Annotated in this window: 173 protein-coding genes, 2 tRNA genes and 1 other annotated feature; of the genes, 41 read left to right on the top strand and 134 right to left on the bottom strand. The window is 30.9% G+C overall.

Annotated elements, in window-relative coordinates; translation table 11 throughout:
* Positions 1-396: 396 nt before the first annotated feature.
* The 11 genes from galE to lacZ all read right to left on the bottom strand — a co-directional run bounded on the left by galE (position 397) and on the right by lacZ (position 15140).
* Positions 397-1398: a UDP-glucose 4-epimerase GalE gene (gene galE / locus E0K96_RS04280; RefSeq protein WP_168081448.1), complete on the bottom strand. Its 1002-nt coding sequence runs from the start codon at positions 1396-1398 to the stop codon at positions 397-399.
* 13 nt (positions 1399-1411) lie between these two features.
* The gene (locus E0K96_RS04275) at positions 1412-2692 is read right to left on the bottom strand and encodes a galactokinase (protein ID WP_129737040.1); all 1281 of its coding nucleotides are present in this window, start codon (positions 2690-2692) and stop codon (positions 1412-1414) included.
* Complete coding sequence (locus tag E0K96_RS04270) at positions 2689-3483, bottom strand: aldose epimerase family protein (RefSeq protein ID WP_370519870.1); 795 nt, start codon at positions 3481-3483, stop codon at positions 2689-2691. Before E0K96_RS04270 ends, E0K96_RS04275 begins: the two co-directional genes overlap by 4 nt.
* A 17-nt stretch (positions 3484-3500) precedes the next feature.
* On the bottom strand, positions 3501-3698 hold the full coding sequence (locus E0K96_RS12255; protein ID WP_255456812.1) for an aldose epimerase family protein: 198 nt from the start codon (positions 3696-3698) through the stop codon (positions 3501-3503).
* 1 nt (position 3699) lies between these two features.
* On the bottom strand, positions 3700-5181 hold the full coding sequence (locus E0K96_RS04265) for a UDP-glucose--hexose-1-phosphate uridylyltransferase (RefSeq protein ID WP_168081446.1): 1482 nt from the start codon (positions 5179-5181) through the stop codon (positions 3700-3702).
* Positions 5182-5275: 94 nt separating this feature from the next.
* Positions 5276-5935: an HAD family hydrolase gene (locus E0K96_RS04260; protein WP_129737036.1), complete on the bottom strand. Its 660-nt coding sequence runs from the start codon at positions 5933-5935 to the stop codon at positions 5276-5278.
* Positions 5936-5937: 2 nt separating this feature from the next.
* Positions 5938-7341 (bottom strand): 6-phospho-beta-galactosidase, encoded by a 1404-nt coding sequence (gene lacG, locus E0K96_RS04255; RefSeq protein WP_168081444.1) that lies wholly within the window; start codon positions 7339-7341, stop codon positions 5938-5940.
* 13 nt (positions 7342-7354) lie between these two features.
* Positions 7355-9004: a PTS lactose transporter subunit IIBC gene (locus E0K96_RS04250; protein WP_129737032.1), complete on the bottom strand. Its 1650-nt coding sequence runs from the start codon at positions 9002-9004 to the stop codon at positions 7355-7357.
* 9 nt (positions 9005-9013) lie between these two features.
* Positions 9014-9319 (bottom strand): PTS sugar transporter subunit IIA, encoded by a 306-nt coding sequence (locus E0K96_RS04245; protein WP_129737030.1) that lies wholly within the window; start codon positions 9317-9319, stop codon positions 9014-9016.
* 2 nt (positions 9320-9321) lie between these two features.
* On the bottom strand, positions 9322-11892 hold the full coding sequence (locus tag E0K96_RS04240; RefSeq protein WP_168081442.1) for a PRD domain-containing protein: 2571 nt from the start codon (positions 11890-11892) through the stop codon (positions 9322-9324).
* A 296-nt stretch (positions 11893-12188) separates the two neighbouring features.
* Positions 12189-15140, bottom strand: coding sequence for a beta-galactosidase, LacZ type (gene lacZ, locus E0K96_RS04235; RefSeq protein ID WP_168081440.1), 2952 nt, complete (start codon positions 15138-15140; stop codon positions 12189-12191).
* Positions 15141-15254: 114 nt separating this feature from the next.
* Here lacZ and E0K96_RS04230 point away from each other — a divergent pair, with 114 nt between their 5' ends.
* Entirely contained in the window at positions 15255-16064 is an 810-nt protein-coding gene (locus E0K96_RS04230) for a PocR ligand-binding domain-containing protein (protein WP_168081438.1), read from the top strand.
* A gap of 590 nt (positions 16065-16654) precedes the next feature.
* Here E0K96_RS04230 and E0K96_RS04225 read toward each other — a convergent pair.
* The 15 genes from E0K96_RS04225 to E0K96_RS04155 all read right to left on the bottom strand — a co-directional run bounded on the left by E0K96_RS04225 (position 16655) and on the right by E0K96_RS04155 (position 30919).
* The gene (locus tag E0K96_RS04225) at positions 16655-16855 is read right to left on the bottom strand and encodes a hypothetical protein (RefSeq protein ID WP_129737021.1); all 201 of its coding nucleotides are present in this window, start codon (positions 16853-16855) and stop codon (positions 16655-16657) included.
* Positions 16856-17026: 171 nt separating this feature from the next.
* Positions 17027-17188 carry a transposase domain-containing protein gene (locus tag E0K96_RS12330; RefSeq protein WP_129737113.1) on the bottom strand — a complete coding sequence of 54 codons (162 nt, stop codon included), beginning with the start codon at positions 17186-17188 and terminating at the stop codon, positions 17027-17029.
* 496 nt (positions 17189-17684) lie between these two features.
* Positions 17685-18761, bottom strand: a complete 1077-nt coding sequence (locus tag E0K96_RS04215) for a lactonase family protein (RefSeq protein WP_168081436.1) — start codon at positions 18759-18761, stop codon at positions 17685-17687.
* 47 nt (positions 18762-18808) lie between these two features.
* Entirely contained in the window at positions 18809-19081 is a 273-nt protein-coding gene (locus E0K96_RS04210) for a DUF1292 domain-containing protein (RefSeq protein WP_087243147.1), read from the bottom strand.
* 2 nt (positions 19082-19083) lie between these two features.
* A complete protein-coding gene (gene ruvX / locus E0K96_RS04205) occupies positions 19084-19506 on the bottom strand; it encodes a Holliday junction resolvase RuvX (protein ID WP_087243146.1) in 423 nt (140 codons plus the stop codon).
* On the bottom strand, positions 19506-19763 hold the full coding sequence (locus tag E0K96_RS04200) for an IreB family regulatory phosphoprotein (protein WP_087243145.1): 258 nt from the start codon (positions 19761-19763) through the stop codon (positions 19506-19508). Before E0K96_RS04200 ends, ruvX begins: the two co-directional genes overlap by 1 nt.
* A gap of 63 nt (positions 19764-19826) precedes the next feature.
* Positions 19827-22436, bottom strand: coding sequence for an alanine--tRNA ligase (gene alaS, locus E0K96_RS04195; protein ID WP_168081434.1), 2610 nt, complete (start codon positions 22434-22436; stop codon positions 19827-19829).
* A 35-nt stretch (positions 22437-22471) separates the two neighbouring features.
* Positions 22472-22671: a binding site (T-box leader), on the bottom strand.
* Positions 22672-22702: 31 nt separating this feature from the next.
* Positions 22703-23239, bottom strand: a complete 537-nt coding sequence (locus E0K96_RS04190) for a dihydrofolate reductase family protein (RefSeq protein WP_206080584.1) — start codon at positions 23237-23239, stop codon at positions 22703-22705.
* Between the two features lie 13 nt (positions 23240-23252).
* Positions 23253-24197, bottom strand: a complete 945-nt coding sequence (locus tag E0K96_RS04185; RefSeq protein WP_168081430.1) for a Na/Pi cotransporter family protein — start codon at positions 24195-24197, stop codon at positions 23253-23255.
* 56 nt (positions 24198-24253) lie between these two features.
* Positions 24254-25291, bottom strand: coding sequence for an AI-2E family transporter (locus E0K96_RS04180; protein ID WP_168081428.1), 1038 nt, complete (start codon positions 25289-25291; stop codon positions 24254-24256).
* A gap of 49 nt (positions 25292-25340) precedes the next feature.
* On the bottom strand, positions 25341-25478 hold the full coding sequence (locus E0K96_RS04175) for a hypothetical protein (protein WP_168081426.1): 138 nt from the start codon (positions 25476-25478) through the stop codon (positions 25341-25343).
* 42 nt (positions 25479-25520) lie between these two features.
* Positions 25521-27713, bottom strand: a complete 2193-nt coding sequence (gene recD2 / locus E0K96_RS04170; protein WP_168081424.1) for an SF1B family DNA helicase RecD2 — start codon at positions 27711-27713, stop codon at positions 25521-25523.
* Entirely contained in the window at positions 27713-28846 is a 1134-nt protein-coding gene (mnmA, locus tag E0K96_RS04165; protein ID WP_168081422.1) for a tRNA 2-thiouridine(34) synthase MnmA, read from the bottom strand. Before mnmA ends, recD2 begins: the two co-directional genes overlap by 1 nt.
* Before the next feature lie 119 nt (positions 28847-28965).
* Positions 28966-29886 carry an ROK family protein gene (locus E0K96_RS04160; RefSeq protein WP_087297479.1) on the bottom strand — a complete coding sequence of 307 codons (921 nt, stop codon included), beginning with the start codon at positions 29884-29886 and terminating at the stop codon, positions 28966-28968.
* A 52-nt stretch (positions 29887-29938) separates the two neighbouring features.
* Positions 29939-30919: an RluA family pseudouridine synthase gene (locus E0K96_RS04155; protein WP_168081420.1), complete on the bottom strand. Its 981-nt coding sequence runs from the start codon at positions 30917-30919 to the stop codon at positions 29939-29941.
* A 230-nt stretch (positions 30920-31149) separates the two neighbouring features.
* On the opposite strand from E0K96_RS04155, the gene E0K96_RS04150 reads away from it, so the two are divergent.
* Positions 31150-31683, top strand: coding sequence for an NUDIX hydrolase (locus tag E0K96_RS04150; RefSeq protein WP_168081418.1), 534 nt, complete (start codon positions 31150-31152; stop codon positions 31681-31683).
* A 72-nt stretch (positions 31684-31755) separates the two neighbouring features.
* Here the strand turns inward: E0K96_RS04150 and E0K96_RS04145 are convergent.
* The 3 genes from E0K96_RS04145 to E0K96_RS04135 form a co-directional block, all read right to left on the bottom strand.
* Positions 31756-31832, bottom strand: a tRNA-Asp gene (locus E0K96_RS04145).
* A gap of 30 nt (positions 31833-31862) precedes the next feature.
* Positions 31863-31953 (bottom strand) — tRNA-Ser (locus E0K96_RS04140).
* A gap of 91 nt (positions 31954-32044) precedes the next feature.
* On the bottom strand, positions 32045-33373 hold the full coding sequence (locus E0K96_RS04135) for a 6-phospho-beta-glucosidase (RefSeq protein ID WP_168081416.1): 1329 nt from the start codon (positions 33371-33373) through the stop codon (positions 32045-32047).
* 127 nt (positions 33374-33500) lie between these two features.
* Here E0K96_RS04135 and E0K96_RS04130 point away from each other — a divergent pair, with 127 nt between their 5' ends.
* Positions 33501-34838, top strand: coding sequence for an aminotransferase-like domain-containing protein (locus E0K96_RS04130; protein ID WP_168081414.1), 1338 nt, complete (start codon positions 33501-33503; stop codon positions 34836-34838).
* Here E0K96_RS04130 and E0K96_RS04125 read toward each other — a convergent pair.
* From E0K96_RS04125 to E0K96_RS04115, 3 genes are read right to left on the bottom strand one after another with little or no spacing between them, the layout of a single operon-like run.
* Positions 34833-35759 carry a magnesium transporter CorA family protein gene (locus E0K96_RS04125; RefSeq protein ID WP_168081412.1) on the bottom strand — a complete coding sequence of 309 codons (927 nt, stop codon included), beginning with the start codon at positions 35757-35759 and terminating at the stop codon, positions 34833-34835. The two genes, E0K96_RS04130 and E0K96_RS04125, sit on opposite strands and share 6 nt — an antisense overlap.
* Positions 35760-35795: 36 nt before the next feature.
* Positions 35796-36017: an acyl carrier protein gene (locus E0K96_RS04120; RefSeq protein WP_087243132.1), complete on the bottom strand. Its 222-nt coding sequence runs from the start codon at positions 36015-36017 to the stop codon at positions 35796-35798.
* Positions 36018-36075: 58 nt separating this feature from the next.
* The gene (locus E0K96_RS04115; protein ID WP_087243131.1) at positions 36076-36576 is read right to left on the bottom strand and encodes a DMP19 family protein; all 501 of its coding nucleotides are present in this window, start codon (positions 36574-36576) and stop codon (positions 36076-36078) included.
* A 93-nt stretch (positions 36577-36669) separates the two neighbouring features.
* Between E0K96_RS04115 and E0K96_RS04110 the strand changes: the two genes are divergently transcribed.
* On the top strand, positions 36670-37626 hold the full coding sequence (locus E0K96_RS04110) for a biotin--[acetyl-CoA-carboxylase] ligase (protein WP_168081410.1): 957 nt from the start codon (positions 36670-36672) through the stop codon (positions 37624-37626).
* 10 nt (positions 37627-37636) lie between these two features.
* Here the strand turns inward: E0K96_RS04110 and E0K96_RS04105 are convergent, their stop codons facing one another.
* The 3 genes from E0K96_RS04105 to E0K96_RS04095 form a co-directional block, all read right to left on the bottom strand.
* Positions 37637-38569: a GTP-binding protein gene (locus E0K96_RS04105; RefSeq protein WP_168081408.1), complete on the bottom strand. Its 933-nt coding sequence runs from the start codon at positions 38567-38569 to the stop codon at positions 37637-37639.
* Between the two features lie 311 nt (positions 38570-38880).
* Positions 38881-39681 (bottom strand): SDR family oxidoreductase UcpA, encoded by an 801-nt coding sequence (ucpA, locus tag E0K96_RS04100; protein WP_168081406.1) that lies wholly within the window; start codon positions 39679-39681, stop codon positions 38881-38883.
* 69 nt (positions 39682-39750) lie between these two features.
* Positions 39751-40311: an RNA 2'-phosphotransferase gene (locus E0K96_RS04095; protein WP_168081404.1), complete on the bottom strand. Its 561-nt coding sequence runs from the start codon at positions 40309-40311 to the stop codon at positions 39751-39753.
* Between the two features lie 279 nt (positions 40312-40590).
* Between E0K96_RS04095 and E0K96_RS04090 the strand changes: the two genes are divergently transcribed.
* Both E0K96_RS04090 and E0K96_RS04085 read left to right on the top strand, forming a co-directional pair.
* Complete coding sequence (locus tag E0K96_RS04090; RefSeq protein ID WP_168081403.1) at positions 40591-41946, top strand: NCS2 family permease; 1356 nt, start codon at positions 40591-40593, stop codon at positions 41944-41946.
* A 155-nt stretch (positions 41947-42101) separates the two neighbouring features.
* Positions 42102-43457 (top strand): ISL3 family transposase, encoded by a 1356-nt coding sequence (locus E0K96_RS04085; RefSeq protein WP_168081402.1) that lies wholly within the window; start codon positions 42102-42104, stop codon positions 43455-43457.
* A gap of 91 nt (positions 43458-43548) precedes the next feature.
* Here the strand turns inward: E0K96_RS04085 and E0K96_RS04080 are convergent, their stop codons facing one another.
* From E0K96_RS04080 to E0K96_RS04055, 6 genes are all read right to left on the bottom strand, one after another.
* Positions 43549-45006, bottom strand: a complete 1458-nt coding sequence (locus E0K96_RS04080; protein WP_168081401.1) for a DNA-directed RNA polymerase subunit alpha C-terminal domain-containing protein — start codon at positions 45004-45006, stop codon at positions 43549-43551.
* A 10-nt stretch (positions 45007-45016) separates the two neighbouring features.
* A complete protein-coding gene (locus tag E0K96_RS04075; protein WP_168081400.1) occupies positions 45017-48253 on the bottom strand; it encodes a DEAD/DEAH box helicase in 3237 nt (1078 codons plus the stop codon).
* 86 nt (positions 48254-48339) lie between these two features.
* Complete coding sequence (locus tag E0K96_RS04070; RefSeq protein ID WP_168081399.1) at positions 48340-49518, bottom strand: Wadjet anti-phage system protein JetD domain-containing protein; 1179 nt, start codon at positions 49516-49518, stop codon at positions 48340-48342.
* On the bottom strand, positions 49511-52723 hold the full coding sequence (locus tag E0K96_RS04065) for an ATP-binding protein (protein ID WP_168081398.1): 3213 nt from the start codon (positions 52721-52723) through the stop codon (positions 49511-49513). Before E0K96_RS04065 ends, E0K96_RS04070 begins: the two co-directional genes overlap by 8 nt.
* Positions 52692-53336, bottom strand: coding sequence for a DUF4194 domain-containing protein (locus E0K96_RS04060; RefSeq protein WP_168081397.1), 645 nt, complete (start codon positions 53334-53336; stop codon positions 52692-52694). The genes E0K96_RS04065 and E0K96_RS04060 overlap by 32 nt, the downstream gene beginning before the upstream one ends.
* Before the next feature lies 1 nt (position 53337).
* Entirely contained in the window at positions 53338-54684 is a 1347-nt protein-coding gene (locus tag E0K96_RS04055) for a Wadjet anti-phage system protein JetA family protein (RefSeq protein WP_168081396.1), read from the bottom strand.
* A gap of 304 nt (positions 54685-54988) precedes the next feature.
* Between E0K96_RS04055 and E0K96_RS04050 the strand changes: the two genes are divergently transcribed.
* A complete protein-coding gene (locus E0K96_RS04050) occupies positions 54989-55150 on the top strand; it encodes a hypothetical protein (protein WP_168081394.1) in 162 nt (53 codons plus the stop codon).
* 44 nt (positions 55151-55194) lie between these two features.
* Here the strand turns inward: E0K96_RS04050 and E0K96_RS04045 are convergent, their stop codons facing one another.
* From E0K96_RS04045 to E0K96_RS03970, 17 genes are all read right to left on the bottom strand, one after another.
* Positions 55195-57219, bottom strand: a complete 2025-nt coding sequence (locus E0K96_RS04045; protein ID WP_168081392.1) for an SWIM zinc finger family protein — start codon at positions 57217-57219, stop codon at positions 55195-55197.
* 135 nt (positions 57220-57354) lie between these two features.
* Complete coding sequence (gene dcm, locus E0K96_RS04040) at positions 57355-58611, bottom strand: DNA (cytosine-5-)-methyltransferase (protein WP_168081390.1); 1257 nt, start codon at positions 58609-58611, stop codon at positions 57355-57357.
* A 125-nt stretch (positions 58612-58736) separates the two neighbouring features.
* Positions 58737-59153, bottom strand: coding sequence for a very short patch repair endonuclease (locus E0K96_RS04035; RefSeq protein ID WP_168081388.1), 417 nt, complete (start codon positions 59151-59153; stop codon positions 58737-58739).
* A 39-nt stretch (positions 59154-59192) separates the two neighbouring features.
* The gene (locus tag E0K96_RS04030; RefSeq protein ID WP_168081386.1) at positions 59193-60710 is read right to left on the bottom strand and encodes a Sau3AI family type II restriction endonuclease; all 1518 of its coding nucleotides are present in this window, start codon (positions 60708-60710) and stop codon (positions 59193-59195) included.
* Positions 60711-60860: 150 nt separating this feature from the next.
* Positions 60861-63428 (bottom strand): SNF2-related protein, encoded by a 2568-nt coding sequence (locus E0K96_RS04025; RefSeq protein ID WP_168081384.1) that lies wholly within the window; start codon positions 63426-63428, stop codon positions 60861-60863.
* Positions 63418-64638, bottom strand: coding sequence for a hypothetical protein (locus E0K96_RS04020; RefSeq protein ID WP_168081382.1), 1221 nt, complete (start codon positions 64636-64638; stop codon positions 63418-63420). The genes E0K96_RS04025 and E0K96_RS04020 overlap by 11 nt, the downstream gene beginning before the upstream one ends.
* Position 64639: 1 nt before the next feature.
* Positions 64640-67084: a sigma factor-like helix-turn-helix DNA-binding protein gene (locus E0K96_RS04015; RefSeq protein WP_168081380.1), complete on the bottom strand. Its 2445-nt coding sequence runs from the start codon at positions 67082-67084 to the stop codon at positions 64640-64642.
* An 889-nt stretch (positions 67085-67973) separates the two neighbouring features.
* Positions 67974-68201 carry a hypothetical protein gene (locus E0K96_RS04010; protein WP_168081378.1) on the bottom strand — a complete coding sequence of 76 codons (228 nt, stop codon included), beginning with the start codon at positions 68199-68201 and terminating at the stop codon, positions 67974-67976.
* Positions 68202-68864: 663 nt separating this feature from the next.
* Positions 68865-69281 carry a DUF6431 domain-containing protein gene (locus tag E0K96_RS12325; RefSeq protein WP_370519872.1) on the bottom strand — a complete coding sequence of 139 codons (417 nt, stop codon included), beginning with the start codon at positions 69279-69281 and terminating at the stop codon, positions 68865-68867.
* Positions 69282-69671: 390 nt separating this feature from the next.
* On the bottom strand, positions 69672-70115 hold the full coding sequence (tnpA, locus tag E0K96_RS04005) for an IS200/IS605 family transposase (protein ID WP_168081376.1): 444 nt from the start codon (positions 70113-70115) through the stop codon (positions 69672-69674).
* Positions 70116-70209: 94 nt separating this feature from the next.
* Positions 70210-71106 carry a Fic family protein gene (locus E0K96_RS04000; protein ID WP_168081374.1) on the bottom strand — a complete coding sequence of 299 codons (897 nt, stop codon included), beginning with the start codon at positions 71104-71106 and terminating at the stop codon, positions 70210-70212.
* Positions 71107-71259: 153 nt separating this feature from the next.
* Positions 71260-72162: a restriction endonuclease gene (locus E0K96_RS03995; RefSeq protein ID WP_168081372.1), complete on the bottom strand. Its 903-nt coding sequence runs from the start codon at positions 72160-72162 to the stop codon at positions 71260-71262.
* A gap of 40 nt (positions 72163-72202) precedes the next feature.
* Positions 72203-72343, bottom strand: a complete 141-nt coding sequence (locus E0K96_RS03990; RefSeq protein WP_168081370.1) for a hypothetical protein — start codon at positions 72341-72343, stop codon at positions 72203-72205.
* A gap of 27 nt (positions 72344-72370) precedes the next feature.
* On the bottom strand, positions 72371-72616 hold the full coding sequence (locus tag E0K96_RS03985) for a hypothetical protein (RefSeq protein WP_206080580.1): 246 nt from the start codon (positions 72614-72616) through the stop codon (positions 72371-72373).
* Positions 72617-73052: 436 nt separating this feature from the next.
* The gene (locus tag E0K96_RS03980) at positions 73053-73532 is read right to left on the bottom strand and encodes a hypothetical protein (RefSeq protein ID WP_168081366.1); all 480 of its coding nucleotides are present in this window, start codon (positions 73530-73532) and stop codon (positions 73053-73055) included.
* A 75-nt stretch (positions 73533-73607) separates the two neighbouring features.
* Entirely contained in the window at positions 73608-74186 is a 579-nt protein-coding gene (locus E0K96_RS03975) for an HdeD family acid-resistance protein (RefSeq protein WP_168081364.1), read from the bottom strand.
* 168 nt (positions 74187-74354) lie between these two features.
* The gene (locus E0K96_RS03970; protein ID WP_168081362.1) at positions 74355-74879 is read right to left on the bottom strand and encodes a hypothetical protein; all 525 of its coding nucleotides are present in this window, start codon (positions 74877-74879) and stop codon (positions 74355-74357) included.
* A 165-nt stretch (positions 74880-75044) separates the two neighbouring features.
* Here E0K96_RS03970 and E0K96_RS03965 point away from each other — a divergent pair, with 165 nt between their 5' ends.
* Both E0K96_RS03965 and E0K96_RS03960 read left to right on the top strand, forming a co-directional pair.
* The gene (locus E0K96_RS03965; protein ID WP_168081360.1) at positions 75045-75788 is read left to right on the top strand and encodes a Type 1 glutamine amidotransferase-like domain-containing protein; all 744 of its coding nucleotides are present in this window, start codon (positions 75045-75047) and stop codon (positions 75786-75788) included.
* 134 nt (positions 75789-75922) lie between these two features.
* On the top strand, positions 75923-77182 hold the full coding sequence (locus tag E0K96_RS03960) for a methionine gamma-lyase family protein (RefSeq protein ID WP_168081358.1): 1260 nt from the start codon (positions 75923-75925) through the stop codon (positions 77180-77182).
* On the opposite strand, the gene E0K96_RS03955 is transcribed toward E0K96_RS03960, so the two are convergent.
* From E0K96_RS03955 to E0K96_RS03815, 29 genes are all read right to left on the bottom strand, one after another.
* Positions 77179-77925: an SDR family NAD(P)-dependent oxidoreductase gene (locus E0K96_RS03955; RefSeq protein WP_168081356.1), complete on the bottom strand. Its 747-nt coding sequence runs from the start codon at positions 77923-77925 to the stop codon at positions 77179-77181. The genes E0K96_RS03960 and E0K96_RS03955 overlap by 4 nt on opposite strands.
* 20 nt (positions 77926-77945) lie before the next feature.
* The gene (gene efp, locus E0K96_RS03950; protein ID WP_087244004.1) at positions 77946-78503 is read right to left on the bottom strand and encodes an elongation factor P; all 558 of its coding nucleotides are present in this window, start codon (positions 78501-78503) and stop codon (positions 77946-77948) included.
* A gap of 74 nt (positions 78504-78577) precedes the next feature.
* The gene (pnuC, locus tag E0K96_RS03945) at positions 78578-79807 is read right to left on the bottom strand and encodes a nicotinamide riboside transporter PnuC (RefSeq protein WP_168081354.1); all 1230 of its coding nucleotides are present in this window, start codon (positions 79805-79807) and stop codon (positions 78578-78580) included.
* A gap of 298 nt (positions 79808-80105) precedes the next feature.
* Positions 80106-82028 carry a UvrD-helicase domain-containing protein gene (locus E0K96_RS03940; protein ID WP_168081352.1) on the bottom strand — a complete coding sequence of 641 codons (1923 nt, stop codon included), beginning with the start codon at positions 82026-82028 and terminating at the stop codon, positions 80106-80108.
* 19 nt (positions 82029-82047) lie between these two features.
* Positions 82048-83961: an ATP-dependent nuclease gene (locus tag E0K96_RS03935; RefSeq protein WP_168081350.1), complete on the bottom strand. Its 1914-nt coding sequence runs from the start codon at positions 83959-83961 to the stop codon at positions 82048-82050.
* Between the two features lie 553 nt (positions 83962-84514).
* Positions 84515-85558 (bottom strand): AbiH family protein, encoded by a 1044-nt coding sequence (locus E0K96_RS03930; RefSeq protein ID WP_168081348.1) that lies wholly within the window; start codon positions 85556-85558, stop codon positions 84515-84517.
* 1157 nt (positions 85559-86715) lie between these two features.
* A complete protein-coding gene (locus tag E0K96_RS03925; RefSeq protein WP_168081346.1) occupies positions 86716-87702 on the bottom strand; it encodes a virulence RhuM family protein in 987 nt (328 codons plus the stop codon).
* A 553-nt stretch (positions 87703-88255) separates the two neighbouring features.
* A complete protein-coding gene (locus E0K96_RS03920; protein WP_168081344.1) occupies positions 88256-88666 on the bottom strand; it encodes a TIR domain-containing protein in 411 nt (136 codons plus the stop codon).
* Between the two features lie 13 nt (positions 88667-88679).
* Entirely contained in the window at positions 88680-89654 is a 975-nt protein-coding gene (locus E0K96_RS03915; protein WP_168081342.1) for a caspase family protein, read from the bottom strand.
* Between the two features lie 297 nt (positions 89655-89951).
* A complete protein-coding gene (locus E0K96_RS03910) occupies positions 89952-90620 on the bottom strand; it encodes an ImmA/IrrE family metallo-endopeptidase (RefSeq protein WP_168081340.1) in 669 nt (222 codons plus the stop codon).
* Positions 90610-90972 (bottom strand): helix-turn-helix domain-containing protein, encoded by a 363-nt coding sequence (locus E0K96_RS03905; RefSeq protein WP_168081338.1) that lies wholly within the window; start codon positions 90970-90972, stop codon positions 90610-90612. The genes E0K96_RS03910 and E0K96_RS03905 overlap by 11 nt, the downstream gene beginning before the upstream one ends.
* A 173-nt stretch (positions 90973-91145) precedes the next feature.
* Positions 91146-91349, bottom strand: coding sequence for a hypothetical protein (locus E0K96_RS03900; RefSeq protein WP_168081336.1), 204 nt, complete (start codon positions 91347-91349; stop codon positions 91146-91148).
* Positions 91349-91741 (bottom strand): hypothetical protein, encoded by a 393-nt coding sequence (locus E0K96_RS03895; protein ID WP_168081334.1) that lies wholly within the window; start codon positions 91739-91741, stop codon positions 91349-91351. Before E0K96_RS03895 ends, E0K96_RS03900 begins: the two co-directional genes overlap by 1 nt.
* Before the next feature lie 1288 nt (positions 91742-93029).
* Positions 93030-94976: a zincin-like metallopeptidase domain-containing protein gene (locus E0K96_RS03890; RefSeq protein WP_168081332.1), complete on the bottom strand. Its 1947-nt coding sequence runs from the start codon at positions 94974-94976 to the stop codon at positions 93030-93032.
* Between the two features lie 67 nt (positions 94977-95043).
* Positions 95044-95508, bottom strand: coding sequence for a hypothetical protein (locus tag E0K96_RS03885; protein WP_168081330.1), 465 nt, complete (start codon positions 95506-95508; stop codon positions 95044-95046).
* 113 nt (positions 95509-95621) lie between these two features.
* Positions 95622-97223, bottom strand: a complete 1602-nt coding sequence (locus E0K96_RS03880; RefSeq protein ID WP_168081328.1) for a type IV secretory system conjugative DNA transfer family protein — start codon at positions 97221-97223, stop codon at positions 95622-95624.
* 2 nt (positions 97224-97225) lie between these two features.
* Complete coding sequence (locus tag E0K96_RS03875; protein ID WP_168081326.1) at positions 97226-98308, bottom strand: MobA/MobL family protein; 1083 nt, start codon at positions 98306-98308, stop codon at positions 97226-97228.
* 136 nt (positions 98309-98444) lie between these two features.
* Positions 98445-98909, bottom strand: coding sequence for a hypothetical protein (locus E0K96_RS03870; RefSeq protein ID WP_168081324.1), 465 nt, complete (start codon positions 98907-98909; stop codon positions 98445-98447).
* A gap of 56 nt (positions 98910-98965) precedes the next feature.
* Positions 98966-99259, bottom strand: coding sequence for a hypothetical protein (locus tag E0K96_RS03865; protein ID WP_168081322.1), 294 nt, complete (start codon positions 99257-99259; stop codon positions 98966-98968).
* Positions 99237-99605, bottom strand: coding sequence for a hypothetical protein (locus tag E0K96_RS03860; RefSeq protein ID WP_168081320.1), 369 nt, complete (start codon positions 99603-99605; stop codon positions 99237-99239). Before E0K96_RS03860 ends, E0K96_RS03865 begins: the two co-directional genes overlap by 23 nt.
* A gap of 23 nt (positions 99606-99628) precedes the next feature.
* Entirely contained in the window at positions 99629-100459 is an 831-nt protein-coding gene (locus E0K96_RS03855) for an ERF family protein (RefSeq protein WP_168081318.1), read from the bottom strand.
* A gap of 765 nt (positions 100460-101224) precedes the next feature.
* Complete coding sequence (locus E0K96_RS03850; protein WP_168081316.1) at positions 101225-102697, bottom strand: DNA primase family protein; 1473 nt, start codon at positions 102695-102697, stop codon at positions 101225-101227.
* A 170-nt stretch (positions 102698-102867) separates the two neighbouring features.
* Positions 102868-103014 carry a hypothetical protein gene (locus tag E0K96_RS03845; RefSeq protein WP_168081314.1) on the bottom strand — a complete coding sequence of 49 codons (147 nt, stop codon included), beginning with the start codon at positions 103012-103014 and terminating at the stop codon, positions 102868-102870.
* Between the two features lie 37 nt (positions 103015-103051).
* Positions 103052-103675, bottom strand: coding sequence for a hypothetical protein (locus tag E0K96_RS03840; RefSeq protein WP_168081312.1), 624 nt, complete (start codon positions 103673-103675; stop codon positions 103052-103054).
* A gap of 69 nt (positions 103676-103744) precedes the next feature.
* Complete coding sequence (locus tag E0K96_RS03835) at positions 103745-104056, bottom strand: hypothetical protein (RefSeq protein WP_168081310.1); 312 nt, start codon at positions 104054-104056, stop codon at positions 103745-103747.
* A 139-nt stretch (positions 104057-104195) separates the two neighbouring features.
* A complete protein-coding gene (locus E0K96_RS03830) occupies positions 104196-104549 on the bottom strand; it encodes a hypothetical protein (protein WP_168081308.1) in 354 nt (117 codons plus the stop codon).
* A 376-nt stretch (positions 104550-104925) separates the two neighbouring features.
* Positions 104926-105630: a hypothetical protein gene (locus tag E0K96_RS03825; RefSeq protein ID WP_168081306.1), complete on the bottom strand. Its 705-nt coding sequence runs from the start codon at positions 105628-105630 to the stop codon at positions 104926-104928.
* A gap of 73 nt (positions 105631-105703) precedes the next feature.
* A complete protein-coding gene (locus E0K96_RS03820; RefSeq protein ID WP_168081304.1) occupies positions 105704-106525 on the bottom strand; it encodes a hypothetical protein in 822 nt (273 codons plus the stop codon).
* A 52-nt stretch (positions 106526-106577) separates the two neighbouring features.
* Entirely contained in the window at positions 106578-109922 is a 3345-nt protein-coding gene (locus E0K96_RS03815; protein ID WP_168081302.1) for a coiled-coil domain-containing protein, read from the bottom strand.
* Between the two features lie 249 nt (positions 109923-110171).
* On the opposite strand from E0K96_RS03815, the gene E0K96_RS03810 reads away from it, so the two are divergent.
* Entirely contained in the window at positions 110172-110387 is a 216-nt protein-coding gene (locus E0K96_RS03810) for a helix-turn-helix domain-containing protein (protein ID WP_168081300.1), read from the top strand.
* A 31-nt stretch (positions 110388-110418) separates the two neighbouring features.
* Here E0K96_RS03810 and E0K96_RS03805 read toward each other — a convergent pair whose 3' ends face one another.
* The 8 genes from E0K96_RS03805 to E0K96_RS03770 form a co-directional block, all read right to left on the bottom strand.
* A complete protein-coding gene (locus E0K96_RS03805; protein ID WP_168081298.1) occupies positions 110419-110766 on the bottom strand; it encodes a hypothetical protein in 348 nt (115 codons plus the stop codon).
* A gap of 2 nt (positions 110767-110768) precedes the next feature.
* Complete coding sequence (locus E0K96_RS03800; protein ID WP_168081295.1) at positions 110769-111005, bottom strand: hypothetical protein; 237 nt, start codon at positions 111003-111005, stop codon at positions 110769-110771.
* 23 nt (positions 111006-111028) lie between these two features.
* Positions 111029-111262 carry a DNA-binding protein gene (locus tag E0K96_RS12095; protein ID WP_206080578.1) on the bottom strand — a complete coding sequence of 78 codons (234 nt, stop codon included), beginning with the start codon at positions 111260-111262 and terminating at the stop codon, positions 111029-111031.
* A 71-nt stretch (positions 111263-111333) separates the two neighbouring features.
* Positions 111334-111693, bottom strand: a complete 360-nt coding sequence (locus E0K96_RS03790) for a plasmid mobilization protein (RefSeq protein ID WP_168081293.1) — start codon at positions 111691-111693, stop codon at positions 111334-111336.
* The gene (locus E0K96_RS03785) at positions 111694-112878 is read right to left on the bottom strand and encodes a tyrosine-type recombinase/integrase (RefSeq protein ID WP_168081291.1); all 1185 of its coding nucleotides are present in this window, start codon (positions 112876-112878) and stop codon (positions 111694-111696) included. It abuts the gene before it with no gap.
* Entirely contained in the window at positions 112879-113085 is a 207-nt protein-coding gene (locus E0K96_RS03780; RefSeq protein ID WP_206080576.1) for a DNA-binding protein, read from the bottom strand.
* Between the two features lie 225 nt (positions 113086-113310).
* A complete protein-coding gene (guaA, locus tag E0K96_RS03775) occupies positions 113311-114858 on the bottom strand; it encodes a glutamine-hydrolyzing GMP synthase (RefSeq protein WP_168081289.1) in 1548 nt (515 codons plus the stop codon).
* Positions 114859-114870: 12 nt separating this feature from the next.
* The gene (locus tag E0K96_RS03770) at positions 114871-116148 is read right to left on the bottom strand and encodes an adenylosuccinate synthase (protein ID WP_168081286.1); all 1278 of its coding nucleotides are present in this window, start codon (positions 116146-116148) and stop codon (positions 114871-114873) included.
* 159 nt (positions 116149-116307) lie between these two features.
* Here E0K96_RS03770 and E0K96_RS03765 point away from each other — a divergent pair, with 159 nt between their 5' ends.
* Positions 116308-117189 (top strand): LysR family transcriptional regulator, encoded by an 882-nt coding sequence (locus E0K96_RS03765; protein WP_168081284.1) that lies wholly within the window; start codon positions 116308-116310, stop codon positions 117187-117189.
* A gap of 333 nt (positions 117190-117522) precedes the next feature.
* Here the strand turns inward: E0K96_RS03765 and E0K96_RS03760 are convergent, their stop codons facing one another.
* The 6 genes from E0K96_RS03760 to E0K96_RS03735 are packed head-to-tail and all read right to left on the bottom strand — an operon-like array spanning position 117523 to position 122177.
* Positions 117523-118575: a molybdopterin-binding protein gene (locus tag E0K96_RS03760; protein WP_168081282.1), complete on the bottom strand. Its 1053-nt coding sequence runs from the start codon at positions 118573-118575 to the stop codon at positions 117523-117525.
* 12 nt (positions 118576-118587) lie between these two features.
* On the bottom strand, positions 118588-119412 hold the full coding sequence (locus tag E0K96_RS03755) for a DUF7973 family transport facilitator (protein WP_129739343.1): 825 nt from the start codon (positions 119410-119412) through the stop codon (positions 118588-118590).
* A gap of 59 nt (positions 119413-119471) precedes the next feature.
* Positions 119472-119906 (bottom strand): MG284/MPN403 family protein, encoded by a 435-nt coding sequence (locus E0K96_RS03750; RefSeq protein ID WP_129739341.1) that lies wholly within the window; start codon positions 119904-119906, stop codon positions 119472-119474.
* A gap of 52 nt (positions 119907-119958) precedes the next feature.
* Positions 119959-120696: a tyrosine-protein phosphatase gene (locus tag E0K96_RS03745; RefSeq protein ID WP_168081280.1), complete on the bottom strand. Its 738-nt coding sequence runs from the start codon at positions 120694-120696 to the stop codon at positions 119959-119961.
* A gap of 12 nt (positions 120697-120708) precedes the next feature.
* Entirely contained in the window at positions 120709-121350 is a 642-nt protein-coding gene (locus E0K96_RS03740) for a TatD family nuclease-associated radical SAM protein (protein ID WP_087243972.1), read from the bottom strand.
* Positions 121347-122177: a pyridoxamine kinase gene (locus E0K96_RS03735; protein WP_168081278.1), complete on the bottom strand. Its 831-nt coding sequence runs from the start codon at positions 122175-122177 to the stop codon at positions 121347-121349. The genes E0K96_RS03740 and E0K96_RS03735 overlap by 4 nt, the downstream gene beginning before the upstream one ends.
* A gap of 143 nt (positions 122178-122320) precedes the next feature.
* On the opposite strand from E0K96_RS03735, the gene E0K96_RS03730 reads away from it, so the two are divergent.
* On the top strand, positions 122321-122917 hold the full coding sequence (locus E0K96_RS03730) for a pentapeptide repeat-containing protein (RefSeq protein ID WP_168081276.1): 597 nt from the start codon (positions 122321-122323) through the stop codon (positions 122915-122917).
* Between the two features lie 77 nt (positions 122918-122994).
* On the opposite strand, the gene proS is transcribed toward E0K96_RS03730, so the two are convergent.
* From proS to E0K96_RS03705, 5 genes are all read right to left on the bottom strand, one after another.
* On the bottom strand, positions 122995-124431 hold the full coding sequence (gene proS / locus E0K96_RS03725; RefSeq protein ID WP_168081274.1) for a proline--tRNA ligase: 1437 nt from the start codon (positions 124429-124431) through the stop codon (positions 122995-122997).
* Between the two features lie 63 nt (positions 124432-124494).
* The gene (locus E0K96_RS03720) at positions 124495-124704 is read right to left on the bottom strand and encodes a DUF4177 domain-containing protein (protein ID WP_240924420.1); all 210 of its coding nucleotides are present in this window, start codon (positions 124702-124704) and stop codon (positions 124495-124497) included.
* 5 nt (positions 124705-124709) lie between these two features.
* On the bottom strand, positions 124710-127784 hold the full coding sequence (locus E0K96_RS03715; RefSeq protein ID WP_168081272.1) for an AAA family ATPase: 3075 nt from the start codon (positions 127782-127784) through the stop codon (positions 124710-124712).
* Complete coding sequence (locus tag E0K96_RS03710) at positions 127771-128898, bottom strand: exonuclease SbcCD subunit D (protein WP_168081270.1); 1128 nt, start codon at positions 128896-128898, stop codon at positions 127771-127773. Before E0K96_RS03710 ends, E0K96_RS03715 begins: the two co-directional genes overlap by 14 nt.
* A 37-nt stretch (positions 128899-128935) precedes the next feature.
* Positions 128936-129331, bottom strand: a complete 396-nt coding sequence (locus E0K96_RS03705; RefSeq protein WP_168081268.1) for a GNAT family N-acetyltransferase — start codon at positions 129329-129331, stop codon at positions 128936-128938.
* A gap of 248 nt (positions 129332-129579) precedes the next feature.
* On the opposite strand from E0K96_RS03705, the gene E0K96_RS03700 reads away from it, so the two are divergent.
* Positions 129580-130890: a hemolysin family protein gene (locus E0K96_RS03700; protein ID WP_168081266.1), complete on the top strand. Its 1311-nt coding sequence runs from the start codon at positions 129580-129582 to the stop codon at positions 130888-130890.
* A 32-nt stretch (positions 130891-130922) separates the two neighbouring features.
* Here the strand turns inward: E0K96_RS03700 and E0K96_RS03695 are convergent, their stop codons facing one another.
* Entirely contained in the window at positions 130923-131354 is a 432-nt protein-coding gene (locus E0K96_RS03695; protein ID WP_168081264.1) for a hypothetical protein, read from the bottom strand.
* 168 nt (positions 131355-131522) lie between these two features.
* Between E0K96_RS03695 and E0K96_RS03690 the strand changes: the two genes are divergently transcribed.
* Both E0K96_RS03690 and E0K96_RS03685 read left to right on the top strand, forming a co-directional pair.
* Positions 131523-132236, top strand: coding sequence for a LytR/AlgR family response regulator transcription factor (locus E0K96_RS03690; RefSeq protein WP_168081262.1), 714 nt, complete (start codon positions 131523-131525; stop codon positions 132234-132236).
* A 549-nt stretch (positions 132237-132785) separates the two neighbouring features.
* Positions 132786-133520, top strand: a complete 735-nt coding sequence (locus E0K96_RS03685; RefSeq protein ID WP_168081260.1) for a sensor histidine kinase — start codon at positions 132786-132788, stop codon at positions 133518-133520.
* A 22-nt stretch (positions 133521-133542) separates the two neighbouring features.
* Here the strand turns inward: E0K96_RS03685 and E0K96_RS03680 are convergent, their stop codons facing one another.
* Complete coding sequence (locus tag E0K96_RS03680; protein ID WP_087297653.1) at positions 133543-134271, bottom strand: LytR/AlgR family response regulator transcription factor; 729 nt, start codon at positions 134269-134271, stop codon at positions 133543-133545.
* Complete coding sequence (locus E0K96_RS03675) at positions 134258-135007, bottom strand: LytR/AlgR family response regulator transcription factor (RefSeq protein ID WP_168081258.1); 750 nt, start codon at positions 135005-135007, stop codon at positions 134258-134260. Before E0K96_RS03675 ends, E0K96_RS03680 begins: the two co-directional genes overlap by 14 nt.
* A 212-nt stretch (positions 135008-135219) precedes the next feature.
* On the opposite strand from E0K96_RS03675, the gene E0K96_RS03670 reads away from it, so the two are divergent.
* A complete protein-coding gene (locus E0K96_RS03670) occupies positions 135220-135459 on the top strand; it encodes a helix-turn-helix domain-containing protein (protein WP_087243958.1) in 240 nt (79 codons plus the stop codon).
* 338 nt (positions 135460-135797) lie between these two features.
* Here E0K96_RS03670 and E0K96_RS03665 read toward each other — a convergent pair whose 3' ends face one another.
* The 8 genes from E0K96_RS03665 to E0K96_RS03630 all read right to left on the bottom strand — a co-directional run bounded on the left by E0K96_RS03665 (position 135798) and on the right by E0K96_RS03630 (position 147084).
* Complete coding sequence (locus tag E0K96_RS03665) at positions 135798-136268, bottom strand: LytTR family DNA-binding domain-containing protein (protein ID WP_087243957.1); 471 nt, start codon at positions 136266-136268, stop codon at positions 135798-135800.
* Between the two features lie 193 nt (positions 136269-136461).
* Complete coding sequence (locus E0K96_RS03660) at positions 136462-139671, bottom strand: DEAD/DEAH box helicase (protein ID WP_168081452.1); 3210 nt, start codon at positions 139669-139671, stop codon at positions 136462-136464.
* A gap of 78 nt (positions 139672-139749) precedes the next feature.
* Positions 139750-141669, bottom strand: a complete 1920-nt coding sequence (locus tag E0K96_RS03655; RefSeq protein WP_168081256.1) for a penicillin-binding transpeptidase domain-containing protein — start codon at positions 141667-141669, stop codon at positions 139750-139752.
* A 67-nt stretch (positions 141670-141736) separates the two neighbouring features.
* Positions 141737-143890: a penicillin-binding protein gene (locus E0K96_RS03650; RefSeq protein WP_168081254.1), complete on the bottom strand. Its 2154-nt coding sequence runs from the start codon at positions 143888-143890 to the stop codon at positions 141737-141739.
* A complete protein-coding gene (locus E0K96_RS03645) occupies positions 143890-144189 on the bottom strand; it encodes a hypothetical protein (protein ID WP_087243953.1) in 300 nt (99 codons plus the stop codon). The genes E0K96_RS03650 and E0K96_RS03645 overlap by 1 nt, the downstream gene beginning before the upstream one ends.
* Complete coding sequence (gene rsmH, locus E0K96_RS03640; RefSeq protein ID WP_168081252.1) at positions 144179-145123, bottom strand: 16S rRNA (cytosine(1402)-N(4))-methyltransferase RsmH; 945 nt, start codon at positions 145121-145123, stop codon at positions 144179-144181. The genes E0K96_RS03645 and rsmH overlap by 11 nt, the downstream gene beginning before the upstream one ends.
* Before the next feature lie 9 nt (positions 145124-145132).
* Positions 145133-145561 carry a division/cell wall cluster transcriptional repressor MraZ gene (gene mraZ / locus E0K96_RS03635; RefSeq protein WP_087243951.1) on the bottom strand — a complete coding sequence of 143 codons (429 nt, stop codon included), beginning with the start codon at positions 145559-145561 and terminating at the stop codon, positions 145133-145135.
* Between the two features lie 176 nt (positions 145562-145737).
* Positions 145738-147084, bottom strand: coding sequence for an MATE family efflux transporter (locus E0K96_RS03630; RefSeq protein WP_168081250.1), 1347 nt, complete (start codon positions 147082-147084; stop codon positions 145738-145740).
* A gap of 105 nt (positions 147085-147189) precedes the next feature.
* Between E0K96_RS03630 and E0K96_RS03625 the strand changes: the two genes are divergently transcribed.
* Complete coding sequence (locus tag E0K96_RS03625; protein WP_168081248.1) at positions 147190-148047, top strand: PfkB family carbohydrate kinase; 858 nt, start codon at positions 147190-147192, stop codon at positions 148045-148047.
* Positions 148048-148072: 25 nt separating this feature from the next.
* On the opposite strand, the gene E0K96_RS03620 is transcribed toward E0K96_RS03625, so the two are convergent.
* Positions 148073-149017, bottom strand: coding sequence for an L-lactate dehydrogenase (locus E0K96_RS03620; protein WP_168081246.1), 945 nt, complete (start codon positions 149015-149017; stop codon positions 148073-148075).
* A 456-nt stretch (positions 149018-149473) separates the two neighbouring features.
* Here E0K96_RS03620 and E0K96_RS03615 point away from each other — a divergent pair, with 456 nt between their 5' ends.
* Positions 149474-150925, top strand: a complete 1452-nt coding sequence (locus tag E0K96_RS03615; protein ID WP_168081244.1) for a L,D-transpeptidase family protein — start codon at positions 149474-149476, stop codon at positions 150923-150925.
* Positions 150926-151454: 529 nt separating this feature from the next.
* On the opposite strand, the gene E0K96_RS03610 is transcribed toward E0K96_RS03615, so the two are convergent.
* Genes E0K96_RS03610 through E0K96_RS03600 form a run of 3 tightly spaced genes read right to left on the bottom strand, consistent with a single transcriptional unit; the run spans position 151455 to position 154211 of the window.
* On the bottom strand, positions 151455-152780 hold the full coding sequence (locus tag E0K96_RS03610) for a M18 family aminopeptidase (protein WP_168081242.1): 1326 nt from the start codon (positions 152778-152780) through the stop codon (positions 151455-151457).
* 40 nt (positions 152781-152820) lie between these two features.
* Positions 152821-153531, bottom strand: a complete 711-nt coding sequence (locus tag E0K96_RS03605) for a restriction endonuclease (RefSeq protein WP_168081240.1) — start codon at positions 153529-153531, stop codon at positions 152821-152823.
* Positions 153528-154211: a TIM44-like domain-containing protein gene (locus E0K96_RS03600; protein ID WP_168081238.1), complete on the bottom strand. Its 684-nt coding sequence runs from the start codon at positions 154209-154211 to the stop codon at positions 153528-153530. Before E0K96_RS03600 ends, E0K96_RS03605 begins: the two co-directional genes overlap by 4 nt.
* Before the next feature lie 74 nt (positions 154212-154285).
* Between E0K96_RS03600 and E0K96_RS03595 the strand changes: the two genes are divergently transcribed.
* Complete coding sequence (locus tag E0K96_RS03595) at positions 154286-156016, top strand: ABC-F family ATP-binding cassette domain-containing protein (protein ID WP_087304792.1); 1731 nt, start codon at positions 154286-154288, stop codon at positions 156014-156016.
* A 4-nt stretch (positions 156017-156020) separates the two neighbouring features.
* Here E0K96_RS03595 and E0K96_RS03590 read toward each other — a convergent pair whose 3' ends face one another.
* From E0K96_RS03590 to E0K96_RS03545, 10 genes are all read right to left on the bottom strand, one after another.
* Positions 156021-156173 carry a hypothetical protein gene (locus E0K96_RS03590; RefSeq protein ID WP_158093997.1) on the bottom strand — a complete coding sequence of 51 codons (153 nt, stop codon included), beginning with the start codon at positions 156171-156173 and terminating at the stop codon, positions 156021-156023.
* A 10-nt stretch (positions 156174-156183) separates the two neighbouring features.
* Positions 156184-158535 (bottom strand): homocysteine S-methyltransferase family protein, encoded by a 2352-nt coding sequence (locus tag E0K96_RS03585; protein WP_168081236.1) that lies wholly within the window; start codon positions 158533-158535, stop codon positions 156184-156186.
* Positions 158517-159143: a vitamin B12 dependent-methionine synthase activation domain-containing protein gene (locus E0K96_RS03580; protein ID WP_168081234.1), complete on the bottom strand. Its 627-nt coding sequence runs from the start codon at positions 159141-159143 to the stop codon at positions 158517-158519. The genes E0K96_RS03585 and E0K96_RS03580 overlap by 19 nt, the downstream gene beginning before the upstream one ends.
* Positions 159136-160020: a methylenetetrahydrofolate reductase [NAD(P)H] gene (metF, locus tag E0K96_RS03575; RefSeq protein ID WP_087243940.1), complete on the bottom strand. Its 885-nt coding sequence runs from the start codon at positions 160018-160020 to the stop codon at positions 159136-159138. Before metF ends, E0K96_RS03580 begins: the two co-directional genes overlap by 8 nt.
* 50 nt (positions 160021-160070) lie before the next feature.
* Positions 160071-160832, bottom strand: coding sequence for a C39 family peptidase (locus E0K96_RS03570; RefSeq protein ID WP_168081232.1), 762 nt, complete (start codon positions 160830-160832; stop codon positions 160071-160073).
* Positions 160833-160901: 69 nt separating this feature from the next.
* Positions 160902-161999, bottom strand: a complete 1098-nt coding sequence (locus tag E0K96_RS03565; RefSeq protein ID WP_168081230.1) for a sensor histidine kinase — start codon at positions 161997-161999, stop codon at positions 160902-160904.
* Positions 161992-162672, bottom strand: a complete 681-nt coding sequence (gene vanR / locus E0K96_RS03560) for a VanR-ABDEGLN family response regulator transcription factor (RefSeq protein WP_087243937.1) — start codon at positions 162670-162672, stop codon at positions 161992-161994. The genes E0K96_RS03565 and vanR overlap by 8 nt, the downstream gene beginning before the upstream one ends.
* Positions 162673-162761: 89 nt before the next feature.
* Positions 162762-164171 (bottom strand): anti-sigma-I factor RsgI family protein, encoded by a 1410-nt coding sequence (locus tag E0K96_RS03555; RefSeq protein WP_087243936.1) that lies wholly within the window; start codon positions 164169-164171, stop codon positions 162762-162764.
* Positions 164164-164679 (bottom strand): RNA polymerase sigma factor, encoded by a 516-nt coding sequence (locus E0K96_RS03550; protein WP_165352241.1) that lies wholly within the window; start codon positions 164677-164679, stop codon positions 164164-164166. Before E0K96_RS03550 ends, E0K96_RS03555 begins: the two co-directional genes overlap by 8 nt.
* Before the next feature lie 86 nt (positions 164680-164765).
* A complete protein-coding gene (locus tag E0K96_RS03545; protein ID WP_168081228.1) occupies positions 164766-165446 on the bottom strand; it encodes a hypothetical protein in 681 nt (226 codons plus the stop codon).
* A 158-nt stretch (positions 165447-165604) separates the two neighbouring features.
* On the opposite strand from E0K96_RS03545, the gene E0K96_RS03540 reads away from it, so the two are divergent.
* The 11 genes from E0K96_RS03540 (at position 165605) to E0K96_RS03500 (ending at position 176513) form a co-directional block, all read left to right on the top strand.
* Entirely contained in the window at positions 165605-165958 is a 354-nt protein-coding gene (locus E0K96_RS03540) for a helix-turn-helix domain-containing protein (protein WP_168081226.1), read from the top strand.
* 254 nt (positions 165959-166212) lie between these two features.
* Positions 166213-166905: an iron-sulfur cluster assembly scaffold protein gene (locus E0K96_RS03535; RefSeq protein ID WP_087243932.1), complete on the top strand. Its 693-nt coding sequence runs from the start codon at positions 166213-166215 to the stop codon at positions 166903-166905.
* A gap of 13 nt (positions 166906-166918) precedes the next feature.
* The gene (locus E0K96_RS03530; RefSeq protein ID WP_087243931.1) at positions 166919-167917 is read left to right on the top strand and encodes a GGGtGRT protein; all 999 of its coding nucleotides are present in this window, start codon (positions 166919-166921) and stop codon (positions 167915-167917) included.
* A 537-nt stretch (positions 167918-168454) separates the two neighbouring features.
* Positions 168455-169276: a ParA family protein gene (locus E0K96_RS03525; protein ID WP_168081224.1), complete on the top strand. Its 822-nt coding sequence runs from the start codon at positions 168455-168457 to the stop codon at positions 169274-169276.
* A gap of 13 nt (positions 169277-169289) precedes the next feature.
* Positions 169290-170231, top strand: coding sequence for a ParB/RepB/Spo0J family partition protein (locus tag E0K96_RS03520; RefSeq protein ID WP_168081222.1), 942 nt, complete (start codon positions 169290-169292; stop codon positions 170229-170231).
* A gap of 262 nt (positions 170232-170493) precedes the next feature.
* On the top strand, positions 170494-170628 hold the full coding sequence (locus E0K96_RS12250; RefSeq protein WP_255376276.1) for a hypothetical protein: 135 nt from the start codon (positions 170494-170496) through the stop codon (positions 170626-170628).
* A gap of 161 nt (positions 170629-170789) precedes the next feature.
* Positions 170790-174260 carry a SpaA isopeptide-forming pilin-related protein gene (locus E0K96_RS03515; RefSeq protein ID WP_206080574.1) on the top strand — a complete coding sequence of 1157 codons (3471 nt, stop codon included), beginning with the start codon at positions 170790-170792 and terminating at the stop codon, positions 174258-174260.
* Positions 174253-174378, top strand: a complete 126-nt coding sequence (locus E0K96_RS12245) for a hypothetical protein (RefSeq protein ID WP_255456800.1) — start codon at positions 174253-174255, stop codon at positions 174376-174378. The genes E0K96_RS03515 and E0K96_RS12245 overlap by 8 nt, the downstream gene beginning before the upstream one ends.
* A gap of 66 nt (positions 174379-174444) precedes the next feature.
* Positions 174445-175086, top strand: a complete 642-nt coding sequence (locus tag E0K96_RS03510) for a hypothetical protein (protein ID WP_206080572.1) — start codon at positions 174445-174447, stop codon at positions 175084-175086.
* Positions 175070-175795, top strand: a complete 726-nt coding sequence (locus E0K96_RS03505) for a hypothetical protein (RefSeq protein ID WP_168081218.1) — start codon at positions 175070-175072, stop codon at positions 175793-175795. The genes E0K96_RS03510 and E0K96_RS03505 overlap by 17 nt, the downstream gene beginning before the upstream one ends.
* Positions 175743-176513, top strand: a complete 771-nt coding sequence (locus tag E0K96_RS03500; RefSeq protein WP_168081216.1) for an LPD28 domain-containing protein — start codon at positions 175743-175745, stop codon at positions 176511-176513. The genes E0K96_RS03505 and E0K96_RS03500 overlap by 53 nt, the downstream gene beginning before the upstream one ends.
* Before the next feature lie 71 nt (positions 176514-176584).
* Here the strand turns inward: E0K96_RS03500 and tet(44) are convergent, their stop codons facing one another.
* Genes tet(44) through E0K96_RS03485 form a run of 3 tightly spaced genes read right to left on the bottom strand, consistent with a single transcriptional unit; the run spans position 176585 to position 179447 of the window.
* Complete coding sequence (tet(44), locus tag E0K96_RS03495; protein ID WP_087302314.1) at positions 176585-178507, bottom strand: tetracycline resistance ribosomal protection protein Tet(44); 1923 nt, start codon at positions 178505-178507, stop codon at positions 176585-176587.
* A gap of 49 nt (positions 178508-178556) precedes the next feature.
* The gene (locus tag E0K96_RS03490; RefSeq protein ID WP_087302312.1) at positions 178557-179084 is read right to left on the bottom strand and encodes a PadR family transcriptional regulator; all 528 of its coding nucleotides are present in this window, start codon (positions 179082-179084) and stop codon (positions 178557-178559) included.
* Between the two features lie 12 nt (positions 179085-179096).
* Positions 179097-179447 (bottom strand): VOC family protein, encoded by a 351-nt coding sequence (locus tag E0K96_RS03485; RefSeq protein WP_087302310.1) that lies wholly within the window; start codon positions 179445-179447, stop codon positions 179097-179099.
* 220 nt (positions 179448-179667) lie between these two features.
* Here E0K96_RS03485 and E0K96_RS03480 point away from each other — a divergent pair, with 220 nt between their 5' ends.
* The 11 genes from E0K96_RS03480 to E0K96_RS03425 all read left to right on the top strand — a co-directional run bounded on the left by E0K96_RS03480 (position 179668) and on the right by E0K96_RS03425 (position 192466).
* Complete coding sequence (locus tag E0K96_RS03480; protein ID WP_087304540.1) at positions 179668-180018, top strand: DUF3784 domain-containing protein; 351 nt, start codon at positions 179668-179670, stop codon at positions 180016-180018.
* Between the two features lie 23 nt (positions 180019-180041).
* Complete coding sequence (locus E0K96_RS03475) at positions 180042-180461, top strand: hypothetical protein (protein WP_087246078.1); 420 nt, start codon at positions 180042-180044, stop codon at positions 180459-180461.
* Positions 180462-180484: 23 nt separating this feature from the next.
* Entirely contained in the window at positions 180485-180946 is a 462-nt protein-coding gene (locus tag E0K96_RS03470) for a hypothetical protein (RefSeq protein WP_087246076.1), read from the top strand.
* Positions 180947-180969: 23 nt separating this feature from the next.
* A complete protein-coding gene (locus E0K96_RS03465; RefSeq protein WP_168081214.1) occupies positions 180970-181152 on the top strand; it encodes a DUF6019 family protein in 183 nt (60 codons plus the stop codon).
* A gap of 136 nt (positions 181153-181288) precedes the next feature.
* The gene (locus E0K96_RS12380; protein WP_240924419.1) at positions 181289-189565 is read left to right on the top strand and encodes a DEAD/DEAH box helicase family protein; all 8277 of its coding nucleotides are present in this window, start codon (positions 181289-181291) and stop codon (positions 189563-189565) included.
* 117 nt (positions 189566-189682) lie between these two features.
* A complete protein-coding gene (locus E0K96_RS03450; RefSeq protein WP_087305503.1) occupies positions 189683-189889 on the top strand; it encodes a hypothetical protein in 207 nt (68 codons plus the stop codon).
* Between the two features lie 182 nt (positions 189890-190071).
* Positions 190072-190383: a hypothetical protein gene (locus tag E0K96_RS03445; protein WP_158097302.1), complete on the top strand. Its 312-nt coding sequence runs from the start codon at positions 190072-190074 to the stop codon at positions 190381-190383.
* Positions 190361-191302: a DUF3991 and TOPRIM domain-containing protein gene (locus E0K96_RS03440; protein ID WP_168081210.1), complete on the top strand. Its 942-nt coding sequence runs from the start codon at positions 190361-190363 to the stop codon at positions 191300-191302. The genes E0K96_RS03445 and E0K96_RS03440 overlap by 23 nt, the downstream gene beginning before the upstream one ends.
* Before the next feature lie 100 nt (positions 191303-191402).
* Positions 191403-191858, top strand: coding sequence for a hypothetical protein (locus E0K96_RS03435; RefSeq protein WP_168081208.1), 456 nt, complete (start codon positions 191403-191405; stop codon positions 191856-191858).
* A gap of 152 nt (positions 191859-192010) precedes the next feature.
* A complete protein-coding gene (locus E0K96_RS03430) occupies positions 192011-192208 on the top strand; it encodes a DpnD/PcfM family protein (RefSeq protein ID WP_168081206.1) in 198 nt (65 codons plus the stop codon).
* A 54-nt stretch (positions 192209-192262) separates the two neighbouring features.
* A complete protein-coding gene (locus E0K96_RS03425) occupies positions 192263-192466 on the top strand; it encodes a hypothetical protein (RefSeq protein ID WP_087305510.1) in 204 nt (67 codons plus the stop codon).
* The last annotated feature ends 221 nt before the right edge of the window (positions 192467-192687 follow it).

The raw sequence follows: 192687 nt of genomic DNA, 5'->3' as shown, positions 1-192687 counted from the left end.
AGATATGACTCATAATTTTTGGTTTAGTTTTAGCACAATTTTTTGACATAAACAATGACCTCCATAAATAATGATTAATGTCATTATACATTAATCAAAAAAATGATGACTTCTAAACCAGAGGATAGACTCCGAAAAAAAGGCTATGTTAACCCATAGAGATGTTATCAGTAATAAAGTCAGTTCCTATGTACTGTGAACGCCTGAAAGTACAGTGACATTGAAACAAATCTGTTCCCAAAATATCATATAAATCGCTTAACTTACCATTATGAACCATACATTGTTAGATTATGATTGAATACAGAGTACTCTCATGATTGAAGGATAATTCTCAATAAATTTTTACCAATCTCATTTTTCGTTTCTAATTTATTTTTATCACAAGCAATTTAATTATTTAATATGCTTTTTTGCATAATTCCAAGAATCTCTACACATTTCATCTATCCCTCGAGTAGCAACCCAGCCAAGTTGTTCCTTTGCTCTTGATGGATCAGCATAACATGTTGCTATATCTCCAGGTCTTCTATCTTTAATTACATATGGGATTTTGACCCCATTTACTCTTTCGAATGCTCCAACTATTTCTAATACACTATACCCTTTTCCAGTTCCTAAATTACAAATATGGACACCAGGTTTCGCATATTTTTCGATTGCTAATACGTGCCCTTTCGCTAAATCAACAACATGAATATAATCACGTACACCTGTTCCATCTGGAGTATCATAATCATTACCAAATACTCCTAAACATTTTAATTCTCCTGTTGCTACTTTCATTATATATGGCATTAGATTATTAGGAATCCCTTTAGGATCCTCCCCTAATAAACCACTTTCGTGTGCCCCAATAGGATTAAAGTATCTTAATAAAGTTACAGACATATGAGGGCATGCCTTTTGAACATCAGTCAATATTCTTTCCATCATAGCCTTACTTGTGCCATAAGGATTTGTTGTCTCTCCTAATTGACAATCTTCAGTGAGTGGTACTATTTCAGGATCTCCGTATACAGTAGCACTTGAAGAAAATACAATATTATTAACATTGTACTTTTTCATCATTTTTGCAACTACCAATGTAGACATGAGATTATTAGTATAATATTCTATAGGTTTTACCATTGATTCTCCTACAGCTTTAAAAGCTGCACAATGAATAATTGAATCAATTTTATTATTTACAAATACATCATCCATTTTTTCTTCATCAAGAACATTAAACTCATAAAACTTAACTTTTTTACCTGTTAGCTGTTTAATATAATTTAATACTTCTGGTTTAGAATTAGAAAAATCATCAATAACAACCACATCATGCCCTGCTTGAAGTAACTCAACACAAATATGACTGCCAATATATCCTGCACCACCAGTAACTAATACATTCATTTTATATTCTCCTTTATCCTAATACTTTTGTTCCACCATATTTTCTTATTTTTAATACATGACAAGACCCTTTACCAAAAATCTTTTCAATTTCATTTTTGTATTTTTCAACATAATTATCTTCAACAAATGCTTGAATCGTACCAGCAAATCCACCACCATGAACTCTACAAACTCCATGATTTTTCAAAACCACTTCAGACACAGCCAACGCTAATGAAACTGCTTGATTATGTGGATCTTTATTTGAATATACATTTTGAAGATACTTATAACTTGAATCTCCTGATTCTTTAATATATTTTTTAAACATATCAAAATCATTATCCGTTAAAGCATTCACTAATTTTTCAACACGTTTATTTTCATTAAAGAAATGTAGTGCACGTAATACTGCTCTATCTCCACATGCCTCTCTAATATCAGAAATATTTTCATAAAACTCATTTTCATCAACTTCTCTTAGAACTTCTTTATCAAAAAATTTAGCTACTTTTTTCATTTCAATTGGTATAGCTGCGTATTCATCAGTTAAATCAGCATGAGATCCTTTTGTATCAACAATACATAAACTATGATTAAATTTAGAAAAATCAACATCAACATGATTAACAATTGGATTTGCTGTATCATTAAAGTCAATACTAATTAATCCACCTACTGCACAAGCACATTGATCCATTAATCCACATGGTTTACCAAAATAAACATTTTCTGCATATTGTCCTACTTTAGCAATTGTTACCATATCTATTTCCATAGCATTATATAACCCAGAAACAATAGTACCAATCAATCCTTCAAAAGCTGCTGATGATGATAATCCAGCTCCCATTAAAACATCGCTTGTTACAAATGCTTTAAATCCACCTATTTTATAACCCATTTCTTTAAGCTTTGATAAAACTCCTCTAATTAAAGATTCTGAAGTTCCTTCTTCATCATCTCTTTTTGATAAATCGTTAATATTAATTTCATCTATATCTAGATCATCAGAAACAATTTTAACAATATCTTTTTGTGGAGTTACCATTGCTATAGCATCTAAATTAATTGAAGTTGCTAATACACAACCATGCTGATGGTCAGTATGATTTCCTCCCACTTCACTTCTTCCAGCCACGCTATATATTTCAATATCTTGATCATCATATAATTTTATAAACTCTTCAATTGCTTTTGTATATCTATTATTTTGATAAGTAATCAATGATTCATCTTCATATAAATCAATAAACATATTATCATATCTATTATTTAATAAGTTTTCCTTAATTTCACTTGCTTTCATCATTTTATTTTAAATGTATATGAAGTCACTTCATCATACATTTCTCCTTTCCTTAAAATTACCGTTGGATTTTCTTCTTTATTTATACTATCTGGCATATTTTGTGTTTCTATACATATTGCATCTCTTTGATGCATACACTTACCATACTTACCTAATTGTCCAGAAAGATAATTGACAGTGTAAACTTGTGTTTGAGGTAATGATGTTGATACAGTTAGTTCAATTCCTGTTTCTTTATAATATAATTTGACTTGATCTTTATTTGTACTAAATATAAAAGAATGATCATATCCTTTTCCTATCTTTAATTGATCATTATCTTGATATATACTATTCTTTATCAATGTAGGCGCATTAAAGTCAAATGGCGTACCGCATACACTTCTCATTTCACCATTATACAAACCTTCATCATCTATACATGCCATTTTATCAGCTTTAATCATTAACTCATGTTCATCAATATTACATGGCTCTCCACTTAAATTAAAATAGGAATGATTAGTAATATTAATAATCGTATCTTTATCAGTGGTTGCATGATATTTAATTTTTAATCCATTATTTAAAAGAATATATGTTGCATAAAAGTTTAAATTACCAGGGAATCCTTCTTCTCCATCTTGAGAGAAATAATGAAAAACAATTTCATTTTCTCTTATCTCATATGTGAATGTTTTATATGAAAATCCTTCAATTCCCCCATGTAATGTATTTGAACCGTTATTTTTTTCTAAAGAGAATATCTCATTATTCAATGTAAATTTCCCATTTCCTATACGATTTGCCACTCTACCAACTAAAGCACCTAGATAACTGCCGTCTTTTTTTTATAATCATCAATACTAGGGAATCCTAATACGACATCTCTTTTTTCTCCATGTTTATCTTTGACAATCATTTTTAATATCGTGCAACCATAATTAGTCACTTGTATTTCAATATTTTCATTTCTCATTGAGATAATATCTATACCTCTAGATACATTCTCTATAATCTCAATCATACTATTGACTCAAAGAATCTACAAAACGAGTAAATCCTTCTATTCCTTTCTGATTCATCTTATAAACTCCTGCATTTTCTAATACACTAACAAATTTTTTTGTAACTTCTTTTTCAATAAACTCATCTATAGATTGCTCATCAAATTCTAAAGTTTGTAAATATTCAAACCATTCTTTATGCTTTTTTAAACTCTCCAAATCATCAATACATTTCTTTTTTAACAAACATAATTTCAAACATTCTAATTCATCTTTTAATCTAGCAGGTAAAACAGCTAATCCCATGACTTCAATTAAACCAATATTTTCTTTCTTAATATGATGGTGCTTAGCATGTGGATGAAATATACCCAAAGGATGTTCATCGTTTGTTCGATTATTTCTTAATACAATATCTATTTGATAACGATTATTATCCATTCTTGCAATTGGTGTTACTGTATTATGTCTTACATCATTTGTATGTGAAAGAATATCACATGAAACATCATCATAATTTATCCAATGATTTAATATCTTGTCTGATAGATCAACAAGAACTTCTTTATCATCAGCTGTAAGTCTTAATGTAGATAAAGGCCAATTCAACATTTGTACTTTTATATTTTCATATCCTTTAATTTCAATTTCCTTAATAACCGATGCATCCTGCATTGGGAATCTATGTCTACCACCTTGATAATGGTCATGAGTAAGTATAGAACCTCCTACAATAGGTAAATCCGCATTACTTCCTATCATATAATGAGGAAATTTTTCAATGAAAGTAAATAAATTCTCAAATGTTTGTCTGTTTATGACCATTGGAACATGTTCATTATTAAAAATAATACAATGCTCATTATAATAAACATAAGGTGAGTATTGAAAATTATACGTTTTTCCATTCAAATCAAGAGGTATTATTCTATGTGTTTGTCTAGCGGGATGATTCATATTCCCTGCATATCCAACATTCTCTTTACACAATAAACATTTAGGATATCCTGTACTTTTCGCAAGTTTAGCTTTTGCTATTTCTTTAGGATCTTTTTCGGGTTTTGATAAGTTAATTGATATCTGAATATCTCCATATTTGTAATAATGGGAAAATTTAATATTTTTATCAGTTCTCGCTTTTCTAATATAATTTGAATGAATTGATAAATCATAAAAATATTGTGTCGCTTTTTGTTTGTTCTCATCATATAACTGATAAAACTTATTAACAACTTCACTAGGTCTTGGCATAATACAATTCATTATTTTTGTATCAAACAAATCTCTTTCTGTGATATTATCTTCTATCAATCCTACTTTTACAGCATAATCAAGCATATCTTCAATTAGTAAATAATAATCAATTTTTTCGACTGTTGTTCTTTCAAAACAATCTAGTTTAAACAAATCAAGTAACATATTTATTGAATAATCCACGTCATATAAAGAAATCATTTGATTTTCCAAACCATAATTGATTAATTGATTTATTTTAGTATTCATTCTCTTTCTCCTTTAAAACATATTTTATGTATAAAAAGTCATCAATGAATGCTTATTCATATAGATGACTTTAAATGAACTTTAACGATGAGGTCTATAAAGATTCTAATTCTACAAAATTATCTATTACTTTAATGACACCAGGTAAATCTTGATATTCTTCTTTTTTATTCGCAGAGTCTATAACAATAATATGAGGACATCCTGCACGATAAGCATTTTTGATTCCACTAATAGAATCTTCAAAAATTAAACATTCTTTTAATTCAATATTTAAAATTTCTGATGCCTTTTCAAACATTGCTATTTTATTTTTATAAGTTCCATCATCATAAACAATATTTTTAGGATTAATCCAATTATCTAGATGAAATGATTCTACAAAAAAGTCAATGTTTTCTTTAATGGATGCACTTGCAATAGTAAAAGGAATGTTTCTTTTGCTTAAATCATTAAAATATTGTTCAACACCCTCTACAAGATGGAAAGATTCAACATCTTCCTGACAATATTTACGATAATATTCTTCTTTCAATAAAGAGTATTTATTAATCATTTCATCATCACATTCTCCATTAAATAAATATTGAATGATTTCTTTATTAGGAACACCATTAAAATGCTCATGAAGTTCTTGATCACTTATACCATAACCTCTTATTAATTGAGATATCGCACCCCATGCTTTAATGTGCTTGTCATTATCAAAAAATAATGTGCCATTAAAATCAAAGATAACTCCTTTGTATTTCATTTCTATACCTCTCTATGTTTAATAACTCTTTTATACCAATATGCTGATGCTTTAGGAAAACGTTCTTGAGTTTCATAATCGACATAGAATAATCCATATCTCTTGTTGTAACCATTTGACCAAGAAAACATATCCATTAATGACCAAACAAAATAACCTTTTACATTAACACCTTCTTCAATTGCTTTTAATAGCCATTGCAAATGTTGTTTAATATAATCAATTCTAGGTTCATCATCAATCACATTATTTTCTTCAAATGTATCTTTATAACCCATACCATTTTCAGTTATATAAATTGCTTTATAATTTGGATATTGATTTTTGATACGTTTAACCATATCATACATACCTTCAGGAATAATCAACCAATCCCAATCTGTTGTAGGAATCCCTTCTTTAATGACTCTTTCTCCAACACCTTTTAATTTAAATTTTTTCGTTCCTTTTTCCCCTGTTCCATTATGATGAATTTCATTTTCTCCTTCATAATGTCTAACGAAATTGCTTTGATAATTATTCATTCCTAAATAATCAATTTGACTAGCTGCTTTCTTCATTTCTTCAATGTCTTTTTGATCATAGTTAAAAGTTCCACCGTTTAATTCAACAAGTTCTTGAATAATATCTAAGGTTTCATTGCTATAATAACCTAAAAATGTTGCATCTAATAAGAATTGATTAGCTAATACATCATCTTTTTTAGCTGCCAAAACATCTCTTTCATCATTTTCATCAAGTGGATACTTTGTATCCAAAGAATGAATAATTCCAATTTTTCCAGAATATCCTTTTTCTTTATAGATATTTACAGCTTTAGCATGAGCAACCATCATTCCATGCATTGAAGCTACTGCTTTTGTTATATCAAAAGTTATGCATGGAGGAAAAGTTCCTTCAATATATTGATTTGTAGCTATAGGCCATACTTCATTAAATGTAAACCAATAAGAAACTTCATCTTTATATTCTTCAAAACAGAATTTTGCATATTCAACAAAAGCTTCTATTGTATTTCTATTTATGAAATCTCCTTCCTTGTGTAAAGCATCTGGTGTATCAAAATGATGTAATGTAACATAAGGTTCAACACCATTTTTATGACACTCTTGAAATAATTTATGATAGAATTGAACACCTTCATCATTAATTTTACCTTTTCCTTCAGGAAAGATTCTTGACCAAGCAATAGAAATACGAATACCATTAATACCAAATTGATTACATAATTTTAAGTCAACTGGATATTTATGATAAAAATCACTAGCTGGTTCAGGAGAAAAACGGCCTTGCTTTTCTAGATAATCATCCCAAGCAACTTTTCCTTTACCATGACTTTGAGTACATCCTTCACATTGGTAGGCAGCTGTTGCCGCACCAAATACAAAATCTTCACTAAATTTCATAATAAATTCCTCTCTACTCATTATTTTCATCTAAAATTGAGAATACAAATTCTAACGCTTTTTGTGGATTACGTGTTAATTCAATATATTTTTTACCTTCACAAGCAGCTGATTTTATTCCTAAACGATCTGTATCTTTCTTTAAATCTTCATAATAGTTTGCAACTTGAGGAGCTAATATAACCAAATCATAATCTTTTAGCATATCATAATGAGCACCGTAAGATCCTGCAGCAGTAATCATTTTGATACCTTTTTCTTCTGCTCCTTTTAATAGAGCATTAGCTAATAAACCACTAGTTCCACCACCTGCGCATAAAACAAGCACACGTTTTTCATTAACAACATCTGATTCTACATCAACAGATTCTAATTCTTCTTTTACATAACCACCTTTTAAAGCTTCTTCTTCACATTTTTGTTTATCATAGACCATAAAAAATGGATAATATACAACAAAGTCCACAACTAAAACTAATACTGCAAAAATGATAGATAATAATGAAATTCCACAACCTAATACAATTCCTAAAGGAGCAGGTGTTGTCCATGGTAAAATGTATTGGAAACTATTCATACCTAAGAAATCTACAAATGCTTTAAACATCCATATATTTAAGATTGGTGCTGCAATAAATGGTATAAAGAAGATTGGATTTAAGATTAAAGGAGCACCAAATAAAATTGGTTCATTAACACCAAATAAGACAGGAATTGAACTTGCTTTACCTACTGCTCTTAATTCTTTAGATTTTGCCATAAACGCAAACATTAATGTGACGATTAAAGTTGCTCCTGTTCCACCTAATGTTGCAACGAATTGTTGAACACCTGGAGTTAAGATATTTGCAGCATGTTTTCCAGCTTGTACTAATTCTAGATTATTTGCAATATTCACATAATAGATAGCAGCAACTGCTGGTTCTACGATTGAAGGTCCTTGAATACCTACAAACCAGAATAAAGACATTGCTCCATAAATAATTGCTAATCCAATATAACCGTCTGCTGCAGTAAATAATGGTTTAAAAACTTCAATAACTGCTTGTGCAAAGCACATTCCAGCAATATTTCTAAAAACAATATCAAATAACGCTAACAGTATAATTGAAACTCCAAATGGAATAACGTCAGCAAAAGTTTGAGAAATGTTTGGAGGTACTTCTTCTGGCATATGAATTGTAATGTTACGTTTCACACAGAACTTATAAACATTACAAACAAAGAATGCGACTACAAAGGCTGTTAATAAACCTTTAGATCCCATATACCCACTAGAAAAACCACCTTCTATTGAATCAACTCCAACAACTAAGAATCCAACAATTCCTGCCATTAAAGTTGAAATATTATTGATTTGTCTATTAACGGGCATATCTCTATTTAAACTATCTGTTAAATTTTTTGCAGTTGTTCCAGCTACTAATAACCCTAATATTCCCATTGAATAATTATATGGTTTTAAAATCATTGCTTCTATTTCTTTAGACCAGTAGAATCCAAAAATATTAGGTACGTAAGCTAATAACATGAAAATACTTGAGAAAAGTACAACAGGCATGGCAGACATGAACCCATCACGAATTGCTTTTAAATATTTATTTCTAGATACTTTTTCAAACATAGGTTTGAATTTTTCAATTTTTAATATTAGTGTTTCCATTTTACTCTCCTATTTGTAAATATCCATTAAGTTTTTGACAATATCTTTTAATAAAATAGTTGTCATGAGATGATCCTGTGCATGAACAGTAATAAAACCTATTTCTATGCTTTCTCCTCGTGCTTCTAATTGCAATAACTCAGTTTGAGCTCTATGTGCATCATTTAAACACTCATTAGCTTGATCAATAAGTGCTTGGCATTCATTGAATTGTTTTGTTTTAGCTTTTTCAATTGCTAATAATAATTTGCTTCTTGCATCACCAGAGTATGCTACGATTTCAAAACCTATCATTGTTGCTTCTTCTTTAGTCATCATTATTTCTCCTTTTTTGAATTAATTATTATTTCTATAATTGTGGCTTTATCACCATCACTAAGCTTAACATTATAACCTTCTTCTAATGGATAAAGTGATTGACTTACTAATCCATATTCTTTTGAATATTTCTCTTTAATAGTATTTATATTAAAATTTACACTTGACGCATATTTTTTTTGAAGACGATCTATCAAACACCCCATATGTATTAATAATCCAAGTCTTGTATCCTCCGAAAATGACATATGAAATATTTTTTGAAGAGATTCAATAAACGGAATAAGAGTTTGATTAAGTTCATCTTTTTTAAATATATCAAATTGTTCAACAAGATAATCTAACACATCAAAATCATCTTTCGTTTCTGCAAATAATTCATGGATTGTATGTACATTTGGTAGATGACTATAATCAACATATTTGAGATTAAATATATCTGGATTATATGTACCAACGATTCCAACAACATTTCCTTTTATTTGAACTTCATTTATTTTATCTATTAGATTTTGTTTATCAGTTATATTAAAAGCTAATATTTGATAATCACGATAATCTTCTAGTGTTTGAAGATACCTTTTTATACTATCACTATTATTCTCATGAACTGATGAAAGAACAATTACGATATCTTTACTTTGCATTCTCGAATAAGCAAATCCAGAATATTCATTAGCTAAATGCTGATATATATCTTCTAGACTTTTTCCCTCTTCACTACTTTTACAGGCACTTATTGCGAGTAAAGGAATAGGAACTTCAATAGATTTGATATCAATTCCAGTTTCATCTTTAATAGAATTCAACATAACTTGTATGGAACCCATATCATATAAAGCTAATATTCCACTACCCTGATTAACATCTATTATTTTCTTTTTCAATAGTTCATAAGATGTTTCAATATCATCATCCAACGATAAATCAAATGCCTGTAAATTATTAATTGGCATTAATTTCTTTACGACTTTAGATATAGATGTGGCTGTATTATCTCCGTGCATTATAATTAGTGTTATGACTTCTCTATTTTTAGATATTTGATTTTTGTCATTGGCTATAAGTAATGTAAGTAGAACACTTTCATCTAACGAAAATTTTACATTAAATTCATCTTGAAGCTTTTTTATAAACTTTCTAGAATATAAGTATTCCTCATCATACTGTTCAATAATGCTCATAACTTTTTCATTAGATATTCTTTGTTTCGTTCTATTAGAAATGATCGCATTATTGAAATGTAAGCATATTCCGAGGAAAGCTTTATTTGAATATACTCTATTGAATTTTATGCTAGCTGTTTGGATGAACTCATTTGTTATCTGATAAAGCTTTTCTGAAACTATTGTTTTGATTTTTTCAACATCTCTATTTTCAGTTATCTTATTCAAATATTCATTTAAATTATGTTCAATATTTGCAAACACAAATTCCTCAGCATCCTTTAAAACCGTTATTTGACCTAAAGCTTTATAATCAAAATCTATTTTTTGATATATGTCTGTATCATTTTTTTTACTTCTAGATTGTAATGTTTGCTCTTTTGTAAATATATAATTTACATTTTTTTCTAGGACTTGATCAATTTCGTGAATTTTGTCTCTAATTAATAACAGACCTTTTCTAACACTTGCTGGAAGATCACTTAATTCAAGTACAATTGTTTTATTTCTTTTAAATCTTACCAATGCATTTGCAACACCAAATCGAATATTGCTTTTTAATTCAATGAGATTATCAATACATGGATAAAGCATTAAACATTGCATTAATCCATAGTTTACTTCAATATTTTTTTCTAATTTTAATGCTTCTTCTTTAAAAAATTTTTCAATAAACTGATAACGCTCTTCTAACGTTCTTTTTTCTAAGGGAGGTATATTAACAATAAAATTGAAATAATCTTTAAATATACTTATTGAATCAGCATTTTTTACATGGACTATTAGTATAAATTTCAATTCTTTTTTTTCTATTAACATGTTAGAAATATCTGTAAACATGTTTATTGATATTTTATCTGCATTCTTTACAAGTAGTAATCCATCTTTGATACTCTCAAAATTTTTTTGCCAAAAACTCCTTTCATTCATTTGATTTTTATCAAAATGTAAACAGTCAATCACTTTAAAAGCAGAATTCTTTTTTAGAATTCTTTGTGAACATGCGAAGTCAAATACTTTTTCACTTATCGTTTTAACCCCCACACCTTTTTCACCAATATACAAAACATGAGGAATACGTATAGGATACGTAATCGCTGCTTTGGTTAATTGTAGTGTTTCTTTTAAACTTAAATCTGAACCAATGATGTTACTGAAAGATAGATTATCAAGTTCAGTTTTTTGTTCATCCGATAGATAAAACATTACAGGGCGCCCATTTGTTTTTGATAATTTACCCTCTTCTACTAATTGATTCAATACACTAGAAATATTTGTTCTTTGCATATTCAATTTTTCAGATAGAAATCTCGTATCAAACTTAGGAGCATCATCTTCTAAAGTTTTAAATTCTTTTGAATAATCAATAATATAATCAAAAATTTTCTCTTTGTTTGTTTTCATGACTTTCTCCTTTTCTATCCATTTTTATAATACATTGATAGTTTTTTTGTATCAAATTGACTAAAATATATTTTTTTATACTATCTTCCATTATGAAATTATTGTTTTCATTATATTGATCTGTTAAACCCAGAAAAGTTATACACTAATATTAAAAACTGAATGAAATTAGACTTTTTTATATAAAATTAAACTTATTACTTTCTATTTTATACACTAAATGATTTTTATATTAAAATGACAGTACCAAAAGCCATATTGGCACAAAAGTACTGTATATTTGTTTTTCATTTTCTTTATTTTCCCTTAATAGATAAACGTAAGTGATGTTTTTCATTATTCGATAATAAGAATTCGTCATGTGTTCTTGCTCCCCAAGTATCATCACCAGCAATACCCATTTGTTTTTCATAAACACAAACAACTGTTTGATAAGGTACTGGTAATTCATCTTGATGTTTAACATTTTCTAATTCAAAAGGAGTATATGGTAAAGCAGAAAACTCTAAATCTTCTCCTTTAATTATGAAATCGTTTTTACCATTACTTATGATAATATGATTGACTTTTGTTCTATTTCCACATTCTTGAGGATATAAATAAGGTGTTACATTTTCTAAAACATCATATTCATATTCTCCTAATAAAGCCCCTTTATTTCTATCAATATAGTTTTCCTCTGGTCCAAAACCTAAATACTTCACATGATCATATTCTCTATATAGATTAAACATCATACCAAATGCTGGCATTTCAATATATTTGCTTGATGGCATATAAGACATATCAATAACAACTTCACCATCACCATAAACTGTATAGATAACATGAACATTTTCTTCTCCTAGATTAGGTAACTGATAATCAAAATGAACCTCACATGACTCTTCATTTCTCACAATTTTAACAAATTTTACTATTGCAAACATACTCGCTGGTAACCACGCTGCATATCTATAACCATATTTATTTTCTACATCATTATTTGTAGAAGCTCTAAAGAATTGAGGTCTAGGCATAACTCTGATCATTTCTTCATCATCATATTTCATAGAAGTTAATCCTTTATTTTTAGCGAATTTAATCGCAAACCCATTTCCTACTACACCAATATTGAGATAATCTTCAATGACAGATACTTTTGAATGTGCATGTGTCATTTGTTGATGATATGGATATAAATATTGATCATGAGCTATTTCATGATTCTTTTCATCATAGACTCTTACTACAACGTGACATCTATGATGATTGTCTATATTATTAAATGGATTATCAATTACAGTTGTTTCATCAGGTTTTAATTCAATTACTTTACGTACATGTTCCTTTAATTTTCCATCACAATATAATTCAATACTAAAATTAAATTGATTTAAGTTTGTAAATAGATAACGATTAGTAATGGTGATGATTCTCTCATTAATATCAAAATCAATATACTGATAACAATATTTAATTTCTTGCATCTTTGGTGTTATTGTTCTATCTGCGAAAACAATTCCATTTCCACAGAAATCATAATCTGATGGTCTTTCTTTGAAATCTCCACCATATCGTAAAACACCTTCATCATCATATAAGGCTTGATCCGCAAAATCCCATATAAATCCGCCTTGATATAATGGTAGTTTCTTTTCTAATTCTATATATTTATATAATGCCCCATTACTATTTCCCATAGAGTGAGCATATTCGCAAAGGATAAATGGTTTTTCAGTATGTTCTGCAATAAACTTTTCACAGTCTATCGCAAATGTATACATTTGACTTTCAATATCGCTTGTATTTGGATATCTTCTATCATGAGATAATCCTTCATAGTGGATAACTCTTGTATTATCTTTTTCTCTTAAGAAATCAGCTTCTTTTTGAAGAACTGATCCTCCTCGAGATTCATTTCCTAATGACCATATAATAATTGAAGGATGGTTTTTATCTCTTTCATACATTGAATTTGCACGATCCAAAACATTATCTAACCATTGTTCTTCTTTATTATCTGGTAAGAATAGACTAGGATCAAAACTATCACTCCATGTTCCATGTGTTTCTAAGTTAGTTTCATCAATACAATATAATCCTAGTTCATCACACAAATCATAAACAAATGTATTATTTGGATAATGTGATGTTCTTAAAGCGTTAATATTATTTTCTTTCATGATTTGAAGATCTCTTTTTGTTTCTTCATATGAAATGACACGTCCTGTTTTAGGTGAAAATTCATGCCTGTTTACTCCATGGAACACAATACGTTTTCCATTAATACACATAATACCATTAATAATTCTAAATTCTCTTATACCAATAGCTTGTTTACATATTTCACTCAATTGTCCATTTGATAAAACTTCAACTACTAATTGATATAAATATGCTGATTCAGCACTCCATAATTTTGGATTATTGACATCAAATGATACATGTACTTCTTTTTCACCTTTTAAAGAAATTTGTTTAACAATTTCTAACCCATTGTACAAAGTCACCTTGATTTCACTATTATTTAAATTACCTGCTAATGAAAAATCAAGATTTACAGTTGCCATTGTGTAATTCTCTTTTAATAAAGTCACTACCTTCAAATCTTCCAAACTTGTTTTTGGTATAAACAGTAGTTCAACATCTCTAAAGATACCTGAGAATCTCCAAAAGTCCTGATCTTCTAACCAACTACCACTACAAAATCTATACACTTGTACGGCAATCTTATTAATACCCTCAACAATAAATTCACTAATATCAAATGTAGAAGGTGTAAAACTATCTTCGCTATAACCCACAAAATATCCATTAATCCATAATGCAAACGCTGATTCAACACCATTAAATCTAATATGAACTTTATTTGTTAACTGTTCATTATTTAATGATACATATCGTACATAGCTACCTACCTGATTATAGTGTGGAATCTCCCCAGGAACAATTTGCTCACTTGCAGACCATGGATATGTTTGATTCACATACATTGGTTTTCCATATCCTTGTAACTGCAAATGTCCTGGAACTTGAATATTTTTCCAATTCGAACAGTCATAGTCTTTTTCAAAGAATTTATCATTTGTTTCTTCTATGCTTTCAGCATATTCAAATTTCCATTGTCCATTCAACAATACCGATAAACTGCTTTGATTGCATTCCATTTCTTCTTTGTTTCTGTACACTTTTAAAGAAGCTTTAGGATCTAATCTACCTATTTGAAATACCTTTGGATCTTTAATCCATTCTTTGTTCATATTCATCTTTATATCCTCCATAATTTCTATATTTATTTTATAAAAAAAATATTCTTTTTCGAATGGAATAAAGTATAATAATAGGTAATAAAGTGTTAATTTATACTTTTGGAGGATATTATGAATGAGTTACAAGTCATGTTAAAAGATTTATATCTTGTATTTGGATTAAATTTATCTATTTTTGATTTAGATGGTAACTTAGTGACATCTTACCCAGAAAAAAATTCTCCTTTTTGTGAACTGGTAAAATCAAAACCAGAAGTATTAAAATTATGTCATGCTTGTGATAAAAAAGCATTTGAACATGTAAAAAATGCAGGAGAGATTTATATCTATAGATGTCATTTTGGACTGTATGAAGCTTGTGTGCCTTTGTATACATATGGTGTTTTATCTGGATTTTTTATGATGGGACAAACATTAACAGATACTGAATATGACAAAAATCTAATAAAAAGAAAAGCTATCGAATATTTGTTAGATTCTGATGTGATTGATGAAGCTATAGATCACATTTCATTTCACTCTCAAGAACAAATCATAGCTTTTGCAGGTGTTGTCAATATTGTTGCAGAATATATAACTTTGACTAATCGTCTTGAGTCAAAATCAAAAAATCTAGCAGAAGAAGTGCATAAATACTTAGTAAATAATTATAATCAAAATATAACAATTGATTGGCTGTGCAAATATTTTTATGTTTCCAAATCTACTCTAATCAACACTTTTAAATCTAAATATGGAATTACTGTTCATCAATTTCTTTTGGAGTATAGATTAAAAAAGAGTATGGAGTTGTTAAAGGATAAAAATAAAACTATACAGGATATTGCTATTGAATGCGGTTTTAATGATGCCAATTATTTTTCTAAAGCATTCAAGAAAAAGTATCTTTTAAGTCCAACAGACAAAAAAAATTCACTTTAGTTTATCGAACCACACCTATCAAATAAAAATATTTACACACATATGGTACATTTCTATGTTGGTATTTATAATATAATTGAAGTATTTGGTCAGTAAATTCAAGAGTTAAGATTATATTATAAGTAGCTAATAGATTTAAAAATACTTCCATAATGAGCAACAAAACTATGTATTGTTAAAAAAATATCCAATATCTTTAAGGAAAGAAAAATGAAAGTAAAAAAGAGGTTTTACAATAAAAAACAAATAATGCAAAAAAAGGTTATTATAACCAGACAAAAAAGATGCAATTCGCATCTTTGTATATAGGATTGCTCCATAATTCCATGATACTAAATTTTTAGTCAACCTTACGCTTACCCTCATTCAACAAATTCATTAAACAATTGAATACATTATAGTATAATCAAAAAATAATATGGGTACAATTATAATATAAAGAACATATAACAATTTAAATGGTTGTCATACTTTGTCGTTATTTACTTACACAATCTTTTACGTATTCTCATTTATTTTTTTGATTATATAAATATAATGATATATTTTTTATAATCATATACTTATTAATTACATGTTTTATTTAAAATTTATACATCTTGATCATCAGAGAAAACATCAGCTAATATATTATCTAGTTCATCAAAATCAAAAATTGCTTCTTCTGCTTTTATTTCTAAGTCAATTAAATGATTACAATATGTTTTGTCTATATTTCTATTTATATAATGATATAATTCTATTCTATCACTCAAACATGGATCGTTACTAAACAGATAATCAAGTATCATATGCAATTCTTCTTTATCACATATTTTGTCAAGCTCTGCAATCCTTTTCTTAGTAAGCGTAAAATGAAAAAGCCCTATTATCAATCAACGACATTGATTATAATTAGAGCTGTAATAAATTGACAATTTATATATGTATGATTTACAGGACTCGACTAAAAGATCGTATCTCTACGATTTTTTAGTCAGATATGTATTATCAGGCAATTCTTTTGACCATGGCATATAATTATCAAGGGCTTCTTCATCATTGATATCTATTTCTGTCAATGATGACAAAAGATAGTTAAAATATTCATAGGGATTGAGATTGTTTAGCTTTGCAGTTTCTATAAGTGAATATAAGGCAGCGCTTGTCTGTGCTCCCTGAACCGTATTGGTAAACAGCCAGTTGCGTCTGTTATGTGCTACAGAGCATAACAGACGGAGATATCTCTTCTCATCTCTCTAGCTGTTAGTTCATAAGATAAGTCAATAAATCATTTAATATATCATTTGGAACACAAGGCATTTGACCACCTTTTTTTATCTTAAGAGATTGTTTTTCTTTTGTTTTCACCATAGTCTTGGTTTTACGTTTACCTTTTGGACTTCGGTTTGTCTGGTAATCTTATTTACCAGTTAGCCTTATATCAAGTTTTTATTCATACGCTCGAAAGAATTATTACACCACTTCCTCCATCCTCAACATCATAGTCAACAACTTGTGGTTGATTTATCTCCAACTGAATTCGTGCCATACACAGCACACTACAAAAAAGAATAACTATTTTTCAATAGTTACTCCTTTATCCTCCACTTTTTAAAAAAGTTATTTTGTTACAACTCCTTAAATACCTCTTCCTTCAATTAAGCAAACAGGCTCACTCACCATATAACTAAAATGTGTTTCAAAAAGAACACCTTTTGATTCACCACGTCTGACTTCAAACGATTCAATTGAACCACCTTTTTGAGAAGCCACAACAATATATTTATCAATCACAAGAATCATACTTACAGGTTTTTCATCTGTATCAGTGTTATCTACAGCTGTCAACATTCCTGTAGCCAGATCCACTTCAAAAGTTGTCACAGAGTCATGTCCACAGTTTGATACAAATAAGTAATCACCTTTTTCATTAATGAGAATATCACCAGCAGTATTTTGACCAATATATTCATCTGTTGGGTAAGTCTTGACTGTCTGAACAAAAGTAAATACGCCATCTTCATAACGATAAACATGAATTTCACTTGTTAATTCACTCAGAACATATGCAAATTGTCCATCTGGTGAAAAAATAATTTTCTTTGGTCCTGAACCAGGTTTCACTTTAAATGTTAATTCATCATTACGCTGAAGTCTTCCTTTTTCACCAATATCATAAAGAACAATTTCATCTGTTCCTAAATCACAAACAACTATCCATTTTTGATCAGGTGTAGCATCAATAAAACAAGGATGGGCTTCATTTTGACGTTTCTCATCTACGCTACTTCCCTGATGTTTCATTGTTTGTACAACTTTGACAATTTTTTGTTTCAATATTGGAATCACAACAACTTCACTGTTATAGTAATCCACAGCATAGGCATATGTACGATCTTCATTAACATAACTGTCTACATATGTCTTTCCATGATCTGTTGATTTACCAGCCAAACCAAATTGTAGATCCATTGAAGCATATTGCCATAAACCACCATCAGTTGGTCTCCCTGTATTATTTTTATAACATACATAGATAAAACGTTCACGTTTAGAAATGGCTATTGGATTCGCTAATGATTTATAAAATTTCTTTTTTAAAATCTCACCATTATCAATATCTATATGAAAAACATAAATTCCTCTAGTTAAATCATTACCATAACTTCCTACAAAAATTGGCTTTACTTTTCGTTTCTTAAAAAACAATCCCATTTTTATCCTCCTTAATAAAGAAAGGTAACTTTCGTTACCTCCTGATACTAATCCATGTCTTGAGAGTTCTCATCTTCTTCATCTTCAACCATAAAGCTATTGAAGACTTCTTCAATCATATCCCATTCATCAGGTGTTTCAATTGGATATAAATTCCCTTCATCATCATAAATAGATGAATAGACTTGAGCATCCTCATCATTTGCATCATAGTATAAAACATATTTTTTCCCTGTATCTTCACTATCAAAAGTAAAGAGTACATCAAATTCTAATTCATTACCGTCATCATCAATGACTTGTATTTTATTAACGTCCATAACTATCTCCTTTGACCATCTAAGTATCCTTGTAAAATTTGTACAGCTGCCATTTTATCAATAACTTTTTTTCTTTTTTTGCGTGAAACATCAGCAAAAATCAATTGATTCTGTGCCATAACAGTTGTTAATCTTTCATCAACCAAAACAACTTCGACATCCATCATCTTTTCCAGCCTCTGTTTAAAAGCCATTGAAATTTGTGCTCTTTCCCCTAAATCCCCATTCATATGTTTGGGTAAACCAAGCACAATTGTATGAATATGATGTTCTTCAACAATCTGTTGAATATGTTTGGCAGCATCCTTATAGTTATTTTCTTCAAAACGATAGGTTTCTACACCATGGGCAAGCATACCAAGAGCATCACTCATCGCAATGCCGCAAGTTCTCGAACCTAAATCTAATCCTAATATTTTTTCCACTATTTAGACTCCAAATAAAATTTAACAAGTTCTTCAATAATTTCATCACGATCAATCTGTTGAATAATTGATCGAGCCCCTTTATGACTTGAAATATATGCAGGATCATTAGAAATCAAGTATCCTGCAATTTGATGAACTGCATTATATCCTCTTTCATCTAAAGCATTAGCAACTGTCATTAAATGAGAATGGATAACTTCTCTTTTAATTTCTTCAGAATTAAATAGACGTGTTTGAGTAAAATCTTTTCCCATTTATACGACCTCCCATCTATATAATCTATATTACACTAATTCATTGCAAATTGCTAGTAAAACTTAGAATTGCGCTTTGATTTGTGCGATAGCTTCATCCATATGTGAGCGATCAGCACATCCTCCTTGAGCAAAGTCTGGTTTTCCACCACCACGACCAGCAGTCACCTGATTGATTGTCTTGATCATCTCTCCTGCTTTATATCCAGCTTGAACCATAGATTTTGTTAATCCTACAAAATAAGATATCTTACCTTCATATTCATTGACCATAATCACAAAACCATGCTGTAACTGATCACGAAGGTCAAAAGCCATTTGTTTAGCTAAAGCAACTTCTTTAGATTCTTGAACATATAAGAATTGTACACCATTGAAATCAACAATATTTTTAGATTGTTCCTTTGCAGATAAAGCATTGATCTGATCTAAATATTGATCTCTTTCTTTTTTGATTTCATTAGTTTCTTCAATGAAATGTGTAACTTTTTCAATTGTTTCATTCTTATTTTTAATCTTTAATAAGTCTTGAACTTGATTTAAAAGTGTTTCACTATTTTTAAATGCCTGATAAGCCTGTAATGATGTAACAGCTTCAATACGTCTTACACCAGAACCTACACTTTCTTCACTGACAATTTTAAAGATTCCAATTTCAATACTATTAGAAACATGGCATCCACCACATAATTCCTTAGAATAATCACCAACGCTGACAACACGCACTTCATCACCATATTTTTCATCAAATAAAGCCATAGCACCTGATTGCATTGCATCATCTTTACTCATTAACTGAATATCAACATTCAATCCATTGAAGATTTGTTCATTAACCTGATCTTCAACTTGCTGTAATTGTTCTAAAGTCATTTTTTGAGGATGAGTAAAGTCAAAACGTAATCTTTGATCATCTACATATGATCCAGCCTGTGAAACATGTTCTCCTAATACATTCTTTAAAGCTTTTTGTAAAAGATGTGTTGCTGTATGGTTATGAGTAATAAATGCACGTTTTCTTGTATCAACATACAAAGTTAATACATCTCCAACATGAATTGCACCTTTTTTAACGTTAACTATGTGTAAATGTTGTTGATGAGGTGCTTTATGAACATCTTTAACTTCAATTTCTGTAGAATCATTAGACATGATTCCTGTATCAGCACATTGTCCACCCATTTCAGCATAGAAAGTTGTCTGATCTAAAATGATTTCACCTTGGCTATCAATCACATCACATTTCACACCATCTTGGAATGTCGCAATGACTTTCGCCTGAATTGGTGTTGGATTATAAATGAATGTAGATGGGGCATCAAATGCCATTAAATCAGGCTTTTGTGATGACATAGATTCTAAATCACCACGGGCATTACGTGCACGTTCCTGTTGTGCTTTCATTTCTGCTTTGAAACCTTCTTCATCCACTTCAAAACCAGACTCTTCAGCAATTTCCACAGTTAATTCTAATGGGAAGCCATATGTATCATATAATTTAAAAGCATCTTCACCATTTAATAAATGATTTTGGCTTTTTTGTAACATCTGATTTAATAGTTTTTCTCCATTAGATAATGTCTTATGAAAAGCTTCTTCTTCTTTTTTTACTAAACCACTCACATATTCCACTTTAGCAGGTAGATAATCATAGAAATCTTTCATGATATCTGCAACCACACCAACAAGTTCATACATAAATGAATGATCAATACCAATCTTTTTACCATAACGCACTGCACGTCTTAAAATTCTTCTTAAAACATAACCACGTCCAGCATTATCAAATAATGCACCATCGCTTAATGCAAAAGTCACAGTACGAATATGATCGGCAATCACACGATAAGCCATTTTATTTTCTTGATATGGAACCTTTGCAAGCTTTTCAGTCGCATGGATAATTGGTAAGAATAAATCAGTATCAAAGTTTGTTTCTCCCTCTTGAATAATGCTGACTAATCTTTCTAATCCCATTCCTGTATCAATATTTTTTTGTGGTAATTCTTTATATTCTTTACGATCAATAGCTGGATTGCAGTCATATTGTGAAAAGACAACATTCCATACTTCAATGTAACGATCATTTTCCATTTCATCAAAGAATAATTTTTCTCCTAATCCTTCTGGATCATATTTTTCTCCACGATCATAGAAAATTTCTGAATCTGGTCCCCCTGGACCTTCTCCGATTTCCCAGAAATTATCATCTGTTTTTAAAATATGACTTGGATCAACATGACAAACTTCTGTCCAGATACGATAAGCTTCTTCATCATCAGTATAAACACTGATATAAAGTTTATCCTTATCAAAACCAATCCATTCAGGACTTGTTAAAAACTCCCATGCAAAAGGAATAGCTTCTGCCTTAAAGTAATCTCCAATTGAGAAGTTTCCTAACATTTCAAAGAAAGTATGGTGTCTTGCTGTTTTCCCAACATTTTCAATATCGTTTGTACGAATTGATTTTTGTGCATTCGCAATACGATTACATGCTGGCTTTTCTGTTCCATCAAAATATTTTTTTAATGCTGCAACCCCTGCATTGATCCATAATAATGTTGGATCATTATGTGGGATTAATGATGCTCCAGGTTCAATCATATGTCCTTTTGATTTGAAAAAATCCAAAAACATTTGTCTGACCTGATTACCTGTTAATTGTTTCATGATTTTCCTCCTTTTAATAAAAAAAGTCATTCCTGAAAAGGAACGACTATCATCGCGGTACCATCCTCATTCATAATGAATACTCATTATGCTCTTTGATCGTTAACGCCGATTTACGTTGATGTTTGCATCACTCTTAGAAGGTAGCTTTCTTTACAAGTATCCAGGAATTTTCACCAGCCATTCCCTCTCTTCAAGATCACTTATAAATACTTTTCTTCTTCAACGATTTGACTTTGATATTATATCCAATTTATTATCAAAAATCAATACTTCTTCTGATATTCAATATCAACAATACCATTATAAACATAACTTTTTATCAAAGATAATCTTGTTTCCTGATCAAAATCTTCAAATAAGCGTGTTCCTTTTCCAATTAATGTTGGAATCATAGAAATATGATATTCATCAATCATATTAGCCTGAATTAAAGGTGTAATCAATTGTTGACCACCACAAATCCAAATATCTTTTCCAGATTCCTGTTTTATTTTTTGGACTAATGAACAAATATCTTCAGATGTGACAATGACATGATCTGATGATAACTGAGTCAAAGATGATAAAACATAAATCTTTAATCCCTGATGAATCCAATATTGGTTGATTTTCTCTTCTATCATACGAAAAGCTGTTTCACTCATAATAACACTATCAACATGTTTTAATAAATGATGATAACTTTCTGTTTTTTCATCTGTAGGATTGTCACCATGTAGCCAATCTATACGTCCATGCTGATTGGTGATATATCCATCTAAACTCATTGCAATATACAAAATGACTTTTCTCACTATCATCCCTACTTTCTTTTTATTTTTTATGGTGATATGGGTAAATCCATTGAATAGTCTGAATCAGATAAGGTTCACATAGTAAGACAATGAATGTTGTCATCATATTATAAAATGTATGCATATTGGCTATTTGATGGAGGGGTGATAATGGTGTCCATCCTGCAATCCAATCAACGAGAGGAATCATCTGTGAGATAATTAAAAAACTGATAGCTCCTACAACATTAAAAAGAAAATGAAACAGCGCTAGACGTTTTCCATTGCGCGATCCTTTTAAAGAAGCAAGAAAACCCGTTATACACGTTCCTAAATCAAAACCTAGAATCAGATAAACAGCCTGATGAAAAGAAATCAACTGTTTAGAAGCGAGAATTTGTAAAATACCAATGGATGCTGATGAACTTTGAATCAAAGCTGTAAACAACATACCGATACAGACACCCCATATTGGATTTTGAATATGCATTAAAGCATTCACAAATGTGGATGAGTATTGTAGGGGCAACATGGATTGAGCCATCATTTCAAGTCCCATAAATAATAGTCCTAAAGCCATCATCACTTGTCCACATAGATGCTTGATGCCATGACTTATCAGATATAAACATACGCCTACAAAGGCTAACAATGGCGCAAACATGCCAATATCTAAAGCAATCATCTGTCCTGTTATGGTTGTCCCAATATTAGCTCCCATCATAACCCAGATAGCTCTTTTCAATGACATGATATGAGCATTTAAAAATCCAATGAGAATAACACTCATAGCAGATGAACTTTGAATCAGGCATGTCAACAAAGTCCCTACACCAATAGCTTTCCACTTATGATTGGTCAGTTTTAATAAAAAGATTTCTAATCTTTCTCCCAGTCCTTCTGTTAATCCTTCTGATAACAGTTCCATGCCAAACAGAAATAATGCCAATCCTCCTAACAGTCCTAAATAATGAGAAATTGTCATGGCTTCACACCCCTTTATTATCATATATGATAACAAAGAAAAAATTTGTAAAATCTTTATCGGTTTTCATGATGCATAATTCTCTTAATATCATCACCAATACGTAAATTCTTGAAAAGTTCTCCAATAAAAACGACATATGACAATAATAGTGGCGAAAAAATCATACCAATCAGACCAAAAAGATCTCCAAAGAAAGTCAATGCTATTAAAAGAAGAATAGGATGTAAATGAATGCCTTTAGAAAATAAATAAGGTTGTAAATAAGAAGATTCTAAATATTGTAAAACCATAATCACAATAAGAGATGCATAACCAAGATGCTGATCAATAAAGAATTCATAAATAACAACTGGTATGCCACCAATATAAGGTCCAACATAAGGAATGAGATTTGTAAGTGATAAAAATAATGCAATCCAAACTGCAAAATTCTGATTTATAAAAAAGAAAGGAATAAAGCACATCAAAAAGAAGAAGAAAAAATCTAAAATCATTGATTTCATAAACTGATATGTTGTGAGTTTTAATTTTTTTAGTGTCTGCATACAGATGCCCTGTTTTTCAAAAGGAAGATAGACAATAGCTTTTTCAATTAAATGAAGATTATCATAAGATAAATAAAATGAAATGCCTAATGCTATAAAAATATTTCCAACCCAGTAAATGACTGTCTGTGTCCAACCATTAAACATATCTATAAAATAATCAATGACCTGATATTCTTCTAAAAAACGAATAAAAGTAGAAAAAATAGGATTGACCATAATCTGACTATCACAGATACGATGATAAAAAATAAGACATTGATCTAATAAATAAGGGATTAAAAAATAACAGCTTAAAATAAAAAACAATGAAAAAGATAAATATAAGTGTGTTACAACAACTTTTCTAGAAAGGCGATCACTGGTAAAATAATCAATCAGGGGATCAATAAGAAAATGAAAAAACAATGCAATAACAACAGGAAAAATCAATTGAAAAATATAAATCAATAATGATCCTATACGAAATAAAGTATAAACATAATAAAGTAAAATAGCACAAATACAAAAAATGATGAGAGAACGAGCGATATTGTTTCTTTTCATTTCAACCTCCACGACAAGAAAAGGACTACAATGAGTCCTTTTGTACTTCTTAAAGTTGTTCCTTAATCGCTTTTTTGGCTTTATGAACAGAATGTTCGATGTTATCGGCACATGGCATATCACTCATCATAATCATTGCCGCAGCAACAATTCCTGCCGAGAAAAAAGCAACAGCTAATTTTGACATGATTATTCACTCCTTTAAAAGTACAATCTTAGTATGTCCTGATTATTCAAAATCATACAAAGAAATTTCAGGAGTTTCGTTCATTCTTGAAATCAATGTCGTTTTCCTTCGATCATCTTGTTCTCGACTAATTCCATATTGAAAAGCCTGATGATTTCCTAAAAACCATAAAGATTGTTTTGCTCGTGTTAATCCTGTATAAATCAGATTCTTTTTCAACATAATATAATAGTCTTTTAAAACAGGCATGATGACAATTTTAAATTCATTTCCCTGTGATTTATGAACACTCATGCAATAAGCATGTGTCAATGTATAAAATTCCTGTGGCGTATATTCAACAATAGTTCCATCAAAATCAACAATCATCATATCTGATAAATATTCAAAATTATCTTTATAACAGATTTCTACCAATGTTCCTATATCACCATTAAAAACATTATCTTCAATACGATTTTTTAACTGTAAAATCTTATCGCCTTCTCTAAATAAACGTTTACCCACACGCAGTTCATTTTTAAATCCATCTTGAGGATTAAATAATTCCTGTAGACAATCATTTAAAGCATCAATACCAGCAACACCATTATACATTGGTGCTAAAACTTGTATATCATGCACATCATAGCCATCTTCTAATGCTTTTGTGACTAATACACGTACATACTTGACAACATCATAGGCGGCACATGTTTGAAAATGAATATCCTGATACTTTGAAAATAAAGTTTCATCATATTGATTATTGCGAATACTATGGGCTAATTGAACAATACCACTTTCTTTGGATTGACGATATATATGATGTAAAGCAATGGTTGGGATACGCTGACAACTGATGAGATCATTTAAAACACGACCAGGTGCCACAGATGGCAATTGCTGATCATCTCCAATCAAAAGAATTTGACTGACTTTTTGACAAGCTAACAAAAGATGTGAAAACAATAAAGAATCGACCATTGAAAACTCATCAATGATCAATAAATCCACATCTAATGGATTTTTCTCATTAATCGCAAAAGTATTTGTATGTAAATCCCATTTCAATAAACGATGAATGGTACAAGCTTCCACTCCTGTCACTTCAGTCAAACGTTTAGCTGCTCTACCAGTTGGTGCAACAACAGCTAATTTTTGATCAGGATTTAAACGCTGATAGATTTTAATCATAGCATTGACAATCGTTGTTTTTCCAGTTCCTGGCCCACCTGTAATAATCATGGCTGATTGTTTTAAAAAGAGTGTCATCGCTTCTTTTTGAAAATGATCATATTGAATAGATAACTCTGTTTCTAAATCTGCAATAATGGTATCAATTTCCTGCTGGTCATATTCATATAAAGGCGCATGAAGCCATTTTTGAAAGATTTTTGATATTTGTATTTCACTTTGATATAAATCATAAGGATAGTAGCGATCATCTTCCTGAATAATTTTACGTTGTTCAAGAACATCCTGCAAAGCTGTTTCAAAACTTTCATCATCAATTTGAGGAATATAGCGATGAAATCTTTTCGCGATAGCCTCAAAGTTATGATATGTACTTCCATCTTGAAAACAGGATTCTTTTAAAGCATAAACAATAGCTGCCTGAATACGATGATGATCATGTTGATCAACACCTATTTTCAATGCCAGATCATCTGCTGTTTTAAAACCAATTCCATCAATATCATCAATTAACTGATAAGGATTATTCTGTAAGATATCCAATGTTTTTTCCTGATAGACAGCTTGAATTAAAGCCAGATGACGTGTTGAAATACCATGTCCCATGAAAAACATCAAAACTTCCTGATCGAAATCCTGGGAATTTAACACACTCGCAATCGTTTCACGTTTGGTTTCATTCATACCACGAACATGATCTAAAACATGCTTATCTTCTTTAATCTTACTTAATGCATCTTGACCTAAAGCTTCCACAATAGCACTGGCTTGTTTTTCACCAATCCCTTTAAATAAAGGACTAGATAAATAGCGAATGATTTCACTTTCCTCATTCGCTAAAACAATCTCATAAGATTGAATCTGAAATTGTTTCCCATATTTAGGATGAATCACATAATCACCCTGAAAATGATATTTATCCTGTAGATTTACATAACTCATATAGCCCGTTGCTAGAATTGGTTTATCTTCCTGTTCACTATCAATCAGACAGACAATAAACTTTGTATCCTCACTATAAAACCTAATACGTTTAATAATTCCCGTGTATTCTAACATTATAAGTATGTAATCTCCTTATCATCTTTATACACTTTATCAATCGTTCCTCCACCAAGACAGACATCACCCTGATAAAAGACTGCGGCCTGACCAGGCGTTACAGCTTTGACAGGTTGTTTGAATGTCACATAAAGTGTTGTTTCATCAACAAAATGAATCGAAACTTCATTATCTTTTTGACGATATCTAAATTTGGCTGTGCAATCATATTCTCCCGATGGTTTTTGACTACCGATCCAATTGACATCCGTAATTAAAGCACCTTCGCTCATTAACCATTGATTCTGATCACCTTGGCACACATATAAAATATTATCATCATACTTTTTACCCACAACAAACCAGGCATCACCTGGACCACCAATACCTAAACCTTTACGTTGTCCAATTGTATAATACATAATGCCTTGATGTTCACCGACAACTTGACCAGTTTCAATATCTACCATCTTTCCAGCTTTGGCTGGAATATAATTTTTCAAGAACTCTCTAAAATCTCTTTCTCCAATAAAACAGATTCCTGTACTGTCTTTTTTATGAGCCACTGGCAAGTTTAAATCTTCTGCCAATTGTCTGACTTCTGGTTTTGTCATATTTCCAATTGGAAATAATGAAGACTGTAGTTGAGATTGATTTAACTGACATAAAAAATATGTCTGATCTTTATTAGAATCAATGCCTCTTAACATGATAGAATCTTGTCCATCATGATGTTCCACACGTGCATAATGTCCTGTCGCAATATAATCGGCCTCAATAGATTTGGCATAATCTAAAAAAGCTTTAAATTTAATATGTTTATTGCATAAAATATCAGGATTAGGCGTTCTCCCTTTGGCATATTCTTCTAAAAAATATGTAAAAACATGATCCCAATATTCCTTAATAAAATCAACACGTCTTAATTCTATTCCTAAATGCTCAGCGACCTTTTTTGCATCATTATAATCTTTTTCCTGTGGACAGATATCATCGTCATTTGTCGGATTTCCTAAAATATCATTATTTAATGATGAATCCCAGTTACGCATAAAAACGCCAATAACTTCATAACCTTGTTGCTTTAAAACATAAGCTGCAACTGCACTATCTACACCACCACTTAAACCTAATACAACTCTTTGTTTCATAGACGCCTCCTTCTTGCATATTCTATCATTTTCTTCAACAATTATAAAGTAAAAATAATGGAATACTCATATAAAAATAAAACTGATAAAGAGCACCTCACTCTTTATCAGTTGTCATATTATTTTAATTTTGACATTGGAAGCATGGCTGCACCAATAGCACCACAATCTTCTAATTCTCTTTCTAAAATAGGGATATGTCCTCTCATACCAACATGAATTCTAGCATTGAATTGTTCAACAAGTTGATCATAGAAGTATTTTTTAGATTTCATAACTCCTCCACCTAATACAAAACAATGTGGATCAACAGTATGAGCAATATCTGCTAACATAGTAGCAAGTTCACTGACACATTCATCAACGATACCTTTTGCTTTGATATCACCTTCATCAGCTAATCTGAAAACATCTCCAGCATGATTGACACGATCTTCACCTAAGATTTCTTTTCCTTTACGTGTAATAGCTGTACCACTAGCTTCACCTTCTACAGCTCCAGGGTTTAAACCTCCGAATTTATATCCGTTGTTTTTCACAATAATATTTCCAACTTCTCCAGCATGTCCTCTTCCACCAGAAACAAGTTGACCATTCACAACAAAAGCTCCACCAATTCCAGTTGAAATTGTCACATAATAACATGTTGGTTTTCCTTTACCAGCACCTAATAAAGCTTCTGCTAATCCAGCAACATTAGCATCATTATCAATAAATACAGGTAAGTTAAAACGACTTGAAAGTTTTTCACAAATAGGATAATTTTCAAATCCAGGTAAATTTGTTGCCATAATCATGACACCACGTTCAGTATCTACAGGTCCAGGAACACCAATTCCAATCCCCTGAACATTATTGATACCGCCACAAATTGAATAATCTAAACTTTCAATTTGTCTTATAATTTTTGAACAAACATAATCTGGTCCATTTTCTCTTTCTGTTGCATCTTTGACTTCACTATATGATTGTCCATTTTCATCAACCAAAAGAGTACGTACGTTTGTTCCACCTAAATCAATCCCAATATAATATTTCATCTTAGTTCTCCTTCCTTGATTTATATTTATTATACAATAAAATCAACTGTTTTCATAGATTCTTTTCATGAAACAATGCATTTTTCAAAACTTCTAAGTTTTGTGGTAATGGACATGTTATGACATGATCCTGTAAGTATTTTAAAGAACCTATCGGTTTAACAAAACAGATGGAATAGGCATGTAAAAATTGATTTTGAAAATGATAAGTCTTTTTCAAATAACGATTCAATTCAAAATCTCCATATTTACTATCTCCAATCACTGGATGTCCAACACTTGATAAATGCAGACGAATCTGATGGGTTCTTCCTGTAATGATTTTGACTTTCAATAAAGAATATTTTTGATTAGATTTAATGTTTTCAACAAGCGTATGCATCTTTAAAGCACCATCGGTTGAAGGTGATACCATTCTTGCAAGTGAGCGATCACTATCTTTTTTCATATATCCAATTAACTCTTCACTTGGCATATAGCCTTTACAGATTGTCAGATATGTCTTGTCAATGCAATGACGTTTTTTCATCATCTCATTTAAATCCTGCAAAGCACGCATCGTTTTTCCAAAAATGACAATGCCACTGGTATTGCGGTCGAGACGATGGACTGGTCCAGGAGTAAATCCTAATGTCTGTTGAGGATCATATTCTCCTTTTTGATGTAAATAAGTTAAAACCTGGTTTGATAATGTATTGACATCTTCATGAATATCTTCATGAACCAGCAATCCAGCTGGTTTATTGACAATCAATACATTGTCATCTTCATATAAAACATCAAAAGTCATTGGTAAATCAAAGATACTTTGAGGTTTTGTGAGCTCTAAAAAGCGATCTTCATATAAAAACAATTCTACCTGATCCCCTTTTTTTAAAATATAGTTTTCTTTCACCCTGACACCATTGACTTTCACATCTTTTTTTCTTAACATTTTATAAATCAGCTGTGGCGGTGCCTGACACAATAATTTCTTTAAATATTTATCTATTCTTTGGTTTTCATAATTTTCATCTATCATTAAAGTTTTCATTTCATCACCATTTTCATTCTATCAAAATTTCTTAAAAAAATACACATTTTTATTTGAAAGCCTTTACATCTCTTAAAACTCTGTTATAATTATTTATGTTAAGTGGTTGTCACTTAAACATACCCCCTATTATCACCCTAACGTGTAAATAATAGAGATAGAAGAAAGTATGCTCCCCCGCATACTTTCTTTTTCTATTTTATGTTATAATATGGAGGAGGTGAAAAATCATGGAAAAAGAGATTCAAAGAACGCTTATTTATGATGGTAAAATTATGCAAGTCACAAGAGAAGAAGTCGAATTAGAAAATGGTGAACATGCCTATCGTGAAGTTGTTTATCATCATGGTGGTGTTTGTATCTTAGCTGTTAAAGATCATCAAATCATTCTTGTGAAACAATTTAGATATCCTAATCGTATTCAAACTATTGAAGTGCCTGCTGGAAAGTTAGAAAAAGATGAAGATCCACAAGATTGTGCCTTTCGTGAATTAGAAGAAGAAACAAACAATCGTGCTCGTGATATGAAATTTATCATGAAAGTTTTACCTTCTCCAGGCTATACAAGCGAATGGCTTTATCTTTATGAAGCAATTGATTTTGAAGAAGTCAATGATGCTTTAGCTGGTGATGATGATGAGTTCATTGATATTATCAAGCTGGATATTGATGAAGCTTATCAAAAAGTATTAGACGGTGAAATCGTTGATGCAAAAACAGTCATTGCGATTATGTATGCCTATCAAAAAGATCATCAATCATAAAGTGGTAAAGCCACTTTTTTTCTTTTATAAACAAAAAAACTATTCCTTGATGGAATAGTTATCATTTTATATTGGCGGTCTGGACGGGGCTCGAACCCGCGACCTCCGCCGTGACAGGGCGGCATTCTAACCAACTGAACTACCAGACCAATATAACAACTGCCAAGGGTTTACATAAATGGCGGAGACAGAGGGATTTGAACCCTCGCGCCAGTTTCCCGACCTACACCCTTAGCAGGGGCGCCTCTTCAGCCTCTTGAGTATGTCTCCTTCAGTTGCCTAACTATAATAACATACCTTTTTAAAGATTTCAATACTAAAATGAAAAAACTTTATACAAAAAAGAGTTAGCGAACTAACTCTATTTATTAAAGAATTGTGGTAAATAATCTTTATGTGCTTCTAATAATTCATCAATCACAATATTAGCAATTTCATCACTTGGACATAATGGATTCATATTCAAAGCTGTCACTGCTAAATCACGATCACCTTTGATGGCTGCTTCAATAACTAAACGTTCAAATGTTTTCATCATATGAACATATCCACTAATTGGTAATCTTAAATCTCCTGTTGCGATAGGTTGTGGACCATCTGCAGTAATACGACAAGCGACTTCTACTGCACTATCCATTGGTAAATCAGCAATAGCGCCATTGTTTCTGACATCCACATATTGAATATCACCTTTATTTGTATAGATAGAAGCAATTAAATTACATGCTGCATCAGAATATTTAGCTCCTCCACGCATTGCTAATTGTTCTGGTTTTTCCTGAAGTTCTTCATGACTATATAATTCAAATAATTCTTCTTCAGTCTTGCTGACAACTTCTCCACGAACTGTTCCTGTTTTCAATTGTTCTAATTCTTCTTCTAATTGTTCTTTTGTAAAGAAATAGTAATTATGATATGGACAAGGAATGGCTTTTAATCCTTTGATAAATGATGGAGAGTATGGTAAAGATACGAAGTTTTTCATTTGAATTGTATCTTCAGGTTTCAAATATGCATATTTATGCAATAATTCATCAAAACGTGAAACTCCATCAACAAAAACATCAGTTGCAAAAATAAAGTGGTTAACCCCTTGAACTTCCATTGTCACTTGACTTTCATCAACATTTAACATTTTTGCAAAACCAGCAACCATATTCACTGGAACATTACAAAGTCCAATGGCTTTTTTAAAGTTTGTATAGCGTAAAATAGCTTCAGTCACCATTCCAGCTGGATTTGTAAAGTTGATTAACCATGCATTTGGACATAACTCTTCAATATCTTTAACAATATCTAAAATCACAGGAATTGTACGGAAAGCTTTGAACATTCCTCCAGCTCCATTTGTTTCTTGTCCAATTAGACCATGGCTTAATGGAATTCTTTCATCTAATACACGCGCTGGTAAACGTCCAATACGCATTTGTGTTGTGACAAAGTCTGCATCTTTTAAAGCTTCACGACGATCATAACTTAAAATGACTTTCATTGGTAAGCCAACTTTTTTAACCATACGCTTTGCCAACGCACCTACTGTTTCTAATTTTTCACGTCCTGCTTCAATATCTACTAACCATAATTCTCTTACTGGTAAATGATCATATCTTTTAATAAATCCTTCTACTAATTCTGGAGTATAACTGCTTCCTCCACCAATTGTTACAATTTTAACACCATCTTTATTCATTTTGAGCACCTCTTTCTTCTTGATGATTTCATTATAAAATAATTATTTTAAAAAGCAATACAATGAATTGTTAACTATACCGGTATAGTTTAGAATGTGATATACTATCTTTAAGGAGTTGATCAATATGACCAAATATGAACGTCTAGCTCAATCATTAGAACAAGATATCATGCAACAGGTTTATAAACAGGGAGACCGTCTGCCTTCGATTGGAACTATGGCTAAAAAACAAGGATGTAGTAAAGAAACAGTGATCAAAGCTTATCAATTATTGATTCATCAACATTTGATTTATGCCAAAGCACAAAGTGGCTATTATGTACTTGGTTCCCCTATCTTACCAATATCCAATACAAAAGAATTTTCACTAGAAACAGGGAATCCTGCAATCAAAGCAACATCTTTAGAAGATGCCAAACATTGCTTATCATTAGCTATTGAAGAATATAGAGAATCTTCATTGAACCTGTCTTTACAAGGCGTTCAATCTTTACGCCAGACTTTAGCCGACTTCTTTTTTGACATGGGCATTTATACTCAAGAAAGTTCTATCTATCTGATTCAAGGTGTCACACAAATGTTATCTTTTTTATCGGCTATTGATTTTCCTAATCAGCACTCATACATTTTGATTGAAGAACCAACATATAGTTATTATGTTCAATTTTTAAAATCTCAATCATTGCCTGTTTTGACAATTACCCGTGATGAAAATGGTATTGATTTAACTCAATTACAATATCTCTTTCAACATTATGACATTAAATTCTTTTATACCATTCCACGTAATCACAACCCTTTAGGAACAACTTATTCTACCTCTATGCGTCAAAAAATCGCGCAACTGGCTTTAAAGTATAACGTCTATATTATTGAAGATGATTACTTTGGGCATTGTTCATCAACGTCACATTATTTACCACTCTATTATTATATGGAAGGACAAAACTGTATTTATCTAACAAGCTTTTCAAAAACAATTCCTTATTTACGTATTGGTGCTGCGATTATTCATAAAGACTTTAAAAACACATTTGAAAAATTGAGTCATCAATCCTACTATTATTCTTATCAATTACCATCATTAATTTCTCAAGCCACTTTAGAATCCTACATCAAAAGCTCACTTTATAAAAAACAAACTCAGCAACTACAAAATCATTTAAAAAAAGATTATCAGATTATCAAAAAAGTCACTCAAAACTGGGATTCACAACTGATTCAAGTGATTTCCAGCTATTCTGGTTACTATTTAACCATTCAATGTCTTGTTGATATCAATCTTGATTTATTTCAAACCAGACTCCAACAAAAACATATTAAAATTGCCCGTAATGAAAGATGTTTTTATGATCCTTCCCATTTTCATCCTTCGATTCGTTTAAGCCTGGCAAGAATTGATAGTCATGATTTAAAAGAAGCTTTACAAATCTTTTATCGAGTTTTTTTAGACATGTTATAAAAATTTCTTTTTCTTAAATAAAACAATCAATCCAATCACAACAATACAGCTTAATACAATCACAGCTGGATAACCGTATATACTTTTTAATTCAGGCATATTTTCAAAATTCATCCCATACCATCCTGCAATTAAAGTCAATGGCATAAAGATCGTTGTGACAACAGTAAAAAATTGCATTGTTTTATTCAGTTTATAGTCTTCTCTAGACTGATGAGCACTATGAGCCTGATTCAAGATTTCTCTTAACATTTCTACATTTTTTGATAAACGCTCAATACGACGTGTAAAGATTTCAAAATATCTTGAATCATCATCTTCAAAAATATGATGATGATTCATTTCTAAATCTTCACCTATCGTCATGAAGTTTTCATAATAATTTTGTAATAACAGCAATTCTTTATTTAACTGTCTTAACTGATTTGTAAAATGCATGGAATCTTCTTCTTGTGTTTCTAGTTCTTCAATTTCATTTTGAAGTTCTTCAAGATACTGATAATCAGCAGCGAGAAGGTCACTTAAAAAATAATAAACAAGTCTCGTAATAGAAGCTTCTTTTTGTAACACATAATCACTGGATGATTGAAAAACCTGATTGATGTGATGATCTTCATCATCAATCACAACAACCAAAAATAAATTTTTAAAGATAAATAACGCTAATGAATCTTTCTTTACAAAAATATCTCTTGCATTAATCAAATGAACCAAACCAAAATAATAATGATATGCTGGAATAATCATATTTTGATGAAATAATGAAGGATCTTCTAAACGTTGAATAGCAGCTTCATCAATGCCAAACTCCTGATAACAGGACTTGAGTTCTTCTAAATCCATCATCGCAATATAACGATGTTCCTCTTGAATATCATGAATATTAACAATTTCTTTTTGATGATCAACCTGATAAATCATAACTTTCCTCCTAACAAAAAAGAAATAGAGTTTCCCCTATTTCTTTGTATCAATTAAATCTAATAAATCTTGTACTGTTGTAATTTTCAACAGTTCATCATCTTGAAACTCAACACCAATTTCTTCTTCTAATTCAAAGACTAAATCAACCAAATCCAATGAATCAATACCTAAATCTTTAAAAGAAGATTCTTTTGTTAATTCCTGACCTTTTAATTTAGATGATAATCTCTCTTTTATTTTATCAAAATAATCCATTCCTTATTCACCTCATTTTCATTATAATCATATCTTTTAGAAAACACAATCTCTTTTCTTACATAAAAGCTTCTTTATGATTCAAAACATAATTCAGACTTAACATTTCTAAATCTTCTTTTAACTGCAAAAACTCCTGATCCAATAAATCAAACAACCATGAAATTTCACTATAATCCAGGTTTTTCAATTCTTCCATTCTTAATTGCTGATTTTCTGGGACAATCCCTTCATGAAAAATACCATTGCCTCTATCCAAAATCAAAGCAGTACGTTTGGCATTCATTTCTAGCAATGCTTCCACTGTTTCATTAGCATAATTTCCTGATGGCTCTTTGTAATAGGTTTCTATACCGCCACTACCCATCATCAAAACAAAAGTCTGACAGAGATAGAAAACTCTTTCGATTCCATTCAATTCATTTAATAAATCTCCGTTTTCACACTTTTGAGAAATCACATTATATAAATCTATGACAATTTGACTATCATCTTCTCTAGATACAATCTCACTGGCCTGTAAAGTCAAATCATCTAATACATCTTCTACTGTTGGCATCATCACACCTCCTATCTCTATTTTATACTTTTTGAGTGAAAAAGTATATAATATCCCTTTATCTTTCCTATAAACATAAGCTATAATAAATGCATGGAAAAAGAAATCTTAAAAATATTAAAACTACACCAAAATGAATATATTTCTGGACAAGATATTTGTGAAAGTTTAAATGTGTCACGTATGACAATATCAACATGTATAAAAAAATTAAAAGAGAAAGGATATCATATTTTATCATCGACAAAAAAAGGATATTGTTTAACTGACGATAATGATGTGATCTTGATTGATCATATCAAAGCACAGCTTCCTGATTTTTTTAAGAACATTGAATATTTTGATGATATTGATTCAACCAATGATTATTTAAAAAGATCACCTCATCAACAGGGAGATATTGTCATTGCCCAATCACAGACAAAAGGAAAAGGAAGAAATGGAAAAAGCTTTCATTCCCCTCAACAAAAAGGAATTTATTTATCTTTTGTTTTAAAACCAGATCTAACCATTTATGATTCTTTAAAAATCACTGCATGTCTGGCTGTATCGCTAGTCAAAACGATTGAAAAAAATTATCCTGTTTACCCTCAAATCAAATGGGTTAATGATATTATGATTCAGGATGTAAAGGTTGCAGGAATTTTATGTGAAGCGAGTCTTGAAATGAATACAGCTCGTATTGAAAATATGATTGTCGGTATTGGTATCAATGTTCATTCTTATACAATGCCTGATGAACTACAAAATATTGCAGGCTGTATTGAAGACTTTTGTACAACAAAAGTTTCTCGTGAACAGCTCATTATAGATTTTTTTCATATTTTCTATCAAGATTATCAAAACTTACAGACATCTTCATTTCTTGATTTTTATCGTCAACATTCTTATATTTTACATCAAAATATTACCGTCTATGAAAATAATCAAACCTATACAGCTTATGTTTTAGACATTAATGATGATGCATCATTAAAGATTCAAACTGAAAAAGGCATCAGTCAGCTTTGTTCTGGAGAAGTTTCTATACGAAAGAAAACATCGTCGTAACGATGTTTTTTTATGGCTTTAAATAAGTTTCAATATGTTCCTGATTCAAATCTTCTCCAATGACAATCACAATATCCTGTCCATCAGATATAGGTTGTAAAGAGATATGATCTTGAGTGGCATTCAATTCCATCCATTGTTGATTTTCAGATATAAATCCTTTGATACGAAAAACATGTCCACATGACAAATCATGAAAAATAGAATCAACAGCTTTCTTGAATTCTGTCTGATTCAAACGATTATTCATAAAATATAATGATGTATATGCTTTTTGATAATCAATCTCATGTTTTATATAATCACTCAACACATAACTTTTATTCATAAAACTTTGGAAATCTTCGTCCGTCCATTGCATCCAATGTGTATCAAAATCTGTTTCTTGAAGCACTCTTTGACATTGTACATCATGAAGAGATTGTTGAATAAAATGAATTGTCTGTTTCACTTCTTCCAAACTGGCTTCCTGATAATGACTCAATAAAATACATCCTGCATGAGCAACTTGAGAAGCTAATAAAAAACGTGAAGTCTTTGATAAATGCTGTTCAATTTGAGCATTGACAACAGCAAAAACATTTCCTATTTCATACCAGTTTTCTAAAGGTTCTTCATGTAAGACATCAAAGAATTCATCAACATCATATATACCAGATGGTTCAACCAAAAGATAATCATATTTTAACATGCCCATTGAAATGAGCTTGGTCTTGAAACGTCTTTGATGCGTTTGGCGATCACAGCTACCCGCAATCATTTCTAAATCACATTGCTTACCTAATGATTCCTGTAAAAGCATCATATCCACATTGACAGCGCCAAAGTCATTTTCAATGATACCCACTTTGTATCCCTGCTTCACCAGATAACTGGCATAATGTTTAATAAATGTAGTCTTTCCTGAACCCAAAAAACCAGTAATTAAATCTACCTTTGTCATATCACCATCTCCCTTCATTTATGGAATTATCTTTTATAACCATGTTAAAATGAATGTCATAAAAAGAAGCCATTAATTATTGATTCTATTTGCATTTAATCAGTTTAATAAACATCTCCATCAAAAATCATAATACCACTTTTCATGAATCTATTGAATTATAATCATACTTAAACATTGATAAGTTGAATAACTGTTTTATAACATCATATAGACCTTAGATGATGTGGAATATTTTAACATATTTTTTAATATTCCACCACTTTCATGATCATGAAAAAAGAGGGAATGGACATGTTCCCTCTATACGTTTATTCATTTGTTCCCATACTCATCGTTTCAGGCAATGTACTTCCACCATCAATAACAAACTGTGAACCAGTGATATAACTTGACTCATCACTACCTAAAAATGCAAATAATTCTCCAACTTCTATTGGTTTGGCAAGTCTTCCCATTGGAACGCCTTTGGCAATATCAGCAATTGCACTTTCTGGATCATCTGGGTTTGATTCTACTGCCATCTTTTCAACCATTGGTGTTCTGGCATAACCAAGTTGTGAACAGTTCACACGAATATGACGGCTGGCATATTCAACCGCTAGACATTTTGTTAAACCAACCAGAGCCGCTTTTGTCATGGCATAAGCTGCTTCTCCTGCATCAGCCACAATATCTCCAGTCACGGAAGAAGCAATCACAATACTTCCTTTTCCTTGTTTTAACATATAAGGAATGACTGCTTGACAAGTATTCCATACACCTTTGATATTGACATCAATATGAAAATCTCTCATTTCATCACTCATTTGTTCAAATGGTGCTAAGCGACAAACTCCAGCATTACAGCAGGCAATATTGACTTCTCCAAATGTATCCACTGTCTTTTGAACTGCTTCTTTCATTTGATTTTTATCAGCGACATTACCTACATACGTAATAATATCAGCCTGATATTGATTTCTTAATCTCTGAGCAGTCTGTTCAACATCTTCTGATAAATCTACCATACAGATTTTGGCTCCATATTTGACATAAGCTTCCGCAATACCTTCACCCAAACCAACTGCAGCTCCTGTAATGATTGCAACTTTTCCATCTAATTTTCCCATAAATTCATGTCTCCTTTATTATTATCTATATCTCTATTGTAATCCTTTTGAACATAACACTCAAACATTTCATGTCTGATTTATATTTTCTAAATCTAATAGCTTCATATATTGAAGTGGAACTTTTTTCACAAGCCAGATATGATTGGCTGAAAGATAAAAAATAATACCATCCTGATACATTTGTTTCGCATCAATTTGATAGACAACAGGTTCTCCATGTCTTTTTCCTACTTTTATAGCTGTTTCAACATCAGTCGATAAATGAACATAAAGTCTCGATTTAGAAATCAAACCTTGCTGTTGAATAGAAGATACATACTTTTTAGCTGTTCCATGATATAAAATATCAGGTGGCACTGCATGTTTGAATTCAATATCAACAGGTATAGAATGTCCCTGATTAGCACGAATCAAAGTATGATCTTCATTAAAAGCATATCTTTGTTTTGAATCAGTGCGGACAATTTCTTCTAATATTTCTCGTTGAAATTGTGGATATCTTTTTTGAATACCTTTGATCAATTCATCTACATATGCCCAGCCATGTTCATCTAAGGTTATGCCTGCCTGTTCAGGATGATGGCGTAACAGCAATGCCATATAACGACTTATAGGTGTTAATTTCATATTTACCCTCCTGACTTTCTTTTTGAAATGCTATTCATGAATATAACGATATCCTGCTTCATCTTTTTCCACATAATAAAATTTATTGATGATATCGTTTAAGTTGAGTTTTGGTTTCAAATCTATTATACAAGAAAATCATCTTTCTTAATAATATTTTCTATAAGCATTGATAAATAATAATATGAATAGAGTCATTTGATAGATATATTTGAAAATTAATTTGAAATATGATAAAGTTTAGACATTCTTGATTAAAATCAGGAGAAGGGAGAAAAAATGGAAAAATTATTTAAATTAAAAGAAAATGGAACGACTGTTTCAACAGAAGTGATGGCTGGAATTACAACATTCTTTGCGATGGCTTATATTATTGCAGTCAATCCAAATACATTATCACAAGCAGGAATGGAATGGGGAGCTGTCTTTTTAGCTACAATTATTTCTGCAGTGGTTGGAACTTTAATTATGGGACTTGTAGCAAATGTTCCTTATGCTCAAGCACCTGGAATGGGATTGAATGCATTTTTCGTTTATACAGTATGTTTTCAATTACAATTCACATGGCAACAAGCCTTATCAATGGTTTTTATTTGTGGTTTGATTAATATTTTTATTACTGTTACAAAGATCAGAAAAATCATTATTAAGGCTATTCCACAATCTTTACAAAATGCTATTGGTGGTGGAATTGGTGTCTTTATTGCTTATTTAGGTTTCTTAAATGTTGGTTTTATCACATTTGATAGTGGTGTTCCTGCCATTGCCACATTAAATCAACCTGTTTTATGGATTTTCTTAATCGGATTGGTTTTAGTAGTTATTTTAACATTAAAAAATGTGAAAGGTGGTATTTTAATTGCGATTATTGTCACAACTATCTTAGGTATTCCTTTTGGTGTGACAACAACAACAGATACTGTTAGCTTTAGTGAAGCATTAAGTGCTTTACCTTCAACATTTGGTGTTATTTTTACTTCTGAAGGTTTACCTTCATTATTTAGCGATATGTCTCGTTTACCTTTAGTTTTAATTACTATTTTTGCATTTAGTATGTCAGATACTTTTGATACAATTGGTACATTTATTGGAACGGGTAGACGTAGTGGTATTTTCTCTGAAGAAGATGAAAAAGCATTAGAAACAAGTAGTGGATTCAGTTCTAAAATGGATAAAGCATTGTTTGCAGATGCAACTGCAACATCTATTGGTGCTATTTTTGGAACTTCAAATACAACAACTTATGTAGAAAGTGCTGCAGGTATTGGAGCTGGTGGTCGTACAGGGTTAACATCTGTTGTCACAGCCATCTGCTTTGCTTTAAGTGCCTTTTTAGCAACTTTTGTCAGTGCCATTCCTTCAGCTGCAACAGCACCAGCATTAATTATTGTTGGGTGTATGATGGTTTCATCATTTGCTGAAATTGATTGGTCAAATTTAGAAGATGCCATTCCAGCTTTCTTTGCAGGTATCTTTATGGCTCTTTGCTATAGTATTTCTTATGGTATTGCCAGTGCCTTTATTTTCTATTGTTTAATTAAAATCTTTAAGAAACAAGCCAAAGATATTCACCCTATTATTGCTGGTGTTGCATTATTATTTATCTTAAACTTTGTCTTACTTGCGATTATTTAATACAAAAAATTCAGGAGTTGAGGCTCTATACTAAAACTGGAGGGGAAGTAATATTCAAAACTTCATCTTCCAGTTTTTTTATATAATAATAGACATAGTCGATAACTCGTTTTACAATTAGTTCACCACAAACAAAATGAAAGGAGTTATTTTCTATGTCCAATCCCAATTATACCAATGATATCTTAAAATCGCTAGAATTAAATTCAATGAATGGTATGTTTTTTCCTATGCCTTATCCTGATTCTGATTCCTGTTTCAGATACGAACGTAAACCTAATGGTTCCATTATTAAATATGTTAATATCGTATCTTCTTCAATGAGCAAACCTTGTCCTCATTGCGGTTGCATTGATCGTCATGATTCTAAAGGCATCAGAAAAATTTTTCTTACCCATACTTCAAATGGGCATTTAAAGACCATACTCGAGGTCACTTATAGAAGGTACAAATGCAAGCATTGCCATAAATATTTCAAGGATAACATCCCTTTTAGATTCCCTCATTCTAAGCTGACTACCATCGCTGCCCAAACCTGTCTTTTTGGCTTTAGAGAAAATACTGCAATGGCTGTACTTGCTAGATCTCATGGTCTTTCCAAAAGCACTGTCTATAGATTATTTTATCATCATATAGACATTCCTCTAAGATTCTATCATCTTCCTTCTACGATCTCCATTGATGAATTTAGGGCAACAGTTGATGAAGGCACTTTTGCTTTTCATATAACTAATCCCATTACTGGAAAAACTATTGATATCATTGCAGATAGACGTGCTTCTTATCTAAAAAACTATTTCATGAGATTTCCTTACGATGAACGAAAGAAAGTCAAAATCATCGTCATGGATCTCTCAGGTGCTTTCCACTCAATCATGCATTCTCTTTTTCCTCAGGCTCAGATCATTGCTGATAGATTTCATTATACAAGAATTGTAAGAGAAAACATGGTTCAAGCAAGAATCAATTGTTGTAAAAATCTTAAAGATGATTCTCTATCAAAACTTATCAAAAGAAATCTTCATCTTTTTGACCAATATAAAAATAGACTTAATGAAAAGAAAGCGTGGTATTATCCATACTTTAAAAAACACATGACAAACAAGCAGCTAGTTGAAGCAATTCTTGAACTTGAATCGTGTGAAGAGCTAAAAATCAACTATGACATTTATCAGGATTTCCTGAAAATACTTAATGAGCCACACAATGATTATAAGAAAGCATTAAATGATTGGCTTGATCATATTTTCAAGACAGAAAATCATTATTATATGACTACTGCTAAAAACTTCAGGAAAAACTGGTTCCTGCCAATACTAAGATCATTGACATACACAACATACTACACGAGAAAAAACAAAAAAATAAAAACATGCTTCAATAATGGATTCATTGAAAGCATGAATAATAAGGTGAAACTAGTCAAGCGTAATGCCTATGGCTATAGATATTTTCAAAACCTAAGAAAAAGAATACTTCTGCATCTTGGTTTTAAGTATGACATTATTTAAAAAAGGAAGTAACTGATTCAGTTACTTCCCCTCCACTCTTGACACAGAGCCGGAGTTGACTCATCAGAGCAACTCCTTTTTCATAGAAATATTAGCTATTATATTTGAGACGAATATATTGAAGGAGTTCTTCGTATTGATGTTTTAATAAAAACGGATTATCTAATAGTTGTTCTATAAGTTCTTTGGCTTCTAATTGAGAATGATTTTTGATAATCATGTCTACCTGTGCTTTATATTCATTGAGATCCTTAATAATATAATAAGAATGTGATAATCTTATTTTTTTCATGACCTCTTTAATAACACAGATATCTTCTAATGAATCCATAATCTTTTTCAAATCATCATATTGAATACATTCATAAATACCCATATCATATATATCAACAGTATCGTTTTCATCATCATGATAAAATTCTCTTGTCTGATCGTTTTCGACATAATATATTTTATTATTAATTTGTTCAACAACACTTTCAACATAGGCATTATATTTTTGCAAGGCATTTTGTATATCTTTTTGTGAAGCCTCCTGATTGATAAGCTTTTGATAAATGGAATAAGGAATTTCATGATATGTGATATGAGCATGAAGATAGTCATTATACCTTTTTTGTAGAGCATCTGGCTTTGATGTAAAAGAAAGTTTATAAAAATAATCATCGAGCTTTGGTAAGTGAGGCTCAACATCATCAATATTGCTGTAACCCATCCATAAAAGAACATTTGTTATTTTGGGGATAAAAATTGCATCATGATGTTTTAACAAACTTTTGTGATCAGCCAAGAAAAAGTCTTGAAAAATGCTAGATACAATACTTTTTAATGCAAAACTTTGCATATCATAGACAAATGTGATAGGACTCTTTTTTTGCATGAAATGCAATTCTAAATGATAAGAAAAATTCTGATTCAGAAACTGACAATATGCATCAATAATTTCTTTAACAAGCTTATGAGCCATATTTCTTATTTTATAAAGTTCATCATTTTTCATGACTTGTCTTAAATCACGTAAAGTATGAATATTTGCTCTTTTCAGGCAATTGTAACTACGGACACTTAATCCTAGTTCTTCAATAGGTGTATGAAGCAATTCATAAGGTATATTTTCATCAGATGACTGATAAACATAGCCTTTTGCTTTTAATAGAGTATACAATAATGAATCCGGATGTAACTGTTCTTTTAAAACAAGTTCTTTGATTTCATCTTCTATGATCTTTTTAAAATCCATGCAATGATGAATGTCTTGAAATTGAGAAAAGTTTTTATAATTTCCATAATCACGTGATGATGGATAGAATTGTAAAAATCGTAATGGATCCATATCTAAATATTGAGCTATTTGGCAGTAGTCGTGACATTCTTCTTGACCAATGCCGTAATAATACTGGTTATCAATAGATGAGCAAGACACAGCTTCTTTTTGTTGAGAAGTCAAATGAATATCTTCATGATTATATATGCTGACATAAGCATCATATCCATCCATAGCTACTATTTCATAACTGTGATTTAATAATTCTTTAATATAATATCTCATAGTCTTCCTCCTACATAGCAAATAATTCTTTCAAATCTTCTGTTGATAATGAAGAAATATTTCCATCACTGTTTTCTACAAACATGTCTGCTAATTCTTTCTTCTTAGCCTGTAAGATTTGAATTTTTTCTTCAATACTCTCTTTCATAATCAATTGATGAACCATAACATTATGATGTTGTCCAATGCGATAAGCTCGGTCAGTCGCCTGATTTTGAGCAGAAATGTTCCACCATGGATCATAGTGGATAACAGCCTGTGCCTGTGTCAGATTAAGTCCTGTTCCTCCTGCTTTTAAAGAAATCAAAAAGACATCAGCCTCACCCTCTTGAAAACGCTGTACAAGTTCTCGCCTTGTTTCCTTAGAAGTTCCACCAGTTAAGATAAAATAACGAATGCCATTTAATTTTAGTTCTTCTTCCATCAAATCGAAGACTTTTGTAAAAGATGAAAATAATAAGACTTGTTGATGGTTGGCTTTATAATTACAAATCAAATCCATACAAGCTTTCATCTTAGATGAACTTTGATAAATATTATCATATATCATTCTTGGTTCACAGCAGATTTGTCTTAGTTTTGTCAACATTGATAAAATCACAATCTTATCAACTTTTTCCATTTGAAATATTTCTTGAAGCTGAGTATTAATTTGAGCAAGATTGGCAAAATACAATTCACTTTCCTGTTGAGTAAAAGGAATCAATTGTGTTTTTTCTATCTTATCAGGTAATTCTAATAAGACATCTTTTTTATTTCTTCTTAAAATAAATGGTGAAACTATTTTTTGAAGTTGTTGAATTTTCTTTTGATCTTGGTTTTTAACAATATCTGTTTCAAATTTCTTTTGAAAATAATGGTAATTATATAAATACTGTGGCATTAAAAAATCAAAGACTGACCATAATTCAGCTAGTGAATTTTCTATAGGTGTTCCTGACAGTGCTAATTTATGCAGAGCATGGAGTTGTTTAACAGATGTTGCATTTTTAGTTTTCTGGTTTTTGATATATTGAGATTCATCAAGAATCACGTATTCAAACTCAATAGCATCATATAGTTCTATATCACGACGTATATAATCATAAGAAGTGACATAAAGATGTTTGTCATGAATATTATGTATCATCATTTCTCTTGTTTTCGCATCCGATACAATGCATGTCACTGGTAAAGTTTGAGAAAACTTATGAACTTCATCTTCCCAATTATAAATTAACGAAGAAGGACACACAACTAAGCTTGGTTTATCTGTTTCCAATTGATCCAATAAAGCAATGACTTGTAACGTTTTACCAAGTCCCATATCATCAGCCAATACTCCATTAAATCCCAATTCATAAAGTGTTCGTAACCATTGATAGCCTTCTTTTTGATAATCTCTCAATAGTTGATTATAATAGGATGTTAAAGGATAGACATATTGTATATGTTGATGGAATTGTTGAATGAGTTTTTGAAAGGATTCATCTCGTTCAATTTGTATATGTTGTAATTCTGTTGCATTATTATCCAATGCAAATACACGATTTTTATTTAAAGTCAGACTTCCATTTTGAATATCATTCGCATTGATATGATATTCATCCATAAATTTTGATAATTCTTCCAAATCAGGTGATTCAAGATAAAGAAGTTCACCACTTTTTAAAAGATGAAATTTCTTTTTGCGACGGTATTTCGACAAAACTTCAGCAATTTCCATTTGTGGAATTTGAGTACTTTTCATATCTAAAGATATAAGATCATGATCAACTTTAACACCTACCTGAATATGATAATGTACCGGTTGACCAATCTTCTTTAATGCTTCGGAAATATATATTTCACTATATTGTTGGAGAAATTCAATACCTGTATGCATAAATTCATATGTTTTTTCATCATAACTATCAAAGTAAACACAACCATTTTTTTCATCAATTTGATGACATTGTTGACGTAAATATGCTTCAACAATATCCTGATCAATTGTTGTAATTGTGTCGTTTTGAAATGCATGAATATGATTCTGATTTTCATCTTCATAGTAAATTTTAAAATAAATCTGTTCATTTTCATTGATATCACCATATATTTTAATGAATGTATATGGTGATTGAATGAGTTCAAAATCACATTCTAAGTCAAAAGAATTTTGCATGGGTGCCCATATATATTTATAAAAATCATGGAGGTCTTCTTCTTTAATAAACATTGGATTTTCAAATAAATCGAGTAAAATATCAAACGATTTTTCATTTAAATCCATTTGAATACGTTGAATCTTTGTCAGTTGTTTAAAAGTAGATATAAAATAAATATACTGTTTTCCAAAATAAAATTGATTTTCATCAATAATTTTAAGTACATAATATTCTTGTTCTTTAACTAAACTAGCTTTTATCGTATAGTCAATATCTTTAAAAAGACAGTGGACTAACCCTAATTCTTTATAGACATCATAAAAATCATCAAGAAATTCACTACGAATATAGACATATCTACCAAAATTTAAAGAACTACGAAAACTAAAGAAATAATTTTCAGGATTAACTTTATTCATTGCAATTTTAGCACGTTCAAGAAATGCAATCTGTTTTAAAGCTTCATCTGTAAAAGATTCACGTGTATGTACAAACTGTAAATATTTACCATACTTCACTTGATCTTTATTTTCTATATGTTCTAAAAATTCATCAACATCTTTAATAATATATTTTTTAGCATTACCAATCTTATATTCTAAATATAAATCACCATCTTCGTTATGAAAAAAAGGTGTTAATTGATATTGTTCATGAGAAATTGATGAACTCACCTGATTATGATAATATTCTTTATTTTGTTGAATCAAATTATTTGTTTCTAAAGCTCTAAAAGCATAAGCACGCTGAAGTTGTTGTTGGCGATGTTCTTCTTGACGCTTTTTTTCTTCTTCAACTTGAGAATTGACATAATGGTATGGAAAAGATGGAATTTCCAGTTGATTTAACTTCAATAAAACTGCACCAATATGAGCACATGGACTACCATCACGGCACCAAATACATTCACAATTGTAATCCATCAAACTGTACTCATCGTCAAAAGAAAAAGAACATTGAAACTCTTCACTTCTAACTCTCACAACAGCATCAACATGATAGCCATTTTCAGATTGTTTAAGATCAATGCTTAAAACATTGTCATAACGATCATAACTTTTGGCGATAGATATATTATTGGGATTAGAAAATAAAGTTAATAAATTAAAATCAGTTTTCATAAATGAATTCTCCTTATATGTGCTCATTATATCATATTTTGTCATAATAAAAAGAGCCATATCATGACTCTTTGAAAATGTCGTCATTACAGATTTACAATTTCTTGTTCTAACTTACAATTGTGCTTTAACATATAATTGATGACTTCTAAATGATATTTTTCCTGTAATTTTTCTAATCGACGTCTATCATTTTGCGTTAAGGATTTACAATAGGCCTGATATCGCTGTAATGTGGGAATATCCATACCAAGCATCTGAAAAGGAATCTGTGTTTTTTCTTTTAAATGATAATAGATATAAAATCCTCCTGCATCAATATCACCAAAATGATAAAACTTTAGATGGGGATAAAGCACATATATTTTTGTCAGCAACGAACGTCTTAAAGCATTATGATAACCGCCTAAGTAAATCACAAGTGTATTATCTAAAACAGTATCATAAAATGAAGTCAGATTTTCAATGGTCAAAACATTCTGATCTTGAATATCCAAGATATGTAGCTGTTCTATATTTTCACTCATCAAAGAGAAAGGACTTTTTAAACGACCTAAATCAATAACTTGACCATTGAGTTCAATGACCATGCGTCCCCTTAAATAGAGAAAACCAGGATTTTTCATAATATTGAAATAAGCAAAAGCTTCATCTTCATCCGCAAAACTTTCCGGACAGTAATCAAATAAAATATGTAATAAACGTGTTTTGATGACTTCTAAACGTTTAGAATCTTTTAAAACTGCCAAAGAAAACTTTCTTAATGAGATTTCATGACTTTGTAAAGGCAAAGCTTTCAAAACTGTAAAAATATCCTTAATTTCCAAAATATCATCAAGATTCAAATAGCGATAAACTGACTGAAACAAAGAAATCTTTTTTAACATATCGATACGAAAAGTCTCCAACCATTCATATGAAAATGTTGTCTGTTCCAATAGCTGAATAACAGTCTTTCTTGTTTCCAAAGAGAAAGTTCGATTCGCATATTGGTAGGCTTTTTCAATATTCGTTAAAGAAAGTTCAATATCATCAATACCATCTAGATTAATTGAGAGAACTACGATATGTAATTCTCTTAAATCATGAAGTGCTTCATCAATCATTAAACGTTCATGATAATAATCACTGTTATCATACTTAGGAAACAGTTTACGCACTGGTATATGAATACGTAAATGTTTATTTGAGCCTTGTTTAGACAAAACACTGCGTTCATATTTATCTAATAAATGATTTAAAACCAATTTTCCATATTTATTCATGAATAATTTCCTCGACAAAAGAATGATCTCCAGATTTGATAATCGCGAGAGTCGTATCAACATAAGGCATAATTGTACTGGCTCTATCAGGTGGAACTGCAATAATAATCTGAACATTGAGTTCATTATAAAATTTCATCATAGACTGAATTCTTGTTTCATCCATATTATTAAATGCTTCATCAAATAAAACAACACATCCTGAATCTTCCTGATATCGTTGCTTAATAAGCTGTTCAAAGCTTGAAGCAATCACAACATAAAATGGTGTCTGTGTCTCTCCACCTGATTTTTCACGATTGACCTTAGAAAACTTTGTGAAATCACCATTTTCATGAGTTATCTTGATATCATAATCAAGATATTCACGATAGTCTGTATATTTTCTGAGTAGCTTTTCTCCACTTTCATTATCATCTAATAAAGCAATTTGCTTAAACAATTCATCTATAACATGTCGATTTTCTTGTGATAACGTCGTAACAAATAAATTGTCGCTGTTATATTGCTGGTTTGTACTGATGATATCATAATATTGTCGATATTCTGGTCGACGACTTGGATTAACTTCAAATTCATAGTGATCCCCATTAAAGTTTTTATTTTTTAATCCTTTATTCAGTTCCTGAATGTCTTTTTTAGCCTGTTGAATCTTTTCGTAAAGTCTTGAAATAAATGATTCCTGAAAAGACATTTCACACTTCATGCGTGCTTGACGGACATCTTCCTGTCGCTTCACAATTTCGATATCTCTTAACTGATAATACATCGTTAAATAGGAATCAATGTTTTCAACACTTTCTTCATAACCCATTTTGGCTTCATGATTAAAGGAACGCATATGATATTCTACATCTTTTTCATCTTTGACAACTTGTGCATTATCCTCATTGATACGTGATTGCAGCTGATGATTAATTGCCTGATACTGATATCTGCCATAACGTTTTTGATAACGTTGTTTGATCTTTTCAACTTCCGGCTCAAGTGTTTCAGGAAGTGGTGGTAAAGATGACAAAGTCTGTTCTAAAGATTCTAAAGACTTCTGATTATTTTCTAAACTGACTGTTTCATAGCTATATTGATTTTGTTTGTCTGTCAGTTGATTTTGAACTGTTTTCAATTCTTTTTGAAGCTGTTCAAGTTGGAACATCAAAGTCATAATGGAATCATCTTCTTCAATCTCACTTAAGCGTGTTTTTAAATCCTGAATTTGTTTTTCAAGCAGACGATAATCATCAATAATATAGAAATTTCTAACAAGATCACTGATATGTGACTGTTCAATCCAATGGACAATTCTTGATGCATCCTGTTTTTGTTTTTCTATCTGTGTCATCTCTTGCTTTAAATCAGTTAATTTTTGGTGAATGATCTGCTTTTGAATTTTCATAGCTTCTTGTCCAAGATATGGTTGTTGATAGATTTTTGGATTGATAGCTCTTACAGCATAATTTTGATAAACCATGCATGTCTTTGTGATAGCAATTGGATATTGTGTCAAATCTTCAACATGTTCAACACAATGAACCTTATTTAAAATCATATTAGCATAATTTTTGGCATAGCTATTATAACTTGTCACAAACTGTGCCAGGCTATTTTCTGCTGTTTGAGAATATTTCTGTAAAGGAATCACATTTACAATACCGACACCAAAAATATGATGTTCTGCTTTATATTGTTCATAAATCTGCATAGCTTTTTGAAAATAAGCAGGTTCAATAATCAAATCAAAGCGTTGCGTATTGAGATAACCTTCAATAGCCTGACGCCATGATTCATCACTCACTTCCAGATATTCACATAGAGGCTTAACTTCAACTTTTTGTTGAAAATATTCTTCCAGATTCACTGAAAGAACTTCGATTAATTCACTGACTTCTTTGCGATAATAAAAGCGATTACGATTCAAAAGTTCCATCTGTTTATTGAACTGTTGACTGGTTTCTCTAAGCTGTTTGAGTTCATGATCATATTGAACTGTTTTTTGCATATTGACATTTCGTCTTTCATTTAAATCATTACGGATATCAAAAAGCTGTTCACTTAAATACTGACTATCATAATCCTGATTTTGAATACGTTCAACAAAAGTCTCTTTCATTCTTAAACGCTTTAACATTGTGATATCTTCCTGTAATTGTGATATATAGAGCTGATAGTCTTGAGATACCTGTTCAAAACGTCTTTGTTGCTGATGAAGATTTTCTTCCAGTTCTTTTTTTAAACGATAGCTTTCATTAGATTCAAGAGTACTTTCCAATTGAAAGACATCTTTTTGTAAACCATGTAATTGATTTTGAATCAAAGATATCTGTTGTTCCATATCTTGAATCATTTTTTTGTTTTTCGCAATTCCTTGTACCAATTGTCCTTTTTGATAATTTAAGCTTTCTATATAAAACACATCTTTTACAAATTCATAATTTTTTAAATGTTTCAGTGTTTTTTGATATTGTTGGTATGTTTTTTCAATTTGTTCTAATAATTCCATACGTTTTTGTTGTTCTTTTAAGACATCACTTAAATGTCTATAAGCATGAATATTATTACGTAAATCATCAATTTTGACAGGATCTTCATTCAATAAAAAATCATAAATAAAATTATATACCTGATTAATAGGCTTAAATGCCAGGGCTCGAGGTATCAGTTCAAAATATTTTGAAGAGACACCTAAACTTTGTCTAAATAGTGAAGGAACCTGACTCTTCTTATCTGCAAAATTGGCTTTAAGCTTGCGTCTTTGTAACTCTTTTCTAAATTCGTTACGATTATAAATATGTCGTTTATGAATAAACAAATCATCCTGTATATTTTGGTCTAAAACTTGAAAAAAGAGTTCCTTTTTTATATTGGCCTGACTTAATTCAAGGACGACGCCTATTAGTTGTGAACGTTTGGATGTTTCATCAAAATATTCTAAGACAATGTAAGAAACTACATCCCCAGTACGTAAAAATGGCTTACCTTCTCGTCCTAGTTTTCCACGCATATACCCTTCTATATTACGTTTTCCAGAATCATTAGCTGCACTGTTAAATTTGGCTTTCCCTGCAGTTAAAACATATTGAAGGGCATCCAGCAATGTTGACTTTCCTGTTCCATTTTCTCCAGTAATCACGACATTATTTTTGATTTCAATTGTTTCATTACTAAAAAGATGCCAGTTAATAATCTTCATCTTCACGAGCTTCTTCACTTTTGTCACCACCTTGTCTGCTGTATTCTGCTAGTCGATGATCAATATCTTCTATCTGTTGAACTGGCAAAACATAGAGTATTGTTGGATAAATAATAATGATAGATTGATCATCATCGCTTTGTCCTGTTGTGTCAATAATATGATAACGTCTTAAAATACGTAATATGTCTCTCATTTCACCTTTATTAATGCGTTTTTCAAAAAGTCCTGTGGCAAGCATAGCGTCATGAAGTTCTTCCATTGTCATTGTAATCTGATCTATTAATGAAACTTCCTGCATCTTCTGATAATAGAATCTTCTTAAAAGCAATAAAACAATGGTTTCATTTTTCTTTAATGTATAACGATTATAATTTTGTAAATTATATAAATTAATGACTTTATCTACTTGATGATGTTCTACGACATAATCCATTAATGCAAAGTATTGAACATATAAATCTAATTCACTAACAATTTTATAATAGTCATCCTGATCTTTAGGACGACTGGCACAGATATAGTTATAACTCAATAATTTATTACACAAACGTGAAAATTCTTCTTTTTTCGAGTCACTTAAACGTACATAATGATTATAAAATGTTGTGGCCTGCTGATATTTATTCATGTCATCTCTCCTTTACCAAAAAGTCCTGAAAACGATAATGATTGATTATCACTTCTTCATTTAAAGGCTCTACCTGATATTTGGTCTGATAGCTAAATCCATAAAGATAAATAAAGACAAAATAAATCAAATCATTTTGTGTCTCTAATGGTAATTGTGAACCTTTAAAAGGTCCATTCTTTAATAATAACATCACTTTTTCTTCAATTTTTTTATGAGAATAATTTTCTGATCTTTTGATTCTTTCTATAGATTCCATTTTTTCCTTTTCATCTAAAATGACAGTATCTTCGATTTGTGTTTTCATTGGTTTACTTATTTGTCGAGGAATATATAAAGAATCACGATTAATCATCTGATTGATATAGATATTACCTAAATCATTAACATCATTTCCACTGGCAATGGATTTTATGATATTATTGATTTTTCCTTCAATATCATTTTGATTGTTCAATAAGAAAGTGATACGATGAATCGCTGATTCAATAAATTTATTATTCTTACTATCAATTTCCTGCATGATATCCTCAATATGTTCAAAAGATTGCATGATATATTCTTTCTGATTCATCAATAAATCATAAGCCTGATCATGTTCGATACCTTTTCTTTCCATAATATTATGAATAATCAAACTGACATAATCCTGATTATCCATCACTTCCTGAATACGTGAAAGAATACTCTGGCGATATTTAGAAGGATTATCATAGGTTGTCAGATTGTAATAGGCACGATCAATGATTTTTGTCTGATATTCCTGCAGTAAAGAATTTAATAAAGCCTGCAAGTCATCTTTTATACCATCATCTAATAGTTTTTGAATATATTTTTTGATATTGGAATTCAAATTTTTTAATTTGTGAATTAAATCTTTGGTATTTTCATAAGCTGTTTCAAAAATCAGATCTCCTCGATGAATATCAAAGTTTTGAAATGATGTATATATATTATATATAAGTCCTGAATACTCTTCACTTTCTCTTACATCTTCCAGATGAAATAAACAATCCATAATCTGAATACTATAATCTTCAAAAGTGATAAACACTTCATAATTTTCACCAACTTCTTCATGAATCCATCCACAATCCTTTAAACGCTTTAATACATACAAAGCCTTATCTCTAGAATTGTTCAAACATTCTTCACTGTCAATCGTAGTAAGATGTGTTTCAAAGTAATCTTGAAATATTGTTAGTAGCTGTTCCCTTGTACATGAAAAAGAAAGATCATTTTGAAATGACTGATAAGCTAAATAGACACAATCTGACAATATACGCTTATTATCACCTATAAAAATATAGAAAAACTGACTTGGTATCACATCAAATAAATTATGCATAAATCTTCCCTTTCTCTCAATTATCCATATTATAGCATATAATGACATATAAAACCGTTCTTTTCAAACGGTTTTATAAAACAAACGTAAATTTTGTGATAAAGAAAGCAAATTCTTAGATTTCATAATTTTGCAAATGTTTATTATGACTATAGTATTATGATAACAATAAAATATATTTATTTCATATTCACTGTCCTGATGAATACGGAGAACCTTTATCATGTGAATTTTTCAGTTCAATGAAAAATTGTAACGAAATGTTAAGTAAGCATATCAATTATTAAAAACCCAAGAATAAGTTATGTCTCGTGTGATTATGAATATTCTCATCAAAGATTCTATCATTATTGTATTCGGCAATCGTTATAATCAGTTTAACATAGAAGAATCTGTCCCCTATTTAAAAGAAAAATATCATTTATTAGAATTGTATAAAGATAAAATGGAACTATGTGTCCAATAAAAATAGGCAATTGAAAATAATATCAATTTACCTACTTTTACTGTTTATTCGTCAAATGGCACGTCATATTTGCGACACCATCTGATTGCAATATTTCTATATTCTTGATTTAAAAAGCGATACCAGTCATCTTGAATTTGATGTTGATGTATTAAATTTTTAAAACGTCGAAAAGCTCCTTTGCCACAAATAGCTTTACTTAAGATATTTTGCATATTTTGATCTGAAAGCTGGGCAATAAACATTTCCATAATATGATATTCATTAATCTCATAACGTGCTGGTAAAGAAATATAATCATCATCAGTAAAAACAATTTCTTTGACATCATCATCGATTTCATCATAGACAGGTAAAACTTTTCCATCAGATTGACGATAAACCCATATTGTCCAATCATCTGACATTTCAATGGCTTCAATGATTTGTGAAAGCTGAGCCTTTACTGGTTTTTTTATTTGTATTTCTTCAATCATCGCATGTCGCTGAGGATAAAGTTGTTCTAATTCTTCAACGATTTGATGAGAAAGTTGCTCATCATAATCATCAATTTTAAAAATATAAGTTGCTATATTTTGATAAAATTCCCTGGTTCCTCTTTGTTTTAAACTTTCCATAATAAACTCTTTATACAAGGATAACATTTTTGATGTCTGTTCTTTAAAAAGAATATCTTCATACTTTCTAATTTCAATCATATCATGACTTTTTATAAAATAATTCATTAAAGAATCATACATCTTCTCTTCAGCATAAATAGCACAAAGATTGACTTGTTGTTTTTCTAAAGAGTGAATCACTTCTTGTTTTATTTGTTCCCATTGCTGTGAAGGGCAGATTTCTTTTAACTGATGATAATATTGAATTTGACCAGAATATTTATGACAAAGTAATTGTATATAAACTTTCATAAGTTTATCGTTTTGTTGTGTTTGCTGATAGATTTCTATTAATAACTTATAGAACTCTATATGATCCATCTTCTTTATTTCTTGAAGACACATATTTTCTGCTTTTTCATATTGTTGAACTTGAATATAGAATTTTATCAGTTCAATAGCAAAATTTTGATCCTGTGAATATTTTTTAACCATATCTTGAAATGATGAAGATTGGTAATAATAAATAATATAGATATATTTTTGATAAAATGGTTTTAATGAAAAACGAGTAAATCTTAAATTGATTTTATTTTCAAGTTGTTTGATAATACTTTCAAATGAATAGTTTTGTTTATAGAGATGATTCATAAAACGATAAATGACAGGTTGATGATATTGAATGCAAAGATAATCATAAAATTCTCTTTTTTCAAATTGAGTAAGAGTATATTTTTCTATGAGTTCAATCATGTTAAAAAAGAAGTCTTCTTGAAAAGATTCTAAAGTCGGAAAAACATTAAGCATATGACAAAGTGCTTCATTTGCTAAAGTTGGAATAGATTGTTCCTGGTGAAAATCTTGAAGGTTTTGAATGGCGAAATATATTTTTTGATAATTCTCTTGTTGAATATGATGAGATAAAGATATGTGTGTACGAATCATATTTTGAATAGATTCTAATCTTTGATCATTATGTAAAAGGTTCAAAAAAATCTGATATGTTCTTGAATCTTGTATAGCCATAGAAATGATATCTAAAATATCAGATTTTGACTTTTTCTCTAAAGGCTCTAAAATTTCATGCCCTTTATAAACTCCTGGCTCGTAGAAATCATAACCCTCTTCCCAATCATCATCGTATTCTTCATCATCATATTCATCGTAATCATAATAATCATCATACTCATCTTCCATATCTCCCATTACAGCTTCTACACCAAAAATCTCCAATAATACAGCCGCTTCATGTTTACATCTCTTTCCATCTTGAGCATATGGACATGTACAATGCATTTGTGTAACTTTAAACTGATCAGAAATCTGTATCTCAACCTGATAATCAGTTGTTCCTTTTACAGTTCCTTTATAAACTTGTCCTTCTTTCACAACATTGTAAACAGAACCATCTAAATAATATCGATAACCTCGTTCCAATATTCGTTTTGCAAAAAGATTTCCATATAGCATATGCATTCCTCATTTCTTTGATATGTATTTTACTTCTATTTTCAACATTCACCTTAAAGATAATTTTAAAATAAAAGAGTAAAGAATTCAATTTAGGAAAAGTAATTCTTTACCCTTTTCAACACATTAATAATCTTATTCCCTCGTAACTATTTCTGAAAGTATCGATTCTAATCTTGAAATAATTCCAGTAACCAGTGCATTCCCCATCATAAAGTATCTTCTCTTCAAAGGCATTCCAGTATCTGTCCAATCATCTGGAAATCCTTGTAATCTTTCCGCTTCTATTGGTGTAATAAATCGTTTAGCATTTAACACCTCATCCATAATAATATGTGTACTTCTATTAACACTCGATTCACTCGTTAACATAGTTCTACCAGGTAAATCTAAGCTATCATATGGAGACATTGAACCTTCAGTATATAAATATTCACTTCCATCAGGAGCCTTTCTTTTTTTACTTTTTGCACCTCTTAATTCTTTAAATTTTTCTATTTGATTTTCATTTAAAACAAAATCTTCAAGCTTACTCTTTTCATCAAGAATATCTCTCAATGGTATAAAGCGTTCATATTGTGGCTCTATTCTTTTAGTAAAAACATTTCCATTCATCATAACACCTGCATTTTCAAATGTTTGATGAAATTTTTCAGTCATAACAACAGTATCTTGATAATCATTTTTTGTTATACTAAATTGATGTTCTTTGTTATCCAAAGTTTTTTCAATATTTATAGGAAAACTTCTAGCAAAAACACCATTTTCATAAATTATATCACTTAAATTCATATTAAGAAAATTTTGATTATAAACCGTATTTCTTTTCCATGCAAATATATATACTCTACGTCTTCTTTGTGCAAAACCATAATCAGCTGCATTAATAACACGCCATTCCACATTGTAGTTTAAATCATGAAGAGTTCTTAACATAATACCAAAATCTCGTCCTCTTTGTTTGGAAGGAGATTTTAATAATCTATCTACATTTTCCAATAAGACAAATGGAGTTTGTTTTGCTTTTAAGGTTTCCGCAATATCCCAAAACAAAACACCTTTTTTACCTTCTATTCCTTTTTCTCCTGACAAAGATCTAGCAACTGAATAATCTTGACATGGAAAACCACCAACTAAAAGCGCATGATTAGGTATTGTTTTTTTATCCACATCAGAAATATTAACATTAGAATGATTTTCACTTCCAAAACGAGTGCAATAGCAATCAAAAGCATGTTGAGCTTTTGTAGAAGGTTCCCATTGATTAGCCCATACAAAATCCCAATCACCATTTTCAATAGCTCTTCCATTAGCATCAAATTCTTGAATATGATTCAATCCAACACGGAATCCACCAACACCTGCAAATAATTCTACAACTTTCTTTTCCATGATATTCTCCTTCTCTTAATAGTTTTGCAGTAGCCCATTAAAATGTATATTCACTCACAAACATACGATAATTATTTTAACATTTTTTCAATCAAAGATCAAGCGTTAATTCATTGTTTTGGCAATTAATGATAGCATGGATTTTTTATTTCTTCAACCAGTTGTTCCATCCTATATTCAAAAACATCTCTTATTTCACACTCCCATACAACAATAACTCTATAATCCATATCTTCTAATTGTTTATAGTGTTTAATATCATTATCAATATTTCTTTGAATTTTAGGAATCCAATAATCTTGTCTAGATTTTGGTATAGTCGCATATTTACAATTATAGTGATGATGCCAAAAACATCCATTTACGAATATAGCAACCCTATATTTTAAAATGACAATATCAGGCGTTCCAGGCAATCTTCTATCGTTCTTCCTATATCTAAATCCATGGTGGTACAAATATTTTCTTACTTTTATTTCTGGCTTTGTATCCTTGCCTCTAATATGTGACATAATCTTAGAACGCATTTCTTTATTTTCCATAATTCAATCTCCAAATTGAAAACTTTTATCAGTATATCATTATAAATTCTTCAAAACATCTAATTGCGTGTACAGATAAGTATTATTAATCCAAAAACTTTGCGTTGTCATCCATTGTCCATCAGGCAATTCATTTGCATTTGACAAATCACCAATTTGAGTACCATCTTTAAATAGGAAAGCAGATTTTTTAGCATGTGGTCGTATATGTAAAATTGGGTTATCTTTTTTCTTAGGTAATGAATTTAAATAAATAATGCCTTTTTTTGTTTCTTTGGGCGTAAGAACTACTCCTTTAAGTATTGATTCTTGTATATTTTCCCAACCAGCTCTTACTATGTTATTCAAATCATTATATGGCATATTCCATAACTGAGATCCTGTTAATCTATAACAATCACCTTCAGCTTTATAAATTACAAATAAAAATTTGGTTGTATCAAAGTATTTGAATAAAGTTGAAGTTTCCCATGTTTCTTTCACTAATTCTTTAAATTTAAATGGTGGAAAGGACATATTCTCTTTTATTGTATTATTTTTTTCTATTCTAATCGCCTTAACGACAATACCAGCTTTTTCAAACTCCTCAGCGTGATTACCCTTTATCCCTAACATTAAATATGCTAGATGAATCCATTGGGCTTCATTGTTATTATATTCTCTTTGAAATAAATCACATAATTCTTTATCACTTTTTCCAACATATTTGGCAATCTTATTAGTAATATATTCTTCAAAAGTAACATCTTTTAAAATATTTTCATCTTTAACTATCGCTTCACAAGGCACTTTATTTTTTAAAATATAGTTCTGTAAGACATAATTCATGTAGCTTTGCTTAAAACAATAATTTCGTTTCTTAGCTGGTATATGTTCGCCATAATACTGTGGTTGCAAACTCTTTATCGCTGTACTCCCTTTTGTACAAGCTCCCAAATATAAAGTATCACTTTCACTTAACTCATGAGCTTTTCCTTGTTTAATTTTATCATTTATTTTCTTATAATCTTGAATAATAATATTTAAATCCTCTTGGGGAGGTGTAAAAAGATTAACAAATTTTATTTCATAATCTAACCTATCTTTTGATTTATCTCTTAAATACTGTACAAGTAAAATTAATTTCATTTTTTCCCATACATGACTGGCATAGAAATCATCAACAACAGGTTCTTTATAAGAAATATTTGTTATTGATAATCTTTCTCCTGCTCTATAACCACCTTTTTTATTTTGATCAATGCATGTTTGTTTTAATTCAATACCTACTTTTTCAAAATCTGCTCCTTGATGGCTATTTGGTTGATATCCAAAATAATATCTCTCTAAAAATCCTCCTAATTGCCCCTTCGCCTTAATATTAGTAATATACCCTGTTTCATTCTCCTTAACAGAGAAAACATTAGAATGTTTTTTAGTTTTTTCTTTTGGATTCACATAGAAACTCAAATCAGAATTATCAAATTCGTTTTTTATTTCTCTAAAAGTATGTGATTCTAATTTTTTTGCATAATTGTAAATACTATGAATATCATTATCATCATAATCGAAAAGCATTGTATTCCCACTCCTTATCCAATTTCTGTGAGTAAAATACCTTTATATCATTTTGGTAAGTTAATTCCATATGATTAATATATATTTTCATAAAAATAAGATTGACAAATATGAATTATTATAATAATTCATAACTATAGTATATATACTCTACAATAAACCATTTAATATAAAATCAATATCCTCCTCTTCAGTAGAAACTTTTTCTAAAACATTTCTATCAACAGCATCTAGCATTCTTTGTTCTTTATATAATAAACGATTATAAATTTTGTCATCCAAAGAATAATCATTTTCATCTATGCAGTAGTTAATTTCCATATAATAATATTGTGTATATTGACCTTTTGGCAACCCTAGTCGATGTATCCTATCTTTAGATTGTAGTAAATGAACCAGATTGTAGCTATATTCAAAATATATTGCATCATGGCAACACTTATGCAAGGATATTGATTCTGCCAATGTATGTGGATTTGTAATCAATACATCTATTTTACCTTCTTTAAATTGGGAAATCAAATAGTCCCTTTCTTCAACAGGAATCGCGCCATTAATTACACAATTTTTTATCTCCAATTCGTTTAAAAAATCCGAAAATTGATTCATTGTATCTTTAAATATGCACCACAAACAAAGGTTCTTACCACTTGAAACCAACTTTTTAATTTGGCTAATAGTTTCATTAAACTTTGTAGTCTTGTCAACTTCGTCAACGATGTTTTTCAGCTCACCATTAAAATCCACAAAATCAATGTCATTAATATCTTGCACGTTGATATCTAAAACTTTAGATAAATCTTCTGTATCTATTTTTTTTAATAATAAATGAGGATTGGATTCCATTTGTAATATTCTTATAATTAAAGCCAATGGATTTTTTCGATATGTGGCCCTCAAGATATATAGCATCCTATTTTCTAAGTCTGAGGCATCGTTCTTTAAAATAATATCTGGATTTGCTGGTGGAACCATAAGTTGTCGTTTTGTCGTTCTACAGAAAAATGGATACATTGCTCTATTAACCTCTTCCATTTTCTCTTCAGAAATATTTTTTAATTCTTGAACTGAATAATGAAAAAAAGTATTATATTCATCATTGAACAGGAGATGCAGGTTATTATAAATATCACAATAAGAATTAGGTATTGGAGTCCCTGTCATTGTTATAACTCTTGTTGCTTTACTTGCAACATTCAAGCAATTTTGAGCTATTTGACCAACTGGTGATTTAATTCTATGAACTTCATCAAACACTAACAGAACATGATTATTTATAATCTCTTTTAATTCATATTTTAAAGATCCAACTGATTCGTAATTAACCAGTATAAGGTTGTATTTTTTCTCAGGAAATACAAGTGCTGCTTTTTTCTTTTCTAACGTATTAAAACGACGATCATGAATATTTAAACATCTTAATTTTTTCTTTTCACCAAAGCAAGCTAAAAATTCATCAATCCAAGAAACAAAGGAATTCAGCGGCCCAATCATGACAATTTTATCCACTTCTTCATATTTATTCATATAAGCATACGCGCCATAAACGGAAGATGTTTTTCCTGAACCAGGAACTGAAAAATTGCTTGATTTACGCATCATGGCCATAAAGAAAGAATCCCACATTTGTTGTTCTCTTAGCTGTCTATCCATCAAACCATTAACTATTGACTTGTATTTTTCATATCTATCTAATAAATATGAATCTTTATTCTTTATGGCAACACCTAAATTACGACGCTTATCAATATACAGGTTATGCTCGTCAATATATTTTTGAAGTCTAGATGTAACAGAACACTTCAATTGCAATTTGTCACAAACATTAATAATTTTCCCAATTATTTTTTGATATTCTAGATATCCATATTCACCTTTAAAAGTGATATTTTTTTTCAAATCTATACTTTCAACATACCTACGAATATTTAATTTGAATTTTGGGCTATTAACAAATGCTCCCTTGTCTTCCAGTTTGTTATATCCCATCATTTTTCCGTCAACATAATCCAATATTAAACAATTATCCATCAAGTATACCTCATCCACAATAATTTTTCCCTTATTATAAGATAATATTTTATCATACAACTTGTCTGGTATGTTCATAACATAAACACCCGTCATCATATTATTCCATAATGCAGAAAAATATTTTTTCGTTTTATATATTTTTTCTTTATCAAAATTGCTCGATAACCAGCTGCAGGTCAAATCAAACGATTCATAATTATCTTGAATTGCTGCTTGTGATTCATTATTTGACCCTCTCATACAAATTTCATTTCCAAGCTCATCACAAAAAATAGCGCACTTGTCATGAAAGATTCCCTTTTTTGTATATGCAATCTTAATCTCAACAATTCCTTTTGCAATCAAATATGATAGATTTGATAGGTTTTGAATATCCTTGATTGTCAAAAAATCATCAAACGATTCTATCATACTATCTATAAATTTTTTGTTAATCTCGTAACCTTTTTTAATGCTTTCAAAATCTTCAGATGATATTTCATTTGATATAATTAATCTATATTTACCATTTTTATTTTCAAAGACTTCAAGTCCTTGAGCATATTGCGACAATGCTTTTCCTGTAAAATATGCACTAACTCTTTCCACTAAAATAGAATTAGAAAACACAGGAATATAGAATTCATTTAAGATATCGTCTTCATATGAATTATACACTGGCAAAAAATTATAATCATTCAGCATTTATAACGTCTCTTAAATTATTAATAAGTTCCTCAATATCATCACAAAGCGATTGCATTTCTGTCAATTGATTTGATTTCATTTTTGGAATAATGTCAAGGTTTATTTTTTCTAATGTCTGCAACGAATCTCTTAATTGTTTGAGTGGTTTTTCTTTCAATTCAGTCTTTTTTAGCCTTGTATCATATTTTTCTACATTTCTAGCCATCTTATCTACTAGTTTTCCATCCCCATCTTCTCTTAGTACTGTATTGATAGTCTCTCGAGATAATTTATCAGGAAGTGTATCTAACACTTCTTCTGCCAATTCGTTTTGAGATTCAATGAAATCATTTTTATATTCAGACAATAATATAGACTTAATTTCATTTCTAATATAGCGTGTGATATCATTTTCTGGTCTAAGTAAGATGGCATTGAATCCCACAATTTTAAAGTCTTCACGTTCATCCTCATTTGTTGCCTTGTTCATAATATTAACCAATTCAATCAAAGGTCCATCCAAATCCATTTCTCTAGCTAAATAATATTGTTTTGGTGCATTGATATATTCTAAAAAATCAACCATTAGTTCAGCTTCACTTTTCTTTTTCTTAAATTCACTGGGAGTCATGCCAGTTGAGTCTATATATTCTTGGGGTTTAATTAATTTTCTTTCAATAACATCATGATATAAACCAACAATTTTCTCAATAGGATCATAATCAACCTTAGATTCTTCACCATGTTGTATCATTAATTCCAGCAATTTTATTTGCTTGGCATTAGCATATATATCCGCATCTAAAATCACTGCTTCAAACCATTGAAAATCCAGAGAATTATCGCCATGTAACATTCTCAAACAAGTAAAACGACGATTACCATCAATAATTCTACCATCTTTTAAAACAACCCCTGCTTCTCTTTGACCAACCAAAGATATATTTTTTTTCGTTTTATCAATAGCATCCTTATTAGATTTAACAATAAAATCCTGAATAATATCATTATAATGTTCAATATCATTTACATCTAAATTACCATGTTCAGAAATATATTTGCTTATCCATGTGGCAATCCTATCATTTTGATCATTATAAAATAATTTATCAATTCTAATTTTATATACCTGATATGCCTTTGTTATTCCATCTATTGTCAACTTTCTACTAAGATCAGTAGGGACAACATATCCTTCATTTAATCCATTAAATAATTCAAAATTCATACTAAATTTCCTCCAAAAATAAATCATATGTTATGTAAAATTTATCCATAACATCACAGTAGTAACCGTTAAAGTGATGCATGGCATTTTTCAATTCAAATAATTCAAGCTCAATTCCATAATCTTCAATAAGAACATGATTCAGATTGTATCTGCTTATACTTTTTTCTTTTCTCAATATATCTTCAATTAGATTATTAACGCTAATTGACTGATCTGTTATCCCAAACAGAATCGTTCCATTAACAGATACCATCTGTACATCATTATCGTATATAAACATGCCTTTATAAAAACAATCTTTAAAATCATAGTCTTGAAATACATCTTTATAGCCATTCTTATAAGCATATTTCATAGTAAAAAATATAGTTTTTGAGAACATATTCTTTAGCTGATTTTTTAGATTGATAAGATTTTCTTTCGTTACACCAATTCTCTCATTCAATCTTCTATAACTAATATAATGATTTGGTTGATACTCAAAGATATCTAAATTACTTTTTAACTTATTTAAAACACCATTGAACGTCATATTATTCCAAAAATCAAGAAAATCGTTTTTATCAAATACATCTTTTTGACTTATGATTGATGTAAAGTATTCTTTCAATGTCGAATACTTTAAACTCAAATAATACTTTTCATATTTCTTGTATCCTATCATTTTTGTGTTGTACTGTGTCATTTTATTAAATGGCATACCCATAGACTCCACTTTTGATTGAAAATCTTTTAGACTGTAAAAATCATCAACTAAAATAGACTTTAATCTATTAATCTCTTCTAAAGATAGAGAATCATATGCAATAATTTTCCCATCTTCAATATATCTTGAATATGAAGAAGAAAGTATGGTACCAAAGGTGTCTTTTCGAAAACCATATTCTTCATATAAATACTCAAGATAATCATCAATTGTCTTTCCATAAAAGTTTTTAATTGTCTGACTCATTATAGCCTCTTTTGTAACACTATTAAACTCAATTATGGGCATTCGTTTAAAACAAATATATTCATAATTTAATAATCCATTTTCATAAAAATATCTTAAAATATTATGCAATTCATATTCATTTTTAATACCATAATCATTCATAACAACAATATAATCTTTAAAAATTTTTAACGAAGAAACGCACTTATATTTATAATTTGATAAATCAATACGCAACAAAAAATTTCCATCTATTAGTTTATCCATATCAAAATATCTAAATCCATTACGTCCAGAATTAACAATAAAATCCAATCTTTCCATTTTGGCTTCAAAATTTCTTTCACTTAAATTCGATTCTGGATACTCAGCTATAAACAATTGATAAATGCTTTCTTTCGAAAAATAATCATTTTGTTCTTCAACAATCTTTTTTATTTCATTATAATACTTGATACTTGTTTTATCCTTGTCAGGGTAAAGATAGTTGTCTATTTCTTGTTGAGTCAGTTTTTCTAATTTTAAATCAGTTTCAGTAATTTCTCTTTTCCCTGATTTGTATTTGGTAGATAAATAATTATACTCAACAGGGCAATATCCAAATAATTTATAATAATTTTTTCTAGTTATTCTACAGTTTGTATAGATTTTATAGTGAATGTCTTCATTTAGCAATGGGAATTTATCAATTTCTTTCGAAACTATTTGTCTTATTCTTTCTCTAGAAACATTATATTTCATTCCAATTTCTTGCAAGGTCTTTCCTTGTAATAATTTCATTTTTATAATATCAATTTTTGGATTTTCATTAATAGATTCTAAATATTCTTCCAGAGAAATTCTTACAACACTAAATCCTAAAGAAGTCGCTTCTATTTTCTTTGCCTTGATTAAATATGTTATAGCTTTATTTAAATCATCCATAGGGGTATTTAATTGTTTGCTTAACACAAATAAATCAAGTGGTTCCTTGGTATTGCTCAAAACCTGCATAATGTTATTAGCACAAAACTCACAAATATATTTCCTGTTTTTTTGTTCAACAACTTTTTGCCGTGCTTCACATATTTCCTTAACAATTAATTCTTTATTATTGATTTTAGTTGCTTCTTCAAAAAATTTATCAAGTACATTGTCTATTTTTTTGACAGTAGATTGATTAAATCCATATTTAATTTTCATTTGTTCATCATTGCAACTTGACAAATCAATCATTGTTATATTATTATTCTTTAAATTTCTCACCAATCCTTTAGATAACCCTAAATAATCAAGAATATGAACTGAACATTCCTTATATACTTCATCACCTTTTTTAGCAAGTATTCTCGATATTTTATTTACATGATATGAGCTGATGTGATAGTCTGCCATTTGTACTATCAACTCTATATCAGATGTTTTTATTTTATCCAAAGTGATGTTATATTCTATCAATTTATTGATAATTGAATATTTAACTCCATAATCAAATAAATTATTAATTCTAATAATCTCACCAAATTCCATATGATTCCTTCTTCCCCAAAACAAATTATTTGATTTTTCAGACATATTGATACGATATTATTCAATACAATATTAATCTAAACTTCCTAGAAATATATCATAATTTACAATTAGTCCTATCAAAAATTTCATTTAAAGTAATAATTTTTTCAAAAGCAAAACAAATTTTCTTTCATCTTTCAATCCATTGTAATCGTTAATATTTCAAACATTATTATAATTAAAGTAGCTATTAGGCAATATTTCTACATTTTTTACATAAACTATTAATTTTCTATTTGAAATATCATAATTATATTCTAACACCTTTTTTCTCTTTGTTAATAAAATTTACATAAATATTTTGCTGTTTTTAACAATATAAATCTTGATTTGACAAATGAGATACATGTACAGAAAAATCATTTAAATAAGTTAAACTAATATTCAACTTTCATACAACACAAAAATAAAATCACTTATATTATAAAAATATACATATGCAAATTTATATTAATAAAAAAACCATATTCCTTGACATAAATATAAGAACACTTTTTTTCTTCGATAACATAGCCAATGCACTTTCATTCTTTCCATGATTTTAATAAAAAAGCTCATATTCATCTTCATATCCATATCTGTATATGAGAAACTCGTATTTGTTATGTCCCTCATTTTTTTCTTGTTGTCTTTAGGCTTATATCTGATTGCGTCATTATACGTTTTATAATTGTGACATTATCAAGCTACAAAAGACTCAGTTTTTGAATCTATCTCAACATTGATAATCATTTTGAGTTGTACTGAGAAGTTTGATTATGTTGTTGTGGTCCTCAATCAATATCGAATTAATCCTGTTCTTCTATCCTAAAACCGTATCTGAAAACTCAATCTTCTTTATTGAACATTATATGTATTCAATGTCGATATTTTCCAGTTCCTTCCTACTATTATCATGTGTTTCTTTTCTATAAAACTTTGAAAACTTTTCGTTAAGGTAAATAGTCTCTTTTACCTTATCTAGTTTCATTTTTTCTTCTTTATCCAGTGTTTCAAGAAATCTTTTAAGCAATTTATTGGAGATTTTTTGTATGTTTATGACATAAGCCTTTACTTGTGATATTCTTTTTGACACCAGAAGCATAAAACTTAGGACAATTCTTGACTTAAATTTATTTTATATGTTTTCCATAAATTATATGAACAAGTATATAATATCTTTTATTTCTTCATGATGAATCTTGAAGAAATAATTAGAGAATGTACGGTGTTAGTCTTTGAATCATATTCATGAATCGCACATATATTTGCTGTCCTTACTTTTGAATGTATATCTCTTATCAAAAAATACATATTCCAAATGAACTTCTTTAAATATTGACATACTTGCCATGGATGGAATCAACAGAAGATGAAAAAATATGATACTTTAAAATAGTCATTGAAAATGATTATAGAAAAATTCTTGAGCATTCCAAAAATATTCGATGCATCCATAAGAAAGAATGGCAGAATCTTTGCAGGAAAAAGGATTGTCCGCATAAAAAGTATGTAATGGACTGATAACAATATCTTGTCCTGTATCTAACGATACAAGGTATGCTATTGTAGACAGAATAGATGATGGTCTTTTTATAATATACCTTTTATCATTGATAAAGAATATAAACATACAGCACATTTCTATTTTTTTGAGTTAAAGTTCAGTTCGATAATGAAGTCATCATAGACATGATATATCTTAGTAAAATTGATATTTACACAATCTGTATCAAGATATTTTTGATATCATTTTCGCTTAACATGTTCTCACCTCCGTTTTATTGTTTACATCATCATTATAAGACGGTGAACATGAAAATACCAAAAAGTCATGTGGAAATAAAATGACACATGAAAAAGATCGTTTTGAAATAATACACAGAAAAAAATATGAAATGTTCCTACGAGTATTACACTTATTCTTCCAGTATGAAAGATGTGAATCATCAAGGCCAGAATGATCAGGATTGACGATTGCTTCAATGATGTTAGAAGAAATAGTTGTGGAATAGGGTACAAGAAAATCAGGAAGGATAGAATGAGTTCTTCCGCATTCCATGCAGATAATTCTTGTAATAGTAATCTTGAAAGTACAATTACTCATACAAAAAGATCTCTGGTAGTAGGCATGGAAACACCAGTGGCATTTTCCACAATAAGGGCAAGGAATCATATCCAAATTGATATTGGAAACAGACCGATTATAAATATGCTGAAGTAAATGACTTGATAGATGATGAATATGCTTAATATTTATTTTGATTTTAGTTATTATCATATTGTTCTTATGGGCGGAGATAATTAAAACTTTAGTCGAGAAATTTAATTATCTTTTTTTCTTTCTACAGATTTCATCATTAAGTGATGATAATAAAATTATATATCAAAAAAGAGAAACCACAAAATATATCAAACAAATAAGAGGAATAAATCAAAATTTTTAGGATTTGTATCTATATTAATAATATTTACAAAACTTCTTCCTATTATATTTGATTAATAAACTACCCCGTCGCAAATGTCCACCGGACATTTGCGACGGGGTAGTTCAAAACCTTTGTGATTACAACTTTAATAGTATTTGTTCATAGGAATCTTGTTTACCTTGATTTTTCACATATTCTTTTATTGTTTGCTCACTTACGTAGCGCCCCACGCTCGATGCAAAAAAACCGCCACTCCAAAAACTTCCTCCCCAAAGCTGTTTCTTCACTTCAGGATGTTCAGCAAATATGCGTTTTGCTGTTATACTTTTGATTGTTGTTATAATCTTGGTTGGACTATAATCTGGTGTTGATTGCACAAGAAAGTGCACATAATCTTTATCTGCACCTATTTCAAGAAATGTTTTCCAATCATATCTCAGCTCTATTCCTTCGCATATTTGCTTCAAGCTTTCATCCACTGTTTCTGTTATGACTATGCGGCGGTATTTTGTTGGACAGACGAAATGGTAAACAAGATTCGATACATTATGTGAATTATGAATATAAATACTATCTGGCATTTGTAATCACCCCAATGTTATTTTATAACATTGGGCACTACGCCGCAAGCAGCGGGGAAATGCCCAAGAGTAAAAAGTATTCACTGGATACTTTTTACTTATTATAAGAAATTCTAAAATAATCTAATGACTTTTTCATTGCATCCTGCGCTGTCAAGCATGTATCTCTTAAAAAACCTTTTTCTCTATACCATTCTTTAATTCCCCTATAATAAAACCACTTTAATTCTTCAGTAATAATAAAAGGTACAATATGGTGCTTTAGACATTCTTTAAACATAATAAGTCTTCCAATTCTTCCATTACCATCCTGAAAAGGATGTATTTTTTCAAACTTCACATGAAAATCTAATATATCATCTAAAGTGACATTTTTTAATTGATTGTAATCATTAAGAAGTAGCTTTATTTCTGATGAAACATTTTCTGGTAAAGTTGTCTCTTGACCACCGACTTCATTAGGTATGATTTTATAATCTCCTACTTGAAACCAATCTTTTTGACTATCTAAAGTACCTGTTTTTAACATTTTATGCAACTTTTTTATAAAAGTTTCACTTAACTGATAATGTGCTTCATCTATAATCATATCAATACATCTAAAATGATTTGTTGTTTCAATAATGTCATCAACATTAATAGCTTCTTTAGATACACCTATTGTATGTGTTTCAAAAATATATCTTGTTTGATCATGACTTAATTGACTTCCTTCAATATGATTAGAATTATAAGTCAAATCAATTTGTATCTTATGATATATGCCACCAGATAAGTGGGAAGCTTTTTCTCTTTGTAAAATATCCAATAAACTTTGTTGCTTATTTCTTTGTCTAGGCTTTCTTTCAGGTTTCATAGCATTTTCAGGTATATTCCATGTTTTACCTGTTATAAATGCACCATCAATTCGTCCTTGTGCACAATAATTTCTTACTGTTCTTTCGGATAAATTCCATTTTTTTGCTATTTGAGATACTGATAAATATTTCATAAAATCACCATTTATATTATATACCTCTATCGGCAAAAAATAAATATTTTTACATATATATCTTTAAAATATTTTGCCGATAAAACATCTTTAAAACACAATAAAAAAATCCCTTATTCATTAAGGGATTGTCATTGTTTATAATGATTTATATTAAACAAGTTCACTATCAAAATAATCAACATCTAATTGTTTGATTTCATAGGTTTTTACAACACTGACTCCTAGATTATATTTAATCATTAAGTCTGTTAACATTTTTCCATCGACCAAAATCAATTTCACTTGAAGTTGTTTTTGAGCATAATCAATAGCTTCTCTTGTAAATGTTGATGTTGTGATAAATAATCCTTTTGTGCCTCCTTGACCAGCAACTGCACCATAAAATTTTTGAATCTCTGGTCTACCTACAGCACTTCTATTCCATCTCTTTGCCTGAACATAGATATTACTAAAACCAAACTTATCTTCTTTGATGATTCCATCTATACCTTCATCTCCACAATAATCTGTTGAAATAATAGATTCCTCATCATATGCATATCCCATTCTATCTAACAAATCTAAAACAAGTTTTTCAAAAAAGATAGGTTCTTTGGAAAGAATCATATCTAATAATTCATCACTTAATCGTGAAGAAATCATTTTAATAGACTGATCAATATTTTCTAATGGTGTAGGTTTTTTGTTTTCATCTTTCTTATCATCATTTTCATTATGACGATTTACAAAATCTCTAACATCATCATATTGCATTAAAAACTGATCATCTATATGAACTTGCGATGCTAATACTTTTTCTCCTTGAGGTGTAATCTGATAAACACCTCTTTCAACCGATCTAATTAATCCTGCTTTTGTGAGATAAGTTTTTGTCCATCCTATACGTTGATAAATAATTGTTTTATTACTATTTTCAAGTGTTTGTCTTCTTTCATCTTCAGATAAATTGAGTACATCTGAAACTTCTTGAACAATATCACGTACTCTTAATTTCTGATGTTTATTTAATACATCTAAAACTTCATTATACATTTCATTATATTGTGGTATCATTTATAATCTCCTTCACTTCTTTACAAGATATATAATACTTCTACTTTATTTTATAAATACTATGATCGACATCTACAAATGTATCATAATAACTCTTTATCACTTGCTTAAAGTGGGCATCTCTTTGATGACATCTACGAATCTGGTCTTTTAAAATAGCATTGATATCATAATCTTTCATAAATTCTTCAACACTATTTATATGTCTTCATTTTCCATATTCTACTAAAGATTCAATAATTCCCAATATCTTTTCCTGAGCTTTGTTTTTTGGAACGTAATCAATTTCATCTATTCTATCCATGATAAACCATGGATCACATAACGTTTCTATATCATAATGCTTTTTGACTATTTTACATATGAGTTCAAGCAAAGCATCAGAATTCAGCATTTGTGCCCTATCATCAACAACTTCCCAACTAAGTCGATCTTTTTTAAAAAAAATAATCATCAGTATCTGTTACACTCATATATTCTTTATACTTATTCAGTATTTCTTGTTCAGTATACTGAAAACCCAACTTATTGATTTCTTTTAATAAGTCATCAATAGATAATATTTTTCAAATACTCTTCTCTTTGGTGATATCTCATAAAACCATCTTGCATTTGTCTCAACATTGTCATTTCTTCTTCGTAACTTAACTTCATATTAAACAACCCCTTTTTAATTCTATCATTATTATAACAGATTTTTCTTCTATATCATCTGATTTCCTTCGTTTTTTTGATCCAATAAATATTGAAAAAAGGATCATCACAATAAATGATCCCTTAATAAGTTGATGTAACACTTTTTAATATTTTCCATATACCCTTTGTTTTTTTCCTTTAATTTTTTCTGTTTTATATTCTAAAGTTAAAAAGAAATCAATGATGATTTCTTTTTATTTTTCATAATGCTTTTTCGCAAGTTCTTTTAATTCTTCAGAAGTCATCGTTTTTGTTTCTTGTCCTGTACATAAGGCTTCAAAATTATGATAAATATGTTTACTTATAATTTCTTGTGCAGGTTTCGCAATCAATGCTCCTAGTGCTTTCGCAATAAAATGAACACCTGTATTAATTTGAACTTCAATATCCAACTGTACTTCCTGATCGTCTAATGGTATAAGTGTCAAATAAATAAAATCATGTTCATGCTTTTTTTGACTTGTACCTTCTATAACGACCTTCTTTTCTGCTTCATCGAAAGATGCTGTATAAACTGTGACAGAGTCAGATTCCTCATTATGTGCTTCCCACTGTGTATCAGAGATAACTTTTACAGTACTTCCTGGCTCAACATCTAATTGACTTGCTTTATGTAAGGCTTCCCAGGCAACATCCATTGAAAAATGAAATTTCTTTGAACTACTTAACTTCATAATATTCCTCCCTTAGTTATTATTCTAGCATAAAAGAGAAAACATAGATATCAAAATCATTTTTTGATTTTCCATTTAATCTATTTTTTTAAGATTCAATGCTTCAATAAACAATGTAACACCATCAACCAATAAGTAAAAAGCAATGATGTAATTAATTGCTAAAGCAACAGTCACTGGCAAAATAAAGAAAATAATAGCAACAATAATCATGACAATACCACTAAATTTATATGGTTTTGTATCCATAATTCTAAAATATTTTAATCTTTGTGCAAAAGCAATCTTTTCTGCACCATAAAACAATAAAATGAATGCAAGTATATATGTTAATGTCACTGCTGTCAACATAGATGGCATTATCATAATGAGTATACCAAATAAAATATGAATCATGCCATAAACAACATCAAATGGATTTTTAAAAAAACTGATACTCATATGATAATTGATAAGAGAATATATTCCATATCCAATCATCACAATACCTGCTATAATCTTGATAATATCATATATCTGAGAAGGGAAAAATAAACAGACAATACCAGCTAAAATCATGAGAATACTTAGCACAATATAAATAGTTTTCCATTTTTTTATTTTCTCATTCCAGTTATATTTAAATTCATCTATAAAATTAAAATCCCACATCATACAAATAACCTCCTTACAATTATTATTCTAATCCCTCATTGTGAAGATTAAATAAACAATCTTATGGTTTTGTCTATGAAAGTATTATTTTATCTTATAAATGCTATAATCTGCGTCTTCAAAGGTATCATAATAACTTTGTAAGACTTTCTTAAAATGAGCATCTCTTTAATGACATCTTCTGATTTCATCCTTTAAAATGACATTGACATCATACATTTCTAACATGCCTTCAATTTTATATATATTTCTTTTTTTCGCATATTCTACAAGTGATTCTATGATCCCTAAGACTTTTTCCTGATACTGTTTTTTAGAAACATTATCAAGAGCATCTATTCTATTCATAATGAAATAAGGATCACATAATGTTTCCACATCATAGTTCTTTTCAATAATTTTACGAATCAACCATGTTAAAGCATCAGAACTTAAAAATCCTTTTTTATTTTCCAAACGATCCCATAGTTCTAAATTTCTTTCATAAAAATAATCATCTACATCTTTACTATTATAGTATTCCTGATACTTATCAAGAATCTCCTGTTCACTTAAAATAATCCCATGTTTCGATAGTTCAAGTATTAAATCATCAATAGAAATATTTTCATAATAAGTCATTGTTTCCTTTAAACTTTCAAAAGCTTTTTGTATTTTTAACAACATTTCTAATTGTTTATTTGATTTCTTCATAGTTTACCCCATTCCTTCAGTTATTGATATATTATAACAAAATTTTGATTAAATCATATCACCTTTAAAGAAATAAATCGTTTTATTATTCATTCTACACTTTTATTTGAAAACTATTTTTCCATCTTTTATAATTTATATATAAAAATAAGAGGTGATAAAATCATGATTATCTTTTTAACAAGTAGTCCTACTGGTCCATTAGATGGCAGTAGAAAAGTAGATGGTTTAGATAAGAAAAATCATTTTGTAGAACAATTGAGAAAATATTGGAAAGAGCATAGTCGTTGTTGTATCATTGCCGCTAGTCCTGATGCCTATGAACAAAATGATGAGATGTGTGACTTCTTTAGAGAAACTTTTTTAAAAGAAAATTTTTCTATTCAATGTTTTGATCTGATTGATAGAAGATATAGTGACTTTACCAAAGATGAACTTCAACAATATGATGTTATTTTATTAGGCGGAGGTCATGTTCCTACTCAAAATCAATTTTTTAAAGATATTCAACTTCGAGAAAAAATTAAAGATTTTGATGGAATTATCATTGGTATTAGTGCTGGTAGTATGAATAGTGCAGATATTGTTTATTGTCAACCTGAAGAAGATGGCGAAGCTATAAATCCAAAATTTCAAAGATGGATAAGTGGTTTGAATCTCACAAAAACGAATATTATTCCTCATTATCAAATGGTTAAAGATAGATACTTAGATAGTATGAGATTATATGAAGATATCACTTATAAAGATAGCATTGGTCATCCGTTCATCGTATTGGTTGATGGAAGTTATTTACTCATTGATAAACACGAAACAATATATGGTGAAAGTTATCTCATTGTTGATGAACATATTCAACTTATATGTCATGAAGATGAAACAAAACGCATAGATGAAATAGAGTTATAGCATGATTATCGTGTTATAACTTTATTTTTATAAAATATAATAATTATTCATTGAAAGTGATAGAAATATTTTAATACAAACTATCAATATTCGTGTATAATAGACAATGGACATTTGATGGGAGGATTATAGACATGATATTAGAACAAATTCATCCAGATATACTGGAAATGGCAAAAGAATCAGAAAATATTTTAAATAATATTTATAAAAAAATAGATGAAATAGCTTTAATAAATTCTAATCGTATCTTATCAGCATTTATAGAAAATAGAGTTTCTTATTCTGATTTTGCAGATATTAATGGATATGGAAATTATGATGAAGGAAGAGATAAATTAGAAAAAATCTTTGCGACTGTTCTTGGTTGTGAAGATGCTTTAGTTCGCCCTCAGATTATGAGTGGAACAAACGCATTATATTTAACGCTTTCTGCTTTATTAAAACATGGAGATACCATGATTTCTTTATCTGGTGCACCATATGATTCTTTACAAGAAATGATTGGGTTAAGTGGAAATTCTACACAATCATTAAAGGCTAATGGTGTGAAATATGAACAGATTGAATTAGTCAATGATGATTTTGATGATGAGAAAATTGTAGAGAGATTAAAACAGAATAATATCAAACTTGTTGAAATTCAAAGATCTAGAGGGTATTCACATCGCCAATCTCTTTCTATCTCAAAGATTGAACGTATGATTTCAAAGATTCGTGAAGTAAATAAAGACGTCATTATTATGGTCGATAACTGTTATGGTGAGTTAGTAGAAGACAAAGAACCTGGTCATGTTGGAGCTGATGTGGTTGTAGGCTCTTTAATGAAAAACCTCGGTGGTGGAATTGCACCTACTGGTGGATATATAGCAGGAAATCAGGAACTTATTCATATGGTTGCTGAACGTTTGACTGCTCCTGGTATTGGAAAAGATTTAGGCGCTAATTTTAACTTAAACAATACTTTCTTTAAAGGTTTATTTATGGCTCCTAATGCTGTTAAAAATGCTTTAAAAACAGCTGTATTTTCTGCGTATATGTTAGAAAAATTAGGATATTCTAATGTATCTCCTCGTTATGATGAGCCACGTACAGATATCATTCAAACTTTAGAACTCAAAACAAAAGATAATTTAGTGAACTTTACACAAGGGATTCAACAGACAAGCCCTATTGATTCATTCGTTCAAGTTTTACCTGCCCCTATGCCAGGTTATCCTTTTGATGAAGTCATGGCTGCAGGTAGCTTTACACAAGGAAGCACCATTGAATTAAGTGCTGATGCCCCTGTTATTGAACCTTATACACTTTACATACAAGGTGGATTAACATTTGAATATGGAAAATTATCTATTTTACTTGCATTATCAAACATGAAAGGGAAGTTGGATTAACAACTTCCCTTTTGTCCACCATCAATACGTATGACAGTATTATTAATAAAATTAGCTTCATCACTTATTAAGAATTTGACTAGATAAGCCACTTCTTGAGGATTACCATATCGATTAACCATAATTTTTTTAACTTCTTCTTTTAAAAACTCTTCATCATATCCGTCCAACTCATTTTCTGTTCCGATAAAACCTGGAGCAATACAATTGACATTAACATATGGAGCAAACTCAAAAGCAAGATTATGCGTCATGGAAATCAATGCTGCTTTAGAAGCATCATAATCTATACACATAGGATAATAAGTATTGATACCATTAGTTGAAGAAATATTAATAATTCTGCCATATTCCTGATCTAACATATGTCGATAAACACGTTTACTGCAATTAAATGCACCTACAACATTGACATCTAAAGTCTTTCTAAATTCTTCAGCATTTTTCAAATGAAAAAGATTAGATAAATCAACAGCAGCATTATTAATTAAAATATCAACACCACCCAGTTCTAATTCAATAGAAGATATCATTTGATCAACTTCATCTTCCTTAGAAACATCACATTGGATAGCCATACATCGTACACTATAATTGTCTATAATCATATCTTTTAATGCATGAGCTTCTTTTTTGGATGTGAGATAATTAATCACAATATCATAACCTTGTTTTCCAAGTTCCAAAGCAATGGCTTTTCCAATGCCTTGTGCTCCACCTGTAATTAATACAACTTTATTCATCTTTGAAAAAAAGAGCTTGATTAAGCTCTTCCTGCATACTTACCATCTGCTGTAAAGACAACAATTTTTTCTCCAGGTTCAATGAACTGAGGAACACGTAATGATAATCCTGTATCAGTCACAGCATCTTTTGTTTGATTAGATGGTGCTCCTTTAATAGCTGGATCAGTTTCTACAACTGTTAATTCTACTTTTTCTGGTACAGATACTGATAATAAATCACCTTCAAAGAACATTAATGAAACTTCTGAACCTTCAATAATATAATATTGAGTATCTCCAACTTGATCATTAGCTAATTCATATGTTTCATATGTTTCCATATCCATGAAATAGAATGTTGATCCATCTTTATATGAATATTGTGCTGTTTTTCTTGAAATATTAGCTTGATCAAATTTTGTATTTGCATTAAAGTTTCTTTCTTGAATTGCATTTGTCTTTAAGTTTCTCATTTTTGTTTTCAAGATAGCTGCACCTTTTCCTGGTTTTACATGTTGAAAGTCTAATACCTGGCAAGGATCACCATCAACAATTAAAGTTAATCCTGTTCTAAAATCTCCCGCTGATATAGCCATATTTTTCACTCCTTATATTTTTTAAGATTTTCTTTCATGCTTATTTTATCAATTTTATAGCCAATCTACAAGACTCATGCAGATATTTGGGTCTGTTTTTCTTGTGAATGTGACTGAATATACTTACTCCACTTGATATAACCATATGTTGTATTTGTAAAGTAACCTAATTTAAGAACTAATAAAACATATTGTCCAGAAATCACATTAATAACAGCTTCAAGAAATGCACAAATATACCATGCAATCCATTGTTCCCTTAATCTAAAGAAAATAAACAATCCGTTCGCAATTCCTACAGCTGATGCACAGGCATCAATATATATAATGGCTGTTTCTAATAATTGGTTGTTGTAAAAATCTGTTGAGATATCTAAACCACTAATAAAATATCCTACAACAATTGTCCAAACCACAATACCTACAATGACTAAAACTTCTTGGTATCCTTTAAGTTTTCTAACAACTGTCAATTCACTTTCTTCTTCATCTTTATGTCTTGACCAGTTAATATAACTAATAATATCAATTGGTAACCAGAACAATAATGTTGTGACCATTGTCGCAAAACGATACATTAAGACAACACACATTGCTATTTCTACGATTTCTACGAATACAGAAACAAGGAAATTGTATCTTGATTGCTTAGAAATAAGTAACTCACAAAGAATATTCAGGAATGTATCTAGTAAATAAAGCAACATGATGATAATTCCATTAACACCATTTGCACTTTCTTCTGGAAAAATAACTGAAATAATCGTAGCCAATACCATGATTGATAAAAACCATGATTTTTCATATGTTGTAAACTGTTTTGCAAATAATGTCATAATTAATACAGATATCATCAAAATAAATGAAGCAATTCCAAAATTAAACACAGGTGTTAATTCATTGGCTTTGACTTGCCCGTATGAATGCTGTATTTCCTGATCTGTTATATTTTGATGATCAAAATATAGTTTTGTTCCATTATCAGTTTCATACTCATATGCTGTAATACTATCATCTTCTAATTGAACGTAATCTTCATATGAATAAGAAACAACTAATTGCTTATCCCCACTTACATATGTAACATCACAAACTGTATTATCCTCACTATAATCTTCTAGTTCCCTATCTCTAGTCATTTCTATACTTTGGATAAACTTTGCATCATTGACATTGGCATTAACTTGAAACATACCATATCCAATAGATACAATAGAAGCAACACATAATAAAATAGAAATAATAACTTCTGCAATACGTAACCCTTTTCTAGGCTCCATATTAGCTTTAAAAAACTTTATCATATCAAACCTTCTCCCCTATCATTTGCATTTATAACATGCTTTCCTATTATAAACTATTTAGATGGAAGATGGTATATTATATTATGAAATTTTATGAATAAAAAATTTTTTGTGAATTGAAAAATTAAATTCCATATCCCTTTGAATAATAATATATTCTTATTTCTTTCCGTTTTTGTTTTATTTCATTTGCAATCTAATAAATTCAGGTGTGAAATAGTTATGAGTAAAGAATATATATAAATTAGAGCAATAAACTTCACTATTTGCTGTTCTTATCTATATCAGTTACATCATTTTATACACTCCTACAATCAATTATATCCCAATTTGCAAAAGCGCCCTTAGATTTTACATATGTGGATTCTTGAATAGCTAAACAAAGTAATTTATTAGGTCGACTCATCCCTACATAAACACACTTGCGACTTTGTTCGACTTCTTTTCCTGATCCTAACTTTCCAACACCTAAATATGGCAATATACGTTTTATATCTGATGATCGATTTTTCTCTGTTTCCAAATATAAGGTCGCATCATGAGTTTCACCTTTAACACCATGGACCGTATCAAATACTATTTTTCTTTCATAACTTTCATCAAAAATAATATTCTTTTGTAACTTGTACTGACTCTTTACAGTTGATTTATCCATATAGTAAAACGGAATTTTTGAAATTACATCCCCATCATTGCATTCCTTTCCTATAATATTGGTAACTATATATTGTATTTCATAATTAATTTTTTCTATATTATAATCCTGCAGCATAGACAAGTTAATCAAACAATCCGTATATAAATCATAATATTTGTCAAAGAGAATCTTTTTTATAGAAGTTAATGTATATTTAGAACCTGATTCAAGGTTAATTCTCCCCACAAAATTAAATATTTCACATAAGATTTTTCGAACTTCTTTTTCAGCTAAATAAAGTTTTCCTTTCTTCATTTCTTCTGCAATTATATAAAGATGGTTCCAGTATCTGTTTGTTTTTCTTAAGTTCTGATTTGGATCAAAGCCATCCCAATAATCACCTATTTTCAAACCTTTTAATTCTTCTCGTTTTACAAGTCCAATGACTTTATAAACACCATCCGAATCAAACAATTCATATTGGTTCAACACATCAATAAATACTTTAATAACTTTATTTTTTGAATTGTCATTAAATACAATTAGTGTCGGAATATATTTTAAATATCCTCTTGTTGACTCAATTTTTCTTTTACCCGTCCTTAAATTCACTAAAAAATCAGCAATTTCTTGACCATATCTATTAGAACAAGCCATTTCAATACTATCCTCACCTGGATTCCAATCTTCCCTATCATTATTATCCAAATCATATATTGCTTGATCAGGATCTCCAACACGAAATATACAGGTTACATTTTTATCAAACAGTTTATTCAAAACTTGTCTTTGTAATAAATTACAATCTTGATATTCATCCACAAACACATATTGAAACCTTTTTGAAAATAAGTCAGTATATTCCGAAGTTAATTGTGAAATCGCCTCATTTGCATATTTATAAGCATCAGAATATGTAATTATCCCATTGTCTTTTAGCAAAGATTCTTTTGCTTGAATATATTGTATTGCTGATAAAGAATCTCTACCTGCAATAGCTTTCTTTTGACCATAGACATACAAAGCACCATCTTGGCAATATAAATTTTGAATATAGTCAACTTGATTACTAAACTTGCTAGAACCATCTTTAACTTTATACTTTATAAAATAACGCAAACTATTATATGGAGATGTCTTGCGCATATCTTCCCAAATCAAATTATAAAAATAATTTGCGTATGTTATATCATCAACAATCTGAATTGATGATTTTATTATATTTTTCAAATAAGGTCTCGTGACATATTGATCAATAAAAGATTGTATAGTCCCTACATAATTTGGATAACCCATTAACTTATCAGCATACTTACTTAATTTTGTTTTTATTTCATTAACTGCAACATTTGTATGCGACAAAACACATACTCCTGTTCCGTCAGGAAAAGGCATTTTTTCAGCCAATACTTTTAACTTAGCAAGTAATACTGTCGTTTTTCCACTCCCCGGGCAAGCTACAATTTCAGATGATTTCCAACAACGGATAACGTTTCTTGCATCATCTGCAAAATGACATGATTTAGGTAACAAAATTTTTTCAATTTCTTCTATTTCTTTATCGGAAATATGTATGTTACACACTCAATTATCATTCCCTTCTTTAAATTTCAATGTTAACTGAATATTTTATAGCTTCAATCAAGTATTTAAGATAAGGATCAGTCATAACTCCATTTTTAAATTTCTGCTTCTTAGACTCATCAATCTTGTATTGATATAGATCAAGGTCAAACATATCTAATTCTGTAATTCCTTCAGGTAGTATAGAAATATTTATCTTTATCAATGCAGCTAAACATTGTGCAACAATAGCTTTTAGATTGCTTTTTCCAGAATCATCTAACATCAGCTTATATATCTTATATGCTTTTTCAGAATCAGATAAATCCTTCCATTTCTCGCAATCTTCTTTAATTTCACTTTCTATTTCATCCATTTTATCTTTTGTAAGTATATATTTATCACTATTTTTTATTTTTTTCCCACAGCGGATTGCTTTATGGAATAATTTTTGAAGACAACTCAACGCTAAGCAATACTCCAACGTCCATCTAGGTGAAACAAAGCCTTTAACTGATCCCATTGTATATTTATTCTCTTTTTTTAAAACAGCTTCTTTAGTTTCTTGTATTCTTTCATCAAAAATCTTATTGCTATCATCATTTTTATAAGTAGGCTCAATATCACAATCTGTAAGCACTGATACGGGTATGTCTATTTTATCACCATCATTTCTTATAAAAATTTTAGAATATCTTAAAAAAGCTGTACTTCCAACATTAACTATAGAAACACCATATTTTTCAAGTGGACAATCTATAAGATCAGCTAAAATAGGAAGTAATAGATTCTCGGCATCACCTTCAACCATTAGTATTCCTCTTGCAAAAAATAGATTTGCTTTTGTTGCGTCTAAAAATCGTTGTAAAAATAAATAGTCTCCTTTTTCTAATCCTGTATTTTCATACGCCATATCATAGGCAGCTTTATTCTTTAGTAAAATGACATTTTTTAGATTTATTTTTGAAGCCAAAATTGTACTATGTGTCGATATAATAATTTGTGTGCCCGTATGATCATATTCTTTTTGTAAATAATCTATTAGCCTAAGTTGTGCTTGTGGATGTAGGTGTGCTTCTAGTTCTTCTATTAAAGCAAGTCTTAATCCACCAACCGAATCAGAACTTAACAGCAACAATTCTGCTGCAATAAATAGTAGATTTAATTCTCCCAATCCTGGATTCACCTCTGAAACTCTTAAAGATAGGCTCTCTAATATTTTCTTTAAGTGAATATCAGTAACTTTCACTTGCGCTTCCGACGATGTTTCTGCAACATTAAAAGCAGATAAATTATTTCTAATGGTATCTAAAACAACTTTTCCTTCATCTTTAGTAAAATAATTTTCTATATCTTGATTAGCCTTTGAAAGAATTTCCATAAGTTTATGCTCTTCTTTGTTGATAAACAGCGAATGTCCAGATAATATTTGGGCAAATCTTGAATTCCTCCCAGCACTCATTTCTCGCTCAGCATCCCTAAGAGGTTTTAAGTATACAGCCTTGAGTAATTCTCTTGCTTTTCCATCTAAAACAAGACCATCTTCAATAGAACCAACGCGTAATTCAGAATATATTCTATTCTTGTCTTTCCAAGCACGATAAAATAAATTCAAGGAATACTTTATTATCTCTCCACATTTCTTAAAACATAAATATTCGATAAAATTTTTTGCTTCATTTTGAGAAAAATCATCAAGTAAACACTTGATTTGAAATTCATTTACCGCATTTCCATTTTCATCCACATAAAAATCTTCATCCATCGGACGAATGTATTCGTTACTTTGAGTAAGAAGGATAAGTTTAAGAGCATCTATAATTGCTGTTTTACCTGCATCATTTTCTCCAATTAGTGCATTTAATCCTTTATGAAAACATATTGATAAACCGGGTGAATCATCTTCTGACTTAAACTGTCTAAAATTGTAAAGTTCCAATTTTGAAACAATCATACATTCCCTCCTTTTTTCATAATCTTCCAAATGAGATATGATTAATATTTCTATTTACTCATACCGGGCTCTATTCTCAACCAAGTGTTAAAAGCAGAATTCAATCATATCTCATCATGTGAAATCAAAATATATGTCCAAAGATTGCCATCACTCCATGCATTCCATTATAATACAGCCTTACAATATTCTTTAGCTATTTTTTACTTTTTATATAACATGCTCACTCTTAAAATCGCTATTTATTTTTATATCAATCATAAAAATTTCGTTGTCTGTTTCTACAATAAAATATGGTTCGTATCCATTTATTTCACTCAATCTATAGTATATATTAAACTGTTTCGGTGAACAATTCAGGGCTTTTGCGATATTTCTTATGCTAATACCTGAATTTTTAAATTGGTAGATACAGCAGCGTTCATCGAGTTTTTATATTATGTTGAACTTGTTATGATAAATTATCCATCAAAAATAATTTTAAAAATCATCATATTATGTCTTAAGAACAATACAATTATATTAAAACATAAAATATTAATTGATAAATATTTTATGCAATACATATTTTATCATTTGATAATAAATTAAAATTGAAAATATTCTTATTAAAATAGATAATAATCCTTTCATTTAATTTATCTATTACATCTCCCATTTCTGTTACCTCTTTAATTCTAGCAATAATCTGTCTCCTTTTTAAAAACTTCGTTTGTGGAATTGATTCATTAATACTATCTGGCTCATACCAATGAATTATCAAAATCCTATTATTACTTTGTTTTAACCAATTGATTATATATACCCACCAATCTTTATCTGTAAATCCTATAGATAACCCGTAAGTAACAATTATTAAACTGTTATTAATAAGTTGTCGTGCTCTCAAATCATTGCCATTTCCTGCAGTAGCGTTCATTTCCTTTTTTATCATTAAGCTTGAATAATCACTGTTTTTTAAATCATCACTATATATTTGACTTAAATCATTTACACCTAGAATCAATCCATTATCCAAAGTACCATGAACATGAACTATATGTCCTATTGATTCGTTATAACTATTTCTTTGGAAAGTATGCTTTGATATAATTGAAGAAGTTTCATTACATATTTCAATTAATCGACCTAAAATCATTGTATAATTAAATACAATAAAATTAAAAATATATGGTTGATTTTGATATTGATAAATTTTTTCGCCGATTAACTGTTTATCAGCATTAGATCCTAATTCTAAATAAGATTCTAATGATTTTTGCATTTCTTTAAATATTTCCGCGCTGTGTTTTTTATAATCAATATGATTTATTTGCTCTTTTAAATAATTTATTAGTAGCTGTATCAACTCTAAATAATCTTCAGTATACTTTTGTTCTTGTCCTTTATTTAAAAATTTAGTATATTTTCCCAATGTTTCTTCCAAATCAGACCATTTATCATACAGTTGATTATTTTTTTGATCTTTTTTCATCCATGATTTTATCAAACTATCATCACGCGAATTTTTAATATAATATGGATAAAAATCAGAATATTTGGTTTTTAAACCTATACTAATATCAAATCCATTTCCTATTAAATACGTGATATTCATTACTTTTCCTCCTCACTTATCCCAATGCAAACTAATTAAATCATTAAATATCATAAAAATTATAAATGTCAGTCACTATATCTTCCTTAGGTAAAATTTCAATTAATTTTGTGCCTTCGAACAATTAGATAAAAAATTTTTCTCTTATAATACTTTTTGCATTTTAAATAAAAGAAACACCGCAATATTAGCAATTCAATTATCTGTTAAAGTGCAAGACATATGACAGCTTTATTAATATTTTCTAATAAAAAGATGAATCAAAAACAGTCCAAAAGTAAATATTCACCATTCATTATAAATAATATATCATATAATGCTATATATTGTCACATAATTTAAACATTCGCGATAGTGTAAAATAGTTGGGAATATGACATAAAAAAGAAATCCTTTATAATTTTTAGTTGTAAAACACAAATTACTGAGGATTTCTATGTCAACTAATCTATCATAATCTCACAATTTCATAAATGCTTTTCTAAATTTTCATTCTATGATTCCTACATCTTTTATCCTTATATTTTTATCCTTATATTTTGAGAATCTAACTTCCTCAATTTGTAGTTTCATAGGATATAATATCTTTTTATCTCTTGTACAGAACAAATTGCTAAAGTCTTCTTTTTATTTAACTAAAGAAAATAATCTTATCATTCAAAAAACAAACACATTCGAACTCTTGTCAATACTCTTGGAACGATTTCTTTTCCCAGAGGAAGATATGTTAATAAATCTACGAATAGAGCTTTCTATTTTTGAGTTTCGGCAAGAAATAAGAGGAACCTGTTATAGATTCCTCTAACTTGCGTCCTTGAGCCATTTTCTATTTTACTGACGATTCAAACCCGTCACTCGTCATCATAGGATGCCTTGAGGTTGAACATCTCATCATTAATGCATATTATACACATTTAAATAAAGTCCATAATTTTCAATATTAAAATCAACCATAAAATTTTTCAAAAATGAAAATATTATTTTTGGAAATAGATTAATAAATGATTTACCTTCAAAGTAAAAAGGAATTCATTAACAATCACAAAAATTGATTATTTTAATTCATAGTTCAAGTCTATTTTTACAATAATAGTTTTAACTAGGAATCATTGATTTTTTGACACTAGACTAAATTTCAAACATAGTAATAGATGAAGTTACTTCAAATTTTCTAACTCCTTTATTGCATCTAAATAATCTCTTTCTACATCACTTAATGTTCTTGCTTTATATTTTTTATACTCTGTTTCAGCTTTTTCCATAGCTTGTTGGTGAGAAACCGAACCATTACCAACTAATAATTGTTCTCCAGTAACTGTTAGAATATTATCTAGGTGTTTGACCCAGTCTTCCATTGTCATCACTTGTTCACGCTGTGCTTGTCTTTCTGCAAAATCAAGATATCCTGACACAAGTTGTCCCATTGCCTTTAACTCTTTTTCATTGAGATAATTCTTTGCAATTTTTGCTTCTCTTAGTGTTGGTTGATTACCTGCAAAAGTAGTTAAACCCATAAATTCCTTTTCAGCATCTGCTCTATGATAAATAACTTCAGCTGCAGTCTCACCATGAATAGCATAATGAATCTTATTTTGTACTTTTTTAAAGAATTGGATAGAAACATCAGCTGCTGGATCATAATCAATACTTGTAGCATATATTTCAAGTATCTGTCTATAAAATACTTTTTCAGATGCTCGAATATCTCGGATTCTTTCAAGCAACTCTTTAAAGTATCCTCCACCGCCTAATTCTTTTAAACGATCATCATCAAGCACAAAACCTTTTTTCATATATTCTTTAATAAGATTAGTTGCCCATATTCTAAATTGAACTCCTCGTTTTGATTTTACACGATAGCCAACAGAGATAATTACATCTAGATTATAATATTCTATATTTCTTTCTACTTGCCTATCACCTTCATTTTGAACTGTTGCAAAATTTGCAACAGTTGCCTCACGAACTAGTTCTCCCTCTTTATAAATATTTTTAATATGTCTAGATATAGTGGATTTATCCCTCTGAAATAATGATGACATTTGATCTAACGATAACCAAACTGTTTCATCATTAAAAGTTGTTTCTATTTTCACCAAATCATCTTCTGTTGTATAAATAATCATTTTTGAATTATTAACCATTGTTATATTTCTCCTGGTATATTATATTTAGTCTCTTATTTAAACATTATATCATAAAGTGAATTAACTATCATTTGCTTTTATTTTAATTTAAGTTTTTCATCCTCTTTTTATAAATCAAAAATTGTTCTTCAAATTAAATTTCTATCGATTTTAGAAAATAAAAAAAGTGCTAACACATTCTTCGAAAATATAATTATTTATAAAGGTTATTCGAACTCCATGAATTCATATAAATTTATTAATCTTTTTAAATTAAGATATAAGTTCTATTTCTCTAAGTTCACAAATTCGTTATAAAACTTAAATTACAAAATACAGTAGGGTCATTTTTAGATCAATACTTATTTAAAAATTCTAATTCCTAAATTACATCTAAGTAATCTCTTTTTACATTGTCTGTGTATGTTTTATTGAATATAAAAGTTATTTTTATACATATACATTAAACTCTCTCATTCAAAATTAATATGATTTCATTTTTGATTAACAAAAAATCCATTACATATAAAAAAGGTATCCATTCAAGGATACCCAGATATAGCACTGCATTTTATAACGCATAATCTCTTACAGCTTGAACAACACTATTTGAATTCCATCCAACCATAACATTAGCATTCTCACTAACTTTACTTGGGATTCTTTCTTGCCCTCTAGGTTTCACACCGATAATAGGCTTTTCTAACTCAATTGCTACATCAATTTCATAATCAATCCATTCACTATATGAAACATACATTCCTGAGAGAATAATAATACAACTACACTTTTCTATTCTAGTTCTTAGCTTATTCTTAAGTTCCTTCTTACTATTCACATCAAGTGGATTTGAAAGTGGTACAGAATAATTTGACCACATAAAATATTTCGCATCATTTAACCATCCTTTTATGGTTTCATAATCAGAATTGTAATCCCATGAATGACTAATCAAAATATGATAATTTCTTAAACTTGACATTTTACTTTCCTCCTTATATTCTACCTTCTTTTACTAATCGCCAATATTGTTTTCCTACCGCTGTTAATTCACACGATTTTGAGTTCATTGCGGCAAAATACATATGTTCTTCACCAACAGGAACAACTAAACCTATACCTTCTAGTTTTTGCAGATCAGCAAATATAGAAGTGTGTTCTGTATCAGCATATGGTTCTATTATGTTGTGAATTTCTTCTATTCTATTAGTTGGTTCAAATGATGGATCTAAATTAAATTTAAAATCTTCTGTTTCAAAATACGTACTTATTTTACGGAGAATAGAAATATCAACTTGAGGTTTTACTTCTCTTAATGATGTAAATCTAGTTACATTAGTTTTAAATATTGGTCTTTGTTCCCAAGGACCTAATGCTTTATCAATAAATGCATATACACCAGCAATTGAGATATGACCTGTAACATCAGCCGCACCACCTTTTAACGCTTCTATTAATAAAGTTGTAAATACTCCATGTCCGTTAACTTCCATAGAAGGTTGATTATTTCGACTTGCGGTCATAATAGTAACTCCCTCATTGATGACCGCCGTATTTTGCCCATTTGTATTAATACTCCCCATAAATCCAGAATAACAACTATCTAGAATGATAATTCGCTCCTTACATTTTGAATTATTTGCAATTGTTAATATATCTTGTAAAGATACTCCATAGTCATATTTGGAAAAATCAGGTGTTACTAGATAACCACCTACTGAATCAATGTGTCCATGTCCTGAATAATAAAATAAAGCAACATCAGCATCTCCCTCAAAACATTTTTCAATTAATTTTCTTAATTCGCCTTTCGTCATGACATTATTCTTCTTCCAAACAGAAAAATTAGGATTTCCATTTTCATGATTGCTCAAAAGATCTTTTATTGCTTCAGCATCATTGCAACAACCATGTAATGGACAAGAAGGATAATCATCTATCCCTACTACAAGTGCTTTTCGTTCTCCCATATATATTCTCTCCTTTCTGTTATACATACTTTCACTCTATTCCTAAAATCAAAAATAGTTTAATTTTGGTAAATAGAAATATTTTTTGATCAATTTTTCCAAAAAATAATCAAAATTTTTCTTTTGATAATTAGATTAATTGACCTAACAATTTAAAAATGCTATTCTTAATAAGAAATCATTATGCAAATAGCATATTTGAATCTCAAAACACATTTTAAGTTATTGGCAGTAACTTTGTAATGTGTTTTTTATTTACACTCATTTTGCACCACCCCCTTAAAGCAAAGCTCCATACTAATACCATGAATCTCGTTCACTTTGTAATTCTTCCTCCATATATGGATCATAATAATCAGCCCTTTTAGGTGCAATTAAATCAATAAACAATTTATATTTTAATAAAATACTTTCATCTATAATTTTTTCATTTAATGATCTATTGCTAAAATCTATCTTTCGGAGTGTATCTAATCTTTTTTGAGCAGCTACCCTAGATACTTTAAACCATGACATTAGATTATCAACAGTAATTTGTTTTCCTCTTTTTATCAATTCATTAATTATTTGTTCAGGCATTAACATCTGAGCCGCAAAAAAATTTGTCTCTATTTCATATTTATCATACATCCTTTTATTGTTCAAATCATGTTTCATCAAAACATGTCCTAATTCATGATTTAAACTAAATCGTTGCCTCTCTTTAGAAGTAATTTCATCATTATAGAAAATAATTCCTTTTCCATCTAAATCATGATAAATTGCATCTGATGATCCGAAAACATTCATATCTATACCATACATTCCAGCTTTTAAATAACTTCGGCACACAATATTTGTCTTTTCTTTAATCACTTTTTTAATCGAAAAAGGGAAAGTATTGATTACATTAGAAGAAACCAAAACATCATTAGTCTTCTCGATTGCTTTTTTAAAATCAGGTTTTACATCATTATTACAAATCATCTTCTTCCCCCTCATCATCTTCAAAAATATCTTCAAAAACAACTTTTAGCATTTTTTCAGCCTTATCGATTTGCTTATCATCAAGTTGCTCCAAACCACGCTGAATATATGAAAGTTTTTTATTTACAGGTTCTATTTCACCTTCGATTCGATTACCTAAAAGTTTATCAATCGACACATTATACATTTGTGATATTTTCATTAAAATATCATCTCGTGGAACTATCCCCTTATTTTCCCACATACTTACAGCGCCCTTTGTTACACCTAATTGATCAGCAATCTCTTGCATAGTTAATCCATTGTTATTACGTATTCGCTTAATTGCAAAACTAAAATCCTTATTTGCCATAATATCCTCCTACTTTAACTTTATTTCATGTACAATAAAATTATACATGTTTAGCAACGCTGTGTCAATGGTTATTATACTTGTTTATTATGTTAAACAAAAATCTTGATTCATATCTATCAATCAAGATTTTGCAACTAAATAATACAAAATGTGTTTTCTATCAAAGTTTTTTAACTCACATAAACTGAACACATGGCTTGAACCAAACAAGTGGATAATTCAGAACTGCGCGTAGCTTTAATAAATAATTTTTTTAATATCTTTATTTTTTCTGAAAATAAAAATTCATAAAGCTTTACATTTAAGTAATCCGAAACATCTTCTATTAAATTAAATAAAATATTATAAGTTTCTTTTTCTTCGAAATTTTCCATTAGAAAATCTGAAAAAAAATATATATTTTTGCTTTATCCAATGGTTTTAAATTATACCTACAAACAGATCTAAAAAAGAGGTCAAATTCTTTTTTATATTCGTCCTTAAGATATTTGTTTTGAATATGTTTTCTTAAAAACTTCATATATGTTTTTTTCTCTTTTGTATGTGTCCGATTGTATACTAATTCCTTCGTTACATTTTTAATTGCATATATAGTGTTTAGAAAAATATTAGGATGACATTGAAGAAAATCTCTCGAAATACAATCAAAATCCAAAATTAAGCCATAAACTTCAAACCTTAAATATCCTTCTAAATTAATAAGAGAGCTTTTGGTATTCTTTACATAACTACTAATTCTTTTAAACTGTTTATTATAATCTTCCATAAATTTTACCCTCTTTAGAAAATCGAATTATTACGCTTTGACTGAATTTTCCGGTGTGACGGAGCCATGCTTTCCATTAAAGGAGCCACCTATCATTCCAGTGGCGAGAGCCATCTTATCCATAAATGAGAGCCAGTAACTTTTCAGCACTGACTCATTTTTTATTTGATTTTTGAGCATTCTTCTCTCTTGGATTTAACTTACAGTAAAATTATGTATGAACTGTTAAGGACACGGTATAAAATGGCATCTGCTACTGGTCCTTCCCCTAACTTCTGATACCATCCTTCTGAAGACCATTGGGCTGCACAGTATCGTAGATTTTTGTTAGAAACTAAAAAATTAAAGCAACTATAGTAGGAAGTGTTGGTAATATTACTAACCATATCATCTCTAGACTAAGGAATAGTAATTTCTTTAATATCGTAACGCTTAACAATGCGATTCAAAAAGAATTGATTCAACGATAAAGCAATTTGTCGTTGGCTTTTTGTTGTATAAAAACACCTCCTGACTATGCAAGATGTAGGAGTCTGTCCTATAAAATAATCTCACACCAAGAGGTGACTCTATTTACGGGTTAATGTATTTTTAAACATTGGCTCGCATTATCGGATTGTGTGGCTCCCAATTCCGGACGAAGTGGCTCTATGTAAGATTCATCCGTAAAGAAGCATATATTATTATTTTATAATACCGCAGCTTCAGTATTAATCAGTAGTTTTCATTTGTTTTAAAACAAAAAACGTAAAATTGCAGATGAACCCTATGTGAGTGGAATACTCACTTTGATAAATCCACAATTATTTTTATCGCATATATTTTGCTTATTTTTTGTTAAATCAAGTATATCTCTTTTATTTTTTAGTCATTTTTTAGTCAAGAGCATTAAAAAAAGCCCATAAAATACGGACTTTCTTACATTTTATACACTATTCGAACTCTATTATACCATTCGATTTTATCGAATTTTACAACTACATAACCACATAAAAACGTTAGTTTTACTTCAAAACCACTTCATTATACTCACCTTTCCTCAAATTCGTTCCATTGTTCGTTCCATAAAAATTAGATACTATTTGCAAAGGTAAGTGTTCCATTTTCATTCATATAGATTCAATCAATATTCTACCTATATAGTATAACATATGGTACATAATTTCAACATTTTTTATTTTATTATTAAAAAATAAGCTACTGGTTATCCATCCAATAAATCAATAATCGTTCATATACATGTATAGTTTTAAGATATATAATGTTAATCAATTTCCCAATAAATTTATTACCTTCTCAACTTTATCCCTGCTTTTTTAGATTGACTTTTCTTCTTAAATATCTTATTGAAACTCTTATGTTCATCCTTAATTTTTAATCTAACATCCACTTCCTTATGATGGTATCTTCCATCTTTTTCATATGCATTTCCATAACATATCACAATGAATTCATCATTATCCTTATCAAGCTTAAAGTCTACCCCATTCTTAAAATCAAAACATTGGATTCTATCATTGAAGAAATCACCTATTGTCATGACTTCTTTTATAGTGTCTTTATGTTTTAAATCCTTATAATTAATAATAACATCACATGGCACATCATTATATGGCATCAGTCTTTCCAATGCTTTATTGATTTCCACTTCATGCTTATAAACGTCAAATTCATTGCAACAATCAAGCATTGATTTACTGTGAAGAAGTTCATATTGAGCGTTCTTTTTATTATATTCCATAACCATTGATTTAACGTGTTCACGCTTTTCATCCATCATATGGTTAAGCTCCACTGCCTTACGATAGCTTTCATAGGCTACAAATAAGTCGCCATTTTCCATATCAATGACATTGAAAGTACGTGTTTCATTATCAAGATTGACTATCTGAAATGTTCTTACATTTTTATCCAGCATGGATATATCACCTTTATAATATAGACATACAGGTGGGTTGTCTATCTTCTTCAGACATTCAGGATACTCTTCAGAAAACATGCTAACATATTGAAAGTCCTGTGCTTTCTGAAACAGTTCCTGCTTTAATGATTCATCTATTCTTTCCTTAGCTAATACTGCATTATATATATCGATGAATCTCCCATCATATTTCAATGATAAGTATCTTAATAGCTCGTCTTTTCTTTTATTATCATCCATTTGATTTCCTCCTCTTTCTATGTTTTCCTTTAGATGAATTTGTTTTTGATTTTTACTGATGATGGATTCATATCCACCTCGTTCTTTTACATAATCGACAATTTCATAGACATCTTTAAAGACACTGCTGAGTATTCTTTCACCATCATCACTTTCGATTGCACGAATCCATGATTGGATATAAGCTTTATGATTTTCTATATGTTCATCCGATATCGCAATTCCTAGTTCATTGCATAGAAAAACTGAGGATAGTTCAGCCCTCAGTTCTTCAATTGCATAGTTGATGTCTTTAGTTGTATTAATGATTTCCCTATATAGCCTTTTAGGATGACCTGTAGAATGACAACACTCATGAGCCAGTGTTGATAGATATTCTTCCTCACTATTGAATGTATCAGCATTTGGCATCACAATGACATTTTTCAATGGACTATAATAAGCCTCTCCTTCAGCGCTATGGATAATCTTGATATTCTCTTTCTTCATGTAGTTTTCTATGACCTGCTTTGCTGATTGAAAGTCACTAAAATCTAAAGTGTTGAGTATGACAGGGTCGATACCCTCTATCTGCGATGCATTGAACACAATGTAGTTTCTAAAAATGATGTCAAACTGGCTCTTAGAAATGTCGGACATTTCAATGATTCTTTCGGCTTCATGAAATTCAAATGTACTGTTGTATCTTCCCTTACTGTTTCTTAATGGTCTACCGATGATATCATTCGCTGTCTTAAGCAATGATTCATATGCTTCCTTATCCATATCTTTCTGATGAATTTGTAAAAGCCATTTTTCAACTGGATAGCCATGTTCACCCCTTCTAATGTGAACTGGTTTTTCTTTAGTTGACATACTTCTAACTTGATTGAATGTAAACCACCTATTATCACTGTAATGCTTCATGCTGGTGATGAGGGATAGGTAGATTTGATTGATACCTTTATACTCCACACCACTTGTATTTCTTTCATGTTTGAGAATCTTCCATCCTCTATGCCATATACTCTGAGGTTCTTTCAATGCATCTAGAAATATACTTTTAAGTTCCTCTCTTGTTCTGCTTTTGTTCACAATCAATAACCCCCTTAAAATAAAAAAGAGCAGTCAAGCTCTTCATCGTTTAATAGAATCATATATATTAATGTAATAGACATTCTTCTTCTGATTCAGGTTCATCATCTTCCATTTCAAATGCATATTCATCCAGCATTTCCTTTATTTTTTCAGCTGGGTATAATTCAGTGATTTCAATAAGCTTCTTCATAAAGCTATCATCAATATCAATATCCATACGATAATTAAATACAACATTCAACATATGAAAAACAAATGCATTACAGTATGTAGATGCATCTGTGATAGAGATATTCAACCTATATGCTTTCACTTCATACGCACACATTGTAAATAATTTATAGAATTCCATATAATCATCAAGAAGAATATAGTCTAAGAAAATCATCTTCTCCTTTGGAAATACCGATGCTATGGATTCTATCTCATAACAATAAGGATATGGCATCTTCTTTTTATCAAAATATACCTGTACATCCTTGATATCCAGTAAATCCATAACAGCCGTCATATATGATAAGTCAATCACGTTTTTTCCTTCTTTCTTTTTAATTTACCATCATATTAGATGATATAGGTATAGCGTTCAATATACTTTTAATCCTTGGTTAGTCACTTTTTTCCCTTGCTATATGAATTGAATCACTGCTTTCCTTTATGGTGCTCCCTATACTCTTCCATATCGGTATAATACTGTAATTTATCGTAGTATAAATCTCCATCAATGAGCACATATGCTGTGTATGGCTTCATGTTATTCAGGTCATTGACGTTGATTAATGGTTGGATATTTTCACCTAGACTGGTTGATGATGACTTAGATGAATGACTCTTGGATGTCAGTTCAACTGTAGCCTGACCACATAGCTTGATGAATTCTTCCTGTGATTTATTACTGTCCACCGATATGTAAATCTTGACTGCAAAGTTACTGATGATGGTTTCAGCTTTTTCCTTGCCATATAAAGTTTCCAGCTGACTGTACACGCTCTGGTAACAACATATCAATATCAATCCTTTCTTACGGCATGTCGAGATGATAGTGTCGAATGAATTCACATAGGCAGTGCCCCCTTCGTCAATGAACATGCATATGTCCTTCCTCAATCTCTGATTCTCATTCTGCTGGGCTTTGAATAATATCATCTGAAACACTGTCGTATAGAAAAGCGATGATATATAATCATAGTTTCTTGATGCTTCATTAGTCTTTATCCACCAGCTGATTTGATGATGTTCATCTCCAATCAAGTCCAGTTCCATATCATCATGCTCCATCGTTCTTTTGATATTCGGACTTAAGAATCTTCCAAAATAGGTTGAAAATGAACCTCTCACACTCGCTAAAAAGTCTGACCCATCAGAACCTTTCAATAAGGATTGAGTATTCTTCCATCTTTCAATAACGATGGATGCTGAGATGGATGTATCTAGAATCACATGAGGAATGGCACTACCCTCATCCTTTTTCAGTAATTTGAATTCCAGCCTTTCAAAGATTCTATCCAAGTCCGACATACCTTCATCATCAATGTTATCAAACATCATGGAAAACAGTCTAGTGATTTCAATGAAGTTTCTTTTTTCCTTATATTCATCAAGATAACACACCAAGAGTATAAGGCTTTTAGCGATATCCTTTGTAGTCATATCAAAAAAATCATCACCCTTCTCCTTTCGAGGAATCAGCGTTCCTAACAGGGAATCAATATAATCATCATCTATTTCCTCATCTAGTCCAACAGATGTATTTTTGATGATTCTACCCTTACGTGTTCTAATATAGTAGAGAGGATTGAATCCATCGCCATTGAAATTATAGAGGTCTAATGATTTCACTTCATATCCATGCTGAACATAGTAATCATGCCATTTCCTTTCCAGCACATCACCTGTATCATTGATAACTTTGTATAATGACATGTTTCTTTGAAGATTGGGTTCAATAATATTGGTAGTCTTTCCACCACCACTCCCAGCGATAACCATGATGAAGTTGTTCTTGGTTTTATTGACATCAGTTCCTAAGGATATGTTTTGAGAAATGACGATGTTATTATCCTTAATCTTACTTTTATATTTCTTTGCTTCTTTAACACGATGAATGCGACCTGATGTAAACTTCTTATGTGATGTTGTCCTAGTGAAATAATCATACATATAGATTCCGACGATGAAGATGATAAGGCAACTCAACATGGGATTATCAGCAATAAACTCAACTAATATTTTAATATCATCCATAGCTAACGTCCTCTCCTATATATTTCTTCCATTTCGGCCTGATGTGTGGATTGAACACCTTTTGATATTTCCCTGAGCGTTGTATTCTTGATGTTGGTTGCTGTTGACTTGGCTTTATATCCTAATGATTTATTAAGGAAGCTTTTATCAAGTGCATCATTGACAGCCTGTTCCTTAGACTGGTTTTTAATGTTCTTATTGTTGTAAATGAGTTCAGCATATAGATTATGCTTCTGTTTCTTTGTTAATGTCGCACCATTATTGCGTTCTTTCATGATGGCATGATAAATAGCGACATCATCATTGAGATAGGCATACTTTTTCTTCAGTTCCTGAAGCTCATTGTAGTGAAAGCGTGAGAGGTGATAGGTATATAATCTATCCTCTTGTCTTTTCTTGAATGACTGATATTGAACATTGGCATCCAATCCGAGTTCCCTGAGCTTATGATTCTGTAAGGAAGCCATATTCTTTCTTAGGCTATCTATCTTCTGACTGCTACGATGTTTATCATCCAAATCACTGTAATAAATAAATCTGCCTGTTTCATCCTTATATGTCTTTTTGAGCCATGTCCCATTTTCTATGTCATACTGGTTAGCGAATACAATGAAGTGAACATGAAAGTTATCGTTGATATCTTCACCACCACCCAGTTCAGCACTGTTCATGTGAACAGCATAATGAACAATGTAGTTGTTGAAATTTTCTCTAAAGTATTGGTCTAAATCTGGTTTCAAAAATCCTTCAATCGCTGTTTTATCAATATGACCATCTTCATCTCTCATAACTAAATCGTTGGAGATACTGAAGATACAATCACGTGAGATAAGAGAATCATATCTACTGTTGGCTTCACATTGTTCTAACGATTCACAGAGCTTTTCCAGATTCATGAATGCCTCTGGTGTTCCATCGGGCATGATGGTATTTTTAAACATAAGGTCATTTTTCTTCTCTTTCATCCATGAAAAGCTATAGCTCTTATTCTCGGCAAAATCCCTGTAGTCTTCCCTATCTATATAGGCACATTTCGCAACTGTCTCAAAATGATGGCGATTCTTCATGATGAATGTTAGTTCCATATTTTAAGCACTCCTTTCATTCTGTGTTTTATGGTTGGGTTGGGATAGCAAAAGGGAGCAACGATTCGGATCAGCGTAGCTGATCGAAATCGTGCATCCCTGCTCTGACTGTATTCTCAAGAATACGATTATGAGCTTAGCTTCTAAACCCTGTATTTTCTTTTTGATTCTGATTCAAAAATTCTTCTTCACTGTCGCATTTCTCATCTGGTTTTTGAATAAAACTGAAGTCCATTGTTTCCATTTCGCTGATGATTCTATAAAGAATTTGTTCACATTTCGGTGTTAAATCGTTCGTTCCATTGATGATGATTTCATCATAGTTGTTGAGAAGTTTTAGTTCAAAAATCTTCTTTATGATTAAACTTCCTACATTGCATTTACATTGTTTTTCATAAGTGAGTTGCTGAAGTCGCTTCAGTTTTTTCAATTCCTTCTCCTTAAGTTTGTTCTTTATATCTGCTGCGTTGATATTTTTCATAATGTCCAGCAGTCTTTTCATTTCATCTTCTCTATAGAAATTGAGAAGAAATCTGATATCCTTTTCATTAAGTCCACCTATATTTTTTAATAATCTCTTTTCAAAATCGTTCAGTTTCATTAGTAAAATTTCACCATCCTTTTTGATTTATTTGAGAAAAAAAGCAGAACATTTCTTTAACGTTCTGCTATAAAATAGATATAAAAAATGTCATCGACTTTCATGATGGTATAGGAAATATCCATTTCAAACAATGTATATTCAACAGGTATATTTTCTGAAACATTGAAATGTTTTTCCAGACTGTTTAGTATTTCCTTCATGACTTCGGGCTGTCTTTCAACAAGAAGACTTACCCCACCACTTAATATAACGTCATGGTCATGATACTGAAAAGTGATGTCCTCTATATCACTTTTCTTATTAAATGCTTCCTTTATTAATTTATCAGCTTCTATCCTCTTTGTCATAATCTTGTTCTCCTTTTATTGATTTATTAGATTTTAATATATATTTTTGAAAACAGAATTCAAAAAGTTCATAAATATTTTCTCTCTGACTTTCATCAAGATTGTGCTTAAATTTGAATTTGTTAAAATAGTTTTGCTTTTCTCTATCAATGTCATAGGATTGATAATTCATGTTCTTTTTAAATCCAGCATTAATGACACTCATGATGGAATGATAGAGATTGGTCTGATGATGGTGAAGTCTTTCAACCACCATCAATCTTGTATCATATGATAACCCCTGAAGATATTTTGTTTTCTCAATGTCTTCAAGAATATCAAAGTATTGATTTTTTACTCTGCTCATGATTGGTTTCTCCTTTCTTCTGATTAAAATTCGATATCTTCCGTGATGTCAATAAATCCTTCTGGTAGCTCTGTTACCATGCCGTTATAATCTTCTTTTGATGCCTCATTACCTGAAGAAAATTTATTGATAACAGGTTTTGTTTCAGCTCCATTTTGGATTCTGTTAGAAAGATTAATAAGAGCTCCAACAAATTCACTTGCTGTCTTCTTTGGTAATTCGACATTCTGGAAGTCATCCTCTTTAGAATAGCCATGTAATGAAAACATCTTATCCATATCTCTAATTAATGAATCATCTTTAGAATCATTGATTTGTTTTACAACTTTAGTGATAGTATTTCTCTGCCTTGATGTGGCTTGAGGTTGATTATTATTGGTATTATCGCTAGGCTTAGCTTGTTTATCGCTGTTTTGCTTTGACTGTTCAATAGGTGCATTTGTTCTAAATGCTTTGCGATTATCTCTAGCATCAATGATGTCATTCTCACATATTTCTAGTGCGTTCATATAAAGATATCGTTTAGCATAGGTATTGATTGCTCCTTCTGACTGCATGTCATTTGACATGTTAATCTCTCGTCTTCTCATTTGAAAGACGATACTGTTATTAGGCTCATCACTATCAACAATAGTCAATGTACATACTTCTCCTGCTCCATCAAATATAGGAGTTAACCCTAAATCACACATAATGATATTGACTTCTGGTAAGAAATCTTTTAATTCGAAATAATTAAAATTCTGAAAATCATTGCTTCCTGATTTTGATAACATTTTTTCTGATAATCGAACTCTGGCTAACTGTAATTTCTGATAAATGTTCATATTCTTTGACGTGTTTGTATTATTCATACTTATAATAGCCCCTTTCTATAATTGTGGTAGTTAATGGATATCCTATATTAACTACCTATATTTTATCATATAATGCTGATTCCTATAGTGATGGTGTCGAAGATGAGCATTTTTCATAAAAAAAGAAGACGATGCAATATGCACTGTCTCCTTTTTTATATTATCTTATAAAACTCCATCCTACATATATATTATATCAATTTTTAAAAAGTTCTTCAATACATGGAGCTATACGATAGTATTTAATGACTGTCAATTATACAGTATCATGACACTTCTAAATGAACATGTCTTCATATGGGATATGATATCTTGTCCGACAGATTTATTGATGTGATATGCCATATGCTTTTACTTCGATATCACGTTATATAAAACTCATTTCTAAAAGTTGCACTTTATGTGATTCTCCATGTCGGACAACTGGATTAAATATAATTGCAGGTTCATATATCAACTATGGCTGTCCGACATTCTCTATCTAAAAGACATGTTTATTTTATACCACCATTCCATACCCATACCTTTAGAAAAAATATGTTTATATGATACGGTCAACAAAGGCAACAAAACGGTGTAAACTTTTCAATAATAGAATTAGATTTAAAATAAAAAAGTTTACACCCAAATGTTAACTACGTTGACCTTAACATATATGTGAAGATTTTATCATCTCTAAATGACTGTTATTCCTTATTTAATGGTCAAGTATCTCAGATAAAAAAAGGTATTATCAATAAATATGACAATACCTATATAACATCAATCTAAATATAATGAATTTTCTATCATATAGCCGTTGATACGATTGCGACAGTATGAGCCATTGACCTTACCTTCATCTATTATGATGCCATGACTCTTTAAGTCATTGTAAAAGATTCTATTTGAGCTGGCTGTCAACCCATTTGATTGACAATATTTTTTATATGTAATATAAACCTCTGTGCCATTAGCAGTAGCACCATCTTTCTCAGTGAGCATTTCATTGATGAAATTTCCTACTGTGTCGGACACACTTCCATATTCCTTAGTATCACATCTAATAGAATCAGGTTGTTTAAGCCCTTCACTCTGATACATTTCAAGTCCCTTCAACATCCAATTGAAGATACCAGCAACATTGTATTCACTACGTAAACGGTCTTTCAATGTATGGTCTTGTTCATCTTCGCTAAAGTGACGATTGAACGAAATAACAACAATCTTATTTCCATAGATGAGGCTCTGGTCATAAAACTCAGGTAAATGATTAGTGTGCATGATTAATTTACATTCTGGTTTAAATTCAAAATCATGCCCATACATCTTTCTCGCTGTTACCATATCTTCTCCAACCAACTGTTTAACCATAGCACAGTTCAATACCATTCCTTTATCTGGTTCACCGATAAATACAGCTCTGACACCTTTCAATCTGGCAACATCCTCAGATGGTCTTCGGCTATCAACTTTCTTCTTAGCTATAAGGTCAGGCTGAGCGTTTGCTGAATAACCATTATTATTTCCTAATATATAACTTATGGTTTCGGTCATTGTACTCTTTCCGTTGCGTGTTGATTTTCCATATAATATGTACATCTGCCCTTCAGTTGTTGAACCTGTTAAACAATATCCAAATAGCTTCTGAAGATAATTCACTTTCAACTGGTCGTCTTCCATAACTTCATGAATGAATCTATCCCAGTCATCGCTGATGGCATCAGGGTCATAGGCGATTGGTGTAATGCGTGTGATGAAATCTTTGGAATTGTGTTTTCTGAATACCTTATTTTGAATATCATATGTTCCATTCTGACAATTGATAAGATATTTATTGGAATCAAAATCTTCATATTTTACCCCAATATGATGCTGAACATCTTTAATCAATGTCATTCTGTTTTTATAGCTTCCTAATCTGTTGATGGATTTAATGTAGTCATCCAATTCTTTCGGTGGCTTCTGACCTTTTGGAGTCAACGATTTTCTCAATCTATGACAATATTCGTTAATGGCATTACCGAAGTAATCTGCCTGACACTCTATTTCCTTTTTCCCTTTATCTAAAACCCAGCAACGACCATTATAATACCAGAATTGATTATCATCAATATTAAAGGCTATGACATCTTGAACAAGCTCACCAAACCATTGTGCCATATCTATATCTCTTATTGATTTATTATTTTCAAAAGGGTTAATATTCTCAATCTCTTCTAAATATTTATGTGTTCTATCTTCTATTACTGACATTTTTATATCTCCTTATTGATTATGTTTATAAAATTGATAAAATAGAAGCAGAGATAGCGTTATAAAACATTATTAGTACATCTGAAATAAAATAAATCATGCTATTTCTAATCGGTTCTCAATGGCAGTTGAGTACCGATTTTTTTCTCTGCTTCAACGAGAATTGATAGCTATTTCTTATCCTGTTTTTCTAATAAGACTAATGCACGTCGGACAACATCGCTATAAGTTATATTTTCCTGTTTCGCTATTTTAACAATATAAGCATATAAATCATAGCTCATTCTAAACGTGACTCTCTTGACTTTACTTCCCATTTGATATGTCTCCTTTTCATATTGAGTTTTTATAACCCTATTCTTCTATATATTGGTAATCTCCACTTTCAATAAGGGCAATGATTTTTCTAACTGCCTGAACTGACATCAAATCATGTATGTCATCACCTGTTGTTACAATTCTACCTATCTCTTTTACTTCCAAATCCTTATAGTCTAATAGCTGTTCTTCAGTTATTGGACTATGATATGTGTGATTAGGCATCTCATAGAAAAGATAATAGTGATATCCTATGATTTCATCTTTTTCTAGATATTCGAAAAACTCAATGCGACCATCCCCGTAGTAATTATTTCTATATACTCTAATGGCATCTTCTTTATGCTTTTTCCATAATTTCTTAAAATATCTGTCATCTTCAGTGACTCTGACTTTCTTATAGAGTGGTTCTTTATGGATACATGATGGCTTTAAGATGCTTAATAATATTTCCTTATAACCATACATCTTTTTCTTTTCCTCTTTTTCACGCTCAATGTTTCTTTCTCTATATTTGTTATGACAGCATCCTCTATAATATCTTTCATTATCTCTATGATTCTTCGCTCTTTTATTGGCTGAATATAACGCTTCATCCACCATTGATTTTGTAATAATTCCTTTTTTAATATTTGAAGTGATTTCTTTTGAAGTTTTCATTTAATAATCTCCTTTTCCTGTTTTTTTATTCTCATTGACGGCGATCGCCGTCAGTGAGAATTCTTTTTCTTATTTTTCATCATCAAAGTAAATAGTTAATTCTTTATCAGATATCTGACTGTCAAAGCTGACTGAAGCCTGATAATATAAACTTTCATAAAGATGCTTTATGATTTCATCACGTAAAGATTCACTATGTTTCAAAGCATAATACATATCTTCTCTAATCCACATTCCACTTCTAGGTAGATGGCGATAGATATTTTCACTCTGAGAATCATTTTTAACATCTTCATCGAAATAAACATCTCCTAAGTCTTCCTTAAAAGCTTCGATTCTTTCTTCAATCATTCTCATGAATAAATCTTCTGTTTTTCCCACTGGACTTTTCTCCTTTCTTCTATATTTGGATTTTTATGACATCAAGGAAGAATCCATAAACCTCGTTTTATCATCTATGTCAACTCCCATTGTATTTATTGGTAAATCATCCTATAGGAATGGTGTAGAAAGCATCCCATTATTTTTTGGATGCTTTCATTGATGTTTTGTTAGCCTTATTGGATTCTGACTTTTCCTGTGCTTCTGCTTTCTCCTTGGCTTCTTTCTTTGCTTTTTCTCTAGCGTGTCTTTCTTTGGTTCTTAATCTGGCTATTTCATTGAGTTCATTAACCCATATCTCTCTTTTAGTGAAGGTCATACGAACTCCACTCTTACTGAAATAAACTCCCCATTTTGGTTCTTCATGTGAGAAGAAATATTCAACTTCGTCATAAATTAGCTTCAATGGATAATCTCCATCAAAGAATACGTATTGTTCCTCATTTTTTAATTTAGGAAAGTGATGTCTTTTTAAAAATACTGTTGTTGCCATATACTATTCCTCCTTCAATTTTCAACCATACTTTACTGATTGGTATTCATCATTCTAGGGATGGTGTAAATCTGAGTGAATTTTTTATTTCCCTTATGATATGAGTACATTTCCATATCATAAAACGTGTTATTTCTATAGCGATGGTGTAGAAATCAAATGATATTTTCACCCTGAATTTAGGTACACTCATCCCATTTTCGGCAATTTTATGCATGATGAAAAAGGTCAGTGTCAAAAGCTGGTTGGGCACGATATAAGGATATCGAAAAATTGTCAAATCTATAGCGATGGTGTAAATGGCATAAAAAAAGAGCAATGAATCAATCATTGCTCAAAAGAAAAGGACGTATCAATACGTCCTTTGTACTATTAATTATCTATATTTGTTTTCTTCGATGAATTTACCTAATTTTTCTTTAACTTCAGCTCTTGATGCACCATTTAAAGATTTAAGTGTTTTAATTGCATCGCTATAGTAATTTTCATCTACATTGTTAAATTCATAAACAGTTGTTTCTGTTGTACCATATTCTTTACTTGTTATGTTTGATGTTATTTTGGCTTCTTCTAAAATTAATTCTACATTTGAATATGGCATTGTATCTTTTTCATCAAAAGTAAATGTAATAGTTTTTTTGTCACTTTCTTCTTTTATTTCATATTCATATTCGTCAGCATCAAATCCAATTAATATTGATTCTAAACTTCTTCCATCTTCTTTTTCTTCTTCTACTAATTCATATTCATCTAAATAATTATATCCGTTTTTTACACCGTTTTCATCTGCTGCATCTTCATATTTCTCATTAAATGAAAGTTCGTTTGTTCCATCAACATCAATATAATATCCACTAAAGCTATCATACCACGCTTCAACACTATCATAGCCTGTCCCTTCATCTGTTTCAACTTTATAATAATTTTCTGTTTCATATTTGTCTGTTTTAACAATATGATTATATTGCGAATAGCTTTCCAATGCTTTATCAAACTCGCTTTGTTGACTGCAACCCGTCATCGTAAACAACATTGCTGTACTCATAAATACAGTACCTAATTTTACTAATGTTTTTTTCATAATAATATAGTCTCCCTTTAATATTAAGCCAAATGAAATCAATTTGTAAGATTTTCCATATATTTTTTTAATCCTAATTAAAGTCTTCTATATAAGATACCTTCTCTTCAAAATATTTTGCAAGTTTTTCCTGAGTATTTCCAACACAGTCATTTAATTCGTTTTTTTCGTTATTATAATCTAAAGTCTTATCACCTAAATTTTTATAAATATATTGATATTCAGCAGTAAATAACTTTTCTGGTATTGTTAAATTTCCTTTTTCTGTATATTCAATCTTACATATTGTATAGTTATTGTCGATAACAAGTTTCCCTTCTATATCATAATTTTTTTCTGTCTTATTCTCAAAAGAAATAATATGATTGTTTCCTTCTTCTTCAACTTTTATTATTTTATCTATAAAGCTTGCATCGATGTCTTTATCTATTTGATAAGTTTCATTAGAATCATATATAGAAGCATCGTCATCGTACCTTTCAGATGCACCAGGAGAAACTGTTCCACTTGTTACTGTCAAATAATCATTTGCTTGATATTCATCACTATCAGCAATTGATACAGTATAAAATTTATCTCCTGGTATAAAAGGACTTTCCTCTGTAACCTCTTCTATTAGTTGATAATAACCACTATAATAACGAATTCCGTTTCGAATTGTATAATAATAATTAGTGTAGTTATCTTCATCTTTCATAGTCTGTTTTTCTGTTAAAATTACTCCAAGATTTTCTACATTGTCTGTATTATCAAAAAATGTGGCAATATCATTACGATTAATATTATCCCAATCCACTTCTGTTTCTTCAGTCGTAGAGGTGCTACAACCTACGACTGAAATAAACATCATTACAACCAATGAAATGCTTATTAATTTTGATACTATTTTTTTCATATATCTTTTCTCCATTATGACATCTATATTTAATTAGTTTTCCCTTTTAATCCTACGCATTTTCTTTCTTTTTCTTCAATGCTACAGCCCCTGCAACACCAGCTAATCCGAGCATAGCATACATTGCGATGTCAGTGTTGTCTCCAGTCTTGACTGCGTTGCTTTCACTTGTTGCTTTGCCTGCGTTTGTGTTTTGAATTTCCTTATCGTTACCATTGTCTTTATTTTCTTTTTTATCTTCAGTAATTGTGACAACAGTATTATCTGTTTCAGTTTTTCCTTCGTCAACTTCATTGCTGACTAATGAATCCTTGTATTCTTCGAAATTAGACTGAGCATTTTTCAAAGTGTTTTCTGCGTTTTGTAGATTGTCTTTGGCTTGTACTAGTGTTTTTTCTTTATCTTCTGTTACATCACTATCAGCTTTTAACTGATTCAATAATTCAGTGCTTTTTAATCTGAATGGTTTGTACTCTTCAATGTCAGGTGCAACTTCGTTGATGGCATCTGTATATTGACCAAACTCTTTTGTAATGTCTTCCTTGATTGCATTCCAGTTGGCGATGGCATCTTTGACTACCTGAACATCTGCTTCATCAAGTTCTATTTTTTCGCTTACTTCAGCAATCTTATTGCCTAATTCTCCAGCTCTTGCTTTGATATTTTGAATTTGAGTAGTGATATCTTTTGTATCTTCATCTAATGATTCAACTTTAGCTTTGGCATTATCCAATGAAATCTTATATGATTCCATTTCACTGACAGCATTCTTTGCAGCAGTCAATAATCTGTTTTTATCATTGACAGTTTTTCCTGCGTTATCTAATTCAGTTTGAGCATTGTCTTTATCTTTAGTTGCCTGATTGAATGCTTTTTGGGCTAATTCCGCTTTTGTCTTTGCAGAATCTTCAGCAGTTTGAGCAGCTTTCAATTCATCAGCTCTATCATCTCTAGCATCTTTAGAATCATCTAATTCTTTTTGAGTCTTATCAATGTTGTTATAAATAGTCTGTAATGCATTTTCTTTTTCTTCGACAGTCTTACCCTTGGCATCTGCTACACCTTGTAATCTTGTCTTTTCGTTTTTGGCATCTGTCAATTCTGTATTGGCATTATCCAATTGAGTCTGAGCGTTTTTGATTTGCGTATCTAATTGAGACATCTTGCTCTTTGTATCAGTGATGTCCTGATTTAATTCAGACAATTTTTCATTGTATCCTTCTTTTTCTTTTTCGATGGCTTCAATGTTATCCTGATGATTTTGGATTTCCGTTTCCTTATCAGATTGTGCTTCTTCTAATTCATTCAATTCTTCTTTTAACTGATTTAATTTGCTGTTAGCTTCAGTGATATCTTGTGTAGCATCTTCAGATAATTTGTCATTCAATGCTTTATTGGCATCTTCTAATTCTGTCTGTGCATCAGTGATAGCCTGTTTAACTGAATCATAGTATGCGTTGAATGATTGAACATATTCATCAACAGTCAATGATTGAGTTGTATCTACATCAGTGAATTCCGCATCCCACACTTGGCCATATGTTTGCCATGTATAGGCATAGTTATTGTTAGAGTTATATGCAAATCCTGTATACACATTTACAGGGAATCCGCCACTTTCATTTGAATGCATTGCATTATAATAGTGTCCTGTTTCTCCACCATTATTTAACTCTGCATTCTTTCCTTCGATGACATACCATGCATAATATGGGTTGTATATTGCTTCATATGATGGATTTGGATATGCATCTTTTAATTTTTGTACTTCAAATTCTCCATTTTCATTGAATAATTGGTCTTCTGTCAATTTATTCTGATTAACACCAAAGTGTAAGTTTTCGCTGCTCATATGTTCTCCATAGATAACATCAGCATGGTCTCTTAAATATGAACCTGCATTTGTTCTGACTTGAGCTAACGCCATTAAGTAATGAGTAACTTTATCTGGTTGTAATCCTTCGTATTCTCTGATATCATTATAGACTCTTAAATACATGACAGCGTCTTTCATGTTTTCTAGTGATGTTGCGTCACCTTTCATACCGATTGTTGTATGTTCTTTATATGCATCATTTTGAAGTAATGTAATGGCATCCTGTGCACCAACGTTTTCAAAATATCCTAATGAACCTTTGTCATATTGTGCTTGAGCATCTTTTAATGCCTGTTCAGCTTTTGCAACTCTTGCCTGTAATGCTTTGACTTCATTAGCATAGTCTTCATTTTGTGAAATTAATTCATCTAATGCTGCCTGTGCTTGTTGAACTTCTGTTTCTTTTGCTGATACATTCTTTTTAAGAGTTTCAAGTTCATCTGTAGCTGTCTTTAAGTCAGCCTGTGCTTTTTCTAGGTTTGTATTGGCTTCAGTTAATTTTTGGTTTGTTTTTTCAACTTCTGTATTTAATCCTGTCAATGTTTCTTCTAGTTGAGCTTTTGTATATGAAGTTGTTGTCCCATCACCATTATCAACGATTAATGTCTGCGCTTTTTCTAATGCTTCTTTTGCTTGAGTGACAGCAGTATCTTTTTCAGTGATAACTGTTTGAGCTGCCTCTACATCAGCTTGTGCCTGAGAATAGGTTGTTTTCGCATCTTCTAAAGCTTGAGTGGCTTCTTGGATAGCTGTTTCATCAGATGCTTCAGCTAATGCTTTTTCTTTTTCTGCAACGACTACTTCAGCCTGTCTTAATGCTTCTTCTTTGGCTTTGACATCAGCTTGTGCATTTGTATATTCAGTCTGTGCTGTATCATAAGCTTTCTGTGCTTCATCATATGCTTTTGTCATTTCATCTAATTTGATTTGAGCGTCTGCCTGAGCTTTTAAGGCATTGTCATAATTGATTTGAGCTTCCATTTGAGCCTGTTTCAATTCTGATAGTTTTTCTTCATTATAGTTAGCATCGTATGCCTGTTGAGCAGTTTCCAAATCTGTTTTGGCTTGAGCAAGCTGTTCTTGAGCTTTCTGTAAATCTGCCTGTTTTTGTGCTAACTGAGCTTCCAATTCTTTCAATGTATTCTGCGAAGCTGTAAGAACGGCTTTATCCTCTGTTAATTTTGATACTTGTTTGTTTAATTCAACATCTAATTTGTCTGTGATTGATTTTTCTAATTCTTGTACTATTGCTTCATTTTCGTCGTATTCCTTTTGAGATGCCTGTTGTTTTGCATAGGCTTCATCATAGCTGTCCTGTGCTTTTTTGACTTCATCTTTTGCTTTGGCTACTTGTTCTTCAGCCTGTTTGATTGCATCCTCGAATTTTGTAAAATCTGTCTGTTGTGGTTCTAATGCCTGAACTGGTTTGACTAGATTTTCCAATGCGATATTTCCATTAGCAGTCATGGATGCGATAGTTGCTAATGATAATGTTGTTGAAATAATTTTTTGTTTTTTCATTTTTTGTCCTCCTTGAGCGCTGTGAAATTCTCTTTATTTGACTCATTTTTTACTAATTACACATATTAATATCGAATATGACTAATTAGATATTTAAAGCGATTTCATTACATGATTGCCCATAATGTCAATTATTTCTTTACAGAATCAATTTTATCTCAAATTTATAGACAATTCAATGCGAAAGTTTCTTTCGCATTTAAATTTTTATTTTAACCATAAGATATAATGTTTATAGAGGTGAATTCAATGCTTTTAAGAAGAATCAACGACTTAAGAATTGATAACGATTTAAGCATTGCACAACTTGCAAGAAACATTAATGTATCTCCTAGGAGTTTACAATATTACTTAAAAGGTCAATATGAATTGCCTATACCAATTCTTTTGGATATAGCCAACTATTTTAATGTATCCACAGATTATTTATTAGGCAGAACGGACAATAAAGAAATTAACAGGTAGAAGATAATTTGCTCTACCTGTTTTTTTATTTTCAAATAGCTTTTTCTTTTATAAAGTCGAAAGTATTTAATGATTCATACAACTCTATTAGCTGATTATTAATATAAACAACAGCTTCGCTGAGCAAATAGGAATAGCTCTTTATATTGATATCACTCTTTTCTTCCATGATGAACATATGCACTTTAAGTGAATCAGTTAGTTGAATTAAGTTCTCCATTACATCCAATACATCGGACTTCGACTGAATTGTTGCACTCAGTAAGTTGTCTTCAATTTCTTTAATTGATAATTTCATATCATCATCGATAGCATCAGCTTTTATAAGTTCTAGATATGCAATAACACTTTTCATCGTCTTATCAGGTACATATGCCATATCTATTCCTCGCTTTCATATTTTATTGACTGGTATAAATCATCTGAGATATTGATAAGTTTCTTATAAACATATAATAGATTTTCTTCAATGGCATATGTATATTTATCAATTCTACAATCTATTTTATTATACGAGTCATGTAATAATGACATCTGTTCTTTCAGTGATTCTAGCATATAGGTTAAAGCATCTAGTTCATTGACAGTATTTAATTGTTTCTTATTTACATTCTCCATATTTTTCTCCTTTATAAGCACAATCAATTTATTGATTGTAAATACTCATTTTCTTTCTTTTTGATGATTTCATATTTTGGACTGATATAAATATTATCAAGAAGAAAATCTTTATTGATTTTTCCAGGAATGACAAGCCACCCTGCTTCTTTCTGTTTTTTATTTAATTCTCCAATAATTTTATAAGCATTCGATTTTGTTTTTGGCCCACCTAATAATTCAGCCACATCATCTACATCGTAAAACATTTTTTTCATATTCTTTTTTCCACCTTTTCTTATTAATTTTTATAGATATTTATATAACACACGAGTATAAATAGATAAATTTAATCCTCATCTTTATAAATTGTCTGTACGGAATATTTTTCGCTTAATCCATCTAAAATCTCAACAATATATTCTAATAATTCAAGAGATTCATCATTATTTAATGGTATTTCCTTTGCCATATAATTATCCAGTTTTGAACTCAACTCTAAAATGCAATTTCTTAAACCTCTAAACGTTTTTGGATTCCCTTGAATTATAACATCTCTATTAAGTGCATGAGATATGAGATAATCCTGTTTTGTTGTTCCAGATATTTCAACCAATTTATTAAGATATTCATATTCCTCTGTAGACATTCTAAAGCCTATAGTATAGTTTCTGAAGCGACCATATTTATCTAGATTTTTCTTAGACATTTAACTTCCACCCCCTCTCATCAAATCGTCTAATTTATTAGTAATATCAGAAAAATCTTCTTCGAAAACATGAACATAGATACGAGTTACATTCTCGCTTTTATGTCCCATTCGGTCAGCTATTTGAGCTATACTACATCCTTGATGATACAGTAAAGAAGCATGACTATGACGCAATGCATGTAATTTGATATAGGGTAATTTTGCACGTTTAATAATAGAACGCCAATGATTATCAATTGTGCTCTTGCATATTGGAAAAAGCAATGTATCATCATTATATTTATAAATTCTAGAGATATAATCTTCCAATTCTTCTGCAAGAGATTGTGGTATTGGGACAGTTCTCATAAATCCGTTTTTTGGTCGTGTTAGACCTCTTTCATAACTCATTTGAGAAGTATCATCATCTAATGAAACATAATTCCCCCAAGTTGTTTCGATATAAAGTTTTTTGTTTTTTAAATCAACGTTTTTAATTTGAAGTGAAAGTGCCTCATTCACTCTTAAACCACACCAATATAACACTTGAAAAAGGTGATAATCCAAATCATTTTCCATAGCTTCATTTGCAAAGACACGATACTGTTCAAGTGTCCAAAAATATGTTTTTCTTGGCTGTATGCTCTTATCTATTTTTAATCTGGCAATTTCGTTTGCAGGATTTTTCGTTAACCCACAGTTTCGAATACCAAAATTAAATAAAGCACTAATCTGGTTATGGCATGTATTTATATACTCATAGCTATAACTTTTGCCTTGTTTATTTGTTTGATTTTTCATGTGATTTCGCCATTTTCTAATATCTTTTTTATCTATATCTTGCATTATCTTATTACCAAAATATGGTAAAAGGTGTTTTTGAAAAACAATATCTTTTGTTTTTATAGTGCTCCCTTTGATTTCCTTTCCATCATCATCAAAGTTATTAACAATTTCTCTAAGGTAATATTTATAGAAAGATTCAAAGGTCATATTTGGTTTTCCATCTCTAGTATCAATGTAATGATTGACCCATTGCTGTGCTTCACTTCTTTTTGTGAAACCACCCTTTTTCTTAGATTTCCATTTACCAGTATCATCTTTAAATCTCGCAATACCTCTATACATTTTTACTCTTGTTAATTTTATTTTCCCATTTTTCAAAGTTGTTTTTTGATTGACCATATATGCTTCAACTGCCATTTAAAATCCCAACCCTTCGTAGTATTCATGATTCTTACTGATATATATAGAATCCCAAAAATAACCCTTATTGATTTTACCTCTTATCACATTGTATCCTTCATCAGCCATTCTCTTGTTCATTTCTCTTACGATTTTTTCAGCTTGGACATGTGATACATTCAAAATCATAGCAATATCATTAATAGTATAAAATAAACAATCCATACTTCTCTTCTCCTTTCGTGCTGTGGCAAATACATTGTCAATTCAGCAATATGATGAAATTGTCAAATATGATTGTATGAATTGGTATCTATATCTATAGGATTCGTGTAAGAAACTTGAAAACTTCTTTGAGAAGAGATTCGTTCCATTTTTTGCTTTCGTTCCATTTTCGTTCCATAAAAACAAAAAAACGTTGGATTTACCAACGTTTTTTTAAAATTTGTGTTATTCGAACTCTATTGTCCCAGGAGGCTTCGATGTAATATCATAGAATACTCTATTCACACCACGAACCTCGTTAATAATTCTTGACATCACTTTATTTAAGACTTCATAAGGAATTTGTGCAGCTTCTGCAGTCATAAAGTCAATTGTATTGACAGCACGTAAAGCTATCGCATAATCATAAGTTCTTTCATCACCCATGACACCAACAGAACGCATATTTGTGAGTGCTGCAAAGTATTGACCAATTGTACGATCTAATCCAGCATTGGCAATTTCTTCACGATAAATAGCATCTGCATCTTGTACAATTCTGACTTTTTCAGCAGTCACTTCGCCAATAATACGAATACCAAGTCCTGGTCCTGGGAATGGTTGTCTGAATACTAAATATTCAGGAATACCTAATTCCAATCCCACTTTACGAACTTCATCTTTAAATAAATCTCTTAATGGTTCAATGATTTCTCTAAAATCTACATAATCAGGAAGTCCACCTACGTTATGATGTGACTTGATGACTGCAGATTCTCCACCTAATCCACTTTCAACAACATCTGGATAGATTGTTCCTTGAACTAAGAAATCAACAGCCCCAATCTTTTTCGCTTCTTCTTCAAAGACACGAATGAACTCTTCACCAATAATTTTTCTTTTGGCTTCAGGTTCAGTCACACCTTTTAATTTTTCATAATATCTTTCTTGCGCATTTACTCTAATGAAGTTTAATTCATATGGTCCTTTAGGTCCAAAAACAGCTTCTACTTCATCACCTTCGTTTTTACGAAGTAATCCATGATCAACAAATACACAAGTCAATTGATTTCCAATCGCTTTAGAAAGAAGAACTGCTGCTACTGATGAATCCACTCCACCAGATAAGGCACATAAAACTTTTCCATCTCCAACTTTTTCTCTAATCGCTTTGATTTGTTCTTCAACAAATGAGTCCATACGCCAATCTCCTGAACATCCACAAACATTCAAGACAAAGTTAGATAAAATTGTTTTTCCATATTCTGTATGTAAAACTTCAGGATGGAATTGAATGGCATACAATTTCTTTGCTTCATTTTCACATGAAGCCACTGGACAATCTTTTGTATAAGATGAAATTTCAAATCCATCAGCAATCTCAGAAATATAATCAAAATGACTCATCCAGCAAGTTGATTCTTTAGGCACATCTGTAAATAAAGCTGAATTTTCTTTACTCACAATTAAATGAGATTTTCCATATTCTCTGACATCAGCACGTTCTACCTTACCACCTAAAACATGTTGCATTAATTGTGCCCCATAACATAATCCTAAAACAGGAATACCAAGTTCAAATAATTCTTTTGAATATGTAGGTGAATCTGCTTCATAACAGCTGTTAGGTCCACCTGTTAAAATAATTCCCTTAGGATTCATTTCTTTAATCTTTTCAAGATCTGTTTTATATGAATAAATTTCACAATAAACATTACATTCTCGAACACGTCTAGCCACTAACTGATTATACTGACCACCAAAGTCTAAAACAATGACTAATTCTCTTTTCACTCATTTCCCTCCTTAAAATTGAATATCTTTTAAAACAACTGTCTGTTCTCTATCTGGTCCAACTGAGAACATGACAATTGGACAATGAATTAACTCTTCAATACGTCTGATATAGTTTTGACAATTGACTGGTAATTCTTCAAAAGATTTCACATGTGTAATATCTTCTTTCCATCCAGGCATTTCTTCGTAAATAGGTTCCACTTCTTCAATACCCTTAATTGTAGAAGGTAAACCATGAATCACTTCACCTTTATATTTATAGGCCGTACAGATTTTAATTGTATCTAAACCACTTAAAACATCCAATAACATCAAAGCAATTCCTGTTAAACTAGACATTCTACGTGATTGATTGACAACCACTGCATCAAACCATCCTGTACGTCTTGCACGTTGTGTCACTGTTCCATATTCATGTCCTCTTTCACGAATGAAATCTCCAACTTCATCATGTAATTCTGTTGGGAAAGGTCCAGCTCCTACACGTGTTGTATATGATTTGATAATCCCAATCGCTTCTTTAATATATAAAGGCCCAATACCAGTCCCTTCACTCACTCCATTAGCGCCTGGATGAGAACTTGTTACATATGGATAAGTTCCATAATCAATATCCAACATAGCGCCTTGCGCACCTTCAAATAACACTTTACGATCTTCACGTAAATATTGATCTAATAACATTCCTGTATCACAAACAAGTGGTTTGATCAATTTTGCATATTCTTTATATTCTTCAAAAATACTTTCAACAGTGAATTGTCCTTCTAATTCAGGATATTCCATCACTTTCATTGGGAAAGTTTCTTTCAATCTTTCTAAAAATAAGTCTTCATCAATAAACTCACCCATACGAATACCAATGCGACTATACTTATCAATATAACATGGTCCAATACCACGTTTTGTTGTCCCAATGCTATGATCTCCTTTTCTTGCTTCCTGAATCGCATCAATTTCAAGATGATAAGGTAAAATCACATGACAACGATCACTAACACGAATCTTACTTGTATCAATACCCGCATCATTTAAATATTTGACTTCTTCCAAAAAGGCTTTAGGATTAACAACCATCCCATTTCCCATCATAACTTCATGTCCACTAAAAATTCCAGAAGGTATTAATTTCAATGCAAATTTCTTTCCATCATACACAATTGTATGTCCTGCATTGTTTCCTCCTGCATAACGTACAACAACATCAGCTTTTTGGGCAAGATAATCAGTAACTTTTCCTTTACCTTCATCTCCCCACATGCTTCCTACTACAACCACACCAGCCATAAAACTTCATCCTTTCTTTTTACATCAATATTATATAAAATATGACTCCTATATACAATCAAAATTTATCATAATTGACGTATCAACACTTCTATTATAAAATAAAACAAAACATTAGTAAAATTAATATTTAAAAACATTGGTATAAGGAGAGCTAATATGAACATTAAACTCGAACAATATAAAATCTTTAATGAGGCAGCCTCAACGCTTTCTTTTTCTCTCGCTGCCAGAAATCTCTTTATTTCACAATCTGCTGTCAGTCAGGCCATTCGTCTTTTAGAAAAAGAATTACATACGCAGCTATTTATTCGTCAATCTAAAGGGGTTATTTTAACCAAAGAAGGACAAATCCTCCATCAGAAGATTTCTGAAGCCTTATCCTTAATTACCAGTGCTGAAAATCAAATCGCCCATTTTCATGAATTAAATCAGGGAGAACTGCTTATAGGTGCTGGTGACACATTAAGCGAAAACTATATCATGCCTTATCTTGTTCTTTTTCACCAGCATTATCCTCATGTCAAAATCAAGATGGTCAATCGTACCAGTCTGGAAATCATAGACTTATTAAAAACAGGAGATATTGATTTGGGATTTATTAATATGCCTCTTTATGATGAAGCCATTACCATTCGTGAATGTCTACAAATTCATGATATTTTTGTCAGTTCACATCAAGACTCTCATTCATATACAATGGAAGAGCTTGTGAATGAACCTCTCATCATGTTAGAGAAAAATTCAAATTCCAGACAGTTTGTTGATGACTATTTTGCTATGCAAGGCTTCTTATTAAACCCTAGCATTGAACTGGGTTCTCATAATCTTCTTTTAGAAGCTGCTAAAAATCATTTAGGAAAAGCTTGTGTGATTAAAGAATTCTCACAACATGAACTGGATAATCATCAGATTTATGAAGTGAATCTCACGCACGCTTTACCTAAACGCAGCATTGGATATGCTTATCTTTCACGCAAGACATTAACTCCAGCCACATCCAAATTCATTGAACTTTTACCAGTTTTTCAAAATGAATGACATAAGAAAAGAGCGATACACCCTGAAATATCGCTCTTTTCTTATATTGATCCATAGCGCTGCTGTTCACTATTTGGCTGTTAGACTGCTGCCTCTAACAGGGATCATTTTGAGTAAATTATATGAATACTTTGCTTTCCATGTATATCGAGGAATATTATGATATGATATACACATTGTCCCTTTGGACAACTCCTATTATATATAAAGTTTGTTTTCATGCAACTAAAAATTTAAAATTATGTTGATTTTATCAATATTTTTTCAATTTTATTAAAATGTAAACACTTTCACTATACAAACATAGGAATAGTTTTCAAAAGTACCATATTTTTACTGATTATGTCTCACTATATATTGGTAGAGTTTTGCTATAAATCTAGCCTCTACTTTCGCATAAGAATATTCAGCTTTCACAAATGTTGGAATTTCAAAATAATCATCATTTATAGATACACAAACAACTTCTCCAAGAGATTCCTGTCTTGTGTCAACCATGATATGAATATTAGCAGACTCATGCATCAATGGTTTCAACCATTCATCATGAAAACGAAAGTCACCATGATATGTCAAAGAAATTTTGGGCTGTTTTTTGAGTACAGCTGCTTTTAAATCCTTTTCTTGAATGATATATTCAGCCATACGGTGTTCTATTTCCATCTTCACATCTTTCATCAAAGCATCAGCCACCTCTTGAGAAGATGCTTTAACAGCCAAACGAATACGTACTGTTTCTTCTCCAGCATATAAGGCTATAGAAACATCTTTTTGACCTTCAATCAAATCTCTCAACATTTCATCAATCTTACTTTCACCAATAAACATTGTTAAATATTCATAAGTATAAATCGTATCTTGTTTCCATTTGGTAAGATAAGGAATCAAAGAGTGTTCAACAACATATTGCAGTTCTTTAGGTGGACCAGGTAAATTAATGATCATACGTTGTCCATCAGACATGGCACAGCCATTAGCTGTTCCCATATCATTTTCTAAAATATAAGCGTCTCGAGGATAATAAGCTTGCTTAAAATTATTGTCAGGAACCTGGTCAACACCTGTACAATAGCGACATTTGATATCTACTTTTCGTGCTTCTTCTTCATCATAAACCATGTCCAAGCCTAAATACTTAGCTGACAGTTCTTTAGTCAAATCGTCTGTCGTAGGTCCGAGTCCTCCTGTTGTGATGACACAGTCAGCCCCACGTTCAAAAGCAATCTTTAAACAATCATATAATCTTTGAGGATTATCACCCACAACACTTTGATAATACACATTAAACCCTAAATCTTTACACATTTTTTCCAAAAGTGTGGCATTCGTATTTACAATTTCTCCTAATAACAGTTCTGTCCCAACATTTATAATTTCTACATTCATAAAAATACCCTCCTAAAACAAAGTAAAAATCACAAAACTCAATGAACCAATAGCAATCGCAGGTGGATCAACATGTGTTCCACAATCCAGGTTAAATACATAACTAAACAATAATCCTATAAGATGTGCTAATAAACCAAAGATTAAACATAATCCCATATTTTGTGTTTGCCAATATGCATACCCAGCAATCAATGTAATATGATGTGTTGCAGGAAAACCATCATCAACCAACGCAAAAATCAAAGAAAAAGCACTAATAGAAAAACCAATTGTATATAATCCTGTATATTTGACAACTATTCCCATACAAAATGAAATAGCTAAGGCAAACAAAACCTGATAACCCCAATAATTCAAAGAACGTGTTTTTAAAAAATGTAAAGACGACTTATTTATAAACTGTTCTCGATTTAAAAACAAACGTGTCAGCACTCCAATTGTGACAACCGATAAAGCTCCCTGATCAATAGGAAAATCATAATATATGGCAATTGCATAAATCAGATAACCTGCAACTCCACCCAATCCTCCAAACAGTAAAATTCTAATATCTTGAATAAAGCCCAATGAACGTCCTGTTTCAAACCCACGTATTTTATCACTATAGTACGCTGCTAAAGCTGTCGCAACAACAGAACCATTAAAAATAATACATGGTAAAAACAAACCATTTAAAACATAAGGCTCTAAAAAAGAAATATTCCCACCACACGCCTGCACAACAGCTACAACAATACCTATAAAACCAGTACAAATAAAAGTTTGTGTTCCACCTATAAAAGTTCCTAATACACCAGCAAAAAAAGATAAAATCAGCATCAAATCATCAAACATAAAATCACCCCCCTATCCATTGTATAAGATAAAGGACTATTTTTCTACTCTTTTTCAAACTATGAATCCAGCAAAGATAAAATTTCCTCTTCACTCCAAAATATCTGAATACACTCTATAAATTCATCCAAAGCCCTATGTTTCATACGATAATAACTGGCACGTGAATAAAAGCTCATCCACCATGAAGCCTGATAATAATTAATATACTCATGTTCAATAAATTCATAAGTGTCTTTTGATAAATGATTATGTATCTGATGAATAATCCCAACAAAACTTTCTAATTTCTGCTTACGCTCTAATTGCTTAATCATTTTCTCATCACCATTATGATATGAAGATGATGTGTCTTTCACTTTAAACATATCAACCTGTGGATAATAATTATAATGCTGATTCAAATACAGGATATCTAACTGGGCTCTTTGATAAGTTTTATAAATTTTCCTTGCGACATGATCCTTCTGTTTTAAAGTTAAATGTTTTTCCATAAAAAATCCCTCCTAATACTTATATACGCATTTTAGAGGGCATTTTTCTTTTTTAAATTGTAAAATTCTCAATTAATTGTTCAATTTCTTCATTTTTTAACCCAATTTCCAATAAATACTCTTTAGCACTACCATAATGTTCTCTTAAATAATCCAATAATTCCATCATATATCGAGGTGAAGATCTTAAATATTGTTTCGCTTCTTCATTATCCATCATTTGTGCCAAAGATGCATTAATATCTATATTATTTTCATAAGATTCACTATAATCTTTCACAATATCATATTCATGACATCCAATCAGATCCAACAATAAAGCTGCAGTGACACCTGTACGATCTTTACCAGCAGAACAATGAAACATAATGCCTTCATAAGGATATTTCACAAAGATATCAAACAATTCTTTAAATTTATGTTTCATCCCTTCTAACATATAAATATAGACACCACCTAAGTCTTTATAAGTTTTCACTTCTTCAGGAACAATAGTAGCTTTAGTAGAATCAAATAAATTCACTTCATAATAATCAATATCTTTTTCGTTTTGAAATGGATTAGGCTGACACTCTTTTTCAAAATCACTTCTTAAATCAATCACAACTTTAACACCATAATCCTTTAAAGTCTGAATGTCTTTTGAAGTTGCATAAGTAGGTGCAGCTGCTCTGATATACTTATGAGCACGACTATACATTCCACCCTGTGTTTCATAACCACCTAAATCTCTTGTATTAACCATTTTCTCTAATTGAATCTGACGTTCTTCTCTTGTCATATATAGCATATTTTCACTCTCCTATTCTTCAAAAGGACGGACACGTAAAGTCACGCCTAAATCATCACAAATTGCCTGACATTTCTTTATTTTCTCTTCACCAATAATATCTACAACACTCATCACAACAAATGGAACATACTCTAGGCAAGACTTTGCAAAATCAAGCATAGCCTGAAAAGACTCTATCCCAAAACGACTGCGTGTTAATGCATCATACTCCTTAGCATCAGGAGCATTTAAACTAATTGAAACTGTATCAATTCTTCCCTTGAATTCAGGTGTTACATCTCTTTGATGAATCAAACAAGCTAAACCATTGGTATTGACACGAATAGGTAAATCTCTTCGAAAATGCTTTAAAATCCCTGCAATCTGTATCACATCTTCCACTCTTTCTAAGGGTTCACCAAAACCACAGAAAACAACTTCATGGAAATCATCTAAATCATATTTTTGAAACTCTTTAATTACATCTTCAACAGTCGGTTCCTCTTTAAGCCATAAACTATGTCCTTCTTCCATTTCCTTTGTCTGTCTTAAACAAAATGTACAGGCACAAGGACAACGATTGGTTAAATTAACATAAACTGTGACATCTTCTAATGAAGCTAATTCACTGATATCCTGATAACCATTGCCGTGTATTGTATATAAAATCATAAATCTTCTCCTAACTCATATAAATATTCTTCAAAGCTCAAACCATAATGATGAGGGACATGTGTTTGTTCACAAAAGCGAATACATTTTGAAGCAAAGGCTGTTGCTTTTTTGACACTTTCATAAAAACTCAATCCATTCAAATAGCTTCCTGCTATAACAGCCGCAATAACATCTCCTGTTCCACAACGATCTTTACCAATGCGATCCACCATTACAATCTGATAATCTTCATGTTTATTATAAATAAAATTTAAAATCTGTTTATCATTAAACGGTATACCTGTCACAACAATATGAGATGGTCCTTGTCTTGATAACTGTTCACACATCTCTTTGAGTTCATCAAATGAAGGCAAAGACTCAGGGTAAGGGCGATCAACTAAAGTGACAAGTTCAGTTAAATTCGGTGTCATTAAATCCGCATATTGAACCAGTTCTTTCATCTTCTGACACATGGCAGGTGTATATGTCTTATACAATTTTCCATGATCTCCCATCACAGGATCCACAAGAATAAACGTTTCTTTTCTTTTAAAAGTCTGAATAAAATCAATCACAATATCAACCTGTTCTTCAGAACCTAAAAAACCTGTCGCAATGGCATCAAATTCTAAATGCAGATCTTTATAAGTCTGGATATAATCTTTCATCCTTGATGTATAATCATCAAAATAATAAACGGGAAATTGGGTATGGGTTGATAAAATAGCGGTAGGAATAGGAACAGCTTGTATCTTCATAGCGGATACAATAGGTGCCATAGCCGCAATCGCACATCTTCCAAATCCTGTCATATCATTAATTAAAGCAATCTTCTTTTGCATATTTACACCCCATTTTTATCCTATTTTATCACAAACACATCTAAAAAAGAAGAAATGTATCTTGAAAAGGAACAACTCTGTATGATTTCATTTTCCATCATTCTATGTTATGATAATGAAAAATATCAGAAAAGGAGTTCATTATGGATAAGCATTGTTTCAAAACAGATTTAACACAAGATACAATCATAGATCAACATTATCAGGATGAAGCTATTTTTGATAGTCATTTCAAACATAAAGACTTTCAACATTGTCAGTTTGAACATATTGATTTTCAAGATGTTTCTTTTGAAAACAGTTATTTTGTCAATGTCACTTTTATTCATTGTGATTTATCCAATATCAAATTGAACCATACACTTTTTAGACATGTCCGTTTTGAAAACTGTAAATTGATGGGTACTGATTTTTCTGAATCCATTTTTGATCAGGTCACTTTTCAAGAATGTCTATGCTCATTTGCGAATTTTGCATTCATGCATAATAAAACAGTGCAGTTTCAACATTGTTGTCTACAAAATGCCAGTTTTGTAGAAGTCAAAATGACAAAAACAAGCTTTGATGAATGCGATTTACGAGAATGTGAATTTCTCCACGCCTCACTTTCTCATATTGATTTTTCTTCATGTCAGATTGAAGGCATCATGACATCTTCTCAAGATATTGCTGGGGCTATCATTGCCTATAATCAGGCTCCAGCTCTCATCCATTTATTAAAAGTCAAAATCAAGGAATAAAAAAACTATGGTGATTAGAAGTGAACTTCATGATTTAGAAATTCAAATCATGAGGTTCATTTCTTTTTTCCATAGTTTTAATATGCTCTTGCAAAATAAACAATATGTTTTGCTTTCTTACCACAAATTGGACAAACCCCATCAGCGTGGGCATCTGTATCAATACAACGTGATGTTGCAGCTGTGTCTTCTTTGATCTTCACTTCACATGCTTCATCACCACACCAAGGCATTTTAACGTAACCACCTTTGTTATTTAAAACGTCTTTAAATTCTTCATAAGTTGTGACATCAGTGATATGTTCATCTCTAAATTTTAAAGCTTTCTGATACATTTCTTCATGAACTTCATCTAATAAATGAGCTAATTTGTCTGGTAATGTCTCATCAAGAGCTAAAGTTAATTTTTCACCATTCACACGTTTAGCGACAACACATTGACCATTCTGTAAATCTCTTGGACCCACTTCTAAACGTAATGGAATACCACGCATTTCAGCTTCTGAGAACTTCCATCCTGGTGATTTGTCACTCGCATCCACTTTCACACGGATACCTTTAGCCTGTAATTGAGCCTGAAGTTCATAAGCTTTATCTAAAATTCCTTCTTTTTGTTGTTGAATTGGAATAATCATCACTTGTGTTGGTGCGACTCTTGGAGGTAAGACTAACCCATTATCATCACCATGAACCATAATAATCGCTCCAAGTAAACGTGTTGAAACACCCCATGAAGTCTGATAAACATATTTAAGCTGATTATCTTTGTCTAAGAATTTCATATCAAAAGCTTTCGCAAAACCATCACCAAAATAATGTGATGTTCCAGACTGCAATGCTTTTCCATCATGCATTAAAGCTTCAATTGTATATGTTTCTTCTGCTCCTGCAAATTTTTCTCTTTCTGTTTTTCTACCTGTTACCATTGGAATAGCCAATAATTCTCTGGCAGTTGTTTCATAGATATCCAACATACGCATTGTTTCTTCTTTCGCTTCTTTTGCTGTTGCATGAATCGTATGTCCTTCCTGCCATAAAAATTCTGAACCTCTTAAAAATGGTCTTGTTGTTTTCTCCCAACGCACAACAGAGCACCATTGATTATATAATTTTGGTAAATCACGATAAGAATTGACAATCTTTGCATAATGTTCACAAAATAATGTTTCAGATGTAGGACGAATCAATAAATGTTCTTCCAATTCATCTAATCCACCACGTGTGACAACTGCACATTCAGGCGCAAATCCTTCAACATGATCAGCTTCTTTTTTTAATAATGATTCAGGGATTAACATCGGCATATAAACATTTTCATGTCCCGTTTCTTTAAATTTTTTGTCCATATAGGCTTGAATCATTTCCCATAACGCATAACCATATGGGCGATAGATAATAAACCCTTTGACACTTGAATAATCCATTAATTCGGCTTTACGACAAACATCTGTATACCATTTCGCAAAGTCTTCATCTCTTGATGTAATCGCATCATTTTTTACTTTATTTGCCATTTTTTCTATACCCCTTCTCTAATATTTACCTTACTATTATACAAGAATTTAACTAAAAAGCAATTAGGACTCGACTTTTTCTTTTTCAAAAACCAAATCTATTTCTTCTATGTAACCATTGCCTCTTTGCAAAACTGGAGTCCACCCTGCATAACGCCATCCTTCACTTGCATAGCTATCAATGATCTCATGCAACTTTTCAAAACGATATTCAGTGATTCCAAAACCTGAAACCTTGGCTGTCATGCGATGATATTTATAAATCAGTTTCATTTGGCTTATCCCCTTTCAATATGTAATGAACTACCCTGTTGTCCTTTTTCCACAATAATCTGAGTATCAATTCTTTCTTTCAATTCATCAACATGAGAAATAATACCAATTGTCTTATGATCATTCTTTAAATCCATTAAAACTGATAAAGCCTGATCAATAGATTCATGATCTAAAGTCCCAAAACCTTCATCAATAAATAGCGTATTTAATTCAATGCCTCCAGCATAATTTTGAATCATAGACGATAGACCTAAAGCCAGTGATAAAGCCGCTTTAAAAGATTCTCCACCTGATAAAGACTGAATATCTCGCATCATTCCCGTTTCATAATCCAGAACACTTAAATCCAATCCTTGTTGTTTAACACCTTTGACATCTTTTTTACGATACAAGGCAAATCGTCCTTGTGTCATTTTTAATAGCTCAATATTCGCAAATTCGAGAATCTGTTCAAAATAAGCTGATAAAACATATCTTTCAAAAGACATACGTAAAGGATTCTTTCCTGATGTATAATCATATAAATCCTGATAAAGTGTATACTTTTCAAAAATATTCTGATTTTTATGATAATCTTTATCTAACTGATCTAATGTTTCCTGATTTTGCTTATAAACATGTAAAGTCTCATGATATTGTGTATAAGTTTCATCACGTTTTTGTGCCAATGCATCTAACTGTTGTTTTTCTAAAGACAAATCAGTCATGTGATAATCTTTGGTTTTCTCTTCTAAAAGCTGTTTTTGTTTCCCTAACGCTTCTTTTTGAATGATATAATTTTGATAAGTTTTTTCCTGATTGAAAATAGACTGTTGACGCTTTTGATAATCTAAAAACTGTTCTTCACTATCAAAGTATTGATCAATAAATGCCTGATAACGCTGTGTATATGCTTCCTGTTTTGATTCTAAATCATCTATTTGACTAGAGAATGTTTCAAGCTGATGCGTATAAACAGAAATATCTTTTTGGCATTGATGATATTGATTTTCAATATCATGAATATGCTGATCAAGACGATGAAATTGTATTTGTTGCTGTTTCAATAAAACAGAGATATCTTGTTCATTAGACAAATGATATTCTTCTTGAAGCTGTGTATATTGTTGATGTAATAAAGATAACTGTTTTTCTTTATCAATGATCTGATTTTTCATATCCTGTAGATATTGATTCTGTTGTTGAAGTAAAAGATGATCCTGTTTCAGATTTTTTTGAATCTTCTTTAAATAAATCACATCATTATATTTTTTCTGATATGTTTTTTCCTGTTCATCAATAACCTGTACAATATCAGATAATAAACGAATAAAAACTTCTTTTGATAATTCTTCTTGAATATCCAGCTGTTTTTTTAACATCTCAATACGTGTTTTCATTTGTTGAACAAGTTCATTTTGTTGGAAAACTTCCTGATATGCTTCCTGTTGTTGTTGATTAAGCACTTCTACCTGTTGAGATAAATTCTCTAATTCATGAGAAGATAAAACCGATGTTTCCAGTTGAGCCAAATGAGGATGATGCGTTGAACCACAGACTGGACAAGGTTCATTTTCTTTTAAATGAGATGCTAAAATACCAGCCTGTTGACGACGGAAGAGTTCATCTTCATGGCGATATTTGACTAATATATCTTCATATTTTTGATGCTTCTTTTGATAATTCACTGACAAATCATAGTGATGATCTTCTAAAGATTTCCATTCATCATAAAACTGACTGAGTTCATGAATCATGACTCTTTTTTTATTAATATCTTTGACATTTTTCTCATTTTGTTCTAATTCCAATTCTAAGCGCGGTAAACGATTGACATTTTCCTGATCACGTTGAATACGATTGTCTAGCTTTTCATAGCGTGACTGTAAATTTTGATAATCGTTTTGCATAGATTGATATTGTTTGTATTGGTTTTGATATTGTTGAAGAAGCTGGTGATATTGTTGATATTTTTCTAAAGATTGTTTGGTATTATCAATATCTAATAAAAGCTGATCTTTTTTTTGTTTCTCTTTTTCTAATTGTTGATATTCTCTTTCAAGCTGTTCAAACTGTTTTTGAGAAGTTTCTAACTGTTTATGAACTTTTTGTTTTTGATTCATGGCCTGTTGATATGACAGTTTGATTTGCTGATACTGGTCTAATAAAGATTGATGATCTTTGATGGCTGCTACTTGATCTAAATCATGTTTCAATGAAGCCATCATCTTTTCTTGGTTTTGTAAAGTCTGATATTGTTGTGTGATTTGCTGTAATTCTGATAACTGAAGATTTTGTTGTTGTTTTTGATAATAAAGATTCGCAAACTGATCATAGCTTGTCTTCGCATTTTGATAAGATGCCTGATAGTGTTGTAACTGATCATGAAGCTTTTCATTTTTCAAAGTGGCTTCCTGAATATAGGAAGGATGGAATTCCTGTTGATGCATGTCCATAAATGCAGAATCTAGCTGCAACATGGAAAAACGTGATGATAAAGCTTGTGATGATAATAAAAACTGATCTTTGTAAGTTTTTACCTGTTCTTTCAATAGATTTTCAAAAACAACCAGTGATTCACTATGAAAAACATGACGTAAAACACGTTCTCTTTCTTCACTGCTGGCATAAATCAGTTCCGTAAACTCACCTTGTGCAATCATGACAATCTGTTTAAACTGATGAACATCAACACCTAATAATTCCTTGATTTTGGCATTGACTTCTTTAACTCCTTCAATCATGTTTTCTCCATCATCTAAATAAGCATTGGCATTTTTAGGTGTTTTATAGCCTTCACGATAATAAGTCGGTGAACGCTTGATCGTATAGATATGTTGATGTAATTCAAAAGTCAATTCTACATATGTTTCATCTTCTGCATCCGCAAAGTCACTGCGAAAATAAGAAACATGTCGATGTGAACCACTGGCTTCTCCATACAAAGCAAACGTAATCGCATCAAAGAGAGTTGTTTTTCCTGAACCTGTTGGTCCACTAATTAAATATAAGCCATGATCTAACATATTTTCAAAATCAACAACAGTGAAATCCTTATAAGTCATAAAAGCATTCATTGTTAATTTAATAATTCTCACTCTCTTCACCTGCCTTTTCCAATAATGTTTTGACAACATCTTTTTGTAAATCATTTAATTTTTGACTTTTGACATCTTGATAAAATTGTTCAAATAATGACAAAGTATCCATCTGTTGAATAGATTGTATCGGTTGAAATGAACTTGTCTGATTATGTTTCATTAAATATTGATAAGTGATCTGTAAAAGATGAGGATATAAAACGCGAAGTTGTTCAATCGCATGAGGAACAATGGTTTCATCTAATAATTCAAAAGCTAAAAAATCATCTTTTTTCTCAATAAAATCATTTTGCATAAACTGTGCAAATGTACCTTGATATTTTTTTAAGGTCTGACCTGGATGTAATTCATGGGTTGTGATAGACAAATCATCTGTATCCACAATCACAATCAATTTTTTTTGATTCACTTCATCAAAAGAATAACACATCAAAGACCCACTATAACGCATCGTTTCACGTTTCACCTTTTGAGGTGCATGAAGATGTCCTAAAGCGACATAATCAAAATCATCAAATAAAGAAGCATCAATGATTTCACTGCCTCCTACACTTAATGGAACTTCTGATTCACTTGTGACACTAGAATGTCCAACAAATTGATGTGTGACCAGTATATTTTGATAATCATAATCAAGACTTTGCTTGGAAAGATAAAAAGATAATGCACTTTGATAATCATGTATGTCCTGATCAGGATATAACATTTTCACCTGTGATGGCTTGACAAAAGGCAATAAATAAAACCTTGTCTTTCCATACTCTACAAAAGCCATATTCTCTTTTAAATATGTTTCAATATGTAAACCATTTTCCGATAAAATAGAACTTGCAAAATGTAAACGATCCCTACTATCATGATTACCACTAATCATTAAAACCTGAATATGATAAGTCAATAAAGCCTGACTTAAAAAATCATCTAATAAATTCACTGCCTCCTGACTTGGTATCAAACGATCATAAACATCACCTGCAATGACTAATAAACGGATATCCTGCTCATCCATATATGTTAATAATTCAAATAACAATTCACGTTGAATATCTAATAAAGAATATTGATGTATGACTTTCCCTAAATGTAAATCCCCAATATGTACAAACTTCATGTTATGCCTCCTTTTCCATTATTATAAAACAAACACTTTATATTTCCCAAATAAAAACCATTTTTTCCTTTTCATCACTCGCAAAAAAACGACGCTGTTTTGCAGGAATAACCTTTGTTTCTATATATCTTGCGCCTAATTTTTGAATAGTACATAAAGAAGCCTGATTATGAGGATCACAAGTTAAAATCACCTGATGAAACTGTAATTGTTTTTGTAAAAGCAAACAAGCCTGATAAGCATAATGATGACCACGATAAGCTTCATCAATATGATAACCAATATGACCATCAAAATAGTGCTGTTGTATGGTTCCTTCTCTAAAAGTTAAACGCCCTACTTCTATTGAATCAACCATAATGGCATAAATATAATAAGGCGTAAAGCCTCTAGGCAAATGTTCATGAGCGTATTCCAGTAATTCAAGTTTCATATATGCTTCACCTCTTTTTTACATACTCTTATCATAACAATATTGACAGTTACGTGCAATATGATAAAATAGAACACATAAAAGGGAGTAGTTAGCATCATTTCATGATGTTATATAATCGACATCACGCTAAGTTTATTAGCCGGTTTTATATATGAAATAACGAGACTTTTATTGCAGTGTTGTGGTAGTTGTCTTTTTTTGTATCACAAACATATAGAGCCAAAAAATAAAAGGAGAGTGAAGTTATGGACTCTATACCCTCGCAATTATTATTGCAGATTATTTTAATTTTATTGAATGCATTCTTTGCGGCAACAGAAATTGCAGTTTTATCATTAAATAAGACACAATTAGAAAAAAAAGCCGAAGATGGAGAAAAAACAGCTAAACGCTTATTAATTCTTCTACAAGAACCTTCTGGATTCTTATCAACAATTCAAATTGGAATTACGTTAGCTGGATTTTTAGGAAGTGCCTTTGCGGCTGATAACTTTTCAGAATACCTTGTTCAATGGGTATCACAGGATTTAGGAATCACAAGTATCCCATTAAATGTCCTTGATACACTATCAGTCATTGTTATTACAATTATTTTATCTTATTTTACTTTAATTCTAGGTGAATTGGTTCCTAAAAGAATTGCCATGCAAAAACCATATGAAGTATCTAAAATCTCATGTGGCACAGTTTTAATGATTGCAAAAATTATGAACCCCGTTGTCAAATTCTTATCTTTTTCAACCAATGCCGTTTTAAAACTATTACACTTAAAAACAGAAGCTGAAGAAGATAGCATCACCGAAGAAGAAATCTTGACAATGATCGAACTCGGTGAAAAACGTGGCGTTTTAGATGAAGATGAAAGTGAATGGCTACAAAATATTTTTGATTTTAATGATACAGATATTTCTGAAATTATGACACCTTCCGTTGATATTGTTTATATTTCAGCAGATGCCTCTCAAGAAGAGATTATTAAAATCATTCAAAATACTGGATTATCACGTTATCCTGTTTATCAAAACGATGAAAACAACATTATCGGTGTTTTACATGTCAGAGATTATTTGTTGAATCTCCAAACAAAAAAGAAACCATTTGAAAAGATTCTTACAAAACCATACTTTATTCCAGATTCCATGAGAGCTGATGATTTATTTGCAGATATGCAAAATAAAAATATTCATTTTGCTATCGCTATTGACGAATTTGGAGGTATCAGTGGAATCATTACATTAGAAGATTTAGTTGAAGAAATCTTTGGAAATATCTATGATGAACATGACTCACGTGAACGACCAGATATTCAAAAAATCAATGAAACACAATGGCGTGTCAATGGAAATACAAATATTGAAGATCTTGTTGAAGCAACGGGTATCCAATTTCCAGAAGACGAAGATTACAATACCATTGGTGGTTACATATACAGTCATCTTCGTTCTATCCCAAAAGATGGTACAACGAAAACAATTCACATAGATAACATAACTTTCCAGATCACCAAGATTCAAGATCGTCGTATCAAAGAAGTCATCATAACAAAAAAAGCCTAGTCGAAATTAATCAACTAGGTCCTTTTTTTCGTTTACAATAGGTCATCCGCACTAAATTTTAATGTCACATCACAAGTATTACTTGGTTCTAAACCATGTGATCTTACTCCAGTAAAATAAACTGTTCCTTTTTTACATCCATGTTCACTCACAAGTACATCTCTATTTAATGGAATTCCTTCCGATTTAGATACCATTACTTTTGAAGATGTTATTAATTCAGCAAAATTTCCTAATGCCGCATCTCCATATGTCTTTTTAAATGTACCAATTTGACTTGTCATGGTTTTTTTACTTCCATAAGTTGTATCAAAATGTGCATGACCCCATGCAGGAATATTTTTGTGTGTCACCGTTTGATATCTTGTTCCTTGTTCATACACATAAGCTAAAGCTGAAGTCATTGTTCCTCCTAAAACAAGAAAACTTAAACCCAACGCCATAACCTTTTTTTGAATTGACATAACCCTCACCTCCTTTCGACAATAGTCTACCAAAATACTCAAAAAAGTTATTCTATATATAAAATTTGTGCATATTTTAACTATAAAAATGCACACTTTGGGTATTTTTTCTGATATAAAAATCTTTGTCATATAATGTAGATAGTTGTCAAAAAGGAGGTAGAAACTATGCGTATCGCAGTATGTGACGACGAATTATTTTATGTACAAAATATTATGGAAAGGATTAAAAACTATGAGTTTCATGACACTAAGCCCACCATCATAGATGGATATACAAATGGTAATGAATTAATTAATGCATTTAGAATCGAACCTTATGATCTTGTTTTTCTAGACATTGAGCTTGATGACTGTCAAAATGGTATTGAATTAGCTAAAATGATTAAAGATATCAAAGCAAATTGTATCTTCATTTTCATTACAGCCTATCACTATTATTTACCAGAGTCCATGTGGATTGGTGCAGACTTATTTATTGATAAGCCTATTGATCAGAAATTATTCCAAAGAGAACTTCATCATGCAACTCAGGTTTATAAGCGTTTAAATCGTACAGTATTATTTTCAACAACCGAAGGAAAAGTTTATATTAAAACTGATCAAATTCTCTATTTAGAAACAAGTTATGGTAAATATAAATTAAAAACAATGAATAAACATTATTTTGGTAACTTAAAAACCATAATGAAAACAAAACAACAATTATTAGATTTTCACTTTTTCCAACTCAACCGAAGTATCATCATTAATTTTAAACATGTCAAATCATTTTGTTTTGACTACATCACAATGACTAATGATGACATTCTTCCATTAACCAAACGAATTCGTAAAGAATTCAAAGAAAAATATTTTAATTTTATAGATAAGGAGATGTAATTTATGACAATTGTATTTAACCTATTATGTAAAGCCTTTATTGCTATTTTAGATATATTATTATTAGATTTTTATATTAAAATATCATTTTCAAACCTATATAGTAAACAAGTAAAAAAATTATCATTAATTTATATATTTACATCCATATTATTATTACTTTCTACAAGTTTCTTATTAAATTTTTGTATATATTTTATTACATTTTTAATAATATCAATTATATTCAAACAGCATAAAAATTCTTTAATAATTTTTCTAAAAAATTTTAGTATATTTTTAATTATTAAAATTACTGCTTATTGTTTCTCTAATTTATTTTGCTCATGGATATTCAATACACCAATCACATTTGAATTTTTCTATTTTTTAACACCATATTTAGTTTTGGTACGCTGTATCACCAATTATATATCTTATATAATCTTTATTTTTACTTTTAAAAATCATTTTAATCTTAATTTAAAAAGATTTAAAATATTCAGTATATTAATATTTATTCATTTTTGTTTAACATTTATTATAGATAATCCTGCCTTATTTCGTATAATGGGTATAGGTCGTACTTATATCTTCACTGTTGTGATCAGTATTATTGCATTGATATGTTTTGATAGAATGCAAACGAAATATGAAAAAGATAAGCATTTACAAAAATCTATTATACAGAACTTGGAGAAAGAAAAAGAATTTAACCAACAAAGAGAACAACAACAAAAAGAGATTAGAAAGATTAATCATAATCTCAATAGCATCTTAATTATTTTACAATCGCATTTGGAAAAAGAAGAATATGAAGAAGCAAAGGATTATATTGAACAGAACTTAAAAACACATGTTGAAGCATATCAGGCATTAACACATACTGGTATTGCAGCGATTGATGGTGCATTGAATGCTCATATTCAAAGTATTAAAGAAAAGGGTATTCAATATGATGAAGATATTTCTAAAATATTGCATTTAGGAAGTATTGTTCCTGGTGATTTAGCTTTAATTATCAGTTTAGCATTAGATAATGCTAAAGAAGCATGTGAGAACATAGATGGTGAAAAACATATTTCATTAAAGCTTCAAAGTAAACAGACACATGTGATTCTTTATATTGAAAATTCTATTCCAGAAGGAAGTCATCCATCTTTTCATAAAACAAGTAAAAAAGATAAAATTGCTCATGGATTTGGTGTTAGCAGTATTAAAGAAATGGCAGAACGTTATCATGGTGAAGCCAAATATGAAGTGGAGCATGATCAAGTTATTTTAAGAGTTGTCTTACAAAAATAAAAAATAAGACTCAAAAATGGTCTTATTTTTTATCAGCTAGAAATTGATAGAATCTTCTTTTAAACTCTTTATAGCGTTTCTTTGAAACCATCAGCATGCTTTCATCTGACATATATAATAATATGTTATCAACTTTGACAATATGTTCCATATTCACAATAAAACTTCTTTGAATTTTAACAAACGTATAATCTAATAAGGCTTTTCTAATACTATTGACAGCTTTTAAAGAACCATAATAAACACCACGTGTTGTATGAATCTTATAATTTTTATAAGCTGTTTCTAAGTATATAATTTCTGATAGATTAAAAATAATACGTCCTTGTGAAGTTGGAAATACAAAAGCTTTTTGCATATATTGATAATGTTTGATAGCTCTTTTCAATTCATATGTAAAAAGTGGATCTTTTAATGGTTTTGTCAGATATTGAAAAGCATTAACAACATAAGACTGATGTATATAACTCATATGACTTGTCATAAAAATAATCATCGTTGAAGCTTTTTTCTCATGAATCATATGAGCTAAATGAACACCATTGATATCATTTAATTCAATATCTAAATAAATCAAATCATATGGATGTTCCTCAAAACTATCTAAAAATTCCTTTCCTTGAGTAAATGTATCAACCTCAATATCTATATCATGAAATGACTGTTTAAAATTTTCTATTTTTGAATAAACATCTTGAATGTAAAATGTTTCATCATCTATCACCGCAATTCTCAACTTATTTCTCCCCATTTCTTAATTTTTCCTTTTCTTCTTTTTCCTTTAAAAATTTTTCAAATAAAAGATGATTTTGTATCAATGTTTTACGACTTGTCGGAAAGACTTCCCTTGATTTTAAAATAACATTACGATCTGTTAAAAAATCAATACATTTCATATTCACTAAAACACTTTGATTCACTTGCATAAACCATCGTGACTTTAATACTGGACGTAACTTATAACGATTTTTAACATGTGTCATGAAACGCTGATCATCCACCGTTACAATTTCTAAATCATTATAATAAGTTTCAAAATACTTAATTTCATCAACATCAAAAATACGTTTACGTCCTAATTCTCTAATGGGTATGACAAATTTGACATTTTGATGTAAATACCAATCCATTAAATAATCAAAAACACTTTGAAATTGCTTTGTATTAATGGGTTTTAGTAAATATTCCCTTGCCTTTACCGCAAATGCTTCATGAATGTGATAATATTGATCACTAATAAAGACAACCTGACAGGCACGATTCAGTTCTCTTAATCGATAAGCTGCTTCAATACCACGATCATTTTCGACTTTCATTTCAATGAATGCAAATTCATAACAACGAAATTTTGTACTATACAGCATCTCTTGAATTGTAGAAAAAGTATAAACATTTAATTCCATTTCTGGTTCATGAAAACATTCAATAAGCTTTTTCTTAATCAAGTTTAAATAATCCAGCTGATCATCACATACAGCAATGTTCATCGTTCCCTCTCCCCTTCTTTAATTATCTTGATAATTTTATTGTAGTCAATTTGCAATGAGAAATCAGTCCACTTTTCTCCCATTTTTGGTCATTTTTATGCCAATTTGTAGAAATTTGTCGAGAATTGTCGAATGACAAAAGAGTTGAAATTATGATGAATTTACCTAAAGCAAATCTTCATGGTGTATAATAGCTCTAGGGTGGTGAAAACATGAGTATTGGTCAAAGATTAAAAGCATTAAGAAAAGAAGCAGGATTATCACAAAAGCAAGTGGCGGAAGCATTAAAAATGTCTAAACCAATTGTTTCTCAATATGAATCTGATCAAAGAACACCTTCTGTTCCTAAACTTATTCGTTTCTCACGTTTTTATAAAGCGTCATTAGATTATATTTGCGAAAATGTGGAAAAGAAAAATGAATTTTATGGAATTAAAGATTTAGATAAATAATAACAGGAAATCTTACAGTTTGATAAAACTGTAATTTTTTTTACATTCTTTTTTTGACGAATCTGTAAATTTATTATTTTTTTCATCGTTTTTATGCTTTTCAATTCGTTTTTTATTTGTTTATTCGTTATAATAAATTTGTCTTTAAAGAACACCTGTATATTGATGTATGAAAATGAACTTATAAAATAAAAAAGAAAGGGATTTTTCTCATCAGCAACCGCATCAATATATAGAAGATATAAATAAGATTGTGACTTAGCCTAAATGAACCTGGCTTCTTACATCCTTATTTATATGTGATGCATCATGAACGAAAGATTTTTCTTTCGTTCTTTTTATATTTCAATTTCGCCATGTTTAAGATCATGTTCTAAACGATCAAACTCCGGCTTATAATGCCGACTGGAAATTAAAATATCATCGTTATCAAGAATAATTCTACGCCGACTCCCTCTTTGAATTTTATAAGTTTTCACATGTCTGATATTCACAAGTGTCCGCACATTAATCTGATAAAAGCCGTAATCCTGTACCCGCTGTTTTAAGCGTTCCATTTTCACACAATAGATGCGATAGACATCTTTTTCAGTATAGGCATAAAACTTTTGGTCTACCATTTCAAAATAGTATATAGCTAAAAGAGGGACATAATATTTATTATGATATTCATCATAGAGTTCAACTTCACCTAAATTTTCAGTAAATTGTTTTAATAAAAGCTGCGCTAATTTTTTGTTTTTGGGATGATAAACAAGTTTTAATTCATGATGATTCATTTGTTCATTTTCATCATAGATGATCTTCATGTTTTCATCCCTCCCCATATAGATATATAAAATGCATTTTTATATCAAAACACAAGAGAAGTTTATAGAACACCTATGTCTGTAATAAATAAAATGCACATTTGCCTAAATATTGTATATTTTTCTACAAAATTCGACATATTTCTACATGTTTTTTACCCAAAAACAGGCATTTTTTGCACAAAAAAAGATCTCATGACGAGATCTCAAATAACGATTTCATATCATCTAAACTCATGGTACTAATCGTTCCTTCATTTCCTTCAACAAAAGTATCTGCTAAGTTTTTCTTTTGTTTTTGTAATTCCATTATCTTTTCTTCAATTGTATTTTTCATAATCAATGAGAATACCTGAACATTTTCTAACTGACCAATACGATGTGCACGATCTGTTGCCTGATTTTTTGCTGACATATTCCACCATGGATCATAATGAATGACAGCTTGAGCGCTTGTTAAATTCAAACCTGATCCGCCTGCTTTTAAAGAAATAAGGAATAGTGTTGTTTGATCATTTTGGAAAGCATCAACCATTTGTTTACGTTTTTCTTTTGAAGTCGAACCATCTAAAAGATAATAAGATATATGTTCTTTTTGACATTGTTCTTCAATCAAATGTAATAATGAAGTAAATGAAGAGAATAATAATATTTTCTTATGATTATCTTTTAAAGAATGAATCAGTTCCATACACCCTTTTAACTTTGAAGAAGGCTCTTGTATATCCTGATATAATAAACGTGAATCTTGGCATAATTGTCTTAAACGTGTCAACATTGCTAGAATATCAATACGTCCTAACTGTTGAACTTGAAGTTTTTCCTGTAAAGATTTATTAACCTGGACAAGATTAGCCAGATAAAGTTTCTCTTCTTCTTCATTAAAACGCATATAGATGGTCTGTTCAATTTTCTCAGGTAATTCTGTTAAGACATCTTTTTTATTTCTTCTTAAAACAAATGGTGTAATCATCTGTTTAAGACGTTCCTGTTTTTGTTCATCATGTTCTTTTACAATAGGGCGTTCAAACTGTTCTAAAAAGTAATGATAATGATAGAGATAATAAGGCATTAAAAAGTCAAAGATTGACCATAATTCAGCTAATGAATTCTCAATTGGTGTTCCGGTTAAGGCAAAGCGCTGTTTAGCTTTTAAACGCTTTACACAAATGGCATTTCGTGTTTTAGGATTCTTGATATTTTGAGCTTCATCAATCACAACTGTATGGAACTGATATGTTTCATACAATTCAATATCTCTTCTCAAATAATCATAAGATGTGATTACAACATCATAATCTTCTTTATGTTCCAAAAGCTTTTCTCTGGCTTCTTTATGACCATAAACACATAAAACCTTTAGATCTTGAGAGAATTTTTGAAATTCATCCTGCCAGTTAAAAATCAGACTTGCAGGGGCAATAACCATGTGTGTTCCTTGTCCTTTTAAACTATCAAAATAAGTAATCATCTGTAATGTTTTTCCAAGCCCCATATCGTCAGCCAGAATACCACCAAAACCATAATGTTCCATCAGTCTTAACCACTGATAACCAAGCTTCTGATAATCTCTTAAAATACTTTGATAATGTTGAGGAATATCAAAATCATATTCTCTTTGTTTAAAGTCTTCCGTCCATTTCTTTAATTCAGCACTTCTTTGATAATGTAAAGAAGATTCCTGATTCATCATCTGATCAATTTCAAACAGACGATAAGTTGGAATTTGAATCTCCCCTCCCACAATATCTTTCATATTCAGTGATAAAGAATGTGTCAGATGATCTAAATCCTGAAGTTCCTGATTTTCTAACGAAAGAATCTGACCATTCTTTAACTTATAGAATTTTCTTTTTTTCTTATATGCTTTTAATAAATCTATGAGTTCTTCTTTTTGGACATGAATACTATGAATATCAATAGACAATAAGCCTTGACGCAGATGTACACCCACCTGTATATCTACTGGTGTAACCTGAGAAAAACTATTTAAGGCATCACTGACAAAAATCTGACAATAATGCGAAAGATATGGCAAGCTTTCTTTTAAAAACTGATAAGTAAAATCATGATCATATTGAAGATAAATCATATGATCATCAATATCTTCAATATAAGGACGCAAATAATCTTCTATTAAATCTGCTTTCTTTGATTTATGCGTATTATCTTCATCAAAACCATAACAGATATGATCATCATAAATATATTCTAATTGAACACAAATCTGATCATCACGCGTCATATCTGCATAAAGATTAATCATATCTTCTTGATGATAGGTATCAAAAAGATGTGTCTTTAAATCAATATCATCACTTAAATCATATAAAACATATTTATAAAAATCCATTAAAGCATTTTGAGGAATATAGAAACCGCCTTTGGTTTCCATCCATTTTTTGATAAATGTGATGGCTTGAATAGGCGCATGGAACATATAGCGATATAAAGTATCATTATGAAAACTGTATAAATATTGTGAGGATATCATCACATCTTCAAATTCATTATAATCAGCTAAATCTAAAACATAGCTGTCTTCTTTTAAGGAAATATCTAAAGGAATCGTATAATTCTTCTTATCAAAAGCAATATCACAATAAGAAGAAGGCAAAGCACTCATGATATTATAAAATTCATCTATATCATCCTGTATCATTAATACTTTGATAACACCCTGTTGAATAAACTGATTTTTTAAAAAGCTTTTTTTCATAAAATCAATGATTTCTCTAGAGTCCTCATCAAAAGCTTCCCTACTATGAATGAATTCAAAATTCTTGCTGTATTGTAAATGTTCATGATGTTCAATGGCTTTTAAAAAGGAATCAATATTTTTAATCATATAGCTTTGAGTCGATGTTAAAACTTTAAAAGCAACCCATAATTGATTCTTTTTTTGTTGGACAAAGACTTTAAGCTGATATTGTTGTGAAATAAATGGAACAAAAGATTCTCTTAATAACTGATCTTTATATAAATGAATCAAATCTAATGATTCCTGCTGTTTTTTATGCAGGATGCGTTCTTGTCGTTGTTTTTCTATTTTTAAGAGTTGCTGTTGCTTATTCCAATGATCATCTTTTTCATAAAAATAAGGGAAAGATGTCACTTCTAATTTCTTTAAAAAGAACAAAATTCCTGCAATATGACGACATTGTCCTTTTAAAGGACAGCTACAATGAGATTGAATAATCTCCCCATCCTGTGAGATTTTCATAGATACAATCAATTTATCATTTGACATTGAAATTCTTGCATTGATTCTATAACAGTGATTATTTTCATCATAGGAGATCGTCATTCTTTCTAAATATTCTTTCATATCCATAAAACGACCATAACGATATTCCTTTTCATTTTGCACAATACGTCTGATTTCTTTTTCCTGTATAAGCATCATGATTCCTCCAATCAATTTTTTATTATATCATATTATGACCAGAGTGTAAGCTATAATCACATGCATTTTCACTGATTAACGGATCTCTTGTTGATTACCTAACATAATTTTCACTTTCTGACCTTCTTCTATCTGTTCTCCAACACGAGGCAATTGATCAATGACATAGTCACCTTCACCTAAAAATTCAAAACCATATTGATCATTTTTCACTTCTGATTTTTTCTTACCAATATAATTTTGTACATCAAAAGTTCTCGTATCCGTCCAGACATAAGCTTTTTCTCGTTGTTGTGTCACTTTTTGAACTCCCAGTGCTGGTAAAACATCCATGAAAATTTTTCTGGCAATAGGAGCTGCTGTTGTTCCACCATATTGAACACATTTTTTAGGATTATCCATGGCTAAATAAAGCACAATCTGTGGATCATCAATGGGCGCAACACCTAAAAAAGAAAGAATATAGCCATTACCAGCATATGTTCCATTAATGGCACGTTGAGCGGTTCCTGTTTTTCCCCCAATACGATACCCATCTATATAAGCATTCTTTCCACCTCCATCCGTCACAACACCTTCCAAAGCATCTCTGACTTTAGCTGACGTATCTTCACGAATGACCTGTTTTAACATTTTGGGTTGTTTTTCACTGACAACTTCATGTGTTTTGGAATTATAGATTTTATTGACAATATAAGGCTGATAGAGTTTTCCACCATTCACACAAGCACAAACAGCTCTGACAAGCTGGATTGGTGTCACAGAAATGCCTTGTCCAAAAGCCACAGTTGCCTGTTCAACTTCATTAAACTTATCATAATCAAACATAATTCCACTGGATTCTCCCATCATATCGACACCTGTTTTTTGTGTTAATCCAAAATCCTGAATATACTGATAAAGACGTTCTTTACCAAGTCTACGCCCAATTTCAACAAATCCAGGATTGGAAGAATTTTGTAAAACTTCTCTAAAGGTTTGTAAACCATGTCCTCCTTTTTTCCATGATTTAATACGAACACCGCCTACAATTTCATAACCTTTATCATAATAAGTATCTTTGTCCATATCAAAAAGATTCTCATTTAAAGCACTACTAAAAGTAATAATTTTGTATGTTGATCCTGGCTCATAGGATTTCCAAATTGGTAAATTACGATTATAAATTTCACTATCAGCATTTTGATAATCATTCGGATCAAAATCAGGTTTACTACAAATTGCTAGAATTTTACCATTACGAGGATCCATTGCTAAACACAAAATAGAATCTGGATCATAAGTCGCATAAGCATTGTTTAATTCTCTTTCTACGACATCCTGAACACGTGTATCAATCGTTAATTCAATATCCATACCAGAAGTTGGATAAACATAATCAGCTGGATAAATATTTAAATTTTGTCCTTTGGCATTCATATAATAATGAATGCTTCCATTGACTCCAGAAAGATAATCATCATATTGGAGCTCTAGACCAACTAATCCTTGATTATCAATACCTACAAATCCTAAAGTTTGAGCTAAATAATTTTGAAATGGGTAATATCGCAAAGTATCTTGAACAAGATAGACCCCTGGTAATTTTAAACGATCAATGCTATACGCTTTATTTTCATCTAGTTGTCGTCCTTCTGGTTGAATTCTTTCTACTGAAACTTTCTTTTGTATTTTATCCAATAATGTCTTTTCATCACATTCTAGAATTTGAGCGAGTTGATAGGCAGTATGGATAGGATCTTTAATTTGACTTGGAACAACAATCAATGAAGATGTTGTGAGATTATCAACCAAAGTCACATGCTGACTGTCATATATTTTTCCACGTGATGCTTCCAATGGAAAACTACGTTGCCATGATTCTGTTGCTTTTAAACTCAATTCCTGATAAGCAATAAATTGACTATAGCCAAGACGAATCACAATACAAACAATAATAATGGTCATGACAATATTGACCCATTTGATCTTCTGTATCATTTTAGAAAAAACCATGTCACATCACCAACATATTGTATGTTTATGATATTGAAAATATGAAAATAGGGACTGAATTCAGCCCCTATTTTGCCGTTACTGTAATTTTTTGATTAGCTTTTAGCTTCGTACCTTTCGATACACTTTGTTTATAAATAGACCCCACACCTTTGAATTCTATTTCTACATTAGCCATGGCACCAAAAGCTTCCGCCTCTTTACGCGACCATCCTGTCATGGACGGCATGGTGATATTGGTTCCATTGGTTTGTAAGAATACCCTTGATTTGGAAGACACTTCAGTCTGTGCTTTTGGATATTGATCAACAATGACATTTCCATCTCCTACAACAAGTGAAGATAATTGATGATTAGATAAAACGTCTTTTGCATAATCAACACTTTGATTTGTATAATTATCTAAAACAAATGTAGATGTTTCTACAACTTGTGATGGTTGTTCATTTAATTTATTTAAAGCCGCACGAATACCAGCCTGAACAACTTTGGCAGATTCTACAGTACTTGCAGAGCTTCCCTGATACCACATCACTATAATGACCTGTGGATCATCATATGGAGCCATACCGACAAAACTGTTTGTATAGAAACCACTGCGATAACCACCTGATTCAGATGCTACCTGTCCTGTTCCAGTTTTCCCAATTAAATTCACATCATCCATACGATAATTATATCCTGTACTTCCTTCTATATTAATAACACCTTTCAATAAATCCCTGACCTGTTTGACAGTATCAGTAGAATATATTTGTTTAGAGTACTGTGTTTTTGCCTGATATAGAGTTTCTTTTGTATCACTGTTGACAACTTTTTCCACAATGTAAGGTTCTACCATTTTTCCATCATTCGCAAACGCACTATAAGCACGTATTAACTGCAAACCTGTAAATGTTGATCCTTGTCCATATCCGGTTGTCAAATACTCTAACGTTCTTTCTCCTTCACGTTTATATCCAGCAAAACCTGCGGCAGATTCTAAACCATCTATGTTACTTTCTTTAAAGAAACCTAAATCTTCATAATCCTGAAGCAAGGATTCTTTATCTGTTTTTTCACTTAAAATGTGACAGATTCCCGTATTACTTGAATAATAAAATCCTTGTTTATAACTGATTGTTCCCCAACCTTTACCATCATTATGGTCTCTGAGTGTCGCAACTGTTTTTCCATTGACTTTATAGTAATACTTTCCTGATTGATAAGTATCATTCACATCTAATTTATGATCATTAATCGCATTTCCATAAACAAATGATTTAAAGACTGAACCAGGTTCAACAGGTTCATTAAAAAATAAATCAACATAATTATCAATATCACGTTCATTTGGATCAAATGATGGATAGTTAGAAATAGCCAATAACTTTCCCGTTTTTGCATCCATAATACCACAGGTTGCTTTTTCTGGCTTTAATTCTTTTACCATTTTTTCCATCTGCATATCTAATTCCGTCTGCACATCACTATCAATCGTTAAATAAACATCATTTCCAGCAACAGGTGCAGTCTCACTCAAAATTCCATTTGGCAAGACATTATTATTATTGTCAGCCAAATAAGTTCTTTCTCCATCTTCTCCAGACAACTCTTCATCAAACGCCTTCTCAATCCCCATTTGTCCAACTATATTCTGAACTGTCTTTCCTTTAAGTTCTTCTGTAACTGCTTGTGCATATCCAACTTCATAGGATGCAAAATCACCATAACGATAATTTCGTGTTGTGATTTCTTCAAATTCCAAACCAGGTAAATTAAGGGCATCAATCTGATCTTTTACAAGAGATGACAGATTGTTTCCATAACTTCCAAACTCTACCTGATAAGTATCTTTACTCAATCGGTTTAAAATATCTTCTTCATCCATTCCAATAATAGGTGATAATTCTTTGGCGGTTTTTTCTTTATCAACAACATAATCCGGTTTTTTATCAAGCGTTAAATGTGTCTTAGATAAAATCGCATAAAGCTTATATGTTTTCATGTCACTGGCAATAACTTCATTATCACTTGAATAGATTGTCCCACGTTTAGCAGGCAAAATCTCTGTTTTACTTTCACCACGATCTTTAGCATAACCTTCAATATCATTTCCACTGATCAAATGTTTCCCAGTAGCTCCCAAGTAAATGACATTAAGTACCATACAAACAATGACTGCAATAATAATACAATATATAATTTTAGCACTTTGATTATTATTTTTCTTCAAAGCCATTATTCTTCAGGAACTCCTACAACAGCAGCTGTGGCAGTATTTTGTTTATATGTATATCCCTTCGCTTCAGCAACAGATTCAATACGAGAAAAAGAAGCTAACTCTAATTTTTTCATATCTAATCCATCAATATCTGATTCAATTGTCTTAATATCCTTTTCCAACTGATTACATGCTACATTAATTGTTGATTCATAAGAATTTAATGCAACAATCCCTACAACAAAAACAATAAAACTCATCACTAATAAACGTTTTGAAAATCTTAAAAATCTTGTTTCTTTTCTCTTATTCTTCATCCTCATATATCCTTTCTATAATTCTTAATTTTGCTGAATGAGAGCGATGATTCTCTAATAATTCTTCATCACTCGCCACAATTGGTTTTTTTGTGATTTTTTGAAACTTTGGTTTCAAATATTCAGGAACAATTGGCATTCCCCTAGGAAGTTCTGGTTGTTTTGTCACTTCCTGAAAAGTATATTTACATATCTTATCTTCCAAAGAATGAAATGTAATGACTGCAACACGGCCATGAACATTCAATATTTTTAAAGCATCATTTAAAGCGATATCAAAAACATTTAATTCATCATTAACCGCAATACGTAAAGCCTGAAATGTACGCTTCGCTGGATGTCCACCTTTTCTTCTGGCCGGAGCTGGAATCGCTTCTTTAATAATATCCACCAGTTCAAATGTTGTTTCAATAGGCTTGATTTCACGATGACGTTCAATCGCTCTGGCAATTTGTTTGGCAAATTTTTCTTCAGAAAATTTATACAGAATTGTGACAATATCCTGATAACTATAAGAATTGACGATATCGTATGCAGTTAATTTTTGATTCTGATCCATACGCATATCCAGTTTGGCATCGTAATTATAACTAAAGCCACGTTCACCATCATCAAACTGAGGTGAAGAAACACCTAAATCAAACACAATTCCATCCACATGTTCTACGCCATGTTTTGCAAGCTCAGTTTTCAGATTTTTAAAATTAGAATAAATAATTGTAAAATGATCAGAGATTTGAGATAGACGCTGTCTGGCTGCTTCTATTGCATGTTGATCTTGATCAAAACAATAGAGATGACCCGTTGTTAAATGTTTTAAAATTTCCTGACTATGTCCACCACCACCCAGTGTACAATCTACATAAATGCCATCTTCTTTTATATTTAAACCATCGATTGTTTCCTTTAATAAAACACTGACATGATGAAACATAACATCCTCCTAATCTAAATCATCTATATTTTCTGAAATCTCATCGAAATGATCCATATTGTCATCATAGAAATGATCCCATGTTTCACTATTCCATAATTCAATATGATCACCTGCTCCGACTATGACACATTCTTTTTGCAGATTTCCTTCTTTTCTTAAAACAAGTGGAATATTGATACGACCTAATTTATCAAATTCACAATCTGTCGCTCTTGAAGTCACCAAACGTATAAAAGTTCTCACTTCGGCTTTTCTTTTAGGAAGTGTCATGAGTGATTGATAATAGTTTTCCCAGCCTTCAACTGTATAAATAGCCAGGCAGCCTTCATTCCCACGAGTCACATAGACTTTTTCACCACATTCAAGACGCATTTTGGCAGGAATGCTTAATCGTCCTTTTGTATCAATATTATGTCTATATTCCCCAATGAACACTTCAAAATCACCCACTTTTATACATTTCTATACATATTTTAACACTTCATACCACTATTATATACCATTTATACCCTTATGTATAGAAAAAACATGCTTTATTTTTTGATTTTTTGCACAAAAAAAGTGGCTTATTTTCGCCACTTATCACTATTTTTCCATATTTTAACAAATTTTCATAAACTGTCTTTTTCCAATCGTGGTAACCACGAAGAAAACAGATAAAACCATAAAAAAACAATAGAACTGCATGCCCAAGTGATTGGATATGCCCAAAAAACAAGATGAATATCATGAACCAGATGCAAAGCAATACTGATGTATAAAACACGAACGACACACCAAAAGATCATCATCACAATCATGGGAATCATTGATTTTCCTGCTCCCCTTAAAATACCAGCAATACAGTGTGAAAAAGCCAATAAAAAATAAAATAAAGTCACGGTTCTAGCTTGCATTGTTCCATAGCTTATAACATCCTGTGTTGAATCAAATAAGCCAATCAAAAATGGGGCTCCAATAAAAATGATCATCCCTATAATTTGCGCCAAGACCAATGAACAGATAATACCAAAACGCGTTCCTTTTTTGACACGCTCATATTTCTTTGCTCCAATATTCTGTGAAACAAAAGTTGTCATTGCTAAGGCAAAACATGTAATAGGTAAAAATCCAAAGCCCTCAATTTTTGAATAAGCCCCACATCCTGCCACAGCCATCTGTCCAAAACTATTGATATAGCTTTGGACAACAACATTGGCTAAAGCTATAATTGAATTTTGAATTCCTGCAGGCAATCCATTTTGAATAACCAGTTTCAGCATTGGTAAATCAAATCGAATTTGTTGAACTTTTAATGGATATGTAGGTAATTTGATTAAATGCATGAAACATAAAACAGCACTGACAATTTGTGAAATAATCGTAGCTAAAGCGGCCCCTCCTACTCCCATATCAAAGACAGTAATAAAAACAACATCTAAAACAACATTAATAACTGAAGATATAATCAAATAATATAATGGATGTTTACTATCACCTAAAGCCTGTAAGATTCCTGTAAAAGCATTGTAAAGCACAAAAGCCAATGACCCCATAAAATAGACTCTAAAATAAATAATAGAATTGGGTAAAACATCCTGGGGTGTTCCCATCAAAATTAAAATCTTAGGTGCAAATACAACACCTAAAATCGTTAAAACAATACCACATACAGTTCCTAAAGCAACAGTTGTATGAATAGATAGATGCACACGCTTATGATCATGAGCCCCAAAAAAACGTGCAATCACAACGCCAGCTCCCACAGAAATACCATTAAAGAAACCAACCAGTAAAAAAATCAAGTTACCTGAAGACGCTACAGCAGCAAGAGCACTTGATCCTAAAAAATTTCCAACAATCAAAGAATCAGCAGTATTATATAATTGTTGAAATAAATTACCTAAAAACAAAGGAATCGCAAAATAAATAATCTTTTTAGCAATAGACCCCTCACTCATCATATTTGTATCATCCATATAACCCCTCCCATCATCGTTTCATTATAACACTAAAACATTTCTAAACATAGACTTATCTGATATAATATCATCATAAAAAGTCAAAAAGAAAGGATATTTATCATGAAATCAGCATTAATTATTGGTTCAAGTGTTTGTGATGTTCATATTTATGTTAAACAGTTCCCTCAACTATGTGGTGATGAAAATATAATCAGTCAAAACATGGCCATGGGTGGCTGTGCCTGGAATGTGGCCTCTATTTTCAGACAGACCAAACTTCCTTATACTCTTTTTTCACCTATTGGTAAAGGTATCTATGGAGAATTTGTGAAAACCCATTTTCAAAAAAATCAGATTCCTATACTTATTGAAACCAATCAAAAGAATGGATGTTGTTATTGTATTATAGATCAACAGGGCGAAAGAACTTTTCTTTGTGAGCATGGTGCTGAATATTTTTATCAAAAAGAATGGTTTCAACAATTGGATATGAAACAATATCAATGTGTCTATCTTTGTGGATTAGAAATCGAAGAAGATACTCATGAAGTGATTTATAATTTTTTAAAAAATCATGATCATTTAAGTATCTATTTTGCACCTGGTCCACGTTTAATGGACATACCCAAACAATCTTTCCAAAACATCCTTTCACTCCATCCCATTATTCATTTAAACAAGCAGGAAATCCTGACATATACACAACAAACCACGCTTGAACAGGCCTGTCAATATTTATATCAGCAAACACATCAACCTGTAATCGTTACCCTTGGAAAAGATGGATGTTATTTCTATAATCAACAGGAAAACTTTCATATTCCTGCCATCCCAGTGAACGTTTATAATACCAACGGGGCTGGTGATAGCCATATAGGTAGTATCATGGCTTATCGTATGCTAGGCTATTCCTGGTTTCACGCTTTACAAAAAGCCAACGAAATCGCTGCTATGAAAATATCAAAAAAGCATTTATAGACTTCACTCTATAAATGCTTTCTTCTTATAAATCCAAATCATCCAATACTTCTTTTAAAGCTCTGGCACTTGATTGTAATTTATCATTTTCATCATTATTCAAATAAATATCAACAACTTTTTCAACACCATTTTGTCCAATAACAGTTGGAATACTTAAACATAAATCATTCAAACCAAATTCTCCCTGCATCAAGCTAGAAACAGGTAATACTGCATGTTCATCTTTTACAATCGCTGTCGCAATACGTTTCACTGCAACTGCTACACCATAATAAGTTGCTCCTTTTCTTTCAATGATTTCATAAGCACTATCACGAACTTCCTGAGCCAATCTTTCCATGGCTTCTTCATGATTAAAGTGTCCACGTAATTCACAGAAATGATTAATATGAATACCAGCAACCTGCGCCCCAGACCATACAACCAATTCACTGTCACCATGTTCTCCAATAATATAAGCATGAACATCACGAGGATCCACTTGTAAATGTTTACCTAAAACATATTTTAATCTTGCTGTATCAAGAACAGTTCCTGATCCAATAACTCGATTTGATGGGAATCCTGATAATTTCAAAGCAACTTCTGTCAAAATATCAACAGGATTAGAAACAATTAATAAAATACCTTCACAATTTCTTTTCTTAATTTCTGGAATAATGCTCTTAAAAATTTGAACATTTTTCTTAACTAAATCTAATCTTGTTTCATCAGGTTTTTGATTCGCACCTGCTGTAATGACAATAATTCCTGCATCTACAATATCATCATAAGTGCCGGCATAGATATTCATAGGTGTTAAATAAGCACTCCCATGACTTAAATCCATCGCTTCTCCTTCAGCTTTTTTGGCATTTGCATCTATTAATACCATTTCTGAAAATAAACCTGTCTGAATCAAACTAAATGCAGATGTAGCTCCTACAAACCCACATCCAATCACTGCAACTTTTTGCATATTAACCATATTTATCACCTTCCGCTTTCAGTATACCCAAAAATACAAATTTTTCAAATCATATGCAACATTTCCATGATTCTTTTTTGTATATTTCATTGATCATAGACTTTCAAATATTCAAATTGGCTTCTTTCATATCATTTTCTATTCTATGTTATCATTTTATCTTCTATAAATATATTGTCGAAATCGAAACAATCCCTATGATTTATAACCATCCTTGATACGATTGCATATGTTAAAAAACTCGTTTTCAAACAAGTGTCAATAATGTCAAATATTTTCATTTGTGTCATCATAATGAGGGCGATTTTCTTCATATCTTTTCTTAGATGAAAAATCAATCAACATCATTCATGAAAAATACTGATTTCAATTACATAAAATGTCGGATAACTTGACTTTTATCTGAAAAGTACCTATACTTCTAAATGAAGCTATAAATATAAGGGGTATATATATATGGAGGAAACGAAAACACAAGAAAGAGAGCCAAGAAAAAAGATTCGCATAAAAAAAGATCATGTATTAAAAGCAGCACTTATCTTAGGTGCTTTGATTATTGTTGTTTATCTTTTTGGATGTTTCTATTATCATAATCGTTTTATGAGTCATACGACAATTAACGATATTGATGTTTCAGGTTTCACGTATGAGGATGCAAGTTCAACACTTGAAAAAGCTTTAACAAATCAAACTTTATCATTGACATTTGTTGATGGAGAAAAAGAAACTTTAAAACAAACCGATAGTGGAATTTCTTTTAATCAAAACAACAGTATTCAAAAGACATTAGATCAACAAAATTATTTTCTATGGTTTACACATTTCTTTCAATCTACAGAGATTCAATTAAATGATTTATTGATCACAGATCAAAAGCAATTAGAAGAAGCTGTTAATTCTTTACAGCATGTCAAAGATAAACAAATTGCTCCAGTCGATGCCAAGGTAGAATATAAAGATGACGAGTTTGTGATTACACCAGAAGTTTTTGGGACAACAATTCAAAATGATCAATTGATTAATGCTGTAGAAAAAGCTTTTCAAACACGTCAGGATTCTATTAACTTAAAAGAGCAACATATTTATAAAGAACCACAATTGACATCACAAGATGAAACAATTACAAATTTACAAAAACTAGCTAAGGAATATTGTGATGCTAAAATTACTTATCAAACAACATCTGGTCAAGTTGTTTTAGATGGAAATGATTTGATTCAATGGTTATCTATTGATGAAAAAGGAAATTATTATTACGATGAAGAAGAGTTTCAGAAACAAGCCACAAAATTTGTCAAAGAAACTTTAGCACCTCAAATCAATATTATCAGAAAAGCTAAAACATTTACTGGTGCTAATGGCACAAGAACGGTTTCTGGTGGTAATTATGGTTATAAATTAAATCAAAGTAAAGAAGTGACTGGATTACTTGCTGATATTAAAGCACATAAAAAAGAAACAAGAACTCCAGTTGTGACAGGTGTACAGGCATCTTACAGTAATGGAGGAATAGGCCATACTTTTGTAGAAATTGATTTAACAGGTCAACATATGTGGTTTGTAAAAAATGGGAATGTTGTTTTACAATCAGACATTGTTTCTGGATTACCAAGTGATCCAGACAAGAGAACACCTGGTGGTACTTATTACATTTATTTTATGCAACGTAATCGTACATTAATCGGTGAAATTCAAGAAGATGGTAAACCAGAATATGAAACACCTGTTGCTTATTGGATGGCATTTAATGGTGGTATTGGTTTACATGATGCAACATGGCAATCTGCCTTTGGTGGAGATCGTTATAAAACATATGGTTCACATGGTTGTATCAATCTTCCACTTGATGTAGCTGCATCATTGTATAGTCAATTAAGCGTCAACATACCTGTTGTATGTTATTATTAAAGATATGGAGAAATTCATATCTTTTTTCGTTCCCTTCTGTTATGATAAACTTATAAGGAGGGATTTCTATGAAACATTTTCTTAAAAGATTTTTTTCAACTGATAGTCTTTCTTTTTCTTTCATATATTTATTTTTTCCTAGCCGACCAAATCATATTTCACCTATTCTCACACACAACTATTTCTTTTGATATCATTGATATTTGTTGTATTATTATTTATATTTGTATCTTCATTCCAATCTCGCTCATCATCATTCAAAAAATAGACATCAAATAAAAAATCCTACAAAAAGTAGGATTCTTAAAACGATACAATATACGTATATCTTCATCAAATTTCTATCATTGTAATTAATCAAAATTTTTAAAAGTTCATTATGAACTTTTTTTATTTTCGTTAGTTTTATCAAAAGGCATATGCAAGATTTTCTGTTGTTTTTCTAATTGATAATATAGAAGACAAACATGTTACAAGAAAAAGTGAAAAAATCGAATATATCACAAACTTCCATAAACGACTTAACATTTTATCCCTCCTTGTCTACAATGACATATCCATCCTTAACGACTTGAATATGGCTATTATAAAATTCCTCCATAACTTTAATCATATCATATGAATCTTTGATTCCTGCTGTTTCATAAGATGAATGCATGGCAAGCTGGGCTAAGCCAATATCTACACAATTCATTGACACCTGAGACATGGCAATATTTCCTAGTGTGCTTCCACCTAACATATCCGATCTATTCGCAAAGAATTGAAGTGGAACGCCAGCTTTTTCACATAAATCTTTCAATACAGCTATACTCAAAGCATCACTTGTATACTTTTGTCCAGCATGTGATTTCACCACAATCCCCTGGTTCATATAAACACCATTTTGCTGATCTGTTTTTTCAGGGTGATTAGGATGAACAGCATGGGCATTATCCCCACTCAACATAAAACTAGAAGCGACTGCACGATAGAAATCTTCATCATCTTGAAATAAATGATGATGAATACGGTATAAAGTATCATATAAAAATGTAGATGCTGCTCCTTGTTTTGTAGATGAACCTACTTCTTCATTATCGAAGCAGGCAAAGACTTGAATTGTTTGCGAATGATACCCTTTCAAGAAACCTTGTAAAGATGTATAGGCACACTGTAAATCATCCAATCTCGGCGATGAAATAAATTCATCATGCGCTCCCCAGATTGTAGGCTGCATACGATTATATAAATATAAATCACTGCCATAAATATCTTCAACATCTACCTGCAATTCTTTGGCTATCATTTTTTTCAAATCACCAGATTGATATGCCTGTCCTCCAATCAATGGTAACATATCAATTTGTTTATTATAGGCATAACCATCATTCACACTGCGATTCATATGAATGGCGACATTTGGAATCAATACAAGATCCTGATCAAAACAAAGTAAACGTGTCTGATATGTATTGTTGTCTTTAACCATAACACGTCCTGCAATTGATAAAGGTCTATCAAGCCATGAAGCACAAATCATCCCACCATATCCTTCTGTATTTAAAGATACATAATGGTTTTTAATTTCCACTTCAGCATTTTCTTTTAACTTAAAAGTTGGTGAATCACTATGTGAAGCCACAATATGAAAATTATAATTTTCTAAATGTTGACCAACATGAAAAGCAATCAAACTAGACTGATTACGTGTTACATAATATTTTCCACCTAATTGTATTGTCCATTTCTGACTTTCTGATAATTCCTGATAACCATTTTGATTTAAAATCTTTTTCATTGTATCCACTGCATGAAATGCTGTTGGACTTTGTTGAATAAAAGACATCAACTGTTTTGAAACTTCTTTATACATCTTATCCCTCCATATTTTCTTTATTATAACATAGTTTCTTTTAAATATGACTTCTTTCCAGTAATTTTAATCCTTCTTCTAAAGAAGATATATACACTTCCCTGATTCCATAATCATCTTCACTCGAAACAATATCATAAAACTCTAAATCATCCAAAATATAATCAATACGTGATATATTCATATTTAAATGCTGATAAAGCAAATCTGTTGAAGCATATCCAGCTTCCAAAACAACTTGTAAAACATCTTCATATGGATGTGGCATTTTTTGGTGATGAAAACGATAAAATAATGCATGTCGATTGGCTAAACGACGCATCTGATTGAGTTTTTCACCATCCCATAAAATGACGCCATTACGCATTGCCAGAGCATGGGCCTGTCGTGTAAAAGTCTGATTTGTAACAACAACAGCTTCATCATAGTCATAATATTCACAACCACTATAAGCCTGTTGAACGGCACTCACTCCAACTGGCTTACTATAATATTTACATTGAAAAGCATAGTGAATGCCTTTATAGGTTGCTAAAATATCAACCCCATAATCACCACTCTTTTGCGTTAATCGTATATGTTTATATCCAATACGTTTAAGTATTTCATAGACATATTCCTCAAATTCTTCACCACTCATATGCTTTTTTAAACGTGGAATCCAGCCAAAAACAAAACCAATGATATAACCAATGAGATGTCCGACTTTCTGCAATATCCATAACAGACATCGAAAAAGACCCCTGATCATGATTCAACCTCATCCTGTTGCTTAATTTCATCTAATAAAAAGTCATTTCCATGGCGCACAAATTTCCAATATTCTACAAAACTATCATGATTCGATGCAATCACTTCTTGTTTTTCTATCATCAAATCATTCATCTTGCCTTCTATATAAACCCAGAAGAAATCCTGCTGATTATCAATTGCATCATGTAAATCAACCAGTATGACTTTCAATAATTGAATATGATCTAATTGATTATATTGTTGTTGATATTGTTGCCACTCTATTTTGAGTTTCCATCGTTCATATAATGATTCACTTAAATGCTTTTTCAATGTTTCTAAATCCTGCTTAGACCAGGCTTCTTGTATAATCAAATATTTTTCTTTAACTTTCTTCTTTAAGACTTTTTCATTCCAGAAATCATCCTGCTGATAAGCGAAAGATAAATCATCTTTAATTTCCTGATGCATGTGTCTGGCTTTTTTTCTTTTCCAGTAGACAATCATTCCCATACTGGCTCCTATCCCTATCACACCTGCTATGGGTGATCCATTTCCACTTGAACGTCTAGAACGATGCGACGACGTATGGCTGCTGCCTCCACCACCACCGCCACTACTGCTGCCTCCACCAGCACGGGCGCTCACTGGCGTTAACAGAATCATAAAAACAATGAAAACGAGTAATAATCTTTTCAATCTATCACTTCCCTTACATGTATTTACAAAACAAAAAGTCATGGTACAATAGAACAATAAAGGAGAAATTCAATATGTTAATGAGTGTATCACATCTAAGTAAATATAACAATTTAAAATGTATCGCAAAAGATATTTCCTTTTCCATTCATGAACGTGATAAAATTGGTCTTATTGGTTTAAATGGAACTGGAAAATCTACGCTTTTAAAAATATTAGCTGGTCAAGAAGATTATAAGGGAGAAATTATCAAAAAGAAAGATATTCGTATCAATTATTTACCTCAAATCCCATCTTTCCAACCTCAAAATACCGTTTTAGAACAGGTCTATGAAGATGTGGGTCATGATGTGGCAGAATATGAAATCAAATCTATCTTAAATCGTTTTCAAATTATCAATCACTCACAGCCAATCAGTCAGTTATCTGGTGGTCAAAAAAAACGTGTCGCTTTGGCTATTGCACTGATCAAGCCTTGTGATTTATTATTGTTAGACGAACCAACCAATCATTTAGATCATGAAATGATTGAATATCTTGAAAAATATCTCACAAAATTCAATAGGGCTCTTGTCATGATTACACATGATCGTTATTTTTTAGAACGTATCACACATCGTATGCTTGAATTGGAACATGGTCAGTTATATACTTATGAAGCCAATTATTCACTTTATCTCGAACAAAAAGCTAAGCGTGAAGAGAGTCTACAAAATGCTCAACACAAAAGAAAACAGTTTCTTAAAAAAGAATTAGAATGGGTTCGTGCTGGTGTCCAGGCTCGTACAACCAAAAACAAAGGACGTTTACAAAGATATGAAGCTTTAAGTCAGCAAGCTGACTTACCTGTCACACAAAATCTGGAAATGATTGATACTGCTTCAAGATTAGGACAAAAAACAATTGAACTACATGGTATTTCTCATCGTTTTGATCATCTTTTATTTCAACCTTTTGATTATCTCTTTCAAAGAAATGAACGTGTAGGAATTGTCGGTATCAATGGTTCTGGTAAATCGACTTTACTTCATATTATTGCTGGACAAATTCAACCCACAAGTGGTGAAGTAGAATACGGTGAAACCATTCGTATAGGATATTTTAAACAGGGTCACGAAGATATGGATGACAATCAAAGAGTCATTGACTATATTCAAGAAGAAGCACGTTATTTGAAAACCCGTCAAGGTGAATTTTCAGCGAAACAGATGTGTGAAAAGTTTCTTTTTGATAAAGAGCTTCAATATACCCCTATAGGCAGACTGTCTGGTGGCGAAAAAAGACGTTTATATCTTTTAAAAGTTTTGATGGGTGCTCCTAATGTTTTATTGTTGGATGAACCTACAAATGATTTAGATATTACAACTTTACAGATTTTAGAAGACTATTTAGATAGCTTTCAGGGAATTATTATCACAGTTTCACATGATCGCTATTTTCTAGATCGTCTTTGTGACACGCTATTCGTATTTTCGCATCAACAAATCCAAGTTCATAATGGAGGTTATAGTGATTATATCATCACTTCAAATCAAACATCTTCAAATAAACCCAAATCCAGTACTAAAAAACCCATGAGAGAACGTAAAGTCAGACTGACTTATCTTGAAAAAAAGGAATTAGAAAGCTTAGAAGCTGATATTCCTGCACTTGAACAAAAACTTCAACAGTTAGATGAACAATTAAATCAAGTTACAGACTTTCATGATATTCAAGAACTTTCCAATCAACGCAATGCATTAGAAAATGAAATTGAAACAAAGAGCATACGTTGGTTAGAATTATTAGAAAAAGAAGAACAGTAGCCATTTACTGTTCTTCTTTGACTTTAATTTGAATTTTCATTGTTGTATTTTCATCAACCTGAAGATCATTTTCCTCATCTTCAATCGTCGCAAACAATGGAATATCCGTATCTAGATCATCCAAGTCCATTGTATTCATTTTCACTTTTAATGCCATATAATGCCTCCTATAAAATATCCTGTAATAAATGAACTGATGCCATCGCATCTTCGCAATAATAATCAGCTCCAATTTCCCTAGCGATTTCACTTGTCAATACAGCTCCACCAACCCAGATTGGACATTGACAGTTCACTGCTTTTAAAGCCTGAATTGTCTTTTGCATATTAACAACTGTTGTTGTCATAAGAGCACTTAATCCAATAGCCTGAGGATGATATTGCTGATAGGCTTCTACCACTCTTTCCATTTTCACATCTTTTCCTAAATCAATGACTTCATAACCATAACTTTCTAAAATGACTTTGACAATATTTTTTCCTATATCATGGATATCTCCTTCTACAGTACACATTAAAACAGTTGCTTTTGAAGACTCTTGTTTGGAAAATGTTGCTTTGACAACTTCAAAAGCTAATTTTGTTGTTTCTGCTGATTGTATCAGCTGAGGTAAAAAAATACGATTTGTTTCATAATCTTTTCCCACCTGGTTTAAAGCAGGTATAATCGTCTGATTAATAATCTCCATAGCATTTTGTGTCTGTAATAATTCTTCAGTTTTGGCTTTAACTTCATCTTTGAATCCATGAACAATAATATCAAACAAAGATAAGGTTGATGATGCTTTGACAGCAGACTGTTCTACTTGGTTGGATTGATGTTGAATATACTGTGATGCATCCTGATCTTGATAAGTCAAGACACGATAAGCATCAATGGTATCCATTAATTGTTGATCTAATGGATTGATAATAGGCAAATCTAATCCCGCCTGTAAAGCTAAAGTTAAAAAGGTACGGTTCAATAAAGGTCGATTAGGTAAACCAAAAGATACATTGGATACACCTAATGTTGTATAAACTGATAACTGATTTTTAACCATTGTGAGTGCTTTGAGGGTTTCTTGAACTTCTTTTTGTTGAGCCGATGCTGTTAATGTTAAACAATCTATGATGATATCCTTTTTATCAATATGATACGTTTTCGCTTTTTCAATGATGGCTTTGGCCAATTCATAGCGTTCTTGAGCATATAAAGGGATGCCATCTTTTAATGTCAGTCCTATAACAACACCACCATATTTTTCTACAATTGGAAAAATAGCCTCCATGACTTCTTCTTTTCCATTAACTGAATTAATCAATGGTTTTCCATTGTAATAACGACAAGCTTTTTCAATGACTTCCGGTGATGATGAATCAATCTGTAAAGGTAAATTCACAACTTCCTGCAACATCTTTATGATATTCACCATGACTTTTGTTTCATCAATACCAGGTAATCCTACATTGACATCTAAAACCTGAGCACCTGCCATTTGTTGTTGAATAGCTTCTTTGACATATTCTTCATAGCGTTCTTCTTGAAGAGCAGCTTTTAGTTTTTTCTTTCCTGTTGGATTCAATCTTTCGCCACAAACAATAACATCACCATCAAAAATAACTGTTTGATGTGCACTGGAAACAGCCGTATAAGCTTTTCTTTGACGAGGATAGCGATAAGCAGGTAATTGCTGTTTTAAACCAGCGATAAACTCTGGTGTTGTGCCACAACATCCTCCAACAATATTGACACCTTGCTGGATGTAAGATTGCATAGCCTCAACAAATTCTTTACTGCTCATTGGATAACAAGTCTCACCATGATGCAGACATGGCAATCCCGCATTGGGTTGGACAATGACAGGAACAGAAGCATATTTTAATATTGTATGGACTATCGGCTGAAGTTCAACAGGACCTAATGAGCAATTGACACCTAACGCATCGACTTTTAATCCTTCTACAACATTCACAAAAGTCAAAGGATCTGTTCCCGTTAACGTACGCTGATTACTTTCAAAAGTCATTGTCACAAATACAGGTAAATCACTATTTTCTTTGACAGCTAGAATACCTGCTTTGACTTCATATAAATCCGTCATTGTTTCTAATAAAACAACATCAACATCATCTTTTGCGATTAGGATTTGTGAAGCGATGATTTCATAGGCTTCATCAAATGTTAACGTACCAGAAGGCTCTAACAACTGTCCAATAGGCCCAATATCCAAGGCAATATATGCATCAGGATTGACTTCATCTCTAGCCTGTTTGGCATTTTGTATAGCTGCCTTTAATAAATCACAATAACAATATCCACTCTCTTTCATCTTGATAGGATTACATCCAAAAGTATTCGTTGTGATAAAATTGGCTCCAGCTTTCAAATATTGTTTATGAATATCTACAATAATATCTGGATGTTCTATATTATAAACCTCGGGAATTTCTCCTACTTTCAATCCATGTTGTTGGAGCATTGACCCCATAGCTCCATCAAAAATTAATAAATCTTTTTTTAATCTTTCACGTAACATCGTTGTCCCCCTTTCCTTAACTCACAATCATCTTTGCGGATACATGATAAACATGTTTTTTGTACATCCTTGCCTATTCCAATAAGCCCAATCATTGATTTCATGGGAATTAATAAACCAGATGGATTTAAACTGACACCTAGCTTTTTATTGATCTGCAAAATGGAAGCAAAGATCTGATTCCAATCCAATGGGATATCTCCATAACCAGGCGCAAAACGAAAAGTATGATGAGGTAAATGAAGTGACTCATATTGATTACAGCACTCTTCTAAATAGGCATTACTCACAGCATCAAACACAACTGCTTTTGCCATATCCATATGTTCATAATATTTCATCTGACGATCAATAGAAAGCCCTAATGTACAGGCTATCACAATGCATTCCTGGCAATCTTTGAAATAAAATTCTAAATCCTGTGATTCTAATGGAAAATGAATCTCTTTGATCATAAGTGGCTGATGAGAAAGATGAAACTGCTGGTAAACAGCTTTGAATTGAGCATATTGCTTGACTTCCTCAATACATACATCTATAAGTTTTTCAGTCTGTTCATCCATGATTGTTTGCGCATTGAGATAGTGTCTAATGATTTTTTTATTCATGATTCAACTCTTTTAAAACAGTTGGAATACTTTGGAAGATTGCTTTAGCGATTTCTGGTTTATTCATTGTATAAATATGAATTCCATCCACGCCATTTGTAATCAGATCAATAATCTGATGAGTCGCATAGTTGATTCCAATTTCTTTCATAGCTTCAGGATAATGATAATAAGATTCAATCATCGTTGATAATTCATATGGAATCGAACAGCCACAAAGTTTTGCCGTTCTCAGTAATGATTTAGAATGTGTCACAGGCATAATTCCAGCTAAAATAGGTACATTGATACCTCTTTTTCTTGCTTCCTTGACTAAACGATAATAATAATGATTGTCAAAAAAGATTTGAGTAATTAAATACTGTGCTCCAGCATCTACCTTTTCTTTTAAAGCTTTTAAATCATCTTCCAGACAACTGGCTTCCTGATGCACTTCAGGATAACAGGCTCCAGACAAACAAAAGTCACCAGGAAAATGTTGTGAAATAAAAGTATTTAATTCTTTTGCATAATGAAAAGATAATTCATGTTGTAAACCATCCTGAGGATAATCACCACGTAAAGATAATATATTTTCAATATGATTGTCTTTTAACTGTTGACAGATATCTAAAATTTCTGATTCTGTTGAAGATATACATGTTAAATGAGCAACTGCTTCAATGTTATATTGATTTTTAATTGTTGAAGCAATCTCTACTGTTTTTCCTTTCGTTGATCCTCCTGCACCATAAGTCACACTGATAAAATCAGGATTTAATTGAGATAACTCCTCAATTGTATAATAAATAGAAGAAATATCTCCTTCTTTATTTTTAGGCGGAAAAACTTCAAAAGAAATAGTTGCTTTCTTTTTTAATATTTCTGAAATTTTCATACTTTTGCACCTCCATTTTTTGTCTATTTTATAATACAAAAAGAGAATAGTCAAAAACTATTCCTACTGTAAACCCATAAATTTCTGATTTGATTAGAAAATTCATCAAAAGAATAATAATGACTCTTTTTTTGACTATTAGGATCTAACACTCGAATTTTTCCATTTTTATATTCAGACAAAACAATAAAATGCCCTGTCTTTGTAAAGATTCCTTTAGACACACTGCAAATGATAGGATGTCCCTGCATTAATTCTTCTTTTATCAAATCTTCATTCAAAGAAAGCTGTTTAGCATCAACACCACAAGCCTGTGCTCCCCTGATCATAAAAGACCATGATGTTCCATCTTGACTGTAATAACCATTTTGTTCACTATATTGTGCCATATAATAAGGATGATATCTTCCATTTTGTGTCAAATAACTGACAACCATTGATAAACACGTAGGTCCACAACCATTAATAGCCATCATCTGATCACCATAATAACGATATCCCCAACGTTCATCCCATTGTAGTAACAATGGCATTTGATTATCTTTTAAATCATTTTGAATATTCATCACCATATCTTGTGTGTGTTTGGTGGGATAATTAGCGACAAATGGAATGGTTTCTTTATTTCTTAAAGCTAAATCAATTAATGATGATGGATACTCACTTTGATGTTCTACAATTTCATGCCATGAAGATGAGGTATCATAACCATAAGATAAGTGTATATCTTCCTTTAATAAAAAATGATCGACTAATAAAATGATAACTGGTATGACTAATACCGCAATACATACTAATACTTTTTTTCTCATAAAAAATCCTCCATAACTGTATTATAGAGGACAAAATAATTAAAATTTTTAATGAATTATTAAGATTTTCTAAAGTTCATGAAGAGGTAGCATCACATCAAAGACAGTATGATGCTTAGCACTTGTGGCCTTAATAAATCCCTGATGCTGTTCCACAATTGTTTTAGCAATTGATAAACCAAGTCCCGATCCTCCTGTTGATGAGTTACGTGATTCATCTAAACGATAGAACTGTTTAAAGATATTTTGAATTTTATCTGGTGGAATTGTCTCTCCTTCATTTTCAAAAAGAATATGTATATAACTCTCATCTTGATAAGCTTTAATAAAAATGGTTGTTTTTTCATAACTGTAATGAAAGGCATTTTTTAAAATATTATTAAAAACTCTTGCCATTTTTTGAGCATCCACATTGATTAATAAATCTTCATTTATATCAATTTCAATATGTTGTTGTTTTTGTGAAATCAATGGATAAAATTCTTCTTTCATTTGTTCTAAAAGATACAACAAATGAATCTTTTCTTTATGTAAAGGTGTATAAGTCTGATTCAGTTTAGCAATATCAAAAAACTCATTAATCAGTTTTTCTAAACGATATGCTTTTTCTAAAGTAATATGTGTATATTGATGACGTAAATCTTCTGGTAAATGCGGTGTTTCATCAAGTAAACAGAGATAACCAATAACTGAAGCTAAAGGTGTTTTAATATCATGAGCCAAATAGGCAATCATATCAACTTTATGCTGAACTTCATCAATTGCCTTCTTTTCATTTTCAATACTTTCTCGTTTGAGTTCATTTAAGTCATTTTCTAATTCATATAATGAATCATCTAAAACAATTCTCTGATTGTCTTTTTGAAAAAGAATCTTAATTTGTGAAAAGACACGTGATATTTTTTGAATAGCATAAATTTCGACAATGATAGAATTCAATAAAATGACCAGCATAATAATCATAAAGATAATTGTTTTTTGATTTCTCAGGGCAAAGTGTGCAAAATCCCATCCAAAATATTCCTGTAAGAAATTAATAAATGCTCCATTATAAACATAATCCATATAAAAATAAATAAATAATATAAAAACAAAGCAACAGGCTGTAATGAGTATATGTATTTTGAGAATTTCCTGTTGAAACTTTCTCGTATAATCCTTATTCAATTTTATAACCTACTCCCCATACCGTTTGGATATAACGTGGATTTTCTGCTGAGTCATTCATTTTCTCTCTCAAATGACGAATATGAACCATAATAGAGCTACTTGAATTGGTATAGTATTTTTCTCCCCATAAATCATGAAAAATCTGATCAACACTGACTACTTTTCCCTGATTTGAACATAATAACCATAATATAGAAAATTCAGTTGGTGTTAAAGATAATAATTGATTATCTAGAAAACAGCGATGGTTATCTTTATCAATTGTTAAAGCACCAATGGTCAAAACGGATTCATCTTTTTTAGGTGACATCATTGTATAACGTCTTAACTGAGCTTTAATGCGTGCCATAAGTTCTAAAGGACGAAATGGTTTTGTGACATAATCATCAGCACCCATTGTCAATCCTGTTATTTTATCAATTTCAGTTTCTTTAGCTGTCAGCATAATAATAGGAAAGATTTTTGTTTCTCTGATTTTGGAACAAATTTTTAAGCCATCTATATCTGGTAACATGATATCTAAAACAGCCAAATCAATATCCTGTGTTTCCACACAACGTAAAGCATCACAACCATTATAAAATTTAAAAACTTGAAAGCCTTCATTTTTTAAATACAATTCTACTAAATCGGCAATTTCTTTTTCATCATCTACAACCAAAATATTCATAATCCCACCCCTTTCATCATTATATTACATAAAAAATGTGAAAGTTTTAAGAATTTATTAAGAAAAAAGAAGAAGTCATAAAACTTCTTCTAATCATCATAATCTTTTTCATGCGCCACAATAGAACCATCTGATGCATTGATCTTATATTCATATTCATATTGTCCTGATTTAAAGGAAACTTCATAATATTGATGGTCTAATTCTACTTCTACATCATAGGCATTTGATGAAGAAACATTGGCATGACTGAAAGCTTTTTGTTTGGCTTCATTTTGTGTTAATTTGACTGTTCCAACATATTCTTTTTCATGTTTCATCACAGTACTTGTCATAGCATTAATTTCGTATTCATACTTATAATCACCACTTACAAATTCATATTCAAATTTGTAAACACCATCATCATAATCTTTATGAATTTTTTCTTGTGATACTGATTGAACACCAGCATGTTTTTTAGCAATTGATTTTGCCTGATCCTGTGATATCTGCTGAGTTGATGTCTGAGAACTGTTTGATGAATTTTGGTTTGAAGACTGATTTGATGATGAAGCTGATTGAGAAGTTCTCTCACCATCTTTTTCACTTTTTATAATTTCACCATTCAAAGCATTAATTTCGTAATCATATTCAACCTGATCTTTATAAAATTCAACTTCATAAACCATCACACCATCATCATAATCCATTTCTACTTTTTGAACTGTTGGTTGAGATACTTGAGCATCATTAAAAGCAATACTTTGAGCCTTGTCTTTTCCTATATATCCACTTTCACTGGCATGACCTGTAATTGAAACTTGTTCAACCTGATTGCTTTGTAATAACAGATTCAATTCATGAATAGATAAGTTCTTTAAAGAATCAAATGTATATAATGGATTCTTTGAAACAAGCTGTTGAATAATTTCAGCTTTTCCCACTGAAATCTGATATTGTTTCGCCAGATTTTCAACATTTTGATCATTAATTGTCTGTGATACAATAGAGCCATTAATATCACTTGCTTTTAATAATTCATCAATATTTAATGAAAGCTGTTGTCTTAGTTTTTCATTTTCTTGTTCATTTTCCCCTGTTACTGATATCAGTAATGAATTTTTAAGTTCGTCTATATATCCTTCCTTTAACATAGCACCAATCAACGCATTCACACCAACTTCAATATCGCTACCTTTTAAATCCATATTGCCAACAATTTTTTTTCCATCCTCGTTGTTCGTTTTCACTTCGACAATTTTATAATCATCATCTAAATTCAATTCAACACTTGGATTGACATCTAAACCAACAACCGTTTGAATGGAGTGAGTCGCAGGCCATAACATGAAAACCATCGCTGCACAGACTGCCACAATAGGTAAAGTCAAAAGATAACGTTTTTTCTTCTTCTTTGTTTCGATCACGATATTTTCATCTCTCGTTTTTAATTCTTCTTTAATATCATCTAAGCGATCCGGTGTAATCTTTGTAAAAGCTTCTTTGATTTCATTCATAACTCTTCGCTCCTATCTTTTTCATTTTTTTCATACCTCGATGATAGCTGGATAAAGATGTTGCTAGAGGAATATCTAATAAGCCGGCAATTTCATGATGCTTTAATCCCCACAGTGCATGCATAATAATCACTTCTCTTTCCTGATCATTTAAACTTTCAAATAGCTGTTCTAAAATCATTTTTGTATGCATGTCCGTTTCAGGTGGACAATAAAGATGATCCTGATATTCCTGTGTTAAATTTTGTCTTCTTAAATAAAGATAACATTCATTTCTAGCAATTGTATAAATCCATGCTAATGGTTTTTTCTGTGATTGATAATTTTTAGCTGCTAAATAAAGTTTCACATAAACTTCCTGAAAAATGTCACGACTATCATCGTAATTTTTAATAATGCTCATGATATAAGCAAAAACACTTGTCTTGGTTTTTTCATATAATTCATCAAAAGCATTATCCATTTGGGGAATCTGAAGAATAAGATAATCAATTTCTTTTTGATTCATTTTAATTTTTCCCCCTTTCACTATACTAATGATATTGTTGAACATATTATTGCACAAATTTTTATTTTTTTCTAAAAAAATGCTTCCTAAGAAGCATTTAGCATTTGACTTATATAATCATCAAGCTGTTGATTATTTAAATATGTTAGATCAGCAATATGATGAATGGGTGATAATTGTAAATACTGTGACAGTTTGTTTTCCACCAGTAACTCGAAATGATAAGGATGCGTTAAAGAATGAGACTGTTGACATTGAAAACGAAAATAACAATATTGAATAATAAAATAATAAAATCTTGTGACATATAATTGATGAAGGAATGGCAATGCATATGTATGAGGGTATGCTTCCTTATTTTTATGTGGATGACCTATTAAAATATGATAGAGATGAAATAATGGTAATAATAAGGTTGAATAATGTTTGAAAGAAGTTTTAAAAAGATGATTATATAAATAAATAGCTTCTAAAATACCCGCTTCTAAATAGATTGCCTGTGTAGAAGGTATTGTGATTTTAAATTGTGAAATTTCATTTATATAATGATAAAGAGAATCCAATTCATAAGCATAAAGATGTTTCAAATCATGAAGATCACTATAAATCAAATAATTCTGAGCTGGAGTTTTGATATGAATATCTAAAGGCATTTGATCATTTGAAAGAATTTGAATATATTTTTTATCTCGAAAAAAATCTTCATTAATAAATTGATATGTGGGCTGTAATAAAGTGAGAGAATGAAAAAAATCATCTATATACATATAGGCATCTCCTTATCTTATATAGTTACTTTTTTATCTATTTGTCACTTTATTATATCAATAGTTTAAATAGTTATCAAATATAAATCTATTATTAATGAATATTTTACAGATTTTTATAACTCTTCGCTATAATGTAAAAAAATGAGGTGAGGTATATGTTAAAAATTGGTAAAGTCTTAGCTGCGAAATTGGAAGAAAAGAATATGACACAAAAAGATATTGCTAAAATGCTTAATATTTCACCTGGTGCTTTTTCAGCATATGTTACAGATACAAACTTTCCACGTTTAGATATTTTAGTTGAAATTTGTCAGATTTTAGATATTGATTTGAATCACCTTTTGAATTTACAAAATCATGAAAATATGGATTTATTAATTCAGGGAAAAGATGAAGCAAAGGTCATTCATTTTATGAGAAGTCTTTCCCATAAAGAACGTGAAATTTTAATGGAAAGCATTCAATCTTCAATCAGAATTATTGAAAAAATGAAAGATTTAAAAGAATAGTAACATGCTATTCTTTTTTTATTTACTACTAGCAAACCCATTATACTATAGCTCATTTTTATTTGCAATAAGCAAGTTTATTCATTCGGGCTATTTAGACATTTTTTTCACATTGAAAGTACGGTCTACATTGACTTTAAAGGCTATTTGACTTATAATCACAGTAGGTGAAATTCCTTCACCGCAATCAGAAAAAGAAGCACAATTTTCTGATTTGTCTGGCTAATCATTTTGAAGATGAAAGGAGTAAAAAAATGATTTATACAAAAGAAGTAGAAGAAATGTGCACTGTTAAATGCGGTGCAAGTCATGGATGTGCTCCAATTCCTGAAGAAGGAAAATGGGTATATTCAAGAGAAATCAAAGATATTTCTGGATTAACACACGGTGTTGGTTGGTGTGCTCCTCAACAAGGTGCATGTAAATTAACTTTAAACGTTAAAGAAGGAATTATCGAAGAAGCATTAATCGAAACACTTGGATGCTCTGGTATGACTCACTCTGCTGCTATGGCTAGTGAAGCATTAGTTGGTAAAACTTTATTAGAAGGTTTAAATACTGACTTAGTATGTGATGCTATCAATACAGCAATGAGAGAATTATTCTTACAAATCGTTTATGGACGTAGCCAATCTGCTTTCTCTGAAGGAGGACTTACTATCGGTTCAGGTCTTGAAGATTTAGGTAAAGGATTAAGAAGTATGCTTGGTACTGCTTATTCTACAAAATTAAAAGGACCTAGATATCTTGAATTAACTGAAGGTTACATTAACAGACTTGCTTTAGATGAAAATAATGAAATCATCGGTTATGAATTCATTAATCTTGGAAGAATGATGGATATGATTAAATCTGGAAAAGATGCTAATGAAGCAGTTAAAGAAGCTACTGGTACTTATGGTAGATTCGATAGTGCTGCAAAATACATCGACCCAAGAAAGGAATAATGGAGGTACGAAAATGGCATTATTTGAAAATTATGAACGTAGAATCGATCAAATTAACGCTGCATTAGCTAAATATGATATTAAATCAATTGAAGAAGCTAAAGCAATTTGTGATGAAAAAGGTATTGATGTTTATAACATCGTAAAATCAACTCAACCAATTTGTTTTGAAAATGCTTGCTGGGCTTATACAGTAGGTGCTGCAATGGCAATCAAAAATGGGGATACAAAAGCTGTTGACGCTGCTAAAACAATCGGTGTTGGTTTACAATCATTCTGTATTCCAGGATCAGTTGCTGATGATCGTAAAGTTGGTTTAGGTCATGGTAACTTAGGATCTATGTTATTAGATGAAAAAACTGAATGTTTCGCTTTCTTAGCTGGACATGAATCATTTGCTGCTGCTGAAGGAGCTATCAAAATTGCTGAAAAAGCAAATAAAGTTAGAAACAAACCATTAAGAGTTATCTTAAACGGTTTAGGAAAAGATGCTGCTAAAATCATTTCAAGAATCAATGGTTTCACTTATGTAGAAACTCAATTTGATTATTTCACTGGAGAAGTGAAAGAAATTTCAAGAACAGCTTATTCTGATGGGCCAAGAGCAAAAGTAAACTGCTATGGTGCTGATGATGTTCGTGAAGGTGTTGCAATTATGCACAAAGAAGGTGTAGACGTTTCTATTACTGGTAACTCTACTAACCCTACTCGTTTCCAACATCCAGTAGCTGGTACTTATAAAAAAGAATGTGTTGAACAAGGTAAAAAATATTTCTCAGTAGCTTCTGGTGGAGGAACAGGACGTACATTACATCCTGATAATATGGCTGCTGGTCCTGCTTCTTATGGTATGACTGATACTATGGGACGTATGCACAGTGATGCTCAATTTGCTGGTTCTTCTTCAGTTCCTGCTCACGTAGAAATGATGGGATTAATTGGTATGGGTAACAACCCAATGGTTGGAGCAACTGTTGCTGTTGCTGTAGCTATCGAAGAAGCTTGTAAATAATTAGGTATTTTCTAAATATTGCGAAAAACTCTGATTTAATCAGAGTTTTTTTGTTTTTATGACACAGTAAAAATTTCGTATTATATTAAATAAACGTGTTAAAACTTTATGAAACTCCTAACGATTTTTTCAGTTACTAACAGGTTACTAACAGGTTACTAACACAGTTACTAACAAATTACTAACACGTTACTAACAAACTAAAATTTAAATTTCTTTCTGTTCATCGATACTTTTTTAATCAACAATAAGTCTGTTGGTGCGTGGTGGGAGCATTTCAGACTTAGTGAGAGTTTTTCAGTTACTAACACGTTACTAACAAATACATTTTTTGATACTTATACGTCGCTATATTTTTCTTCAAAATTTAGCACTCACGTATAAGTTTTTTTATTCCGTAAATTATGATTTCTTAGATATTTTTCTTATATTTTAAATATACTAATAATCAATTTATTATTAGTAAGAAAATGTATCCATCATCAAAAATTACATAGCCAGTCTTAGCACTGGCCATGAGAAAGGAGGTAAATTTATATGACAAAGAAGTGCAATGTAATAGTAGTTGCAAATCAAAAAGGTGGAACAGGAAAAACCACGACTACTGAAAATGTAGGCATAGGTTTAGCTAATCAAGGCAAAAAAGTATTAATGGTAGACTTTGATCCACAGGGAGATTTATCAGCTTGTTTAGGATTAAAGAATGCTGATGATATGGAAAACACTATATCCAAGGCAATGAATGATATTATCTATGATAAGGAAGTTGATTACAATAATCTAATCATTCACCACGAGGAACAGATTGACTTAATCCCAAGTAACATTGAACTTGCTGACTTTGAATTAAAGCTAGTGAGTGTCATGAATCGTGAACGTGTTCTTGATATGTGTCTTAGCCCTCTCAAACAACACTATGACTATATCTTGATTGACTGTCCCCCTTCTCTTGGGATGCTGACAATCAATGCGTTATCTGCTGCCGATAATATTCTGATACCTGTACAAGCTCAGTATCTTCCAGCTAAAGGAATGACTAAATTACTGAATACAATCAGCAAAGTAAAACATCAAATCAATCCAAAGGTCGATATACTTGGTGTTGCTATCACTCTTGCTAATATGCAGACCAATTTGGGAAAAAGTACAGTGGACACAATTAGAGAAAATTATGGAAAACATATCAAAGTCTTTAATTCGATTATTCCTATTGGTGTTAAAGCTGCTGAAGCCAGTGTATCCGGAAAAAGTGTATATCAGCACGCAAAAGACAGTAACGTGGCTAAAGCTTATGAAGATTTAACTAAGGAAATCACAAAAATTGAAAGGTCAAAACATAAAGGTACACCAGAAAGATAGGAGTTGAAATATCATGAACAAATTTGATTTAGGACTTCCTAAATTTGAAGATACTCTTTTCTCCACTGAGGAACAAAGACAGGAAGCCAGACTTGAAAAGGTCATGAAAATTCCTATCAGTGAAATTCATGACTTCAAACAGCATCCTTTTCATGTCCGTATGGACGAGGACATGGTAAAACTGATTGACAGCGTAAAAGAAAATGGTGTCTTAATGCCTGCTCTTGTCAGACCAGATAAAAATGGTGGATATGAGATGGTATCAGGGCACAGGAGAAAATTTGCGTTAGAGCAAAATGAGATAACGGAAATCGACGCTATTGTAAGAGAACTTGATGACGACCAAGCAACCATCATCATGGTTGATAGCAATATTCAACGTGAGCATATTCTGCCAACTGAACGTGGATTTGCCTATCGTATGAAATTAGAAGCAATGAAACATCAAGGAAAACGTAATGATTTAACTTCGTCCCAAGTTGGGACAAAGTTAAAAAGAGCCGATGATATGTTGGCTGAACAGGTTGGAGAAAGTAGAAATCAAATTCAACGATTTATTCGATTAACATACTTGGTTAAAGAATTAAGAAATATGGTTGATGAAATTCATGAAGATGGATTTACTATCGCATTGAATCCAGCCTATGAACTATCATTTCTTCAAATCAAGGAACAAAACGAACTCGTTGAAGTCATCAAGGAAACTTTAGCTACCCCTAGTCTTGCTCAGGCTCAGGAATTGAAACGTAAAAGTCAAAATGAAGAGTTATCTAAAGATATGATGATGGATATGTTACTGGCGGACAAGCCAAACCAAAAGGAAAAAATAAGTCTCAAGATGGAGGAAATTAATAAATATTTTCCAAAATCCTATACACCTAACCAAAAAAAGGAGATTATTCTCAAATTATTGGGTGAATGGCATAAAAAAAGAGAAAGAGAACATTCTAGATAATTTATATTCACACATGTGAATGATAAAATTGCAGAATTATTAAATTTCAGCGTATTCATGGGGGTAGTACGCTTTTTTTCGTTGCCAGTCGTGACTGTTTTTCCCCCTAAAACCCCCTTAACATTCCGAAAGGAATCACCTTTGGACTCTTAAATTCACTTTATATTATAACTAACTCATTATATATAGAAATACTTATATGATTTCATACATTTGTTATAAAAAATAGAGTTATCTATAATCATAACAAGAGGTGATTGTTATGAAGAAAATATTAATAGCATTATTTATCATAGGTTTAGCTGTTTATCTAACTTCAGATAGTGAAGAAAAGCAAAAACGTAAAGAATATAACGTTGAACAAATAGAAAAGAATATTGCACCATATATAAATTAAATCAAAATTAAATAAGCAAGATATTAAAGGCATCTCAAACATGAGGTGTCTTTTTTGTTGGAAAGGAAATATAAATATGAAGACTAAAATAAGATCTCCATGTTCATTCTTTTTATTTAAAACACTACAAATAAAGAATAAAAATACAAAGGAGAAGAAAAATGTTAGATAAAATAAAAACAATAACAAAGAAATCAGTTCTTTGCATAGCAAGTGTCATGATGTTAATGAATGGACTTGTTACAAATGCGTTTGCATTAACTGGAACAACCAGTTCAATTCGATATAAGGATTGGATTCTTATTGATCCTACCGATGGAAGTGAACATGGAACAGAGGGATACTTGTTGGTTGACAATCAGCCTGTATTCTGTGTAGATTACTTTACAACTTTTCGTAACAACAAGAAAGTAACAGCTGGAACATATAAAGATATTGGTATCAGTGAAGAAAAGGCAAAGAGATTGTCTTTGATAGCTTATTATGGAACGAAAGTTGCAGGAAGAACGGATAAGGATTGGTACGCAATCACTCAGGGACTTCTTTGGAGAGAAATTCATGAAAGAGATGATCTGGAGTGGGTGAGAACCCCAACAGCCTACACTTATGCAGAGGTTCAGCAAAAGTGGAAAGAAATTCTAGCTGATGTTGATAAGTTTTATATGGCTCCATCATTTGCCAATAAGACACACAACATTGATGCAGATAAAACATTGACCTTGACTGATACAAAAGGTGTCTTGGAAGATATGGTAGTTGTAGACGATGGTGGTCTAGATGTTAAGATCAGTGGAAATACGTTAACTGTAAAAGGTACATCATCTATTACCAAAGCAAATATTGTATTGAAGAAAGACATTCCTGCAAGTGAAACTGGAGTCAGCATTTATTATACTGCTGATGACTGTCAAGCAGTTGCAAGTTTCAAAATTGATGATGTCATGCAGACTTCAATGAAAGTGACAGTCAATCAGTTTGGAAAGCTTGTACTAACAAAATACAATGATGATAAAACATCTACAATTGCTGAAACATCTTATCGCATTACTGGACCAAATGATTTTGATGAAACACACACAACTGATAAAAATGGAAAAATCAAATTAGATAGATTAGTTCCTGGTGAATACAAAGCAGTAGAAACAAAATCTGCTAATGGATATCTTATCAATGTAAGTGAGAAATCATTTGAAATAAAACCAAATGAAACAACTTCTATTGAATTTACCAATAACGAACCAACTGGAAAGATAGAATTAACAAAATCCATTGATTCTTCTAAAACAAATGGCTTAACTGGTGATGCAACATTGGAAGGCAATACTTATGAATTGCGTGCCAAAGAAAGAATCACAAATAAAGCTGGAACAAAAACATATTATGAAAAAGACGCTTTAGTATCAGCAAAGAAAACAAACAAAGATGGAAAAATCACTTGGAATGATCTTCCTTTAGGTAATTATTACATCAAGGAAACATCATCAAATGATTCATTGGTTTTAAATACTTCTATTATCAATGTTTCTCTTGAGTATCAAGATCAGACAGTTTCTAAAGTTGTCAAAGAAGCAGATACATCAAATCGTGTCAACATGCAAAAAATTCAGGTGTTCAAATCAGGTGAAAAAGATGGAATTTCTGGTATTGTAAAAGGACTGCAAGGAGCAGAATTTACATGGAAATTGAAAAGTGAAGTCAATCATGTAGGATGGGATAATGCTACAACCTATGCAGTAATTACTACTGATGAAAATGGTCGTGCCACGACTCCATATCTTCCTCACGGAGAATATCTAGTCAAAGAAACAAAGACTCCAAAGGACTATATTACTGCTCCAGACTTTACAATCAGTGTGACTGATGATTATACCGAATATGAAGATATTGAACAAATCAAGATTATTAATATCAACAATAGACCTTTCACTTCACAGGTTAAATTAATTAAAGTTGATGAAGAAACAGGAAAGACAGTCACTTTAAATGGTGCAAGTTTCAAGATTAAGAACAGCGAGGGTAATTATGTTGTTCAAAAAGTTGCTGGACAAAAAATTGATACTTTTACAACGAATTCTAAGAATCAAGTAATTACTTCTTTTGGTAAATTAGGAGAAGTGACTTTACCGTTAGAATTGGATGCAGGAACATACACGGTGGAAGAAATCAAGGTTCCTGATGGTTTCCTTGAATTGGAAGAACCAATTACCTTTACAATTACAAATCAGCACGACTATGACATGGATGAAGATGAAACTCCTATCTTAACAATTAAGGTAGCCAATGCTCAGCCTAAAGGAAAAATCATCATCAATAAAACAGATAAGGAAACTGGTAAAGCCATGACAGATATTGAGTATCTGTTGACTGCAAAAAATGATATTGTTTCTGGAATAGATGGCTCTATTCTTTTCAAAAAAGGAGAAACTGTTGCTAAAGGAAAAACGGATGTCAATGGACAAATTATTATTGACGATCTATTCATGGGTGAATATGAATTAAAGGAAACATTGACAAATGAAGGGTATGTTTTAGATGAAACTGTTCATGACATTATCTTCAAGGCAGAAGATACAACAACTAAGGAATATACTCATGAAATCAATGTCACTAATATTGCTCCATATGGACAGATTGATTTATATAAAACTGATAAAGATACAAAAGAACCATTAGGAGGCATTACATTTGAATTAACAGCAAAAGAAGATATTTATACTCTTGATGGAAGAAACTCATTGCTGTATAAAGCTGGTGATAAAGTATCCGTAGATATTTCTGAAAATGGATTATATGTAACCAACGAACTTGGAGAAATCCATATTGGAAATCTTCCATTAGGAAAATATGAATTGAAAGAAGTTCATACTCTTGAAGGATATGTACCAAACGATACTGTCTATGATATTGATTTAAGCTATGATCACAGTGACAAAATTATCTATACAAAAGAAATCAATATAGAAAATGAAAAAACAACAACTGAAATCTCAAAGATTGATGCAACAAATAATCAAGAACTTGAAGGTGCTCACTTATCATTGAAAGATAAGAATGGAAACATCATTGAAGAATGGATTTCTGGTAAAGAAGCACATATCATCAGAGGGCTTTTGGCTGGTGAAAAATATACACTTCATGAAGATTTAGCACCAATCGGATATGCAACTGCTTCAGATGTCACTTTTACAGTTAATGCTGATGGAACTCCAACAAAAGTGACTATGAAAGATGAAATCACAAAAGTAGATATTTCAAAGGTCGATGCAACAAATCAAAAAGAAATTGAAGGTGCAAAATTAACTTTAACAGATAAGGAAACTGGAAAAGTTGTTGAATCTTGGACTTCAAAGAAAGAACCACATAGAATCGAAGGGCTGGAAGTAGGAAAAGTTTATATCTTGCATGAAGATCTTGCCCCAGCAGGTTATGAAGTTGCCAGTGATGTGGAATTTACTATTGCTGATACTGGAGAGGTTCAAAAAGTTGTCATGAAGGATCAACCTAAGACAACTGTTGTGAAAACTGGTGACAATTCTCAAACAGGATTATATCTAGCAGTCATGGCAATGGCAGGAATTGCAGTCCTAGTGATATCAAGAAAATCAAAGAAAGATGGTGACATGAATGAATAATGCCTTATGGATTGCAACAGTTACATTATCAATTGTTGCAATTGTTTTAAACATCAAGATATATATAAAAATCAAAAGACAAAAAAGAAAACTCATCGAAATGAAACAAAAACATTAACAATTAATTATTAAAAGCAGGTGGCATCATTGCTGCCTGTTTTTAAATAATTAAATAAAGAAAGGAATGAAAACTATGATTTTTAAAACTAGAGCAGAACATATAGAAAAAGTCATCAATGAAATAGGAAATTCAAGTCTATATGAATATCCACATATTGATTTTATTCTTGTCAAGGAAATCAATGGAAAGGATTATTATGCAGCTGGTGTTTCAGATCAAATCAATCCAGATGAATCTTTTCTATTTCGCCCAAAAGCGAGAAGCAAATCAATTCCTATTCAAAACATTCGTTATGACAAACAAAAATATAGAGAGTTGTTTGATGAATGTGTTGAGGGATACGTGCTTCAGCAATTGAATAAAGGATACAAGATTGTCTATATATCAATCGCCTTTCATATTAAATTGTGGGGATTTATAGACAATTATTATCACAGCATTGATATTTTTGATGTTGGTCTCATTTATTATATGTCTTTCTGCTATGAAATAGGTCTCACTTCTACTTTTTTATCTCACTATAGCTGTGGATATTTTCCAGATTTCATTCATGATTTTTTGGGTGAAGTCACATTTGAATCATCTAAGGAACTAGCCGAAACCATTATAGAAAGTAATAACCGTATGATCACTTCGCTAGAACTCAGAAATGAACTTTGCTACAAGATTCTTGATAGGAGAACTGAAAATGAAGAAAGAAGTTAAGGATTTCATCAATAATTCCTATCAAACATTTAGAGATAAGGAAGAATCCGATATGGTCATCAGTCAAGTTCTGTCACTTAAAAATGAAGATGGAACAATTGGATTTCAGGCAATAGCTGTATCTCAAAATGATCCTGATGAAATCAGATGCATTCGTGAAAATATTCAAGCAAAAACAGAATATCAAAAAGTTCCCAGCTGGGACTATAACATTGAGGACTATCTGCTAGATGACCTTGAAAATGGATTTGAGATAGAGTTCATGACACTGGACGAGCATTGTGGCATCTGGTATACTATTGATAACTGGCGTGACGACATTTCTCATATGGATGGTCTTCAAAAATATCTATCCTACTGTCAACAAAATGAAATCACTTCACAAGTCATTTCATTATATAGTTCAGATCACATAAATATTTTTGATCTTTATCAGGAGGTAAACGGACCATATAAAATTATTGCTGAAACAAGTATTGGAAGCAGAGCGATTGTTCTAGGACATAGCTCTATCTCCCCATCACCTTATGTGACATGGGATACTACCCCTAACAGAAAATATGGATATTATGCTGGTCACTATTTTTCAAGTTACACAGATGCTTTCAAGGATTATAGAGAGCGATGTCAAGTCATCATGAGCAAACATCTTGAATTTGAAAGAAATAAAACAAAGCCAATCAAAGGAACAAAGAGATATGAGCGATGAAAATTCATTCAAGATGATATTACAGAATGATGATAAAAAAGTATATATTGACCTTTCAAAAGGATATGATCATGTTTCTAATTCCCTACGCAAGTTAGGATATTATCCTTATGATGTTAAATTTATACATGTAAGATTCAAGTTTACACATCAAAGTAACGAAAATTTAAAATATCTAGCTCAGATTATTGATAAAGATGATTACATCATGGACGTATTTAGAGCATATCAATACCTTAAACATGAAAAAGGATTTGATAAACATTTAAGTGTGTTAATAAAAACACAGCAGGTTCATTCGATCAAAGACGTGCTGATTCAAGGAAATCTATATCAACTCTATAAGAACAGTAAAAACAATAATATACCCAACCTACAAAAGATAAAACTGGAAAATATAAGATTTCAGGAAATAACAATTTTCAATAAACCTGCTTTATTCACACCCTATCGAATTGATAGTAAAGATTTGCCTAAGGGGTTATACAAATATGAGTGTCAGTGTGATGATAATCAAGATGGAATAATTACAATGATAGGAAAATCTATTCGTGTTAATTTTTGGGGAACCATATTGACTACAAAGAAAATTGTATTACATCATGGATATAGAAATGTAGATGAGACTAAAGATATATTATTTAATGATTCTAAAAGTATCTTGATTCATGATTACTTCAGAAAATATCCTATCAGTAAAAATAATTATGTTCGTTAATATATATTGTAAACAAATTTTTTTTATGAGATAATCAAACTAGATAAATTGGAATTTTAGTGAATAGTAACTTAATTTTCTTTTTTATTAAACATATGGCGTACTTTATCTATTCGATTATTTGGTCTACGTGATTGAATAACTGGTTCACAAGTAGCAATTTGATAATCTTTTAATTCTGTCAAAAAAACTGCTTGCCCATTTGTATATAGAGTTAAAGTATTACGATATTCATTAATACAACGTACAGGAATATGTCCTGTAAAAATAACTTCATCATTTTTTGATTGACTTGTTTCAATTATTGCACAATGTTTTTGTGCATCTTTATATGCACGAGAAAAGTATCCCTCTGGTGTAAAAAGTATAAACGAAAGATATGGCTCTAATAATTGCGTTCCCGCTTTTTTCAATGTTTGTTCAAGTACAATTGGGGCAAGAAAGCGAAAATCCGAGGGAGTACTAACAGGGCTATAATAAACACCATATTCAAAACATATTTTACAATCTGTCACTTTCCAACCATACAATCCTTGCTCCAGTCCATAATTAATACCTTCTCTTACTGCATTTTGAAAACTTTGATTTAAATAACCGAGTGAAACTTTGCTTTCGTACTGTATTCCAGTGCCAATTGGAAGTGGAGTTATTGATAATCCAATTGATGCCCAAAATGGATTTGGTGGTACTTCAATATGAATAGTATAATCTGCCTTTTGTAATGGCTTTTCCAAATAAATTACGGTTGGATCTTCGATTCTTATGTTTATGTGATATTTTTCAATCAACAGAGAACAGATAACTTCTAACTGCACTGTTCCTAAAAAAGAAATGATGATTTCATGTGTTATCGTATCAACATAATAACGTAAAAGAGGATCAGTATCTGCAATTTCTGTAAGAGCATCCAATAATTTTTCTCTCTCTTCTATTTTTATCGGTTCAATTCTTGTTCGTAGTATTGGTACAGTCTTGTCATTCCATACATTGCATGGCAAAATCTTTTCATTTCCTATAATATCGTTCAATCTTAATGTATTGTTAGGTATAATAAAAATATCTCCAGAACAAACTATTTTTGTCTGTATCATTTCCCCATTTGAAGGAATATATATTTCTGTAAGTTTCATTTTCTTTTTTTCTGGCAACATAATTGTATCTCGTAAGTGTAATGTTCCACTATAAAGACGCAAATAAACTAATCTTTGCTTATGGTCTGTATATTCAATTTTAAAAACTCTTCCACATAGTTCTGAATCATTCTCATTCATTTCAGAACAAAAAAGATTTGAAATAGCTTCGATAAGTTGTTGAGTCCCTATATTATTTCTAGCACTTCCATGGTATATAGGAAACAACGAACCTTTTTTAACACACCTATATTCTTCATACATTAATTCTTGTATAGTCAATTTTTCTCCTACAATATATTTTTCTAAAAGTTTATCATTTTTGGAAATTACAGGATCCCAATCATCTAAATCAATGATATTTTTAATTGATATTTCTGGAGTTAATGTTACATTTTGCATAACAATAATATCATTTGAAAGTTTTTCTTTGATATTTTGATAAATATTATTTAAGTTAATTCCATCCTGATCTATTTTATTTATAAAAATAATTGTTGGTATATTCATTTTTTGAAGTGCATGGAATAGTATTCGGGTTTGTGCTTGTACACCATCTTTAGCAGAAATTACTAAAATTGCTCCATCAAGAACAGATAAGGAACGATACACTTCTGTTATAAAATCTGTATGTCCAGGAGTATCTACAATATTGATTTTGTAGTCATTCCAATTAAAAGAAGTAACTGCTGCCTGAATTGTGATTCCACGCTGACGTTCTAAAAACATAGTATCTGTCCTTGTTGTTCCCTTATCTACACTGCCTAATTCTAAAATTGCTCCACTTGTATAAAGCAGACTTTCCGTTAAGGTCGTCTTTCCTGCATCTACATGAGCAAGAATACCAATGTTGATTATTTTCATGGAATTTCCCTCCCTACAAATTTATCTTTTAACTTAAAATCAATATTTGCTAATTTTGTTCTTTTAAACTATTCTCAAAATCAATTATCCACTTTTCTAATGTTTCTACTAATGCTAATTGTTGTTTGAACATTTGTTTTCCAACATTAGGAATATGTTGTCTATGAGAACGTCTTTCATTTAGTAATTCTTTTAATTCTAATATCTTTGATTTTATATTAGAAACAAGAATCTGTTTTTGTTCATCATCTACTAAATCTAAATTCGTGATAATAACATTAAAATCCAAATATAGACTAACATCAGAATTTGAAATATCATTCATAAGTTTATTAAAATAATCATTACCTTTGTTAGTAATAGTATATATTGCTTTATCTGGCATATTTCCCTCTTTCTCTTTATGGCTAACAATATATTCTTTTGATTCTAATTGTAATACTTTCTTATAAATAGACTGTTCACTAATTTTTACCCATCTTGGTATATTACGATATTCTATATTTTTTTTAATATCATAAGCACTTTGTGATTTTTGTTTAATAAGTCCTAATAATACCAAATCTATATTTGACATAATCTCTACTCCTTACTTAATATAATCTGTAACGCCAAGTCTATTTCCAAATGGATCTTCAAACTCGACTGCATTACCAGTTCCAATTTTAAAAGGCTCACTCAAAAATTTTATATCATTATTCAACATTTCTTTATAGAAGATTGCAACATCTTCTACTTCAAACCATATTGTAGGCTTTAAATTCTCAAATTTATTTTTGTCTTTTAAAATTATTGCAGGTTCTTCATTTCCAATATTATAAGCAACCATTCCCTTATCAGAGAAATCAAATTTCTTTTTTAACCCCAATATTTCCTCATAGTATCTTTTTGCTTCTTCCATATTATCTACAGGAAGAAAATAATTGTCATAATTTTTCATATATTTAATGTCCTCCTTTCTACTATAAACTACACTACTATATTTTATAGTAGTTATCGTTAAAAGTCAATATATAATAAAAAAATAGATTAGTTGCACTGAACTAATTTATTTGTATAACTGCCTGTCGTACAAAAAAGACTGTCATTACTGACAATCTTTTTGGTAAATTACTATTTATTAAACAAATCACTAAATTGGAAGTTATCAAGGTGTTTTTATGGAAGGAGTTGAAAATATGAATTTCTTCGAGATAGTCCTTACATTAGCAATTTCTTTGGGGGCAGTAGTGTGGGGTGTGAATATTTATAATCAAAAGGGTACTTGGTTTCTTGCTGGATGGAATACGATGAGTAAAGAAGAAAAAGCAACATACAATGAGAAAGCAATATGTCATTTGTTTGGAAAATGCGTTGTTTTCTGCGGAATAGGAGCATTTCTTTTATTATACGGCAGCTTTAATCACAATGATTTTGTTTTATGTGTTGGACTTGGGATAATTGCAATAATGGTTATTCTATCAATTATAATACCTAAGATAAATCCTAAAAAATACCGTCAATACAAATAGTAATTTATTATTTGGAGGTAATTATGGAAAAGAAAAAAATAGTATGTTTATGTATTATAGCGGTAATAATTGTGGCAATTATAAGTTATTTTATAGGGTACAAGAGAGCTTATGATGATTTTGAAAAAAACTTAGATAATCATAAGGTATCATATCAAACTTTTTATGCAACAATTACGGATATAAGAGATACTAATTTTACAATAGATAATATAGCATTAACAGTAAAAGGCTTAGATATAAACGATATAAACTTTCGTGGAAATTTTGAGTTTATAATTACAGAGGCTACTGAATTAGAATGGCGACATACTAAAATAAATGCTGATGAGCTAGAAATAGGAGATAATATATCAATTATATTTACTGGTAGTATACAAGAAACAGAACCAGCAGAAATAAATGATGTGATTAAAATACAGTTATTAGATGATGAGAAATAGTAAGTTGTAGATTGGAGTTAGTTATGAAAAATGTAATATATATATTAATTCAATGCACTTGGGGATTGCCACAAACATTGTTAGGATTTATAGTATTTTTAATTAATATAAAAAATAAACATTATTTTTATCACGGTGCAATTATTACTGAAAGAAATGTTCCTTCAAGTGTATCTTTGGGAATGTTCGTCTTTACAACAACTAATCCGATGAAAGATAAAAGAACAAAAAATAAAATACCAGATGAAGAATTAAGTAAAAGGCTTTTAGTTCACGAATATGGTCATACAATTCAATCCCTTATTTTTGGACCATTATATTTAATAGTAATAGGGATTCCATCAACACTATGGGGATTTTTGCCATATTTTCAAAATAAAAGAAACAACGGAGTATCTTACTTTAGCTTTTTTACAGAAAAGCTTGCTAATTATTTAGGTGAAAAAGTTACAAAAGAAAAATCAATGGAAAATGCTATTATATAAATTAGAATTTGGAGGTTCAAATTATGTGGAAAGAATTAGGAATCAGTGGCGGAACTGCAATCATTATTTTGATTGCATTGTACTTTATTGTGAAATGGGCAGTAAAAAACGGTGTAAAAGAAGCATATAAGGATATTACTGGAAAGAAAACAGCTGAGGATACTGAAATTGAAATGGTACTCGGACTTGACACTAAAGATAAGTAAATTCCAGTTTGTTAAGCAAACAAATCCAAATTTATTAGATAAAAGTAATACTTTACAATACGTATAGATTTACAACATAAGAGATTCCAATTTTTTAGGAATCTCTTTTTATATACAAACGAGAGGAGGTTCAACATTGAAAACAAAATATGAATATATTCATGAGCTTCTACTTGAACAAGCTGAGAATCTTTCCAAGTCACCTTATAATTGGATGGCATTCTTAAAAACATCAGCTTATATGTTTAAATACGATTTTGCTGATCAACTTTTAATTTATACTCAAAAGCCAGATGCGAAAGCATGTGCATCTTTTGAAACATGGAATGAAAAACATAGTCGATGGATACGCAAAGGCTCTAAAGGTATTGCTCTTTTAAATGATGATAACACCTTAAGATATGTATTTGATATCAAGGATACCCGCAGTCCCAGCTTTAAGCCTCTCCATCTATGGAGAGTAGAAATAAAAGATGAATTAGAATATATCCATATGCTTGAAAATAAGTATGGGAATATGAATTTTTCTATAGAACTAGGACATGCAATCATTGAAATGTCATCTATCATTGCTGAAGAAAATATACAAAATTACTTTTCTCCCCTACTCAAATTTCGAAAAGACAGCGAACTTGAGCATATGGAAGAACATGAAATCATGATTGAATTTAAATCATTATTAACAAATTCCATAGCATTCGAGATTATTCATAGAAGTGGATTGAATGTTAATGATTACTTTACTGCTGAAGATTTCTATGCTATAAAAGATTTCAATTCCATTGACATGATCATGCAGCTTGGAACAGCAAGTCGTGACATATGTGAAATAGGCATGAATGATATTTCTGCAAAAGCAAAAGAAATTATGATTCGTACATTTGAACAGTCCAAACAAATGATACAAAATAGAGGTGTAAACAACGAAAGGAGCGATATACATGAAAGAATTGACGTACAATCAAGTGGGAGATTATCTAATGCCAAATCTGAAAGCAGAAGAACCAATCTTCAACAGCCGATACGCAAGGATGAGATACAATTACCTCAAAACAAACTATCCGGCACATCTTCTCGCATTGAAAGCGAAGAACAAACTGAACAAACATTTAAAAACAATCAATCAGGAAGCAGTACAAAAAATGGAAATTTTGATGGAGGAATTGCTGAAGAAACAGCCAGCTCCAGACAAGGAAACTCATCAGATGGAATGGGTACAACATATGGACAATCTAAAAGAACAAGCCGAGGAAATAATCTTAGCAGAGATAATCTACAATTAGATTTAGGATTAGGTGGTGAAGAAATAAAAAATGCTTTACCACCTTTTGATTTGCAGGATTTACCTACGTTATTACGTGAAGATGTTTCACTTCAACATTCTCGTGAAGAAATTCAACAGTTCTTTATGGAACATACGGACGATAAGGAACGTGCCGATTATCTTGCAGAATGTTATGATGATACTCTAGTGGAAACATTCCGACGTCCAGAAAAAAATGACTACTCTTATATTGGTTACAAGAAAGATGGTAACGGGCTTAATGTATGGGCTGGTAGCTGGCAAAACAAAAAATCCAAATCTCATTTATCTTTCTTTCAGCTTCAATTGGAAGTCGCAAAATTAATTGAGAACGACGAATATCTATATTCTAGACAGAAAGGCATGACTCCTATTCAACTGACCTATGAAAAAGGATTAATGAATAGAAATGTAGACTATTATCTGTTTTCATATAAAAATGAGTTCAGAAAAAACTCTACCGAAATTATTGAATTTCTAAACAATGAACAAGATCGACAAAAGCGTATACAGTTCATAAAGGACTTTTATCCTGACCAGATTGTAGAAATGGAAGTGGATGGTGTCATTCTTGGATTCAAGAAAGAGAATGAGCATCTGCATATCTACATGGGACCGTATGATGATCAGAAAGCATCTAGTGATTACAGTTGGTCCCTTGTAGAAAGCGAAATAGACGGCATGATTCTATCACGCTATTTTGATCCTAGTGTTCAAATTCCAACTATTGAAGAACAGCAAACAGCTATATATGAAAATGAGGAACAGCTCAAAAACGGTATTTATTTTTCTCAAGAGGAAATAGACCGTGCTCTTGTTCGTGGCAGTGGTTTTGAAAATGGGAAATACAGAATCTATCAGCAAATGCTCAAAAAACATTCAGTCAATGAAAATGCCCTGTTTTTAAAAGAAGAATATGGAATTGGTGGTTTTGCTCCAGTAGTAGGACTGATTGATATAAATTACGACAGCAGAGGAATCAAATTTTCTAGAAGCCGACAGATAGGCAAAGAAGAAATAAAGATAACCCTTAACTGGAAAAAGATTGCTAAAAGAATCAGTGAGCTTGTTGCTACAAATCGTTATCTCAATGAGGAAGAAATGGAAGGATACCCTGCATTTCTTCAGAAGCAGATGGAACAGCAGCTTGAGTATGAACATAAAATGTCAAATAATGAACCAGCTGGTATGGTTGTGGAAAACAGTACAGATGAAAATATCAAAAAAGACTATCGTTGGAAAATTGGTGATAAGCTCTACAAAGGTGCTGACAAATATACAATCATTGAAGATGGAAATCAGATTGCTATCCAAAGTGATGAATTTCCTTTATTTATTGATTACCTATCAAGAGAAGAATTCAAATCTCTTTTAAAGGAAAACCCACTTAATGATAAATTACTAGTTGCAATCGAAGAAGATAATCATAAAACTAGCGAACAACAGCTTCTTGATGAATATATTCCTGTATTTATTGATAGGATTCAACGAAGTGAATACTACCCTCGATTAAGAAATCGTGATACAGATGTACATGAGGCAGAGTTGCTGATTCGAGAAACTATGATTGACATCATGACATCTATAAACATGACAGATGAAGCTATCTATAATCTTTATACAACCAATGATGTTTTCAGAGAAAAGGTTATAGATCATCTTATTGATAAGGTCTATAATGATATTTCGACATTACCTGTTCAGGAAACATCAGAACTTTATAATGCACTATACGAACTTGTACCAAACATTTTAGATGTTCAGTCCTACATGATGACATTTTATTCGAAAAACAGTGAAGAACATCCTCTTACTATTTTCTATAATAGTGATGAGAAAATCATTGAAATGTATCACTGGTATGAACTTAATGGTATCGAGATAACTGAACCGCATATGAAGTTTTTCTATGATTCCACTGATAAGGCAATTAGCCCTATCTATTACAGCAATCCTCTACTCAATGTTGAATTTAATACTGATAATGATTCAAATGAATTCATACAAAACGATATGCTTCAGTATGCCTTAACATGGTTACAAAATATTAAGGATAAAGATTATTATCTGGAATCTGAACAAATTTACATGAATGATGAAAAAATCGGTACGTATCATGTGGATTATAATGATAATGGAGAAATCATCTATTCAAGTATGCCTTACGACAAACTTATAGATTATGCAGATGTACATAATCTTACCAATTCTATCAAAAATTCTCATAAATTTGATAACAATAACATTATTCAAGAGCTTAACAATCAAGCTGAACAGAACAAATCTCAAGAAGAGCCAGTTAACTATCACATCGATAATGAACATCTTGGATCAGGTACACCAAAAGAAAGATATAGGAACAACATTGCAGCCATCAGGCTGCTTTTTTCTTTGGAAAAGGAAAATCGTCTGGCAAATAAAGATGAACAGGAAATCCTTGCTAAATATGTTGGCTGGGGTGGACTTTCTGATGTATTCGATTCTACAAAATCGAACTGGGCAAATGAATATACAGAATTGAAATCACTACTTAATGATGAAGAATATACACAAGCAAGAGAGTCTACTTTAACAGCTTTCTATACTCCACCTATCGTGATTGATTCCATCTATTCTACTTTGAACAATCTTGGATTCAAGTATGGAAATATACTGGAGCCAGCCTGCGGGACTGGTAACTTCTTGGGAAGACTGCCTCAACAAATGCAGAATTCGAAATTGTATGGAATCGAACTGGATTCAATCACAGGACGAATTGCTAAACAACTGTATCAGAAAGCCAATATCACGATAGATGGATACGAAAATACAAATCTTCCGGACAGTTTCTTCGATGTTGCCATCAGTAACGTTCCATTTGGACAGTTCAAGGTATCTGATAAAAGATATAATAAACTTAATTTCAATATCCATGATTACTATTTTGCAAAGACACTGGATAAAGTAAGAACTGGTGGTATCATTGCCTTCGTAACATCGAAATACACGATGGACAAAGCTAATTCTTCTGTCAGAAAATATATATCCGAACATGCTGAACTGCTTGGAGCAATCAGACTTCCTAATACAGCTTTCAAAGAAAGTGCAAACACCAAAGCGGTCAGTGATATCCTGTTTTTGAAGAAACGTGAAAGACCGATGGTGGTTGATGAACCATGGCTATATACACAAGAGGATGCAAATGGTTTTGTCTATAATGCCTATTTCCAGAACCATCCGGACATGGTACTGGGAAACTTTGAAATGTCAAAGTCAATGTATGGACGTGATGAATTGACCGTTGTTCCTTTTGATGATATTCCATTGAAGGATTCACTTGAAAAAGCTATTTCAAATATCCAAGGTAAGATGGATCAGATCATCTTCGACGATAACGTCATTGAAGATTCCAATGAAGAAATAGTGACGATACCTGCAGATCCAACAGTAAAAAACTTCAGCTACACGCTCATTGATGGTGATATCTATTTCAGAGAAAACAGCATTATGACGAAAATGGAACTGACTGAAACTGCAAGAAATCGTATTACCGACATGATAGAAATTCGTGACTGTGTACGTAATCTTATCAACTATCAGAAAGAAGATTTTGAAGAGCTAGTCATTGAAAACGAACAGAAAAGACTAAATATCCTTTATGATGCATTCACAGAAAAATATGGACTCATCAATTCCCGTGGAAATAGTTTAGCTTTCCGTGATGACAGTTCCTACTATCTTTTGTGTTCGCTGGAAAACTTAAATGAAGATGGTACGCTTAAGTCAAAAGCCGATATGTTTTCTAAACGTACAATCCGTAAACATGTTCCTGTTGAAAGTGTTGAAACTTCCAATGAAGCACTTATGATTTCACTAGCCGAAAAAGCAAAGATAGATTTTGATTACATGAATCAGCTGACAGGATTTGATAAAGAGAAAATGGTAGAAGATTTAAAGGGTGTCATCTATCAATTTCCTGACATTGATGATAACAATGAAGTCTATGTCACTGCTGATGAATATTTGAGTGGCAATATTCGCCAAAAATTGAAAGTAGCAGAGATGGCAGTTTCCATCAATCCTATCTATCAAGAAAATATTGATGCATTAAAACAGGCTATGCCTGATGAACTGTCCGCTTCAGAGATTGAAGTAAGGCTTGGAGCAACGTGGATACCTGAAAATATCTATGAAGATTTCATGCATGAACTTCTATCGACCTCCACTTTTGTTCAATCAAGAATCAATATTACCTATTCAAAAGCTACTGGAAACTGGAATATATCGAACAAGAACTGGGATAGAGGCAATGCCAAAGCCGAAAAAACGTATGGGACACATCGAGCGAATGCGTATCGTCTGTTGGAAGACTGCCTTAATTTAAAGACAACAAAAATCTACGATTACGAATATGATGATGAAGGCAAGAAAGTCGCTATTCTTAATAAAAAAGAAACGATGATTGCCCAACAAAAGCAAGAAGCTATCAAGGAAGCATTCACCAACTGGATATGGAAAGATTACGATCGTAGAGAACATCTTGTAAAAAGATATAATGAACTATTCAATTCCATTCGTCCTCGTGAGTACAACGGAGATCATCTGGAATTTCCAAACATGAACAATGAAATCAGTTTAAGGAAGCATCAAAAAGATGCGATTGCTCACATTCTATATGGTGGGAATACACTTCTTGCTCACGTAGTTGGAGCAGGGAAATCTTTTGAAATGATTGCTGCGTGTATGGAATTAAAACGTCTTGGATTATCTCAAAAAGCAATGTTCGTTGTACCAAACCATCTGATTGAACAATGGGGTTCTGAATTTCTAAGACTCTATCCAAGTGCAAATATTCTTGTAACAACAAAAAGGGATTTTGAAAAAAGCAAACGAAAGACGTTCTGTTCACGTATTGCTACTGGTGAATGGGATGCAGTTATCATTGGACATTCACAGTTTGAAAAAATTCCTATCTCTGTAGAAAGACAACGTAAACTCATTGAAGATCAAATCGAAAGCATAACAAACGGCATTCAGGACCTTAAGGCAAATGGTGGTGAAAGATTCTCAGTCAAACAATTGGAAAGAACTAAAAAAGGGTTAAAGAAAAGGCTCGAAAAGCTAAACAATGATGAAAGAAAAGATGATGTTATCTACTTCGAGGAACTTGGCATTGATAGATTATTTGTTGACGAAAGCCATAACTATAAGAATCTTTTCCTTTATACCAAGATGAGAAATGTTGCAGGTCTAACCCAAACAGAGGCACAAAAATCTTCGGATATGTTCATGAAATGCCAATATCTAGATGAAATCACAGGTGGCAAAGGCGTTGTCTTTGCGACGGGTACTCCTATATCCAACTCCATGACGGAAATGTACACAATACAGCGTTATCTTCAATACAACACATTAAAAGAACACGGATTGGAACATTTTGATTCATGGGCTTCAACATTCGGCGAAACAGTAACAGCTATTGAGTTGGCACCCGAAGGAACTGGTTACAGAATGAAGACAAGATTTGCAAAATTTTTCAACCTGCCAGAACTGATTAACATGTTCAAAGAAGTAGCAGATATCAAGACAGCAGATATGCTTAATCTCCCTACTCCAACTGCTCATTATCACAATATTGCAGTCAAGCCAAGTGAAGAACAGAAAGAAATCGTTGCAGAATTTGCAAAAAGAGCTGAAGCCATACGTAATGAAAATATCGATCCAACGGTGGACAATATGCTAAAGATTACCAATGACGGAAGAAAACTTGCACTCGATCAAAGACTCATTGATCCAACCCTTGACGACAACCCTCATAGCAAGGTCAATGCATGTATTGATAATGTCATTCGCATCTATGAGGAAACCAAAGATAAAAAGTCTACCCAACTAATTTTCTGTGATATGTCTACTCCTCAAAAAACATCTAAAGCATTTCTAGAAAAGCTGGAGCAAAATGTAAATATTCCATACACAAATGTTTATGATGACATCTACAAAAAACTTATTGAACATGGCATTCCACCCAATGAGATTGCTTATATTCATGATGCTGCAACAGATACAAAAAAGAAAGAACTCTTCTCAAAAGTAAGACAAGGAAGTGTTCGTATATTGCTTGGATCTACTGCTAAAATGGGTGCTGGTACGAATGTCCAAGATTTACTGATAGCTTCTCATGACCTCGATTGTCCTTGGAGACCAAGCGATCTGGAGCAAAGATCAGGAAGAATTATCCGTCAGGGGAATACAAACAGTGATGTAGAAATCTATAGATATGTAACGGAACAGACATTTGATAGTTATTTATACCAGCTTATAGAAAGTAAGCAAAAGTTTATTTCACAGATACAGACATCAAAGAGTCCTGTCCGCTCAGCAGAAGATATAGATGAAGTTACGTTAAGCTATGCTGAAATCAAAGCCCTCGCAAGTGGAAATCCAAAGATAAAGGAAAAGATGGATCTCGACATACAAGTCAATAGATTGAAACTAGCAAAAGCTAATTATCTAAGCGAAAAATATGATTTGGAAGATAAAATTATTAAGTATTACCCAATGAAAATTGCCTCCATCAAGGAAAAAATCAATGACTATCAAAAAGATCTGGACAGCACTTCACCTGTTGAGGAATTTAGTGGAATGACATTACAGAATCATTTTTACTTGGAAAAGGAAACTGCAGGAAAAGCATTGCTGATCTTATGTGAAAAAGATAAATCATCAGTTCAAAAAATAATCGGTGAATATCGTGGCTTTGAATTACACCTCTCCTATGACCAGTTCCATTCCTATCATCAATTGACATTAAAGAAAAATGGAACATATATGATAGATCTAGGAAATGATGTTTACGGAAATATTACAAGAATCGATAATCAGATCAGTTCAATTGCAAAAAAGTTAGAGACAGAAAGAAGTCTTCTGACAACTGTAGAACAACAATTTCATAATGCAAAGGAAGAAGTTGTTCGACCATTTGAAAAAGAACAGGAACTGCAGGATAAGTCATCTCGTTTAGCTATACTGAACAAAGAGCTGGATATAGGAAATCAAAATGATAAAGAAACAATCCCTTTAGAGGAATCATCAGTAATCATTCAAGATAAGACTATCAATCATGAAAGATAAATTTTCAAATTGATATAAGATATAAATATAGTATAAAATGATATAATATCATCAATATAGAATTTATTGTAAAATAAGATTATAATTAAAAAGGAAATTGAAAGGAGTTGGACGTAGATGAATACAACAAGAAATGAATTTCTTAGATCAGATTTTATTCAAGCGTTGATTAAATTCTCTAATGGTAAGATTTCAGAAAAAGAAGCAAACAGCATTGCTAATAGAAAGCTACGTTTAACTGATTTTTCTGATGGCAGTCCTTTAGCTCATAAAGGTCCTAGATGGTTAGCAAAACATATTGTTAGAACAATGACATTTGAATAAACAATAAAGAATTCCCTATAGAAGTGACGTCAATAATTTCGTTACTTCTTTTTATTTCAATGCTATCAGAAATGTTTTCCTTTTAAGAATATAAATTTATTATTTCATCAAATCAAATATCAATATTATCTTAACAGCAACGAAAAAATCTTTCGTTGTTTTTTATATAGGAGAAATCGAACATGAATACAAAACTTATAAAAAAGATACCAGTCGAACATGTTATACAGCTCAAGACAATTGATTTACTGTCATATTTAAAGCAATACGAACCAAATTCAATCATCAAAAATAAGAGCCATTATGATTCAATTACGCATAATGGTCTTATAATTTATAAGAATAGATGGGCATGGAAATCACATCATCTGAATGGCAAAACAGCCATCCAGTATCTTGTTTTCGTTGAAGAAATGGATTATATCGACGCTCTATATCTCCTTTATCAATGTTATAGAAAGGAGCTTAACAATGGCAAAAAGATTCATCAGTAAAAAAGATCTCGCAAGAATCAAGGAGCTTGATCTTCTAACCTATCTCAAAAATTATGAACCGCAGGAACTTGTTAAAAAGAGCAGAAATGATTATGTGACTCGCACTCATGGTTCGCTTCATATAAGCAATGGTCTATGGTGCTGGTGGGCACAAAACATTGGAGGACGAACTGCACTGCAATATCTCATTAAAGTAGAAGAAATGGAATTTCTAGATGCCGCATTATATCTAAAGGATCTGATTGATAAACAACCTCCAACAAAAGTTATTCAATCAAATAAATCTAGTTATCATTTTCGCCTCCCCTATCGTTACGAAAATGACAACAAGATTATCAGCTATCTTGTCAATGAACGAAAGCTCGATAAGAGCATAGTAGATTATTGCATCAAGAAAAAACTCATCTATGAATCAGCACATGATCATGCTGTTGTATTTGTTGGATATGATGAAAGCCATATGCCTAAATTTGCAAGCACACGCTCAATAGATTCTGATATGAAAAAAAACATTCCGGGAAGCAATAAAGCATATAGTTTCAACATAAAAAATGAGCATAGTCATCAGTTGCATGTCTTTGAATCAGCCATTGATTTACTATCATATATGACAATTCTAAAAGGAAATAAAAAGGATTATCTTAACAATAATTACCTTTCCATAGATGGAGCAACCCTCATTGGAAAAAATATTCATGATACTGAAATACCTGTAGCCCTTAATCATTTTTTAAATAACAATGAAATCAATTCCATATTTCTTCATATGGATAATGATAAAGCTGGAAAGGATACTGTCAAAAAAATTCAATATCATTTAAAAAATCAGTATAAAATCATCGACTGCTCACCACAAAAATATAAAGATGTTAATCAAGAATTGCAGACTAGAGTATTTCATACTGACATGGAAAGATAAGTTAATGGCAGAAGATTTTTCTAAAAATATGCAAATTTTAATTTTGTACAATTCCTTTTCAAATAAAAATATTGCATAATAATGATGAGGTGATTTACTGATGGATAATATAAAAATATTGACCATTATACTAAAGGAACAGAAAGATGATGTTATTGATTATTACTATCTTGCCAATGAATCTGATACAAAACTAGCTGGAATTGTTTCATTGAAGATGACCATTTTTGAAAAACTTCCAGCAAAGATTGATGACTATACTCTCTTTGCGATAAATGCATATCTTAATGATGAGATTTCAATAGTCCGTCCATGTCATGAACCAGTGAAAGTTCCTGACTGCCCAGATATTTGTGGAATAGTAGCTTCTGGGACAATTATACATTACTATATTAAAAACAATGAAATGCCTAAATTCATCTGTTCACTAAGTGATGATGCTGTAGATTTAATAATGCAATCTGATGAATGCATTCAACCACTTGTTGATAACGGTATTATAAGCAAAGAAGAAGTCGATGAATATCGTCAAAAACAATTAAAAAAATGTTCATAAATGATCATCTTTTCTATTCATTTTTTATGAAATCAAAAATATCGTTCAATGATTCATGTAACTTTCAAGCATTTAAAAATGAATCTGTCTATTTTTTAGCCATTCGTCTATAAGAGAATGGCTATTTCATTATGTTAAAGGAGTGAATATCTATGAAAAAATATCTTGTTGAAATTACTGAAACTTTGCAAAAACAAATTACTGTTTCGGCTAATTCCCGTGAAGAAGCTGAACAAAAAATCAAGGAAAGATATAAAAATGAAGATATCATTTTAAACGAAAATGACTATGTTGATACAGATTTTCATATCATAAAAGAAACAAGATTAATGAATCATGATGAGAGATAAATGCACTTTTATCTCTCTTTTTTGCTATGAAAACTGAAAGGAAGTGAATAAAAAATGGATTCAAGAGTACAAAAATCAATTAATAAACTGGAAGCATTAAAGCAAAAAAAGCTAAGTGAAAAAGAAAAAATTGAACATGAGCTATCCTCAATAAACACAGATTTGAAAAGATTATATACATTCAAGAATGAACAGGATAAGCTTCAGACTGCAATCAATGATTTTTATCAACCTAAGAATACAATTAATAACAACTGACACTCCAAGAGTGTCCTGTATACTAGCAAGCACTGAATTCGGTTGCCCACCTCATTCGCTTGTTAGGGTTTCACCCTAAGACCCCTACTACTGAAAGGAGAATTGCCAATGACAGAAAACAGAAAAAGACCTCATCGAGTGATCATTCATCTCAATGACAAGGAATTGAATTCACTCAATGAAAAAGTACAGCAGACAGGTTATAAAAGAGAAGGATATAT

This window comes from Massilimicrobiota sp. SW1139, assembly GCF_012027715.1.
In the GTDB taxonomy this organism is placed as follows: Bacteria; Bacillota_I; Bacilli_A; order Erysipelotrichales; family Coprobacillaceae; genus Allocoprobacillus; species Allocoprobacillus merdigallinarum.
The sequence above is the reverse complement of the archived record's forward strand: the minus strand, read 5'-3'. Positions and strand labels throughout refer to the sequence as shown.

Coding starts and splice junctions, on each gene's coding strand:
- E0K96_RS04060 (WP_168081397.1), bottom strand. CDS start 53,336: ATGAATAAATATCAGCAGGCCACAACATTTTATAATCATTATGTACGT.
- E0K96_RS03800 (WP_168081295.1), bottom strand. CDS start 111,005: ATGGAGAATGTAAATAAGAAACAATTAAATACTGTCAATGAACTAGAT.
- E0K96_RS03620 (WP_168081246.1), bottom strand. CDS start 149,017: ATGGTTAATATGCAAAAAGTTGCAGTGATTGGATGTGGGTTTGTAGGA.
- mnmA (WP_168081422.1), bottom strand. CDS start 28,846: ATGAAACAAAGAGTTGTATTAGGTTTAAGTGGTGGTGTAGATAGTGCA.
- E0K96_RS04175 (WP_168081426.1), bottom strand. CDS start 25,478: ATGTCAAAATTAGCTGTTGCTTTTTTCTCGGCAGGAATTGTTGCTGCG.
- E0K96_RS03645 (WP_087243953.1), bottom strand. CDS start 144,189: ATGAAGAATAAGAGAAAAGAAACAAGATTTTTAAGATTTTCAAAACGT.
- E0K96_RS03865 (WP_168081322.1), bottom strand. CDS start 99,259: ATGACAAAGAGGATAGAAGCTGATAAATTAATAAAGGAAGCATTTAAT.
- E0K96_RS03905 (WP_168081338.1), bottom strand. CDS start 90,972: ATGGCAAATAAGGATTTTAGTTTTGCAATTAAGCGAATACGTAATAAC.
- E0K96_RS04090 (WP_168081403.1), top strand. CDS start 40,591: ATGGAAAAATTATTTAAATTAAAAGAAAATGGAACGACTGTTTCAACA.
- E0K96_RS04115 (WP_087243131.1), bottom strand. CDS start 36,576: ATGCCAACAGTAGAAGATGTATTAGATGATTTGACTTTACAGGCCAGT.
- E0K96_RS03960 (WP_168081358.1), top strand. CDS start 75,923: ATGATATTAGAACAAATTCATCCAGATATACTGGAAATGGCAAAAGAA.
- E0K96_RS04085 (WP_168081402.1), top strand. CDS start 42,102: ATGTCCAATCCCAATTATACCAATGATATCTTAAAATCGCTAGAATTA.
- E0K96_RS04055 (WP_168081396.1), bottom strand. CDS start 54,684: ATGCATAATTTATTTGATGTGATACCAAGTCAGTTTTTCTATATTTTT.
- E0K96_RS03670 (WP_087243958.1), top strand. CDS start 135,220: ATGAGTATTGGTCAAAGATTAAAAGCATTAAGAAAAGAAGCAGGATTA.
- E0K96_RS03675 (WP_168081258.1), bottom strand. CDS start 135,007: ATGAACATTGCTGTATGTGATGATCAGCTGGATTATTTAAACTTGATT.
- E0K96_RS03550 (WP_165352241.1), bottom strand. CDS start 164,679: ATGAATCAAAAAGAAATTGATTATCTTATTCTTCAGATTCCCCAAATG.
- E0K96_RS03965 (WP_168081360.1), top strand. CDS start 75,045: ATGATTATCTTTTTAACAAGTAGTCCTACTGGTCCATTAGATGGCAGT.
- vanR (WP_087243937.1), bottom strand. CDS start 162,672: ATGAATATTTTGGTTGTAGATGATGAAAAAGAAATTGCCGATTTAGTA.
- E0K96_RS03910 (WP_168081340.1), bottom strand. CDS start 90,620: ATGATTTGTAATAATGATGTAAAACCTGATTTTAAAAAAGCAATCGAG.
- E0K96_RS04210 (WP_087243147.1), bottom strand. CDS start 19,081: ATGGACGTTAATAAAATACAAGTCATTGATGATGACGGTAATGAATTA.
- E0K96_RS03975 (WP_168081364.1), bottom strand. CDS start 74,186: ATGATGTGGGATTTTAATTTTATAGATGAATTTAAATATAACTGGAAT.
- E0K96_RS03540 (WP_168081226.1), top strand. CDS start 165,605: ATGTTAAAAATTGGTAAAGTCTTAGCTGCGAAATTGGAAGAAAAGAAT.
- recD2 (WP_168081424.1), bottom strand. CDS start 27,713: ATGTTAGAATACACGGGAATTATTAAACGTATTAGGTTTTATAGTGAG.
- E0K96_RS04130 (WP_168081414.1), top strand. CDS start 33,501: ATGACCAAATATGAACGTCTAGCTCAATCATTAGAACAAGATATCATG.
- E0K96_RS04110 (WP_168081410.1), top strand. CDS start 36,670: ATGGAAAAAGAAATCTTAAAAATATTAAAACTACACCAAAATGAATAT.
- E0K96_RS04260 (WP_129737036.1), bottom strand. CDS start 5,935: ATGAAATACAAAGGAGTTATCTTTGATTTTAATGGCACATTATTTTTT.
- E0K96_RS03470 (WP_087246076.1), top strand. CDS start 180,485: ATGAAAAATGTAATATATATATTAATTCAATGCACTTGGGGATTGCCA.
- E0K96_RS03895 (WP_168081334.1), bottom strand. CDS start 91,741: ATGGAAGATTATAATAAACAGTTTAAAAGAATTAGTAGTTATGTAAAG.
- E0K96_RS03985 (WP_206080580.1), bottom strand. CDS start 72,616: ATGATTATTTTTTTTAAAAAAGATCGACTTAGTTGGGAAGTTGTTGAT.
- E0K96_RS04020 (WP_168081382.1), bottom strand. CDS start 64,638: ATGAATTTTGAATTATTTAATGGATTAAATGAAGGATATGTTGTCCCT.
- E0K96_RS03615 (WP_168081244.1), top strand. CDS start 149,474: ATGGAGGAAACGAAAACACAAGAAAGAGAGCCAAGAAAAAAGATTCGC.
- E0K96_RS03580 (WP_168081234.1), bottom strand. CDS start 159,143: ATGAATAAAAAAATCATTAGACACTATCTCAATGCGCAAACAATCATG.
- E0K96_RS03935 (WP_168081350.1), bottom strand. CDS start 83,961: ATGATTGTTTCAAAATTGGAACTTTACAATTTTAGACAGTTTAAGTCA.
- E0K96_RS03760 (WP_168081282.1), bottom strand. CDS start 118,575: ATGAATGTAGAAATTATAAATGTTGGGACAGAACTGTTATTAGGAGAA.
- E0K96_RS03755 (WP_129739343.1), bottom strand. CDS start 119,412: ATGTTTGATGATTTGATGCTGATTTTATCTTTTTTTGCTGGTGTATTA.
- E0K96_RS03870 (WP_168081324.1), bottom strand. CDS start 98,909: ATGAAACTGAACGATTTTGAAAAGAGATTATTAAAAAATATAGGTGGA.
- E0K96_RS03710 (WP_168081270.1), bottom strand. CDS start 128,898: ATGAAGTTTGTACATATTGGGGATTTACATTTAGGGAAAGTCATACAT.
- E0K96_RS03585 (WP_168081236.1), bottom strand. CDS start 158,535: ATGTTACGTGAAAGATTAAAAAAAGATTTATTAATTTTTGATGGAGCT.
- E0K96_RS04105 (WP_168081408.1), bottom strand. CDS start 38,569: ATGACAAAGGTAGATTTAATTACTGGTTTTTTGGGTTCAGGAAAGACT.
- E0K96_RS04045 (WP_168081392.1), bottom strand. CDS start 57,219: ATGCTATATGGAAATCTTTTTGCAAAACGAATATTGGAACGAGGTTAT.
- E0K96_RS03790 (WP_168081293.1), bottom strand. CDS start 111,693: ATGTCTAAGAAAAATCTAGATAAATATGGTCGCTTCAGAAACTATACT.
- E0K96_RS03655 (WP_168081256.1), bottom strand. CDS start 141,669: ATGGTTTTTTCTAAAATGATACAGAAGATCAAATGGGTCAATATTGTC.
- E0K96_RS04185 (WP_168081430.1), bottom strand. CDS start 24,197: ATGACAATTTCTCATTATTTAGGACTGTTAGGAGGATTGGCATTATTT.
- E0K96_RS04265 (WP_168081446.1), bottom strand. CDS start 5,181: ATGAATACTAAAATAAATCAATTAATCAATTATGGTTTGGAAAATCAA.
- E0K96_RS03525 (WP_168081224.1), top strand. CDS start 168,455: ATGACAAAGAAGTGCAATGTAATAGTAGTTGCAAATCAAAAAGGTGGA.
- E0K96_RS03860 (WP_168081320.1), bottom strand. CDS start 99,605: ATGAGCAGAGTAAAAAATCAATACTTTGATATTCTTGAAGACATTGAG.
- E0K96_RS04120 (WP_087243132.1), bottom strand. CDS start 36,017: ATGGATTATTTTGATAAAATAAAAGAGAGATTATCATCTAAATTAAAA.
- E0K96_RS03530 (WP_087243931.1), top strand. CDS start 166,919: ATGGCATTATTTGAAAATTATGAACGTAGAATCGATCAAATTAACGCT.
- E0K96_RS03850 (WP_168081316.1), bottom strand. CDS start 102,697: ATGTCAGTAATAGAAGATAGAACACATAAATATTTAGAAGAGATTGAG.
- E0K96_RS03535 (WP_087243932.1), top strand. CDS start 166,213: ATGATTTATACAAAAGAAGTAGAAGAAATGTGCACTGTTAAATGCGGT.
- E0K96_RS04035 (WP_168081388.1), bottom strand. CDS start 59,153: ATGGAAAATAAAGAAATGCGTTCTAAGATTATGTCACATATTAGAGGC.
- E0K96_RS03440 (WP_168081210.1), top strand. CDS start 190,361: ATGGCAAAAAGATTCATCAGTAAAAAAGATCTCGCAAGAATCAAGGAG.
- E0K96_RS03545 (WP_168081228.1), bottom strand. CDS start 165,446: ATGTATATAGATGATTTTTTTCATTCTCTCACTTTATTACAGCCCACA.
- E0K96_RS04215 (WP_168081436.1), bottom strand. CDS start 18,761: ATGGGATTGTTTTTTAAGAAACGAAAAGTAAAGCCAATTTTTGTAGGA.
- E0K96_RS03735 (WP_168081278.1), bottom strand. CDS start 122,177: ATGCAAAAGAAGATTGCTTTAATTAATGATATGACAGGATTTGGAAGA.
- E0K96_RS03705 (WP_168081268.1), bottom strand. CDS start 129,331: ATGAAACTTGAATTACTGGAATACGCTCATGAACATTTGCCTAGAGGC.
- E0K96_RS03875 (WP_168081326.1), bottom strand. CDS start 98,308: ATGGAACTAACATTCATCATGAAGAATCGCCATCATTTTGAGACAGTT.
- E0K96_RS03840 (WP_168081312.1), bottom strand. CDS start 103,675: ATGAAAACTTCAAAAGAAATCACTTCAAATATTAAAAAAGGAATTATT.
- E0K96_RS03730 (WP_168081276.1), top strand. CDS start 122,321: ATGGATAAGCATTGTTTCAAAACAGATTTAACACAAGATACAATCATA.
- E0K96_RS04095 (WP_168081404.1), bottom strand. CDS start 40,311: ATGAAATTAACACCTATAAGTCGTTATATGGCATTGCTGTTACGCCAT.
- E0K96_RS03805 (WP_168081298.1), bottom strand. CDS start 110,766: ATGGCATATGTACCTGATAAGACGATGAAAAGTGTTATTGCATATCTA.
- E0K96_RS03845 (WP_168081314.1), bottom strand. CDS start 103,014: ATGGGAAGTAAAGTCAAGAGAGTCACGTTTAGAATGAGCTATGATTTA.
- E0K96_RS04135 (WP_168081416.1), bottom strand. CDS start 33,373: ATGAATAAAGATGGTGTTAAAATTGTAACAATTGGTGGAGGAAGCAGT.
- E0K96_RS03450 (WP_087305503.1), top strand. CDS start 189,683: ATGAATACAACAAGAAATGAATTTCTTAGATCAGATTTTATTCAAGCG.
- E0K96_RS03770 (WP_168081286.1), bottom strand. CDS start 116,148: ATGGCTGGTGTGGTTGTAGTAGGAAGCATGTGGGGAGATGAAGGTAAA.
- ucpA (WP_168081406.1), bottom strand. CDS start 39,681: ATGGGAAAATTAGATGGAAAAGTTGCAATCATTACAGGAGCTGCAGTT.
- E0K96_RS12250 (WP_255376276.1), top strand. CDS start 170,494: ATGAAGAAAATATTAATAGCATTATTTATCATAGGTTTAGCTGTTTAT.
- E0K96_RS03780 (WP_206080576.1), bottom strand. CDS start 113,085: ATGGATTGTTTATTTTATACTATTAATGATATTGCTATGATTTTGAAT.
- E0K96_RS03485 (WP_087302310.1), bottom strand. CDS start 179,447: ATGAAAAATTATGACAATTATTTTCTTCCTGTAGATAATATGGAAGAA.
- E0K96_RS04150 (WP_168081418.1), top strand. CDS start 31,150: ATGGAAAAAGAGATTCAAAGAACGCTTATTTATGATGGTAAAATTATG.
- dcm (WP_168081390.1), bottom strand. CDS start 58,611: ATGGAAAAGAAAGTTGTAGAATTATTTGCAGGTGTTGGTGGATTCCGT.
- E0K96_RS04275 (WP_129737040.1), bottom strand. CDS start 2,692: ATGATGAAAGCAAGTGAAATTAAGGAAAACTTATTAAATAATAGATAT.
- proS (WP_168081274.1), bottom strand. CDS start 124,431: ATGGCAAATAAAGTAAAAAATGATGCGATTACATCAAGAGATGAAGAC.
- E0K96_RS04240 (WP_168081442.1), bottom strand. CDS start 11,892: ATGAAAACAAACAAAGAGAAAATTTTTGATTATATTATTGATTATTCA.
- E0K96_RS03920 (WP_168081344.1), bottom strand. CDS start 88,666: ATGTCAAGTTTAAGAAATTATCATATTTTGATTAGTCATTCATGGGAT.
- E0K96_RS03700 (WP_168081266.1), top strand. CDS start 129,580: ATGGACTCTATACCCTCGCAATTATTATTGCAGATTATTTTAATTTTA.
- E0K96_RS03855 (WP_168081318.1), bottom strand. CDS start 100,459: ATGAATAATACAAACACGTCAAAGAATATGAACATTTATCAGAAATTA.
- E0K96_RS12255 (WP_255456812.1), bottom strand. CDS start 3,698: ATGATTGAGATTATAGAGAATGTATCTAGAGGTATAGATATTATCTCA.
- E0K96_RS03595 (WP_087304792.1), top strand. CDS start 154,286: ATGTTAATGAGTGTATCACATCTAAGTAAATATAACAATTTAAAATGT.
- E0K96_RS04025 (WP_168081384.1), bottom strand. CDS start 63,428: ATGCTGAATGATTATAATTTTTTGCCAGTGTATAATTCATATGAAGAC.
- E0K96_RS04155 (WP_168081420.1), bottom strand. CDS start 30,919: ATGAAAACTTTAATGATAGATGAAAATTATGAAAACCAAAGAATAGAT.
- E0K96_RS03430 (WP_168081206.1), top strand. CDS start 192,011: ATGAAAAAATATCTTGTTGAAATTACTGAAACTTTGCAAAAACAAATT.
- rsmH (WP_168081252.1), bottom strand. CDS start 145,123: ATGTTTCATCATGTCAGTGTTTTATTAAAGGAAACAATCGATGGTTTA.
- E0K96_RS03810 (WP_168081300.1), top strand. CDS start 110,172: ATGCTTTTAAGAAGAATCAACGACTTAAGAATTGATAACGATTTAAGC.
- E0K96_RS04070 (WP_168081399.1), bottom strand. CDS start 49,518: ATGAATAAATATGGAAAATTGGTTTTAAATCATTTATTAGATAAATAT.
- E0K96_RS04225 (WP_129737021.1), bottom strand. CDS start 16,855: ATGATACTTGATTATCTGTTTAGTAACGATCCATGTTTGAGTGATAGA.
- E0K96_RS03665 (WP_087243957.1), bottom strand. CDS start 136,268: ATGAAGATCATCTATGATGAAAATGAACAAATGAATCATCATGAATTA.
- E0K96_RS03475 (WP_087246078.1), top strand. CDS start 180,042: ATGGAAAAGAAAAAAATAGTATGTTTATGTATTATAGCGGTAATAATT.
- E0K96_RS04050 (WP_168081394.1), top strand. CDS start 54,989: ATGTCTCGTGTGATTATGAATATTCTCATCAAAGATTCTATCATTATT.
- E0K96_RS03690 (WP_168081262.1), top strand. CDS start 131,523: ATGCGTATCGCAGTATGTGACGACGAATTATTTTATGTACAAAATATT.
- tnpA (WP_168081376.1), bottom strand. CDS start 70,115: ATGCCAGATAGTATTTATATTCATAATTCACATAATGTATCGAATCTT.
- alaS (WP_168081434.1), bottom strand. CDS start 22,436: ATGAAACAATTAACAGGTAATCAGGTCAGACAAATGTTTTTGGATTTT.
- E0K96_RS03695 (WP_168081264.1), bottom strand. CDS start 131,354: ATGTCAATTCAAAAAAAGGTTATGGCGTTGGGTTTAAGTTTTCTTGTT.
- E0K96_RS04080 (WP_168081401.1), bottom strand. CDS start 45,006: ATGAGATATTATATTAAAGAATTATTAAATCACAGTTATGAAATAGTA.
- E0K96_RS04030 (WP_168081386.1), bottom strand. CDS start 60,710: ATGCTTTTCGATTATGATGATAATGATATTCATAGTATTTACAATTAT.
- E0K96_RS03980 (WP_168081366.1), bottom strand. CDS start 73,532: ATGAAGTTAAGTAGTTCAAAGAAATTTCATTTTTCAATGGATGTTGCC.
- E0K96_RS03435 (WP_168081208.1), top strand. CDS start 191,403: ATGGATAATATAAAAATATTGACCATTATACTAAAGGAACAGAAAGAT.
- E0K96_RS03765 (WP_168081284.1), top strand. CDS start 116,308: ATGAACATTAAACTCGAACAATATAAAATCTTTAATGAGGCAGCCTCA.
- E0K96_RS03815 (WP_168081302.1), bottom strand. CDS start 109,922: ATGAAAAAACAAAAAATTATTTCAACAACATTATCATTAGCAACTATC.
- pnuC (WP_168081354.1), bottom strand. CDS start 79,807: ATGATAAAGTTTTTTAAAGCTAATATGGAGCCTAGAAAAGGGTTACGT.
- E0K96_RS03900 (WP_168081336.1), bottom strand. CDS start 91,349: ATGGAAAATTTCGAAGAAAAAGAAACTTATAATATTTTATTTAATTTA.
- E0K96_RS03515 (WP_206080574.1), top strand. CDS start 170,790: ATGTTAGATAAAATAAAAACAATAACAAAGAAATCAGTTCTTTGCATA.
- E0K96_RS04200 (WP_087243145.1), bottom strand. CDS start 19,763: ATGGGAAAAGATTTTACTCAAACACGTCTATTTAATTCTGAAGAAATT.
- E0K96_RS03820 (WP_168081304.1), bottom strand. CDS start 106,525: ATGAAAAAAATAGTATCAAAATTAATAAGCATTTCATTGGTTGTAATG.
- E0K96_RS03990 (WP_168081370.1), bottom strand. CDS start 72,343: ATGAAAGATTATGATATCAATGCTATTTTAAAAGACCAGATTCGTAGA.
- E0K96_RS12325 (WP_370519872.1), bottom strand. CDS start 69,281: ATGATTCCTTGCCCTTATTGTGGAAAATGCCACTGGTGTTTCCATGCC.
- E0K96_RS03605 (WP_168081240.1), bottom strand. CDS start 153,531: ATGATCAGGGGTCTTTTTCGATGTCTGTTATGGATATTGCAGAAAGTC.
- E0K96_RS03650 (WP_168081254.1), bottom strand. CDS start 143,890: ATGGCTTTGAAGAAAAATAATAATCAAAGTGCTAAAATTATATATTGT.
- E0K96_RS04230 (WP_168081438.1), top strand. CDS start 15,255: ATGAATGAGTTACAAGTCATGTTAAAAGATTTATATCTTGTATTTGGA.
- E0K96_RS04245 (WP_129737030.1), bottom strand. CDS start 9,319: ATGACTAAAGAAGAAGCAACAATGATAGGTTTTGAAATCGTAGCATAC.
- E0K96_RS03970 (WP_168081362.1), bottom strand. CDS start 74,879: ATGAAGAAATCAAATAAACAATTAGAAATGTTGTTAAAAATACAAAAA.
- E0K96_RS03745 (WP_168081280.1), bottom strand. CDS start 120,696: ATGCTATATATGACAAGAGAAGAACGTCAGATTCAATTAGAGAAAATG.
- E0K96_RS04250 (WP_129737032.1), bottom strand. CDS start 9,004: ATGGAAACACTAATATTAAAAATTGAAAAATTCAAACCTATGTTTGAA.
- E0K96_RS04000 (WP_168081374.1), bottom strand. CDS start 71,106: ATGAAATATTTATCAGTATCTCAAATAGCAAAAAAATGGAATTTATCC.
- efp (WP_087244004.1), bottom strand. CDS start 78,503: ATGGCTATATCAGCGGGAGATTTTAGAACAGGATTAACTTTAATTGTT.
- E0K96_RS03825 (WP_168081306.1), bottom strand. CDS start 105,630: ATGAAAAAAACATTAGTAAAATTAGGTACTGTATTTATGAGTACAGCA.
- E0K96_RS03995 (WP_168081372.1), bottom strand. CDS start 72,162: ATGATACCACAATATAATGAAATGTATAATGAAGTTTTAGATGTATTA.
- E0K96_RS03930 (WP_168081348.1), bottom strand. CDS start 85,558: ATGAATATCACGTATTTAATAGGAAATGGATTTGATATTAGTATAGGT.
- E0K96_RS03915 (WP_168081342.1), bottom strand. CDS start 89,654: ATGGGAGAACGAAAAGCACTTGTAGTAGGGATAGATGATTATCCTTCT.
- E0K96_RS04075 (WP_168081400.1), bottom strand. CDS start 48,253: ATGAAAACTGATTTTAATTTATTAACTTTATTTTCTAATCCCAATAAT.
- E0K96_RS03685 (WP_168081260.1), top strand. CDS start 132,786: ATGGGTATAGGTCGTACTTATATCTTCACTGTTGTGATCAGTATTATT.
- E0K96_RS03425 (WP_087305510.1), top strand. CDS start 192,263: ATGGATTCAAGAGTACAAAAATCAATTAATAAACTGGAAGCATTAAAG.
- E0K96_RS03445 (WP_158097302.1), top strand. CDS start 190,072: ATGAATACAAAACTTATAAAAAAGATACCAGTCGAACATGTTATACAG.
- E0K96_RS04125 (WP_168081412.1), bottom strand. CDS start 35,759: ATGATTTATCAGGTTGATCATCAAAAAGAAATTGTTAATATTCATGAT.
- E0K96_RS03490 (WP_087302312.1), bottom strand. CDS start 179,084: ATGTCAAATATAGATTTGGTATTATTAGGACTTATTAAACAAAAATCA.
- E0K96_RS04160 (WP_087297479.1), bottom strand. CDS start 29,886: ATGAAATATTATATTGGGATTGATTTAGGTGGAACAAACGTACGTACT.
- E0K96_RS03505 (WP_168081218.1), top strand. CDS start 175,070: ATGAAGAAAGAAGTTAAGGATTTCATCAATAATTCCTATCAAACATTT.
- E0K96_RS03660 (WP_168081452.1), bottom strand. CDS start 139,671: ATGCTTATACAGGAAAAAGAAATCAGACGTATTGTGCAAAATGAAAAG.
- E0K96_RS03955 (WP_168081356.1), bottom strand. CDS start 77,925: ATGAATAAAGTTGTATTAATTACAGGTGGAGCACAAGGCATTGGAAAA.
- lacZ (WP_168081440.1), bottom strand. CDS start 15,140: ATGAATATGAACAAAGAATGGATTAAAGATCCAAAGGTATTTCAAATA.
- E0K96_RS03610 (WP_168081242.1), bottom strand. CDS start 152,780: ATGTATAAAGAAGTTTCAAAACAGTTGATGTCTTTTATTCAACAAAGT.
- E0K96_RS03830 (WP_168081308.1), bottom strand. CDS start 104,549: ATGGCAACAACAGTATTTTTAAAAAGACATCACTTTCCTAAATTAAAA.
- E0K96_RS03465 (WP_168081214.1), top strand. CDS start 180,970: ATGTGGAAAGAATTAGGAATCAGTGGCGGAACTGCAATCATTATTTTG.
- E0K96_RS03680 (WP_087297653.1), bottom strand. CDS start 134,271: ATGGGGAGAAATAAGTTGAGAATTGCGGTGATAGATGATGAAACATTT.
- E0K96_RS04180 (WP_168081428.1), bottom strand. CDS start 25,291: ATGAAAAGAAACAATATCGCTCGTTCTCTCATCATTTTTTGTATTTGT.
- E0K96_RS03750 (WP_129739341.1), bottom strand. CDS start 119,906: ATGGAAAAACATTTAACTTTAAAACAGAAGGATCATGTCGCAAGGAAA.
- E0K96_RS03880 (WP_168081328.1), bottom strand. CDS start 97,223: ATGGATGATATTAAAATATTAGTTGAGTTTATTGCTGATAATCCCATG.
- lacG (WP_168081444.1), bottom strand. CDS start 7,341: ATGAAATTTAGTGAAGATTTTGTATTTGGTGCGGCAACAGCTGCCTAC.
- E0K96_RS03630 (WP_168081250.1), bottom strand. CDS start 147,084: ATGGATGATACAAATATGATGAGTGAGGGGTCTATTGCTAAAAAGATT.
- E0K96_RS12095 (WP_206080578.1), bottom strand. CDS start 111,262: ATGAAAAAAATGTTTTACGATGTAGATGATGTGGCTGAATTATTAGGT.
- E0K96_RS03570 (WP_168081232.1), bottom strand. CDS start 160,832: ATGAGAAAAAAAGTATTAGTATGTATTGCGGTATTAGTCATACCAGTT.
- E0K96_RS03520 (WP_168081222.1), top strand. CDS start 169,290: ATGAACAAATTTGATTTAGGACTTCCTAAATTTGAAGATACTCTTTTC.
- E0K96_RS04015 (WP_168081380.1), bottom strand. CDS start 67,084: ATGGAATTTGGTGAGATTATTAGAATTAATAATTTATTTGATTATGGA.
- E0K96_RS03555 (WP_087243936.1), bottom strand. CDS start 164,171: ATGAATGAAATCAAAGAAGCTTTTACAAAGATTACACCGGATCGCTTA.
- galE (WP_168081448.1), bottom strand. CDS start 1,398: ATGAATGTATTAGTTACTGGTGGTGCAGGATATATTGGCAGTCATATT.
- E0K96_RS03480 (WP_087304540.1), top strand. CDS start 179,668: ATGGAAGGAGTTGAAAATATGAATTTCTTCGAGATAGTCCTTACATTA.
- E0K96_RS03925 (WP_168081346.1), bottom strand. CDS start 87,702: ATGGTTAATAATTCAAAAATGATTATTTATACAACAGAAGATGATTTG.
- E0K96_RS03740 (WP_087243972.1), bottom strand. CDS start 121,350: ATGATTTTATATACAATACACGGCAATGGTTATCAGGATATCAGTGAA.
- E0K96_RS03510 (WP_206080572.1), top strand. CDS start 174,445: ATGAAAACTATGATTTTTAAAACTAGAGCAGAACATATAGAAAAAGTC.
- E0K96_RS03785 (WP_168081291.1), bottom strand. CDS start 112,878: ATGGCAGTTGAAGCATATATGGTCAATCAAAAAACAACTTTGAAAAAT.
- E0K96_RS03590 (WP_158093997.1), bottom strand. CDS start 156,173: ATGGCATTAAAAGTGAAAATGAATACAATGGACTTGGATGATCTAGAT.
- E0K96_RS12245 (WP_255456800.1), top strand. CDS start 174,253: ATGAATAATGCCTTATGGATTGCAACAGTTACATTATCAATTGTTGCA.
- metF (WP_087243940.1), bottom strand. CDS start 160,020: ATGAAAATTTCAGAAATATTAAAAAAGAAAGCAACTATTTCTTTTGAA.
- E0K96_RS03720 (WP_240924420.1), bottom strand. CDS start 124,704: ATGAAACTGATTTATAAATATCATCGCATGACAGCCAAGGTTTCAGGT.
- E0K96_RS04190 (WP_206080584.1), bottom strand. CDS start 23,239: ATGATAGTGAGAAAAGTCATTTTGTATATTGCAATGAGTTTAGATGGA.
- E0K96_RS03625 (WP_168081248.1), top strand. CDS start 147,190: ATGAAATCAGCATTAATTATTGGTTCAAGTGTTTGTGATGTTCATATT.